Origin of the sequence: Bacillus sp. FSL K6-0138 (assembly GCF_037982765.1) — a bacterium.
GTDB classification, from domain to species: Bacteria; Bacillota; Bacilli; order Bacillales; family Bacillaceae; genus Bacillus; species Bacillus glycinifermentans.
This window is the reverse complement of the sequence record NZ_CP150286.1, coordinates 4161088-4391773: the sequence shown is the minus strand read 5'-3', so window position 1 is coordinate 4391773 and position 230686 is coordinate 4161088. Positions and strand designations below refer to the sequence as shown.

Genomic DNA, 230686 nt, shown 5'->3' with positions numbered 1-230686 from the left:
ATAAGGATCGCCATGCTCCAGAATCTTTTCAGGCAAACTGTGGGCAGAACAAATCACAATCGTTTTTTGTAAATCGTCTTTCGGCATTTGCTTTAAAATCGCGCCGATTTCTTCTGACCAGTAGCTGATAAAGCCTTCCTCCTGGTACCATTCATGAATGGAAGTAATCCGGGGGCCGCCGATCGCCTGTGCGGCTTTTTCGGCGCGTCGGTTGTAGACTTCTGTGCTAAAGGTAGAGTAGTGGGGGGCTAAGACGATGGAAACGGCTTCTTCGATCTGATCCTGTTTCATTTGTTCTACCGCATCTTCGATAAATGGAGAGATGTGTTTTAAGCCGAGATACATGATGAATTCAACATCATCCTGACGGGCATTTAAAGCCTCTTCGAGTTTTTTCGCCTGAACCGATGTGATCTCCGCAAGCGGGGAGATTCCGCCGATATGCTGATAGCGTTTTTTTAAGTCGTCAATCATGTCTTCGCTCGGTCTGTTTCCATGCCTGATATGCGTATAATACGGAATGATGTCTTCTTCCTTGTATGGTGTGCCGTAACTTTCCATGTTTTTCACCTCTGCTGCTGATCTTGACATGTTGTACAAATTCCGTAAATCCCTAAATGGTGTCTGTTAATTTTATAATTCGTTAATTGTGCAGCTGCGTGTTCCACCTCTTTAAGCGGGGGATATTCAAGATCAACGATTTTTCCGCACGAATGACAGATGACATGATAATGGTGCGGTTTAAAAAGTTCATACTTGCTTTTTCCGTCTCCATACGGAAGTTCCTTTACAATTCCGATCCTTACGAACAGTTTCAGATTGCCGTAAATCGTCGGCAGGTTCATGAATGGCAGCTCCCGGTGAATATCCTCCGCTGAAGGGTGGTCATTTATCGAAATCATCGTTTTTAAAATCAACACTCTTTGAGCTGTCACGCGCAAGCCGTGCTTTTTTAACAGTGCGATCACTTTTTCCTCTTCCACATCTACATCCCCTGCCTTTCCGGATTAAGTACAGGCATCCGCGTGAAACGAATGCCTGTACTTGAGAAAATGAGAATAAAGTTGAGAATGAGCGTTTCTTTACACTTCTTGCGGAACAGGCAAGCCTAGTCCTTTTGCGACCCGTGTGCCATACTCCGGATCGGCTTTATAAAAATGCTGAATTTGCCGCAGCTTGATTTCATCTTTTGTCACTTGTTCCATAGAGCCGACGATGTTGCTGATCAGGCGTGAGCGCTCGTCTTCGCTTAAAAGGCGGTACAGATCGCCTGCTTGCGTATAGTGATCATTGTGGTCATAGGCAACGCTGTCCGCTGACCCTGATACAGGATATGCCGTTGTTTTGTTTTCCGGTGTTTCCGCCGGTCCTCCGAAGCTGTTTGGCTCATAGTAGACGGAGCCGCCGCCGTTATTGTCAAAGCGCATTTGTCCGTCGCGCTGATAGTTGCGCACCTCGTTTTTCGGACGGTTGATCGGCAGGCTGTTATGGTTTGCCCCGACACGGTAGCGATGGGCATCGGCATATGCGAACAGGCGTCCCTGAAGCATTTTGTCAGGCGATGGTTCGATGCCTGGCACGAGCGTTCCCGGTGAGAATGTCGCCTGTTCGACTTCAGCGAAATAGTTTTCCGGATTCCGGTTTAATACCATTCGGCCCACTTCAATCAAAGGATAATCTTTTTGAGACCATACTTTTGTGACGTCAAACGGGTCGAAACGGTACGTATCGGCATCCTCCAGAGGCATGATTTGTACGTATAGCTTCCATGCCGGGAAATCGCCTTTTTCGATCGCTTCATATAGATCTTGAGTGTGATAATCCGGATTCTCGCCTGCAATCTTGGCGGCCACTTCTTCCGTCAGGTTTTTAATGCCCTGCTCTGTTTTAAAGTGGTATTTAATCCATACGCCCTCACCTTCGGCATTCACCCATTTGAATGTGTGGCTTCCGAAACCGTGCATGTGGCGGTATGTCGCCGGAATTCCGCGGTCAGACATGAGGATCGTCACCTGATGCAAAGATTCAGGGGATAAAGACCAGAAATCCCACACGGCGTCGGGGTTTTTCAAGTGTGTAACAGGATGGCGCTTTTGCGTATGAATGAAATCAGGGAATTTAATCGCATCGCGAATGAAGAATACCGGCGTGTTGTTTCCGACTAGATCGTAGTTACCGTCCTCGGTGTAAAATTTGACGGCAAATCCGCGCGGATCACGCACGGAGTCCGCTGAGCCGCTTTCACCCGCAACGGTGGAAAAACGAATGAATAGAGGTGTGCGTTTTCCTACTTCCGATAAAAATTTTGCTTTTGTATATTTCGAAACATCGTTCGTTACTTCAAAATAACCGTGCGCACCGGCGCCTTTTGCGTGTACAACCCGCTCAGGGACGCGCTCTCTGTTGAAATGGGCGAGCTTTTCAAGAAGGTGGACGTCTTGAATGAGCGTCGGTCCCCGGGAACCCGCCGTCATTGAGTTTTGATTGTCGCCAACCGGAGCTCCCCAGCTGGTTGTCAGGCTGTTTTTGTTTGTCGTCATAAAAGGATCACCTCGCGTAAAATTTGTTTACAAAAATAATGATAACATTTCTCAAGAAAAAAACAATATTTATTTATAATTATTATAAACAAAAAATTAGACTATTTTTCAAAATGTTATGGTCTTGCCTTTAGGAAGTATACTTCTTTTTGTTTGGGACAAATTAAATATTATTTCCAAATAAAGGAGTGTAGGTATGGATCAACCATCACATCAGCAAAAGTCGGATATGGAAGCGGAAGATACGTTAACCAATCGGCAAGGGCATCCGATAACAAACAACCAGAATATCAGAACGGTAGGCAACAGAGGCCCTTCAACATTGGAAAACTACGATTTTTTAGAAAAGATCAGCCATTTTGACAGGGAAAGGATTCCTGAAAGGGTCGTTCATGCCAGGGGAGCGGGCGCCCATGGATATTTTGAAGCGTACGGCACGGCCGGCAACGAGCCGGTTTCAAAATATACGAGGGCAAAGCTCTATCAGGAAAAAGGGAAGAAAACACCCGTATTTGTCCGTTTTTCAACGGTCACGCACGGCATCTCCTCACCGGAAACGCTTCGCGATCCGCGCGGCTTTGCCGTTAAATTTTATACGGAAGACGGAAACTGGGATCTCGTGGGAAACAATCTGAAGATCTTCTTTATCCGCGATGCCGTGAAATTTCCCGATTTAATCCATGCATTCAAGCCTGATCCCGTTACAAATGTTCAGGACGGGGAAAGGATCTTTGATTTTATCTCCAATACGTCTGAAGCCATGCATATGATCACCTTTCTGTTTTCGCCTTGGGGCATTCCGGCAAACTACAGGCAAATGCAGGGGTCAGGCGTTAATACTTACAAGTGGGTCAATAAAGACGGTGAAGCGGTTCTTGTGAAATATCACTAGGAGCCGAAGCAAGGCATTAAAAATTTGACCCAAAAAGAAGCGGGAGAGATTCAGGCGAAAAACTTCAATCACGCGACACAGGATTTGTATGAAGCGATTGAGCGGGGGGACTATCCGGAGTGGGAGCTGTTCGTCCAGATCATGAGTGATGATGAACACCCGGAGCTCGACTTTGACTCGCTTGATGATACAAAGCTGTGGCCCGAGGATCAATTTCCGTGGCTTCCTGTCGGCAAAATGGTGCTGAATAAAAATCCGGAAGACTATTTTACAGAAGTCGAACAGGCCGCATTTGGAACAGGGGTGCTTGTGGACGGGCTCGATTTTTCGGATGACAAAATGCTCCAAGGAAGAACGTTTTCCTATTCGGATACGCAGCGCTACAGAGTCGGGGCCAATTATCTGCAGCTGCCGATCAATGCTCCGAAAAAAAGGGTTGCCACCAATCAGAGGGGAGGACAGATGCAATACAAAGTCGACTTGGGGGAAAAACAAAGCCCGCATATCAACTATGAGCCTTCCACGATCAACGGGTTAAAAGAAGCAAAGCAAGACGGCAAGGAATATACGCCGCATGTAGAAGGGAAGCTTGTCCGCGAAAGCATTGACAGGCAAAACAATTTCAAGCAGGCGGGGGAGACTTACAGGAAGTTCGATGATTGGGAAAAAGACGAGCTCATTATGAACCTGGTCAATACTCTTCTTCCATGCGACCAAAGAATCCAGACGAAAATGATCGAGATGCTGAAGCAATGCGACGAGGAATATGGAAGAAGAGTTGAGGAGGGGCTAAAGAACGCCACAAGCCAAAATACATCCAGCAGGGAGCCGATAGGAGCCGAAGGCGCTGAAGACGCGCCGAAACAAGCGGAAGAAAAAGGACATTCCCAGGACCCTTATTAGAGCGGGCAAAGCGAAGATCAACGCCGCAGGATCATCGCTTTTTAAAATTCAAAAAAATTACAAATGTTAACAAAGAATTATATGGTAATATTACACATTAAATGGAAAATAAATTGACAGGGAGGAGTAATGATGTTCAAAAAATTAGCGGTTGGGATTTTAATGGCCGGAATGCTGCTTTCCGGCGCAGTCGGAGCATCAGCAGCGGAACACGGAAAAACAGCTTCCCATGGTATGATTCATCCCTTGAGCACGGCATATACAGATGTAAAGGTTACAGGCAAAACAGTCTACTTTTATATTAAAGGTTTGGAAAATCCATTTAATCTGACATATTATGATAGAGTCGCATGGACAAGCACTAATGAAGAACCCGATACAGTGACGGACAACATTTTGTCTGTGAAAATCCCGTTGAAAACAGGAAGCAGGTATGAGGCGAAATCAAATGAACGGCTTGAGCTGATCAGGGATAAAATCGAGTCGGGCGGCACCGTTTACGGATGGGCAAAAGCGCAGGACGGCTATTGGTATCCTGCCGGCTCCGCGAAAATTTCCTATTGAGCATAGCAAAAAGCAGGCTTCATCCCCGCCTGCTTTTTGTCTTGCCGAATGGTCTTGAAACAACCGCCACTACAGCCGCTGCAAATGACAAAACCCCCGCAAACCAAAACACCTCGCCAAGTCCCAATTGTTCCGCCACTTTCCCTGCAGCGATCGGACCGAGAAAAAAGCCGATCGCATAAAAAGACTGGTAAAAGCCCATGACTGACATTTTCAGCTTCTGCGAACCGATTTGGACAATGCTTGAGAGCAGGAGAGGAAAGATAAGTCCCAATGTCAGCCCGATGACAGCGTGAATCAGGCAGACGGATAAGAGCGTTTTCGCAAACGGCAGTACACAAAGGAAAAGTCCGGTAATCACATAACAAATCAAGATGACGGAGCTGACTGATTTGATGCTGTAAAATATGCACCATACAGAAGCGGCAGCTTGGGGAATGAAAAAGGCGCACATCACCCACAGCAGCTGTTTCTCATCAATGCCGATCGTCTCCGTGTAGATCGGCGTAAATCCGAAAACGGTCATAAATAAGACGGCATGGGCCAAAAATGACAGCAGTGTAATCGTTTTGAGCCGCGGGAGACGCCACGTTTGTTTCACATAATCGGAAACGGGCATCCTTCCGACAGGTTCGCGCGTTCCGTTGTCTTTAATATAAAATGACAGCACAAGCCCGATCAATGAGAAGACGGCGCCGATCCAAAACGGAAACATCCAGCCGAACAAATGAACGAGGTACCCGCTGACAGCCATGCTGACGAACTGCGGAAGCACCGTTAAAAACTGCAAAATGCCCATCGCTTTCGATGAGTGTTCCTTCGGAAAATACTGTGAGTATAAAACCGTAGCCATGACCCACATCGCGGCCGTAATCCCGGCAAGCAGCCGGGCGGTGATCACCATAACGAACGAATCGGACAACAGAAATATCAAACTGCTCAAAAGAGCAGCTGCAAAGCCGGTGACAAACAGATGTTTCCTCAGCGGAGAGAGCACATCAGACAAAATCCCGAATGGAAAACGCAGCAATATCTGCGTGATGCCGTAGCTTCCCAAAATGATCCCAATCGCCGAGTAGGAAAAACCGATGCTGTCAAGATACAGCCCGAAAACGGGGACGTAGATATATGTAGCAAACCAAAAACAAAAGACAGCGCCCCAAAACATCGCATGATCTTTTTTTGCGATTCGTTTTTCTTCAAAAATAAGCTTTTCTTGCAACTCCATCCCGCTTTCTCCCCCTTTAGCTTCAAGTACACCATAATTGGCGAACGGAAAACAAGGTCATTTTTTATTTTAGAATGGAATTGAACGGTTTGCCGACAGATGTCGTCTAATATATGGAGACAAAGGAAAGGGGGATTGTCATTTTAGTGGATCAGACAGATGAAAAAGAACTTGTCATGCAAGCAAAAAATGGAGAAGATGACGCCTTTTCAACACTATTTCGGCTGCATTACCCCTTTTTATATCAATATGTGCTCAAATCAACGCTCCATCCCGATCTGACAGAGGATTTGGTTCAAGAAACGATGCTCAAAGCATATATCAGCCTTCAGCAATTCCAGGGAAGCGCAAAATTTTCAACATGGCTGATTTCGATTGCTTCCCGTCTCATTATCGATCACCAGCGTCGGAAAAAACGGGAATACCGCAGGACGCAGGCAGCCAGGGAGGATGCCTTGCGGAAGATGAAATGGGAATCATCCCTCCGCGGACATGAGTGGAACGACTATTTGGAGATGTTTGCTGCGCTTGAGCCGGAATTCAGAATGCCGATCTTATTAAGGCATTATTACGGGTTCACATACCCCGAAGTGGCAAAGATGCTGAAAATAAAAGAGGGTACTGTCAAATCCCGCGTTCATCATGGCTTAAAGAAAATTCGAAAGGAGTGGGACCGGTGAATGAACGAGAGGAAAAAGAGACGATTTCACATTTGAAGCAGGAGCTGAAAAAAATCGATGCCGCCTTTGAACCTGCCCCTCTCCATCAATTTGAGCTGAACCGGCAGTTAGCCAGGTTTAAACAAGAGCGGAAACGGGCGATGCAGAAGGAATTGCTTTGCTTTATGGTTTCGGCATTTGTGATTTTGTCCTTATATATCACGATTTCGATTCAAGTGCCTGTCTTGTTTTTGACGGTGCAGGGAGCCGCGCTTATACTCCTTCCGGCCCTTGTCATGTTTGAAAAAAAGCGGCGCCGGACGGCGGACGGGGAGGTTGAAATAGATGAACCTTGATATGACTCAAGAAAAATTGACGATTTTGCTGTTGATTTCTCCGCTTTTATTAGTGCAAAGCATTCTCCTTTTTCTTGATGCAAAGAAAAAGGGAAGCAATGCGTGGTTTTGGGGGATTTGGGGGCTCATTCAAACTCCGATGCCTGTATTATTCTACTACTTATTTGTCGTCAGACCCTATCATAAAAAAAGGGGGATGTCGTAATGGCCGCATCTGAAATACCTTGGGCGCTGATTGCCCCGTTAATCGTGTTATATCTTATCCTTGTCATTTCCGCACTGGTGAACTGCTCCAAACAGGAGGAATTAAACGGTCCCAAGTGGCTATGGCTCTTGATTATTGCCGGCATCAGTTTTATTGGGCCAATTTCGTACTTTGTTATCGGTAAAAGGAGGCACATGTGATGCTGTCCGTGAAAGGATTAACAAAAGTTTATCAGCAGCATAAAGCTGTAGATCATCTAAGTTTTGATATTAGGCACCATCAATCTGTTGCACTTCTTGGACCTAACGGAGCCGGAAAAACAACAACGCTGCAAATGCTGTCAGGCCTTTTAACGCCGACTTCAGGGCAGATTCAATTTTTAGGCCGAAAAACCGTAACCCGGAGCCGCATTGGCTATCTTCCTCAGCACCCTGCATTTTTTTCATGGATGACGGCGGAAGAATATTTGCGGTTTGCCGGGAGGCTTTCCGATTTGAGTCGCCGCGATGTTCAAGAGAAAAGCAGGGAAGTATTGCGCTATGTCGGTTTGGAGAAGTGCGGCGACCGGAAAATCGCGGGATTTTCAGGAGGGATGAAACAAAGGCTCGGACTGGCACAGGCTCTGATCCATGAGCCGGAGCTGCTGATTCTGGATGAGCCCGTTTCCGCGTTGGACCCATCGGGAAGACGTGAAGTGCTCGATTTGATGAAGGATTTAAAAAAACGGATGACGATTTTATTTTCTACTCATGTCCTTCATGATGCGGAGCAGGTATGTGATGAGATTATCATGCTTAAAAATGGAACGGCAAGGTGGACAGGACCGCTTTCAGAGTTAAAGACGAAGCATCAAACGCCGTCTTTTATACTAAAAGCCGAGGAAAGCCTTGAAGGGTGGCTCGAAGAACTCCCTTATGTCACAGGGCTCACCCTTGATCAGCCGTCAAAAGCCGAATTTCATTTATCCGATCGGGCATACGTCCGCGAATTATTAGCGGAATGTCTGAGAAGAAACGTGTCGGTCCTCCATTTTGAACAAAAAACACAGTCTTTGGAAGAGATTTATATGAAGGTGATGGGGCTATGAATTCATTTTATATTTTATTTCAGAAAGAGTGGAAAGAGAGCTGGAAGGACGGAAAGTTATTGTGGCTGCCTGTCGTCCTCATATTGATCGGCCTTATGCAGCCGATCAGCCTGTATTATATGCCTGAAATCATTGATATGGCCGGAAACCTGCCGGAAGGGGCAGTCATCAACATTCCAAAGCCCAGCGGTGAAGAGGTTTTGGCCAGTACGCTATCCCAATTTGGGACGGTCGGCACTGCCATCTTCGTATTCAGTGTGATGGGAAGCATTGTGAATGAACGGAACCAGGGCTCGCTTTCACTGATTATGGCGAGGCCGGTGAGCCCGCTTCACTATGTAGGGAGCAAGTGGCTTGCCCACGTCATCCTCGCTTTGGTGTCTTTTGTCGCAAGCTATAGTCTCGTCTTCTACTATACAAATCTTTTATTTACCCCGGTTGCCTTTGCCAGGTTTTTGTTTAGCTTATTGGTTTACGGCATCTGGATTGTGTTTGTGATGACCATTACGCTGTTTTTCAGCGCTTTGTTTCGCCATATTGGAGGTATTGCCGGGGCAAGCATCGGTATGATTGCAGCTGTTTCATTTGCGGGGTCGCTGTTTCCGCGTTTTACCGAATGGACGCCTGATAAAGCGCAAAACCAGGCAGTCTATTTTATCAAGAACGGTTCATGGGACGATGCCTTCGGCTTGATGGTGTTTTCTTCAGCCGGATTTGTGATCCTTCTGTTCGCGTGCATCATATTTGTCTTTAAAAGATATGAATCTTACTGATCAACCGGGCGGGCCCGGTTTTTTCATTTGTCAGAAATGTAAAATTAGATATAATACGATGGAAGACTGGGACTTGCTGATCCGGCAGCAACATAAATGATTGAAAGGGTGATCCAATGAATATAGCAAACAACCAGGCCGGTGTTGCCGATCGGGCGAAAGCGCGGCCGAACCGCGTGTGGATTGCCGTGATATTGGGCATTTTATCCGGGATCGGTCCGATTGTGATCGATTTATATTTGCCGGGGCTGCAGATTTACATACGACTGCGTCCATCGTCCAGCTTAGCTTAACATCGTGCTTACTGGGACTGGCAGTCGGACAAATTGTTATCGGCCCTTTCAGTGATGTGCTCGGAAGGAGGCTGCCGCTGCTCGTATCATTGGCCGTTTTTGCCGCGGCATCTTTTTTGTGCGCGTTGAGCTCATCTGTCTGGGTATTGATCGCCATGCGGTTTATTCAAGGTGCGGCTGGAGCGGGCGGCATCGTGATATCCCGTGCGATTGCCCGTGATTTATATTCGGGTACTGAGTTAACGAAATTTTTCTCGCTGCTGATGCTCGTCAACGGGATAGCCCCGATCATCTCACCGGTGGCAGGCGGACAGCTTATGAAAGTGACTTCATGGAGCGGCGTCTTTTTCATTATCGGCGCTTTTGGCATCATCATCATTCTGGCCGTCATCATTGGAATTAAAGAGTCGCTTTCCCCGGAAAAGCGTACGGCAGGCGGTTTCAAAGAGACGTTCGTCTCTTTCGGAAAGCTTTTCGGCCAGCGGGCCTTTATGGGATATGCATTGGCTCAAGGGTTGATCGTAGCCGGGATGTTCGGCTACATATCTGCCTCTCCGTTCGTTTTGCAAAATATTTACGGGCTATCGGCCCAAGCTTTCAGCTTTTGTTTTGCAGTAAACGGCCTTGGCATTATCATCGCTGCCCAGATTACGGGGAGGCTGGCCGGCCGGTTCGGTGAAGCAGCCCTATTGAGATGCGGGCTGTTGATATCATTGACAGCCAGCCTGATCCTGTTCTTGTCCATCGCCTTTCATGCCCCGCTCATGTTTGTTTTGATCCCGCTCTTTATCGTCGTTTCCTGCATTGGAGTCGTGACGACGTCTGGCGGTTCTCTGGCCATGCAAAGCCAAGGGAAGTCAGCCGGGAGCGCATCGGCGCTTTTGGGGCTGCTGCCGTTTATTTTAGGCGCGGCTGCGGCGCCGCTCGTTGGCATCGCCGGAAGCCATACGGCGATGCCGATGGCTGTCGTCATTGTGTGCTGCAATATCAGTGCCGTGATCTGTTTTAAATCGCTGGCCGGACGCGCGGCGCAGGCGTAAAAAACTCCGGAGCGTGAACCTCCGGAGTTTTTTAACATTTTAGCGCGGAGCGATTTCCACCGTCGTTTCCGCATGGCCGTAGTTTCTTCCCCATTTTTGCAATTCCGCGGTGATTCTATGTGTGCCGGCATTCGGAAGCGTTTTTCGGACCATCACCAGCTTAAACTGGGAGGAGCTGAATGCATACACGGGAACTCTGACGGTTTGTCCGTCATTCAGAATCTGGGTATAGTTTAATGTTCTGCCGTTTAGCGAATCCCTTGTGTTCGCATGGAAGCGGTACGGGAAGTTAAATTCGACGTAGCTCGCGCCGACGAACATATTCGGTTTGTAGGTGACTTCAATGTCGGAAGTCGTCCATTCTTTATTACTTTGGGTGGTTTCGACATGAAGGGCCGGTTCGCTCCTGTAAAAAGCGGCATTTGCTTCCTGGGACGGAAGAATAAAAGAAAACAATGCTGCAGATGCTAGCAGGCCAACACGCATTTTTCCAATAAACTTACGTTTAAGCATCGATTAGTCCCTCCTAAACGGCAATTTGGCTTCTTTTCCTGCTCACTTAATCTATCATTATTTACCATACGGGTAAATATTTTTTGAAAAAAGTTCTAAAAACGTTTACATCTATTATTATGTATCAGAAGCAGTATGATCAGGAAGCCGGCTCCCAATGTGAGCCGGCCGGTATACATTTAACGAGGAACGATCTCCAGCGTAGCTTCCGCATGATTGATGTTCTTTCCGTTCTGCTGCAGTTCGGCTGTAATTCTGTGCGTGCCTGCGTTTGGAAGCGTTTTCCGAACCATCACCAGTTTGAATTCAGACGAACTCAATGCATAGACGGGTACTCTGACTGTCTGTCCGTCATTTAAAATTTGCGTGTAGTCAAGGGTTTTACCATTTAGCGTATCTCTTGTGCTTGCATGAAAACGGTACGGGAAGTTGAATTCAACATAGCTTGTACCGACGAATGTATTCGGTTTGTAAGTAATTTCGATATCAGAGGTTGTCCATTCTTTATTGCTGTTAACGGCTTTGACCTCAAGCACCGGTTTCTGAGTCGGGTTATCCGGCAGCGGATTATCAGGTTTCGGATATTGAGGCGGCTGCGGCTTAGGCTTAAATGGAGGCGGACAAAAAATCGGACCTCTGAAATGACTTGTGCTCACTTCCTGTGCATTTGCTTCATTGGTAGGAAGGATAAATGAAAACAGTGCTGCAGAAGTTAATAGACCAATACTGATTTTACTGATGATTTTTCGTTTAAGCATCAACATGTTCCTCCTAAATGGCAATGTGGTTAGAGGACGTCCGGAAAGCAGCAAGAAAAGGCGGCTATACGATCGCGATCAACTAAATTCCTTTTCTTGTTTAATTAATCTATCACCATTTACCAAACAAGTAAATATTTTTACGTAAATTTCTTGAAAAAATTTAAAATATTTAATGATTGTTGCTAGTTTTCTGCATTTTACACATATAAAAGAGTCGTATAACGAACAAAGTGGATAAATATGGATTGGTTATTGTTATTTTTCGATTTTCAGATTAATCTATTAAAAAACTTCCTGAGGGGGATTGAGGATGGAAAACATTCAATTGTTTCTGGCCGGTGATTCAACGGTGTCGTATTATGATGCTTCGGCTGCGCCGAGAGCAGGATGGGGACAGAGAATAGGGGCGTTTTTAAACCAGGGCGTCCTTGTGCACAATGAAGCGGCGTCAGGGAGAAGCTCAAAGAGCTTTATCGAGGAAGGAAGACTCGAACGGATCATGGAGCATATGCGAAACGGCGACTATTTGTTCGTACAGTTCGGCCATAACGATCAAAAGCCTGATGAGCGCCATACTGAGCCGTATGGTTCCTACCAGGCTTATTTGCGCAAATACGTTGAATGCGCCAGGATGAAACGGGCCAATCCGGTGCTGATTACGCCCGTTCAGCGACGATCGTTCGATTCGGAAGGAAGGCTCCGCGACACTCACGGCGATTATCCGGATGCCATGAGACAGCTTGCTGCAGAACTTCGTGTTCCGCTCATCGACCTCACATCAAAAAGCGGCCGCCTGCTTCAGACTTTGGGACCCGAATCGTCAAAAAAGCTGTTTTTATGGCTGAAGCCCGGGGAACATCCAAACTACCCGGACGGAGCGGAAGACGATACCCATTTTTGCGAATACGGCGCAGGGGTAATCGCCGGGCTCGTGGCAGAGGGGGCGAAAGAAGCCGGGCTTGCGTTATGAGCTATTTGAGAATGTTATTCAATTATTTTTCGGAATTTTAGCACTTCATTATCTAATCTATGATACGATCTATTTCATAGAGATTTTTTAAAAGGAGTGCACTCTCTCATGATTCGCCGCTTTTTTTCATACTATAAACCTCATAAACGGCTGTTTATCATTGATTTTACAAGCGCGATCATCGTCGCCGCTTTAGAGCTCGCGTTTCCGCTCGTTGTTCAGTGGTTCATCGATACATTGATTCCAGGGGGCGACTGGGCCGAAATCGTCTGGGTCAGCATCGGACTATTATTCATCTATCTGATCAGCACCGGGCTTCAATATATCGTCAATTACCTCGGCCACAAACTCGGAATCAACATCGAGACCGACATGCGCCAGGAGCTGTTTCAGCATGTGCAGCGCCAATCGTTCAAGTATTTTGACAATACGAAGACGGGGCATATTATCAGCCGCATCACCAATGACCTTTTTGAGATCGGAGAGCTCGCGCACCACGGGCCGGAGGATCTGTTTATCGCGGTCATGACCTTTTTGGGCGCGTTCTGGATCATGCTGACGATCAATGTGAAGCTGGCGCTTGTCGCTATTTTGTTCGTGCCGCTCTTGATCGTCCTGATCACGTATTCGAATGTTAGAATGAACAAGGCCTGGCGTGAAATGTACGGGGAAATTGCCGATGTTAACGCAAGGGTTGAGGACAGCGTCTCAGGCGTGCGAGTCGTCCAATCATTCACAAATGAACGTTATGAAATTTCGCGTTTTTTGAAAAACAACCAAAAGTTCCGCAAGGCAAAACTGAAAGGCTATAAAACGATGGCCATGACGACCGCCGGGACATTTTTAATGACGCGTTTCATGATTCTTTCCGTCCTCGTGTTCGGGGCGTGGCTCAGTTTTTCAGGAGGCATGACGTACGGCGAATTTGTCGGCTTTGTTCTTTACGTGAATGTCCTGTTTAAGCCGATTGATAAAATCAGCGCGATTTTGGAGCTTTACCCAAAAGGAATGGCCGGTTTCAAACGGTTTACGGAGCTGATTGATACAAAGCCGCTGATTGTCGACCGGAAAGATTCGATTGAGGTTCCGGCTTTAGAAGGAAATATCGTCTTCCGAAACGTTACGTTTGGATATGAAGAGCATAAGCCTGTCTTAAACGGGATCGATTTAACGATAAACGCGGGTGAGACGGTAGCGTTTGTGGGGCCGTCGGGCGCGGGAAAAACGACGATCAGCTCGCTGATTCCGCGTTTTTACGACGTTGACGGCGGTTCGATTACGATTGACGGCATTGACATTCGAAAGATGACGAAGCGGTCCCTGCGTTCACAAATCGGGATCGTTCAGCAGGACGTCTTCCTGTTTACGGGGACGCTGCGCGAAAACATTGCATACGGGAAATTGGATGCAACTGATGAAGATATCAGGCGTGCGGCCAAAATGGCTCATTTGGAGGAGCTGATCGAGTCGCTTCCGGACGGTTACGAAACCGAGGTCGGCGAAAGGGGACTGAAGCTTTCAGGCGGCCAAAAGCAGCGGATCGCGATCGCGAGAATGTTTTTGAAAAACCCGCCTATCCTCATTTTAGATGAAGCGACATCCGCCCTTGACACGGAAACGGAACGAATCATTCAAAATGCGTTGACAGAGCTGTCCAAAGACAGGACAACGCTCATCATCGCCCACAGGCTCGCCACCATTAAGAATGCCGACCGGATTGTCGTGGTAACGGAAAACGGTATTGCAGAAGAAGGATCACACGATGAATTGGTTGAAAAGGGAGGAATATTCGCCAGTCTTCATCGCGTTCAGTATCAGTCGTGATATGAAAAGGGCAAGCCCGGATGCGGGCTTGCCTCTTTTGCATTGCTGCGGTTAGTTTAAACCGGGCCGGAATATCAGCGGTTTTCTTTACCGATCTCGGGCAGTACGGTTTTTGCGATCGTCTCGTCGAGCTTTTCGTAATCATAGTAATGAATGGCATCGTAAAGTTCTTCACGCGTCTGCAGATCGTTCAGCACGCCTTTTTGCGTGCCTTTTTCGTAAATTTCCGTAAATGTGCGTTCATACGCTTTTGCCGCGGCGCGCAGGGAAGTGACCGGATAGATCACCATGCTGAATCCGAAAGATTGAAATTCTTCGGCCGTAAAATAAGGCGTTTTTCCGAATTCGGTCATATTGGCGAGCAATGGGGCATTGACGGCAGACGCGATTTCTTTGAATTCGGCTTCGCTTGTCAGCGCCTCTGGAAAAATCGCGTCAGCCCCCGCTTCTTTGTATAGAATGGCCCGCCTGATAGCAGCTTCTGTCCCTTCCACCGCTTTTGCATCCGTACGAGCCACGACCACAAGGGAAGGAGCGGTTTCTTTGATTGTTTTAATTTTTGCGATCATGTCTTCTATCGGGATCAGCGTTTTTCCGTTTAAGTGCCCGCATTTTTTGGGAAGCTGCTGATCTTCGATTTGAACGGCCGCGACTCTGCTCTCAACCATTTCGGCCGCTGTACGCGCGGCGTTCAGCACCCCGCCGTAGCCTGTGTCTATGTCGACTAAGACGGGCAGGTTGGCGGCTCTGACAAGCTCGCGGGCTTTATCCGCCATTTCTTCCGAATGGATCATGCCGAGATCGGGCATGCCCCGGCTTGCCGTATAAGCGGCGCCTGACAGGTAGAGCGCTTTGAAGCCGACGTTTTTGGCGGTGATGGCTGCCATTCCGTCATGGACGCCGGGGATTTTAAGGATGTCCGGTAATTTGATAAGCCTTCTGAAAGCGTCGGCCAGCTCGGACTGGCTTGCTTGTTTCGTAACAATCCACATATGAATTCCCCCTAGATTACAAACAGTTCCATAAAGTCCGGGACGGTTGTGTTCTTTAATTGTTGCGGATCATGCAAGAGAGTATTGATATTCTCCGCCTGTCTTGCAGGAAAACGCGTTTTCAGATTGCTGACGAATTTTTCTTTTAGCAGAGGGATGCCTTCATTCCGCCTGCGGCGATGGCCGATCGGGTACTCGATGGCGATATTCTCCGAATGTGTGCCGTCTTTATAAAATACTTGAACAGCGTTTGCGATGCTTCGTTTTTCCGGATCGAGGTAATCGGCGGAATACTGTTTGTTTTCCACCGTTTTCATTTTCGCACGGAGGCGGTCGATCTCCGGATTACGTGCGATTTCGTCTTCATAATGTTCAGCGGTAATCTCCCCGTAAATCAGCCCGATTGCCGTAATATACTGCAAGCAGTGGTCGCGGTCTGCCGGGTTGTGCAGCTTTCCGGTTTTGTCGATGATTCTGATGGCGGATTCGTGGGTCGTGATCACGATACGGTCGATGTCATCAAATCTGTCCTTCACTTGGCCGTGAAGCTGAATCGCCGCTTCAGCCGCCGTTTGGGCGTGGAATTCGGCCGGATACGAAATTTTAAAGAGGACGTTTTCGATGACATAAGAATCGAGCGGCCTTGCAAGCGTCAATTCTTTTCCTCCAAACAGCACGTCCTGGAATCCCCACGTCGGCGCGGACAGAGCCGTTTGATAGCCCATTTCGCCTTTTAAGGTCATAAGGGCAAGCCGCACGCCCCTGCTTGTCGCATCGCCTGCAGCCCATGATTTCCGCGAGCCGGTGTTCGGCGCATGGCGGTATGTCCTAAGGCTCGAGTTGTCGACCCATGCCTGTGAAACGGCATTGATCACATCCTGCTTTGTTCCGCCCAATAAAGAGCATGCCACAGCCGCAGAAGCGACTTTGACGAATAAGACATGGTCAAGCCCGTTTCTGTTCAGGCTGTTGTTGAGTGCGAGGATTCCCTGGATTTCATGAGCTTTTACAATCGCCGTAAGCACATCGCTCATTGTGAGCGGTTCTTTTCCCGCGGCGAGCCGCTGTCTGCTCAAGAAGTCTGCGCATGCTAAAATCGCCCCAAGGTTGTCAGACGGATGGCCCCATTCAGCGGCAAGCCATGTGTCATTATAATCAAGCCAGCGAATCATGCAGCCGATGTTAAATGCGCCTTGGACCGGGTCCAGTTCAAATTGGGTGCCCGGTACGCGGACGCCGTTCGGGACAACCGTTCCGGGGACGATCGGCCCGAGGTGCTTTGTGCACTCGGGAAATTTGAGGGCCAAGATACCGCAGCCGAGCGTATCCATTAGAACGTAGCGGGCTGTCTCGATCGCCTCTTCACTCGTGATTGTCGCATGTACCGCGTAATCTGCAATGTCTTCAAGCAACCGGTCACACGATTGAGCCGTTGTACTTTGCATAACCATCTAAAGCATCCCTTCCTTCCGTATAAATGTTGTTTATGGCTGAAGACCGCGCGGCCCTGTGTAGCGAACCCGCGGACGAAACAGTCTGTTTTCGTCATGCTGCTCAATGACGTGCGCGCTTAAGCCGGCCGATCGCGCCGCGAAGAAAATCGGGGTGTACAGATCGATCGGAATGCCGAGCAGGTAATAGACCGGGGCGGCGTAATAATCTAGATTCGGATATAGCCCTTTTTCTTCGCGCATCAGCGTTTCACCGGCATCACACATATCGTATAAGTCCTGTCTCCCCGTTTTGTGAGAGAGTGAAAACAGGGCTTTTTTCAACAATGCGGCCCTCGGATCCATCTTTCTCATATAGACACGGTGGCCAAATCCCATAATCTTTTCTTTATTGGCTAATTTTTGCTGGATCAGTTTGATAAAGCCGGATTTTGTTTCACCTTCGAGAAGCATATGCATGACCGCTTCGTTGGCGCCGCCGTGCAGGTTTCCTTTTAAAGACGCGGCTGCTCCTGTAAAGGCGCCGTATATATCCGAATTGGTCGACGCGATGACCCTGGCGGCAAACGTGGAATTCGGCATTTCGTGCTCGCTGTAAAGCACAAGCGTCTGATCAAAGACGTCCGTTTCCTGTTCGCTCGGCTCTTTACCCGTGAGCATGTATAAAAAGTTCTGGCTGTATGACATCTGTTTATTCGGCATAATCGTCTTCTGCTGATGTAGTATGCGGTAGCTGTTTGCGGCAATGTTCGGCACCTGTGCGATCAAGCGAAGCGCTTTTGCCGCATTGGCCGCTTTCGACCGGTCATTCAGTTCAGGGTCATACCCCGACAAAGCCGAAATCCCGGTTCTGAGCGCATCCATTGGGTGGGTATCTTGAGGAAGTGTTGACAGAATGGTGTAAATCCCGTTGGGAAGATCATAAGCGTTCTTTAAAGCGCTTTCAATTCCTTTTAGCTCCATCGCATCCGGAAGCTTGTTTTGGATGAGGAGATACAGGATATCCAGATACGTTTTTTGTTCGGCAAGCCTGATTAAATCATAGCCTCTGATGACGATTTCTTCAGCCGCGGTATCCAGGTAGGAAATTCCCGTTTCACCGGCGACAACACCCTCTAATCCCGGTTTAAAAACATCGTGTTTGCCCATTTTTCCACCTCATTTTCGTTTTTTTAAAAACGAGGCATCGGCTGTTCAGCGGTTGAGTGTATAGCTTTGGAGCGTTTCTTCAATGGAATGTAGGCTTCGTCTGATATGGGAGCGCATGGCTGCTTCTGCCTGACGTTCGTTTCTTTCCTTGACGGCATGATAGATTGCCAAATGTTCATTGAAGGATACCGATGGTTTGTAATGAGGATTTTTGTATCCGCTGATTCTCCGGTACCGTTCGATCCTGCTTTCCAATTGTTCGAGAAATCGCTTCGCTGTTAGATTAAAACTGATGGATTGCAAGATAGAATGAAATTCAGATCCGTATTTGACCGTATCCGTATGGCGGTCTTTGGCGGCAGCCATCTTCATTAATTCGAGCCGGTCTTCAAGCTGGTGAAGCTGCTCCGTCGTGGCAAGCCGTGCGGCCTCGGCGGTCAGCAGTCCTTCCAGCGCTTCACGGACCTTAAAAACCTCTTTCGCCTCTTCCGGTGAAATCGGACAGACGCGGAGCCGGCCGTTTGGCTGTTTATTGACCAATCCTTCAAGCTCCAGCCTGTAAAGAGCCTGGCGCAGCGGAGTTCGGCTGATTTCCAAGTCCTTTGCAAGATTGTCTTCTACGAGCTGTTCAGAAGGCGAATATTCGAGTTCGATGATTTTTTTTCTGATTTCATTGTAGACGTAATCACTTGCAGACTGTCTTTTGACTGGATTTGAAGAGCTCATGAAAAAATGTCACCCCTCCTTTTTCTGAATATAAATATAATTGTATACAATTATCCCGATGTGTCAATGCATCGTTTTCCATAAAAAAACAAACACCATCCCTCTTTTCTTAAAGGGGCGGGTGTTTGCTTTTTTTTACGCATATTGATATAGGTGGGGCCGGTCGTCGATCCATCGTTTTAATTCTTCAAGCATTTGCTCATAGCTGACAGGCCGATACGGCACATCCTCCCTCGTCATGACGAGGCTTTTATCAGAGCGCACGTCATCATCGGGGATGATCGACACACCTCTCTCAAACGTCTGATTGATGGAGAGGAGCAATTCATATTTTGAGATGAAGCGGTTTCCGGTCAGATGAATGAGACCGGTTAACCGATGCTCAAGCAGCTCCTCTATCGCCTTTGCAAGTTCAAGCGTCGTCAATCCGTTCCAGAAAACGTTTCTAAACCCTGTGATCGTTTCCTTTTGATTCATGAACCAATGAAACAAACCGATGCCGTCTTTCAGTTCAGGTCCGATAATGGACGTTCTGATCGTGAGGTTTCTGTCATCTATGACTTCACCAAGGCTTTTCGTTTGCGCATAGACTGAACCTCCATCTTTTGCATCTGTTTCGGTATATTTTCCTTTCGAGCCTGAAAAAACGCAATCGGTGCTGATGTGAATCAGGTAATAATGATAGTTGCCGCTCATGTCGGATAACAGGTGAGGCAGAATGCTGTTGACATGGATTGCATCGAGCAGATGCTGGCGCGCGGCGTCATTTAATATCCCGGTCGCATTGATGACGACGTCGGGGTTCACTTTTTCCAGCAGCTTTTTTAATTCATCTGTGTTCGTGACGTCCAAAAAAAAGCAGTGCGGATCATCTGGCAAGGAATGGCGCTGTGTCCAGAATACGTCGTATTGCGTTTTGGACGCAAAAAATTCCTTCAAGACGTGGCCGGCCATGCCGTTCCCGCCCAAAATCAACAGTTTCACTTAATGAATCCCCCTTCCCTTAGCAGTTCTGCAATCTCGGGTTTCGTCATTAAAAGGTCGTTGGATTGGTACTTCTCAAAAGTCGCTTTTGGATATGTCCGGTAGTGACGGGCCAGCTTTTCTGAAGGATGGGAAGGCAGAATGACATAGTGTTCGGAATCGAAAAGGTAAGTATACGGAACCTCATGATCGGAAACGAGCACTTCGTGGAGCTTTTCTCCAGGCCTGATTCCGATTTCTTTAATTCCGACAGAACTTCCCATCTCTTCGATCAGGACTTCTGCAAGATCCAATATATTGCAGGCCTTCATTTTCATTACGAAAATTTCTCCGCCCAGCGCTTCCTCTGAAGCCTTGAGCAGCAAGTCAATCGCTTCGCCGACTGTAAGAAAGAATCTTGTCATCTCTTTTGACGTCAGCGTGAGATCCTCTCCCTTCTCTATAAAGCGCTTAAAGAGCGGCACGACGCTTCCGTTTGTCCCCAGCACGTTTCCGCCTCTGATGCAGACGAAATCGGTGCGGCCGCTGTAATCGTTGGCACGGATCATCAGCCTTTCGCCCAGCGCCTTGGTCATTCCGTAGAAGTTGACCGGATCGGCCGCCTTATCGGTTGACACGTCAATCACTTTCTTGACCCGCTGGACGAGCGCTGCGCGTATGACGTTCTGCGTTCCGACGACGTTTGTCTTTAACGCTTCGTCAGGCTGTCCCTCGCATATCGGGACATGCTTCAATGCTGCCAGATGAAAGATATAATCGATATCCTGGCAGGCAGACTCCAAAGAAAGATAGTCCCTTACATCACCGATGATGAACGTTAAGGAAGGATGGTGATTGAATTCTCGCTGCATGCCGATTTGTGTAAATTCGTTCCTCGAAAAAATCCTGATCTCCTTTGGTTTATATAATAATAGTTTTTTGGTAAGTTCCGTTCCCCAGGAACCGGTACCTCCTGTAAGCAGTATTCGGGCGTTTTTAAACATACTACTCCTCCTAAAAACAGATCGTTTGATAGACTGTCAAAACTAGCATATAAATGTATATGTTTTGCAGGAAATTTTGTGTGATAGAACCGCCTGATGCGAGAAAAAATAAGCCATATTAAGAGGTTATCGATTGATGGCACACCATTTTTTTCGAAATGAATATATATATATAGATTTTTTCAGCGCTAGATTGATCAATCATAAAAAGTGTTCAACAGCCAAAAAGGAGCAAGATGATGAAAATCATGACGATTCTCGGGACCAGGCCGGAGATCATCCGCTTAAGCCTGATCATCGGCAAGCTTGATCAATTTGCCGGTAAGCACATATTGGTCCACACTGGTCAAAACTATGACGCGAGCTTGAGTGAAATTTTTTTTGATCAATTAAAGGTGAGGCTGCCGGATTATCATATTAAACCGTCTCGGCATTCAACAGGCGCGCAAATCGGCGAAATCTTCACCGAGGTCGAAAAGCTGATATTGAAGCTTGAGCCCGATAAACTGCTCGTGCTCGGTGATACAAACAGCGCGCTTTGCGCTTTTCTGGGCGAAAGGTACGGCATTCCGGTCTATCATATGGAGGCCGGCAACCGCTGCTTCGACAACTCGGTTCCAGAAGAAATCAACCGCAGGGTGATCGATTCGATCGCATCTTTCAACCTCCCCTATACAAGAGTTGCCAAAGAAAATCTGGAAAGGGAAGGCATGCATCCGCAAAGGATATGGGTATCGGGAAATCCGATTTATGAAGTGATGAACCATTACCGGGATGACATTTCAAAACGAAAGCCGCTTGATGCCTTGAATGTACAGAGCAAATCTTTCATATTGGTAACGGCGCACCGGGCGGAAAATGTAGATCATAAAAAGCGGCTGCAAAATATTGTTGATGCGCTGGCATCGCTCGCCGGGACACACAAAATACCGGTTATTTGCAGCGTTCATCCAAGAACAAGAGACCGTTTGCAAAAATTCGGCATTCAAAACGATGAAGGCTTGCTGAAATTTTGCGAACCGTTTGGATTTTTTGATTTCGTTAACCTTCAGCAGCATGCAAAATGCGTCATCACGGACAGCGGAACGGTTCAGGAAGAAAGCTGCATACTCAAAGTGCCTTCGGTTACGATCAGGAACAGCACCGAACGGCCCGAAACGGTCATGTGCGGAAGCAATGTAGTGTCAGGGCTTGAAACGGAGCGGATCGTCGATGCGGCGGAGCTGATGATGCAGGCCAAAACGGATTGGGAGCTGCCGGAAGGTTATGATGATCCGCTAGTATCAGACAAAATCGTCCATTTTATCTTAGGCGGCCTGAGACATGTTTGACTGACATCTTGAAGCCTTCTATTTCTGGCAAACGTCTGTTGAAAAATGTTAAAATTTATCACAATCAATAGATGCTGCAAAGGAGGCTTCTTGACATGAACCAAGCTTACGAGCTCCTTCCGCCGGAATTCTACCGCATGCCGACGCTTGAGCTGGCGCGGTCGCTTTTAGGGTGTCTGCTGGTCAAAGAAACGGAGGAAGGGCTCGCGTCAGGATATATTGTAGAAACCGAGGCTTATAAAGGGCCGGGGGACAGGGCGGCCCACAGCTATGGAAACCGCCGGACAAAACGGACGGAAGTGATGTATCGGGAAGCGGGCCGGGCCTACACGTATACGATGCATACCCATACGCTGTTCAATGTGGTCAGCGCGGGTATCGACGAGCCCGAAGCCGTCCTCGTCAGGGCGGTTGAACCGCATGAAGGCGTGCTGCTGATGGAGAAAAGGAGAAGCGGAAAAAAGCCCCGCGATTGGACGAACGGACCGGGAAAATTGACGAAGGCGCTCTCCATCACAATGGATGATTACGGGAGATTGCTGACGGAGCCCCCTCTTTATATCGCCAAAGGATATATCCCGGACGATATTTCCTGCGGGCCGAGGATCGGCATTGAGAATTCGGGGGAAGCGCGGGAATACCCTTGGCGGTTCTGGGTGAAGGGAAACCGGTACGTCTCAAGATAAAAAACGGCAGGTTTGGCTCAACATTTAACCGGGTAATCATCCATAAAAACGGGAAGGGAGTCATGCCTGCCATGAAAAAACTGTTGAAACGCGCGGTAAAATGGACACCTGTCATTTATCCGATCGCACGGAAAATCATAAAAGACCGAAAAGCCAAAAAAACGTGACAGCCGGCCGCTCCGGCTGTTTTTTCGTTGTTACCTCCTATTGCCCAAATTGACTTGAAAACGACATTATAATAGAGTTTACTTAAATATGAGAGAAATTTCACAAAAAGAATGAATATAGTGTAAACAGCAGGAAAAGGAATCTGCCTGTTTGTTCTAAGGTTTAAGCGATACATATGTGAGGGAGGGCTTTTCTATGCTCAATGCTCGGCTCAGCAATATTCTCAGCGAATTGATGACAGCGGACTCACCCTTGACCAGCGCATATTTGGCAAACGGATTGAATGTTACCTCCAGAACGATCAGATCAGATATAAAAGAACTAGACCATCTTCTCTCTAAAAACGGGGCTTCCATCACATCCATCAGAGGCGCCGGTTACCGGCTGTCCATCCAAAATGACCACCTCTTTCGGCAATTATTGCAAAATACGTTCCAAGAAGAATTTTCGCATCCCGTTTTTCCGAATGAACGCATTCTCTATCTATTAAAAAGACTGCTGCTGACAGATGAGTATCTCAAGCTTGAAGATTTGGCCGACGAAATGTTCATCAGCAAATCGACGGTTCAAAACGATATGAGAGACGTTCGAAAAAGGCTGAAATCGTACGATATAGAATTGGAGATCAAACCGAATTACGGATTCAGGCTAAAAGGGGATGAAATAAAGCTGCGCTATTGCATGGCTGAACATATTTTTCCGAAAAGGGAAACGGAAATTGACATCCTGAACACCCGGATTTCCATTCTGCCGAAAAAAGAGCTGGAGATGATCCGCCAGACGATTTTGGAAAGGATCAACGAAGGCCAGATTTCCCTGTCCGATATCGGACTGAACAACTTATTGATTCACATTGCCATCGCCTGCAAACGAATCCGCAGCGGAAAACGCGTCTCGCTTTTTTCGCAGGACGTCAAGGAAATTATGAATCATAAAGAATATGGCGTCTCCCGGAAGATTGTCCGGGCGCTGGAAGAAAAGCTGAAGGTGACGTTCCCGGAAGAAGAAACGGCCTATATTGCCATTCATCTGATGGGAGCAAAAAGAACGGCGATGGCGAAGCTCAGCAAGGATAAAATGGAAGGCTTTATCGATGCGGAAACCGACAGGCTTACGGAATTGATGCTGGAGGAGATCGAGCAAAAATTCAAGCTCGGCATTAAAAACGACAAAGAATTGAAAATCGGCCTCAGTCTTCACTTAAAGCCGGCTTTAAATCGCTGCCGCTACGGAATGAACATCAGAAATCCGATGCTCGACGCCATTAAAGCCAACTATCCGCTTGCTTTTGAAGCAGGAATCCAAGCCGGCGAAGCGATCAAAAAGGAAACGGGGTTCGACATTCAGGAAAGCGAAGTCGGCTATCTCGCTTTGCATATCGGCGCTGCTATGGAAAGAAGGAAAATGAATACCCCGTCAAAGCGCTGTATGATCGTCTGCGCCTCAGGAGCAGGAAGCGCCATGCTTCTTCAGGACAGACTGCGTTCGAAATTCGGCTCAAAGCTTGAGATTATTGGAACAGTCGACTATTATAAGCTGAATCAACTCCCGCTTCATGCCCTCGATTTTGTGATCAGCACCATTCCGCTTCCAAAAGAGCTCCCGATACCCGTCGTGAAAGTAAATGCGATTCTCGGCGGGGAGGATCTGGCAAGAATCGAGCATATTCTCGCCCCGGATACAGAGCTGGCCGCGAAGTATACACGTAAGGAGCTTGTCTTCCTGCAGGAAGATTTTCAATCAAAAGAGGACGTCTTGCGCTTTCTTTGCGATCAGGTAACAGCGCTCGGCCTTGCTGAAGAAGGGCTTGAAGCGTCGGTTTTCGAAAGGGAGTCTGTTGCGCCGACATGCTTTGGGAATCTTGTCGCTATTCCCCATCCGATGACCCCGCAAACGGATGCTACGTTCTGGGCGGTATGCACGCTGCAAAAGCCGATAGAATGGCAGGATAAAAGAGTTCAATTCATCTGTCTTCTTTGCGTTGAAAAAGGCAATACATCCAATCTCCAGAGCATGTACAAGTTATTGGGCAACGTTTTAGACGATCGGTCAATCGTTAGGGAGCTGCTGAAATGCAAGACGTATGAGGCGTTTATGTCCGTTTTCAGAAAGAACAGCCGGATCCAGCCCTTTTCCGAATAATACTTGTCCCCCTGTCTTTTTTCCGGAGGGCTGAGGAAAATCATTGAGTTAATATGAAAGCGGTTTCATAATATGATAAAACCGTAAAACATATAAGAACTAAACCGGAAAAGGGGGACATCTAAACATGAACATCTTATTGGCCTGTGCAGCAGGCATGTCAACTAGTCTGCTCGTTACGAAAATGGAAAAGAGCGCAGAGGAACAAGGGAAAAACTATAACATTTGGGCCGTCTCCGGGGGAGAAGTCCAGAATCATATCGATAAAGCCGATGTATTGCTTCTCGGTCCGCAAGTCCGCTATATGCTTCCCCAATTAAAAAAGCTGGGAGAGTCAAAAGGCGTACCCGTCGACGTCATCAATACGGTCCATTACGGAACCTGCAATGGAGCAGAAGTGCTGAAATCCGCTGAACGGCTTGCCGGGGCTTAGAAGGAGGACGGGGGATGTGAATAAATTCAACCTGTTCTTAGAAGAGAAGGTCATGCCGATCGCCGGCCGGATAGCGGCACAGCGCCATTTGCAGGCACTGAGGGACGGCATCATTCTGACCATGCCGCTGATTATTATCGGTTCGCTGTTTCTCATTTTGGCGAATTTGCCGATTCCCGGCTATGCCGATTTCATGGCGGGCATTTTCGGCGACAAGTGGGCCGAGAAGCTAAGCTACCCGGTAGGTGTCAGTTTTGATATTATGGCGCTTATCGCAACCTTTGGAATCGCTTACCGCCTTGCCGAAAAATACGGCATCGATGCGCTGTCATCAGGAGCAATCGCGGTAGCGGCTTTCCTTCTGGCAACGCCTTATCAGTTTCCGTTTACACCGGAAGGCTCCACTCAGGAAATTCTCGTATCAGGCGGAATTCCGATTTCCTTAATGGGAAGCAAAGGCCTGTTTGTCGGCATGCTGATCGCGATGTTTTCCACTGAAATATACCGCTGGGTCGTTCAGAAAGACATCGTCGTCAAGATGCCTGACGGCGTTCCGCCGGCCGTAAGCAAGTCATTTATCGCCCTGATTCCTGGATTTGCCGTCATCGGTCTGATCTGGCTTGCCCGACTTTTGATCGAAATCACGCCTTTTGAAAGCCTGCACAATGTCATCAATGTAGTGTTGGGTACGCCGCTCTCCATACTCGGAGGCAGCCTCGGCGGAAGCCTTGTTGCCGAAACCGTCCAACAGCTGCTGTGGTCCTGCGGTTTGCACGGGGCGAATATTGTAGGCGGGGTCATGTCGCCGATCTGGTATGGCGCAATGGATGAAAACCGTCTTGCTTTTCAAGCAGGCGAAGTTCTGCCGAACATTTTTACTACCCAGTTTTTCGAAATCTGGATTAATATCGGCGGAAGCGGAGCGACCTTGGCGCTCGTCGTCACGATGGTTCTCAGGGCGCGAAGCAAGCAGATGAAGCAGCTCGGTAAACTTGCAATCGGGCCGGCTATTTTTAATATCAATGAACCGATTATTTTCGGAATGCCGATCGTCATGAACCCGATGCTTTTGCTTCCGTTTATCGTCTCACCGCTCTTGATGATGGTCGCAACCTACATCGGAATGAGCACGGGGCTCGTCGCAAAACCGGCTGGAATCGCAGTCCCTTGGACGATGCCGCCGCTCTTCTCGGGCTATTTGGCAACCGGAGGGAAAATTTCGGGAGCGGTCATGCAGTTCATCAATCTGTTTATTTCGTTTGCCGTGTACTACCCGTTCTTTAGGATGTGGGATAAGCAAAAGCTGAAAGAAGAAAACGAACTCGAAACTGTGCCGCCTGCAAATGAAAATCAGCAGATCGGCGTATAAAAAGGGGGTGCAGTCATGACCGAGGAGTTGGAGCAGACGATTTTTCAAATCATTCTGCACGGGGGAAACGGCAGGAGCTTTTGCATGGAGGCGATTGCTGCTGCCAAGAAAGGCGATTTTGCCGAAGCGAAAAAAAAGATCCGGGCAGCCGATGAGGAATTGATCAAGGCTCATCACTTTCAAACGGCCCTTATCCAAAACGAAGCCAAAGGGGCAAAAACAGAGCCCACGCTGTTGATGATTCATGCGCAAGACCACTTAATGAACGCGATGACAATGAAAGATTTGGCGTCGGAAATTGTTGATTTATACGAAAACATGAATATCCGCGGAGGTGTCAATTAATGAAAAAAGGCTTGAAAATCGTAACGATTGGCGGAGGATCAAGCTATACGCCCGAGTTGGTTGAAGGATTGATCAAAAGATATGATGAGCTGCCGGTAAGCGAACTGTGGCTTGTCGATATTCCGGAAGGGGAAGAAAAACTCAACATCGTCGGCACGCTGGCAAAGCGAATGGTTGAAAAGGCGGGTGTCCCGATCGATGTCCATCTGACGCTTGACCGCAGAGAGGCCTTGAAAGACGCAGATTTCGTCACCACCCAATTTCGCGTCGGTCAGCTTGAGGCAAGGGCAAAGGATGAAAGGATTTCGTTAAAATACGGTGTTATCGGCCAGGAAACAAACGGTCCCGGCGGCTTGTTTAAAGGACTCCGCACCATTCCGGTCATTCTCGGTATCGCAAAGGACATCGAAGAGCTTTGTCCTGACGCGTGGCTTGTCAACTTTACAAATCCGGCAGGCATGGTGACGGAAGCGCTGCTTCGCTACTCAAATCTGACGAAACTCGTCGGTCTGTGCAATGTGCCGATCGGCATGAAAATGGGAGTGGCAAAAGCGCTTGATGTTGATGAAAGCCGCGTGGAAATCCAATTTGCCGGTTTGAATCATATGGTGTATGGACTCGATGTCTTCCTCGACGGCGTCAGCGTCAAAGACAAAGTGATCGAGGCAATGGCGGATCCGGCAAATGCGATGACGATGAAAAACATTTCCGGCGAATCGTGGGAGCCTGACTTCATCCGCGGCCTTGACCTGATTCCGTGCGGCTACCACCGCTACTATTATAAAACGAAGGAAATGCTTGAGCATGAAATAGAGGCTTCAAAAACGGAGGGAACCCGCGCCGAAGTCGTTCAGAAAGTGGAAAAAGAACTGTTCGAATTATATAAAGACCCAAATTTGGCGATAAAGCCGCCGCAGCTTGAAAAGCGGGGAGGGGCATATTACAGCGATGCGGCCTGCAACCTGATCAGCTCAATTTATAATGACAAGCACGACATTCAGCCTGTCAATACGATGAACAATGGTGCGATCGCAAGCATTCCTGACGATTCTGCGGTAGAAGTGAACTGCGTCATAACGAAAAACGGTCCAAAACCGATCGCGGTCGGAGATTTGCCGGTCAAAGTCAGGGGCCTTGTCCAACAGATCAAATCGTTTGAACGCGTCGCGGCTGAAGCCGCCGTGACCGGAGACTACAACACGGCTCTTGTCGCCATGACGATCAACCCGCTCGTTCCGTCTGATAAGATCGCCAAGCAAATACTGGACGAAATGCTTGAAGCACACAAAGAGCACCTTCCGCAGTTTTTTAAATCAGTCGAAGCATAGATGGATTGCCAAGGTTCCGGCAGCTCACCGGAACCTTTGTTTTTACATATTGGCGCTTGCTTCTTTTTCTTTTTGAAGATCTGCACGGCTCGCTTTGGCAAGCTGTGTAAACAGCAATATTCCAATGCCGGAAAGGATTTCGATGAAACCGCCGATTGCGATCACCTTGCCCGCGCTGAGAACTTGTGCAGCATATCCGCAGGCGATCGCACCGAGAGGAAGCGATAGGTTTGTGATCGTATGAATAATTGCGTACACCTGAGGCTGATCATCGCCTTCCACAGACGTTTGAATGATCGTAAACTCCGGAACATTGATCGAGCTGATTGCGGCTCCAAAGGCAAAGGCGGCGAGAAAGACGAGCGGCAAAAACGTATTCAGCCCCGTAATGAAATAGGCCGTTCCTTCCAATATCCCGGCTGTAATAAAGAGCAGCCCGTACCTGTTGATTTTTACTTTGGCAAGGATGAATCCCAATAAAAACGCTCCTCCGGCTGTCGTAGCCTTCAACAGCGAATGGATGAACGGCGTGCCGTTTAAATCTTCCGCTACATAAACCGCTGAAAGCGCCTCCCATGGCGATGCCGCGAGATTCATGAATATGCAATAAATCGCAAGCGGGAATAACACCTTATGATGCCGCACAAGAGTAAATCCCCTTTTCAGCCTTGCAAAATATGTGCCTCTTGGTTTGGAAGCGTCTGATTCAGCATGCTTCTGAGCCATCTGCTGCTTAATGCAGAGGACAAAAAAACCTGAAATGATATAGAGTGTGAACGATGTGATCAGGGTCGGCGCAGGACCGATAAACGTAAGAAGCACCCCGCATAATGTAACAGCACCAAGCCTCACAATTTCCGAGGAAGACTGGAGAATTGCGTTAGCTTTTTGAATCAGCTGTTCATTCACGATCTGGGGAATCAATGTAATGGACGCCGGGTTGTATGTCGCGCCGGTCGCCGAATGGATAATCATCAGCCCGAGGACAAACCACATCGGCGAAAAGCCGTTATAGTAGCATAACGGAATAGCAAGTACGATGACTGCTCTCGTCAAGTCAGAAAAATACATCCAGAATTTCAGCGCGCTTCTTTTCACCAATGGACCTGCCAGCGGCGCCAGAAAGGCCTCAGGCAAAAAGGTGACGGCGAGCAGAAGGGAGGTGCCGATTGCGCCTTTCCCGTCAAAGATCAAAAACCATAAAATAGAGTTGAAGGCGAAGCAGTCGGCTGAAATCTTAATGATTCTGGAAAAAAAGAGAAACGCGAAGTTTTTTTTCCAGACGCTTATTTCTCCATTTTTTTTCTCCATCTTCAAAGTCCTTTCTTCATTGCTGCCTGAACGGTTTTAATGTCTCCTTTCAAGTAAGAGTAGAGTTTCATATGTATGTAGATGATTTTAACATATTTTATATAAAATGGAATGGAGTTTTAGCGGGGAATTTTTCAGAGGGGCTTGGGACGTACCGTATATGAGGAAAAAATGATGAAATGAAAAGGCTGCCGGCCCCCTGTTGCATGAGGGCCGGACAGCTTAGCACGGTTGGCTGACCGAATCGACTTCAACCGTCCAGCCGAATGGATCGGGCAAAGCGCCTCTTTGAATCCCTGTTATCGTATCGTACAGTTTTTTGGCGATTTCACCGGTTTCACCGCCGTTAATGACGAGGCTTTCACTTTTCCAAATCAGCTCGCCGACAGGGGAGATGACAGCTGCCGTTCCGGTGCCGAACGCTTCTTCAAGCAAACCGTCCCGGTGGGCTTGAATCAGTTCATCTACGGATATTTTCTTCTCGGCTACAGTGAGGCCCCATTGTTTTAACAGATGGATGACGGAATTTCTCGTAATGCCTTCCAGGATGCTGCCGTTTAAAGCAGGCGTGACAATTTCACCGTTGATTTTAAAGAAGATGTTCATGCTGCCCACTTCTTCAATGTATTTTTTCTCGATTCCGTCCAGCCATAAAACTTGTGAAAAACCTTTGCTTTCAGCCACTTCCTGCGCTTTCAGGCTGGCGGCGTAATTTCCCGCCGTTTTCGCGTTGCCTGTGCCGCCTTTAACGGCGCGGACAAATTCGCTTTCAACGGCGATTTTCACGGGGCGGATGCCTTCCTTGTAATAGGAGCCGACCGGCGACAGGATGATCAGCAGCTTGTACATCTTGGACGGGGCGACGCCGAGGTAAGGCTCTGTCGAAATAATGAAAGGACGGATGTAAAGGGACGTTCCCTCTGCTGACGGAATCCACTCTTTGTCGATCTGAATGAGCTGTTTCAGGCCTTCCAGCACCGTATCGGGATCCACTTGCGGAATGCAGAGGCGGTCGTTTGATTTGTTCAGCCGTTCAACGTTTTTCTCCGGCCTGAACAAAAGAACCTTTCCTTCGTTTGATACATAAGCTTTCAACCCTTCAAAAACGGACTGGCCGTAGTGATATACCATTGCAGCCGGATCCATTTCGATCGGCTGGTAAGGGACGATTCGCGGATCGTGCCAGCCGTTTTCAACCGAATAATCCATGATGAACATGTGATCGGTGAATACGCGGCCGAATTCAAGATTGTCCGCTTCGGGCTTTTGCTTTTTCGTCTGACTGAGCTGTACGCTGATGGTTTGTTTTGTCATATTCATTCTCCCTGCCGTTCATAATCTTTTTCCAAAAAATATTTATATTCTATTTTAAACCTTATATTTATAATCGCAATAGATTTCAGAGAAATTTGTAAAATAGAATTGTTGGAAATATTAAAAAATATTTTTCGCGAAATAAAAAGGATCCCCTAAGAGCGGGAATCCTTTTTATAGAAGTCTTCGATTGCTTTGTCTACATAGACCCAGCCTTTCCAGCCGAGATGGATCGTATCCTTCAGGAAATAAGGATCATATTCATGGCCGGACAAATCGGCCACCTGAAAGCCTTCTGCTTCGATCTGTTTTTTGATCTTTGCATAGTAACCGGTCCGTCCTTTTTTAGGTACGCCGGTGTAGTCATACCATTTGCCGTGCACCGGAACCGATATAAACAGAGGATCGGCGCCCGATTCCTTCAGGACATCCATCATCATTTGAAAATCGCCGTATTCGACCGACTGTACATAAGACAAATGTTTTTTTCTGTTTTTTAGCTTCGCCATTTTCGGCTTTATTTTTCTGAATGCCTCATCTATTAATTTAAACTTGTTTGACCGGGATTCCTTTTCGCCAAGCTTTGCAGCCATCTGCTTCAGCTCGCTCCACGATTTGCCCTTGACGCTTTGTGAAATCGTGCGCTCAGGGCCGGGACTGTCAACCATTGAATAGTAAAGGTCCTTTTTTTCCAGCACGCTTCGATAAGCTTTGGCAGCCGGCGAAAGAAGGGACAGTGTCGTATGATCCTGCTTTAGCTCCGCCTTATAAAGGGCTGCGAGCAGAGCATCATTTTTGACGGCATGGTATTTCAGCATGCGCTTGATCATTTTTTTCTTTACATTTTGGTCGATTTTTTGGTTGAACAGTAGATCGTATGCTTGTAAAGCTGAGAAATTCGGCGCGAAATGGGATTCATCAGATCCTTTTTTCTGGAACCATTGCGGAGATATGATAAACACCAGTTTCTTCCCCTTTAGTTGATCCATATGAGCCGCGAAATTGATTGCATGGATCAGGGATTGCGAACCGCCCTTTCCGACCAGGTAAGGAGTAAATCCTTTATTATTTACTTCAAAATAATTGGACGGATGATAAGGGTCTAACCGGGACAGTTCGGATGATCCGTAGATCGGGAGGTACTTGGAATCTTCAAGCATCTTGCTTTGAAGGTACGTTCCCTGGAACATCATCGGATTCAGCTCCGTAGCCGATTTTTCGACCCGATCTTTAGGAACAAATGCCTCAAGCCATGAATTCGGGATTGAGATCGTGGTGAAAAAAAGTAAAAATGCCAAAATGATTGGCCCGAATAAAAAACGCTTTTTCATTATCTCAACTCATTCAGCTGCTTTATGATTTGATTTGGCGTGTTCCATGCATCCCGGTCAAATTCTGTAATCGGTACGGTGATGTTAAAGCGGCTTTCAAACGCGAGCAGCAGTTCTACGGTTCCGAATGAATCCAGTATTCCTTCTTCAAAAATATCGATATCCGGGTTCTCCTTGACGATATCGTCCTGACAAACCTCTGCTATAACTGAAAGCACTTCTTGATTAAAGTCCATTATTGAAATCTCCTTTTAATGAATTAGTTTTCCTGAGAAAATAAAAAATCCAAAGCATACAAAATGGAAGGTCACCACAATTGAGACTGCTGTCGTCAGCTTGTTGTTCGGCCACCATTTATACTTCTTATTCCATTTTTCAAAGAAGTTGAAGCCTACCATGAGCAGTGCGTGATAAAGCCCGTAAACGATGTACTGCAGGGCAAGGCCGTGCCATACGCCCATCAGCAGAAACAGCAGCACATATCCGATATTAGACACCGCCATGCGGTTTTTGATCCATTTTTTCTTTGTCATCCAGAAGACAAAGCGCATAAATACGTAGTCTCTGAACCAGAATGAAAGGGACATGTGCCAGCGGTTCCAGAAATCTTTAATATTGCGGCTGATAAACGGCATATTAAAGTTTTCCGGCGACTTGATCCCCATGATATAGCTGATGCCGACCGCAAAAGCGGTATAGCCGGCAAAATCGAAGAACAAGTAAAGGCTATAAGCGTACATGTATCCGAGTCCATGTGCAATCTTGCCTGACGTGAGATGCGACAAATTCAAAATAATGTACGTATTAATGCAATAGCCGATAATGAATTTGTATAAAAAGCCGAGAAAAATTTTGTTGATTCCTTTGTAAAGCAGCTCTTCATATTGCTCTTTCGTCCAGACCGTCTGCTCGTCTTTTTCAAAACGGCGGTACCTGTCGATCGGCCCTGATGAGATGGTCGGGAAAAAGAGAATAAAATAAAGCAGTCTGCTGACGGGAAGCTGTTGTTTGATCAGCCCGTCGCGGGTTTCAATAATAAGCTGAACCCCTTTAAAGGTTAAGTACGAGATTCCGAGAAAGCTTGCCCAGTTGTTCAGGCCAAGGAACGGCAGCAGCTTGGAAATTGCCAGGGGCAGAATCGAAGCTGCTGCGGCCAAACAAAACACAAAGCCGCTGTTCGCTTTTGAACGGTAGGCAATATAGCCTTTGATCAGCACCGTTTGCCAAAGCGTAAACAGGCAAAGAGCGATGAGCCCGTGCAGGCTGTTTGAAAAAATGAGAGCCAGCACGACAACGGAGACCGCCATATTGTAAAAGCGGAAGCTTTTTCCGTTGAGACCGAGAATGATGGTCGGCGCGAGCAAAACTGCTAAAATGATGAAGAAGAGAAATGAACCGTACGGTGTCATATGGTTACCTCTTCTTTAAGCCGTTTCCGGTCAATTTTGCCGTTCGCAGTCATCGGAATCTCTTTTTGATACACGAATTTTCTCGGGATCATATAAGCCGGCAGCGTACTGCCAAGGTCTTTCTTAATGGCGCTCGTCAGCTGGTATTCCTTTTCGAAATCGTGTTCGGCAGGCACGATCATCGCGATCAGATACTCGATTTTCTCCTCGCGGTAGAATGGAATCACCACGGCAGACTGGACGTATTTCGAACGATTGATTTGATATTCGATCTCTTCCAGCTCGATGCGGTAGCCGTGCAGCTTAATTTGGAAATCGAGCCTTCCCTGGAAGAACAGCAGGCCGTTTTCTTTGTAGCCGGCGTCTCCCGTGCGGTAAGCCGCTTCACCGTTATATGAGAAAAACACTTTTTCCGTCAGCTCTTTTTCGCCTAAATAGCCTTTGCTGACGCTTTTTCCGGTGATGATAATCTCGCCTTTTTCACCGTCCTGAACAGGTTCACCGTCTTCATTGACGATGACAATATCAGTATCGGGCTTCGCCGAACCGACAGGAAGGGAAGAGTACCGCTCCAAAATGTCGTCTGTCACTTCAATGGAGGTGACGGCGACCGTTGCCTCCGTCGGGCCGTATGTATTGAAGACCCGGGCTTTCGGAAATCTTTCTTTCAGCTGTCTGGCGACTGATGCAGGGAGCGTTTCTCCGCAAAACATAAATACGCGGAGGCCCGGCAGCAGTTCCTCTGAAAAGGACGGATCCATCAGGCACATTTGTGCAAAGGAAGGAGTCGATGTCCAGACATTGACGTTTGATTGTTTCAGCGCTTCAAACAGAATCTTCGGCCTGTTGATCATATCTTTCGTAACGGTCCACAGAGTACCTCCCGCCTGCAGGCAAGGATATAGGTCCATTACCGATAAGTCAAAGGAAAACGGCGCCTGGTTTAAAAACACGTGACCGTTCTCAACCGGAAAATCTTCTGTCACCCAGTTTGCAAAGCTTTGAAGATTATCGGCTGAAATTTGCACACCTTTTGGATTTCCGGTGCTTCCGGACGTATAGATGATGTAAAACGTCTCTCCGTCCTTCACCCAGTTATCCGGATTTGTCTCGAGCTGTTCACCTGTGTCAAGGTGCTCGGGTGTGACCACGGATATGAGGGCATCACCCGTATCGAGATCGGTTCCGGAGTTGTTGAGCAGCAGCCCGGCTTTTGAGCTTTTGATGATCTTCATCACCCGGTCCGCCGGGATCGAAACATCCACCGGTACATATGGGTGGCCGGCTTTTACGCAGGCGAGGAAAGAAACTGCCATTTCCGGCTGCATATGACCGTAGACGATGATGGGTGAACGATCGCCGATCGTTTCTTTTTGAAGCCGGCAAGCGAGGCGCTCCGACTGTGACCACAATTCGCTGTATGAAAGCGTCTTGTCATCATTCACAAATGCAAGTGCATCGGGTTGTGTTTGTGCATAATGTTTAATCGTTTCTATCAGTTTCATTTTTGATTCTCCATTAAAAGTCGTTATAAATATATGAACCTGTATTTGCTGTATGGAATCCGTAAATCAAAAACAACAGCAGCAAAATAAGAAAGTAATAGGAAGTGTTTAGGAGCCACTTCATTGTTGTTTTTTCATACAACATCTTCAGCTTTGTTAACATTGATCTGTTCCTTTCCCTTATGAAATAGCCGTCACAACAGTATAAGACGAATTTAATTTATAAAAGTTTCATTTCTTCAAAAAAAGTGGAAAAAAATTTGTGGCGTTTTGTTCAAAAAACCTTAAGTCCCAACAGCCTATTATAAACATATTGTGCTGAAGATCAATCCATCCTTCTCTTTTCCTTTTGGAAAACGAATCCAACTTTTGAAACATAAAAAAGGATCATAAGAAACAGCGCTTATGATCCTTCTGATAAAATTAAAAAAAGGGATGCCGGAGATTAATAAACAAATGCTGTCCCGACGATGATGAGCAGGATAAATAACACGACGATCAGAGCAAAGTTGTTAAAGTAACCACCCATTGTGCTTCACCCCCTTGTTTTAATATAAAATATGAAACATATGATGCTTTCGAAAGGGATATCAATGTAGAAATACAGAAAATAATAAAGAAAACTATTTTTTATAGCAAAAAACAAGTTCTTTATGTTCGAAACCTTAACGGAAATGGAACCGTCTACTGTTTTGAAAAGAAATCAATTTGATATAAGGAGACCAATTATGGAAACTTCAATAGATCAAATAGCAGGATTGCCGCAGCATCAAATAGAAGATTTTCGAAAGCTGATGGAAGACTGGAAAAATGAACTTTTAGTTTATAAATTCGCTTTAGACCAAATGGATACGAAATTTTCGATTATCAGCCAGGAATACAACTTAATTCACGGCCATAATCCGATCGAACACACGAAATCACGCGTGAAAAACTTTGAAAGCCTGATCAACAAGCTTGTAAGAAAAGGCTGCGATATTACAACGAGCGCTGCCAAAGAGCATATAAACGATATCGCCGGACTGAGAATCGTTTGTTCATTTTTATCGGATATCTACAATATGGTCGAAGTGCTGAAAGAACACGAAGATATTAAAATTTTAAAAGTGAAGGACTACATCAAAAATCCGAAGCCAAACGGCTACAGGAGCCTTCATTTGATTGTAGAAGTGCCCGTTTATTTGACAAACCGGGTGGAGCATGCCAAGGTGGAAATCCAGATCAGAACGATCGCCATGGATTTTTGGGCAAGCCTTGAGCATAAAATTTACTATAAATTAAATAATGAAGTGCCTGATCGGCTGACAGACGAGCTGAAAGAAGCCGCCGATATCGCCAATTATCTGGACGAAAAGATGCTTCATATCAGAAGAAAAGCAGATCAATAAAGAAAGCCGGGACGAGAGATGATCTGCACCCTGTCAAGTAGACAGTGGAAATAACTAAAACACACTAGACGGCTTTAGCCCTGTATTCCACTGGGCTGAGGCCGTTTAGTTTTTCTTGTAGACGATCGTGGTTGTAAAAGTGGATATATTCATCAATTGCGCTTTGAAGTGCCTCAAATGTCTCGTACGAATTCCGTCTGTATTTCTCGCATTTTAATTTCCCCCAAAACGACTCAATGGGGCCGTTATCAATACAGCGGCCGACGCGGGACATACTCTGTGTCATATTTGCGTTTTCAATCATCCTTCTAAACTGGTGGGACGTGTATTGAAAACCTCTGTCGCTGTGAAGGAGAGGACGTGCGTTTGGGGCTGCCTCAAGCGCTTGGTTCAAGGTTTTAAACACAAGGGCGTTATTATTGGATTTCCCCAGCACATAAGACACGACCATTCCCTCATGAAGATCTAAAATGGCACTGAGGTACGCTTTCCGATGGCCGTATTTTAGCTCTGTCACATCAGTCACCCATTTTTGATTTGGTTTGTCCGCTTTAAACTCTCGATTCAGGATATTTTCGGACACATGTTGAGGCGTCGCTTTGCCGTAACGTTTTTTCTTCCGCCGAATGACACACTCCAGCTTGGCGATTTTCATCAGCCGATAGATGCGCTTATGATTGAGGCGCTCTTTAAAGCGGCGCTTCATGTTTAAGGTCATTCTGCGGTATCCGTAGATACCGCCAATTTGTTCATGAAGAAGCGTCATCTCGGCGATAATCTTTTCATTCTGTTTTTCTCTCGCTGAAGGTACTCGGCTCCTCCATTTGTAATACCCCTGGCGCGAAACTTCGGCAATCTCACATAACATTTGGACAGAAAAGCCTTCTTTTCGATTCAGCTCTAAAATGGCGAGATATCGATCTTCGTACCGAACCTGACTTAGAACCGCCTCCTTTTGATCTCTTCCAACTTTTTTAAGAACGCATTCTCTGCGCGCAAACGCTCATTTTCCTGTTCCAGCCGTTTGTTTTCCCGTTGAATTTTTTCTTCAGGTGTCAATTCTTCTTCGGTTTTGCGTTTCCCTCGGTTGTCTTTTAAGGCCTCTTCTCCGCCTTCTTGATACTTTTTCACCCATTGATACACCTGTTGGTAGGAGACTTGATGAATCTCCATTGATCTGGCGTAGTCCTTTCCATGAGCTAGACAATCCTTCGCAATCTCAATCCGTTCTTCCAATGAAACGTTCTTCCGTTTGGTCATCAAACGATTCCTTCCTCTCCCGCTGTCTTTTAACGTTTTATGACCATTATAAAGCTCAACCCACTTCATGAGTACGGATTTACTGGAAATCTTATATTTTCTCGAGATTTCTCTTTGAGAGTAGCGTCCGGATAAGAAGTCTTTCACGGCATTGTATTTTAATTCTGCGGGATAGAACTTATGGCGCTTTGAACGTTCCAAACTCTCCACACCCGCCATATCATGCGATGTTCTCCATTCACGAATCGTTTCGGCATGAATGCCATATTTTTCTGCGATCTCCTTCACCGAATTATTGCCCTGATCACATTCTGATAGAATATTCAATTTTTCTTCTTTTGAAAACCATTTTCCAGCCATGAAAAAACTCCCCCAAGGCAAACAGATTTTTTTATTTCATCTGTCTACCTTTAGGGGAGCAGATCAAGACGTTCGCCCGGCTTTTTTTCGTCTGCCTGTCAGAGCCGTTCCCTCCCGGGTGCACTGTGCGGCTTTCTTGACAATGCAATTGTCCGGGCGCATTCTTGATGTGGCGTCTCAGATGATCCGATTAAACAGATCCTGCCAATTACATATCGTTTTCAAGATTTATTTTGAAAACAAAAGTGAATCGAAAAAGTGAATCGAGAAAAAGATAATAAATATGAGGAGGTCTTGATATGAGCGGACTGCAAATGGATTTCAACAAAACTGCACTTGTACTCATCGACTTGCAAAAAGGAATCGTCAATATTCCCGGAGGAGATGCCGTCGTGAAAAAGGCAACCAAATTAATTGACGTGTTCCGCCAAAAACAAGGTTTTATCTGCTTTGTGAATGTCGCGTTTCACGATGGGAAAGATGCGTTAAAGCCGGTAACAGATCAGACTGGGCAGGTTCCGGGGGAGCGCCCGTCCGATTGGGCCGAATTCGTACCTGAACTGGGGATCACAGAAGGCGACTATACGGTCACAAAGCGTCAATGGGGCGCTTTTTTCGGAACGGATTTGGATCTCCAGCTTCGGCGCCGCGGAATCGATACGATTGTGCTGTGCGGAATCGCCACCAATATAGGGGTGGAAAGCACGGCCCGCGAGGCGTTCCAGCTAGGCTATCAACAGATCTTTATTACGGACGCGATGACGACATTCAGCGAGGAAGAGCACGAAGCCTCAATCCGTTTTATTTTTCCTAGAATCGGCAGGCTTCGGACAACGGAAGAGTTTCTGGAAGAGCTGTGATGAAAATATCCAAGAAAAGCAGGGCGTTGTTTTTGACGACCGTCGCATCTGGAACCATGCTGAATCCGCTGAACTCTTCCATGATTTCATTGGCTCTTCACAGCATTCAAAAAGAATTTCAATTGTCATTTACGACCGTATCGTGGTTAATTTCATCCTTTTATTTAGCCAGTGCGGTCGCCCAGCCCGTAACAGGCAAACTGGGAGATTTAATCGGCAGGAAAAAGATGTTTTTGTCCGGGCTGATTCTCGTTGCCATTTCCGCAATCGGGGCCCCGCTGGCTCCCGCTTTTATGGTGTTATTGGTGATGCGGCTGTTTCAATCTATAGGGAGCAGCGCGATATACCCGTCAGGAGTCGGGCTGATCAGGAGCCATATCCGCGATCGCCAGGCGTCGGCTCTAGCCGTTCTCTCGATCTTCGCTTCCGCGATGACGGCATTGGGGCCGACGGTGGGAGGCTTTTTAATCGTCTGGGGCGGATGGCCGGCCATTTTTACGGTTAACTTTCCGTTTATCATCTTCAGCTTTGTATTTGGGCTGCTTATGTTTCCGAAAGATGAAAAAAAAGCCGGCTTGAATGTCAAATCTGTTTTGAAGCAGCTTGATTTGCCGGGCATCGTCTTATTTGCCTGCGGCATCGTTCTTTTGTTGTCTTTTTTGCTTTCTTTAAGCACCGTTCCCCGTTATGCGGAAGGGGTCTCCGGACTCATTCTGCTGATCGTGTTTATCATGTGGGAACACCGGACGGAAAAGCCGTTTATCGATATGCGCCTGTTTATTTCGCATCGGGCTCTGTCATCGGTATATATTCAATTTATTATTTTGAACATTTTTAATTACTGCCTGTTCTTCGGGCTTCCGAGTTATTTTCAGGATGAGATGCACCTTTCCGTTCAAACGAGCGGGCTGTTGATGCTGTTTATGTCAGGAATGAGCATCATCGTGTCGCCGCTTACGGGCAGATGGATAGACCGCTCAGGCGAAGCGCAGCCTGTATTGATCGGGGCTTGTCTGATGATCGCCGGCGCGGCTCTGATGACGCTTTTTTTCGTGGAGGCGCCGATGATATGGAAAGGCCTGATCCTTTCCTTGCTCGGCATCAGCTACGGTCTCGGCAACGTTGCCCTGCAGGCTGCGATGCTGACGGCAAGCCCGAAGGACATCGTCGGCACGTCTTCTGGACTCTTCCAAACGTGCCGCTACTTGGGCTCGATCTTTTCCTCAGTCATTCTCGGCATGTTGTTCGGAAAAGAAATCACGGCCCATCATTTTCAGGAATTGGGAATCATCATGATTGTCGTCGCCATCGGAAGCCTGATCTTTAGTTTCCGGTTTGTCAAATTGGCGAAGGACCTGGATTGATTAAAATAGAGCTGCAGGGTGCGGCTCTATTTTTAGTTGGCCGATTCCGTCAGAACCGAACAAAAAATGAGTATTGGACTTATTTGGAGAACGGGAAAACGAGGGTCATTGAACAACAGTTTGTCCAAACTTTGCTAAGGATAAAGTGGGAAGAATGAAGAAAAAAACAAAAAAACTGATATTAAATACTTATGTAAAAATAGTAATAAAGTTACAAAATTGTAACAAAAAAAATAAAATACCATAAAATTGGTTGAAAAAAACTATGAGAAATGAAACAATATTATGGAAATAATTAATAGAGAGGTGCTTTATTTTATGTTAAGAAAGTTGTCTATCATAATTTTGGTGGGAATTTTTATGGTTGGATTTATGGTTCCTAAAACTAGTTTTGCTCAAGAATCTTCGAAAGAGGTTAATGTAAAAGATAATGATCAGGCAGTACTAAATGCTGAACAAGAAAAATTAATTAATACTGTTAAACCTTATGTACATGTAGATGCTGATGGAAAGTTATTTTTGAAAAATGTTCCTGAACATTTATACAAGGAATACAACCTTAGTGCCTTAGAGGAACATTTTGAGTACATAAATAAAGCGTAGAAAATAATCAATTGGTTATAGATAATCAACTCAATATAAAACCAACAGGGTTTCAAATCATGGCTACTTATGGTAAGTGGACTTACCATTGGTGGGGGTATGACAGAAAATTCACTCATAAACAAGCAAACAGTTATATAAGTGAATTAAATGCTGCAGCTGGAGGTGCCGGAATTGCGACAGGTATATTCGCTGAATTGCCGCCAATAGCGGGAGTAGCCGGGATGGCAACAGGATATTGGACGCTATTAGCTTCACGTGTGGATGCGCATAACGGGAAAAAAGGTGTTCTTGTGTCAATTACTTGGGCACTTGTTTTCAGTGTTGAATCTCTATAAAACTTTCAAAAAACGTATGGTTGATTAACCATACGTTTTTTGAAAATCAATGTTTACGCTTTTTGGTCACAACTGTAATCATCATCATGGCAATAAAGATAACGAATAATTGTATAAGATAGGGAAACAAAGTACACATCTCCTAATAAACTTTTGAGAAGATAATAAATAAAATGTTGACTGTTGCAATAATAAGAGCACCAAGGATTACAATAACTGTCTGCGCACTCAAGTTTATAATATTATTTGCTAAGATAAAAAAAATAAAGAGATATCCCATTGAAATAAAATAATTATAAAACATGGCTTTTTGTTGTATTAATTTATACCGCTCATCATTTTTCTTAAATTGAGGATATAAATAACCTAGTCTGAAAAACATGATAAATAAAGAAAAAGGCAGAAAAGTCATTTCAAATTCAGACTTTCCATTAACCCATAGGCTAAAAAAAATATATAGACTTAAAATCAACATCAAAAAACTGATTGTGAAATTACCTAAGCGTGAATCCATGATTTACCTCCTTAAACATCTTCGCTGTCCAGAATAAATAATTCTTCTACTGAAGTTTCAAAAAGCTTAGCCATCAACATTGCCAACCGAAGAGAAGGGTTGTATTTTCCCTTTTCAATTGAAATAATGGTTTGTCTTGACACATTAAGTTTCACCGCTAAAGTCTCTTGCGAATAATTGTATTTTTTTCTAAATTCAACAAGTCGATTTTCCATAAAACCCCCCCGTGTAATTCTACCATAACGTAAAATTAACTTTACGTCAAGGATGCTTTACAAAATGAGTCCAAGAGTCCCGTGTATCAGCAGAACATACGAAAAAATACTTAAATAATAAGTCGACGAAAGACTCTACCTCCTTCTTGTCTAAATAGAGATCTTAATCAACCACATGTCGTTCGGTCTGCTGAGTGCTTTTTTGTTTTGACGGAGTTCTCGGTTCTTGCCCGCCTTATGAGGTATACTGAAAGAGAAAGGGGGCGTACTGTGAAAAAGAGCTGTGTTTTTATCGATTGCGCTCTGAGAGACATTTCGGAAAAGATTGTAAAAGGATGATGAACATGAACCAGAAGCTGATTCAAATCAGTCAAAACGTACTGTCGGCCTGTCTCGGGCTGAAAAAAGGGGAGTCTTTTCTGATTGTCTGCGACGACAATAAAAAAGGTCTGGCAGAATCTTTGTATCTGGCGGGACAAGCGCTTGGGGCGGAAACGATGCTTGCGGTCATGAAGACAAGGGGAAAACCGGGCGAAGAGCCGCCGCCGTCAATTGCTTCGGCAATGAAGCATGCAGATGCCGCCGTTTGCATTACCGAGCATTCTTTGACCCATACAAACGCCCGGAAAGAAGCTGCGAAAGCGGGAACGAGGATTGCGACGATGCCGGGGATTACGGAAGACATGTTTTTGAACGGCGCGATTTCCGCCGATTATGAAAAAGTAAAGGAAAGAACGGAAAACGTTTGTGAGGTCCTTTCAAACGGACGGTCTGTCCGTATAGATAAGGCGGGCTATATTCTTACGTTTTCAATCGACGGAAGGAAAGGGATTCCGAGCACCGGCATGTATTTGAATCCCGGGGAATCCGGCAACCTGCCTTCGGGTGAAGCGTATATCGCGCCGCTTGAAGGTACGGCAAACGGCCAAATCGAAATAGACGGGTCGCTGGCCGGCATCGGAACATTAAGCTCACCGCTCGTGTTAACGATTGAAGACGGACGGATCACGGATGCTGAGGGCGATGCCGCCGAACAGCTGCTGGACATTCTTGGGAGCGGCGACGGCCGGTGCCTCGGCGAGTTCGGCATCGGGACAAATGACCGCGCCAGAATAACCGGTGTCGTTCTCGAAGACGAAAAAGTTCTCGGCACCATACACACCGCATTCGGAAGCAACAACACGTTCGGCGGCACGATTGCAGCGGGTGTACATATTGACGGGGTGGTAACAAAGCCGACGGTTTATATTGATGATGAGCTGTTCATGGAAAATGGGACATTAAAAAAACAGAGCTGACGAGGCTCTGTTTTTTTAAAAACGCGAATTATTGCGCCCGGCGTTCTTCCTTTTCGACTAAATCGTATACCGCTGTCCCGGCGATTTGTCCGGCTGTTTTCAGCCGGTCTTTGCTGATATGCTCAATCGTGTCGTAAGGGGTATGATACCATGGCTCCAAGGATTCGGTCCCCGGCTCCATCCAAATAAAATTGGCTGAATCGATTCCCGCGTCATGGAAAGGAACGTGATCTGATGAACCGCCCTTTCTCAAGGCTAGAACATCCTTTCCGATGTTCGCTGCGGCATTTTTGCTTAATTCCCAGACGAGATTTGCGGAACCGTCAGGTGTATTGATATAAAGCTGTGAAGCATTTTCCCAGCTTGTAGCGACCATGTCTAAGTTGAAGTTTGCTTTGCTTCTTTTTAATTCCTCCCCGGACAGCTTGCTGACATAATATCTCGAGCCGACAAGCCCGATTTCTTCAGCACCGAACGTAATAAAGCGGATTTCTTTATCGGTCGGGATGTTTTTCATAATCCGCGCCAGCTCAAGGACGGTGGAAGTTCCCGATGCATTGTCATTGGCTCCGGGCGCTTCGGGGACGCTGTCATAATGCGATGTGACATACACGATATCCGGATTTTTGATTCCTTTCGGTTTACGGACGCCGATGACGTTTTGAGAGGTTTGATTCGGGAAGGACTTGAGCTTTAGCGTTGCTTCCCGTTCTGTGAGCAGTTTTTCGCCGTCTTCCTTTTTGACGCCGACGACCGGAATGCCGGTTTTATTCCCGCTGAGGTTTGGCGTAAGCGGAACGAGGCTGTCTGCGTTGTTATAGATGATAACCCCGGCAGCGCCCGCATCTTCCGCATTTTTCACCTTTTCATAAAACGTCAGCTCCCCTCTTAAAATAACGGCGATTTTCCCTTTCGCTTCTTCTGTGAAATCGCCGGCAAGACCGAGTCCGGCGTCATAGAGCGGAGCGGTCAGACCTTTGCCTGAGGTAGGAGCCGAACCTGCCGCAGGCCGGGACGATATTTCACTGCCACGGACGGTGAGCGTTCCTTCTAATCTGTCGGGGATGCTGAACGTCTGTGTACTTACTTTCAAATTCGATTTTTTCATTTGAGACGCGATAAATGCCGCGCTCTTTTTTTCTGCTTTCGTGCCTGTTACACGCGGTCCGATCGTCTCACTTAAGTGGTAAATCGTTTGGTAAGCGCGGTTCTCATTGAATTTCTTGGCGATTTTCCCTTCCTGTTTTGATTGAATTGCTTGCGCTGCATGTACCGCGGACGTGCCCTCAGCTGCCGGCAGGAAAACGCCCCCCATAAGAACGGCTGCAGACATACTAATGGCCATCATTTTCTTCTTCATTTCAAACCCTCCCTGATCGATCTTTAGTACAGAAAGATTCGCATTGCGAAAGAAAAATCCTGCCCCGGAAAAATAAATGAGGCGTAAGACTCGTTCAGCGCTGTTTATAAGGGAAGCGAGATCCATAAAAAAGAATCTGTTTGATATAAAAAAAGCAGTTGACGGGCGGGGTCCTTTCTGATTAAAATACGTCGAATAATCAGAATTCTGATTTTGAATCACATATGTGAATGGTGGAGGGTGTTATGTCTGTAAAATCCGCAGTACGCGTCATGCGTATATTTGAACTGCTTACAATCCATCCGGATGGGTTAACAATAAAGGAGATCGCAAGAGAATTAGCGCTTCCGCAGAGCAGCACATTCCACTTGGTAGTAACGCTTTTTGAAGAAGGCTATCTTCAGCAGGATGCGGGTAAGCGCTACAGGCTTGGAGCAAAGCTGATTCAAATTGGAACCGCTGCCATGGAATCGGTTGATATATCAGCCCAGGGCGTTCCTTATTTAAAACGGCTGATGGACGGCGTGCAGGAAACGGTGTTCATGGCCGTCCTGTCCGACGATCAGCTTGTCTATATTGCAAAGATCGACAACAACAGGTCGATCAGAACGACCGCACAGCCGGGCTCGCGAAAGCCGCTATATTGCACCGGGCTCGGCAAAGCCTTTTTAGCCTTCATGCCGGAGGACGAAAGAAGGAAGCTTTTCGACCGCATCGAATTCGTCCGGTTTACAAAGAACACGATGACAAGCAGGGAACAACTGGAGGAACAGCTGAAACAGTTTACAGAATTGGGATATGCAATTGATGACGCAGAAAATGAAGAAGGCTTGTTTTGTTTGGCAGCTCCGGTATACGGATCAGACGGCGTCATCAAGGCGGCCATCAGCACGGCGGGACCCAAGGACCGCATGTTGAAAAGGAAGGATGTCATTGCCGAACAGCTTCTTGAAACAGCGGGAAAAATAACGGAAGCAATCGGCGGCTATGTTCAGCCGCCCCGCATGAAGGGGGGATTTTGATGGATGTCATAAGCATAGGAGAAGCGATGGCACTGTTTACTCCGAATGAAGACGGTCCCCTCAGATACGCGCGAAACTATTCTGCGAGAATTGCGGGAGCCGAAACAAACACATTGATCGGCCTTGCTAAGCTCGGGAAAAAAACGGGCTGGATCAGCAGGCTGGGAAAGGATGAGTTCGGGGCCATGATTCTTTCTTCCGTAAGAGGGGAAGGGGTCGACGTCAGCCGGGTCAAGATCGATGCGGACGCACCGACAGGCTTGTTTTTTAAAGAAAGGGCAAACGAGGCGCAAGTAAATGTCTTCTACTACAGGAACGGCTCTGCCGCAAGCTTTCTCGAAAAGGGCGATATCGATGAGGATTATATCAAAAACGCCGGTTTTCTGTACATTACCGGGATCACGCCGGCTTTGAGCGAGAGCGCTTCAGAAGCGGTGTTTTATGCGGTGAAGCTTGCCAGAAAGTATCATAAACCAGTCGTATTTGATCCGAATGTGAGAAAAAAGCTCTGGGAACCGGAACGGGCGAGACAGACGATATTGGAACTTGTCAAACAGTCTGATGTCGTTTTGCCGGGACTAGGCGAAGGCCGGTTTTTATTCGGGACAGATGATGAGAAAGACATCGCAGAGGCTGTTCACCAGCTCGGTTCTGATATTGCCGTCGTCAAGCTGGGGGCAAAAGGGGCCTACTACTCTTCCAAAAATGAGAGCGGTTACGAAAGAGGCTACGAGATTCAGAGAGTAAGAGATCCCGTGGGAGCCGGAGACGGCTTTGCCGCCGGCATTCTGTCGGGCTTGATTGAAGGCATTCCGCTCCCGGAGGCTGTTAAAAGAGGCTGCGCGGTCGGCGCTATGGTGACATTGGTGAACGGCGATATTGAAGGGCTGCCGGACCGCGATCGATTGTTTGCGTTTATGGAGCAATCCGAAGAGGACGATGTCAGCCGATAGACTTCAAATGAAAGGGTGAGAGAGATGGAGGCTTTATCACAAATTGAAAAACATAAAGTCATTGCGATCGTCCGCGGCTATCATGCGGATGATGCAATCAAAATCGCGGAAGCGTTAAAAGAGGGCGGCATCAGGCTGGTAGAGATGACGCTTAACTCGCCTCAGGCGCTGAAAGCGATAGAGGCCGTTTCAGAACGATATGGAGATGACATGCTTGTCGGAGCGGGCACGGTGCTCGACGCCGAATCGGCGAGAGCGGCTTTGTCGGCCGGTGCCCGGTTTATCCTGTCCCCGACCGTCAATGAAGAAACGATTAAGCTGACAAAACGGTATGGGGCGGTGAGCATTCCGGGAGCTTTTACCCCGACTGAGATTTTGACGGCTTACGAAAGCGGCGGGGATATCATCAAGGTGTTTCCGGGAACGATGGGACCAGGCTATATCAAGGATATTCACGGGCCGCTCCCGCAGATTCCCCTGCTTCCGACGGGAGGCGTCGGATTGGACAATATCCGCGAGTATTTGGATGCCGGAGCCGTCGGAGCGGGAATAGGAGGCGCCCTTGTCAAAACGAATGAAGAGGTCACAGGTCCGTATTTAGAAAACCTGAAAGAAAAAGCAAAGCAATTTGTCGAAGCAATCAAAAGGGGATGAGTGATATGAAGATTACAGGCTTTGAATGTTTTCAAGTGCCGCCGCGCTGGCTGTTCTTAAAAATCGAAACGGATGAAGGCATCACCGGATGGGGTGAACCGGTGATCGAGGGAAAGGCCGCAACCGTTAAAACGGCGGTCGGCGAATTAATGGAATACTTGATCGGCAAAGACCCGATGGATATTGAAGATCACTGGAACGTAATGTACAGAGGCGGGTTTTACAGGGGCGGCCCGATTCTGATGAGCGCGATAGCGGGAATCGATCAGGCGCTTTGGGACATTAAAGGAAAATTTTATAATGCACCCGTCCATCAGCTTCTCGGCGGGAAGTGCAGAGACTCCATTAAAGTCTATTCATGGATTGGAGGAGACCGGCCTCAAGACGTCGGTCTGGCCGCAAAGCAGGTGGTCGAAAAGGGTTTTACAGCCGTCAAAATGAACGGTACGGAAGAGCTCCAATATATTGACTCGCACGAAAAAATCGATCAGGTGATCGAGAGAATCGCGGCCGTCAGGGAAGCGGTCGGCCCCTACGTTGGCATCGGCATCGATTTTCACGGCAGGGTGCACAAGCCGATGGCAAAAATATTGGCGAAGGAGCTTGAGGCTTTTCGTCCGATGTTCATTGAAGAGCCTGTGTTGCCGGAGAACAATGAGGCGCTCAGGGATATCGCAAACCTTGTCTCGATACCGATTGCCACAGGTGAGCGGATGTTCTCAAAATGGCAGTTTAAACAACTGTTGACAGATGGCTATGTCGATATCATCCAGCCCGATTTATCACATGCTGGAGGCATTACTGAATGCAAAAAGATCCTCTCGATGGCGGAAGCGTTTGATGTCGCGGCGGCCCCTCACTGTCCGCTCGGCCCAATCGCACTGGCGGCCTGCCTGCAGGTTGATGCGACTTGCCACAACGCCTTCATTCAGGAGCAGAGCTTGGGGATCCATTACAATAAAGGCACGGATCTGCTCGATTATATGCTGGATCAAGATGTCTTTTTCTACGAAGACGGCTATGTCCGCATTCCAAACGGGCCCGGCCTCGGCATCGATATCAACGAAGATCATGTCAGAAAAATGGCCGAAATCGGACATAACTGGCGAAACCCGGTATGGCGGCACAGCGACGGCAGTGTGGCAGAATGGTAAAAAATGATGGCGTTTTCATTCTAAAAAAGGTGTGAGGAAGGGAGAGGCGTAATGAAAGCAGCAAATGCAAAAGGGAAACCGACGAAGGTTCGGGTGCGCGTATTGTTGTTTATCTTTGTATGTGTCGTGATTAATTATATGGACCGCAGCAATATTTCGGTGGCCGCCTCACGGTTGGGGGACGACCTGAACTTATCAGCCGTTCAATTAGGCTTGATTTTTTCGGCCTTTGGCTGGGCATATTGTGCGCTGCAAATCCCGGGAGGCGGTCTTGTCGATCGGTTTGGCCCGAGGCTTGTCTACGGCTTTACGCTGATTACCTGGTCGCTTGCAACATTGCTGCAGGGGTTTGCCCGCGGCTTTGGCTCGCTTTTCGGTCTGCGGCTGGCGACAGGTGCCTTTGAGGCGCCGGCCTTTCCGGCGAACAACCGGGTGGTGACGTCATGGTTTCCTGAGCAGGAAAGGGCATCAGCCATCGCCTTTTATACATCCGGGCAGTTTGCGGGCCTCGCGTTTTTGACGCCGGCGCTTACTGCCATCCAGCATATCGTCGGCTGGCGCGGCCTGTTTATCGTCACAGGTGTGATCGGAATCATCTGGGGTATCGTCTGGTATGCGTTTTACCGTGATCCGGACCGTCATCCGAAAGTTAACAAAGCCGAGCTCGAACACATAGAAAAAGGCGGGGGAATCGTCCGCCGGCGTCAGGAGACAAAAGAGGAAAAAAACGCATTCAATTGGACGCATTTCAAACAGGTGACTGCTCACCGGAAGCTGTGGGGCATATATATCGGCCAATTTGCCGTCAATTCAACACTATGGTTTTTTCTCACATGGTTTCCGACATACCTTGTGAAATATAGGGGGCTTGATTTTCTGGAGTCCGGTTTTCTTGCTTCGCTTCCTTTTCTTGCGGCCTTTATCGGTGTGCTGTTGTCTGGATTTCTGTCCGACTTTCTCGTGAAAAGGGGCGTATCCGCAGGGGTGGCCCGCAAGACCCCGATCATTACCGGACTATTCCTGTCGATTTCGATTATCGGGGCCAATTATGTTAATCAAACATCGTTGATTATACTGTTTATGACCCTTGCTTTTTTTGGGAACGGCCTTGCCTCCATCACATGGGTGCTCGTGTCTTCTCTTGCACCGAAGCACCTGATCGGGCTTACGGGAGGTGTCTTTAATTTCGTCGGAAGTCTCGCTTCAGTCATCGTTCCGATTGTCATCGGCTTTCTGGCTGACGGCGGAAGCTTTGCTCCCGCACTCGTCTTTATCGGGGTTCTTGCCTTAACTGGCGCCCTTTCCTATATCTTTCTCGTAGGAAAAGTCGAACGGATTCAACTGCAAGACGAGTCAAATGAAAACCGAAATATCTCGATATAAAGATTCTCGACCGCCGAATGATCGGCGGTTTTTTGGCTTTTTAGGAATAATTTCCGGGATTCGCCGCAAAATAACGGAAAACTATTCGATCAGGTGCTTCCAATGAATACATATTTTCGAAAAGATTATCATCTCGGTTCTTTTCATTTTTTTTCAACACCGCATATCGTGACATTGCTCGTGATTGCAGCACTCGGCGTTTGTCTGTTCGTCTTTCGGCGGACCCTCCAAGAGCCTAAATGGAACCGGGTGATTCGTTATGCTTTTGTTACGATTCTGATCATTTCAGAGATCAGTTATCATTCGTGGTTCATTTATGTCCGCTCATGGACGCCGCGCTATTGTCTGCCCCTTCATCTGAGCGATCTTTCCGTTTATCTCGTCATCATTTTGCTGCTCACAAAAAATCTGAACTTGTTTAAATTCCTATACTTTGCCGGATTGGGAAGCGCGCTTCAGGCCATGCTGACACCGGATTTGGGAAGATACGGTTTTCCGCACTTCAGGTTTTTCGAATTTTTCATTTCCCACGGGCTCGTCGTGCTGGCCTGCCTGTTCATGGTTGCCGCCGAGAAGTATAAACCGACGGTTCGCTCTCTTTGGATCACCTTTCTCATCATCAATGTATACACGGGTATCATATTCGTGATCAACCGCATGCTGGAATCAAACTATATGTACATGATGAGAAAGCCGGGAGGCGGCGCATCGCTTCTCGATGTTCTCGGACCGTGGCCGTGGTATATCCTGTCGTCAGAAGCTGTGACTATCGTTTTCTTCTATCTCCTGTATGCTCCGTTTTGGATGAAAAAGAAAATGGAACGGTGACGTGTTTATTTTTCGAAAAAGGGGAATAGAACAAAAAAAGAGAAGGAGATGGAAACGATATGAAAAGCGACAGTACCATGCACATTATTTCTTGTACAGACAATAACTATGCACAGCATTTGAGCGTCATGTTCACCTCGCTGCTAATGAACATGGACAAAAATCGCGATGTCAAGCTGTACGTGATTGACGGCGGTATTGAAGAGGAGAATAAAGAACGGCTGAAAAAAACGGTCCATCGTTTCGGAGTTCCCGTCACATTTCTCGATGTAGAAAAAAGCAGGTACGACCGCGCCGTCGAGAGCAGCCATATTACAAAAGCGGCATACTACAGAATTTCGATTCCTGATTTGATCAGGGACGAAACCGTGAAGAGAATGATATATGTTGATTGTGACGCACTGGTGTTAGAGGATATAGCAAAGCTGTGGGATATGGACATTTCCCCTTATTTTGTAGCGGCAGTCGAAGACGCCGGCCAGCACGAACGCCTGAAAAAAATGAAAATCAGCGAAACTGCGAAATACTTCAACTCCGGCCTCATGATTATAGATATGGACAAATGGAGAAAACACAGCATTTCGGAAAAAGTGATCAACTTTATTAACAGCAACAGCGAAGACATGTTTGTATTCCATGACCAGGATGCGCTCAACGCGATTCTTTATGACCAGTGGCATGACCTTCATCCAAGATGGAACGCCCAGACCCATATCATGCTGAAGGAAAAAACGCCGGCGACTCTTTTGGACAAGAAGCGGTATATGGAAACAAGGGCAAATCCTGCAATCGTCCATTTCTGCGGAGGGAACAAGCCTTGGAATTCGCAAACCGCACACCCGTATGCACGACATTATTTTGAGTATTTGAAGCGCACAGCATTCCATCAGCCTGCCGACCTTTCTAAAAACCATGTCAGTTAACATGCCAGCCTTCTTTTTTTAGCTTAGATTCCTATATATAATCACGATAACCCTAACGTATCCCCATATCCGCTTGTTTCCTCATGATGGAAACAAGCATTTTTCTGGTCGCGAAATGAACAAAGAATGGAGGAAAAGCATGGCTAAAGTGCTGGTGACGCTAAGCGAACTTTTTTACCGCGCCGCTCCGCGCTTGAAAGAAAAGATTGAGGAGCTTGGGGCGGAATGCCTTTTTTTAGATTCGGAGAATGTAAGAAGAGAGGCTTTAATCACCCATGTCAAGGATGTCGATATTTACGTTCTCGGTGTTGAAAAAGCGGACCGCGAGCTGATCGATGCTGCCGGGAAGCTGCGCTATATCATCAAATTCGGCGCCGGAGTCGACAATATTGATGTGGCATATGCAAGACAGAAGGGGATTTCCGTCACGAATGCCCCGGGACAAAACGCGTCATCAGTCGCTGACCTGGCATTCGGCCTCCTCTTGGCAGGCGCAAGGTCGATTCCCCGGACAAATGACGACGTCAAAAACGGGATTTGGAAGATTTCCATGGGATATGAGCTTGATGGAAAAACGCTCGGGCTCATCGGTTTCGGGGAAATCGGCAAAAAAATCGCCAGACGTGCATCGGGATTTAATATGAATATTATGGCATACGGCACATACAAAGATTACAAATCGGCAAAGCAATTGAATGTGCGCTTTGCTGAACTCGATGACCTGCTGGCGAAATCTGATTTCGTCTGCATCAGCACATCATTGAGGCCGGAAACGTTTCATCTGGTGAACGAAGAACGCCTGGCGAAAATGAAAAATACGGCTTTTCTGATCAATATTGCCCGCGGAGAAGTCATCGATGAGAATGCGCTTATACAAGCGCTTGAACAGAAAAAGATCCGGGGTGCAGCGTTGGATGTTTTTGAGACAGAACCTCCATCTGCCCGGGTTACAAGCCTCCCCAATGTGATCTGCACCTCTCATATCGGCGGTGCAACTTTTGAAAGCATCAGGCGCATTGAAAAGATTACATCGGAAAACATCGAAAGGTTTCTAGGCAACGAGCCTTTAACATTCACCGTAGAATCGGGCAAAGCACGGACATAAAGAAAGAGGCGGTACAAAGGAAACCGTCTCTTTTTTCTTTAGGATCTTTGGAAAAACTCCACCAATTCTCCATCAGGACCGAAAATAAAGAAATAGCGTAGCCGTTCGGCAGTTCGGTGATTTCGTCTTCAAAAAGCTGAATGTCCTTTTCTTTTACACGGGCGAAGTCCTCATCAATATGATCGGTAGAAACCGCAAAGTGATGAACCTTTCCTTCCTGCGGAAGCTTGTCATTGTATCCCTCGATAAGCTCGAGTTCCGTTTCGTTCCGGTTTTCAAATCCGAGAAATGCAAGCTTCATGATGCCGTTCGTGTGTGTGAGCCTGTCTTTCAGCTTCATGCCGACAACGTCCTGATAAAATGCAATCGAAGCCTCAATATCCTTCACCATTAGACCTACATGGTCGATTTGTGCCATATCGTCATTTCTCCTCCTTTTTCTACACCATCTTAAAAAAATCGGAATCATCTGTCAATTCAATGATCTTCCTTTGCATAAAAACAGGGACGGAGCGTTATGGTAGGATAGAGAAATACTAAACATAAGGACTGAACAGAATGAAGACGCTAAAGATCAAGCAAGCCTATGCAGCAAAGATTAAAAAAGGCTATCCCCTCATTTTAAAGGAAGCCGTTTTATCCAAAGGCGACGATATCGCTGAAGGATCGCTCATCGGCCTCACCGATGAAACGGGCGGTTTTTTGGGGAAAGGCTATTACGGAGTGCAGAATAAAGGAATCGGCTGGGTGCTCACGCAAAACAGGGATGAGCCCATTGACCAGCAGTTTTTTCTCAGCCGTTTGGCAAAAGCTTTTCAAGAGCGGGACGAGCGTTTCTGCGATTCCGATACGACGGCATTCCGCGTATTTAACGGAGAGGGCGACGGAATCGGCGGATTGACGATCGATTATTATGACGGATATTTTTTGATCCAGTGGTACAGCAAAGGCATTTATGCCTATAAGGAATCGGTTGTGGCAGCGCTCGATGAACTCTCGGACTACAAAGCCATTTACGAGAAAAAACGGTTCAGTTCGGCCGGGCAGTATGTCGAAGACGATGATTTTGTAAAAGGAGCGAGAGGAGAATTTCCGATCATCGTAAAAGAAAACGGGATTCATTTTGCTGTCTATCTCAATGACGGCGCCATGACCGGCGTTTTTCTCGATCAGCGCAACGTCCGGAAGGCGATTAGAGACCGCTATGCAGAAGGAAAAACAGTATTGAACACTTTCTCATATACCGGCGCGTTTTCCGTCGCTGCTGCGTTAGGCGGCGCGGCGAAAACGACAAGCGTCGATGTCGCAAACCGCAGCTTGAACAGGACAATCGAACAGTTCAGCGTGAACGGCCTTGATCATGAAGCGCACGATATTAAAGTAATGGATGTGTTCAACTACTTTTCGTATGCTGTCAAAAAGCAGCTCTCTTATGATCTGGTCATTCTCGATCCGCCCTCTTTTGCAAGAACGAAAAAACGTACGTTCAGCGCTGCAAAGGATTACAAAAATCTGCTGAAAGAAACGATTGCGATCACCAAAAACGAAGGCGTTATCGTCGCTTCGACAAACAGCAGCGCCTTCGGAATGAAAAAGTTTAAAGGGTTTATCGATGCGGCATGCAAAGAAACGGGGACAAGCTGCACCGTCCTTGAAGAATATTCGCTCCCCGAAGATTTTAAAACGGTGAAAAGCTATCCGGAAGGCAATTATTTAAAAGTCGTGTTTTTGCGGATTCATCACCGATAAAGACCGGTTTCTTTCAATAAAAAATCTGAAAACGATACCTCTTGAGAGATTATTCATGTATATTGATATTACGTGAAAAATTGAACAGGGGGACGTTATGGATTACGGAGTCATGTTATCAATTGGAATTTATATGGCTGGAATGCTTTTGATTGGATATTTCGCCTACAGGCGGACATCCAATTTAACCGATTATATGCTTGGCGGAAGAAACCTTGGACCGGCTGTCACCGCTTTGAGCGCGGGCGCTTCAGATATGAGCGGCTGGCTTTTGATGGGCCTTCCGGGTGCGATGTACGTAAACGGGCTGAGCAGCGGCTGGATTGTCGTGGGACTGACGGCCGGAGCTTATTTAAACTGGCTGTATGTCGCACCGAGGCTTAGAACGTATACGGAAACGGCCGGCAACAGCATCACGATTCCCGATTATTTTGAAAACCGTTTTAAGGACGGTTCGAGAATTTTAAGGATTACATCAGCCTTTGTCATTTTGATCTTTTTTACCTTTTATACGTCATCCGGAATGGTCGCTGGAGGAGAGCTCTTCAAAACCGCCTTTCATCTCGATTACCGGATCGGCATCTGGCTGACGGCCGGTGTCGTCGTTTTGTACACGCTGTTCGGCGGCTTTTTGGCGGTAAGCTGGACCGACTTTGTACAGGGAACGATCATGTTTATTGCGCTGATCCTGGTGCCCCTCGTTGTTTTTATCCATTTAGGGGGAATTGCGCCTGCTTTTTCTGATATCAGCGCCGTCGATCCGCACCTTCTGCAGCCGTTTAAAGGAACGACTGCGATTGGCGTACTGTCGCTCCTTGCATGGGGGCTCGGCTATTTTGGACAGCCTCATATTATCGTCAGGTTTATGGCGATTTCCAATGTGAAAGAAATGAAGAGCGCCCGCAGGATCGGCATGAGCTGGATGATATTCTCAATCTGCGGCGCGATGCTGACAGGTCTTATCGGCATCGCCTATTTCAGCGTAAACCACCTGCCTTTAAAAAATCCGGAAACGGTATTTATCGTTCTTTCTGATCTGCTGTTCCCTTCCGTAATCACAGGGTTTTTGCTGGCGGCCATTTTGGCGGCTGTGATGAGTACGATTTCCTCGCAGCTGCTCGTCACGTCAAGCGCGCTTACGGAAGATTTTTATAAAGCGTTTATTCGGAAGAACGCATCTGACAAAGAGCTTGTTCTTGTCGGAAGGCTTGCTGTTCTTGTCATTTCGCTGATCGCGCTGATCATGGCGCTCCATCCGAACGAAACGATTTTGAACCTTGTCGGCTATGCGTGGGCCGGTTTTGGAGCAGCCTTTGGGCCGGTTGTCCTGCTGAGCCTGTATTGGAAGCGGATGACGAAGTGGGGAGCGCTTTCGGGAATGCTCTCGGGCGCGCTTACGGTTATCGCCTGGGAACAGGTAAAAGCCTTTGCTGCGGTCTATGAACTGATTCCCGGTTTTATTGTGAGTACGGCTGTCATCGTGATCGTGAGCCTGCTGACGAAAAAGCCTTCGGCTGAGATTGAAAGCGAGTTTGATACGGCTGTAGAAAATCTGAAAAAGTAAAGGAACATGGAAAAAGGGCCCCCGAAGTTTGATTCGGAGGCCCTTTTTTGGCTACACGGCAATAAGCGAAATAAGAAATGGCGCGGCGCAAAGCGTAATGATCGCTGCCAAAATCATCGATACGCTTGAGATCGTTCCGGATACGGAGCTGAGCTCAAACGCTTTTGACGTACCGGCGCCGTGTGCGCTTGTTCCAAGCAGCACGCCTCTGGCGATTTCATTATCGATTCTGAAATAACGGATGACCATCGGGCCGATCACTGTGCCGAACAAAGCGGTCAAAATGACAAACACGGCGGTAACCGCAGGCACTCCGCCGATCATTTCAGAGACGCTCATTGCGATTGGCGTTGTCACTGATCTTGGAACGAGGCTCTCAATAAGATCCGCGTTCAGCTTGAACAGCTTTGCGATAAACGCTGTTGACAAAATGGCGATGCAGCTTCCTACCGCCACGTTAATGATAATTTCAGCGGCATACTTTTTTAAAATAGGAAAGTATTTATACAGCGGAATCGCAAAAGCTACAGTAGCCGGCTGAAGCATATCGGTTAAAAGGCGCCCTCCGGCATTGTAGGCGTCAAAAGGCACGTTGATCAAAAGCAGCAGGCCGACCAATATGAGCGGCGTGATCAGTAAAGGCGAAGCATACACCTTCGGATGGCGTTTGTACACCGCCTTGGCTCCCATATAGATCAAGACTGTTGCGATCAGACTTAAGCATCCGATGAACATGTTTTTTTCCTTTCCTTTCTTTTAGCAATGATTTGCGTCAGCATCCCTGTCGATACCATAACGACAAACGTGCTGATCAGAACGACGAGTATAATGCTTGTTCCGAAGTGTTTGAGAATATCCCCATAGTTCATAATCCCGACTGCAGAAGGGATAAAGAACAATAGAAGTTCCGCGAGAAGCCACAATGCCCCGATTTCAACCCATTCAAGCTTAATGACCTTGAAATGGAGGAGCGCAAAAACGACGATAATCCCGAGGATGCTTCCGGGAATATTTATATGAAGAACGTCTACAATCAGATTCATCAAACGCGCAATGAAAAATAAAAGAGCGACCTGACTTATTCCTTTAATGAATGTTTTCATGTCATTATCCCCCTTTCTAGACAAAAGTGTACATGAGATTAAAGTATAGGTAAAATACATATACAGAATAATGATTATTCATTTTATCTATATGGGAATACGAGAAATCAGGGCGAAAGAAACAGTTAATTGACTAAAACTGTAAAACGGCTGACGGAATAGACTTCCTGTTTTCTGTGACCATTACACCTTCCTGCTCCCGTGTCTTTGGTCTTTCCACGATGAGAAGAGGGATTGGATTCGTGCAAAAAGACTGGTCTGATATTCTTAAAAAACGGCTTGTTTCAGATTGTTCACCATGTACAAATCCCTAAAAACAGTATTTAAAGCCTATTCAACATCCGTGCTTTTCGACTTAAACTATAAATATTGGAAATGTGCGCAAGTCTAGTAAAAGATGTGAATCTATGCTTGATCGGATCAAGAAAAAGTCATTCCACATCATCATGCAATTTCAGAGGTGACAAAAATGGACTACTCAGGCACGCTGGAGAAGATACACGGGGTTCTCTCCCACAAGGCCCAAGAGCTCGAAGAACAAATTTCAAGACTGGAACGGGCAAAGCGCGATGTTGAAAGAGAACAAGGCTTAGGCATCGAAGAAATCAGACAGATTTTGCGTCCGTGTCTTGGAGAAGCATGGACCGGAAGCCGGGCAGCCGACTTTGATGAAGCACGTGATGAAGCGCACACCGCCATGTACAGGATATTTAACGATGATTATGAGAGGTATATCCATAAAATCGATTTGAAAATATTTGCATTAGACGCTGAAAAAGGGGCGGTCGAGGCTGCGAGCTGGTCTGCTGACCGGGCGGACTATCTGCTGGAAAAAGGGGATGAAGCGCTCGATGCCCTGCATAGTACAATCAACGGTCTAAAAGGGTGGTTGAAATGAGCAAAACGATCAAACTGAACCATGGCGCGGTCATGAAACAGCTGGATCAAGTGAAAAGCGCGCTTGACTCGCTCTCTCTGCAAGGGCCGTCTGCCGGATCGCTTGGGCAAAATAAGCTTGATTTTACAGCAAAGTGGCTTGAACGGGAGGAAACCATCCGCGATATGGTGAACCAGTACAAAGAAGCTGTTCAAAAAAATATCGAAGACACTCGTTCAAACGTGGATAGCCTGAAGGAGCAGGATGAGGCTATCGCCAGAAAATAAGCGCCGCCGGCAGCAAGCCGGCAGCGCTTTTTTATATTGGGCGGGGTGCAGAAAATGTTGAATTTGGTTTAAAATATGGTGTGAAGCGAAAATCGTGCACGAAGCTCTGAAAGGATGTCAACCAAATGGACATACGTCATTTAACTTATTTTTTAGAAGTGGCCCGCCTGAAAAGCTTTACGAAGGCTGCCCAGTCGCTATACATCTCACAGCCGACGATTTCCAAAATGATCAAGAATCTTGAAGAGGAGCTGGGAATCGAGCTGTTTTACCGGCGCGGAAGGCAGATTGAACTGACTGACGCCGGCCAAAGCATGTACGTGCAGGCGCAGGAAATCACGAAATCGTTTCAAAATTTAACTTCAGAGCTGAACGATTTGATGGACGTAAAAAAAGGGCATGTCAGGATCGGACTGCCGCCGATGATCGGTTCAGGCTTTTTTCCGAAGGTCATCGGTGAATTTAGGGACAAATATCCGAATGTCACGTTTCAGCTTGTTGAACACGGGTCTGTGAAAGTGCAGGAGGGCGTAGAGGACGGATCGCTCGATATCGGGGTCGTCGTCCTGCCGGCGAAAGAAGAGGTCTTTCACTCGTTTACGATCGTAAAAGAAGATTTAATGCTGCTCGTTCATCCGTCACACCGTTTTGCCGGCGAAAAGGAGATCGAGCTTCGCCAATTGAGTGAGGAACCGTTTATTTTCTTTCGCGAAGACTTCGTCCTTCATGAACGGATCATTACAGCATGTTTGAAGGCCGGATTTCGGCCGAACGTAATTTATGAAACATCCCAATGGGATTTTATCAGTGAAATGGTGTCGGCCAATCTCGGAATCGGCCTGCTCCCTGAAAGAATCTGCCGGGATCTTGACCCCGAGCGGGTGAAGGTCATTCCTGTTGTCAGACCGTCCATACCCTGGCATGTCGCCGTCATATGGAGAAAGGACCGCTATCTTTCATTTGCAGCCAGAGCCTGGATCGACCACACCAAATCGTATATATGGAGCCCGAACGAAAGAATAGGAAGGAATGAAGCATGATGAACCGACAAGATGCCGCCCAAGCAATAGAGAAAGTCAGAAAAGAAAACCCGCTCGTGCATAATATGACGAACAACGTCGTGACGAACTTCACCGCAAACGGCTTATTGGCCCTCGGCGCTTCCCCTGTTATGGCCTATGCAAGGGAAGAGGCGGCCGACATGGCGAAAATTGCCGGCGCTCTCGTATTGAACATCGGCACGCTGAGCCTTGAGGCCGTTGAGTCGATGATCATCGCCGGAAAATCGGCGAATGAACACGGCGTTCCCGTTATCCTTGACCCCGTCGGCGCCGGCGCGACGCCGTTTCGAACGGCATCCGCCCAGCGCATCATGCGAAAAGTCAAGATCTCTGCCGTCAGGGGCAATGCCGCCGAAATCGCCAACACGCTCGGTGAAGAAAGCTGGGTGATAAAGGGAGTTGACGCCGGAGAAGAAAAAGGCGACCGGATCGCTCTGGCCAAAAAAGCGGCCAGCGTCTGGAATACAACTGTTATCATCACCGGTGCCGAAGACGTCATCACCGACGGGACAAAGCTGTATACCGCCGGAAACGGGCATGAGCTGCTGACGAAGGTGACGGGTACGGGCTGTCTCTTGACGTCTGTCATCGGCGCGTTTTGCGCCGTTGAAAAAGAAGCCTGCAAAGCCGCTGTATCAGCCGCGGTTTTTTATGGCTGTGCGGCGGAAATAGCCGCCGAAAAAACGGCGCATCAAGGGCCCGGAAGCTTTCAGATTGAATTTTTGAATCAGCTTGCCGCCGTCAATTCAGGGGATATAGAAGAGCGCGGCTTGATCATGGAGGTGGAGTAGGATGGCGCGTATTGTGCGGAAAAACATGAAAGACATGCTGTCCGTATACTTTATTATGGGCTCAAATAATACGGACGGCGACCCTTTGGCCGTGATTGAAGCTGCCTTAGAGGGCGGCGCGACTCTTTTTCAATTCCGCGAAAAAGGAGACGGGGCGCTGAAAGCGGACGAAAAAAGAGCTTTTGCGAAAAAAGTGCAGGCTCTGTGCCGCGAAGCTGGAGTCCCTTTCATCGTCAATGACGACGTTGAGCTTGCCCTTGAACTTGACGCCGACGGCGTTCACATCGGCCAGGATGACGAAAAGGCCGGGGACGTCCGGGCCAGAATCGGGGACAGGATTCTCGGCGTGTCAACGCATACGCTTGAAGAAGTGCTGCAGGCGGAAAAGGACGGGGCCGATTATATCGGAGCAGGGCCGATTTATCCGACGGAAACGAAGCGGGATGCGAAAGCCGTCCAAGGCGTCGCCCTGTTGAAAGAAATGCGGAAGCGGGGCATCGGCATTCCTGCGGTCGGAATCGGCGGGATCACGCTTGAAAACTGCGCGCCTGTCGTGGAAGCAGGAGCGGACGGCATCAGCATCATCAGCGCCATCAGCAAGTCCTCTGATCCGAAACAGGCCGCTGCTCGGTTTCGCACGAAGGTTGAAGCCGTTAAAAGCGCAAATTCCTAAAACGGGGTTTGCGCTTTTAAAATTGTTCATCTATAAACCGCTCCAAGAACCGCTCTATGACAATATAGGAAACACCGAGCGATGAGGCGGTGCGGCCGAGGGAGGAAATGTTCAGACGGTAATCGGTCAGCGCTTCTTTTTTACTTCTTGACGAAATCGTCTTCTTAATCGAATCGACGATCGCCGGATAAGATTCGACAATCGTATTTCGCAAAATAATCGTCTCCGGATTCAACGTTTTGATGATGTTGACGAGTCCCACTCCTATGTAAAAGCCGAATGTCTCGAACGTTTCCAGCATCTTTTGATCGCCACGGTCGGCCAGCTCCTTGACCGTTTGATACAAAGGGGCCTTGGTATGCGAAAGATACGGAGAAAAAACGGCTCTTTCCGACGCATACAGCTCCCAGCAGCCTTTATTTCCGCATCTGCATAGAGGGCCGTTAATGTCGATCGACATGTGCCCCGCTTCTCCCGAAAACCCTTGCACGCCCCTGAACAGTTTGCCGTTCATCAAAATTCCTAAGCCGATGCCGGCATTGATGCTTACGAAAATGGCGTGTTCCAAATGTCCGGAATCGCCGTATTCCCTTTCGCCGATGGCTCCGGCATTCGCTTCATTTTCAACGAAAACCGGTACATTGTACGCTTTCTCAAGAAGGCTTTTTACTTGGAGAAGGTGAATCGGTTTATTCGGGGTGAAAACGACGTTCTGGTCATTGTCGACCAGGCCCGGCACACACACTCCGATCCCTGTCAAACCGTAATGGGAATCAGGCATCTTTGCGATGGCAAGTTCGATCAGTTCAATGAGGGCCTGCTCTGTCGCCGGAATGTCCGTCTCATCAAGTTCACGCTCGTATTGCTCAATAATCTCGCCTTCCAGGTCGGTTAAAACGACGATGATGTAATTCGTTCCGATATCAGCCCCGATCGCATAGCCGGCTTTCCGGTTAAATTTCAGCATAACGGGCCGTCTGCCCCCGCTCGATTGACCGCGGCCCGTTTCAAAAATAATGTCCTTTTGCAGCAGGGAAGACACTTGGGAAGAGACCGTTGACTTATTAAGCCCGGTTATTTCTGAAAGCTTTGCCCTTGAGACGGGGGCATTGGCTATGATTTGCTCAAGGATGAGGGCTTTATTCATTTTTTTGACAAGTGCTTGGTCTGCTGTATTCAATCCGATCACTCGCTTTTGATGTAGTGCTTTCATTATAGTACAGCGAATTTAAAAAACTCAAATTTTTCTAATATTGTAATTGAAAGCGCTTCGATCATCTTGTAAAATAAATGGAAAGAAGTTAGTTTAATGGTTAAACAAACTTATTTTAGGGGGACTGTGAATGTTTTTTAAAGAAGTAGAAACGGTCAAGTATGAAGGGGCAGACTCGGATCATCCATACGCTTTTAAATATTACAACCCTGATGAACGGATCGGCGGCAAAACGATGAAGGAGCATCTCCGTTTTGCTGTTTCTTATTGGCATACGTTTGATGCGGACGGAAGCGATCCGTTCGGAGACGGGACGATCAGTCGCTCATGGAACAGGATGACGCATCCGCTGGATAAGGCGAAAACGCGCGCTGAAGCGGCATTCGAATTTTTTGAGAAGCTCGGCGTGCCATACTTCTGCTTTCATGACGTTGACGTCGTTCAGGAAGGCGATACATTGCGGGAAACGTTTCTTTATTTGGATAAAATGGTGTCATTTCTTAAGGAGATGATGGAGACAATCGGGGTGAAGCTATTATGGAACACAGCAAATATGTTTACGCATCCGCGATTTGTGCACGGCGCCGCCACATCCTGCAATGCGGACGTATATGCGATTGCAGCGGCAAAAGTGAAAAAGGGGCTGGAAATCGCCAAGGAGCTCGGCGCTGAAAACTATGTGTTTTGGGGCGGCCGGGAAGGCTATGACACGCTGCTGAATACAAACATGAAGCTTGAGCTCGACAATTTGGCAGCATTTTATCGAATGGCAGTCGATTATGCACAAGAGATCGGCTTTGACGGGCAATTTCTGATTGAACCGAAGCCGAAAGAGCCGACAAAGCACCAATACGATTTTGATGCAGCGACATCGATCGCATTTTTGGAAACGTACGGTTTAAAAGAGCATTTTAAATTGAATCTTGAAGCAAATCATGCCACTCTTGCCGGACATACGTTTGAGCATGAGCTGAGGGTGGCTGCGCTCCACGATATGCTCGGCTCGATCGATGCGAATCAGGGAGATTTGCTGTTGGGATGGGATACGGACGAATTCCCGACAGATCTGTACGGCGCAGTCCTCTCGATGTACGAGATTTTAAAAGCGGGCGGCTTTAAAACGGGAGGCATCAATTTTGATGCGAAAGTAAGGCGCGCCTCGTTTACGGATGAGGATTTGTTTCACGGGCACATCGCGGGAATGGACACGTATGCGCTCGGCTTCAAAGTCGCCTATCAGCTTTTGGAGAACCGGGCGATCGAAAGCGTCATAGAAGAACGTTATGAAAGCTATTCGAAAGGAATCGGCCTCGACATTACCGAAGGAAAAACGGATTTGAAAAAACTGGCCGCCTATGCACTCGAAAACGACCGCATCGAAAATAAGTCAGGCCGGCAGGAAATGCTTAAAGCAATGGTGAACCGCTATTTATTGAATGCTTTACGGTCAGAGCCGGCAAGAAAGGAGAAACATTAGTGGAATATTGTATCGGGGTTGACCTTGGCACAAGCGCCGTCAAAGCGATCCTCGTCAACCGGCACGGCGGCATATGCGGGGAAGCCTCAAAGCCGTTTTCAATCATCGAGCCTCATGCCGGTTATTCCGAACAGGATCCGCACGAATGGGCGGAGAAAACGAAGGAGGCCATAAAAGAACTTGTCGGAGGGCACCGGGGAGGGGCCGATGAGATCAAAGGCATCAGCTTCTCCGGGCAAATGCACGGATTGGTGCTTTTGGAGGGCAAAGGAGAAGTGCTGCGGAATGCGATATTGTGGAATGACACCCGTACGACCGAACAATGCCGTCTGATTATCGAAGTCATCGGTAAGACACGCCTTCTTGAGCTCGTTAAAAACCCCGCGCTCGAGGGATTTACGCTTCCGAAGCTTTTGTGGATCAAGGAACATGAACAAGAGCTTTTTCAAAAAGCGGCCGTATTTTTGCTGCCAAAGGATTATGTCAGGTATACCATGACAGGGCGCATTCACAGCGAGTATTCAGATGCGGCGGGCACGCTGCTGCTTGACGTGAAGCATAAAACATGGAGCGGCGAAATGTGCCGGCGGCTTGAGATTCCTGAAGCGATATGCCCAGAATTGGTCGAACCCGGAAGCTTTGTCGGCTGTCTCACTTCCAAATTTGCCGAAGAAACAGGCCTCACGCCTGAAGTAAAGGTTTTTGCCGGAGGGGCTGACAATGCATGCGGAGCGGTCGGCGCCGGCATATTACACGAAGGCACCGCTTTGTGCAGCATCGGCACGTCAGGTGTTGTACTCTCGTATGAAAAAGATCCAGATCAACAATTCCGGGGCAATATTCACTTGTTCAACCATGCGGCGCCTGGTGCCTATTATTCAATGGGTGTGACGCTTTCCGCGGGCCGCAGTTTCAGCTGGTTTAAGGATGTATTCGCCAAGGATGAAGCATTTGATTCGTTGATCGGTGAAGTGGAAGAATCCCGGCCCGGTTCAAGAGGTCTGCTGTTTACGCCTTATCTTTCCGGGGAAAGGACCCCCCATGCTGACGCGGAGATTCGCGCCAGCTTCATCGGAATGGACAGCGGGCACAGGAGGGCTGATGTTGTCAGAGCTGTTATTGAAGGCATCACATTTTCCCTTCATGAGAGCATCGAACAATTTCGCGCCGGAGGGAAAAACATCAGCCGCGTCATTTCGATCGGCGGAGGGGCAAAAAGCGAAGAATGGCTTCAAATCCAGGCCGATATTTTTAACGCCGAGATCATCAGGCTGAAAAGCGAGCAGGGTCCGGCCTTCGGAGCTGCGATGATCGCGGCGGTCGGCTGCGGCTGGTTTCCGACGCTGGAAGCTTGCGCTGAACGCTTCGTTCGCATAAAAGAGACGTTTCAGCCCCGCCCTGAATACAGCAGGCAATATCAACATATTTTTCCGGTTTACCGGGATGTTTATCGCTATACGAAGCCATTGAACGAGCGGCTGGCATTTTTGCGCGAATAGCCCGATGCTTTTCTTTTGAGCGTCGGGCTTTTGACGCGGGCTATGACTGGTCCATATGGACGCCCGTATGCGCCTTTACTTGAATTTCCGCAAATGCTTCATCGCCATTGGTTTTTGGCGATAAGACCGTCCCGAGATAAGCTCCTAAAAATCCGAGCGGAATAGAAATGATCCCCGGGTTTGAAATCGGAATCAGCGGGTCTCCAATAAAGATCGCGTTCCCGGCGGGATCCCAAACGCTCGGGCTCATCGACACGAGAATGAGGGCGCTCAGGAGCCCGGTCAAGCTGCCGGCCAGCGCTCCGGCGGCGTTAAACCGCTTCCAAAAAACAGTGAAAATAATAAGCGGCAGATTGGCGCTTGCCGCAACGGCAAAGGCCAGCGACACAAGGAATGCGACATTCAGCGATTGAGCGAAGACGGCGAGCAGGATCGAAAGAACGGAAACACCGATGGAAGCCCATCTTGCCGCGAGCATTTGCTCTTTCTCCGTTGCGCTTCCCTTTCTAATGATTTGACTGTAAATATCGTGTGCAAAAGCGGAAGCTGCTGAAAGGACAAGCCCTGTCACAACCGCTAAAATCGTAGCAAAAGCGATGGCCGAAATAAACGCGAACAAGAAATCACCGCCGAGCGCCTGGGCCAGGAGCGGCGCAGCCATATTCCCCGCCTTATCCGCGGCCAGAATGTCTTCAAAGCCGACAAATGCGGCGGCGCCGAAACCGAGAAAGACAGTCATAATATAAAAAACACCGATAATCCATGTAGCAGATACGACCGACTTTCTGGCAGTCTTGGCATCCTTCACCGTATAAAACCTGATGAGAATATGGGGAAGTCCGGCCGTTCCGAGGACGAGCGCCAGATTCAGCGACAGCGTTTCAAGAGGAACTTTGTATTTATTGCCGGGATTCAAAAAATCCGCACCAAGTGGAGTAACGGTTTTCATTTGATCGAACATATTCGTAAGGCTGAATCCGAATTTTGAAAACACCATGATGGAAATAACAAGCGTCCCCGCCATTAAAAGAACAGCTTTAATGATCTGCACCCAGCTCGTTGCGATCATTCCTCCGAACACGACGTAGATCGTCATCAAAACGCCGACGATGCAAACAGCCAGCGTGTAGTCAATGCCGAGCAGAAGCTTGATCAGCGCCCCGGCGCCGACGAGCTGTGCGATCATATAAAATGTCGATATGGCAATCGTGTTTAATGCAGCGACTCCGCGAACCTTCTTTTGCCGAAAACGGGAAGCGATCATATCCGCCATCGTAAACTTTCCAAGATTTCTGAGCGGCTCGGCCACGATATAAAGAACCACTAAATAAGCGACTAGAAAACCGATGCTGTAAAAAAAGCCGTCAAAGCCGTTTAGAGCGATCATGCCCGCAATGCCGAGAAAAGAAGCGGCCGACATGTAGTCCCCGGCGATGGCCAGTCCGTTTTGAATACCGGTAAGCCCCCCTCCGGCCGTGTAAAATTCACTCGCCGTTTTTGTCTGTCTTGCCGCAAAATACGTGATGACAAGCGTAAGGGCTACGATGATGAGAAACAGAATAAAGGCTGTCGCACTCATGATTCAGCGCCTCCAAATTCCCGCTTGCATTCATCCGCCATTCTGTCAAACTGATCGGCTTTTCTCGTGTAAAGAATGCACAGCGTCCATGTCATTGCGAATTGTGCAATCGCGAAGATCCACGCCCATGTAATCGAACCGGCGGCGGATTCGTTTAAAAACGTAAAATAAGACGTTAAAATCGGCAAAAGGAAATAAAAGATCAGAAAGAAAACCGTCATCGGTAGGATAAAGGCACGCTTTTTCTTTAGAAGCTCTTGAAACGCCGGAGATGCAGCAGCCTTGCTGTAATCTATTGTATCTTCTTTCATTCGGTTCATCCCTCCTGTATTTGTCTTAAAAGATACAACAAGGTATGTCACAGACTCCGGTTTTATTCTTCAAATTTCATACGCAACCTTATTTATATAAGATGAAAGCCCTGACGATCTCTAAAAAATACTGTTTCCATTGCGAGGATTGATCGTTCGCTTTTTCCTTTGTCATGCTTTCCACCTCTTATTTGCCGCCAGTTGTTGTTTTAGTTCGTTTACAGAAACAAGCGCTGCACGATCGTTTAAAATGCTGCCGGGCTGATTTGCTTTTCCGATAAGATAACCGCCGAATGTCATGCCCATGAAGTCAAAAATATATTGAAACTGCTGAATGAGGGGCAGGCCTTTGATATGGGGCTCGTCATCACCGACAGCGATGACGTATGCCGTTTTTCCGGACATCTGCCGTTTAAAATCATCTCTTCCTATTTCAACAAGCGATTGGGACCAGCGGTCAACAAAATGTTTCATCAGTCCCGACATGCCGTACCAATAGATTGGAGTGGCGAAAATGATGTCGTCTTTATCCAGGATTCGGCTTAACAGGTCTCTGTAATCATCGTCGGGGTAAACCGGAGAGCCTTCACTGTGCCGATAATCCACCACAGCTTTGACATGATAGTCGGACAAACTGATCTTGTCTGCATCAAGTCCATCTATTAACCGGTTCACAAGTGTTTCTGTATTGCCGTTTTTGCGGGAACTCCCGCAGATTACTGCAATCCCCATAATAAATCTGCCTCCTTTTGTTTCAGTTTATAATGAAAAATAAAGATCAGTAAAATTGATATTTTAGATTTTTTTCATCGAAAAAACCGATTTTAGAAGCGTATCATATCCGGTAAAAAAGCAGGCAGCCGGTGACATACCGGTTTAAGGGAAGGCTCTGTATCACGTCAGAAATGATGATCTATGGAGGGGGTTGCTGGATTGTGCATATTCGCGGATAAAGCGGAAAAGGAGGATTTGAATATCATATAAAAGAAAGTCAGCATCGGCCTGCCTCTGCCGGAACAAACAAGAGTGGCAGTATTCTCATCTGAACCTGCAGAAAGCCGTCTGAAAGGGCTGGGCAAACGAGGGCCTAGAGCTGAATTACGTCATTATCAATGTTAAATACTCTTTAAAACAGCCGGTTGGATCATCTTGAAAAATCAAGATTCAACAGAACCGCCTGTTTTATTAAATAATTGTCGGGCTAAATATCTACTGCTTCAGCTGTTTGCCGGCATCTTTCTGCTTGGATTGGGAGGAAAGAAATTTTTTGACATCCTCAATATCCAGGCCCAGATTTTTCGCCTCCTTCATTAAAATCACCCAATCTTTGTCCAGTTTGTGTTTCGTTTGAGTATTCATAGACTCCTCCAATATGATAAGACGTTTTACATCCCAAGAAAAAACCCGGATTTTTCCTTGAGATGTACTAAAGTTATAAAACAACACCTTTATGAAAACAATGACAAATTTCATAAAAAATTCACAAATCCAAAAAAATAAACATACATATTCCCTAAATAAATGACTAAAAAACCCAAAAAATCTTAGATTCTTACTTATTATAATAAACAAACAATTACTGACTGGATAGTATTCAAATAAAAATGATTAATTCTCCCTATTAAAATGTTCTCAAAAGAAGCCGATTATGCTTTGAATATTCAAAAAATAGAGGGGGTGATAAGGGGCGGAAACATCGAAAGAAGGGCCTATGAACCCAGGTGCAGCATGGCATTCAGAAGACTAAGCCTGCCGGGAGGCATAAAGGGCTTTTTGCTTATCGCAAGGAGCGGCTGAAAGGCGGATAATCCAAAAATACTACCAATTCCCTTGTCAAAGTGGAAAAAAAGAACATTGTTTTCAAATGCAGATAAAAAAGTATAGCTTTTAGACGAAAACGACATTTTTTCTTCATGAAAATCTGCTTTAAAGAATAAAAAACCGAACCTTTGGGAATGAGGAGAGGACTTTCTCTTTCATGAAAATATTTTGACAATGCAGGCTGAAAAAGCTGGAAAATGGTAAAATGAAATGGCTTGATTCACTTGGAATGCCGCAGGCTGACCCGCGGCATCGTGAACTTCGGGTCAATCGAGAGCATATCGCAATGTAATCATTTTGATGCCTGTTTGGCGTCTGTGAAAGGGGAAGAAATGGATTGGCAGTTTTAGTATGCGGAGGAGCAGGCTACATCGGCAGCCACGCGGTGGCGGAGCTGTTAAGCCGGGGTGAAGAAGTCGTCATTATTGATAATCTGCAGACGGGGCATGAGGAAGCTGCTCTCCCGGGAGCGTCTTTTTATAAAGGAGATTTGCGGGATGAAACATTTCTGAAGAATGTATTTCAGGAACATCCAATTGAAGCTGTGATGCATTTCGCCGCGGATTCTCTGGTGGGGGAAAGTGTAAGCGAACCTTTAAAATATTACGATAACAATGTGTATGGAGCAGTTTGCTTATTGAAGGTAATGAAGGAGTTTGGCGTTCAACAGATCGTGTTTTCGTCAACAGCCGCGGTATACGGGGAGCCTGACCGGGTTCCGATCGTAGAAACAGATCCGGCAAATCCGACAAACCCGTACGGAGAGACAAAGCTTGCGATTGAAAAAATGCTGAAGTGGGCAGAAAAAGCACATGGGATCCGCCATGTTGTCCTGCGGTATTTCAATGTTGCCGGGGCTCATGTAAAAGGCCTGATCGGTGAAGACCATCAGCCTGAAACGCATCTGATTCCGATCATTCTCCAAGTTGCGCTCGGAAAACGGGACAAGATCATGATATTCGGCGACGACTATCCGACCCCTGACGGTACATGCATCAGAGACTACATCCATGTCATGGATTTGGTTGATGCGCATATTCTTGCCGTAGAAAGGCTCCGGAACGGGGGAGAAAGCGCCGTTTATAATCTTGGAAACGGGACAGGCTTTTCCGTTAAGGAAGTCGTTGAAACCGCCCGCCAAGTGACAGGGCATGAGATTCCGGCAGAGATCGCGGAACGGCGTGCCGGAGATCCGGCCCAACTCATCGCCTCCTCTGAAAAAGCCGTGAAGGAGCTGGGCTGGCAGCCGCAGTACGCCGACCTGGAAACCATCATTGAAAGCGCATGGAACTGGTTTAAAGCCCATCCATCAGGCTACAAAAAGCAATAAGAAGGAAAAAAGAGCTTTTCTTTAATTGAGGAAAAGCTCTTTTTTTGTGGACGTTCTATTAGCTGCCAGAAGTTTAAACCCACCTAAAATGGGGAAATATAAAAAGCAGTTGAAAAGTAAGTTAACCAAGAAAAAAATTAACAATGTTAAATTAATTATTGACCAAACTTTTTTATTGTGGTAAACCTAAATTTAACAGATTTTTTGTCCCGAAATGTCTGTTTCACTCTGCTTGCTAATTGTGTAAAAAGAACTAACATATTCCCAATTTCATCCTCCGATCATCATAATAATACAACGTAAATTTGACGATTTTGTGACATTTGGGTGAAAAAAAGGTGAACTTTCTAAAAAAATAAGGCTAATTGGTGAAGATTTTGTTAGCATAGCAAGGTAGAAGAAAAGTTTTTCAGAATCGCTGTATTCGATATTCTGACCAAATTTTATACATCATTAGGAAGGATGGTGATCCTCTTGTTCAGAGCACTCAAGCCGCTCTTGATGGTTGGGCTGCTTTCTGCTGTCTTTTTAATGGGCGGCTGCAGTCAAATCGCGGTGTTAGATCCTAAAGGACCTGTTGCTTCACAGCAAAGAGATCTTATTCTATTATCTATTGGATTCATGCTGTTTATCGTTGCGGTTGTATTTGTCCTGTTTACAGTCATGATCGTAAAGTACCGTGAACGAAAAGACAGAAAGTCTCCGTATAGTCCTGAAATGGAAGGGAATACGTTTTTAGAAGTTGTCTGGACAGTGGTTCCGATTTTAATTGTTATTGCGCTGTCTGTACCGACGGTTCGAACGATTTACTCTCTGGAAGAGGCCCCTAAAGCGTCAAAGGATAAAGAACCTTTGGTTGTTTACGCGACTTCTGTCGATTGGAAATGGGTATTCAGCTATCCGGACCAAAATATCGAAACTGTCAACTACTTAAACATTCCGACGGACAGGCCGATTAAGTTCAAAATCACTTCTGCCGATTCAATGGCATCGCTGTGGATTCCGCAGCTGGGCGGACAGAAGTATGCGATGGCCGGAATGGATATGGAACAATATCTCCAGGCGGATAAAGTAGGAACATATCAAGGACGCAATGCAAACTTCACCGGAGAAGGCTTTGCAGAACAAACATTCAACGTCAAGGCCATGAAGCAGAGCGACTTTAATAAATGGGTGTCAAAAACTCAAAAAACTGCGCCGAAGCTGACGAAGAGCAAGTACGACGAACTGATGCTTCCAAGGCACGCAGACAAACTGACGTTTTCTTCGACACACCTTAAATACGTAAATCACGGAAACGATGCAGAATATGCTATTAAAGCGCGTGAAAGATTAGGCTGGGAGCCGAAATCTCCGCACTCCAAATCAGACCCGTTTGCAAATGTGAAAACGGAAAACAACGAAAAACAAACTGACGAATCTAAAGACCAGGATTCTCAATAAGAAAGGAGGAAGCTTTCATGCATTTGAAATGGGACGAATTCATAATCACAGGTGATCCACTAATCCTTGGAGCACAGATTTCCATTTTGCTTACGACGATTGCAATCGTCTTCGTTTTAACATATTTCAAGAAATGGAAATGGCTATGGAAAGAGTGGATTACCACTGTCGACCATAAACGCTTGGGGATTATGTATATCATCGCTGCAGTCATTATGTTTTTCCGCGGCGGTGTCGATGGATTAATGATGCGTGCCCAGCTCGCGCTTCCTGACAACCATTTTTTAGACTCAAACCACTATAACGAGGTATTTACAACTCACGGTACGATCATGATCATCTTCATGGCGATGCCGTTTTTAATCGGATTAATCAACGTTGTTGTACCGCTCCAAATCGGTGCGCGCGATGTTGCTTTTCCATACTTAAACAACTTGAGCTTCTGGACTTTTATGGTCGGAGCGATGCTGTTCAATATTTCCTTCGTTATCGGAGGATCTCCAAATGCGGGATGGACCGCTTATATGCCGCTTGCCGGCAATGAAATGAGCCCGGGACCGGGGCAGAACTATTATCTGCTCGGATTGCAGATCGCCGGGATCGGTACGCTGTTGACCGGGATTAACTTCATGGTCACGATTTTAAAAATGCGTACAAAAGGCATGACGATTTGGCGTATGCCGATGTTTACATGGACGACGCTGATTACTTCTGTCATCATCATTTTCGCTTTCCCTGTACTGACGGTGGCGTTGGCGCTGATGTCGTTTGACCGTTTATTCGGAACGGCGTTTTTCACCTTGCAGAACGGGGGGATGCCGATGCTTTGGGCGAACCTGTTCTGGATTTGGGGGCATCCTGAAGTATACATCGTTATCTTGCCTGCTTTCGGTATTTTTTCAGAAATCATTGCGACATTTGCGAGAAAGCAGCTGTTCGGTTATAAAGCGATGATATATTCTATCATTGCGATTTCCGTGCTCAGCTTCGTCGTATGGCTGCACCACTTCTTCACAATGGGGAACAGCGCGTCAGTCAACTCGTTCTTCTCGATTTCGACGATGGCCATTTCCGTGCCGACAGGGGTTAAAATATTTAACTGGCTGCTGACGCTGCACCGGGGCAAAATCAAAATTACAACGCCTATGCTGTGGTCGCTTGCATTTATTCCCAACTTTGTTATCGGCGGGGTTACAGGCGTTATGCTGGCAATGGCTGCAGCGGACTACCAGTATCACAACACGTACTTCCTTGTATCGCACTTCCACTATGTGTTGATTGCGGGTACTGTGTTTGCATGTTTTGCCGGATTTATCTTCTGGTATCCGAAAATGTTCGGCCACAAGCTGAATGAACGAATCGGAAAATGGTTTTTCTGGCTGTTTATGACCGGATTCAACATCTGCTTCTTCCCGATGTATTTCCTAGGATTGCAGGGAATGCCTCGACGTATTTACACATATGGAGCAAATGACGGCTGGACGGCATTGAACATGATCGCTACATTTGGCGCATTGCTGATGGCTGCCGGATTCATCGTTCTTTGCTACAACATTTTCTACAGCTTCCGCCATTCAAAACGGGAGGAAAGCGGAGATGCTTGGGGACAAGGTCGTACGCTTGAATGGGCTACGTCTTCTGCGATTCCGCCGCACTACAACTTTGCGGTGCTTCCAGAGGTCACTTCGCTTGACGCTTTCTGGAAAATGAAAGAGGACAAAGTCGATATTCACCCTGAAAGCAAATTTAAGAAGATTCATATGCCGAACAACTCTGGGCGTCCGTTTATTATGTCCCTATTCTTCGGATTTGCGGGCTTCGGACTCGTCTTTGAATGGTATTGGATGGGAGTCGTCGGCCTTATCGGCGTATTCCTCTGTATGATTCTTCGTTCATTTGAATATGATGACGGCTATTACGTAAGCGTTGAGGAAATAAAAGAGACTGAACGAAAGAATGCCAAGTAAAGGAGGCGTGAATGATGGGACATGCAGAACAAGGCAATTCTAACGCTCCTATGGAATACCGGTCTGAAACAGGAAGGCTGAACATCCTCGGCTTTTGGATCTTTTTAGGGGCGGAGATTGCGTTATTCTCTACGCTGTTTTCGACCTACGCTGTTCTTCATAACAGAACAGCCGGAGGTGTATTGCCGGCAGAGCTGTTTGACGCCAAGCTCGTTTTAATCATGACGTTCCTGCTGTTAACGAGCAGTTTCACGTGCGGTATCGCCGTGCATGAAATGCGTCGCGGAAGCTTAAAAGGTGTGATGATCTGGATGATCATTACACTCCTGCTTGGCGCAGGCTTTGTATTCTACGAGATTACGGAGTTCACACATTATGTACATGAAGGTGCCACTTTATCAACAAGTGCTTTCTGGTCGGCGTTCTTCGTCCTGCTGGGAACGCACGGAACACACGTGTCGATCGGTATCTTCTGGATTATCGGTATTTTAATCCAAACGAAAAAGCGCGGACTGACTCCGCAAACTTCTACAAAACTGTTTATTTCTAGCTTATATTGGCACTTTTTAGACGTGGTATGGATCTTCATCTTTACCGGAGTCTATTTGATAGGGTTGGTGAATGTATAATGGCGGCAAAACAATCGGCTGAACACAGCCACTTTCCTTGGAAGCATATTGTCGGGTTCGTGTTGTCCATTGTGCTGACCTTATTGGCCCTATGGGTGATCTATACCGATTTAAGCATGGCTGCCAAGCTGTGGATTATTTTCGGGTTTGCCATCATCCAGGCTGGACTGCAGCTCTTGATGTTCATGCATATGACTGAAAGTGACAGCGGAAAAATTCAAGTCGGGAACACGCTATTTGCAGCTTTTATAGCAGTTGCCATTGTCGTTGGTTCTATTTGGATTTTCGCTGCTCACAGCTATCATGGAGACAACCCTGAAGGCGGATCTCCGGGTGCGAAACATTCTGAGCATAGCGGACACGAATAAACAAGAAAGTTCAACTGATTAAAAAAGAGGCCGGGTTTACCCGGCCTTTTTTATTTTATCGGCTGTAAAGCCGGAGGTATAAGGAAGATTCCGAATTGCCGGCTTTGTCATTTTTCCGTGCATAATTGCAGCCGGTTTGCTGTATGTTTTTCACCCGCGAACCCAGGCGGATACAAAGAAAAGAGGGCCTAAAAAAGGCCCTCTCTCCGCATGTGTCGGTCATTATCCTTATTTCCCCCGGCCAAATTTGCCATCTCCCGGTTTGCTCTTTTTAGAGAGAGTAACTGTTAGGAAAGCACCATAGCTTTTCACTTGAGCAGCTTCCAATTTGCGCATATTTCGCTCAAACGCGACAGCCGTTTTTCAGGATTTTTTGCGGTATGAGATGAGCCTTAAATTAAATATCGGCCTCGGGGAGGTCTCCTCCCGCAACGACTTGGCCAAAATAGAAAAAGCCGCTTTGTTCGGGGGTGTCAATCTGTTTTTGAATAAGCTTGAAAACGGTTATGATACAGAGCTCGGCAGACTTTTCGGCGGGAGAAATTTATCGGGAGGAGAATGGCAGCGTGTCGCCATATCGCGCGCTTTTATGCGCGATGAATCGGCGGACCTGTTTATATTTGACGAGCCATCGTCTGCATTGGATGTATTCATTGAAGAAGAAATATTCGATAAACTGAGCAGAATGACGGAAGGAAAAACCGTCATTATTGTCTCGCACAGGTTGAGCACGGCCCGTTTTGCCGACCATATCATCTTTTTAGAAAATGGAAGAGTCATAGAGACCGGGACGCACGATGAATTAATGGCCAATCAGGGCAAGTATGCCGAATTGTATCATTTGCAAGCCGAAAAATATGTCTAGAAGGAGAATGCCCGAAAAGGCCGGTCCAAAGACCGGCCTTTTTCATGGTGTGAGCGCTTTTTTAGCGGTTCATCCTTTTTCTGATCAATGGAAGTCCATAAATTAAAAAGGCGGCGATATGAGCGATGATGACGTTGATGATAAAGAGTGCGATCATGAGAGAGTGTCCTGCAGGAGAAAGACTGCTTGTCATGTAGAAAAAGAAGAATACCCACATTAAAATAATAGGCGGGATCGATGAAAGTGCGATCTTCTTGTTGTCCAGCCATAAAAATAACGGAGTGGCGCTTGCAATCAGCAAGTAAGCGAAAAACATATCCATGCGTTTTCAGCCCCTTTCAAAAATGATAGCGCTGTCATTAATGGCGGGTTGGATATTTAAGATGTGTCTAATTAGAGGATATTTTGTGAACATTCTGTTACAATCATTATACCACGTTATGAAAAAAATGATACATACTGGAAAACATTTTCCGCTCCAACTATTGAACCAATTTTCTCTGGGCGCAATGGGGTAAAAAAGCCCTTGGCGCGGAAGCCAAGGGCTTATATCGCTTTAAAAAATAAAGTGTGCGCAAATGACGATGACGGGCAGCGTAATCAATGTCCGAACGATAAAGATCAAGATTAAGTCGAAGAACGTCACCGGAATCTTGGAGCCCAGCAAGAGGCCGCCGACTTCAGACATATAGATCAATTGGGTGACAGATAGACAGGCGATAATAAACCGCGTCATCTCGCTTTCGATTCCGCTTCCCAGTACGGACGGAAGAAACATGTCGGCAAAACCGACGACGAGCGTCTGTGAGGCCGCAGCCGCCTCCGGAACCTGCAGCAGTTCAAGCAGCGGGATGAACGGGACGCCGAGCCATTTGAAGATCGGCGTGTACTGGGCCACGATGAGCGCCGCTGTTCCGAGCGCCATCACGACGGGGGCAACGCCCATCCACATGTCAAGAACGTTCTTGGAGCCCTCTTTGAGAAAGTCTTTCACATTCGTATTCTGCCTGGCTTTTTCAACAGCCTGGCTCATTCCCCATGAAAACGGAGTATAGCCTTCCGGAATCGTCTCCTGATCTGTATCGGCTGTGTCCGTAATGTAGGTATCGGCCTTCCTTGATAAAGGAGGAATCCGCGGGCTGACGACTGCCGCGACGACCCCGGCCAGCAAAATAGTCAGGTAAAACGGAACGAAGAGATGGCTAAGGCCTACTTGCGAAATAATCACGAGGCAAAACGTAATCGAAACGACAGAGAAAGTCGTACCGATGATCGCGGCCTCGCGCTTTGTATAAAAGCCTTCTTCATACTGTTTGCTCGTCAGGAGAACGCCGATCGTTCCGTCTCCAAGCCATGAAGCCATGCAGTCGATCGAAGACCGCCCGGGGAGCTTAAAAACCGGTCTCATAAACTTTTTCGTCAATGATCCGCATAATTCCAGCAGCCCGAAATTCAGCAGAAAAGGCAGGAAAAGTCCGGCAAACAAAAAAACGGAAAACAGAACCGGCAGAAGATCGAACAATAAAGTGCCGCCCGTGCTGTCCGCATATACGGCCTCAGGTCCGATCTTGAAATACGTCAAGATCGCAAAAACCATTCCGCAAAAACGGACGATATACCAGAATGCCGACACATTCAGCAGGTTATAGAAAAAATCGCTTTTTTTTATGAATGCCGGTTGAAACGTTTTGGCGATAAACGTCATGATGAATGTCACGGTAACGATCACCATCATGATCAGCGGGAGCTGCTGTTGTAGCAATCCCTGCAATCCCTTGGAAAAGACTGCAATCGGTATCGTCAGCTCTCCCCCGATTTTCATCGGAATCATAAACAGGATGATTCCGATCAGTGAAGGAACCAAAAATTTGATCAAATCTGCTTTTTGATGCTTTTGAATCGCTTTATCCAAAAAGAAAAACTCCTTATGCTCTATGATTCTCCAAATCTGATAAAAGTTAAATTTTATGCAACATTACACATTTTAATACAATCAGCACAGAAATCAATAACTTCCCTGAAATTCGACAATAGGAAGAAACATCCTTTAAAATAAAAAATGAATGATTTTGTGTGAGATTAATCCGAAACATTTTGTGCGTTTGTACGTCATATCATTTGTGAGGAAGTCAGTTTAAGCCTTTCCTATACAATTTCATCGTGTCAGAAATAAGGGCGGGATTTCGAATGAATCAGAAAAAAAACATTACAAATCCCTTTTACCAGGGGGATTTGATTTTTGCTTTCATTGCTTTTTTTATCACGAGCATTGTGGCGGTTTACGCCGCTCAGCAGTTTAACCAATATAATGAACCTTTTGCGATGAAACAGTCCCTTTATTATTTGCTTGGGGCGCTTATCATCATTGTATTTCTCTACTTTGACCTTGAACAGCTTCAAAAGCTCAGCTTTTATTTTTATCTGTTCGGCATCTTCATGCTGATCGTATTAAAATTCAGTCCTGCATACATCGGGGGCTACCGGTTTGCTCCGGTCATCAACGGAGCTAAAAGCTGGTTCATGCTCCCGGGATTTACTTTGCAGCCGTCCGAATTTATGAAAATCGGCCTGATCATGTATCTGGCATCGTTTATGTCAAAACACGGACCGAACGGCAAGCGGACGATAAAAGAGGATGCCATCTTCCTGTTAAAGATCTTCGGAATTGCCATCGTTCCCTTCGGCTTGATTTTGGAGCAGGATACGGGAACAGCGGGGATCGTCATGTTTGTCATCCTCGTGATGGTGTTCCTGTCAGGGGTGAACTGGAAATTAATTACGATCATTTTTTGCTCGGGCGCCGCTTTGGTCACGATGATCCTGTATGTGATCATTCAATTTCCAAACGTCGCAGAGTCCTTCGGGGTTGAGAAATATCAAATCAACCGCGTGATGACCTGGGTCAACCCGAGCCAACAGAGCGCCGATAATAAATTGCAGGTCGATAAAGCGCAAATGGCGATCGGCTCCGGAAAAGTGTTTGGAAACGGTGTAAGCAACCTTCGCGTCTACGTCCCTGAAGCGCAGACAGACTTCATTTTCGCAGTGATCGGGGAAAGCTTCGGGTTTGTCGGCTGCACGTTTGTCGTCATCATGTTTTTCTTCCTGATTTACCGGCTTGTCGTACTGATCGACCGAATACACCCGTTCAGCAAGTTTGCGTCATTTTTCTGCGCAGGCTACACGGCTTTGATCGTTATCCATACGTTTCAAAACATCGGAATGAACATCGGCATTATGCCTGTGACGGGTGTTCCGCTGCTTTTGGTCAGCTACGGAGGAAGTTCGGTCCTTGCCACTTTAATCGGTTTTGCAATCGTCTATAACGCAAGCTGCCAGTTAACGAAATACCAAAGATATATGTTTAAATAACGGCCTGTTTTCAGGCTGTTATTTTATTGAAGCAGAGCGATTGTCAGGAAACGCCCCCTTTCCGTATATTCTTCGGCATGATTCATGTATAATGAGGGATGGCTGTTTTTGAAAAGAAGTAAGGCGGGGTATTATGAGTCAGAGAAAAAATCATACAAGTCCCTATTACCAGGGTGATTTAATTTTTATATTAAGCGTGTTTTTAATTATCAGCGTTGTCGCTGTTTATGCTGCGCAGCCGTCGTTTTCTTTATTGGGATATCCCGGGAAACAATTGATTTTCTATATTCTCGGTATTTTCATTATCGCCGGCTTTCTTTATTTTGATTTAGAGCAGATTGAAAAGCTCAGCATATACGTCTTTATAATGGGAATCGTGCTGCTGATCGTATTAAAATTCAGCCCGGAATCGATTGCACCTGTGAAGAACGGGGCGAAGAGCTGGTTTCAATTGGGCCCAGTGACCTTGCAGCCTTCAGAGTTCATGAAAATCGGTTTGATCATGATGCTGGCTTCGGTCATTTCAAAAGCGAGTCCAAAAGGTTCCCGCTCCATGCGCGAGGATGTTCACCTTTTGCTGAAGATCGCCGGGTACTCCGCGGTGCCGGTTGGATTAATTTTGATGCAGGATGCGGGTACAGCGGGCATCTGTATGTTTTTTGTCGCCGTGATGGTGTTTTTGTCAGGGGTGAACTGGAAGCTGATCGGCATTATTGCAGGTTCGGGCATAACGCTCGTTTTGCTTGTGTTGTTTTTGGTCATTAATTTCCCTGATTTTTCCAAAGAAGTTCTCCACATTAAGCCGTACCAGATCAACCGCGTCATGACATGGGTCGATTCGGGCCAGCAGTCTGCGAATGATAAGTATCAGACAGAACAGGCCGTGACGGCGATCGGATCAGGAGAAATTTCCGGTACCGGCATTAATCATTTGAAAGTGTATGTTCCTGAAGGCGAGACCGATTTTATCTTCGCCGTTATCGGAGAGAGTTTTGGCTTTATCGGGTGCACGTTTATCGTCATTATGTTCTTCCTCTTAATCTACCGGCTTGTCGTGCTAATCGACAGAATTCATCCGTACAGCAGGTTTGCGTCGTATTTCTGTGTGGGCTATACGGCTTTGATCGTCATTCATGCGTTCCAGAACATCGGCATGAACATCGGCCTGATGCCGGTTACAGGCGTTCCTTTGCTGTTTGTCAGCTACGGGGGAAGCTCGGTTTTGTCCGCGCTCATCGGCTATGCGATCGTATACAATGCGAGCTGCCAGCTGACAAAATATCAAGGCTACATGTTTAAATAAGCGGAAAAAAAGACAGCCTCCACGGGCTGTCTTTTAATGTTGTTCCAAAAACTCCAGAGCCGACGACACGAGGATCTTCGCGGCATTCAGCATTCCTTCCTCATCGATGTCAAATTTGGGATGATGGTGCGGATAGACGGCTCCCGTACGTTCATTTCCCGCTCCGGTAAAAAAGAACGATCCCGGGACGCGCTCAAGATAATAGGAAAAATCTTCGCCGATCATATTGGGCGCAAGCTCGATGACGGCTTCTTCGCCAACGATCTGATTTGCGCATTTCCGAACGATAGCGGTTTCCTTCTCATGGTTGATGACGGGCGGGTAGCCCTTTTCATAGTCGAGCTTGAAAGACGCTCCATTGGCGCAGCAAACGCCTTTGATGACGCGCTCCATCTCGGTGATGATCGTCTCCTGAACCTGTTTCGAAAAGGTGCGGACTGTTCCTTCGATAACCGCTTCTTCGGCGATGACGTTGAAAGCCTGGCCGGAATGGAACGTCCCGATTGAAATGACGGACGCCTCCGTCGGATCGACTCTGCGGCTTACGATCTGCTGAAGGTGGCTGACGACGGAAGCTCCTGCCAGCAAGGCGTCTGTCGTCAGGTGAGGCGCGCCTCCGTGACCGCCGCGCCCCGTAATCGTAATTTTAAATTTGTCTGCCGCAGCCATCATGGCGCCGGCCTTTACTCCGACTTGCCCGACCGGCATAGGCGCCCAAATGTGGGTGCCGAAGATGGCATCCACTCCGTCAAGGCAGCCGTCCTCGATCATCGGCTTTGCCCCGCCCGGTGTAACCTCTTCTCCAAACTGGTGAATGAGGACGATGTTTCCTTTCAAATCTTTTTGATGCCTCATCAGCACTTTTGCGGCGATCAGAAGGGCCGAGGTATGCGCGTCATGGCCGCAGGCATGCATGACGCCGGGGACGGTTGACCGGTATGGCACATCTTTTTGATCCTGTAAAGGAAGCGCGTCAAAATCGGCTCTAAGGGCAACCGTTTTCCCCTGACGGCCCCCTTTGATCATGCCTACGACGCCTTGCCCGCCGACATTTGTCCTGACTTCAACGCCAAGGCTCTCCAAATATTTCGCAATGGTCAGCGGTGTGTTGACCTCTTGATGGGACAGCTCTGGATATTGGTGAAAATGCCTCCTGAGCTCGACCATTTCCGGATATAAATCTTCTAATTCTTTCATTAAGGACTCCACCGTCATCTTCCTTTCCCGATCAAAATATTAAAATGATTCTATCATTTTAACATACGGAATTGAACACTTTTTCAAGACGTTTTGCTTTAGAGATGTGCAGATGTTGGATATGATAAAGACAAAGAGGAGGTCTAAAGATGAATAAAACGATTGAAACGATATTACATCACCGTTCGATCAGGTCTTTCACAGATGAGCGCCTGACGGAAGAAGAGATCCGCGTTCTAGTGGAAAGCGCCCAGAGCGCATCGACTTCAAGCTATATTCAGGCGTACTCGATCATCGGCGTAACCGATCAAAGCAAAAAACGGGAACTCGCCGCTTTGGCCGGTAATCAGCCGTATGTCGAGAAAAACGGCCATCTGTTTGTTTTTTGCGCGGACCTTTACCGGCATGACAAAATCGCCAGGAATAAAGGAGAGGACATCAAGGAATCTCTGGAAGGAACGGAGACATTTATGGTCAGCGTCATTGACGCGGCCCTTGCCGCCCAGAACATGGCGATTGCGGCGGAATCGATGGGGCTTGGCATCTGCTATATCGGCGGGATTCGAAACGATTTGGAGAAAGTCGCGGAGATACTGAAAACGCCTGAATACGTACTTCCGCTGTTCGGCTTTGTCGTCGGCCATCCGGCCAATCCGTCTTCGAAAAAGCCGAGGCTGCCGCTTGAACATATCTATCATGAAAATACCTACAATGTGGATGAAGGCGATTTTCAAAAGCATCTGACTGCATATGATGAAACCATTTCAAGCTATTATGAAAACAGGACGAACGGCAAGCGGACCGACAAGTGGACAGAGCAAATCACCCAAAATCTCAAAGAGCCGAAACGAACGTACATGAATCGGTTTGTGAAAGAGAAAGGGTTTAATAAAAGATAAAGGGAAGCGGCAGCAAAAATCTCCGCTTCCAAAGCAAAAGGCTGCCGATCGCATCGGCGGCCTTAACATGCGCTTTGTCTCTACTTGATGATGAAATGCTTGATCAGAAGATAAACAATGAGCCAAATCGGAAGACTGAAAAGGATTCCGAATAAACAGCCTTTTGCAAAGTTTTCTTCTTCATGTGGCGCGTCCGGTTTTTGTAGTGGCTCTTTCTCATTCATCAATCCTTATGCTCCTTTGATGTTCGCTTAGATACTATTATTTCTTTTTACGCCAAAAAAGTAAACCGGGGTGAAACAACATGATATCGCTAAGCATATTGGATCAGTCGCCCGTTTCCGAAGGAAGCACCCCTGAAGCGGCTTTGCGACAGACAGTCGAGCTTGCGCAAATGGCTGAAAAGCTCGGATACAGAAGGTTTTGGGTATCAGAGCACCATTTTTCAAGAAACCTTGCAGGCTCAAGCCCTGAAGTCTTAATGGGGTATATCGCGGCCAAGACGGCAAACATTCGCGTAGGATCTGGAGGCGTCATGCTGCCTCATTACAGCGCATATAAAGTTGCTGAGAACTTTCGGGTATTGGAAGGTCTTGCACCGGGCAGGATCGACGCCGGGCTTGGGCGGGCGCCTGGGGGGATGCCGATCGCTTCGATGGCTTTGCAGGACGGCGGCAGGCGCAAGACTGACAAGTATCCGGAGCAGATTCAGGACCTCATCACATATCTGCATGATCAAGCTGATGAACACCACCGCTTTCCAAATTTAACCGCATCTCCGAATGTCGGGTCGGCTCCTGAGGTATGGATGCTTGGGTCGTCAGGAGAAAGCGCGAGGCTAGCCGCGCAAGTCGGCGCTTCTTATACCTTTGCCCTTTTTATTAACGGCGAAGGCGGTGAAGACGCTGTCAGGCTTTATAAAGAAAGGTTCAAGCCTTCAGTATTGGGAGAACGGCCGAAGGTGACCGTCGCCGTGTTCGTCATTTGTGCGGAGACGGAAGACGCGGCGGAACGCCTTGCCAAAAGCCTTGATTTTTCATTATTGGCGAATGAACAGGGTATGGTGACAGACGGTTTTCCGTCCTTGGAAACGGCTTTATCGTATCAATATTCGCCTTATGAGAAGAAGAGAGTCGAGGAAAACCGCAAGCGTATGGTAATCGGCACAAAAGAGCGGGTGAAACAACAGCTGCTTGCCCTGGCCGGCGCATACGGAGCCGATGAAATCATGGCGGTGACGATCACGCACGATTTCCGGGATAAACTGAATTCATACCGCCTTTTGGCTGAAGCGTTTCAAAACTGAATTTACCGTTTTCTCTGGAAGATCGTTAACATAAAGCGGACGGGGATCAGGAAGAAGAGGCCGGTGGTATAAGCGGCTGTAAACAGCCAGCTGAGCGGCAAAAGGAGGACGGTGTCAACCGTTTGCTCCGCCGCTTTCTGAAACGGATTCGCTTGCTTTTGCTGCAGATTGACTGCGGCATACAAAACCGTGAAAAAGATAAAGCAGACAGCCATGAAGGATAAGCTGAACAATACGAGAAATGAAATCATGTATACGCAGTCCTCCGGTCGCTTTTTTCACGTTTTTGAAGAGAAGAAGTTCTCCCGTGAACGCGAGGAAATTTTTGTTATCCGTATTTTAACATAAAAAAGCCTTGTTGAGTGATTCTCAACAAGGCTTGTCATTATTCGACGATAAACGGTTCCTCCGTCAGGACGTAGCTCGATTTCCCCTTTGAAACGGCATAAGCGAGCATGTAGTACTCACCAGGTTCAAGTGAGGCTGAATTGTTGATTTTGCCGTTCCACCCGTAGGACTGATAGCCTTTCCCCTGATTTTTATAGACGCCGGCCTGACCGATAAACTCAAGGTTCTTGTCATAAACGAGAAATGCAAGCTCTTCCGCTCCGCCCGGCAAATAGGCTTCAACCGTATATGTTCCCTGCTTTGCGCCCGTTTCAACGGTTACCGATGTCACGCGCGGGTAGTCGGGCTCTTTCACGATTAACAAGGTTGGGATTTCGGCAACTTTCTGGCCTCCCTCGCGGACGGTGACGGTGCCTTCATAAGTCCCCGCTTTTGTTTTGGCCGAGTTGACGGTTACTTTTGCAACGGCTTTTCCTGTTTTGTGTGCTGGGATTGTGACCTGCTTCGTGCCTTTGACGGAAATGCCCTGCCCTTTAAAAGAATAGTCAAGCTGGTAGGACTTTCTGTATGATGAAAGGTTTTCGATCGTAATCGTCTGTTTTTTTGTTTGCTTTCCTTTGTCCTTCATGAATGTTCCATAGGAATGGCTGCCCGGCGCCACGATTGAAGAAGCCTTGAGGGCGTCCATGATCCGGATGCTGCCCGCCCCTTGAGTGTTGTGAGGATAGAGCTTTCCGTTTTCATCCGTTAATTTTGCCGCCGTATTCATGAGAACGGCTTTGATTTGCTCAGGCGTCCAGTCCGGCTTGGCCTGCTTTAGAATCGCAGCCGTTCCGGCCACATGAGGCGAAGCCATGCTTGTTCCCTGCATGGACGCGTAGCCGTGCGGATGCTGCGGATCGTGCGTAGGAACCGTGCTGACGATATTGACGCCAGGCGCCGCGACATCCGGCTTGATCATCCAAGTATCCATGACAGGTCCTCTGGATGAGAAGGATGCAATCGTTTCACCAAGCTCTTTTGCCAATGTAAACGAGAAGGCCGCCGAGTGCTTACCGGCCTTTATCTGCTGAACGAGGCTTTCCCCTTCTTCCTTCGACAGCTTGATCGTCGGAACGGCCATGCCGATTACATTGGCTTCGATTTCGCCGGCCGCATTATTGTAGACAACGGCTCCGATCGCTCCGGCTTTTTTCGCATTTTCCGCTTTATCCACAAACGGAATAGCCCCTCTTTGGATTACCGCAACCTTGCCTTTCAGATCCTTCCCTGAAAAATCGTCAGCTTGTCCAAGTCCTGCATCAACAAGCTCAACCTCTTTGTTGTTCAGCGCCTGTACGTCTTTTTCTTCATCGTATCCCATCAGCTTAGCCGTGGAATACGAAGAAAATTTCACAGCATATTCGTTGTAAGGAAGCTGGGAGGCGCCTACGGAAATCGCTTCCCGCGAGGTTCCAGGCGATCCGACGGTCCAGTTGTCCGGTCCGCTGTTGCCGTTTGATGTAACGGCGGTTACGCCTTCGGACATCGCCCAGTCAAGCGCAATGCTCGTTGCATAATCGGGGCTGTTCAGCGAATTCCCCAAGGAAAGGTTCATAACTTTCGCTCCGTCGGCGACGGCTTTTTCGATTCCTGCAATCACGTTTTCGGTCGTTCCGGAACCGCCGGGGCCGAGCACGCGATAAGCAAGGAGGGTAGCTTCAGGCGCCACACCCTTGATTTGTCCGTTGGCGGCGATTGTACCGGCAACGTGAGTACCATGGTCAGTTGCTTCTCCGCGGGGATCCCCTGCCGGCGTTTCCTGCGGATCGTAATCATTATCCACAAAGTCATAGCCTTTGTAAGGACCGAAATTTTTCTTCAGGTCAGGATGTGTATAATCAACGCCGGTGTCGATGACGGCAACTTTAATGCCTTTCCCGGTGTATCCCGATTTCCATGCTTGATCCGCGCCGATGAACGGCGCGCTTTTATCCATCTGTGGATAAATCTCGTCAGCGGCCAGCGTTACATTTTTGCTCTTGATATTGTCCGGTTTATAGGTCACGTTAGGATAAACGGCTTTCACCTCTTTGACGGACAGAAGCTTTGGAATCTCACTGGCGGGCAGCTTCATAGAAAACCCGGAAAAAACCCTGTCATATTCGCGTTTGATCTTTGCTTTTTTGATCGTTTTAAAAGCTTTGTCTTTCGCTTTGCTGCGCGCCGTTTTTAAGGAGGCCCTTGTTTGTTTTTCCCCTTCGGCCTTTGCTTCAGCCAGCGATTTTTCTTTCAATTCAACGATGACGGTTGTCTGTTTGTCAGATGTCACGTCAATATCTCCGAAAATCTCGGCTTTCTCCAGTTCAGGAGATGCTTTCACAGATGCCGTTTTTGCCTGAACTCCGGTGAGGAAAGCAGATAGAGTGAAAAATAGAATGAAAGCAAAAATGGAATAGCGGATAACCCTTTTTTTCAACACGTTTTCCCCCTTTGTTTACGATGTTTAGAGTTTCGAACTTTTTAAATATTCTCTCATTTTTACCGAAATCCTTCTCTATATAGAAATGATTTTCAGAGATTCAATGAATTGGTGAATGGCTATTCGTGTTTATTCACATTTTATTGTGTATATGTTAATAAACTTGTGTATAGATATAGTGGGGAATATTTGTTCTTGTACTAAATGTTGAATAATCATGTGGATATGTGGATATGTATTGTGGGTAATCTGTGTTTATCCTTAGGATAACGTGTGAATAAGTTTAAAACGGCTGTGTGCGATCTTTTCAAGCCGATTCCTTCAGTTTTCAACAAAACTTCTAAAAACTAGTATCTTTTTTCACTCACATTGTGACAAACATTTTCATTTTGGCGGGATAAGATAGTGTCAGGAGTTTTCATAGAGTTGCTAGTTTTAAAAAATTGGAGGGATTGGTGTGAAGGGTATGATTTCTTTTTTAAAAATGTGGATTACCGTACTTCTGGGCTGGGTGATGCCCGTACGCGGGAGTCTGGAGAAGATGCTCAAGGAAGCCGGGCGTACATATGAGCAAAGAGCGGTGTATTCCGGAGGGGTTGCCAAGCAACCGGAAAGGAATGGGGAGCTCATGCTGGAATACAGGCGGGTATTGCCGGCAGATGCCATGAAAGAAAGGGGCCCTGATGTGTGCAAAAAAACGTCAAGACGGGTGAGAGCAGGACCTGAACTTTACATGATCACATAAACAAGGTAAAATCCCACTCATAACGGGAAGTGGGTGACAGCCTTGAAAATCTATAAAGTGTTGAACAACAATGCAGCAATAATAAAGGAGGATGGTCAGGAAAAGATTGTCATGGGCCCGGGAATCGCTTTTCAAAAAGGTAAAAATGACACCATTTCAGCACAAAAGGTGGAGAAAATTTTTACCATTCATGAAGAAAACGAGAAATTCAAACAAATCCTCGAAACGCTTCCGGAAGAACATATTGAAGCTGCCGAAGAGATTATCAGCTATGCGGAAGGGCAGCTGTCCGCACCGCTGAGCGATCATGTCCACATCTCCCTTGTGGATCATTTATCATTTGCCATTGAACGAATCCGCAAAGGATTCGTAATTCAAAATAAATTATTAAATGAAATCAAAGCGCTTTATAAAAAAGAATATGAGATCGGACTCTGGGCGATCGGCTTCGTAAAAGAGAGGCTCGGTGTCGATTTGCCTGATGATGAAGCGGGTTATATCGCGCTGCATATTCATACCGCAAAAATGGATGCGGAAAACATGCAGAAGACGATTAAATACACGACGATCATCAAAGAAATGATTGAAAAAATCGAATGCTGCTTCAATCGGACGATTGATGAAGACAGCATTTCCTATCAGCGTCTTGTCACGCATTTAAGGTATGCGGTCAATCGGCTGGAATCAAATGAGGCATTTCACGTGATGGACGATGACATGCTTTATTTCATCCGGAAGAAGTATCCTGAAAGCTACCGGTGTGCGGCAGGGCTGGCGGATTACGTAAAAACCGAATATGATCTTGATCTCCCGGAATCGGAGGTCGGCTACATTACGCTGCATGTCCAGCGTTTACAAGATTCCCGTATGTGATACCGCCTGATGTTCGTGCAATCAGGCTTTTTTTCGTTCAATTTTCCTATATTTTTTAAAAAACAATTGACGAAAGCGCTGTCACATAATAAAATGAAAGCGTATCAAAAATAAATACCGGGGATTGTGACTGGTAAAGCAGGCAAGACCTAAAATTTGCTTACATGAGTGGGGAAGAATATGTCCTCTATTCGTTGGCGAATTTTAGGTCTTTTCTGCTTTTTTTAAAACAAAAAGGAGGAGTCATCATGAATCACAAAGAAATTGCCGAACGCCTCATCGAGCTGCTCGGCGGGGAAGACAATATCATCAGCGCGGCTCATTGTGCGACAAGACTGCGCTTGGTCATGAAAGACCAGGAAAAAATCGATCAGGAAAAGATAGAAGAGCTTGACGGCGTAAAGGGAGCCTTTTCCAGTTCAGGTCAATACCAGATTATTTTTGGAACGGGGCTTGTCAATAAAGTCTACGAGCAATTTGCAAAAGCGCTTCAGCTTGATCAAAAAGAGACGGTTCAGCATAATGAAGCTGCAAAGCAAAACATGAACCCTGTAGCCCGATTCGCGAAAACGCTGTCAAATATTTTTGTGCCGATCATTCCGGCCATTGTTGCAAGCGGTTTATTGATGGGTCTTTTGGGAATGATGAAAGCGTTTCAATGGGTCAGCCCGGATTCGGCGCTTTTTAAGCTGCTTGACATGTTTTCAAGTGCTGCATTTATCATTCTGCCGATTTTGATCGGTGTCAGCGCGGCGAAGGAATTTGGCGGAAATCCGTATTTGGGGGCTGTCATCGGGGGGATTTTGATTCATCCAAGCCTCCTCAATCCATGGGGACTTGCTGAAGCAAAGCCGGAAGTATTGCACTTTTTCGGTATACCAATTGAGATGCTGGGCTACCAGGGAACAGTGATTCCGATTCTCTTGGCAGTTTATCTCATGAGTAAAATTGAGAAGTGGACAAGAAAGCTTGTCCCTAATGCGATTGACCTTTTGGTAACACCGTTTTTGACGATCATTTTAACTGGATTTATCGCTTTTATTGCGATCGGGCCGCTGGGAAGAGGACTCGGTTCGGGAATTACGAATGTTTTGACCTTCGTGTACGATCATGCTGGACCTGTTGCGGGATTGATTTTCGGCGGGACATATTCCCTTATCGTTCTTACCGGCGTTCATCACAGCTTTCATGCGATTGAGGCCGGCCTCATCGCCGATATCGGCCGAAACTACCTGCTGCCGATCTGGTCGATGGCGAATGTCGCCCAAGGCGGTGCAGGGCTTGCCGTCTTCTTCCTGGCAAAACGGGCGAAGACAAGAGAAATTGCGTTGCCGGCTGCTTTCTCAGCATTCCTTGGCATTACCGAACCGGTCATTTTCGGAGTCAACCTTCGCTACCGCAAGCCGTTCATCGGCGCGATGGCGGGCGGGGCGCTCGGCGGAGCATATGTCGTCTTCACAAACGTTGCGGCAAACGCCTACGGCTTGACGGGAATCCCGATGATCGCGATCGCCGCACCGTTTGGAACGGCGAATATTGTCAACTATTTAATCGGAATGGGCATTGCTGTCGTCACTGCATTTATCACAGCTTATTTCTTAGGGATCAATGAAGATGAAAAAAAGAACTGATGGAGGATCGGCAAATATGAACCTTCGTGACCAGGAACTTCGCGAACAAGCCATGAAACGGGTTGCAAAGTATGAAGATATTGTCAATCAAGATCCATACCGCCTGCATTATCACATCATGCCGCCTGTCGGACTGCTGAATGACCCAAACGGTTTCATTCAATGGAAAGGCACATACCACCTTTTTTATCAGTGGATGCCTTTTAAGACGGGACATGGCGCCAAATGCTGGGGACATTATTCTTCCAGGGACCTTGTCCGCTGGCGACACGAAGAGATCGCCCTTACGCCAAGCGATTGGTATGACCGAAACGGATGCTATTCAGGCAGCGCGATCGCTGAGAAGGACATGCTGCACGTCTTCTATACAGGGAATGTCCGGGATGAGGAAGGAAACCGTGAGACCTATCAATGTCTTGCTGTCTCAAAAGACGGCATTTCATTTGAAAAACGGGGAGTCGTCGCAAGACTTCCCGAAGGATATACGGCACATTTCCGCGATCCGAAAGTGTGGAAAAAAGACGGGCGCTGGTACATGGTGCTCGGCGCACAGACAGAGCGGCTTGAAGGAAGGGCGGTGCTGTTTACTTCCCAAAACTTGACGGAATGGTCGTTTCTCGGCGACTTGACCGGCTCTAATACAGATCAGCTCGGCGAGTTCGGGTATATGTGGGAATGCCCGGATATGATCACACTCGATGGAAAGGATATACTGATCGTCTGCCCGCAAGGATTAAAAGCGGAAGGCTTCCGCTGTCAAAATGTATATCAGTCGGGATATTTCGTCGGGGAAATAGATGAGCGGAAACCGGCGTTTAGGCACGGCGATTTTGAAGAGCTTGACCGCGGCTTTGATTTTTATGCGCCGCAGACGACACAGGATGAATCAGGCAGGCGGATTTTAATAGGCTGGATGGGGGTTCCCGATCAGGACGAACAAAGCCAGCCGACGATTCCGAATGAATGGGTGCATTGTATGACATTGCCGAGGGAATTATCGCTGAAAAACAACCGGCTGGTTCAAAAGCCGGTTCAGGAGCTGCGAACCCTGCGTCAAAACGAAAAAAACGCTCACATTTCTCTCAAGCAGGATACTGAAATGCTCGATGTAAACCAACCTGAAAAAGCGGAGATTTTGCTGATTCCGCAGCATGTAGAAGAAGGGTTTGAGATATCCTTCAGAGGAGCGGCCCGCCTGATTTACAGCAAAACGGACGGTCTCTTGACTTTAGAAAGGAACAGCTATGTTGATGAAAGAACGGAAGCAAGACACTGCCGGGTTGAGAGGCTTAAAGATGTAAACATCTTTTTGGACTCGTCTTCTATAGAAATTTTCGTCAACGGCGGAGAGGAAGTGTTTACAGCGCGATATTTTCCTTACCCGGGAAATAATCGTGTGTCGATCTCCGCCAGAAAAGAGATCAATGCGGATGTGACATCTTGGACATTGGCTTGAAAATCCCTTTATGATATGCTTTTTTTAGATATTGTGCAGTGCAAAGGGGTTGTTTCTTTGGAAAAACGATTGACAGCATCGCATTTGAAAGAAATAGCAGAGCATATTGAGGATACGAGGGAAGAATACAACGAATTGCTCCTGCAAGTAAGGAAGCTGATCCGTGATATTGACGAACAAACCATTCCAATGGAAAAGATAAAAGAGAGCCTTTCAGGCACGTACGAACAAATGAAAGAATATGCCCTTTTTGTAGAATCGATCGAAGCTTTTTTAAAATCATCGGCAAGAAATATAAGCGCGAATCAGGACGGGTAATCCTTCCGTCAAGAATGAAAGAACCCCTTTAAAAGGGGTTCTCTTATTTTCCGCTGAGCCGGTGAGCAGAGTGTTTTGTCGGCCCGATGTATTCATTTAAGCGGAATGATTCGCGAATGGCTTCCGTAATGAATTCTTTGGCTGCATAAATGGCTTCTTTTACGCTTGAACCTTTAGCAAGTTCGGCCGTTATCGCCGCCGAGTAGGTGCAGCCTGCGCCATGTGTGTATGGGGTGTCGATCCGCTCCCCTTCGATCACTTCAGCTTCCCGTCCGTCGAATAGCACGTCAACCGCTTTTTCGTGATTCAGCTTGCCTCCTCCGGTGATGAGGACGTGCTTGGCACCAAGGTCATGAATCGCTTTTGCCGCTTCCTTCATCTGTTCAACGGTCGTGATTTCGCCAAGACCGCTGAGCTGTCCGGCTTCAAACAGATTCGGCGTTATAACCGTCGCAAGGGGCGCCAGAAGCTCCCGCAAAGCTTTGGCATGCTCGGGATACAATACTTCGTTTGCTCCTTTGCATACCATGACCGGATCAATAACGACATTTTTCATATTGTGTTCTTTGATCGTTTTTGCCGCAATCTCGATAATTTCAACGGTAGGCAGCATTCCCGTCTTCATCGCATCGACGCCGATGCCATCGACGATCGTAGCGAGCTGTGCCTTAATAGTATTCGTATCGACCGGGAACACCTGGTGGTTCCAACTGTTTTCCGGATCCATGGCGACGATCACCGTTAAGGCCGTCATCCCGTATACGTTCTTTTCCTGGAATGTTTTTAAATCCGCTTGTATTCCGGCGCCTCCGCTTGAATCGGAGCCGGCGATTGTCAGCGCTTTGTGCATTGTCATGATTGTCAAGCCTCCATAAAAGAGATTCCATCTTCAGATTGATATAGTTTTTATTATAGACAGCTTTTTATAAGAGTACAATGAATTGACTGAAATGTTATAGGCAAGCGGTCCTTCAGCCATTTATCATATGAAAAAGCCAGGGCGCCTTTTGATGCATGTGAAATCGTTCTTTTTATGATTTAATAAGGAAATAAACTGAAAGATGAAGGAGCGCTAATAAACCTGTTATGAATATATCGGTCGTAATCGTAACGCACAATCGGATTCACGCTTTGTGCGAATTGCTTGAATCCATTGCCAAACAATCTGTTAAGCCGTTTGAAGTGATCATCGTAAATGACGCAGGCGAAAAAGTTGACGTTGTGCAGTATCTTTATTCAGAACTTCCGATCAAGGTGATCGATCTGAAAGAAAATGTAAAACATGTAAAAGCGAGAAATATAGGGGTGAAAGAAGCGGCCGGAGATGTTATTATGCTTTGTGATGACGATGACTTTTTCACTCCGTGCCATATGGAAAGAATGGCAAAAGCTCTTGAAACGGCGGATTTTGTTTATTCAGATGCCGAAATCGTATCGTTTGAAACCAAAGGCGATGCGCGAATCCCGACAAGCCGTCAGCTTTTCGCTTATTCGTTTGATGTGGAGGAAATGAGGAAGTTTTCTACATATGTCCCTTCAGGAAGCATGTATAAACGATCTCTCCACGATGAAATCGGATATTTTGACCCGGATGTCCACAATTATTGGGACTGGGACTTTTTCCTGCGTGCAGCAGAGAAGTTTCATATCAAAAGGGTGCCTGCCGCGAGCGTCATTTATGCTTTTTCAGAGCAGGGAGACAATCAATCCGGAAATCTGGGCGGAATGAGGCAGTATTATTTGGACGTATTGTGTGAAAAACATCAACTCGGCAAGCTGCCGACAAAAAACTTTTTCGTGCTTCTTAAAGAGCCGGCCATGAGAAAGAGAGAGGCCGAAAGTGAAATCGTATGGGACGGAGAGCCTGTCATTTCGAGACTCGTCAGCGTAAGTTCAGTATAACGTTAGGGAGGTTGAACCGTTGAAGCAGATTTTGAATGACAGCTGGTGGGAACAGCTGCATCAAGAATTTGAAAAGCCATATTATCAAGAGCTCAGGGAAATGCTGAAAAGAGAATATTCGGAGCACACGGTCTACCCTGAACCGCACGACATTTATAATGCTTTGCATTACACATCCTATGAAAAGGTCAAGGTCGTGATACTCGGCCAGGACCCGTACCATGGACCGGGACAGGCGCACGGCCTGAGCTTTTCCGTTAAGCCGGGAGTGAATCCGCCGCCTTCGCTGAAAAATATATTCATAGAATTGCAAAACGACGTCGGCACCGACATCCCGAACCACGGCTCGCTCGTGAGCTGGGCCAAACAGGGCGTCCTGCTGTTAAACACGGTGTTGACCGTAAGGCGGGGGCAGGCGAATTCCCATAAAGGAAAAGGATGGGAGAGGCTGACTGACAGCGTGATCGACGCTTTGAATAAAAGAGAAAAACCGGTCGTCTTTATTCTTTGGGGCCGGCACGCTCAAGCGAAAAAGGAGAGAATCGACACCACGAAACACTTTATCATCGAGTCGCCGCACCCAAGCCCGTTCTCGGCAAGATACGGCTTTTTCGGAAGCCGGCCGTTCTCAAGGGCCAATGAATTCTTGAAAAAAATCAATGAAGAGCCGATCGACTGGGCCATTCCGAGCCTGGAAAAACTGGAGAACCGCTGAATGCAGGCGGTTCTTTCCTTCTTTATATGAAGTTGTCTGCTTGTTTGAAAACGTTTCCGCCGGGTTTCCTTCATTATGTGTGAACGGCATTTTAACTGTCAACTTCTGATTCCGCGGTGAAAACCGGCTTTGCAGATGTTTAGAAGATGATGAAAGACCGCAAAAAATGAAGAGCCGCGGGTGGAAAACGGATTTTTATTGTTGCAAAATAGAAAAGTGCGTTCTGCATATGCGAAGGTAATTTGTTAAAATGAAGTGGACATTGAATACGGTTTGGAGGACAAATTTTATGAACATACATATATCAAGTCTGCTTCAAAAGATGGAGGAAGAATTGAAAAAGGCAAAAAATTGCCATCGGGAGAATGAGCTGAAAATGCACGTAGCCGTTATCCGTTCCCTCTGCGATGTTATCGTCGAGCAAGAGCGGCCGGCCGCTCAGCCTTCACCTTACATTCAGCCGGCGAAATCTGCGAGCGACCAGCTGATGCTGGAAAAAATGATGGGAAGCGCCGGTGCCGAACAATATCAAAAACAGGAGAAACAAAATAAGGAGGAAGACGGCAACGGGGATTCAATTTTTGATTTCTAGGCCGTTCTGTTTTTAAAAAGAGAGGTTGATAAAATGAAACTGCTTTTTGGGGCTTTGCAATGGACGGCGTTCATGATCGCCTCATCCATCGTTGTGCCTATAGCGATCGGGCAGTCGTTTGAGCTGAATCAGGCGGAGACAGCAGAATTGATTCAAAGCACGTTTTTCGTGTTGGGAACGACGGCCTTTATCCAATGCTTAACGGGGCACCGTTTACCGATTAATGAGAGTCCGGCCGGCCTTTGGTGGGGGGTCTACACGATCTATGCGGGCCTTACGGGGACCGTGTTTGCCGCATATGCCGAGACGCTTCAAGCGCTTCAGGGCGCAATGCTTCTTAGTGCGGTGTTCTTTTTCATATTCAGCTTGTTTAAGATTATAGAAAAGCTGGCTGTACTGTTTACTCCCGTCGTGACCGGAATCTATTTGCTGTTATTGGTCATGCAGCTGAGCGACCCGATTGTGAAAGGAATCATGGGGATCGGCTACCGCAAAAACGAATTTGACGGTCCAGTCTTTTTGATTGCCGTCGTCATCATGCTGGCGACGTTTCTCATGAGCAGGTCGAATGTGGCCTTTCTCAAACAGTATTCGATTTTAATTGCGCTTTTCGGCGGCTGGGTGTTATTTGCCGTTGTCGGCGTCGCAAAGCCTGTGCAGCACGCGAAAGAGCTCTTTCATTGGCCTGAAATCTTTCCGTTCGGAATGCCGGTGTTTGACAGCGGTTTGGTCGTAACGTCTTTATTTATCACCGTGCTTTTGATCGTCAATATGCTGGCGAGCATCCGTGTGGTGGAAGGGGCGGTCAGGCAGTTTGAAAAACTTGAAGAAAAAAAGCGCGCCCGTCCAGCTGGTTTCATCGCAGCTTTCGGCCATGGTCTGAGCGGCCTGCTCGGCGCAGTCGGAACAGTGCCGATTTCCGGAGCGGCAGGCTTTATTCAAACGACGAGAATCTCCTCGAAAAAGCCGTTTTTGCTGGGGAGTATGATCGTGGCTTGCATCAGCTTTTTTCCGTTTATCATGAATGTATTTGCAAGCCTTCCGTCTCCGGTCGGCTTTGCGGTTAACTTCGTCGTGTTTTCGACCATGGTCGGATTGGCATTTGCCGAATTTGATTCGTATGGAAAAGGCGAACTCGGCCGCGTCCGCTTTGTCGCCGGAGTTGCGCTTTTAGCCGGCGTCGGCGTCATGTTTGTTCCCGAGAGCGCGCTCGAAGGGATGCATCCTGTGCTTGTCTCTATTTTAAGCAACGGACTTGTCCTCGGGACGGTTGTGGCAATCGCGGCAGAGCAGATGCAGTTGAGAAAAAAGAAATTTGACAAAATCGTGTCATAGCGTTTTGAAAGTTGAAATCTTATGCCTGTACGCTATGATGAGTAGAGAAAGGCGGTCGATTGACAATGAAATTATTCTTGATTCTAGGTTCGATAAATGCAATGCTTGCGGTTGCCCTTGGGGCCTTTGGAGCTCACGGGCTTGAAGGGAAAATTTCTGAGAAATATCTGCAAATCTGGCAGACGGGCGTACAATATCATATGTACCACGCACTCGGATTGCTGGCCATCGCGCTCATCGCCGGGAAGCTTTCGGGCGCAGGAAGCATTACTGCGGCAGGCTGGCTGATGTTTGCGGGAATTGTCTTATTTTCAGGAAGCTTATACATCCTCAGCCTGACGCAAATCAGCGTCCTCGGCGCCATTACTCCGCTTGGAGGCGTGGCATTCATCGCGGCATGGATCATGGTCGCCGTGTCGGCGGTCAAATACTTATAGTTTCTATAAAAGCCAATCTTTTTAAGAGATTGGCTTTTATTATTTTAACGCAAACTGATTCATGATAAATTTAATGTTATCCAACAGATGCGGAGGCCCTGCTGAAGCATGTTGTATAGAAGGGGTGTGCACGCTGCGGGGTCTTAGGTCTCACGCGCGAAAAACGATGAAAATTAAAGTGATGATTGCGGATGATAATTCATTTATCAGAGAAGGCATGAAGATTATCCTGAGTACATACGATGAAATAGACGTGCTGGACACGGTGGAGGATGGTCGGCAGGCAGTAGAATATTGCAGGAAACATGATGTGGATATTGCACTCCTGGATGTCCGCATGCCAAATATGAATGGGGTCGAAGCGGCGGAGTTCATTTCGAGACAAACGGAGACAAAGCCGCTGATTTTAACAACGTTTGATGATGATGAATATATTGTGGCAGCCATCCAAAACGGTGCAAAAGGATATTTGCTGAAAAACACCGAGCCGGAACGGATCAGGGATGCGATCAAAAGCGTGTATCACGGAAGTATCGTGATGCAGGACGTTGTCCTCGATAAAATCAAGTCGAATTTAACCGAACGTAAAGAGCCGGAACAAAAAATTGACAAAAGCCTGTTCACTGAAAGAGAGCTTGGCATTATGGCTTTAATCGCCAGAGGGCTTTCCAATAAAGCGATTGCGAAAGAGCTTTTTATCTCGGAAGGGACGATAGCGAATTATATTTCTTCGATATTGGGGAAGACGGGGCTCGAACACCGCACACAGATTGCGATCTATTATTTAACCGGAAAATCGAATCTGGACTGAGGAACCGAAATGGAATTTTGGATGATCATTGTCAAGCTTCTTATGCTTGGATATATCGTATTAAGCTGCATACAATCGCCTGTCGGGAATCTCCCATGGATCGTTTTTTGTTTAATTCTTTACTTTTGTGTCAATATCATAATCGGCATTTTAAAAAGGAGTGCGCTCAAAAAGGGGATCGCCGTCTTATCAATTATTATTTCGGTTGTTTCCTATCAGCATGTCCATCCTCTATTCATTTTGCTGATGCCGCTTAGCGTATATGAATTGCTGTTTGGCGTGCAGCCTAAGTGGATGATATTGACGTTATCTCTTATACCCGCCGCTTTTATCGGCGAATCGCTGCTGGCGATTTACGGACTGACGGCTTTGCTTCAATTTCTTATATTCACTATATTAAAACAAGATTCGGCCCGGATTCGGATGCTTGAAGATCATATTGATCAGACGAGGAAGGATATGCAGACCTTAACAAAGGCTTTGCATGACAATAAAGAGTTTCTCAGACAGTCTGAATATACGTTTAAATTAGAGGAACGAAACCGCCTGTCACAGGAAATTCACGATAAAATCGGCCATTCGATGACAGGGGCGCTCATTCAGCTTGAAGCGGCCAAGCGCCTGTTTGATACAGACAAACAGAAAGCGTCTGAGCTGCTGCAAAACGCGATTAATATTTCGAAAGACGGAATCGAAAAAATCAGGCTGACATTAAAGAACATCAAGCCGCCTCCTGAACAGATGGGCATCCATAAGCTGAAATTGTTCATTGATGAATGCTCGGCGCGGCATCATATCGATATTTCTTTTCTGCATAAAGGCGATTTGGACGTCATTACTCATATTCAATGGAAAATCATATTTGAAAATATTACGGAAGCGCTGACCAACACGATGAAATATGCGGATGCAACCCGGGTATCGATCGAAATCCATGTGCTGAATACGCTTATCAAAACCGAAGTAAAAGACAACGGAAAGGGACAAGAGAAGGTTAAAAAAGGCATGGGAATCATCGGGATGGAGGAGCGGGCCGCGTCTGTCAACGGAAAGGTAATCGTCGACGGATCAAACGGTTTTTCTGTGACGACGCTGTTGCCGAAGCATGAATGATTTCATGAAAAGAATATGAAATTTCTCATGTGAAAAAGATGAATTGCTGCACTGCCGCGGATTCATCTTTTTTTTTATAATCATTTTCGTAAAGTAAAAATGAGGTGAAAAGATGAATGTATTAGAAATCAATAACCTTACGAAAAAATTCGGGGATTTTGTCGCTGTTGATAATATGTCGCTATCCATAGAAGAGGGGGAAATATTCGGTTTGCTCGGCGCAAACGGCGCGGGGAAAAGCACGACGATCAATATGATCTCAGGCCTTTTCCGAAGCAATGAGGGAGAGGTCCTCATTCTCGGCAAAAACATCGCTGCATTCAGGAAGCACGCCAAAATGAATATTGGCATCGTTCCCCAGGATTTGGCGATTTACGAAGATTTGACGGCCTATGAAAATGTGAAATTTTTTGCCGGGCTCTACGGGCTGAGGGGATCCCTGTTACAAGAACGCGTTGAGGAGGCATTGCAATTTGTCGGGCTTGGCGATAAACACAAAAGCTTCCCGAAAAACTTTTCGGGCGGGATGAAAAGACGGCTGAATATCGCATGCGCCATCGCCCACAGGCCAAAGCTGATCATCATGGATGAGCCGACAGTCGGCATCGATCCGCATTCGCGAAATTACATTCTGCAATCTGTGAAAAAGCTGAATGACATGGGATCGACCATTATTTACACAAGCCATTATATGGAAGAGGTCGAGGAGATTTGTACGCGGATAGCCATCGTTGACCATGGAAAGATTATCGCGGAAGGCACGAAAGAGCAGCTGAAGGCGATCATTACCGACACGAAAGATATTTGGATTACCGTTAAATCAGCCGAGAATGTTGACCTCGGCAAACTAAAAGAGATCAGGGGAGTCGAGACGGTTTCTCTTGAGGAAAATACGATGAAAATCAACTCTGATACAGGTGTCAGCAATTTAAACCAAATCATTGAATATCTGTTGGCAAACGGTGTCGAGATTCGTTCATTGGAAGAAAAAGCGCCAAACTTGGAAACCGTGTTTCTGACGCTGACAGGAAGAAATTTACGCGACTAGAAAGGGGGTCAGAGGCTTGAATATCGTAAACATCGCAAGAAAAGAAATTCTGTCGTCTTTTCGGGATAAAAAAACACTGATATTTATGCTGGCGTTTCCGATCGTGCTGATTGTGATTTTGGGAACCGCGCTGTCAAACGAATTCAATCATCAAGTATCGATTGAAGATATTCACGTTTTGTATAAAGACCAATCAGACGGGGAATTGTCCCAAGGCTTTAAAGTTTTTGCAAAGGAAGCAAAAAAATCGGGTGTACATTTTAAAAAAGCGCTAAGCGATATGGATGGACGGAAAGAAGTCAAAAAAGGACGCTACGATGGATACATCGAAATCGAGGGCAGCGGAATCAAGCTGTATAAAAGCGACCAAAACAGTATTAAAGGAAGCATTATTCAAGGCATGCTGTCCGCGTTTACGGATAGGTACAAAGCCGTAGCAGAGATTTACAAGGTCAACCCGAATCAGGCTGGCTCAGTGCTCGCAAAAGGCATTCATGATGATTATATTAAAGACACGTCGCTAGATTCCGCAAAACGGCCCAGTGCTATCGATTATTACGCTGTTACGATGACAACGCTGATCGCTCTTTACGGGGCTTTAAGCGCCAGCTACTTAATTCGCGGGGAAAGGCTCCGCAACACAGCCGACAGGCTGGTGGCCGCTCCCGTTCAAAACTGGGAGATTTTCGCCGGAAAGCTGATTGGCGGGATTGTGACAAATGCGCTCTGTATTTTTCTCGTTGTCGCTGTCAGCAAATTTTTGTTTAAAGCCAATTGGGGAGAGCATATCGGCCTTGTCCTGCTTGTGCTGTTCACCGTCGTGCTGTTTGCGGTGAGCCTTGGGGTCGGCGTCAGCTATTTGACGAAAACGGGAGAAGCGGCAAAGACGATGATCAATGTGCTGATTCCGCTGGTTGCTTTTTTTGGCGGCGCTTATTTCCCGATAGGCGATACAGAAGGTATTTTACGCATGATCACGAATCTTTCCCCGATCAAATGGTCGAGTGAGGCCATGATGAAAATCATTTATGCAAACGATTTGGCTGCAGCGGTTCCGGCGGCCGCTCTGAATATCGGTTTATCCGTGTTCATGCTTCTGATCGCCGTTGCCGGACTGCGCAGAAGGGAGGGGCTGTAAGATGAAAGAAATGCTTTGGCTCGTGAAAAATACGCTGAACGTGACATTTAAAAACAAGAAAAATATCTTCCTGTTTCTGTGTCTTCCGCTGCTGGGAATCTTCGTTGCCCTTATGACGCAGGGAAGCACAGACAAAACCGATCTGAACGTCGGGATTGTCGATCATGAAAAAAGTCAGATTACCGCTGACACGGCGGCTTTTTTAAAGGGGCTTGACAATGTAAAGGTAAGCGCGGTGAGCAGGTCGGAAGCAGCAGAGAAAATCGCCTCTGGAACGCTTGATTGTGCGATTACTTTTGATAAAGGGTTTACCGACAGCGTGCTTGACGGAAAGCCGGGACATGTCGGGATTTCATCTGTTAAAGGCGCTGAAGTGACGGGGTTTGTGAAATCGTATTTGTATCATTACATTGACAATATCGCAGCGATGGGCAAATCGGCGCAAGGAGATTCGCAAACCTTTGAGAAAATCTACAAAAACTATCAGAGCTCAGGCGTGACGCTAAAAACGCAAACGCTCGATGATACATCGAAAAATAACAAAATGACGTATCAAACGGTTGGATTTCTCCTGATGGCAATGCTCTTTTCAGCAGGGAATTTGTCTGAAATTCTTGTGAAAGAAAAGGAAAACAGGACTTATTTCAGGCTGTTGACTACGCCGATTACGGCAAGGCAGTACGTATTCTCAAATATAACCGTAAGCTTGTTTGTCATGATATTTCAAACTCTTTTTACATTGTTCATGATGAAAAACGTTTTTCATATCGATCCCGGCATTTCGTTCTGGCAGATGGCGGTTGTGCTCTCGATATTTGCGCTGAGCGCCATCGGTCTTGCATTGATCACGGTCGTTTTCTCAAACAGCTCCAAGGGTGCTGGCGCCTTGCAGAATCTCATTTTCATGCCGACGATCATGCTTTCCGGATGTTTCTGGCCTGTTGAGATCATGCCGCTTTTCGCTCAAAGAATCGCGGAGTTCCTTCCGCAGCGGTGGGTGCTGGACACATTGACAAAGCTGCAGGATGGACAGCAATTTCAGAGCTTATATTTGAATATCCTGATATTGTTCGGCTTTGCGGCTGCATTTTTCTTACTCGTCATTTATAAGTTCAGCCGTAATAATGATGCGCGTAATTTCGTCTGATGATAAAAAAAGGGTTCGGGTTCAAAGAGAACCGAACCTTTTATCTAGGCGTGTATGAAGCCATTGAGTACGGATAGTCGTAAACGATCGGTTCATCGAACGTAATGTAATCAAGGTAAACCATCAGAAGCAAGTAGCGGGTGCCCGTTTTTCTGTCGCTTAAAATGATATGATCGCGCCCGGCTGCTTCAATTTCTCCGCGGAACACTTTTGCATTCCATTGCGGATTGTTTTCAAACGTCATGTATACGGTCGCGATTTTCCCCCGGTTGAGCCGCAGAATATTTTCGACATACGACTGCTCTAATGGCAGCATGCCAGGAATGCTCGGACCGGTTTGCTGCGCCGAAGGCATGGTTGGGACCTGAACGCCCGCCGGCTGCGGCTGGGTCAATTGGACGGGCTGCTGAAAGGTTTGCTGGCCGCCCATTTGCGGGAATTGCGGCTGCCCCTGCTGCTGATACATTTGGCCCATCTGTCCCATTTGCCCCAATTGCGGATAAGGGTTGGCACCCATTTGCCGAAAGTCCGGCATTTCAATCTCTTGGAGCGGCTGAAATAGATTTTTCTTAGGTTTCATGTTGTTCCTCCTTATGATGTCATTGAATCAAAATCAGACCTTTACCCGGCTTACATGTTTGGCACTGATCGGGATCGGCGTCAAGAAAGTCCGCTTTAGCACGGTTGGGGTTGATGTCAGGTGAAAGTTCAATGTTTCTCATCCCTTTAACAGTATGAGGAAGAAGTCTGGAATATGACCAACAAAAACGGCTTGCCGGTTCTTGCGAAAGAAAACGAAAAGACCGCTCTGATATTGATCTGCACCCTGTCAAGTAGACAGTGGAAATAACTAAAACACACTAGACGGCTTTAGCCCTGTATTCCACTGGGCTGAGGCCGTTTAGTTTTTCTTGTAGACGATCGTGGTTGTAAAAGTGGATATATTCATCAATTGCGCTTTGAAGTGCCTCAAATGTCTCGTACGAATTCCGTCTGTATTTCTCGCATTTTAATTTCCCCCAAAACGACTCAATGGGGCCGTTATCAATACAGCGGCCGACGCGGGACATACTCTGTGTCATATTTGCGTTTTCAATCATCCTTCTAAACTGGTGGGACGTGTATTGAAAACCTCTGTCGCTGTGAAGGAGAGGACGTGCGTTTGGGGCTGCCTCAAGCGCTTGGTTCAAGGTTTTAAACACAAGGGCGTTATTATTGGATTTCCCCAGCACATAAGACACGACCATTCCCTCATGAAGATCTAAAATGGCACTGAGGTACGCTTTCCGATGGCCGTATTTTAGCTCTGTCACATCAGTCACCCATTTTTGATTTGGTTTGTCCGCTTTAAACTCTCGATTCAGGATATTTTCGGACACATGTTGAGGCGTCGCTTTGCCGTAACGTTTTTTCTTCCGCCGAATGACACACTCCAGCTTGGCAATTTTCATCAGCCGATAGATGCGCTTATGATTGAGGCGCTCTTTAAAGCGGCGGTTCATGTTTAAGGTCATTCTGCGGTATCCGTAGATACCGCCAATTTGTTCGTGAAGTAGCGCCATTTTGGCGATAATCTTTTCATTCTGTTTTTCTCTCGCTGAAGGTACTCGGCTCCTCCATTTGTAATACCCCTGGCGCGAAACTTCGGCAATCTCACATAACATTTGGACAGAAAAGCCTTCTTTTCGATTCAGCTCTAAAATGGCGAGATATCGATCTTCGTACCGAACCTGACTTAGAACCGCCTCCTTTTGATCTCTTCCAACTTTTTTAAGAACGCATTCTCTGCGCGCAAACGCTCATTTTCCTGTTCCAGCCGTTTGTTTTCCCGTTGAATTTTTTCTTCAGGTGTCAGTTCTTCTTCGGTTTTGCGTTTCCCTCGGTTGTCTTTTAAGGCCTCTTCTCCGCCTTCTTGATACTTTTTCACCCATTGATACACCTGTTGGTAGGAGACTTGATGAATCTCCATTGATCTGGCGTAGTCCTTTCCATGAGCTAGACAATCCTTCGCAATCTCAATCCGTTCTTCCAATGAAACGTTCTTCCGTTTGGTCATCAAACGATTCCTTCCTCTCCCGCTGTCTTTTAACGTTTTATGACCATTATAAAGCTCAACCCACTTCATGAGTACGGATTTACTGGAAATCTTATATTTTCTCGAGATTTCTCTTTGAGAGTAGCGTCCGGATAAGAAGTCTTTCACGGCATTGTATTTTAATTCTGCGGGATAGAACTTATGGCGCTTTGAACGTTCCAAACTCTCCACACCCGCCATATCATGCGATGTTCTCCATTCACGAATCGTTTCGGCATGAATGCCATATTTTTCTGCGATCTCCTTCACCGAATTATTGCCCTGATCACATTCTGATAGAATATTCAATTTTTCTTCTTTTGAAAACCATTTTCCAGCCATGAAAAAACTCCCCCAAGGCAAACAGATTTTTTTATTTCATCTGTCTACCTTTAGGGGAGCATATCATATCGAGCGGCCTTTCCCGTCATTTATCCTGTAATAACTTCTTCTTCAGGATGACGAATCGGCGTTTTCTTCGGTTTTGCCAATGTAAATGCAATGGTTAGCGGTCCGACGCGGCCGATGAACATCATCATCATAATGACCGCTTTTCCGGGGAGTGTTAATTCAGGTGTCAGTCCCATTGATAAGCCGACCGTTCCAAAAGCGGAGACCACTTCAAAGACGATATCCAAAAACGGGGCGTGTTCTGTTATGGTCAATAGAAACATCGCCATCAGCACAAATAGAAAACTGATGACGATGATCGCCAATGCTCTTAAAATCGTTTTCATTTTGATCGCCCTGTTAAAAACGACCGTTTCGCTTTTTCCCCTTAAAAAAGTGAGCGTCGCCAATATCGTGATGATAAAGGTTGTCAGCTTAATTCCGCTTCCTGTTGATCCGCTTCCCGCCCCGATGAACATCAGAATGGTGATAAGGAGGAGGGAAGGAGGTGTCATTTGAGCGATGTCTACCGTATTAAATCCGGCTGTTCTCGGGGTAACGCCTTGAAAGTAAGCGCCCCATAATTTTTCCGTCAATGGGAGTTTCCCCAAGGTTCCTGGATTTGAATACTCAAGCAAAAAAATCGCCAGTGCGGCGGCCGCGTTAATGATCAATGTTCCGACGATCATTAATTTTGAATGAAGCGACAATTTTCGGAAATTCCGCTTTGTCCATAAGTCCAAAAGAACGGTAAAGCCAATGCCTCCGGTGATGAAAAGTCCGGTGATGACAAGGTTGACGACCGGATCCCCGACATACTTCATCAAGTTATCCGGCCACAAGGAAAACCCCGCGTTATTAAAAGCCGAAACCGTGTTGAACAAACTGTGGAACAGGCCTTTTTGAAAGCCGTACTCAGGAACCCATCTGATCGAAAGAATGAGAAATGCGACACATTCAAAAACAATGGTGAAAATAAACAAATGTTTAACAAGCCGGACGAGTCCGCCCAAAGACGTCTGGTTAAATGCCTCCTGAACGAGAATCCGCTGCTGCAGGCCGATTTTTTTGCCGATCATCATGACGACGAGAACGGCAAAGGTCATTAATCCCAAGCCCCCGACTTGGATCAGCAGCATAATCACGGTTTGTCCGAAAACCGTATATTCTGTACCGATGTTTACGACGGACAGGCCGGTTACAGTCGTTGCCGATGTCGCCGTAAATAAAGCATCAGCCCAGGAAATGTAAGCTGTCGATGCAATCGGAAGCTTGAGCAGGCAAGCGCCGATTGCAATGATGATGATGAAGCTGAGCGCCAGCGTTTGCGGCGGGCTGATATTGATGATCTTTCCTTTTACGAGATTTGAAGACATCATCTTAGGCATTTTGTTTTGATCCTTTCTCTGAATAATGTCAATAATGTACTTCCCAATATCAGGTTTGTCAACATAAAAACGGCTCCCTCAAATGGTTCGTTAGGCCTCTTTTAATGAATGGATCAAAAAAATCAAGAGAAGCATCGCCTGGTCACATTCTATTATTTTTAAAATATTCCACATAATACATTTACTGGGTTGCAAGAAAATGATAGCTTTTAATAGAAAAGGATAAACTTGGAGGTGGGACTCGCGTTTCGTTAGGATGTAGTCTTGTACTTTTTGGGCCATGTGTAAAATTGAAATGATAACAGGGGGATTTTGCAATGTTAAAAAGAGTGTTTCGTTCTAAATTGTCGATGTTGATGGCCGGCCTTGTCATCATGGCTTCGGTTTTTCTGCCTTCTTTTCATGCCGATGCAAAGGCTTTAAAAACGGAATCAATAAACCGTCCGGCTGCAAAGGCTTCGCTATTTGCGGAGATATCGGGGAACAGCAAGCAGGAATGGTCTTTCTCCGATATTGAGCTGACATACAGGCCGAACTCGATTTTGGCGCTGGGGACGGTTGAATTTACGTTGCCTTCGGGGTTTGCAGCGACAACGAAAGATACGGTAAATGGAAGGGCGCTTACGACCGGACAGATTTTGAACAACGGAAAAACGGTGAGACTCCCGCTGACGATTGATTTATTGGGCATCGCCGAGTTCAGGCTCGTTTTGGCGAATAAAACGCTTCCTGCGGCCGGAACGTATACGTTCAGAGCGGAGAACAGGGTGTTGGGCCTCGGCTCGACTTTCTATGCCGAAGACTCAATCGAAGTGCAAAAAAGAGCGACTCCGCCGACACAGCCGTGCAATTGCAAGTAAAAATCAAGCTCCAAAGACGATTGTCTTTGGAGCTTTCCTCATTAAACATGCAAAAATGCAGGCAGCTGTTCATTTGACAGGCGGTTGCCGACGAAGAATGAACCGAATTCCCCGTAACGCGCGCTCACTTCGTCAAAGCGCATTTCATAGACGAGCTTTTTAAACTGCAGCACATCATCCGAAAAGAGCGTTACACCCCATTCATAATCGTCAAATCCGACTGAACCCGTAATAATCTGTTTGACTTTGCCGGCGTATCCCCGTCCGATCATGCCGTGGCTGCGCATCAGATTTCTCCGCTCTTCCATTGAAAGCATGTACCAGTTGTCATCACCTGATCTTCTTTTATCCATCGGATAGAAGCAGACATATTTGGCTTTAGGGAGCTCTGGGTACAGGCGCGCACGAATTTGCGGATTTTCGTAAGGGTCTCCGTCTCCGCTTCCCATATAGTTGCTAAGCTCGACGACGGATACATAGGAATAGGCGGGAATCGTGTACTCCGCAAGCTTCGACTTATTGAATTCCAGTTCGATTTGATTCAGTTCCTCCATCGTCGGACGCAAAATCATCAGCATGAAATCGGCTTTCTGGCCGACGATGCTGTACAATGTATGGCTTCCGTTTCCTGCTTTTTCGACAGCGCCCCATTTTTCAAGGAGTCCGGTAAATTCGCTGATGATGATCTGGCGTTCGTCGCTTGAGAGCGTCTTCCAGGCGGCCCAGTCCATCGTCCGGAAATCATGAAGGGCATACCAGCCGTCAAGCGTTTGTGCGGCTTCATTTGTTTTCTGCTGTTCGCTCATATTTTCACTCCTCATTCGTATGTAATTGTCTTCATCATACCATAGTTTCCGTTTCTTCATCTTCTTAGAAGTCTTGGCCGGAAAATGAAGTCCGCTGCATAAGCGGGGCAGACCGTTGTATAATAAATATAATTGCCGATTAATTTAATTAAAAAAAAGAGTTTTTTAAATGAAAGCGTTATAATTAAGGCTGAATGATTGAATTTATACTGCAAAAGAGTATCCTAAATAGAGGAGTTTTTTGTATTTATTCAAGGAGGGTATACAGTGGCAGATTTATTTTCAACAGTACAAGAAAAAGTAGCAGGAAAAGGAGTTAAAATCGTATTTCCGGAAGGTATGGACGAGCGTATTTTGACGGCGGTCGCAAGCCTTGCCGAAAAAAACGTGCTAAAGCCGATTCTCGTAGGAAACGAACAGGAAATTGCTGCAAAAGCAAAGGGATTGAATGTGACGCTTGACGGAGTTGACATATATGATCCTCATACATACGAAGGAATGGAAGACCTTGTACAAGCTTTCGTAGAGCGCCGCAAAGGAAAAGCGACGGAAGAACAGGCCCGCCAAATCCTTTTGGACGAAAACTATTTCGGCACGATGCTTGTATACAAAGGGCTGGCAGACGGTCTTGTCAGCGGTGCGGCCCATTCGACTGCCGATACGGTGCGTCCTGCCCTGCAAATCATTAAGACAAAAGAAGGCGTGAAGAAAACATCCGGCGTCTTCATTATGGCCCGCGGCGATGAACAGTATGTGTTTGCAGACTGCGCGATCAACATTGCGCCTGACAGCGAAGATCTAGCCGAAATTGCCATCGAAAGCGCCAACACGGCTAAAATGTTCGACATCGAGCCGCGGGTAGCGATGCTCAGCTTCTCAACAAAAGGATCTGCAAAATCGGATGAAACCGAAAAAGTGGCAAATGCGGTGGCGATTGCCAAAGAAAAAGCGCCTGAGCTTACGCTTGACGGCGAGTTCCAATTCGATACTGCATTTGTTCCGTCTGTCGCGGAGAAAAAAGCGCCGGGCTCCGTTATTAAAGGCGATGCAAACGTATTTGTATTCCCAAGCCTTGAAGCGGGGAACATCGGCTATAAAATCGCTCAGCGCCTCGGCAATTTTGAAGCGGTCGGACCGATTCTGCAAGGCCTGAACATGCCTGTAAACGATCTGTCCAGAGGCTGTAATGCAGAGGATGTTTACAATCTGGCGCTGATTACGGCTGCTCAAGCGCTGTAATGTAATGTGCTTCAAAACGGTGAACGATGTGCGTTCACCGTTTTTTTATTGCGTTTTGATTTTCAACATGAGCAGAGCTTCGGCCCCCTTGCCGCTTATGTCAGGCGGCGGCCATTCGCAAAGATCGAAAGGATAATCTGAGCCTTGCACCAGCCTCTCATCCCCAACAAGCTCTTCCAGAAAATGTATGCCCTTTTCGTTCCATAACACGGTATCAAACCAAAACCTTCGCAAGTATTCGACGGGCGGGGCCGTAAGCGATGCCGCCGCTTGCGGCCACATATCGCAGCCTTTCTTCAGTCTGCCGATTTGATAAGGGAGAAATCCGCCCCCGTGGGCCAGCACAATTTTGACATCCGGAAAGCGGTCGGTAATGCCGCTCAATAATAAGTCTGCCGCACAGACGGTCGTTTCCCACGGTACGCCGATCAAATTGGGCAGCATTTTGCGGCGGAGCCGCGGATCTTCGGAAAGGAGCGGATGGATGAAAATGATCGCTCTCAGCCTGTCGGCTTCTTCCCAAAAAGGTATAAATGCGTCATCGGAGAGCAGCTTTTCCGATGCGCCCGGTCCGATGATTGCCCCTTTAAGGCCGAGACTCACTGCTTCATTCAACCTGACGCACGCTTTTTCGGGACTGTTGAGCGGGATTGTGCCGAGCCCTGAGAGCCTTTGGCTGTGCGTTTTTGTCCATTTGGCCAGGGCCGTGTTGTAAACCGCTGAAATGTCGTCTGTAATCTCATCTCTGAGATCGTAAAGAAAAAGCTGGGGAACCGGTGAGACCAATGAATGCAAAATGCCCGCTTTTTCCTGCTCTTCTAAGTATAAGTCCTCCTCATAAAACTGTTTCTTTAATTCAAAGCCCCACTTGTGATTGACGGTCAGAAATTCCGCTTTATCCGGCGACTTTTTTTCCCATGCCGCCTGAACGGTCCTTTTATTGTCTCTCAGCCAAAGCAGGACATCCTCCGGAATAAAATGCGTATGGACATCAAACAAAGCTAAACCCCTCCCGTTTACGGCCGTCTCCAGTACCCAAGCTTCTCAGAGATGCCGCGGGCGGCCTGTTTTACTTTAAAAATGATTTTTTCCTGCGAGGCTTTCATTCGTTTTGTGGGGCCGACGACGCTGACAGCGTATTTGACATCTCCGAGATAGTTTCTGATGGGTGCGGAGACGGAAGTGATTCCTTCGATAAATTCACCGTGACTGACGTCAAATCCGTTTTCTCTGATTGTTTTTAGCACGTTTCTAAGTTTGTTCTCATCTGTCACCGTTTTCTGCGTATAGCGTGTCAGGCCGCTTCTCACATATCGTTCCAATAATCCGTCGCCGCCGTATGCAAGAAGCACTTTGCCTGAGCTTGTACAATGCATCGGATTTTGCCGGCCGATATGTGATAGAAGCTCAACCGGACGGGGACATTCCGTGCGATTGATATATACTACGTTGAAATCGCCGCATACCGCGATGTGAGACGTCTCGCCCGTTTCTTCTGTCAGCTTTTCGAGAACAGGCTCGGATTCCCGGTTAATTTCAAGAGTCGAGGTGACAATTGTATTCAACTGCAAGACAGATAACCCCAACTTGTATCTTTTGGATTCCGGATCCTTCATGACAAACCCTTCGCTTTCAAGCGTACTCAACAGCCGGGAGACCGTGCTTTTCCCCAGGCCGAGAGATGCGGCGAGCTCGGTGACTTTTTTTTCAGGCGTATCCAGTGTAAACGATTGAAGCAGCCGAAGAGCATTCTTTACAGACCCAAGCGTGTAGTTCGGTTTTGCCTCTGCGGACATTGATTTCCTCAACTCTTTCATTGTTTTTGTTGCCTTTTGTTCCATAATATAACATAAAGTGAGGATAAAAAACGAAAAATATCAAATTTTCGGAAAAAATAACAGCATTGTTCCACATAGAGGAACAACGCTGTTTTCTTCACAAATAAAATCATTTAATTTAAGTGGAAAAGGAGGATTGATTTTCCATGAATGTGCAGACGGCAACATTGGTAAACCGCGTACAACCATTTGACTGCAGGCATTTTATAAACGGGAGATACTTTTCGTCAGAAAGCGGCAAAACGTTCGACAATATGAATCCGGCCACACAGGAAGTCATCGGCAAGGTTTCCGAGGGCGGAAAAAAGGAGATCGATCTGGCCGTCGCCGCGGCAAGGCGCGCATTGAACGGGCGCTGGAAAAACATGACCGGCGAGGAAAGGATTCGAATCATCAGAAAGATCGGCGACATCATTCTTGAACGGAAAGATGAACTGGCAAAGCTTGAGACGCTTGATACGGGAAAACCCCTCTCATTATCCAGCACGATGGATATTCCCCGCGCCGCCTTTAACTTTCATTTTTTCGCAGACTTTATGAGAGGAGTCGGAACAGAGGCCTATCAAACCGATGACATCGCGATCAATTATGCGGTCCGCCGTCCGGTTGGCGTTGTCGGATTAATCAACCCATGGAACCTGCCGCTTCTCTTATTGACCTGGAAGCTGGCTCCATGCTTGGCGGCAGGAAATACCGCCGTCATCAAGCCGGCCGAGCTGACGCCGCTGACAGCCACGCTTTTGGGGGAAATCTGTCAGGAAGCGGGCCTGCCTGACGGAGTGGTCAATATCGTCCACGGATTCGGCCCGGAATCAGCCGGCTCCGCGCTTTCCGAGCATCCTGACGTCGATGCGATTTCCTTTACCGGGGAAACGACGACCGGAAAAATCATTATGGAAGCCGCCTCAAAAACGTTAAAAAAACTCTCGTTTGAACTTGGCGGAAAAAACCCGAACATCATTTTCGCTGACGCCGATATCGATGAAGCGGTTGAAACGACATTGAAATCGAGTTTCGTCAATCAGGGGGAAGTCTGCATGTGCGGTTCCCGCATTTATGTCGAACGGGAAGCGTATGACGAATTTCTCGACGCCTTCATTTCAAAGACAAAGGAACTTCGTGTGGGCGATCCGTTTGACCCGGAAACAAATATCGGGGCTTTGATTTCGGCTGAACATACCGAACGGGTGATGAATTACATAACGCTGGCGAAAAAAGAAGGCGGTGACATTGTAACCGGGGGAGGGCGCCCGGAAGGCCTGGAATCAGGCTGCTATCTCGAACCGACGATCATTACTGGAATTTCCAGGAGCTCCAGGGTTGTCAAAGAAGAAATTTTCGGCCCGGTCGTGACGGTGATTCCATTTGACGATGAAGACGAAGTTATCGCTCAGGCGAATGACACCCACTATGGGCTCAGTGCAACCGTTTGGACGAACGATCTCCGCCGCGCGCACCGCGTCGCCGGACAGATCGAAGCCGGGATGGTCTGGGTCAACACCTGGTTTCTCAGGGATTTGCGGACGCCGTTTGGAGGAATGAAGCAAAGCGGACTCGGTCGCGAAGGCGGAATTCACAGCTTCGAATTTTTCAGCGAATTGTCAAACATTTGCATCAAGCTGTAAAGGAGGAGAGCGGAATGAATGCACAGGCATTAAAAGAAACGGCGCGGACGCTGTACACGGCGGAAGCGGAAAAACGGGAAATCGTCAGAATCACAAGGGACTATCCAGAGCTGACGGTTGAAGACGCCTATCATATTCAAGAAGAGCTCGTTGAGCTGAAATTAAAGCGGGGGAACGGGATCATCGGCCCGAAAATGGGGCTGACGAGCCGGGCGAAAATGCAGCAAATGAACGTTGAAGAACCGATTTACGGGTATATCTTTGACGATATGGTCGTGCCGAACGGCGGTACACTCGAGTTTGATGAGCTGATCCACCCGAAGGTTGAAGCGGAGATTGCCTTTGTACTCGGCGAGGATATCGAAGGGCCGGGGATTGCCGGAGAGCAGATTCTGGCGGTGACCGAATATTTCATCCCCGTGCTTGAAGTGATCGACAGCCGCTATGAGAATTTTTCTTTTACGCTGCCTGACGTTATTGCCGATAATGCGTCATCGTCAAGGGTCGTGTTCGGTGAAAAGGTTAAAAAGCCGGATCGTCTCAAACTCGATAAAGCCTCGGTTTCTTTAGTGATTAATGGCGAAGTGAAAGAGCGGGGGACGGGTGATGCGGTTCTGGGGCATCCCGCCAATTCGGCAGCAATGCTTGCCAATATGCTTGCCTGGAAGCAGCAAAAGCTTAAAGCAGGCAGCGTCATTTTGACCGGCGGGGTAACGGGGGCTGTCATGCTGAAGCGCGGGGACAGCGTCTCGGCGCATGTAGAAGGGCTTGGAGACGTTTCTTTTACAGTCAGTTCATAATGGGGGAGATATTTTTGCCGATCGTTCACATTCAGCTGTTAGAAGGCCGGCCTGCGGAAAAGGTGGAGGAAGTCATTCAAAATGTAACAGATACAATCAGCGCCACCCTGGGTGCCCCAAAGGAAAACGTTCGCGTACTCGTGACGGAAATTCCGAAGAGCCACTGGGGAATAGGCGGAACGCCGGCGTCAAAAGCAAAACCGTAAAACTGGTTATGGGAGGAATCGACATGCCGATCGAACTCGCGGCACTTGTTCCGCATACACCGCGAATGTGTTTTGAAGAAAAAACGCCTGATTTTCAAAAAGAGCTTGTCAAAGGAATGAAACAGCTTTCCGCAATCATTGAAAACATACAGCCGGATGCCGTTGTCATCATTTCGTGCCACTGGACGTCGAGCTTTGACCACCTCGTCGATGCGGCGCCTGAACATCAAGGGATTTTGACTGCGCTCGAATGTCCGAATTTAATTTCCGATGTGCCTTACGATTATCCGAGAGATCCCGGGCTTGCGGGAGAACTTGCAGAAGCCGGCGTCAAAGGCGGGCTTCCCGTCATTCCCGTCAATGATCCCGCCTATTGCTGGGATTACGGAACGGTCGTCCCCCTCCGCTATCTCATTCCGAAAGGGGATATTCCGGTCATTGATTTATCGGTAACGCTTGCAGCAAACCTTGATGAAACGTATCGTTGGGGGCAGCTTGCCGGCAAAGTGTTGAAGGAAAGCGGGAAAAAAACCGTCTTCATCAGCAGCGGCGCGCTCAGCCATCATTTGGTAAGGGGGCCGGAATGCATGCCGACGTTAGCGGAACAGGCCCTTGACTCGCAATTTCTAGCTTATTTAACGGACAATGATCTGCAATCCGCAAGGTCAATGCTGCCCCAGTACGCCAAAAACGCCGGGCTCGAAGCGGGAGGACGCCATATTGCCATGCTGCTGGGCGTGCTTGAGGATGGCTGCAGGAGCGCATTTTACGGGTATGGCCAATCGTCAGGGAGCTCCAACGTCGTCATGACGTTTGAACCGGCAAATAAAGCGGCGCGCTCCGGGAGGATCGTGAAACAAGGCGCCGTACGCTAAACATTTTGTGACCATGAGGTGGAGGGAAAATGAGAAAACGTTTTGTTCATCCCGCAGAAGTGATGGCCGCCGGCAAATTTAGCAAAATCCATCTGACCGTTTTTCTCTGGTGTTTTTTTGCGATCGCCTTTGACGGATATGACATTGCGATGTACGGCGTCAGCCTGCCGTGGCTGATGGAGGAATGGGGCCTTACGCCCGTTCAGGCCGGGGCGGTCGGGAGCTACACATTAGTCGGGATGATGCTGGGCGCGCTCCTTTTTTCACCGATCGCCGATAAATTCGGCCGGAAAATGGTACTCGGCCTCTGCATGTTTTTGTTCAGTCTGTTTACTGCGGCGGCCGGACTGATCGATTCTCCGGCGCTGTTTACGATCATGCGCTTTATCGCGGCTCTCGGAATGGGCGGCCTGATGCCGAACGCCATTTCCCTTATGACCGAGTATTCGCCGAAAAAGCACAGGGCTGTCATCGTCGCTGCGATGTACTGCGGCTATTCTGCGGGCGGGGTATTTGCGTCCCTGGTCGGCATGTTTGCCGTACCGGCTGCCGGCTGGAGGGTTCTGTATCTGATCGGCGTCATTCCGCTGTTTGTGCTGCCTTTCTTTTTCAAACGGTTTCCCGAATCCCTGTCATTTTATATTTTGAAAAAACAAACGCCAAAAATAGCGGAGATTCTCAACAAAGTCGATCCTTGCGGACAATACAGCGCAAACGATGATTACCAATTTTCCAGCATCGCGGAAAAAACAAAAGGCTTTCCGGTCAAAAAACTGTTCGAACAAAAGCGGGCATCGAGCACATTCGCCTTTTGGCTTTCCGTTTTCTGCTGCCTGCTCATGGTCTACGGACTGAATACATGGCTTCCGAAAATGATGCAGGAGTCAGGCTACGGCCTTTCGTCAAGCCTGTCTTTCAATCTTGTCCTCTGCGTTGGACAGGCAGCAGGCGCCCTCATCGGCGGCTATTTGGCCGACAAGGCCGGTCATAAAAAAGTGCTTGCCGCTATGTACGTGCTTGGAGCCTTCTGTTTTGCGGCTTTCGGGTTAACGGTCAACCCCGTGCTTTTGTATGTGCTGATCGGTTTAGGCGGAGCATGTACGGTAGGGACGCAGAACATTGCGAACCCTTATATTTCCGAATATTATCCGAAGGAAATCAGAGCCACCGGGATCGGCTGGGCCTTAGGAATCGGCAGAATCGGCGCGATCATTGCGCCCTCCCTGGTTGCGCTCATCCTTTCGGCAGGCATTGATCCGAAGCAGGCGTTTATGATGTTTGCCATCCCGAGCCTCGTCGGGGCGATCGGCATCATGCTGATTCAGGAGAATCACGCAAACTTTGATGTTGCGGCTAAGCCGGGGGGCGGCGTCAAATTGGAAGCGAAGTGAAAATTTAAAAAACGGGAGGAAAACACGTTGCGGACACAAATAGGAATTATCGGAGCTGGACCGGCGGGATTGATGCTGGCTCATCTGCTCCAGCGCAAAGGGATTGAATCAGTGATCATCGAATCCCGTTCCCGCATGGAGATTGAGCGGACGATCAGGGCCGGTGTTCTCGAACAGATGACAGTCGATCTGCTCAATGAAACAGGCGTCGGGGAGCGGATGATGAAAAAGGGGATATTCCATGAAGGAATCGAAATTCGCTACAACGGCAAACGCCGCAGGATTGACATGCACCATCTGACGGGTGGAAAGTACGTGACGATCTATCCGCAGCATGAAGTGATCAAGGATTTGATCGCCGCGCGCATAAACGCCGGCGGGAAAATGTTTTTCAGCGTTACTGACGTATGCCTGTCCGGTCTTGATACGACAAAGCCCAACATCTCCTATTTGAATGAATCGGGAGAAAGGGAAGAAATCACCTGCGACTACATTGCAGGATGTGACGGCTTTCACGGCCCGAGCAGGCAGTCTATTCCCGCGGAGATCCGCAAAGAATACCAAAAAATTTATCCATACAGCTGGCTCGGCATTTTGGCAGAGGCGCCGCCGTCAGCTCCTGAGCTTGTCTATGCACATCATGAAGACGGATTTGCCCTGCACAGCACAAGGACGCCGGAGATCCAGCGCCTCTATCTTCAAGTAAACCCGGAGGATTCAATTGACGACTGGCCGGATGAGCGGATATGGGAGAAGCTTCGGCTACGGCTCTCGACCGATGATGAATGGACGCTGATCGAAGGGCCGGTCATCCAAAAAAACATCGTGCCGATGAGAAGCTTTATTTGCGATCCGATGCAATACGGCCGGCTGTTTTTGGCCGGAGATTCAGCGCACATTGTCCCGCCGACAGGAGCGAAAGGGCTGAATTTGGCTATGGCAGACGTTCAGGTTCTTGCAGGGGCGCTTTTTGACTATTATGCTTCAGGCGACACCGGCCGGCTTGAGCGGTACTCCGAGGTATGCCTCCGCCGCGTCTGGAAAGCCGAGCGGTTCTCATGGTATATGACATCGCTTCTTCACCGGCACCGCGATAACACGCCGTTTGATTACCAAATCCAACTGGCCGAACTCGATCATGTCACGACGTCAAAAGCGGCCGCGCAAAGCTTGTCGGAAAACTATGTCGGGCTGCCGCTGGAGTTTGAGGAACAGCCGTTAAGCGTCATATAATCTAAGAATCAATAAAATCAGGTTGAATCTGCACATTGCCGTTCGGCAAATGGTATAATGGATTTTAGCTAAAAATGCATAACGGAAGGGTTTACATGATAAATGGCAAAGCAGATTGACTTACTGATCCAGCCGAAATGGAGAATTATCGATCAATCCAGTCTCGGCCCGTATTTTGACGCAAAACAATCGTTCGCGATCGACGACACGCTGTGCGCTGCAGTCGGAAAAGGCCTGTCCCCGGCGACAGCGCGCTCCTGGGTGCATCATGACACGATCGTCCTCGGCATTCAGGATACGAGGCTCCCTTATTTAAAAGAGGGCATCGCTTTTCTTGAGGATGCGGGCTACAAGGCCATCGTCCGCAATTCCGGCGGACTTGCAGTCGTGTTGGACAGCGGGGTTTTGAACGTATCGCTCATTTTTCAGGACAAGAAAAACGGCATCGATATTGACCGCGGCTATGAGGCGATGTATGAGCTTATCAAAAGAGTGCTGTCGCCCTACAATGCCAAGGTGGAAGCATACGAAATCGCCGGATCGTACTGCCCTGGGAGCTATGATTTAAGCATCGGCGGAAAAAAATTCGCCGGAATTTCGCAAAGGCGCTTAAGGGGCGGAGTGGCCGTGCAGATTTACTTGTGCGCCGACTGGAGCGGAAGCGAGCGCGCGGAAGTCATCAGACGCTTTTACGACATCGCTTTACAAGACGAGCGGGGCAAAACGAAAGCCGTTTACCCTGATATCCGACCGGAGACGATGGCTTCGCTCTCTGAGCTGCTCAAGAGGGACATTTCTGTTCAGGACTTGATGCTTGCTCTTTTGACGCAGCTGAAGGAGCTCAGCGGGGACATCTTCCAGGCGCAGCTTTCAGGAGAAGAAGAAAGCGAGTATGAAAAAAATCTGTTGCGCATGATCGAGCGGAATAAAAAGGTATTTGGCTAGAAAAAACGCCCCTGAGATGAAGTGACCCCCAAAAGTTAGACAGCTTATTTTCTCAAGTAACATGACTGGCATGAATCCGGTATTGTACTGGGCTCATGCCTTTTAATTTTGCCTTGATCCGTTTGTGATTATAGTAATCGATATATGTTACGAGCTCTTGTTTAAAATGCTCGATGCTTTGAAATTCGTTGAAATGGATAAACTCTGATTTTAAAATACCAAAGAAACTTTCAATGACCGCGTTATCGTAACAGTTTCCCTTACGAGACATACTTTGAATAATATTTCGTTCCTTTAGGGCGTGGCGATACTGTTTCATTTGATAGTGCCAGCCCTGATCGGAGTGAATCAACAGATTTTCTTTATCTGTCAGCTGTTCAAATGATTTTTCCAACATCTCGGATACCAATGAATACGTTGGCCTGGATCCAATTGTATAAGCAATGATTTCGCCATTAAATAAATCAAGCATTGGCGATAAATAGAGCTTCTCCCCAAATAATTTAAATTCCGTGATATCTGTTACCCATTTCATCTTCGGCTTTTCCGCCTTGAAATTCCGCTCTAGCCTGTTTGGTGCCACCGTGCCGGTTTCTCCTTTATACGAACGGTATTTTTTCATCCGTACGAGACATTTCAACCCCAGTTCCTTCATGAGGCGATATATTTTTTTATGATTCATTTGATATCCCCGGTTTTTAAGCTCGTCGCGTATCCGGCGGTACCCGTAACGGCCTTTATGTTCATGATAAATCGATTGAATCAGTGTTTTTAATTTGGCATCTTTGTCTGGAAGACCGAAGGTTTTGACCCAGTAATAATACGTACTGCGCGGAATTCCAGCCAGTTTAAGCAGGGCTTTTACCGGAAATTCAGTCCTTAGTTCAAATACTACTTGGGCCTTTTCTTGTTTTGTAATTTTTCCTTGTTTTGAACTAAGGTATTCAACTTTTTTAAGTAGGCATTCTCCATTCGCAGACGTTCAATTTCAGCCTGCATGGCTTCCACTGATCCTTCTTGCGGTGTTTGTTTCTTCGTTCTTTTTTGATTTTTCTTTGTCATTGACGGCCGCCCCTTTTTCATCGGTTTTAGGGCATCGATTCCTCCGGTTTCGAACAGTTTCTGCCATTGAGCCACCGTAGAAGGTGCTTGAATATTGAAGATGGCGGCTGTTTCACGGATCGACGTCCCATTTTCGATCATATAGTGAAGTACCTTCAGTTTATCTTCTACAGAATAGGTTGTATAGAGTTTTTGAAACGCACTTTCTCCATGGTAATGGTATTTGCGAATCCATACCTGAAACACACCTGACGAAACACCGATCTCTCTGGCGATTGTTTTATGCCCTTCCCTACCCGCAAGATACCTTTTGACCGCTTGTATTTTTTCCTCAGCTGTAAATTTAGCCATAAAAAACTGCACCTCCGATTGTTAGATGGTGTCTAACAATTGGGGTGCAGTTCAAGACAGGGGCGTTTTTTAGGCAGCGTGCGCACGATGGTTTCGGCGTTTGATGAACAGCCATGAGGAGAGGGCCGCAATATAAATGAAGCTGACTGCCATTAATACGACTGTTGCGGGCGTGTGTTTTGCCGCGTAAACGAAAAAATCAAGCTGCGAGATATCGCCGGCATCCTTGATCGAATCGGCTCCATAGAACAGCTTTGTAAATTTGGCTGAATACTTCCATTCCCAAGGATCGGAGAGCAGCGCGCTGCCCTGATACCAGCTTGCTATGCCGGAAAATAAAAACAGCATGAAAGCCGTGCCGAACTGGACAAAATATAAAACAAATCTCATTGGAAAAACCCGCCTTATCGATTGCTACCACCATTATGAAATTTATGTCATGCAAAATCAAGAAAAAATGCCCCCTTTCGGTTGAAAAGGGGGGGGAGCGGTTATTCCGCCATCTTCTCTAAATTTCCGTTTCGGTCCATTTTAAAGGCGGGTGCAGCATGCTCGTCATCTTCAAATAAAACTAGCTTTCTTGCACGATTCATGATTTTCACGAGCGTTTCGTAGTCTTCCTGGATGGTCGTCTGGTCTTTCTCGAGCTTTTTGACTTCTGCTTCAAGCTTTTCGACTTTTTTTGCGAGCTCCTCGTTTTCGCGTTTTAAGCGGTCGTTCTCCATTTTTAACGCGTCTGTCTGCTCCTGACTGCCAGTATACGATTGCAAAAAGCGGATGACATCATCCATCGTCAGATTTGAAGGAGCTGCCTGTCCGGTATTCGGCTGATTTGGCGATAGAAGATGCGATAGACTAGCTAACTCTTCTTTAAAGCTTTCATCAACGTAAGGCAGGTTTTCGCTTGAGATCGGAGCCTTCTCCTGGCTTGTTCCCGTCTCCCCGGCATTCGGCTGAACCGCCGCTTCGGCGGAGTCTATTGCGTCTGTTTCGACAGGCGGTTTGTATAGGAGCCGCTTCTTCGCAGGCTGGCCGTTTCCAAGGGCGCGCATCCTCTGCTTGCGCTGCTTTTTCGCCAGCTGCAGGGCTTTTTCATATTGATGACGGACGACGGCGTTCCATCTGAAGCCGCAGGCGGCAGATGTCCGGTTCAGTCTGTCTCCGACTTCTTCGAATGCGTTCAGTTGTGTGCTGCCTTCCCTTACATGCCGTAAAACGGTTTCGGCAAGCAATAAATCGTTTTCCTCAGACCATGCGTCTTGTCTTTGTTTCATCACTTCTCAACTCCCATGTCAGTATTGGTATTAGATTGTCCAATTTGGAAAATATTTATACAAGTTTGCTAAAAGAATAGGAAGTGATTTTTTAGCGGCCGCTCCTTGCAGGAATGGGAGAATCCTTGTACAATGGAGGATGGTGTCATTTTTATTACAGCTCGGCAAAAATCGAATGCCTTCCATAAAGACAGATGAACTTTAACGAAAGGAAGCGTATGAAATGGCGAATGAATTTCGAGTGTGTGACGATTGCCAGGCCACGAATTTAAAGACGCTTTTGCCCCGGCTGAAGGAAATCGATCCGGATGCGAAAGTGGAGATCGGCTGTCAGTCTTATTGCGGGCCGGGACGGAAAAAATCGTTTGCATTTGTCAACAATCGACCGCTTTCAGCTCCTACTGAAGACGAGCTGATCGAAAAAGTGAAAAAGAAAGTCAAAAAATAATCGCCTCCCCGACGGGTTAGGCGTTTTTGCTTGTTTACCGGCTTTTCCTGCATACTGGAACAAGTTTTTGGGCAAATTCAAGGATGTTTTCAAAAAACAGACCCGATATAATAGAAATAGATATAAAAAACGAAGTTCCGAAAGATTGAATAAGAACGGTTTTGGCAGTTTGCCTCACGTTTAAAAAAAGAGGGACAGAAATGGCGTATCCATACGGAAAATTATCTGAAGAAAAGGTGTTTAAAGATCCTGTACACCGTTATGTCCACGTACGGGACAAGCTTATCTGGGATTTGATCGGAACACGCGAGTTCCAAAGGCTGCGCAGAATCAAGCAGCTTGGGACGACCTATTTGACGTTTCACGGCGCTGAACACAGCCGCTTTAACCACTCCCTCGGCGTATACGAAATCGTCAGAAGAATGGTTGATGACGTGTTTAAAGGCAGGGACGAATGGGATGACAGCGAACGCGACCTGTGCCTGTGCGCAGCGCTTTTGCACGACTTGGGGCACGGCCCGTTTTCCCATTCATTTGAAAAAGTATTCCGCCTCGATCACGAAGATTTTACGAGAGCGATCATATTAGGCGATACAGAGGTTAACAAAGTGCTTGGGAAGGTGAGCCCGACATTTGCAAAGGACGTCGCCGAAGTCATTGCGAAAACCTACAAAAACAAACAGGTGGTCAGCCTGATCTCAAGCCAGATTGACGCTGACCGCATGGACTATCTGCAGCGCGACGCATACTACACCGGCGTCAGCTACGGGCACTTTGACATGGAGCGGATTCTTCGCGTCATGCGGCCGCGCGAAGACCAGATTGTCATTAAACAGACCGGAATGCATGCTGTCGAAGATTACATCATGAGCCGCTATCAGATGTATTGGCAAGTCTATTTCCATCCGGTGACAAGAAGCGCTGAGGTTATTTTGACGAAAATCCTTCACAGGGCAAAGCAGCTTCATCAGGAAGGCTACATATTTACGCATGCACCTGTCCATTTTTACTCCATTTTCGAAGGAAACGTCACATTGGATGATTATTTGAGCCTTGATGAGGCGATTATTCTTTATTACTTTCAGGCGTGGGAAAAAGAAGAGGATGAGATCCTGTCTGATTTATGCCGCCGTTTCATCAACCGCAGGCTGTTCCAGTACGCCGAATTCAATCCGAATGAAGAAATGGCGACTTATTTTGAGCTGACTTCGCTGTTTAAAGAATCAGGTATCGATCCCGAATATTATCTTGTGGTGGATTCCTCATCAGACCTTCCTTACGATTTCTACAGGCCGGGAGAGGAAGAAGAGCGCCTGCCGATCCAATTGCTGACAAATAGCGGTCAGATTAAGGAACTGTCGCGCCAGTCTGACATTGTCGATGCGATTTCCGGCAAACGGAGGACGGATCATAAGCTTTATTTTCCGCTGGATCTCATCGAAGGACTGGGAGCCGGCCCGCGCGAGGATCGAATCAAAGAGTTGCTTGGACTGACATAGAAAGAAAAGGATGAAGGAGATGTCGGGGATTTGTTAAAAGAACATGCAAAGCTGATGAAGGTGTTCTCGGATTCAGGGGAGATCATCGGGAGAAAAAAGCTGCAAAAGATCATTTATATTGCAAAGAAGCTGGAGCTTCCCTTTTATGAAAAGTACGATTTCCACTTTTACGGCCCGTACTCGGAGGAGCTGACGCTTCAGGTTGAAGAGCTGTGCAATCTCGGATTTCTCCATGAAGTCAAAGAGAAAAAAGGCGGGTATTATCAATACCGGTATTCTCCCACTGAAGCGGGAAGGCAATTTTTAAGCCAGTGCGAGCTGGAAATGAAGGATATCAAGCCGTATATTGACGATGTGAACTGCCAGTCTTCGCGATTTTTGGAGCTGGTCGCCACGATCCTTTACTTTGAGGACCTTGATCAGGATGAGATCAGAGAAAAAGTGTTTACGATTAAGAGCAAACAGCGGTATACGGACGAAGAATTCGATGAAGCCGTCGCTTACATAGAAAAGCTAAAGGATCTGTGTTAAAAGACCTGTCGGACGACAGGTTTTTTTGTTATATGTTTTTGTCGAATGATGGGGGTTTATAGGAATTTAGAAAGAAAGCAGCAAAAAGAACGTATGCTATATGTCCTCTCTTTTATCTGAATTAAAGGAATTTTCAGATAAGTGGAAGAATTTTTAATTTGTTCAAAAATAAGGAGGGGTTGAAAGTGAAAAAGCGTTCTGTATTCTTTTCTTTGCTGCTGTCTGCCGGTTTGATTCCAGGACTGACGGCGGGGGTAGCCAAAACGGACGGCCACGATCATGAGCACGCCCGCGGGGCAAAAGGAACCTATGTCGAGTCATTGCCGAAAGCTGAGAGTTTTAAAGATTTTAACGGAAAAGTTCAAATTGAAAGAACGACAGTTACAAAAATTCTTGACGAAAAAGGAAATGTCACTGGAACGAAAACGTTCAAAAAGAATACAAGCAATGGGGAATTTTCGACACAGGCATCAACAGGCGCTCAGAAGGTAAGCGTTCTGGCTGTGGCGGATGCCCAGTATCGTGCGAAATACAGCGACTGGCAGACGAGAATCGTTCAAATTGTCGAGCAGGCTGATGTAATGTTCAACCGCGATCACAGCATTGATTTTGTCGTGGAGGCAGTGGCGCCTTGGACGTCTTCAGGCAGCAACAGCTCTCAAATTCTCTCAAACCTTCAAAGGAGCTTCAGCGGAAGAAATTATAAATTCGTCGTCGGATTTACCGCCAACAGCAACTTTGACGCGGGCGGCATCGCGTATGTATACAGCAGCAAGCCGAGCGGCAGCGCCTTCAGCGTCAACCTTGACCAGGGAACGGCCAATACGGCAAAAGCGGCCACACACGAATTTTCACATAACTTCGGATTAAATCATGATGCGCAAGGAAGCGGGATTCGCTGCATTATGAACTACGATTACGCGTACACGGTCGATGTCTGGGATTCGGCTCATAACAGCCAGATCTCAAGAAATAAAGCCTGGTATCAATAATCAAAAAGGGCGTCCTGCAATAAGCGGCAGGCGCCCTTTTTGATTATTGATCGCTCATCCGTTTCCCGGCGACTCCGTAATTTTCTTTTTTCAGCTCTTCAATGATGACAGCGACCCTTTCTTTAGGCGCCCCCGTTGTTTCAGAGACGGCTTCTGTCACTTTTTCGACAAGATTTCTTTTTTGCTCGTCAGTGCGGCCTTCGAGCATTTGAACGGTTACGTACGGCATGTTTTGTCCTCCCCCTAAAAAAATTCGCTCACTTTAGCATAAGATGCTCTTATAGTATACTGAAGATAGTAAATCTTTGTATACGAGAAAGAGGGAAAAACTATTTTAGACCGTTTTTTGATGTATCCGTTTGAAATGATTCCGTACGTCGTATTGACGCTTGCCGCCGCATTTACCGTGCATGAAGTCGCCCATGCATACGTGGCATACAAATTTGGCGACGAAACGGCCAAGCGGCAGGGAAGGCTGACGCTCAACCCTCTCAAACACCTTGATCCGTTTGGGACGATTTTGATATTTTTGATGGGGTTTGGCTGGGCGAAGCCCGTACCCGTCAACCGTTTTTATTTTAAAAAGCCGAGGCTTGCCGGTTTTCTCGTTTCGATTGCCGGGCCGGTCAGCAACCTGGTCCTTGCTTTGCTCGGATTTCTTTTGGCACTGTTATCTGCAAAGCTGACTTCTGTGCTGCCTTCCGCTTTTTATTCCGGATTGCTTCAGTTTCTGACGATTTGGGTCAATTTAAACTTGCTTTTATTTCTTTTTAATTTAATGCCGTTTCCGCCGCTTGACGGCTTCCGGGTCATACAGGACGTCGTCGCGCCTGATGTGCGGGCGAAGCTGACGAAATACGAAGCTTACGGATCGATCGTTTTTCTGATCATCGTCATTACGCCGCTTGGGCAATATGTATTCTGGCCATTTCTCAACGATGGCCGGGAATTGATCATCTCGATTTTTAACAGCGTTTTCCGGCCGCTGATGTAGGAGGTATTATTGATGGAACAAGGAAAAAAGAAAAAAACTATCGGCTTCAATATCATTAAAAGCGATCCGACGGACGGACACGGTGGGTTCGGCGCAGGTTCATTGAGCCTTGATAACGTATCCCCCGTGATCGTCGATGTGACGGAAAAGGAAGCGTTCATTGATATCGGCGCCATGCATGCGAGAAGCGCCGTCGAAAAGGGGATTAAATTTCTTCCGAATAAAGAGGAAGTGCCGAACGGGAAGCCTTATTGGCTTGTCTGGGTGACCATCGACCGGAAGGAGGAAGGCCCTTATTACGCAGGTGTGACGGCTTGTGAAATGACGGTGGACAGAAGCATTCGCCGCGGCTACAAAAAGCTTCCGGAGCATGTCAATTTAATGGATAAATCGATGAAGCGGAAGATTATCGTCGACCATATGGATGAGGATTCAAAGCATGTGCTTGGCGAGTTTTTAAAAAATCACGATCAGGGGCTTTGGGATCGTTCGTCAGATGAGCTGAAAAAAGGACTGCTTCAGGAATAGCAAAACCCCGGGCTTTAGAAGGCCCGGGGTTTTATTCATTTCTCCTGAACCACCATTCCCACCATTTTTTTCGTTTGTGCGGTTTTGCGGGATTCTCCGGTTCGGCTTTTTTGTCCTGATACGTTTCTTTTCCGAAGCACACCTGGTCAGGCTCGGTTCCTTCGATAAAGTAGGCGAGATGCTTGGCCGGACAGCCCGGGGCTGCGGCATATCCAGTGGATGGATCGATATACACGCTTTTTACGCCATCAGGCGGTTTTAATGCAGCCTCAGGTTCGCCTGCAAGCGCTCGTTCCATGAACTCGGCCCAAATTTGTTTGGCGTAATTTTTTTCCTTGACGATATCGATCGTCCGTCCCTTGTCATAGCCGGTCCATACGCCTGAGGCGAGGCCGGGATAAAAACCGATCATCCAGCTGTCCGTGCCCGTCGTTCCCGATTTTCCGGCATATGTCCGCGTTAATTTACCGGCGATCGTCCGGCCGGTCACCGATGTGTAGCCGTCCAGCGATGTGTCAAACATGCCGGTCATCATGTTTGCCGTAATAAAAGCCGCTTTTGGATCAAGTAGCTGCTTATGGCGGTTCGGTTTTTCATAAAGCACCGTCCCGTTCGAATCGGTGATTTTCGTAATAAATGACGGCTCGATTTGCTTTCCGCCGTTTGCCAGCATGGCGTACGCATTCACCATTTCGATCGGCTTTACGGGCGACGTGCCGAGCGCCAGTGAGGGCACTTTCTGGAGCGGGCTTGTAATTCCGAACTGTTTGGCAGCATCGATCAGTTTGTCCATTCCGAGGAAAAGGTGCGTTTTTACCGCGTAAATATTATCCGACAAGGCGAGCGCCTGAAGCAGGGTGATCGGACCGTCCGCGTAATAGCCATGGTAATTGCTCGGGGAATACATGGCTCCATTTCCGAGCTCAAACGCCGTTTCTGCGCTTCTCATCCTCGTTGCCGGCGTGAAGCCGTTTTGAATCGCTGAATAATAAAGCAAAGGCTTCATCGTTGACCCGGGCTGCCGCCTCGCCTGCGTCACGCGGTTGAACGGGCTTTTTTCGTAGTCCCGTCCCCCGACGAGGGCGAGGACGCTGCCGTCATACGGGTCGACTGCGGCAAATCCGGCTTGAATGCCGCTTTTCGGGTTGATCGTCTGTTTGACCGCTTTTTCGGCGATTTTCTGCAGGCGGGAATCAAGGGTCGTATACACGCTGTAACCGCCTGTTTCCGCTTGTTCCGGCGTCAGTTTTAGGAGGCGGGCGATTTCTTTGACAGCCTCGTCATAAAAGTACGGAGCCGCCTTTGCTTCGGTTTGTTTCTCCCGTTTTTTGTATGTGAGCGGCATTTCCTTCAGTTTTGCCGCCTGTTTTTTTGTCAGCTTGTTTTCCTTTTCCATCATTGTCAAAATCATTTCCTGCCGCTCTTTCGCTTTTGTTTCGTTAACGAACGGCGAATACACCGACGGTCCTTTCGGAATGCCGGCCAGCATGGCAGCTTCGGCCGCGTTGATGTTTTTGGCGCTCTTGCCGAAGTACATCCGTGAAGCTGCTTCGATTCCGTATGCACCGTGTCCGTAGTAAATCGTATTTAAATAGCCTTCTAAAATGTCTTTCTTTGAATAATTTTGCTCAAGGCGTATCGTATAAAAGGCTTCATTCCACTTTCTTTTCCACGTTTTATCATGGCCGAGGTAGAGGTTTCTCGCATATTGCTGGGTGATGGTGCTTGCGCCCTGAACCTTGGACATCGCTTTTAGATCGGCGATGACGGCTCCGGCCATCCGCACATAATCAAAACCGTGGTGCCGGAAAAAATTCCGGTCTTCAACGGCAAGCGTGGCATCGATGACGGCGGGATTGATGTTGTCAAGCGACACCCAGTACCGTTTCTGCCCATAATGGGTTTCGCCCATCTGTTTTCCGTTTCCGTCATAAAGCACGGTCGATCTCGGCACCTGAACGGAGGGAGCGCCCTGCCACTTAGCGGTCAGAACAACCGTCATGATGAGGATGGACAATAAAAGCAGCAGTAATATTCCCATGAACAAAAAAGCCCGTATCGTTTTGATGGTCAAACGGACCCGCTTGTTCGTCATCATGTCCATGCTGAAAATCCCCTCTCAGATTAATAAAATGTTCTTATCATTATGAGAAAAAAGAGGAGGATTTAAACAATAGAAACGAAAAAACCGGATGGCGCGCACGGAAAGCTGGAATCTAATGGGTAAGGCTTTTTGATGCCTGAGCCGTCTTTACAATTCCCTTCAATTCCTCTATACTTTTTCTTTAGGCAAAAGCCGATGCCGACAGCAGAATAATCGTCTATTGAGATGAGAAAAATAGATAGAAATACAGCTTATAATGAAAGGAAGATGACGCTTTGAGCGGACTTTGGTATACAGAAAAGCAAACGAAGAATTTTGGCATTACGATGAAAATCAACAAGACTTTACATACAGAGCAGACAGAATTCCAAAATCTCGAAATGGTGGAAACGGAAGAATTCGGAAACATGCTGTTTTTGGACGGCATGGTCATGACATCTGAAAAAGATGAGTTCGTCTATCATGAAATGGTGGCCCATGTTCCGTTGTTTACGCACCCGAATCCGGAGCAGGTGCTTGTCGTCGGCGGCGGGGACGGCGGCGTCATCCGCGAAATTTTGAAGCATCCGGGCGTCAAAAAGGCAACGCTCGTCGATATCGACGGGAAAGTCATCGAGTACTCAAAGAAATTCCTTCCGACGATTGCGGGCAAGCTCGATGATCCGCGTGTCGAAGTGAAAGTCGGCGACGGCTTCATGCACATCGCAGAATCCGAAAACGAGTACGATGTCATCATGGTTGATTCCACAGAGCCTGTAGGACCTGCTGTCAACCTGTTTACGAAAGGCTTTTACGCGGGAATTGCAAAAGCGCTGAAAGAGGACGGCATCTTCGTCGCTCAGACGGACAACCCTTGGTTTACGCCTGAGCTGATCACGAACGTTCAGCGCGACGTAAAAGAGATCTTCCCGATTACAAGGCTGTATTTGGCAAATATCCCGACATACCCAAGCGGACTGTGGACGTTTACGATCGGTTCGAAAAAATACGATCCGCTTGAAGTAGAAGAGAGCCGCTTCTTTGACATCGATACGAAATACTACACAAAAGAGATCCATAAAGCGGCATTCGTGCTTCCGAAATTCGTCAGCGATTTAATCAAATAAAAACGACTTGCGCAGGAACCAGATTCTGCGCTTTTTTTCAGGAGGTTGAAAACAACATGAGATTTGATGAAGCATATTCGGGAAAGGTATTTATCGCAAGCCGTCCGGATTGGGAAGATGCGGAGGCGATTCTTTACGGCATGCCGATGGACTGGACGGTCAGCTACCGCCCGGGCTCACGCTTCGGCCCGGCCCGAATCCGCGAGGTATCCATCGGGCTTGAGGAATACAGCCCTTATTTGGACAGAGAGCTTACCGACATTCGCTTTTTTGACGCCGGCGACATTCCGTTGCCTTTCGGGAACCCGCAGCGCAGCCTTGATATGATTGAAGAATTTGTCGACAGCATTTTGGATAAAGGAAAATTCCCGCTCGGCATGGGCGGGGAACATCTTGTCTCATGGCCTGTCATTAAAGCGATGTATAAAAAATATCCCGATCTGGCCATCATTCATATGGATGCACATACAGATCTCCGCGTCGAATATGAAGGAGAGCCGCTGTCGCATTCAACGCCGATTCGCAAAGCGGCGGAGCTGATCGGCCCGGAAAACGTCTTTTCATTCGGAATTCGTTCAGGCATGAAAGAAGAGTTTGAGTGGGCAAAAGAAAACGGCATGCACATTTCCAAGTTTGAAGTGCTTGAGCCGCTCAAACAAATCCTTCCGAAGCTCGCCGGCCGCCCGGTCTACGTGACGATCGATATCGACGTCCTCGACCCTGCGCATGCGCCTGGGACGGGTACGGTCGACGCCGGGGGCATCACGTCAAAAGAGCTGCTCGCGTCAATTCATGAAATTGCCCGTTCCGATGTGAAAGTCGCCGGGGCCGATCTTGTAGAAGTAGCACCGGTCTACGACCATTCGGAGCAGACGGCGAATACGGCAAGCAAGCTGATTCGCGAAATGCTGCTCGGCTGGGTAAAATAAGTCAAGCTGTCCCCTTTCAGGACAGCTTTTTACTTTTTTGTGATTTCTGATAAAAAGTGTTTAACTTGCGGGCTGTTCTGTTAAGATGTATATAAGGGTGAAGCGGTTGAACTTTTGTTCTTGAATGATTATACTAGTCAAGTCAAATCCGAATGAAAAAAGGATGTGTCGGAATGGATCGGGAGACACCCGTTAAGATTCACGTGAAATCCGTTATCCAGGAAGGATCAGACTTGGAAACGATTGAATTCCGGACAACCGGATTTTATTATATGAAAAAAGATAAATTATACCTTACCTATCATGAAGAGCATGAGGCGGGAAAGGTCAAAACGATCGTCAAGGCGAGCGAAAATGAAGTGTTGGTGATGCGGTCGGGCGCGATCGAAATGAAGCAGCGGTTTATAAAGGGCAGCCGAACCGTCACACATTATAAAATGCCGTTCGGACAGCTTGAGCTTGGGGTGGACACAAAGGATATATCGGTTCAACCTCAAAAGGAGAACGGAGATATCAATATTGTTTACGATATGCTTGTAAGCGGTGATCAAAAGCACTTACATAAAATGTCGATTTCGTACAGAGGAGGACATGATTCATGAACATAGTCGAACAGATGAAGGATGCGCTGAAACAGGAAATTAAAGAAGCCGTCATAAAAGCGGGGCTGGCGGATGAGGCGGATATTCCGGAAGTCGTTTTGGAAGTGCCGAAAGATAAAGCACACGGCGACTACTCGACAAATATGGCAATGCAGCTGGCTAGAATCGCGAAAAAGGCGCCGCGCAGCATTGCGGAGGACATCGTCGCAAGCTTCGATAAAGGAAAAGCGTCGATTGATAAGCTTGATATCGCAGGACCGGGATTTATCAATTTTTATATGGACAATCAATATTTGACAAAGCTGATTCCTGCCGTTCTTGAAGCAGGAGAAGCGTACGGCGAATCAAATGTCGGAGCGGGAGAGCGCGTTCAGGTGGAATTCGTTTCGGCCAACCCGACGGGCAACCTTCATCTGGGACATGCCCGGGGCGCCGCTGTCGGCGATTCCCTGTGCAACGTTCTCGAAAAAGCGGGTTATGAGGTAAGCCGCGAATATTACATTAATGATGCCGGCAACCAAATCAACAATCTGGCTCTGTCTGTCGAGGCCCGCTATTTTGAGGCGCTCGGCCAGGATAAGCCGATGCCTGAAGACGGATACCACGGCGAGGATATTAAAGAAGTCGGACGCAAGCTTGCCGAAGAGTTCGGCGACCGTTTTATCCATGAGGAAGAAAGCGAACGCCTCGCCTTTTTCCGCGAATACGGGCTGAAATACGAATTGGGCAAACTTCGCGAAGATCTCGAGAATTTCCGCGTGCCGTTTGACGTGTGGTATTCAGAGACATCGCTTTACGAAAACGGCAAAATCGATCAGGCGCTTGAAACGCTCCGCGACAAAGGGCATATCTATGAAGAAGACGGGGCGACATGGTTCAGATCAACGACGTTCGGCGATGACAAAGACCGTGTGCTGATCAAAAAAGACGGATCTTACACGTATCTTCTGCCTGACATCGCTTATCACAAGGACAAGCTTGACCGCGGTTTTCAAAAGCTGATCAACGTGTGGGGCGCAGATCATCACGGCTATATTCCGCGCATGAAGGCGGCCATCGAAGCGCTCGGCTATGATAAAGAAACGCTTGAGGTCGAGATCATCCAGCTTGTACACCTATACAAAAACGGCGAAAAAATGAAAATGAGCAAAAGAACGGGTAAAGCCGTAACAATGCGCGACTTGATCGATGAGGTCGGCCTTGACGCCGTGCGCTATTTCTTCGCGATGCGCAGCGCTGACACCCATATGGACTTCGACCTTGACCTTGCCGTCTCCACGTCGAACGAAAATCCGGTGTATTACGCGCAATACGCACATGCGAGAATTTGCAGCATGCTCCGCCAGGGCGAAGAAAAAGGAATTCTTCCTGAAGGAAATCTTGATTTCTCAAAGATCGCTTCTGAAAAAGAATACGATTTGTTAAAAGTGATCGGCTCTTTCCCCGAAGCGGTCGCCGACGCGGCTCAAAAACGGATTCCTCACCGCATCACAAACTATATTTTTGAACTGGCTTCCGCTCTGCACAGTTTTTACAATGCCGAGAAGGTTCTTGATGCAGCTGATGAAGGAAAAAGCCGTGCGCGCCTATCGCTGATGAAAGCGACACAGATCACCCTGAACAACGCGCTGAAACTGATCGGCGTTTCCGCGCCTGAAAAAATGTAATATTCATCCCTTATCCTTTTGGATGAGGGATTTTTTTGTTATCGAAATATAAGGCGGAGATGATGGAGACAGATCGCATCGATGTAGAAAACGGGTTTATCATTTCCGCAACAAAAGACAATCCTGATATGGACTGAATCTGCCGTTTTTTGAGCGAATAATCAACCGGGAAAAAGGGATCAAACAAGAGCTGGTCACGGAAATGATCCTGAACACGCAGCTTTGCTGCGGGCTGTATGAAAACGGCGGAAAGCAGGCCGGATTCGCCAGGGTGATCTTCGGACTTTGTCAGGTTCGGCTGGGTTTGCAACGTCTTTATTTGGCCGTTCACCGGGGAAGCTTTGGCTGAAGCCTTGTCAGCCAAAGCCTGGGGGTGTCTGTTTGATGATGGCGGCTGATGATGAGCCCGGATATGAAAACGGTCGAAAACAGATACGAAAAAGGAAGGGTGTTCGCCCTTCCTTATGAAACGTTCGTCTGGTAAACGATTGATTTCGCTTTTTGTATCAAGGTTTCCGCTTCTTTTCCTTCAATCACGATAAGGCACTCCTTCTCCCGATTGGACATTCTGAACATCTCCAATTCGAGCAGGTCTTTAATTTTGCACATCGTTTTTTTCGTGCAGATATATAGCTGATGTTGTGCTGAGCGGCAAAGCCGGTACAGCTCGATCAAATTTTTTAGCGTCATCGATTTTTCGCCGATTTTAATGGATTCTGCTCGATTCATCTTGCATCCCCTCCGTATGTAAATATTCTCTCTAATGAAAGTGTTACCCGCAGAGCTGACACGTTAAACACGAATGACATCCTGTGGGCAAACGGCATCTCCGATTTTCCAGCGATTATGAAAAAATATTGACTGAACACTCATTCATTATTTAAGATAAAGATAGACAGAAGGGGTTTTCATTCAGGGGAACTGAAAGGGGGAGCTGGTGTTGAGTACGTTGCTGTGGTTGAATGTCATCGCATTTCTCGGTGTAACCGCTTACGCTGTTTATCTGTTCGTCTATCTGATCAGAACGAGAATCAGCTATATCAAGCTCGGGCAAAAAGAGGTTTTTGATAAGCGGATCAAAGAGAGGCTTCAAAGGATATGGGAGAATGTGTTCGGGCAGAAAAAACTGCTCAAAGATAAGAAGAGCGGAATCATCCATGTGGTATTTTTTTACGGTTTTATTCTCGTACAGTTTGGTGCGATCGATTTTATTATAAAAGGGCTTATGCCTGACAGGGGGCTGCCTCTCGGTAAAGCTTACCCGGTGTTTACGTTCTTCCAGGAAATCGTCACACTGATGATTCTGATTGCGGTGGGCTGGGCTTTTTACAGACGTTATATCGAAAAGCTCGTCAGGCTGAAACGCAACTTTAAGTCGGGAATCGTCCTGCTGTTGATCGGCGGATTGATGTTTACCGTACTGCTCGGGAACGGGATGAATATGGTCTGGCACGGGCATTCGCTGTCATGGTACGAGCCGATGGCCTCTCTCGTCGCTTTCGTTTTCGGATTTATAGGCGAAACCGCATCAGGGGCCGTTTTCTATGCAGCATGGTGGGCGCACCTTTTGATCTTGCTGACGTTTTTGGTCTATGTTCCGCAGTCCAAGCACGCCCACCTCATTGCAGGACCTGCAAACGTCTTTTTCAGCAGGCTGACGAATCCGGGGAAGCTTGAAAAGATCGATTTTGAAGACGAATCAAAAGAGACATTCGGCGTCGGCCGCATTGAAGAGTTCAGGCAATCGCAGCTCATCGACCTTTATGCATGTGTGGAATGCGGCCGCTGCACAAATATGTGTCCGGCAACAGGCACGGGAAAAATGCTTTCTCCGATGGATCTGATTTTGCGGCTCAGAGACCACTTGACGGAAAAAGGGGCGGCCGTCACGTCAAAAACGCCTTGGGTTCCTGCACCGCTGTTCCGCCATACAAAGGGAAATCAGCTTGCACTGGCAGCAGGCGGAGAAGGATCAAGAGAAGCCGCCGCCTCGGAAATTTACAATCCAAGCTTAATCGGGGACATCATTACCGAAGAGGAAATCTGGGCCTGCACGACTTGCCGGAATTGCGAAGATCAATGTCCGGTGATGAATGAACACGTCGATAAGATCATCGATCTCCGCCGGTATCTCGTTTTGACCGAAGGGAAAATGGACGCCGATGCTCAACGCGCCATGACGAGCATCGAAAGACAGGGCAACCCTTGGGGACTAAACAGGAAAGAACGGGAGAACTGGCGCGACGTGAGAGAAGACGTCGAAGTGCCGACCGTAAAGGAAATGAAGAAAAAAGGCGCTTCATTTGAATATTTGTTTTGGGTCGGTTCGATGGGCTCGTATGACAGAAGAAGCCAAAAAATCGCGGTCGCTTTTGCGCGCCTCCTCAATGAAGCAGGCGTCACATTTGCGATTTTAGGCAATAAAGAAAAAAACTCCGGCGACACGCCGAGACGTCTCGGCAATGAATTTCTGTTTCAGGAGCTTGCTGCTAAAAATATCGAAGAATTTGAGAAAAATGGCATCCGAAAAATTGTAACGATTGATCCTCATGCATACAATGTGTTTAAAAACGAATATCCTGATTTTGGCCTTGAAGCAGACGTTTATCATCATACGGAAATTCTCTCCGCCCTCATCAAGGACGGAAAGCTTAAACCTGAGTTTCCGGTTAACGAAACTGTCACGTTCCATGATTCATGCTATTTGGGCCGCTACAACGGAGTTTACGATCCTCCGCGCGAGATTCTCCGCTCCATACCGGGCATCCGCTTAGTCGAAATGGAACGGAGCCGGGAAAACGGAATGTGCTGCGGAGCCGGAGGCGGCCTCATGTGGATGGAGGAAGAGACGGGAACAAGGATCAATGTTGCCAGAACTGAACAGGCGCTCCTTGCCGCACCTTCGGTCATCAGTTCTGGATGTCCGTATTGCCTTACGATGCTCGGAGATGGAACGAAGGCGAAGGAGCTCGACGATCAAGTCGGCACATACGATGTGGCCGAACTGCTTGAACGCGCCGTCTTTGGTGCGGAAGAGAAAGAGCATGCTTCCTAAGCGGGTGAAAATGACAGATGCAGGGGAGAGGAAATGATGGTCAGAACGGTTATTATCGATGGAGCGCGCACGCCTTTCGGAAAACTGGGCGGATCACTTCAGCCAAAAACGGCGTCAGAACTCGGAGGCATTGCCATCAGAGAAGCGCTGAAACGGTCAGGTGTCAGGCCTGAGGATGTAGATGAAGTTATTATGGGGACCGTTCTGCAAGGGGGCCAGGGACAGCTGCCGTCAAGGCAGGCGGCAAGGCATGCCGGTCTTCCGTGGGACGTTAAAACGGAAACGGTCAATAAAGTATGCGCATCAGGCTTAAGAAGCGTGACAATGGCGGATCAGATCATCCGCGCCGGCGATGCCGACGTCATTGTCGCAGGCGGGATGGAGTCGATGTCAAATGCGCCTTATGCGCTGACAAAAGCGAGATGGGGCCTGAGGATGGGAGACGGGTCTGTTAAGGACTTGATGATCCTTGACGGATTGACCTGCTCATTTACGGGGGTGCATATGGGCTCATATGGAAATTCTGCGGCAAGAGAATTAGAGATTACGAGAGAGGAGCAGGACCGCTGGGCGCTGCGGAGCCATATGCGGGCGGTTCGGGCCGCCGCCTCAGGCGCCCTCGGAGAAGAGATCGTTCCCGTCAACATTCGCGAAAAGCGGGGCGGAGAGCTGACGGTGAAACATGATGAATCCCCGCGCAGCGACACATCGATCGAACGGCTGGCCGCGCTGGCGCCCGTCTTTGACCGCGACGGCACGATTACGGCGGGCAATGCCCCGGGCGTAAATGACGGGGCGTGTGCATTCACCGTCATGAGCGATGAAAAGGCAAAGTCTTTGAATCTGAAGCCTTATGCCGTCATGACGGCGCATGCTTCCATCGCAGTTGAAGCAAAAGACTTTCCGAAAACACCCGGGCTTGTCATCAATGAGCTGCTGAAAAAAACGGGGGCGGAGCTTTCGGATATCAGCCTGTTTGAAATCAATGAGGCTTTTGCGGCGGTCGCTCTGGCAAGCGGACAAATCGCAGGGCTCGATATGGAAAAGGTTAATGTCAACGGCGGCGCGATTGCGCTTGGCCATCCGATCGGCGCCAGCGGGGCAAGGATCCTTTTGACGCTTATGTACGAATTAAAACGGCGCGGCGGCGGTACGGGAATTGCCGCGATTTGCAGCGGCGGCGGACAGGGAGATGCCGTCATGATCCAAGTTTAAAAGGGGGATTTTTCATGAGGGATGATACGATTATGGTCATCGGCGCGGGCCAAATGGGGTCAGGAATCGCGCAGGTGTGCGCCCAAGCCGGCTACAGCGTTTATATGTACGATGTATCAGAAGACCAGATTCAAAAAGGAATGAAACGCATTTCCGACCGGCTCGTCAAGCAGGCGGAAAAGGGAAAGATGCCTCACCATGACGTGAAAGATATATACCTGCGCCTCTCTCCGTCAGACTCGCTTAATGATGCGGGAGAAGCTTTTCTCATCATTGAAGCTGCCGTCGAACGTATGGATGTTAAAAAGGACATTTTCAAACGTTTGGATGAAAAGACGAAAGATACGGCAGTATTGGCATCCAATACATCTTCCTTACCGATTACAGAGCTTGCCTCTGCCACGAAAAAGCCGCAAAACGTGATTGGCATGCATTTTATGAACCCGGTGCCTGTCATGCAGCTCGTCGAGGTTATCAGGGGGCTTGAAACGAGCGATCAAACCTTTGATACCGTCGTTTCTACAGCAGAAAAGCTCAATAAAGTCCCCGTTGAAGTGCACGATTTTCCCGGGTTTATCTCCAACCGCATTTTAATGCCGATGATTAATGAAGCGGTTTTTGCGCTTTATGAAGGGGTTGCCGAAAAGGAGAGCATCGACAGAATCATGAAGCTCGGAATGAACCATCCGATGGGGCCGCTCGCTCTTGCAGACCTGATCGGACTTGATACATGCCTGTATATTATGGAAACGCTGCACAAAGGATTCGGCGATGACAAATACAGACCGTGCCCGCTTCTGAGACAGTATGTCAGCGCAGGGCGGCTCGGAAAGAAAACGGGCAAAGGGTTTTATACGTACGACTCCAAATAAACAGGAGGGGACACCATTGAACCTTCATTTGACAGCTGAACAGCTCGTTATGCAAAAGCAGGTCAGGGAGTTTGCAGTACGGGAGGTAGCTCCCTTTGTCCCGGAGATGGAAAAAGGGGAATTTCCAACCGGCATCATAAAGAAAATGGCGGGTCTCGGCTGGATGGGGCTGCCGATTCCGGCGAGGTACGGCGGGGCCGAAAAGGATTTCCTTTCGTACATTATGTTGATTCACGAGCTGTCAAAGACGAGTGCGGTGTTGGGCGCGATTTTATCTGTTCACACATCGATCGTGACGATTCCCGTTCTGTTGTACGGAAATGAACGGCAAAAAGAGCGCTACGTCAAAAAGCTGGCGTCAGGACGGTACTTGGGCGCCTTTTGTTTAACCGAACCGAACGCCGGCTCTGATGCGGGAAGCCTCAAAACAAAAGCGGAAAAACGAAAGGATCGCTACGTGTTGAACGGAACGAAGGTCTTTATCACAAATGGAGGGGAAGCGGACGTCTATCTCGTGTTTGCCTCAACAAACCCTGAAGCCGGAACGAAAGGCATATCGGCTTTCATCGTTGAAAAAGGAACGCCGGGCTTCCATATCGGAAAAAATGAGGAAAAAATGGGTCTGCACGGATCGCAAACGGTGACCCTGAATTTTGAAAACGCCGTTATTCCATCCGAGCAGCTTCTCGGAGAGGAAGGCCAGGGCTTTAAAATGGCTTTGTCAAACCTTGATGGGGGCAGGATCGGGATTGCCGCCCAGGCTTTAGGAATTGCCGAAGGCGCGCTTTCCGAGGCTTCCGCATTTTTAAAAGCGCACTACCCGGACGGAGAGCTTCACAGCTTCCGGCAGGGGCTCGCCTTCAAGCTGGCAGACATGGCGACAAGGACAGAGGCGGCCAAACTGCTCGTCTACAAGGCTGCTTCATTGAAGGAACAGGGCATGGAAACGAGAAAAGCGGCATCAATGGCCAAGCTGTTTGCTTCTGAAACGGCAATGTTTGTGACGACCGAGGCGGTTCAGCTGCTCGGGGACTTCGGTTATACGAAAGGCTTCAATGCTGAGCGGTATTTCAGGGATGCGAAAGTGTGCCAAATCTATGAGGGAACGAGCGAAATACAGAGAATTGTCATCAGCAAGCAATTATGAGGTGTCAGAGGGGGAGCAAAAGATGAACTTTCAGCTGTCTGAAGAGCATCAAATGATTCGGAAAATGGTCCGCGATTTTGCAAAGCATGAGGTCGAGCCGACAGCAAAGGAGCGTGACGAAGAAGAACGTTTTGATAAAGAGCTGTTCATAAAGATGGCGGATCTGGGATTGACAGGCATTCCTTGGCCTGAAGAATACGGAGGGATCGGCAGCGATTATTTGGCGTACGTGATTGCAGTCGAGGAGCTGTCAAAGGTATGCGCCTCAACCGGCGTCACCCTGTCAGCTCATACGTCGCTTTCGTGCTGGCCCATTTATGCCTTCGGAACCGAGCAGCAAAAACAGGAATATTTAAAACCGATGGCACGGGGGGAAAAACTCGGGGCTTACGGATTGACGGAGCCTGGATCAGGGTCTGATGCGGGCGGAATGAAAACGACCGCCGTGAAAAGCGGTGATGAATACATTTTAAACGGAACGAAGGTCTTTATTACAAACGGTGGTGCAGCAGATGTATACATTTTGTTCGCAGCTCTTGATCCCGAAAAAAGGCAGAAAGGAACAACCGCCTTTATCGTTGAGAAGGAGTTTCCGGGCTTTTCCGTCGGGAAGAAAGAAAAAAAGCTCGGCATCCGTTCGTCTCCAACGACTGAAATCATCCTCGAGGATTGCCGTGTCCCTTTGAAAAACAGGCTCGGCGAAGAGGGGGAAGGCTTTAAAATCGCGATGATGACGCTTGACGGCGGCAGAAACGGGATCGCGGCCCAGGCCGTCGGCATTGCGCAAGGAGCGTTTGAGGCTGCAAAGGCATACGCAAAAGAAAGAAAGCAATTCGGCAAACCGATTGCCGAACACCAGGGCGTGAGCTTCAAACTGGCGGATATGGCGACCGAAATTGAAGCTGCGAGGCTCTTGACATACCAGGCGGCATGGCTCGAATCAGAAGGCCTGCCTTACGGAAAAGCGTCTGCCATGTCAAAGCTTTACGCAGGCGATGCGGCTATGAAGGTGACGACAGAGGCCGTCCAGATCTTCGGCGGATACGGCTATACGAAGGAATACCCTGTTGAGCGTTATATGCGCGATGCAAAAATCACGCAGATTTATGAAGGAACACAAGAGATTCAGCGGGTCGTTATCTCGAAAATGCTGATGAAATGAAGAAAATGCCGCCTTAGCGCCTGGCGGCAGGAAAGCGCCGGCGGACAGGCTTCAACCCTACCGCCGGCTTCTTTGGCATTACCGCCTAAAACAGCCTTCTTTTCATGCGCTTCCCCAGCCTCACGCCTCCTTTCTGTCTTTTGCCTGTGCCTTGTGGTAAAAATTATTGAATTAACGGGAATAAAGGTAGCATAAAGTGTTTTCTTTTGTTTATAATGAGAGGTATGGTTTGTCGTAAAGACATGAATCACATGCTTATTTTCTATGACAAAGATAGTAGATACATACATGAAGATAGAAAGGGAGTGTCTGGTGATGAGTTTGAAACAGTACTCAGAGGAACAGCTAAAGGAAATGTCTTTAGTTGAAATCGCATACGAAATTTTCTCAGACCAAAAAAAACCGATTACATTCCAGGAACTTACAGATAAAGTTTCTTCTTTGCTTGGAGTGGGAAAAGAAGAATTGGAAGACCGCATTGCCCAGTTTTACACGGATTTAAATATCGACGGCCGCTTTTTGGCGCTGTCTGACCAAACGTGGGGCCTGCGCAGCTGGTACCCGTACGATCAGCTTGATGAAGAAACACAGCCGACCGTAAAAGCCAAAAAGAAAAAAGCGAAAAAAGCCGTCGAAGAGGACCTTGATCTCGATGAATTCGAAGAGGTTGATGAGGACGATATCCTTCTTGACGATGCAGAAGCCGACCTCGATCTTGCCGACGATGAATTCGATCTCGATGAAGCCGACGATGATGAGCTGGATGACCTTGAAGATGAGATCCTCGATGATGAAGACGAGGACTTCCTGGACGAAGAAGAAGAAGATTAATATTTGTCCGTACGGAATTCATTTTGAAATCAATCTTGACTTTCCGAGACGAACTATGTAGTATGTATTTTGGGCTCTTCAAAAAGAAGAGATTCGAGTGATACGGACTATCAGCTCCCTTTCAAGAAATTGAAAGGGAGCTTTCTTGTTTTTCCGCCTCCTAATCATTTGAATCATTTAGAAAAGATCTAAATGATTTTTCATAAACGGAGCATTTTAATGAATAAGTGTTAGATTGAAGAGAGGGGTACAGATATGACAAAATACATTTTCGTAACTGGAGGAGTCGTTTCTTCGCTTGGAAAAGGAATCACGGCATCTTCACTGGGCCGCCTGCTGAAAAACAGAGGCCTGAATGTAACGATCCAAAAGTTTGATCCGTATATCAACGTAGATCCGGGAACGATGAGTCCGTATCAGCACGGGGAAGTATTCGTGACCGACGACGGTGCGGAAACCGATTTGGACCTGGGCCACTATGAACGCTTCATCGACATTAACTTGAATAAATACAGCAACGTTACAACCGGAAAAATTTATTCGACGGTGCTGAAAAAAGAGCGAAGAGGCGATTATTTGGGAGGCACCGTACAGGTCATCCCGCATATCACGAACGAAATTAAAGACCGCGTGTTCCGCGCCGGAAAAGAATCAAACGCCGATGTTGTCATCACGGAAATCGGAGGAACCGTCGGGGATATCGAATCATTGCCGTTCCTTGAAGCGATCAGGCAGATCAAGAGCGACATCGGACGCGACAACGTGATGTACATCCATTGTACGCTTGTGCCTTACCTGAAAGCAGCCGGAGAAATGAAAACAAAACCGACGCAGCACAGCGTAAAAGAACTGCGCAGCCTCGGCATTCAGCCAAACGTGATCGTTGTCAGAACGGAAATGCCGATTTCCCAGGACATGAAAGACAAAATCGCGCTGTTCTGCGACATCGATCCGAAAGCCGTGATTGAAGCGGGGGATGCGGAAACGCTCTATTCCATTCCGCTCGACCTTCAGAAGCAAGGGCTTGACGATCTTGTCTGCACCCACTTGAAGCTGGAATGCAAGGAAGCAGACATGGAAGAATGGAAAATGCTTGTCAATAAAGTGAAGAATCTTTCCAAAACAGCGACGATCGGTTTGGTCGGTAAATACGTCGAGCTTCCGGATGCCTACATCTCTGTGGTCGAATCTCTCCGCCATGCGGGATATGCGTTTGATGCCGACATTAAGGTCAAATGGATCAACGCTGAAGAGGTCACTGATGAAAACATCGCCGATTTGGTGAACGATGTAGACGGCATTCTCGTTCCGGGCGGATTCGGGGACCGCGGAGTTGAAGGGAAAATCGCCGCCGTCAAATATGCCCGCGAGCAAAAGATCCCGTTCCTGGGCATTTGCCTCGGCATGCAGGTGGCGTCAATCGAGTATGCGAGAAACGTTCTCGGTCTCGAAGGCGCGCATTCGGCTGAAATCGATCCTTCAACACCGTATCCGATCATTGACCTTCTTCCAGAGCAAAAGGATATTGAAGATCTCGGCGGAACGCTTCGCCTCGGATTGTATCCGTGCAAGCTTCAAGAAGGCTCTAAAGCGTATGAAGCCTATCAGAATGAAGTCGTTTACGAGCGCCATCGCCACCGCTACGAATTCAACAATGAGTTCAGACAGCAGATGGAAGAAGCAGGATTTGTCTTCTCAGGGACAAGCCCTGACGGCCGCCTCGTCGAAATCATTGAGCTGAAAGACCACCCGTGGTTTGTCGCGTCACAGTTCCATCCTGAGTTCACTTCAAGACCGACAAGACCTCAAGCATTGTTCAGAGACTTTGTGCACGCTTCATTAAAAGCTTCAGAGAAGCTGTAAAACCATAAAAAAAGCCTGTCAGCTCGTTTGCTGACAGGCTTTTTTCAGCTTTTGCCGCATATGTAAGGCCGGCCTCATCCATGATTAGTTTCCTATAGGCAGCTATTTTTATTGGTATTCCTGCAAAATTTCCTTTAATGTAAAGGACAGGGCATGATATACGTAAAGGCAGACCATCAGGGACGGAAATCCGAACCTTGTTCCGTCTTCATCCGGAAGAAGCGGCATTTTCAGCTTAGAATCGATATGGACGTCGGCGAATGCAGCGATCGGCGCGCCGTCTTTTCCCGAAGGGGATACGGCCACGAGCCCGACCCCTTTTTCATTCAGCTTTTCCGCCATGTTCAGCTCGTTTTCATCCGCTGAAGCCGCACAGAACATCAGCACTTTGTCCGCCGTTTGAAAAGCCGGCCAGTTTTCTTCATCCTGCGGAAGCGGTTTGACGGAAGGAAACGGTTCAGAACTGTAAAGCGCTTCTTTTAAAATGCCCTCCAATTCATTTTTTCCATATACATAAACCGAGTGGTCGCTGATGACCGCCTGAGCCAACAGCCGGGCTCCGTCTTCGATCGATTGGGCTTCCCCCTCTTGAATCCGATTGAAGATTCCCGACAATTGAGTGGTGAAAATTTTAAGCAAGCTGACTCCTCCTTTTTTACTGTCTGTTCATTATATAACAAAAGAGAATCATGGGAAAAATCCTCTAAATATGTCGCAAACTTAAATTTTTTAATTAAAGGAAAAGGGAAAAACAAAACAGAATAGATAAACTACTGCTTAATTTTGGCGAAAATTATAATTATAGAGGTGTAGAAAAATGAATGAAAAGATTTTAATTGTCGATGACCAGTACGGGATTCGGGTTTTGCTTAATGAGGTTTTCAATAAAGAAGGGTACAAAACCTTCCAGGCCGCAAACGGAATCCAGGCTCTCGATATTGTCAAAAAAGAACGGCCCGACCTGGTTTTGCTTGATATGAAAATACCGGGAATGGATGGAATCGAAATTTTAAAAAGAATGAAAGTCATAGATGAAGGCATCCGCGTCATTATTATGACGGCGTACGGAGAGCTCGACATGATTCAGGAATCAAAGGAGCTGGGCGCCCTGACCCACTTTGCAAAGCCTTTTGACATCGATGAAATCCGCGATGCGGTCAAAACGTATCTTCCCATTAAATCCAACGGCTGACAGAACGAAAAGTTTTTGATCTTGTCACAAGCGATGATGTTGCCGATTTGTCGATAAATTGTTATTCTATATAAGTAGAGAAAAGCTATCTAACGTTTAATGAACAAAACATTTTACATATGGCAGGTTTTTCTGGTCATGCTAGATAGGTGAGGAAGCTTTTTTCGAAAAAAGCAAATCAGGCTACATAAGGAGGACTTTCGACATGCCTTTAGTATCTATGACGGAAATGTTGAACAAAGCAAAAGAGAACGGATATGCTGTCGGACAATTTAATCTAAATAACCTTGAGTTTACACAAGCGATTTTACAGGCTGCTGAAGAAGAAAAATCCCCTGTTATCCTTGGCGTATCTGAAGGTGCCGGACGCTACATGGGCGGATTCAAAACCGTCGTTGCGATGGTAAAAGCGCTGATGGAGGAATACAAAGTGACCGTTCCGGTTGCGATCCATTTAGACCACGGTTCAAGCTTCGAATCTTGCGCCAAAGCGATCCATGCGGGATTCACTTCAGTTATGATCGACGCTTCCCACCATCCTTTTGAAGAGAACGTTGCAACAACTGCAAAAGTGGTTGAGCTTGCTCATTTCCACGGTGTCTCAGTTGAAGCTGAGCTTGGAACTGTAGGCGGACAGGAAGACGATGTCGTTGCTGACGGCGTCATCTACGCAGATCCAAATGAATGTAAGGAGCTTGTTAAGCGCACAGGCATCGACTGCCTTGCACCTGCATTAGGTTCGGTTCACGGCCCTTACAAAGGCGAGCCAAACCTTGGCTTCAAAGAAATGGAAGAAATCGGAAAAACAACTGGTCTTCCGCTCGTTCTTCACGGCGGCACAGGCATTCCGACTGCCGACATTAAGAAAGCAATTTCTTTGGGTACGGCAAAAATCAACGTGAACACTGAAAACCAAATCGCTTCCGCGAAAGCTGTTCGCGAAACGCTGGCTGCAAAACCGGAAGAGTACGATCCGCGCAAATACCTCGGACCTGCTCGCGATGCGATCAAAGAAACGGTTATCGGCAAAATGCGCGAATTTGGTTCTTCAAACAAAGCATAATGACATTTTGAAAAACGTCCGCTTCTCCGTGGAGCAGGGCGTTTTCGGGGAGACACAAGTTTCCCGCCCGGTTAAAAGCCGCCTGGTAGCGACAGGCGGTTTTATCCATATCATCCGGAAAGCGCAAACATGTTCCACAGTTCAGACATTTTCATGACAGGAGGTTTTATCAATATGCTGTTTTTTATTGATACCGCAAATATTAACGAAATCAAAGAGGCTCATTCTCTCGGCGTGCTTGCAGGGGTTACGACAAACCCCAGCTTAGTGGCAAAAGAAAACGTTTCGTTCCATGATCGCCTGCGTGAAATTACCGAGGTGGTTTCAGGTTCCGTCAGCGCTGAGGTTATTTCCCTGAAAGCGGAAGAGATGATTGAAGAAGGAAAAGAACTTGCGAAAATAGCGCCGAACATTACGGTGAAAATTCCGATGACGCCGGACGGTCTGAAAGCCGTTAAAGCGTTGACAGATCTCGGCATCAAAACAAATGTAACGCTGATCTTCAGCGCAAACCAGGCGCTTTTGGCAGCAAGGGCGGGCGCTACTTATGTTTCCCCGTTCCTCGGGCGGCTGGATGACATCGGTCATAACGGCCTTGATCTCATCAGCGAAGTCAAACAGATTTTTGATGTGCACGGTTTGGATACGCAAATCATCGCCGCATCAATCCGCCATCCGCAGCACGTGACAGAAGCTGCATTAAGAGGGGCGCACATCGGCACGATGCCGCTGAAAGTCATTTACCAGCTGGCGAAGCACCCGCTGACTGATAAAGGAATCGAGCAGTTTTTAGCTGACTGGAATAAATAAAGCAAAGAGGCTGAATGTGAGTGGCAAGTGGAGGCGATCCCTCCGTTTGTCACCATTTTGTCTTGCAAAGAGAATTGACGGTTTTAACGCAGAGAACCTTGCCGCGCGAGAGCCCCGCAATATCTTCCTGATAAATTTTGAAATGTGTTGTATTCTTTCTCTTTTAATTGGATAGATTTTGAAAAGAACCATCTATTTTTAGTTAAATCATTGTACGCTCCATTAGCTATCTTCTTTAAGGAAGGAGACGATCATGGAAAAGTTAAATATAGCTGGTGGCGATCCTTTAAATGGAACAGTGCATATAAGCGGAGCCAAAAACAGCGCTGTCGCACTCATCCCCGCGACAATTTTGGCTGATTCGACAGTTACCCTTGAAGGCCTTCCCCACATATCTGACATTCTCACGCTTCGCGATCTGCTGAGGGAGATCGGCGGGAATGTTCATTTCGAAAAGGGAGAAATGGTCGTTGATCCTGCACCGATGATCAGCATGCCCTTGCCGAACGGGAAAGTCAAACAGCTTCGGGCTTCTTACTACTTGATGGGAGCGATGCTCGGCCGCTTTAAAAAGGCGGTTATCGGCCTTCCTGGAGGCTGCCATCTCGGTCCGAGGCCGATTGATCAGCATATCAAAGGTTTTGAGGCGCTCGGAGCAGAAGTGACGAATGAACAAGGTGCGATTTATTTGCGTGCAGAGGAATTAAAGGGCGCGAGAATTTATCTTGATGTCGTCAGTGTTGGAGCAACGATCAACATTATGCTGGCTGCAGTACTCGCCAAAGGCAGAACCGTGATTGAAAATGCTGCGAAGGAACCGGAAATCATCGATGTCGCCACCCTGTTAACGAGCATGGGGGCAAAAATCAAAGGAGCCGGAACGGATGTGATTCGCATCGAAGGCGTCGAATCTCTTCACGGCTGCCGCCACTCGATTATTCCGGACCGGATTGAAGCCGGGACCTTCATGATTGCAGCTGCTTCCATGGGGCAGGAAGTGCTGATTGATAATGTGATACCCACGCATTTGGAATCACTGATCGCCAAGCTTCGCGAGATGGGCGTTCGAATCGAGGAGAGCAGCGAGCAGATTCTGATGATCGGCGGACAGAAGGAGCTGAAGCCGGTCGACCTTAAAACGCTCGTGTATCCGGGATTCCCGACGGATTTGCAGCAGCCGATGACTTCGCTTTTAACGAAGGCAAACGGGACAAGCGTTGTCACCGACACCATTTATTCCGCGCGCTTTAAGCATATTGACGAGCTGCGGCGGATGGGTGCATCGATGAAGGTTGAGGGAAGATCGGCGATCATTACGGGGCCAGTTCCCCTTCAAGGCGCAAAAGTAAAAGCGAGCGATCTCAGAGCCGGAGCCTGTCTCGTCGTGGCCGGACTGATGGCGGAAGGAATCACCGAAATTACTGGTCTTGAACACCTTGACAGAGGATACAGCATGCTCGAGGAAAAGCTGACAAACCTCGGTGCGACGGTCTGGCGCGAGAAGCTGACAGATCAGGAAATTGAGCAGCTCCAGAATTCCTAGCGGATGAAAACAACGAATGATCATACACAAACCGATTTTAGGGTGAGAGGAGATTAGATAGGAATGGAAAGAAGCTTATCAATGGAACTTGTACGTGTAACGGAGGCGGCGGCGCTGAAGTCGGCCCGTTGGATGGGAAGGGGTAAAAAAGACGAAGCGGATGACGCGGCCACAAGTGCCATGAGGGATGTATTTGACACCATTCCGATGAAGGGGACGGTCGTCATCGGGGAAGGCGAAATGGATGAAGCTCCTATGCTTTATATCGGAGAAAAGCTTGGGAACGGCTATGGCCCCCGTGTGGACGTAGCGGTTGACCCCCTTGAAGGGACAAATATCGTGGCGAGCGGCGGCTGGAATGCTCTCGCCGTTATCGCTGTAGCAGATCACGGGAATTTGCTCAATGCGCCTGACATGTATATGGATAAAATCGCCGTGGGCCCCGAAGCGGTCGGCTGCATCGATATTGAGGCGCCTGTGATTGATAATTTGAAGGCCGTGGCGAAAGCGAAAAACAAAGATATCGAAGATGTCGTAGCGACCATTTTGAACCGTCCGCGCCATGAGAAGATCATTCACGAACTCCGGGAAGCCGGCGCAAGGATCAAGCTGATCAATGACGGCGATGTAGCCGCAGCGATCAACACTGCTTTTGACCATACGGGCGTTGATATTTTATTCGGATCAGGAGGCGCGCCGGAAGGGGTTTTATCCGCAGTTGCCCTGAAAGCCCTCGGAGGAGAAATCCACGGGAAGCTGCTTCCGCAAAATGAAGAAGAGCTTAAACGATGCGAGAAAATGGGTCTTGATACGTCAAAAGTGCTTCGGATGGAGGACCTCGTCAAAGGCGATGATGCGATTTTTGCCGCGACGGGCGTGACGGACGGAGAGCTGCTGCGCGGCGTCCAATTTAAAGGATCTGTCGGAACCACGCACAGCGTCGTCATGAGGGCAAAATCAGGAACCGTCCGATTTGTAGACGGAAGACACAGTCTCAAGAAAAAACCGAACTTGGTCATCCGGCCTTAAAGGGAAAGAAAAAGCGGGGAATATTAACCCGCTTTTCCCCTGTATATAGCCATATGAATTGAACGAATATCGATCCTCTGATACAATTCAGGCAGCCTTCGTTTTCAAAACAGGGTCATCTCTATCAATTTTATGTCAAAACACAAATCAAGTTGAATATGATCGTCAAATAAGGTAAAAATAAAGAGTGCTGCGAAATTTGTTCCGGGCACCCCGAAGAGGGAGCCAAAATTCCTGCCGCATCAACACGATATGCGATAAAATCTTCTCTTGTTTCAGTCCTCGCTTCTTTCTCGACCATACTTATAATCCTTTTCAATTCGACGATATATATGGGTGGAAGCGTTGCCGATAGAAGCTGAATCGGCTGTATCAATAAAATCGTCTCTTTTAGTATGCTAATGGGACGAAAGCAAATATTTATGAAGCGTGGTGTTCTTAGTGAAAGATGTATCCATTTCATCTTTGGAAAATATGAAATTAAAAGAGCTGTATGAGCTGGCAAGGCACTATAAAATCTCGTATTACAGCAAACTGACAAAAAAAGAGCTGATTTTTGCCATTCTGAAGGCCAATGCCGAACAGGAAGATCTTCTGTTTATGGAAGGCGTCTTGGAAATCATCCAGTCGGAAGGCTTTGGATTCTTGAGGCCGATTAATTATTCCCCGAGCTCAGAGGATATCTACATTTCCGCATCCCAAATCCGCCGTTTCGATTTGAGAAACGGTGATAAAGTATCCGGGAAGGTCCGACCTCCAAAAGAAAATGAACGGTACTACGGTCTGCTCCACGTTGAAGCCGTCAACGGAGATGACCCCGAATCAGCCAAAGAACGCGTGCATTTTCCGGCCTTAACGCCTCTGTACCCGGATCGCCAAATGGTGCTGGAAACGAAGCCTAATCATCTGTCAACACGCATCATGGACATGATGGCGCCTGTCGGCTTTGGCCAGCGCGGTTTAATTGTCGCTCCGCCTAAAGCGGGTAAAACGATCCTGTTAAAAGAAATCGCTAACAGCATCACGACCAATCATCCGGAAGCAGAGCTGATCGTGCTTCTGATTGATGAAAGACCTGAAGAAGTCACCGATATTGAACGCTCTGTGGCCGGTGACGTTGTCAGCTCGACGTTTGACGAAGTGCCGGAAAACCATATTAAAGTGGCCGAACTCGTATTGGAACGTGCCATGAGGCTCGTCGAGCATAAAAAAGACGTCGTCATTTTAATGGACAGCATTACAAGACTGGCCCGCGCGTACAATTTAGTCATTCCGCCAAGCGGCAGAACCTTGTCAGGGGGAATTGACCCAGGGGCATTCCACCGTCCGAAACGCTTCTTTGGGGCAGCCCGGAACATTGAAGAGGGCGGAAGCTTAACGATATTGGCAACAGCTCTCGTCGACACGGGTTCACGCATGGATGACGTCATTTATGAAGAGTTTAAAGGAACAGGCAACATGGAGCTTCACCTTGACCGTTCTCTTGCAGAAAGAAGAATTTTTCCTGCCATTGATATCCGCCGTTCGGGTACGCGCAAAGAAGAGCTTCTCGTTCCGAAAGAACATCTTGACCGCCTGTGGTCCATTCGCAAAACGATGTCAGACACGCCGGACTTTGTCGAGAAATTCATGAGAAAAATGAAAAAAACCAAATCAAATCAGGAATTCTTCGATATGCTGATCCAGGAATGGAAACAGTCCAACATGTCAGCTGCAAGACGCTAAACTTTCGTTTGCAAAACATCCGGAACGCTGTTATAATTCTATCATGTGCGTTCCGGAGATTTTGTCCGGAATAATAACTCTGTTTCCGAATTGGATTCAGGGCGGAAGGAGATGACAGACATGAAAGCAGGAATTCATCCTAATTTCAAAAGAGCAACAGTGAAATGCGCTTGTGGAAACGAATTTGAAACAGGTTCAGTAAAAGAAGAGGTACGCGTTGAGATTTGTTCTGAATGCCATCCGTTCTACACTGGCCGCCAAAAATTCGCTTCTGCTGATGGTCGTGTTGATCGCTTTAATAAAAAATACGGTCTTAAGTAATAATAGATACTACCAACAGGCAGGAATTGTTTCTTGCCTGTTTTTTACGTGCCGAAAATCGCTGGAGAGGGGTTATAGTTGAATGTACGTCATGAAGCAAAGCGGCTGGCTCGAACTCATCTGCGGAAGCATGTTCTCGGGCAAATCGGAAGAGCTGATCCGCCGGGTCAAAAGGGCGACCTTTGCAAAGCAGGAAGTGAAAGTGTTCAAGCCTGCGATCGATAATCGCTACAGCCGCGATTCCATCGTGTCTCATAATGGGACAGCCATTGTGTGCCACTCAATCACGTCTCCAAAAGAAATATTCGAACACATTAGCGAAAAAACGGATGTGATCGGCGTTGATGAAGTGCAGTTTTTTGATGAAACGATTGTCACAGCTTTAAACACCCTTGCCGATCAAGGTTACCGCGTCATTGCCGCCGGACTTGATCAAGATTTTCGCGGAGAGCCGTTCAGCGTTGTACCGGATCTCATGGCTTTGGCGGAAACGGTGACAAAGTTGCAAGCAGTATGTTCTGTATGCGGCTCACCTGCAAGCAGGACACAAAGGCTGATCAATGGAAAACCGGCCTCATATCACGATCCGATTATTCTGGTGGGCGCATCTGAAGCGTATGAAGCGCGCTGCCGTCATCACCATGAAGTTCCGGGTAAACCTGAATAGATTTTTTCAGGGAAACATCAAATACGTTTTGCAGAAAAAAATGGGGGAAAACACTTGGTAATAACAAGTGTTTTTTTTATTGAGTCCATATTATGGGATTAAGTGTAATTAAAAAACTTATTTAAGAATACGAAAAAATTATCTAATTTTCATCGCTTGAATTATGACAAAAGCAGGCATAAAATGACTTACTGTAGTAACAAAAATGTAAATAGATTTTAGGTATTGTTCAGATTATTGTCAAAAACGCGCGTACACATTTGACAAATCCAAGTGGAGAAGACAAATGCCTCTATCAGTCAGAGTAATTATTTCACCTTATTAACATTTTGAGAAAGAAGGTAATTAGCGTGAATAACATGAAAAGAACGAAGGAAGGATACTTAGAAACTTCTTTAAGAGGAAAAGACGTACTATCGATTCCTGCGTTAAATAAAGGGGTTGCATTTTCACCTGAAGAGAGAAAGGATCTCGGCCTTGAAGGTTTGCTGCCTCCAACAGTACTTAGTCTTGACCAGCAGGCGGAACGTGCTTATGAACAATTTTCGAAACAGCCTGACCGTCTTCGCCAAAACGTATACTTAAACGACCTTCAAAACCGAAACGAAGTTCTATTTTATAAATTATTGCAAAATCACCTGCGCGAAATGCTTCCGGTTGTTTATACACCGACTGTCGGGGAGGCGATTCAAGAATACAGCCATGAATATCGCAGACCGCACGGTGTCTATTTATCTATCGATGATATTGACGGCATTGAAACAGCGTTTAAAAACCTTCAAGCTTCAGCCGATGATATCGATTTGATCGTTGCAACAGACTCTGAAAGCATTCTCGGCATCGGCGACTGGGGTGTCGGAGGCATCAATATTGCGATCGGTAAGCTTGCCGTTTACACAGCAGCAGCTGGAATCGATCCAAATCGCGTAATTCCGGTTGTGCTTGATGTCGGAACGAACAACGAAAAGCTTCTGAACGATCCGTTATACATCGGAAACCGCCATCCTCGCGTAGAGGGCGAGCGCTATGACGAATTCATAGATGCTTATGTCAACACAGCATTAAAATTATTCCCTAATGCGCTTCTGCACTGGGAAGATTTTGGGAATAAAAACGCCCGCAAAATTATGGGTAAATATACTGATAAGATTTCAACGTTTAATGATGATATCCAAGGAACAGGTGCGGTTACGCTGGCGGCTGTTTTAGCGGCTGTTAAGAGAACCGGCACATCATTAAAAGATCATCGCGTCGTCATCTTCGGACCGGGTTCAGCCGGAATCGGAATTGCAGATCAGATCCGCGACACAATGGTTCTTGAAGGGCTGTCTGTTGAGGAAGCAAATCGGGCGTTCTGGACAGTCGATTACAGAGGATTGTTAGTCGAAGGCATGGACGATATCCGCGACTTCCAAGAACCATATTTGCGCAAAACGGACGAAGTGGCTGACTGGAAACGCAACGAAAAAGGCGAGATTTCTTTCGAAGAAGTCGTTCGCCAAGTGAAGCCGACGATCTTAATCGGAACATCCGGTGTGGCGGGAGCCTTCACTGAAGAAATCGTCAAAGAAATGGCGGCTCATACTGAACGTCCGGTTATTATGCCGATGTCCAACCCGACACCGCTTGCTGAAGCTGTTCCTGAAGACCTGTTCAAATGGACTGACGGAAAAGCGCTGGTCGCAACGGGAAGCCCGTTCGAGCCTGTCAATTACAACGGTGTAGCGCACGAAATCGGACAATCCAACAACGCTTTTGTATTCCCTGGACTGGGACTTGGAACGATCGTCGCAAAAGCGAAATTGATTACCAACGGAATGTTTGCAGCATCCGCAAATGCAGTTGCAAAAATGGTTGATAATGAGAAGCCTGGCGCAGGGCTTCTTCCAAAAATTGACGATCTCCAAGCCGTGTCCATTCAAGTGGCAATAGATGTTGTCAAAGCAGCTATTGAAGACGGAGTGGCACAAGTTCAGCCGGAAGATGTCGAAAAAGCAGTGCGCGATGCAATGTGGCGCCCGGAATACAAAACAATTGTTGCAAAACGCGACTAATATTTTTGATAGAGGAAATGATAAATGTAAATTCGGCGGCTGCGGCAGATATCCTGTTCGAACGCCGCCGTTACAAAACGGCTGAGGTCTTTGGACATTGCGTCCATGGCCTAAAGCCATTAAAGAGGGATCGGCAGCTTTGGACTCGCCTCCAAAGACCGCCGTTATTAAGTCCTTAAATAGGACAACATAGAGGAGGAAACAGCTGTGAGCTTTTTAAATATTTTAATCCTCCTTGCGCCAATATTTTTTGTTATTGCGCTGGGATGGTTTGCGGGTCATTTTGGAAGTTATGATGCTAAATCAGCAAAAGGGGTAAGTACGCTCGTTACGAAATATGCGCTTCCTGCTCACTTTGTGTCAAGCATCTTATCTACGCCGAAAGATAAATTTTATAGTCAAATTCCGTTGATGATTTCATTGATTGTCGGTATCGTCGGTTTTTACGTCATTATTTTACTTATTTTAAGATTTTTGTTTAAATACGATTTAACGGGTGCTTCAATGTTTTCATTAAACTCTGCCCAGCCGACATTCGCTTTTATGGGAATTCCTGTTTTGGGAAGCTTGTTCGGAATGCAGGAAGTTGCGATTCCGATCGCGATTACAGGAATCGTCGTCAATGCAATGCTCGATCCTTTGGCAATTATCGTAGGTACTGTAGGGCGTTCGTCTAAAAAACAAGACGAAAACAGCAACGAGAGCATTTGGAAAGTGACAGGAAAATCCATTTTGCACGGTTTGTCTGAGCCGCTTGCTTTTGCGCCGCTCGCAAGTATCATTCTTGTACTATTAGGTCTGCAAATTCCTGAATTGCCGCAGAAAATGCTTGATATGCTCGGAGACACAACGTCTGGTATCGCTCTGTTCGCAGTCGGTGTAACAGTCGGTATCCGCAATATCAAATTCAGCGTGCCTGCATTGAGCATCGCCTTGTTAAAGGTCGCTGCCCAGCCTGCCTTAATGTTTGTGATCGCCATGATTTTCGGTTTGTCTTCTGCCGACCTGACAAAAGCAGTGCTTCTTGTCGCATTCCCTGGTTCTGCAGTGGCTGCGATGATCGCTACAAACTTTGAAAGCCAGGAAGCGGAAACGGCATCTGCATTTGTGATCAGTGCGGTGCTGTCGATTATTTCACTGCCGATTTTAATCGCAATTACCGCTTAAAATAAAAAGCTTGCGAGCCGGTTACCGGCCTTGCAAGCTTTTTTTTCATTAAAAAGAGAAGATCGACTTAAACCTGCTTTTCGTTTTTTCTTCCCGTCTCGGGGGCGTGTCTTTTTCGATTTTACTGTTTTCCAATTCGCGTATTTTGAGTTCGAGTGCTTTGATGTGCTCCCGTTCTTCTTCGAGTTCGCGCCTTTGTTGAAGAAGCTGATAACTGACGACATCATCCGCTTTCTGCTCCAGCTTTCTTTCGAGTTCTGCGATTTTTTTCTGGAGCAGTTCCCGTTCAAGCTGTTCATGCCGCAAAAAGCGCTGCACCGTTTCTTCGATGGCTTGGCTGACGTGTTCCGGGGCGTTCGGCTGATCGGCATCATGCCTTTTGACCAGGAACCTTTTTTTAGGCCGATTCACCGTGACATCCTGCATAGGGGTTCCGTTTTTGAGCTGCTCTTTTACATCTTCCAAAACCGCGATGTCGTCATCAGTAAAGAAATAGTGGCCGAGCTCGTTTCGGGAAGCGGGCAATTGCAGATGTTTGACCCAGCGCTGCACCGTTTTTGTTGAGACGCCGAGTTTCTTTGCCGCATCGGACGTATTCATGGTCATTCCTCCTTTTGAATCTGTAGCTTTAATCTAACAGGGGTATTCGACCCGAATGGGAAGCTTCCTTCCCGTTAGACAAAAGAAGAAGGGATTCGGCAAAGAAATCGGTTTTTCTCCAGACTGTCCAAGCCTTATGCTTCATACAGCTCGAGAGGCAGGCCGTCGGGATCGGAGAAAAACGTAAACCGTTTGCCGGTTTCGGGGTCGGTGCGGACTGCTTCTGCCGTTATGCCTTTTTCCAGCAGTTTTGAGACGGCATGGTCGAGGTCGTCTGCCGCAAAAGCCAAATGGCGGAGGCCGGCCGCTTCAGGACGTGTCACGCGTTCAGGCGGATTCGGAAACGAAAACAGTTCAATGACGTACCGGCCGTTTAATGCGAGATCGAGCTTATGCGAATCTCTGTCTTTTCGATAAGTTTCGGCGATGATCTCAAGGCCGAGCTTGTCGACATAAAATGCTTTTGAGGCTTCATAATCTGAGCAGATAATGGCGATGTGATGGATCGATTTCAGCATGGGAAAAGCTCCTTTTTTCTTAACAGTATAACAAATCCTATGATTTGCCATGTGGTTTTGACGGGGAAGCCCCCCTATACTATAATTAGAATGTTACGCACAGCAAACAGAGGTGAAGAGCGTGTTAGACCGTTTAAAATCAATAGAAGACCGTTACGAAAAATTAAATGAACTGTTAAGCGATCCGGAGGTCGTAAACGATCCGAAGAAGCTTAGAGAATATTCAAAAGAACAATCTGATCTGCAGGAAACAGTTGAGGTATATAGACGTTATCGAAACGCATCCGAGCAGCTGGATGATGCGAAGGTGATGCTTGAAGAAAAGCTTGATCAAGAGATGCGCGAGATGGTAAAAGAAGAGATTTCAGAGCTGCAGGAAGAAATCGAAACGCTGACAGACAAGCTGAAGGTCCTGCTTATTCCGAAAGATCCGAACGATGACAAAAACGTCATTATGGAAATCCGCGGCGCGGCTGGCGGTGAGGAAGCGGCTTTATTTGCCGGAAACCTGTACCGGATGTACACCCGCTATGCCGAGCTGCAAGGCTGGAAAACAGAAGTGATGGAGGCCAATGTGACCGGCACGGGCGGCTATAAAGAGATTATTTTTATGATCAATGGAAACGGCGCGTACTCAAGGCTTAAGTATGAGAACGGTGCACACCGCGTACAGCGTGTTCCTGAAACCGAATCCGGAGGGCGGATCCATACGTCGACGGCAACCGTTGCCTGTCTCCCGGAAGCGGAGGAAGTCGAAGTCGAAATCCATGAGAAAGATATTCGCGTCGATACTTTCGCCTCAAGCGGACCGGGGGGACAAAGCGTAAACACGACGATGTCCGCCGTCCGCCTGACGCACATTCCGACGGGGGTTGTCGTCTCATGCCAAGATGAGAAATCACAAATTAAAAACAAGGAAAAAGCGATGAAGGTATTGCGCGCGCGGATTTATGACAAATTCCAGCAAGAGGCGCAGGCTGAATATGATCAAAACCGTAAATCGGCGGTCGGTACGGGAGACCGTTCCGAGCGTATCCGCACGTACAATTTTCCGCAAAACCGCGTGACGGATCACCGCATCGGCCTTACGATTCAGAAGCTCGACCAAATACTCGAAGGCAAGCTTGATGAAGTGATTGACGCCCTGATTGTTGAGGATCAGGCAAGCAAGCTTCAACAGTCGGAGAGCTAAGATGAAAACGGTTTTCGAAGCCCTCAAGTGGGCTTCTTCTTATTTAATTGAAGCGGGCAGAGATCAAAACGCCGCGGAAATTTTGCTGACAGATCAGCTGAACATCGACCGCAGCAAACTGCTGGCAAGCTTCCATGATGTCATATCAGAATCTGATTTTTTGAAGTTTAAAAAGTCTGTCGAGCTTCATCGTCAAGGAGTGCCTGTTCAATATATCACCGGAAAAGAGTCCTTTTACGGACGGGAATTTTCGGTAAATGAACACGTTCTGATTCCGCGTCCTGAAACAGAGGAGGTCGTTGAAGCGGTTCTTTCCGAAGCGGAAAGAGTTTTTCCCGGAACGGAGCGCCTTAAAGCCGTCGACGTCGGTACTGGGAGCGGGGCGATTGCGGTGACCCTTGCGCTTGAGAGCCCGCGTTTTTCCGTTACGGCGACGGATATTTCGGAACAGGCTTTAAGTACGGCAAGACACAACGCTTGCCGGCTTGGAGCGAAAGTGGATTTCATCGGCGGCGATTTACTTGAGCCGCTTATCAAGCAAAACAAAAAAGCGGATGTCATTGTGTCGAATCCTCCTTATATATCTGAGGAAGACATGAGGACGCTGTCCGATGTCGTCCGTCTTCATGAACCTGCGGGAGCCTTGACGGACGGTGCTGACGGATTGCAGTTTTATAAGCGTTTCATGAAAGAAATTCCTTTTGTCATTGGAGATAAAGCGCTGGTTGTTTTTGAAATCGGCTGGACGCAGGGGAGCGCCGTCAGGGACATGTTTCACCGTTTCTTTCCTGATGCGGACGTCCAGGTGAAAAAGGACCTGAATGGAAAAGACCGAATCGTCTGCGCTGCAATCGAAAAAGGCCGGATGTCTCCGGCGCAATAAGAAGCAGATCGTCTGTTCAGGCGGTCTGCTTTTCTGTTTTCAAGAGGTGATTTTATCGGAATAAAATAAAAAATAGTTCAAGATTAATATATACCCTAAACAGATTGTCTTATTTTTAATGTAGGGGACAGTGTCACGACATTCCTCTGTAAGCTGCTTTCCCCACTCAGAAGGTTTACCATTGCACATACTGCTCTTTGAGCCAGCTCTTCAACAGGTATATCGATTGTCGTGATTTCCGGATCGGTCACCTCACAGATCGATTGATTGTCATATCCAAGCACTGCAAGCTGCTTTGGCACTTCATATTGATAATACAGGGCCCTTTTAATAATTCCTGCGGCCACTTGGTCGTTTCCCGTAAAAATGGCGGTCGGCTTTTCGGACATGTGGTGGATCTGGTCCATAATGCGGAAGCCGTCATGAATGGTAAATGCGTGGCTGAACATCCACTTCTCCTGGAAACGTAAACCTGCATCAGACAATGCTTTCATAAACCCTTCTTTTCTCATAATCTGGGCCTTGCTGTGTATCGTGTCACAGCAAAAGGCCATTAAATGATGCCCCTTTTGAATAAAAAGCTCCGTTCCTTTATATCCGGCTTCGAATTCGTCATAGCAGATCACCGGCACGTCCGCTTCGGCGTGGAATTCATTTGCCAAGACTGCGGGACCGTATTTGAGGTATTTTTTGATGACATCCCATTCATTTTCAAGGCTGCATAACATGACGCCGTCGACTTCTTTCCTCTTGAGCAGCTCCAGTACTTTCAGTTCATTCTGCTTTTGATAAAACGTCTGAAACACAATGACTTTGTATTGGTATTTCAGCGCCTCAGCGGACATATGCTTCATGAGCTGCGCGAAGAATGGGTGGTCCGCGTGAGGGACGGACACTGCGAGAAACATCGTTTTGTTGGATCTAAGCTTTCGTGCAGACATGTTCGGGATGTAGTCCAATTTTTCGATGACTTCCAAAACCCGCTTCCTTTTTTCTTCAGATACATAGGGATGATCGTTCAGTACCCTTGAAACAGTTGTTTTTGACACATTGCTTAATTTTGCAATTTCATCAATCGTAGGCATAAAATCACTTCCTGAAAAAAAGAGTTGTTATGGTATCGATTCCATCATTTAAGATATGTCATGAAATAGACAATTTCCTATGGGGTGAAATTGATGAAAACCGCAAGCGAAAACATGACTTGCACAAGCAAACAGCTATTTGTGCTTCTGAATGAATGATTTGAAGGAAGGGAAGCTCGCTTGTGAATGCCGTATAGACGACACACTGGCCAATCAAAAATGAAAAGAGACATGCTGCAGGACCAATTCGACATGACCGTCAATTTGCTGAACAGAATGGATTTCCCGCCCTCCAGAGTTGATTTTATGCCGCTTCATCAAATAATCTTAAAAGCTTATATTTAGCAGATCGTTATATTGTGCATTTGCAGCAGTATGAAGACAGAGGTCTGATCAAACTGCTGCAAATGACCGATGATCACGCATGGCATTTGTTTGCAATAAAAATAATAAACGGAAATCGAGACCGAGTCAAAGATATGATGCTTAAATTTCACAATGTCAAAACAGATATATACTACTCGATTTTATCCCATCATCAGCACAAATCGCTTCCGGTCACTGAATCAGTGCGTAAACAAATGCTTCAGCGTCCTCTCTATTCTGGACTTTACCGCAGAAGAACAAAAAAAGTAATGGAGGCTTTAATTGATGTCGTATCATGAAACACTTTCTTTTCACACCTTGCAGCAAGTAAACAAACCGAAGTACGCCGTATTTTGCGATTTTGATGAGACATATTTCGCCCACAGCATCACCGATGAATCGAGAAAAGCGCTTATGGACCTTGAAACATTTATTCATTCGCACCATCTTGATCACAAGATTTTGCTCGGCTGGGTGACCGGGAGCAGCCTATCATCCGTTCTTGCAAAAATGAAGCGGGGAGGCTTTCGTTATCTTCCGCATTTTATAGCCAGTGATCTTGGCACTGACATCACCTATTTCTCTGAAGAAGGTCAAGACTCTGATGAAGATTGGGAAGCCCGATTGCAAGAATCAAATTTCTCCCATGAGCTTGTCGAAGAAATCATGCGGACTCTCTCTAAAAAATATGAGATTGCGCTTGTGCCTCAGACTCAGCATGGTTTTTCCCGCTATAAAATCAACTATTACTATACATCGTCGGATGAGAGCACAGATAAGAGAGCGCTTGAAGCCGTCAGGCGGCTTGCAAGAGAGCATGGAATAGGAGTGAATATCAACCGCTGCAACCCTTTGGCAGGCGATCCGGAAAACAGCTATGATGTGGACTTTATCCCCTTACGGACGGGCAAACCGTACATTGTGGATTTTATATTGGATAAATTCGAGATAGAGAGGAAGAATTCATTTGCTTTCGGCGACAGCGGAAACGATGTGGATATGCTTAAAAAAACCGGACATGGTTATCTGGTGGGGAATGCGACAGCGGAAGCCAAGTCGCTCCATTCCCGTATTACAGAAGGTAGCTATACGGCTGGAATTTTAGAAGTGCTAAAAGCCAATATCAAACGATAAGAAGTGTCCTTAAATGCACAAAAACCGATGAGTGCGGCTTTAGCATAGAGGTCAACTGCCAAAACGGCGTATTTTACTATCATTCGCGACAGAAAAATGAGTTTTCTGCTTAAGACTGGGCTAACCGAGCGGATGATAGCGATGCCGGACACGTGGCTGACAGACACTGAAAATGAATTTTACGGATGGGCCGATTCCTTCAGAGTTCAGCTGATCCAATGGATGAAGCAATTTCAACTCTCTTGCCACTTTTGAAGATGGATACAAAACGGGAGTTCTATTTAAATGAATTTTTCAATAAAGGTCAGCAGTTGTCCCTTTCAAAACAAGCAAACTAAGCATTTATGAAAAACCCTTGCCGGCCGTACCAATGGCCGCAAGGGTTTTATGTCTGCAACGAAGGAGTGAATCAAATGAAAAAAATATTTCTATTCGGCTGTTCGTTTTATTTTCTTGTAGGGATTATCCATATCCTGCTGGGGAGCCTGTCGCCGTATATCATTCAAGAATATCAACGGGGTCTTCACGATCTATCCTTCCTGATCTTTTTTCAATTCACCGGTTTTTTAAACGGCGTTCTGCTTGCGCCGATATTTGTCAGACGCACCTCTCATGCTGTTGTATTGACGTTTGGTCTTCTTCTCATTCTCATTACGCTTTTAGGCGTCTTCCTTTTTGATATGTTCATCTTTTTCATCATCATGGGGTTTTTGCTGGGCTTTGGCGCGGGCACTTTAGAAACAACGGTGGGAGCATATGTAATTACGCAGTATAAAAATGCGAAAGGGATGAATATTTTGGAGGTTTTTTTCGGATTAGGCGCTTTGCTTTTTCCATTTCTAATTTATATCCTTACGGAACGATATACTTGGCATTTCCCCTTGTACGCTCTATTTATCTTCGTTTTTGCGCTTACGTGCATGTGGGCGGTTTATTTGCGCAAAAAAACCCCCGACACTACATCCGGTCAAACGGCTGATCAAGTAGAACCGACTGCCTCAGCCATATTTGAAATCGGAAGAAAGGAAAAAAACATTCTCCTCTTTCTCATTTTCGCTTTTGTTTATGCGGGTATTGAGACCAATTTCGCAAACTTTCTGCCGGCGCTGATGCTTGAAAAAGGAGCCGGGGACATCAGCGTGATCAGCGTTTCGCTTTTTTGGACCGGAATAGTGTGCGGACGTTTGCTAACAAGTATTTTGGGCGGTCGCTTAACATCTGTTTCCTTTCTGATCTTCAGCGCCGCAGCTTTGACCGCTTTGCTTTTGATCTTGGCGTACTTTCCGGTTCACAAAACACAGCTGCTCCTTGTATTTTTCATCGGGCTGTCAGCAGCCGGTATTTTTCCGTGCGCTGTCACTCTGGCCTCGTTGGCTGGAAGGCCTTTTACAGAAGAAATAACCAGTTTCTTCATTTCATCCGCAAGCTTAGGCGGAGCACTTCTTTCTTTCTTGATCGGGTGGGCGCTTGATGTCAGCGCAGCCGCTGTCTTTCCGTTTCTATTGTTCGTCGGATTGGGGGGCTTGCTGCTGGTGATCAGCGCGGTGATTTTTTTATCAGGTCTGCAAAAAAACAAGCAGAGCCATTTGGATATGTAGACCTTTTAGGGAGAGATTGCAAGCTTAGTAGGATTTTTTTCAGCATCCGTTTAAAACGTTCCATCTTTGACCATAATGTTGCTAGAAAAGGTTGAAGAACGGAGAGGAACGGTGGGGAAAATGAAGAAATCAAACATTGCCTGTATGTATATTTTTCTATTATTAATAGGAGCGCTTGCAAATCTGACGGCGGAAGAGACGGCCCAATCATCAGGCGGAAAGCCTGCCGTGATTCCTGATGAAGCGATTAGGCTTCGGATTTTGGCAAACAGCGACAGCGGCAGCGACCAAAGCATCAAACGCAAAATCAGGGATGAGGTCAATAAACAAATTACGAAATGGGTGGAAAACCTGACCTCGGTTGAGGAAGCGAGAAAACTTATCAGGTCAAAGCTGCCCGAAATCAAAGAGGTTGCCAAGAACATCATGAAACGCGAAAATGTCCGGCAATCCGTGTCTGTCCGTTTTGATCGAGTTTCATTTCCGACAAAGCTTTACGGCAATATGGTGTATCCGGCCGGAGAATATGAAGCGGTTTTAATCACGCTCGGAAAAGGAGAGGGAGCAAACTGGTGGTGCGTCCTGTTTCCGCCGCTGTGCTTTCTTGACTTTTCGAATGGGGAAGCCGTGAAGTCGCCTGAAGACGAACAAACCGCTGCCGGGGAACGGCATGAAGAGAAAGAAGCCGCAGCGGATACAATGGCGTTAGGCAAAGAAAAAGAAGACGACAAAGAAGTTAAATTCTTTCTTGTCGAGTGGATTACCGGGCTGTTCTCTTGAAGAGACCGCCCTGCTTTCGAGCAGGGCGGTTTTTTTACTGTTTGAATTCTATTATTTTTGTTGCTGGTTATTCGAGCTCTTACGATATGATATAATTTTCCAAAACGGTGCGGGGAGGAAATGTGTCTATTGCTCCTTTCGGATGCGCCTTTATTGCGCGGCAGAAGAGAAAATGTCTTATCAATAGTGCAAATGTTTAGATTGTATACTTATTAAAGCGCGAGTTCCTGCTAATCAAGATTGAAAAATGAATAGTCGGTTTTCTTCCAAATCAAAAGGTATATTTTACTGTCGCCCTCATAGATTGAATAGAGAAGCTAAAAAACGGGGTGAAAAGATGTTCTACCAATTGAGGTTAGCGGATGCAAAAGACATGGATGCGATTGAATCCTTCTTAAAAGAGGCGGGGACAAGCCATAAAGGAATTGAAGCAAATCATGGCCAGTTCATCATGATGGAAGATCCCCAGAAGAAAATCGTCGCCTGCCTCGGGATGGAAGAATTTCAAAAGAAAAAAGGGCTTTTGCGCTCGCTTGTCGTTTCTGATCAGATCAGTCAGGCCCATATCGTCTCTCTGTTTCAAAGCATGCAGGCACTGTGTGACAAGAGGGAGATTCATACATTGTATTTAATCGCAAACAAGCGGACGTCCATGGATTTCTTAGAGGTGCTGGGCTTTAAACAAGCGGAAAACGTGCCGAATGAACTATATCATTCCGAACATGTCTCAGAATCTCTGAAGGTAAACGGAGCTGTTTTAATGGTAAAAACGTCAGCATAACAGCTGATTTATACACAGAGATATCCACGGTTTCAATAGCGTTATCCACAATTTGTGGACAACGCTTGTTTTCTTTGCGTGCATCTTTTATACTTTTCAACATGATTTATATGACTAATTAAGGTTTTTTAGTGTTTGTTAAGGGAGATCTGATATGAATGAATACAAAAGTATGGACTGTGGATGCAAAAGGTGATTTGTCCACAAACTATCCACAAATTACACAAGCGGCAATGCTGCTTCGCGATAATGAAACGGTTGCCTTTCCGACGGAAACGGTTTACGGCCTTGGTGCAAACGCAAAGAATACAGACGCCGTTGCCAAAATATACGAAGCAAAAGGACGGCCGAGCGACAATCCCCTCATTGTCCACATCGCCGATATCAGCCAGTTGAACGAATTTGCCGAGGTTGATTCAGAGAAGGCCAAAACGCTTATGGAACTGTTTTGGCCGGGGCCGCTGACGATCGTTCTGCCGTGCAGGGAAGGAGCGTTATCCACAAGGGTGACGGCCGGGCTTGCTACGGTGGCCGTCAGAATGCCCGATCATCCGGTTGCGCTCGAACTGATAAAGAGAGCAGGCGTTCCTGTCGCGGCTCCGAGCGCAAATGTATCCGGCAAACCGAGTCCGACGAAAGCAGAGCATGTCGTTCACGACTTGAACGGCCGGATCGCCGGGATCGTCGACGGCGGGCCTACCGGGGTGGGCGTGGAGTCAACGGTTGTTTCCTTCACCCGGGGCATGCCGGTTATTTTAAGGCCCGGCGGCGTCACAAAAGAGCAGCTCGAAACAGCAGTCGGTCCCGTCTTGATCGATCAGGGAATCACGGATGAAAAGAAAGCGCCGCTGGCGCCCGGAATGAAATACACCCATTACGCGCCGGAAGCGCCGCTTGCGATCGTAAAGGGAAGCCCTGAAGACATACAGAGGCTGATTGAGCAATACCGAAAAGACGGAATGAAAGTCGGCGTTCTCACCACAGAAGAGCGGGCAAGCGCATATCAGGCGGATGCCGTCCGCGTCTGCGGAAGGAGAGACCGCCTTGAAACGGTTGCTTCCGGGTTGTATGACGCTCTTCGCAGCTTTGACGAATGCGGGCTCGACTTTATTTTTGCCGAGTCTTTCCCTGAGGAAGGCGTGGGCCGTGCGGTAATGAACAGGCTGATGAAAGCGGCCGGACACCGTGTGATCGAAGCGTAGCTCGGGATTGTTCTATCCCTTATTGGACGTGCATAAGCTAGAAGAGCTGGCGTGTCCAAGGGGGAATCTCATGAATGTTGACGTGTTGATAGGTGAAATTTTGACGCTGAGTATCATGGCCTTTGCACTCGGCATGGATGCTTTTTCGGTGGGACTTGGAATGGGAATGGCCAGGCTGAGAAGAAGCCAAATCTTTCACATCGGCGTTATTATCGGATTGTTCCATCTGATCATGCCGCTTGGCGGAATGCTGGCAGGGCAGTTCCTGTCAGGCGCGCTCGGTGCGCTCGCAGGGTATATCGGCGGGGCTCTCCTTTTGGTGCTCGGCATTCAAATGATTGCCGCGTCTTTCAGTAACAAAGAGGAGCGGATCGTTTCTCCTTCCGGCTTCGGCCTCTTTATTTTTGCCGTCGGCGTCAGCCTTGACAGCTTTTCAGTCGGCCTCAGTCTGGGCCTTTACGGAACAAGGCCGATTTTAACGATCTGTTTATTCGGTTTGTTCAGCATGGTGTTAACATGGGCGGGGCTTTTGCTCGGAAAGCAAGTTCAAGCGTGGCTTGGCTCGTACAGCGAAGCGCTCGGCGGTGCCATTTTGCTCAGTTTTGGATTAAAGCTTTTGCTGCCCATTTAAAAAATAGGCGAAAGAATGCATTCGCTTTTCCATAACATAATAAAGTCGGCAAAGAGGGGGAAACCCCTCTTTTTGATTTCTGAAGCGGAATTTATTATTTTTCGGTTAAATCCATTATAATAAGGGAAAGGAGTGAACGAAATTGAACATACTATTTGTCTGTACTGGAAACACGTGCCGAAGCCCGATGGCTGAAGCGCTTTTTAAATCTGCGGCTTCCCGGAAAAAGCTGGACGTCTCCGTCAAATCGGCCGGATTGTTTGCTCCTGAAAACGGCAAGGCTTCATTGTACGCGGTCGAAGCTCTGTTTGAAAAAAATATCGCGCTCAATCATTCGTCAGCTCCGCTTTCCAAAGAAAAGGTCGAATGGGCCGATCTCGTTCTGACGATGACAGAGCAGCATAAGCATTTAGCGGAGCAGGAATATCCGAACCATCAAGGCAAAATCTTTACATTAAAAGAGTATGTCAAAGGGAAAACCGGAGACATCACCGATCCGTTCGGCGGATCCCTCAGCGATTATCAAAAAACAAGGGATGAGCTTGAGCATTTGCTGCATCAGCTTGCTGATAAGCTTTCCGGACACGCAAGGTGAAAGAAGCGGAGCCGGGCCCGGTTGCAAAACGGACCGCAGAGAGTAAAATAAGACATAATCAAACATCGCATATTAAAGACGTGTCAAACATTCAGCGCCCGGCGGCCGCCTTGTTTAACGGTCTTTCGCATCCTTTGCGACACATAAAATGAGGAGGAATCATCCCATGAAAGTAATCATTGCATCAGATCACGGCGGGATCAATATTAGAAAAGAAATCGTATCATTGATGGAAGAGCTGAACATCGAATATGAAGATTTGGGCTGTGAATGCGGTTCAGGATCTGTGGATTACCCGGATTATGCGTTTCCGGTCGCCCAAAAAGTGGCGAACGGAGAAGCGGACAGGGGGATTTTGATTTGCGGCACGGGCATCGGGATGAGCATTTCGGCCAATAAAGTCAAAGGCATCCGCTGCGCGCTTGTTCATGACGTATTCAGCGCCAAAATGACAAGAGAGCATAATGACACAAATGTTCTGGCAATGGGTGAAAGGGTGATCGGCCCGGGATTGGCGAGGGAAATCGCAAAAGTCTGGCTGACGACTGAATTTACGGCGGGTCGTCATGCGGTCCGCATCGGAAAAATCGCCGAATATGAAGACAAGCATATATAAAGGGTGTCATCGTTTATGAAAAATTTCGAACAGACGTGGACTTCTATTCTGGAAGAATTTCATAAAGAAGCGGTCTTGCGAGCCGGCCAGGTCGTTGTGATAGGATGCAGCACAAGCGAGGTGGCCGGCAAGCACATCGGAACGTCAGGAAGCGAAGAGATAGCTGCTGCGATCTACAGCGGTCTTGAGGCGCTTCGGCAAAAAACGGGCGCCGTTCTTGCATTCCAATGCTGCGAACATTTAAACAGAGCGCTGGTCGTTGAAGAAGAAACAGCCCGAGCCCTCCGCCTGCCGACCGTTTTTGCCGTTCCTGTTCCCAAGGCCGGGGGATCGATGGCCGCGTACGCGTTCAGAAAAATGAAAGCGCCGGTGCTTGTTGAAGAGATAAAAGCCGACGCGGGAATCGATATAGGCGACACGTTCATCGGAATGCATTTAAAACCTGTCGCAGTTCCCGTCCGCGTCTCCGAAAAGACGCTCGGCGAGGCGCATGTGACGCTTGCGCGGACAAGGCCCAAGCTGATTGGCGGAGCCCGGGCCGTTTATGAAACCGAATGACGCAAGCTGCCGGGTACCGATCATCCGGCTTTTTTCTTTTTTGAAATAATGTTTTTGCAAGCGATATGTCGAACTATACTATTCTTGTGATCTTTAAATATTCGGTTTTCGGAACAATAAAAAACGAATTTTAAAAATAATCTCTTACATTTGCATGAAAAACCGTGTACAATGAGATGGTATAATTAACGAAATGGAAACAGATAGGAGAGGATCTCGCTGATGAAACATTTAGCTGCGCAAGATGAACAAGTATTTCGCGCCATCCAGGATGAGCGGAAACGTCAACAGTCGAAGATTGAGCTGATTGCTTCAGAAAACTTCGTAAGCGAAGCGGTCATGGAAGCGCAAGGCTCCGTCTTAACAAATAAATATGCAGAAGGGTATCCCGGAAAGCGTTACTACGGCGGCTGCGAACATGTAGACGTTGCGGAAGACATCGCCCGCGACCGCGCGAAGCAAATTTTCGGTGCCGAGCATGTCAACGTTCAGCCTCATTCAGGAGCACAAGCAAACATGGCCGTATATTTCACCATTTTGGAGCACGGCGATACGGTGCTCGGAATGAATCTTGCCCACGGCGGACATTTGACGCACGGAAGCCCCGTTAACTTCAGCGGTGTTCAATACAACTTTGTAGAGTATGGCGTTGATAAAGAAACCCAATACATTGATTACGAAGATGTCCGTGAAAAAGCGCTCAAACATAAGCCTAAGCTGATCGTGGCCGGAGCGAGTGCATATCCGCGCACAATCGACTTCAAAAAGTTCCGCGAAATCGCCGATGAAATCGGAGCGTACGTGATGGTTGACATGGCGCATATCGCTGGGCTCGTTGCTGCGGGTCTTCACCCGAATCCTGTTCCTTATGCCGATTTTGTGACGACGACGACTCATAAAACACTGCGCGGCCCGCGCGGAGGTATGATCTTATGCCGCGAAGAGTTTGCAAAGCAGATTGATAAAGCGATCTTCCCTGGAATTCAAGGCGGACCGTTAATGCACGTGATCGCCGCGAAAGCTGTTTCCTTTGGCGAAGCCTTGAAAGACGAGTTCAAAACGTATGCGCAAAACGTCATCAACAACGCCAAGCGCTTGGCGGAGACATTGACGAAAGAGGGCATTCAGCTTGTTTCAGGCGGAACCGACAACCACCTTGTGCTTGTTGACCTTCGTTCTCTCGGCATTACGGGCAAAATCGCCGAAAATGTACTTGATGAAGTCGGAATAACAGTGAACAAAAACGCGATTCCGTATGATCCGGAAAAGCCTTTTGTCACAAGCGGAATTCGCGTCGGTACAGCAGCGGTTACAAGCCGCGGCTTTGACCTTGAAGCGATCGAAGAAGTGGGAGCGATTATCGCGCTCGCGCTGAAAAACCATGATGACAAGGCGAAGCTTGAAGAAGCGGAAAACCGCGTAAAAGCCCTGACAGACAAATTTCCTTTATATACAGGATTGGACTACTAAGATGAATCCCGCCGCCCCTTAAATGGGCGGCTTTTTGCCGTGTTTGCGCCGATTTTAGTTGAAACCTGCTGTTTTTTTTTGTAGAATCAATAGAAGTGTGAAAAAATGACCGTTTTTTCGGAAACAACAAAAAGGAGCTGAAAACGGAAATGGGAAAGGTATACGTATTTGACCACCCGCTTATACAGCATAAGCTTACATACATCCGCGATGTAAAGACCGGAACGAAAGAGTTCAGGGAGCTTGTGGACGAGGTTGCAACGCTGATGGCGTTTGAAATAACGCGCGATCTTCCTCTTCAAGAAGTCGATGTTGAAACACCTGTTCAAAAAGCTAAATCAAACGTGATCGCCGGTAAAAAACTCGGCGTTGTTCCGATTCTCAGAGCAGGGCTTGGAATGGTGGACGGCATTTTGAAGCTGATCCCGGCGGCAAAGGTCGGTCATGTGGGGCTTTACCGAGATCCAGAAACGCTAAAGCCTGTTGAATACTATGTCAAGCTTCCGTCTGATGTCGAAGAACGCGAATTCATCGTTGTTGATCCGATGCTTGCAACCGGTGGCTCGGCCGTCGAAGCGCTGAACAGCCTGAAGAAACGCGGTGCGAAAAACATCCGTTTTATGTGCCTGATCGCAGCACCGGAAGGCGTTGATGAAGTTCAGAAGCACCATCCGGACGTCGATATTTACATCGCTGCACTCGATGAAAAATTAAATGAAAAAGGATATATCGTTCCCGGCTTGGGCGATGCCGGAGACCGGATGTTCGGAACGAAATAAAGACAAGAAAATCCTGAAAAAGGGTTTTCTTTTTTTGTGTTTTATTCCATAATTAAACATGTATGCGGTAAATAAGGCGGAATTGTGAACATTTTGTGAGAAGCTTCCTGATTATGAAAAGTTTTTTAACTTTAAACAGATTGACACCTTAGGGGGGCTATTGTATGCTAAAATAGGCTATTATGATAAGGTTTTCATAGCGGTTATCATAATGACCAGTCCTCTGTTAAAATCCTTTGAAAACCCCATATTGGCAGGCGACAGACTGAATTTCACCCGACCAATTTCAGGGTGTGTGAAGTCTTGAACAGAACGCTTTGTTCTGTCGAATGGTCAACCGCCTAGTTTACCGTAATCATAGATAGATATATTAAAATTTTTCATCAGGAGCGTATTTAATGACCGATGCAAGTCTTTCATTCCGTAGGCAACAGAAATATATGTTATATATTTTAGCAGTCTGCGTGTTAGGCTATGGATTTTTGCCATATCAGGCGGTTTTTTTAGGCCTGATTACCGGCGCTGTTTTCGGCAATTTCAATCTCTGGCTGCTGACCAAGAGGATGCAGGCCTTTGACAAAGCAGTGGCGAAGGGCAAAATGATCCGCTCTCTCGGGACCGCCTCCAGACTGTGCAATGCCATCATAGCGGCGGCCATTGCTTTCAAATTTCCTGAGTATATTCATTTGGCAGGCGTCATTGTGGGGTTGATGACAATTTACCCTGTCATTATGATAGATTCCTTTATCCAGCTAAAACGTTCATCAATGGAAGAGAGGTGAAAACCCTTTGAATCACGAATCCAGAACAGTTGAGTTTCTAGGCCTTACCTTTGATTTAACAAGCGTTCTCATGATCACCGTAACAAGCATCATCGTCTTTCTGATAGCGGTGCTGACCACAAGAACACTTGCGATCCGCCCCGGGAAAGCACAGAACTTCATGGAGTGGATTGTCGATTTTGTGCGCAATATTATCGGCAGTACAATGGATCTTAAAATCGGCAGAGACTTTCTCGCCCTCGGCGTGACGCTTTTAATGTACATATTTGTTGCAAATATGCTCGGCCTGCCGTTTTCCATTACAGTCGGCCATGAATTATGGTGGAAATCGCCGACAGCAGATCCTGCGGTTACATTAACTCTTGCCGTAATGGTTGTGTCGCTGACCCATTATTACGGGGTGAAGAGAAAAGGGTTGAAGGAATACGCTTTGGATTTCGTCAGACCGATTCCGTACTTGGTTCCGCTGAAAATCATAGAAGAATTCGCGAACACATTAACATTGGGATTGCGTCTTTACGGTAACATTTTTGCCGGCGAAATTTTGCTCGGCCTATTGGCGGGACTGGCGACTAACTTCTATTCCCAAAACATTTTCCTGGGACTGGTCGGAACGGTTGGCGCGGTTGTGCCGATGATCGTTTGGCAGGCGTTCAGCTTGTTCGTAGGTACAATCCAGGCATTCATTTTCACGATGCTGACAATGGTTTACATGTCTCACAAAGTTAGTCATGAACATTAAAAATAAGACATATCCGATAAGGATAACAATTAAAGGAGGAACTTTTTCATGAATTTAATAGCAGCTGCAATCGCAATTGGATTAGGTGCACTTGGTGCAGGTATTGGTAACGGTTTGATCGTATCACGTACGGTAGAAGGCATCGCTCGCCAGCCTGAAGCTGGTAAAGAGTTAAGAACGCTTATGTTCATCGGGGTTGCATTGGTTGAGGCCCTTCCGATTATCGCCGTTGTAATTGCCTTCCTAGCATTCTTCGGCTAAAAGCCTAGATATCTTTAGTAAATGGCGAAGATCACTTATGGCCTTCGCCATTGCTTTATGGTTGCTTGAACTGTCCGGCCCGCAGGAAGCCCTCTTTTGATAGAGGGGGGTTTTTCAAACGGTCTTGAGAGATAATCTGCAAGAAGGGAGTTGCCGTATTCGATGTCTTTTATACCACAGGTTATGGGAGCAGGAGTTGGGTTTAACGCCGGAACGATGCTGTTCCAGCTTGTTGCCATGTTGATTTTATTAGCGCTCTTGAAGAAATACGCTTTAGGACCGCTGTTAAATATAATGAAAGAACGCGAAGACTACATCACAGGCGAAATTACGTCTGCCGAGAAAAAGCATGAAGAAGCGAAAAAACTCATTGAAGAGCAGCAGGCGCTTTTGAAGGAAGCACGCGAAGAATCCCATTCGCTCATTGAAAATGCGAAAAAACTGGGAGAGCAGCAAAAAGAAGAAATCATTAAGGCTGCGCGCCAGGAAGCGGAGCGCATGAAAGAATCCGCAAGAAGCGAGATCGTCAAGGAAAGAGATCAGGCTGTCAGCGCACTGCGCGAACAAGTGGCTTCACTTTCCGTCATGATCGCTTCGAAAGTAATCGAAAAAGAGCTGGACGAACAAGCTCAGGAAAAATTAATCCAGGATTATCTTAAAGAAGTAGGAGAAAGCCGATGAGCCAATCAGCTGTCTCAAAACGCTATGCAGCCGCTCTTTTTGATATCGCGCTTGAGTCCAAGCTTGTGAACGAAATAGAAGAAGAGCTGACCGTTGTTAAACAACTGTTTTCAGAGCATAAAAAACTGATCGCCGTGCTGAGCCATCCAAAAGTGCCGTCAGAAAAGAAAAAGCAAATCTTAAAAGATTCGTTCGGGTCTGCCTCGACTGCAGTCTTGAACACGCTGTACCTTTTGATTGACAGAAGCCGCATTTCGATCGTGCCGGATCTTGCCGACGAATATGTCAAAATGGCCAACAGGCATCGCCAGACAGAAGACGCGGTCGTGTATTCTGTCAAACCGCTCAGCGAAGAAGAAATTTTTTCTTTTTCCCAAGTGTTTGCAAAAAAAGCCGGAGCCGCTTCATTACGCGTGAAAAACGAAGTGGACCCGGATCTGATAGGCGGAGTGAAAATCCGCATTGGAAACCGCATCTATGACGGCAGCGTAAGCGGAAAGCTTGCCCGCATAGAGCGCCAATTAGCAGGTGAAAATCGAAAGAAGGGGTGAAACCTAAGTGAGCATCAAAGCTGAAGAAATTAGCACTCTCATAAAACAGCAAATTGAAAACTATCAGTCTGAAATAGAAGTTCACGACGTAGGTACGGTTATTCAGGTTGGTGACGGTATCGCACGCGTACACGGCCTTGACAACTGTATGTCAGGTGAGCTTGTTGAATTTTCAAACGGAGTTTTAGGCCTTGCCCAAAACCTTGAAGAATCCAACGTAGGTATCGTTATTTTAGGACCTTTCAAAGACATCCGCGAAGGCGATGAAGTGAAAAGAACGGGCCGGATTATGGAAGTCCCTGTCGGCGAAGAGCTGCTTGGACGCGTCGTCAATCCTCTAGGCCAGCCTGTCGACGGACTCGGTCCGGTGTTAACGAGCAAAACCCGTCCGATTGAAAGTCCGGCTCCGGGGGTTATGGATCGTAAATCCGTACACGAGCCGCTTCAAACGGGAATCAAATCAATCGATGCTTTAATTCCGATCGGCCGCGGCCAGCGTGAGCTGATTATCGGTGACCGTCAAACGGGTAAAACGTCGATTGCGATCGACACAATTCTGAATCAGAAAGACCAGGATATGATTTGTATCTATGTCGCGATCGGTCAGAAAGAATCAACAGTCCGCGGCGTTGTCGAAACGCTTCGCAAACACGGCGCCCTTGACTATACGATCGTTGTGACGGCTTCCGCTTCACAGCCTGCTCCTTTACTGTACCTTGCGCCGTACGCAGGGGTTGCGATGGGAGAGGAATTCATGTACAACGGCAAGCACGTGCTGGTTGTATATGACGACCTTTCAAAACAGGCTACCGCATATCGTGAACTGTCCTTGCTTCTTCGCCGTCCTCCTGGCCGTGAAGCATTCCCTGGAGATGTATTCTATCTTCACTCCCGTTTGCTTGAGCGCGCTGCAAAACTGAGCGACGCCAAAGGCGGAGGATCTTTGACGGCACTTCCGTTCGTTGAAACGCAAGCAGGCGACATTTCGGCGTACATTCCGACAAACGTCATTTCAATCACTGACGGACAAATCTTCCTGCAGTCTGATTTGTTCTTCTCTGGCGTGCGTCCTGCGGTCAACCCGGGATTGTCTGTATCCCGTGTCGGCGGATCCGCGCAAATCAAAGCGATGAAGAAAGTTGCCGGTACGCTGCGTCTTGATTTGGCATCATACCGTGAGCTTGAAGCATTCGCACAATTCGGCTCAGATTTGGATAAAGCGACACAGGCGAAGCTGAATCGCGGAGCCCGTACGGTTGAAGTCCTTAAACAGGATCTGCACAAACCGCTTCGCGTTGAAAAGCAGGTTGCGATTCTTTATGCTCTGACAAGAGGCTTCCTTGACGATGTGCCTGTTGAGGATATCAGACGCTTTGAAGAAGAGCTCTTTATGTATCTTGACCAAAATCATAAAGATCTGCTCGATTCAATCGCGCAGACAGGAAACCTTCCTGCCGATGAGGACATGAAGGGTGCAATCGAAGGCTTTAAACGCACGTTCGCGCCAAGCAACTAAACAAAAAAGAGTGAGAAAAAGGCTATCTTTTTCTCTCTTTTTCACGTCAATGCGAAGGAATTTGAAAACAAAAAGGTGGTGAAACCTTTTGGCCTCATTACGGGATATTAAATCCAGGATTGCTTCAAATAAAAAAATGAGTCAAATTACGAAAGCCCAGGAAATGGTTTCTGCTTCAAAGCTGAACAGGGCTGAAAACAAAGCGAAATCGTTTGTTCCTTATATGGAAAAAATGCAGGAAGTCGTTGCCGATATAGCGATCGGATACACAGGCAGGCACCCGATGATGTCAAGCCGCCCGGTGAAGCGGACCGGATACCTTGTCATCACAGCTGACCGCGGCTTGGCGGGGGCGTTTAACGCAAACGTGCTCCGCAAGGCGTATCAAAGGATTCAGGAACGCCATCAATCCAAAGATGAGTATGCGGTCATCGCTGTCGGAAGAATGGGCCGTGATTTCTTTAAAAAGCGCGGAATTCCTGTCATTTCTGAAATGACAGGGATCAGGGACGAAGTGACGTTTTCAGAAATCAAAGATTTGGCGAACAGCACGGTGCAAATGTTTATTGACGAAACCTTTGATGAACTGTATTTGTTCTACAACCATTTTGTCAGCGCGATTTCCCAGGAGGTAACGGAGAAAAAGCTGCTGCCTTTGACAGATATTGCGCCTAACAAGAAAAAGACGTCATTTGAGTTTGAACCGGATGAAGAAGAGATTCTGGAAGTGCTCCTTCCCCAGTATGCGGAAAGCTTGATTTTTGGCGCGCTTCTTGACAGCAAAGCGAGCGAACATGCTGCGAGAATGACGGCGATGAGAAATGCGACAGACAATGCAAAAGAGATTATCGCCGACCTTGAACTGTCATACAACCGTGCCCGTCAGGCATCGATTACGCAGGAAATTACGGAAATTGTCGGCGGTGCAGCTGCCTTAGAATAGAAAAAGTTTGTCAGGAGGGATAGAGATGAAAAAAGGACGCGTTAGCCAGGTATTGGGACCGGTCGTTGACGTTCGTTTTGAAGACGGTCACTTACCTGAAATATATAATGCGATTAAAATTTCACACAAAGCGCAAAACGAAAACGAAGTAGACGTTGAACTGACGCTTGAAGTAGCGCTGCATCTGGGCGATGATACAGTTCGTACGATTGCGATGGCATCTACGGACGGCGTAACGCGCGGAATGGAAGCCGTCGATCTTGGAGAGCCGATCTCCGTTCCTGTAGGAAGCGCGACGCTTGGACGCGTATTCAACGTGCTTGGAGAGAAAATCGATCTGGATGAGCCGCTCGCGGCTGATACTCCGAAAGATCCGATCCACAGAAAAGCGCCTGAATTTGATCAGCTGTCAACAGAGGTTGAAATTTTAGAGACGGGAATCAAAGTTGTCGACTTGCTTGCTCCGTACATTAAAGGCGGAAAGATCGGCCTGTTCGGCGGTGCGGGTGTTGGTAAAACGGTATTGATTCAGGAGCTTATCAACAACATCGCTCAAGAGCACGGCGGTATCTCAGTGTTTGCAGGCGTTGGAGAGCGTACACGTGAAGGTAATGACCTTTACTATGAAATGAAAGATTCCGGTGTTATCAATAAAACGGCAATGGTTTTCGGCCAGATGAACGAGCCGCCTGGCGCACGGATGCGCGTTGCGCTTACTGGACTCACTATGGCTGAGCATTTCCGTGATAAAGAAGGCCAGGACGTATTGTTCTTTATCGATAATATCTTCCGGTTCACACAAGCAGGATCTGAAGTATCCGCCTTGCTTGGCCGCATGCCTTCAGCAGTTGGTTATCAGCCGACGCTTGCGACCGAAATGGGTCAGCTTCAGGAACGGATCACATCAACTAATGTCGGATCTGTTACGTCGATTCAGGCGATTTACGTCCCTGCGGATGACTACACTGACCCGGCGCCGGCTACGACGTTCGCTCACTTGGATGCGACGACGAACCTTGAGCGTAAGCTGTCGGAAATGGGGATTTATCCTGCGGTTGACCCGCTTGCATCCACTTCCCGTGCGCTTTCGCCTGAAATCGTCGGTGAAGAGCACTATCAAGTGGCGCGCAGCGTTCAGCAAATCCTGCAGCGCTACAAAGAGCTTCAGGATATCATCGCGATGCTCGGAATGGATGAGTTGTCTGATGAAGATAAGCTGGTCGTAAGCCGTGCTCGCCGCGTACAATTCTTCCTGTCGCAAAACTTCCACGTAGCTGAACAGTTCACTGGACAAAAAGGTTCTTACGTACCTGTCAAAGAAACTGTAAAAGGCTTCAAAGAAATCCTTGAAGGCAAGTATGACCACCTTCCTGAGGATGCGTTCCGCCTTGTCGGCCGGATCGAAGAAGTTGTCGAAAAAGCGAAGGAAATGGGTGTAGAAGTCTAAACGGGTCCTAGGAGGGTAAAAGCATGAAGACCTTAAAAGTCAATATCGTTACTCCCGACGGCCCAGTATACGATGCGGACATAGAAATGGTAAGCGTTCGGGCAGAGAGCGGTGAGCTGGGCATTTTGCCCGGCCATATTCCGACGGTTGCTCCGCTAAAAATTGCTGCAGTCCGTCTGAAAAAAGACGGTCAAACTGAGCTGGTTGCCGTCAGCGGGGGAATAGTGGAAGTACGCCCTGATCATGTCACCATTCTGGCACAGACGGCTGAAACATCTGAAGAAATCGACAAAGAACGCGCCTTGGCCGCAAAACGGCGTGCAGAGGAACGTCTGCAAAAACATTCTCCAGATATTGACATCGTTCGGGCTGAGCTTGCTTTAAAACGAGCGATTAATCGACTTGAAGTTGCAAAATAAAGATTTTGATCCTTCCCATTTGCATGGGAAGGATCTTTTATATGTGAAATGTTGAAAAAAGTTCACAAATTGTTCAACTTTTTGATTTGAATCTCTCTATAATCAAAATAGTAAGCTATTTTCTCTTCCTTTTTGGAGAGGGATTATCTTTTCACCTAATCTACTTTCCGCAGTCATTCTTCAAACAGGGGACCTCCCGGATATGGAAAGAAGTTCTATGCACATTAGTATTAACACCAAACATTAAAACTGATAAAATAATTTGCAATGATCAGCGTTTATCCTTATTCCGCATCAGAAGAGAAAACGTAAGGAGGCGTCATCAGTAATGGAAGAGATCGGACAACAGGCTGCTGTCAGTATTTTCGTTCATCTTTTTTTTATTGCATTGACCTGGTGGGCTCTTCTGGCGGTCAACATCGATCCGCTTATCAGGAAGGGAAAAATCCTGCAGGCGAGGCTCTTGATGATTTTGCTCACGATAGCGATCGGCTCAACGGTCAGCAACTTTTTCTTGGATTATCTTTATTATTCCAAACAGCTGCAAAATTTATTTTTATAATTCGCCAATCGGTATTTGAGTATGGACAAATGTGGGATAAAACCGCGGTCAGTCCATCGGCAAATTTGCGGGACTGACCTTGTTTTTCCACGTATGCTTTTCCTTCGATCCGTCAAAAATGGAGAGTAGGAGAGGATGGTGCGTGATGAAAAATAAACAAACGGTTAACGCCCTCATTTTTATTGTGATTTTATTTCTGGCCGTTCACGTATTTAGAACGCTTGATGCCGCGGGGAATACACCGCTTGAGCAGCTTGCCGAAGGGTTGGTCCGCCACGATATTATTCTTGAAGAATGGACGCTGCATACAAAAAAACAGTTTTCGCTTAATGAAAAAGAATTTTTTGAAAAAGTGCAACATTTAAAGAAGCAATATCGACAGTATGAATGGACTTTTACAAGGGAAGACGGCACAGTAAAAGCGACTGGAATGTATGCTGACCCAAAAAATCGCGTCCGCTCAAAAATACATGTGGTCTCTACCCTCAAAAACGAGGAACCTGTTTCGTATATATTATATGAGCAAAAAGGCGCGGGCCTACGGGAAAACTGGAACGATACATATGAGCAGTTTGAACGGGATGCATTCGATATAATGCGAGAAAAGACCGCAGTTTTTACTTGTCTAAAGGGCCATCTAAATGGTATGATGGATGTTGTTTTGCAAAAAAAAGCAAACGAGCTATTGAAAGAATTTAACGCAACGTCAGTTGAGGATTTAATCGAACCAAATTTCGTATCTGTTTCTGCCTTTACTAACGAGTGGAAGGAATCCATCAAAACAAAAAAACATCAAATGAATTTGCAAGTCTCGCTTAGAAACGCGGGAATGGGCGAAAAACTTACCGTCACGGTTGGAACACCAATCGTCACGACTGAATATTAATATAGAGAAATTGGGACGCGGAGGGGAATACCTTGGAAAAAATCATCGTCCGCGGCGGTCGAAAGTTAAACGGCACAGTCAAAGTTGAAGGAGCAAAAAATGCCGTTTTACCAGTAATCGCTGCATCTTTATTAGCCAGTGAAGAAAAAAGCGTAATATGTGATGTGCCTACGCTCTCCGATGTATATACGATTAACGAAGTGTTACGTCATTTAGGCGCAAATGTTCATTTTGAAAATAATACAGTTACAGTTGATGCATCTCGTGCTTTATCAACTGAGGCTCCGTTTGAATATGTTCGGAAAATGCGTGCATCTGTATTGGTAATGGGTCCGCTTCTTGCTCGCACAGGCCATTCTAGAGTGGCACTCCCTGGAGGATGTGCGATCGGATCAAGACCGATTGACCAGCATCTGAAAGGTTTTGAAGCAATGGGGGCTAAGATTAAGGTCGGAAACGGCTTTATTGAAGCAACTGTTGAAGGCCGCCTTCAGGGCGCTAAGATTTACCTTGATTTCCCTAGTGTCGGAGCGACCGAAAACCTGATTATGGCTGCCTCTTTGGCTGAGGGCACGACGACTCTTGAAAACGTTGCGAAAGAGCCTGAAATCGTCGACTTGGCCAATTACATTAATGCAATGGGTGGAAAAATCCGAGGTGCCGGTACGGGCACCATTAAAATTGAAGGTGTTAAAACGCTCCACGGCGCCAAGCACACCATTATCCCTGACCGGATTGAAGCGGGAACTTTCATGGTAGCCGCTGCGATCACGCAAGGGAATGTTCTCGTGCAGGGAGCTGTTCCTGAGCATTTGACATCTTTAATTGCGAAAATGGAAGAAATGGGCGTTCAAATTATCGAAGAAGCAGACGGTCTTCGGATTATCGGTCCGGCAGAATTAAAGCCGATCGATTTAAAGACAATGCCGCATCCGGGCTTCCCGACTGATATGCAGTCGCAGATGATGGCCCTTTTAATGCGTGCAAACGGAACGAGCATGATTACGGAAACCGTATTCGAAAACCGCTTCATGCATGCCGAAGAATTCCGCCGAATGAACGGAGATATTAAAATTGAAGGGCGTTCTGTCATCATTAACGGTCCTGTCCAGCTTCAAGGCGCAGAGGTGGCCGCAACAGACTTGCGTGCAGGTGCGGCTCTGGTTCTTGCCGGTCTTGTTGCTGACGGACATACACGCGTTACAGAGTTAAAGCATTTGGATCGGGGATATGTCAACTTCCATCAAAAACTCGCGAACCTTGGTGCTGATATTGAACGCGTTAATGATGAAGAAGTTCATCTTGAAAATAAAGAAGTTGTATCAGATGTTAATGCATAATATTTTATGAATCAGTATGTCGAGCAGACATACTGATTTTTGTTTTATTGTTCAATCATTCTATATCAATATGTCTCCCATATCTATCATTATGTACCGAAAGCGCGGTTTACATACATATAGAGAGCCAAAAAGTACTGTCATATTAGCTTGTCCCCGCCCATAAAATGAAAGAGACAAAACAGAAATGGGGGCAGCTAATTTGAAACAGCTATTTATTGTACTAGCAGGGATTTGCATGCTGATTTTACTCGTACCAACGCTGCTTGTTCTTCCTTTTCACGGGGAAGCCGGGACGCCAAAGACCGCCAAACACACCGGGATAAAGGAGGAAAAAGAGCCGGCGGCATTAAAAAAGTCTCCCGTTTCGATTCCGGTCTACAGAACGGCTGACCGCCAAGTAGAAGATATCCCGCTTGAAGAGTATGTCATCGGGGTCGTCGCCTCTGAAATGCCGGCTGATTTTGAAATCGAAGCTTTGAAAGCACAAGCGCTTGCAGCACGCACGTACATCGTGAGGCAAATGGTATCAGATCAAGCCGTCCAATCTCCGAAAGGTTCGCTTGTCGATGATACGCAAATGTTTCAGGTGTATAAAAGCAAATCAGAGCTTCGCCGGATTTGGAAGGATGATTATGACTGGAAAATCAAGAAAGTGACACAAGCTGTTGCCAGTACACAAGGAAAAATTTTAACCTATGACCATAAACCGATTGATGCTTCATTCTTTTCGACGAGCAACGGCTACACGGAAAATGCAGGAGCCTATTGGACAAGTGATATCCCTTATCTGAAAAGCGTAAAAAGCGCCTGGGATAAACAATCGCCCAAATTTTTAAATCACAAAACCTTTACGGTCGCTGAATTCGAGACAAAGCTCGGCGTTACGCTCGATGGTTCGGCAAACGTCGGAAATATAACGAAGCGGACTCCGGGAAAGCGCGTGGCAACGGCCGTGATCAACGGAAAGAAGCTGGATGGAAGGGATATTCGCGAAAAGCTTGACCTGAAATCGGCCGATTTTGATTGGAAAAGGAAAGGAAACCAAATCATCATCACGACGAGGGGATTCGGCCACGGCGTCGGAATGAGCCAATATGGGGCTCATTATATGGCGAAGGACGGAAAAAAAGCAGAGGACATCGTCAAATATTATTACAAAGGAACAGCAGTATCCAACGCAGGTGAGTTTTTAAACAAATATACGGCAAAAAAATAGGTTACCAAATGTGTCAACGCAATGACGCTCATCCGCCCGAAATCAGGATACAAATATTTCAAGATTAATGTGCCAGAGGGCTTGCCGAACAGCGTCCAAAGACCGTTAATTCGATGCAGACGAGCGGCGGGCCGGGTGTTAATGACCAATTGAAGCGCTTCATATATGCAAAAGTAAATAACGGTGAAGAGGAGGCATGCCCTATTTATTTCTCCCTGGTGTTCTTCTACGATAATAAGTGTTTAACGACTTAAAAATGAAAGGAGACAGGGGAGAATGAAGAAAAAACTCACAGTAGGTATTCTGACAGCCTTGGTTTTAAGCTTGGGATCGCCTGCTTTTGCGGCGGAAAAGAAGCAGGAGGCAGCTGTTGCAGAAGATGCGCCTAACGTTGCGATCATGCTTGATGCAAGCGGAAGCATGGCGAAAAAAATCGATGGAGTAACGAAGTACGAGCTTGCCAAACAAGAAGCCTTCAACTTCAGCTCCAAGCTTCAGAATACAAATGTACTTATGCGGGTTTTCGGTTCAGAGGGAAACAATAAAAATTCAGGAAAGATCCAATCTTGTAATGCAATCAGAGGTGTATACGGTTTCCAGCCATTTGAGGAACAAAGCTTCCGCAACTCATTGAACGGCATCAAGCCGACAGGCTGGACGCCGATTGCAAACGCGCTGCAGGACGCCAAAAATGCATTTGACCAGCTTGACAATAGCGGGAAAAACGTTGTTTATCTGCTGACAGACGGTGAAGAAACGTGCGGAGGAAATCCTGTCAAAGTAGCGACAGAATTGCGCAAATCAGACCGCGACACGGTTGTCAATGTCATCGGTTTTGACTACGGCAGAGGATATCACGGCCAGCTGACGAGCATTGCAAAAGCTGGAGGCGGCGAATATTTCGAGGCTAAAACGAAAAACGACATTAAAAAAATCTTTACTCAGGAAGCCGTCAAGCTTTCAAAATAATGATTGAAGGCCCGCGGAGATAGCCGCGGGCTTTTTTTGTGCGTATGACATTACAAATGTTAAGTTCCTGTGTCAGAACCTTGAACACCTCTCCATCCTTAGGCGGTGTTATCGGCTGTCTCTGCACTTTTTTGGGAGGATCATGGCTTTTTTAGCAGACTTTATTGGTAGGACTTAAGTGAAATTGTCGTTCGAAACGAGTAAGAATTTTGAAAATCAAGCGATTTCAAAAAGGATTTACGGCCTATTTATTTCTGTCAGACCTTCTTTTACGATGTTTGTGAACTTGTTCCCGGGGGGACAAGCTCTTGAAAACCAATTGAAGAGAGGAATGTGAAAGGATGAAAAAAGGACTCGCTTTATTGTCCACGTTCGCGATTGCTTTGTCTTTGGCACCGTCGGCTTTTGCGGCTGAAGGCGGAAATGCTGCGGACAGCAGCAAAAAAGACGTACAAAACGTCGCGATTGTACTCGATGCAAGCGGAAGCATGGCAAGAAAAATCGATGGGGAAAAGAAATTCGACATCGCCAAAGATTCTGTCAACGATTTCGCTGATTTGCTTTCAGACGATGCGAATGTCATGCTGAATGTGTTCGGACATAAAGGTAACAACAAATTATCAGGAAAAGCAGAATCATGCGGAACGACAGAAACGCTTTTTGATTTGCAGCCGTTTTCGACAGACGGATTCCAAACGGCATTAAGCGGAATCAAGCCTACAGGCTGGTCTCCGATTGCAAAATCTCTTTATGATGTAAAAGATCAACTGTCTGATAAAGACGGGAAAAATTACGTCTACATCGTGACAGACGGTGAGGAAACGTGCGGAGGAGACCCTGTTCAAGCAGCAAAAGACCTGCGCAAATCCAATATCAAAACGATCGTCAATATCGTTGGTTTTGATGTGCAAACGGCAAATGAAAAAACGAAGCTGCAAAATGTAGCAGAAGCAGGCGGAGGCAAATTGATTGAAGCCGATTCAGCGGCAGAATTTAAACAAGTATGGAAAGAAGAAGGCGAAAAACTGTCTGACTAATCCATATGGGAAAGGGGCGGCATCCGGAGGCCGCCTCTTTTGATATGATCCTAATATTATTCTATCGTCATCTCAAGTTCTTCAATGCGTTTTTCAACGTAGCGCTGATCTTTTCTTGAATGAAAGGTTTCCGCTTTTTCAATAATGACCTCTGTGTTGTACTCGGGAATTTTGGCATGGCTTTCATACATGCCTTTAGGAATCAGCACATTACCCTCAGGCCAGTAGACGGCGGCGTTTCCCTGCTTCACATCCGCAAATTTGGCACGTCCCTGAAAGGTTCCGAAACGGTTGAACAGGACGATCGCTTCGCCGTTTTTTATATCAAGCGCTTCAGCGTCTTTCGGGTTAATTATGACGTCATAGCGGTCCGCATCATTAAACGGATCTTTTTTGCTGTAAATCATGGAGTTAAACTGTTTTCCGCGCCTTGTTGTTACATAGAAGCGTCCTTCCGTCTGCCTGTTTTCAGGAAGGTCAACAGGGATCAGATTTCCCTTTCCGTCGGCTGTCGGACATATGCCGCCCTCGCAAAGCCAGGCGCCTCCCCATTGAAAGACGTCCCCGCGCTTTTTCAAATGCTGAATCCCGTCATAGTTCCGGTTGGCAACGGCAATTTCCCGGCGGATTTCCGCAGCGTTTTTGAAATCGACCAGCTCTTTGTCTTCCGGCCGGACGCGTTTGGCGAGATCGATATAGATGTCCCATTCTGAACGGGATTCACCGATTCGCGGCCCTTTAATTTCCGGGCTGAAGTAGACCATCCGCTCTGTGCTCGTCGAAGTCCCGCCGCCGGGCTGTTCATATCTCGTCATCGCCGGCAGCACGATGACTTCTTCTTTTGCATCAAGAAGCGTCGATGTGTTCAATATAATATCCTGATGAACCCTGAGTTCGGCCTCCTGAAGGGCTTTTTCGATAAAAGCGGGATCAGGCATCGTTTCCAGAAAGTTGCCGCCGCTCGTGTAAAACACTTTTGCTTTTTTCGGATGATCGTCGGGAAGAAGCATATTTTCGATTGTCTGACCGATTGTGTCTCCCTGCCACCCCGGAATCCGAAAGCCCCAAATCTTCTCAATCCGCGCCCTATGTTCTTCATCGAAATCACCGCCGGGCAATGCGAACGGGTCTGCTCCCATTTCGCCTGAACCCTGAACGCCGCTGTGACCCCTGATCGGCATGACGCCGCAATGTTGTCTCCCGATAAAGCCTTGCAGGAGGGCGAGGTTTGCCACCTGTGAGATGTTGTCGGTCGCAAACCGGTGCTGGGTGAGCCCCATGCTCCAGACGAAAACGCCTGTATTCGCACGGGCGAGCAATAGGGCAAATTCTTTCATTCTCTCCTTTGACAAACCGGATGACGCTTCAAGCGCATTCCATGTCAGCTTTGATATATGCCGTTTTAGCTCTGTAAAGCCGTTTGTGTGCGTTTTGACAAAGGTCCGGTCGATCGCTGAACCAGGTGCATGCTCCTCCATGTCAAACCAGTGCTTCATCACGCCGTTTATGAAGGCGATGTCCCCGCCGATATTGACTTGATACACATCATCGACGATCTTCGTTCCGAAAAGAGCGCTTTCAGGTATTGACGGAATCCAGTAGTTTTCCATGGCGGGTTCTCTGTATGGATTGATCATGATGATTTTTGTCCCCGCTTTTTTGGCGGCGTACATATATTTGGTGGAAACGGGCTGATTGTTGGCGGCGACAGACCCCCAGAAGACGAGGACGTCCGTGCCGATCCAGTCCCGGTAGCTGCAGCTGGAAGCGCCGATTCCGAGCGAGCGTTTTAAAGCCGTTTTGCTCGGCGAATGGCAGATCCTTGATGCATTGTCAATGTTGTTTGTGCCGAGAAAGCGGGCCGCCTTTGCCGCCGTGTAATAGACTTCATTGGTAATGCCGCGGGCGGTCAGATAAAATGCTAGCTGTCTGCCGTCAATCGATCTGATCTTGCCGGCGATCCGGCCGAGCGCCTCGTCCCACGATATTCTCGAGAAAGTTCTTTCGCCTTTTTTTCTGGACAACGGATAGGGGATGCGGCCCAATTTTCTAAGACATGAGCTGTCCAGCTCCCTCAGCTTCCCGATGTCGGCAAACAGCCATTTATCTTCTATCGCAGGCATTGTGTTTAAGCGGAGGACGTTCAGTCTTGTCGTGCATAAATGAGGGCCTGTAAGCGTCTGATCGCGCAGACCGGATACCCCGAGCGCACATCCGTCGCATACGCCTTGCGTCAAAATTCTGTAGGCGTACGGGAGGCTGTCTTTATTATCCCAGGCGGCTTTCATCGTATCTCTGATATGTTTTGGCTTTACCTTTCCAAGCCCCATCGGTGCTAGAGAGGCCCACAGTTTAGGCGCCGGCCGTTTGTCTAATTTCATCGGTCCTTCATGCTTTGTTTCTCCCATTTTCCCACTCCTTTCATCCCTTAACCGAATCGGAAAAACGAATGTCCGCTTTGTTTCTCAATTGTTTCATGTCGACCCTGATGAAAATCGATAGGCACAGTCCGATTCCGAAAAGCACGGTAAAAACCGCCAAGCTCTGTGAGTAACTTCCAGTCACATCGCGGATCCATGAGGAAAACATCGGTCCGGCGAGGCCGGCTGCAGCCCAAGCGGTCAGTATGTAACCGTGAATCGCACCGAGCTGCTTTGTCCCGAACAAATCGCCGATGTAGGCCGGAATCGCGGCAAATCCCCCTCCATAACATGTATAGATCAGCGCCATGAAAATAGAAAACATGATGTGTTCTGTCATAAACGGCAGCAGCGGAAAAGCTATGAGCTGGGCGGCAAAAAAGGCGGTATACGTATTCGGACGTCCGATATAGTCCGATATGGAGGCCCAGCCGATGCGTCCCAAACCGTTGAACGCCCCTAAAATTCCGACAAGCGCAGCTGCTCCGGCGGCCGACATTCCCGCGCTTTCCTGGGCCAGCGGGGAAGCGATTGAGATGATGGCAATTCCGCATGTGACATTAATAAAGAGCATCATCCATAAATAATAGAACCGTCTTGTTTTCACCGCCTCATTTGCGGTAAGCTGTGATAAATCCGTACTGCGGGGTCTTTTGCTTTTTTTAGAAGAAAGTCCTTTCGGCTGCCAGTCTGTTTCAGGCGGGGACAAATAAAGAGAAGAACACAGCATGATCAAAAAATAGCAGATGCCGAGGATAAAGAAGGTATTCGCAATGCCGGCAGTAACGATCAGAGCCTGCATCACCGGACCGCTGATCAAGGCTGCAAAACCGAATCCCATAATTGCAAGCCCTGTAGCGAGGCCGCGGCGGTCGGGAAACCATTTGACAAGCGAGGATACAGGCGTGATATAGCCGACGCCGAGCCCGATGCCGCCGAAGACGCCGTAAAACAAATAAAACATCGGCAGGGATCCGAGCTGGACGGCAACCCCTGAGAACGCCACACCGGCTCCGAAGAAAAAGGCGGCAAGCATTCCGGCTTTTCTCGGGCCGTGTTTTTCGACGAAGTGTCCTAAAAAAGCGGCCGACAAACCGAGAAACAAAATCGCGATGCTGAACGTCAGGCTGATCTGGCTCAGGCTCCAGCCGAACCGTTCTGCAAGCGGATTCGTAAAAACGCTCCATGCGTATACCGACCCGATTGACAAGTGAATGCCGACTGCGCATAAAGCAATGATCCATCTGTTTTTCACTTTTTTCATTTCGATTCCTCCTAAAGGGGAAATGAAAACCGCTATATAGAGGCAGGTGCAGGTCATTAATGATAGCGCTTTCAAAAGATAGTATCATATTTTCAAGCTATCAACAAGATGAAACTCCCAAATTTAGTCTTTGAAGGTTGTGAAACATGACGATATGCGAGTATAGTAATAGGAGAAAGGGGAGGGATTTACCAATGGGAAAAAACATCACAGCAATCCGCAGTATTTTCCGTTATGATAATGGAGAACTGACAAAAGAAGAGGATCAAATGGCGACAGAATATCCCCTGACTGTGATGGTCAACGGCGAAGAATTCGTCACGCTTGTATGCTCGCCGGACCACCTGGAAGAACTTGTGATCGGATTTCTCGCCTCTGAAGGGGTCATCCGATTTAAAAAAGAGATTAAAAGGTTTACAATAGATGAAAGTCTTGGTTTCGCATATGTTGATCTTGTCAGTTCACAAAAGCTCCGGCTTCAGGATTACACAAAACGCGTCATCGGTTCCTGCTGCGGCAAAGGCCGGCATTTTTATTTTCAGCAGGATGTCAAAACGGCTAAAACGGCTCTTCAAGTCGTGAAGATCAAGCCTGAGAACTGTTTGGCCCTTATGCGGGAAATGCAGGAAAACAGCAGGCTTTTTCAGCATACGGGAGGCGTCCACAATGCCGCTTTGTGCAGCGACGACAAGGTGATGGTGACGCGGTCTGACATCGGAAGGCACAATGCGCTGGATAAATTGTACGGATACTGTTTGCTTCATCAAATTCCGGTGCATGACAAACTGATCGTATTCAGTGGCAGAATTTCCTCTGAAGTGCTGCTGAAGGCCGCGAAAATCGGCGTCTCCGCGGTGATTTCCAAATCGGCTCCGACAGAACTTGCGATCCAGATGGCGGAGGACTTGAATATTATGACGATTGGATTTGCGAGAAACCGGTCGTTTAACGTATACACCCATCACGAACGATTACAGCTATCATAAAGGAGGCAACGCGCATGACCGCACACACAGAACAAGTATTGGATCAAAAAGGCCGGCCGCTTCGGGATTTGCGAATCTCCGTTACCGACCGCTGCAATTTACGGTGCACATATTGCATGCCTGCCGAGATTTTTGGACCGGATTATCCGTTTTTGCCGAAGGGAGAGCTGCTTTCATTTGAGGAGCTTGAACGTTTGGCGAGTCTTTTCGTCAAGGCATTCGGGGTTGAAAAAATCCGCCTCACGGGCGGAGAGCCGCTGATGAGAAAGGATATGCCCGATTTGGTCGAAAAACTGGCACGGATTCCGGGGCTGCGCGACATTGCGATGACGACGAACGGCGTGCTGCTCCCGGTTTACGCGGAAAAGCTCAAAAAAGCCGGATTAAAGCGGGTGACGATCAGCCTCGATTCTCTTGAAGATGCCCGTTTTAAGGCGATCAACGGAAGAGGCATCCCGGTCAGCAAGGTGCTTGATGGTATCGAAGCGGCGAAGCAGGCCGGACTCGGCATTAAAATCAACATGGTCGTCCAGAAAGGGGTCAATGAAAAAGACATTTTGCCAATGGCCCGTTATTTTAAAGAAAAAGGCCATATTTTGCGGTTTATCGAGTTTATGGATGTCGGCAATTCAAACGAATGGAAGCTGAACGCCGTTGTCACGAAAGCCGATATCATCAGTCTTCTCAATGAGGAAATGCCGATTGAACCGGTCGATCCCAACTATAAAGGGGAAGTGGCAGAGAGGTACCGCTACCTTGATGGTTCGGGGGAGGTCGGCTTTATTTCTTCCGTATCAGACGCTTTTTGCAGCACCTGCAACAGAGCGAGGCTATCGGCAAAAGGAGAGCTTTTTACATGCCTTTTTGCTTCAAGCGGCTTCGATCTCAGATCGCTTGTCAGAAGCGGCCGGTCCGACCAAGAACTCGCGGGCGCGATCAGCTCAGTCTGGAGAAACCGGACCGACCAGTATTCGCTTGACAGGGCGCTATCAAAGGCCGCACCGAGGAAAAAAGTTGAAATGTCTTATATCGGCGGGTAGACAACCTGCATCTGAAATCGGGGCGGCACATTGCAGGCGCCGGATCGGAAAAAATAAGCGCAAGACGATTCCAGGAAGCAAACAAACCGTTTGCTTCCTTTTTGTTTTTTCTGACATATCATCAGGTTTGGCAGGGGGAGAATGCGGTAATTTAAAAAAGCAATGGTTGAGACAGAAAGGGTGATTTGATGTTCGGATTCGACGATATCGCAAAATTTTTCTGGTCGTTTTTGCTCGTCTTTCCCGCAGTATCGATTCTTCATGTCTTGGGCCACGGCCTGATGGCGTTGCTTTTCGGAGGCAAGGCGTCCCTTGAGATCGGCATGGGCAAAAAACTGCTGAAAATCGGCCCAGTTCAGATCAGAAGCATTTACTTTATGGACTCGTTTTGTAATTACGGGGAATTAAAATACGACAACCGGATAACAAATGCGCTCATTTATGCGGGGGGATCGATATCTAATCTGGCGTCTATTTTTCTCGTGAACACGCTGATTGCAAAAGATGTGTTGGCTGAAAATATCTTTTTATACCAGTTTGTTTATTTTTCGACCTATTATGTGTTTTTTGCGCTTATTCCGGTGCGGTATTCCGAGAATCACCTTTCTGACGGAATGGCGATTTATAAAGTGCTGAGATACGGGGAAAAGTATGAGATCAATAATTAATCAATAGAAAATCCGGAGCTCCTCACCCCGGATAACAGGTTACCCTTTGACGCCGTCTGCGGACGGCTGTTTATATTGCCGTACGGCTTCGATGAATGTGTCCAAAGCATCACACCCCGCATCATACCGAAAATCTTCCTGTTCCCCGTTATTCATCACAACGATATGCTCGCCGCCTAACAATCTCCCTTTCATACGGCGAAACGATGAAATGGTGCGGTAAGGCATATCGAGATAGAACGGGGCTCCGAAAAGAGAAGAATAAAACAGCAGCCGTTTTCCGGTGGCGGCAAGAAGGCCGCGGTAGGGTGTATAGCGGGCGGCCATTTTTGCATTATAGGCGCAAAGAATGACTGATTTCACTTCTTCGTCCGGTTCGAGCCGGCTTTGAATGGCCGCTTTTCCTTCAGCGATCTCCTTCATCAAAAACACTCCCTTCAAGATGTGTTACGATCTTCCTGAATAAAAGTTTCGCCGCTTCACTAAAATAAAGCTCCCGGTTTAGTCAAAAATAAAGTATATTAAAGGAGTTGACAAAAAGACGTCCTGTAACTAAAATAATTACAACGGTGGTGAAAACATATGGTAAACAGCCGTCTTGCTGTTGCAATTCATATTCTTTCTTTAATCGCGTCAAATCCGCGCGAGCAGGTTTCTTCAGAAATCATTGCCGGGAGCGTCAATACGAATCCGGTTGTCATCAGGCGCATGATCAGCCTCTTGAAAAAAGCGGACATCCTGACGTCGCGGCCCGGTGTTGCTGGCGCCAGCCTGAAAAGGGCTCCCGTGGACATTTCCCTGCTTGATATTTACCGCGCAGTCCAAAGTCAGGAAGAACTGTTTGCAATCCACGAAAAACCAAATCCGGACTGTCCGGTCGGGAAACGAATTCAATCAACGCTCGATGAAACCTTTTACAGCGTTCAGCGGGCAATGGAAAACGAATTGGCCAGCAAATCGCTTAAAGACATATTATTTCATCTCTTGTAAACGAGAGATGATTTTTCATCGCCTGGATGTAACTGAATTTGTTACAAAAATGAAAATGGAGGTTGTAACAATGAAAATCGGCATTATCGGGGCCAGCGGAAAAGCGGGCAAATTGATTTTAAAAGAAGCGGCAGGAAGGGGACACGACGTGACGGCGATTGTCAGAGACGCATCAAAAGCCGAAGGCAGCGGTGCGGCCGTCATTGAAAAAGACGTTTTTGATCTGAAGCCGGAAGATGTGAAAGGTCTTGATGTCGTGGTTAATGCGTTTGGCGCTGCGCCGGGGCAGGAGCACCTTCACGTTGAAGCGGGAAGAAAACTGATCGATTTGTTCAAGCAGGTTCCTGAAACAAGATTGATTGTTGTCGGAGGGGCGGGCAGCCTTTACGTTGATGAAGAAAAAACAACCCAGCTGTACAACACGCCTGAATTCCCGAAAGAATATCTGCCGACAGCAAAAAATCAAGGGCAGAATTTAGAGGATTTAAAACAATCAAGCGGTTTGAAATGGACTTTTATCAGCCCTGCGGCCTTTTTCAATCCTGAAGGAAAACGCACGGGCTCCTATCAAAAAGGACAGGAAAACCTCATCGTCAATTCCGCTGGAGAGAGCTATATCAGCTATGCGGACTACGCCATTGCGGTTGTAGACGAAGCCGAAAACGGCGAGCATATCAATGAACGGTTTACGGTTGTAGGTGAAGCGGAATAAACGTTAAGAGGGCCTTTCGGGAAAAAGGCCCTTTTTCATGCTATTCGAAGTTATACTGGATTTCATTGTATCCGGCAACGGCTCCGATGCAAAACAAAATAATAAAGAATATGATAAATAATAAAACAAGGACAACATTCGCCCCCAGATAAAACACTTGCCATTTTATAAAGGTAGCGTAGTTTTCCAGCATGGATTCGTGCGGTTCTTCAGATACTTCTTTGCTCATCAGCGATGCGGAGCTTGCCGATTTCAGCAAATATACGCCTGAAACGATCATTAATACGCCGGGTGCTGCTCCTATCACAAACAGCGGGAGGCCGAAGAGCGCTGTAAAGGCGCCTGTAATAATAATCAAAATTCCCGCGGCTTTTCCCCATTTTGAAATGATGTTAAGAGAATTTCTTAAACTTTCAGTCATCATAAACATCCTTCCGCCTTCCAAGATATATAATAAATTCTATTTATTTATACAATAAAAAAGAGTATTTTTGAATGATGAATTTTAAGAGATGGAAACGTTTTTAAATGATTTCCCGGAGGAAGCGGGTTTTCGGTATGGTATAGTATGTTCTAAACACCCCGCTTTACCGGTAGTTTTGATTCCGGTAACCGGCCGATTTTACCATAGGTCCTGAAAGGGTGTGTTTTTGCATTGATCTACCTTTTTTAGAAAGGCGGTTTTACTGTGAAATCCCCTTATCTTTATCGTCTCCTGCAAATCGATCATATAAAAAAAACCGGCGATCTTCCAAATGAACAGCAGCTTGCCGATTCGTTCGTCTTTGTTTTTCATTTGAAGGGCAAAGGAAGAATTGAGATTAATGAAGCGGATGTTCCGCTGCAAAAAGAAACGCTCTATATCTGTCCTCCTTATGAAACGTTCGGCATTACGGCGTCCTCAGATGATGTCAGCGTATTTCTCATCAGGCTGCACGCGTATGCAAGCGCCAAGCGGCACCAAACGCTTGAGCCTGACACAGATCCAGACCTCTTTTCCGACATTCAGATGATGAATGTGCATTCGGTCGGAAATTTGTCCGCCCGTCTTCAGGAGCTTTTTTCATTATGGCCGCCTTCTTCTGCGCTCCAGGAGATGAAGTGCCAGCTGGAACTGCAGCACCTTCTTTACGACATCTGCTCGGCAAGGCTGTTTCACCCGGCTGATACCGCATCAGCCATCGCCGACACGAAAGCGTATATTGAAGAGCATGCCGATGCACACATCACGCTTGATCAGCTGGCACACATGGCCGGTATCAGTGCTAAGCATTACAGTGAAACGTTCAAAAAGCTGTACGGGCAAAGCGTGACAGAGTTCATAACGGAAACCAGGATGACAAAAGCGAAACAGATGATGGCCAGAGCCAGCTACAAGCTGAGGGAAATCGCCAGCCAGACGGGATACCAGGATGAATTTTATTTCAGCCGGACGTTTAAAAAGCATACCGGGCTTTCCCCGAGCGCCTACATGAAAAAAAGGCGCAGGAAGCTTGCTGCCTACGGCCAGAACACGATCGGACAGCTCACACCGCTTCACCTCATTCCTTATGCGGCTCCGCTTCATCCGAAATGGACGGCGTATTACTACAAGAATTTTGCGGCAGACATCCCGGTTCACCTTAGCGCTTACCGCTTTGATGAACCGCGTGAGGAAAATCTGCGAATCCTGGCCAAAGCTGATCCTGAGCTGATTATCAGCATGGATGACGTTTCAGAAGAAGAACGGGAGCGTCTGAACGGAATCGCCGATGTCGTCTATCTGCCGTCACAGGAAGATTGGAGAACGCAGTTCACCTTGGCCGCCGCTCATGTCGAAGAAGAAGCGGAAGCGCGCAAATGGCTGGCGTCCTATGAGAGGCAGGCCGAAGCTGCGAAAAAAGCGCTTCAGGCTGTCGGGCAGCAGCGCTTTATGTTTTTGCGCCTGCATAAACGCGAACTCTATCTCGCCCACAATCGCTCTGTCCGGGACGTTTTTTTCGGCGACTTAGGCCTTGAATCGGCTGCTTTTTTGGATGAACCGACGGATCAGGCGATTTCGTTGGAAACAATCAAGGCATATCACCCGGATTGCATCATGATCTTCATTTACAAAGAACCTGAAACGATCGCCTATTACCACGAGCTGCAGAAGACGGCTGCCTGGCAGGATCTAAAAGCTGTGCGCGAACAGCGTGTGTACCGCATTCAGTCAGATCCTTGGCGCGAATATTCGGCTTGCAGCCATGAACGGATCATTCGCCATGCCGTTCGGCTGCTGTCCGGAAAAAGTTCATTTTAATTGCCGGATATTGTCCATGGTGTTATCAAGAAGGCTTACCTATAATTTTAATTGATAATTATTATCAATTAAATCAGGGGGTCTTAGATAGATGAGAAAAATCTCTATATGTTTATGCATTTTGCTTCTCGCTTTGACTGCGGCAGCGTGCGGCAGCCAAAAAGAAGAGACTGGCGGCGCTGCAAAAAGCGCACAATCATCAGAGAAAAGCATTCAATATCTCGGTCATACATACAAGGTGAAGGTTCCGACTGACCGAATCGTGATTACGGGAAGCGTGGAATCGATGGAAGACGCGAAGCTTCTTGATGTTCACCCTGCAGGTGCGATTTCTTTTTCAGGAAAGTTCCCGGCCTTGTTTAAGAGCATTACCGATAAAGCTGTTGCCGTCGGCGAAAAAACGGAACCTAACCTGGAAAAAATCCTTGAGCTTAAGCCTGACGTCATTTTAGCCTCTACGAAGTTTCCCGAGAAGACGGTGAAAAAGCTCGATAACATCGCGACTGCGATTCCTGTTTCCCACGTTGCTTCCAATTGGAAAGACAACTTGAACCTTTTGGCTCAATTGACGGGAAAAGAGGATAAGGCAAAGAACATCATTTCGGACTATGAAAGCGATCTGAAAGACGCTAAAGCAAAATTGGAGAAAGCCGCAAAGGATACAAAAGCGCTCGTCATCAGAATCAGACAGGGAAATGTGTTTATCTATCCTGAAGAGGTATTCTTCAATTCAACGCTGTACGGCGAGCTTGGCTACACAGCGCCTGATGAAGTAAAGGCTGCCAAAACCCAGGAACTGATTTCGCTGGAAAAATTAAGCGAGATGAATCCGGACTACATGTTCGTTCAATTCTCTGACGACGAGAATGCCGACAATCCGAATGCGCTGAAAGATTTAGAGAAAAATCCGATTTGGAAAAGCATTTCAGCGGTGAAAAAGGGTCATGTATTCGTGAATGCTGTAGATCCGCTTGCACAAGGAGGAACAGCATGGAGCAAAGTTCAATTTTTGAAAGCGGCGGCGGAAAAATTAACGCAGGACTAAACGTGATATGCACGCAAAGCGAATAACACGAATCATCATCATCGCAGCTCCGTTTGCCGTGATCTTATCCATATTTCTCTCCGTGTGCTTCGGAGCAAAGCAGCTTCATTGGGAAACCGTGTATTCGGCGCTGTTTCATTTCGACCAAGGGAATACAGACCATCAAATTATCTGGCATTCCAGGCTTCCGCGCGCAGCAGGCGCCCTCTTGATCGGGGCGGCGCTGGCCGTGTCGGGGGCGCTGATGCAGGGAATCACCCGAAACTATTTAGCTTCGCCTTCGATTATGGGCGTTTCCGACGGCTCGGCATTTATCATCACGCTGCTGATGGTATTGATTCCGCAGTCGTCCGCTCTTGAGATGATGGGGTATTCGTTTATCGGCTCAGCCGTCGGCGCGGGTCTCGTTTTCGGACTGGCTGCCGTGATTCCCAACGGCTTTATGCCCGTTCAGCTGGCGATTATCGGCACGGTGACGAGCATGCTGCTCAGCAGCCTGTCTGCGGCGATGTCAATCTATTTTCAAATTTCGCAGGATCTCAGCTTTTGGTACAGCGCCAGGCTGCACCAGATGAATCCGGAACTTCTGACATACGCCGTACCTTTTTTTGCACTCGGCATCATCCTGGCTCTTTCTCTCAGCGGAAAAGTGACGGCTTTGTCGCTGGGGGAGGATATTTCTGAAAGCCTCGGGCAGAAAAAAAGAGCCGTCAAGCTGACAGCGATGGCAGCGGTCGTCTTGCTTACGGGAAGTTCTGTCGCCTTGGCGGGGAAAATCGCTTTCGTCGGCTTGATCGTTCCGCACATCACGCGTTTTCTCGTCGGTTCTGACTACAGCCGGCTGATTCCCTGTTCCTGCATCATCGGCAGCGTTTTTCTGATTTTGGCCGATCTTGCCAGCCGGCTGATCAATTATCCGTTTGAGACACCGATTGAAGTCGTGACTTCCATCATTGGCGTTCCTTTCTTCCTTTACTTGATTAAAAGAAAAGGAGGGGAACAGCGTGCCTAAAAAAATAGCAGTCATCTATGCCGTTTTGATCGTGCTGATTCTTGCAGTCTGTTATTTCAGCATCACGATGGGAGCGTTCTCCGTTCATCCGGCGGAGCTGCTTTCAGCGCTTTTTGGAATCAACCCGAACGAGCAGTACGCCATTCTGCTGTTTGATTTGCGGCTTCCCCGCATCGCAACGGCAGGTCTCGTCGGTCTCGGTCTCGGGATAGCCGGCGCCGTCATTCAGGCGGTGACAAGAAACGGATTGGCCGATCCCGGAATATTGGGAATTAATGCGGGAGCGGGAGCCGCCATCGTCGGCTATATGCTGATTTTTCAAGGGCAGACGGAAGCGACCAATCTCCTCTCCGCAATGGGGATGCCTTTCTTCGGGCTGCTCGGGGGCCTTTTGGCGGCCGTATTCATTTTTGTGTTTGCCTGGCACGGAGGAAACCTCGATTCCGCGAGGATCATTCTTGTCGGGATTGCTATTAACTCGGGTTTCAGCGCCATATCTTTGTACTTGTCATTGAAAATGAACCCGAATGATTATGAAATGGCGATGGTCTGGAGAAACGGAAGCATCGGTTCGGCCAACTGGACATACATTCAAGCCGCTCTGCCGTGGTTTTTGCTGTTAATTCCGTTTCTTCTCGCCAAATGCCGGCTTCTTGATACGATTCGGTTTCACGAAGATACGGTGAAGAGTCTCGGCGTTTCATCGAATGCGGAAAAAACGCTGCTGCTTATCGCCTGTGTCGGGATCATCAGCGCCTGTGTGTCGATCTCGGGAAGCATGGCATTTGTGGGCTTGATCGCGCCGCATATTGCACGAAGGCTTGCAGGCGTGCTGCACAGCTATTCGCTGCTCTTAAGCGGACTGATCGGCATGTTCCTCGTCCTGTGCGCCGATTTGGCCGGGAAATTGCTGTTTCAGCCGTCAGAGGTTCCCGCGGGGATTCTTCTTGCGATTTTCGGCGTTCCTTATTTCCTGTACTTGCTGTTCAGACAAAAAAAGGCGGCTTCATAGACCGTCTGTTTCAACTAACATAGAGGGGAGGGGGAAGGCAGATGGTTCATGAAAAACATGATGAGGCTGCCAAGGACGCTGAATGCCCGCCGGTAGCCATACCGGGGACGAAGCAGCGTCTCATGCGGTCGTCTTCAGGGGATCGCAATTACCGGGTTTTTATAAGCAGCCCAATTGAGGAGCCGCCTCCTTCAGGATATCCGGTGATTTATTTGCTGGACGCCAATTCGGTGTTCGGCACGATGGTTGAGGCCGTACGAATGCAGTCGCGCCGCCCTGAAAAGACCGGGGTGGTCCCTGCCGTTATCGTCGGTATCGGCTACGAGACGGATGCCCCGTTTGATCCGGCGCGGTATTATGATTTTACGCTGCCGGTGCGTCCGGAAAATCTGCCTGAACGGCCGGATGGAGCGGAGTGGCCTGAATCCGGCGGAGCGGAAGCTTTTCTGTCATTCATCGAAGAAAAGGTGAAGCCGGAAATCGAACGGGAATTTAAGATCGATATGAGCAGGCAGGCCATTTTCGGCCACTCTCTCGGCGGTCTTTTTGTCCTGCAGGTTCTGTTTACAAAGCCCGAATTATTCCAGACATACATCGCAGGCAGCCCGTCGATTCATTGGAATCAATCATTTTTTGAAAAAGAACGCGAATTTGTCTCCCGATTGCATGCGGCAGATGCAAAGGTCGATGTATTGCTTGGGGCCGGAGAGCTGGAGAGAAGCCATAAAAGCCGTATGAACGACCGTGCGGAAAAGCTGGCAGAGCGCTTATCGGCTCTTGAAGAATTCGGAGTGCGGGCGGAGTTTCATGAGTTTGAGGGAGAGGGCCATATATCGGTTTTGCCGGTTTTCATCAGCAGGGCTTTGCGGTTTGCGCTAAACCCTGACAGACAGGCCAGATAGGAAGCGGGGCGGGGACCGATCTGCCCCCTTCGCTAAATAATGAAAGTGATACAAATATACCAAAGCGCGGATCAATCAACCGGAAACTATTTGACCGTTAGCAGTAATTGGTATATTATATTTTTAAACGATAATGATTATCATTATCAATTAGTGTGTGATTCAAAGTCTTCAGGAAAGGAAATGACCACAAATGAAAGGCAAAGTTGCTTTAGTTACAGGAGCTGCCCAGGGAATCGGGGAAGCGGTGGCAAGGGCGCTTGCGGAAAGCGGCGTGTCGGTTGCTGCGGTGGATCAAAATGAACGAGGGCTTCGTTCCATTGTGACAGACTTGGAAAAGAAAGGCCTGCATGCCAAGGCATTTGCCGCAGATGTCGGAAACAGTGCAGCCGTTGAGGAGACCGTGGGCATGATCGAACGCGATATAGGTCCGATCGATTATTTGGTCAATGTCGCCGGCGTGCTTCGGACCGGGTTGATCACATCGCTCAGTGATGAAGATTGGGAGAAGACGTTCAGCGTCAACACAGCAGGGGTTTTTCACGTATCCCGCTCGGTTGCCGGCCGCATGATTACGAGGAGGAACGGCTCGATCGTTACCGTAGGCTCCAATGCCGCGTGTGTCCCGCGAATGCAAATGGCCGCTTATGCAGCTTCAAAGGCAGCGGCTTTGATGTTTACGAAATGTCTTGGCCTCGAGCTGGCCGAATACAATATTCGCTGCAACATCGTATCGCCGGGATCGACGGATACGCCGATGCAGCGGTCCATGTGGTCTGGCCGGGACGGGGCACAGGCAGTCATCGACGGATCGCCGGAAGCGTTCAAAACGGGAATTCCGCTTGGCCGTCTGGCTTTGCCGGCTGATATCGCAAATGCCGTTCTCTTTTTATTGTCCGAATCATCACGCCATATTACGATGCATGACTTGCGGGTTGATGGCGGGGCTACCTTGGGAGTTTGACCGAATTTAAAAGGAGGTTTTGGAAATGATTGATCACCGTATCGTACAAGAAACGCCGGCCGACCAGCTTTTACGCGAGTATCGGCCCGATGCTGCGTTTTTCTTTTCTTCTCCGGAGCGGACCATTCTGGCCAAAGGCGTTTTCGCCGAAGTCCCTGAAGAAGGGGGCCATAGGCTGGAACATCTGGCTCAGCAGGCTGCTTCCATCCTCAAAGATGCCAAGCAGTCCGGACGGCAGAACCCCATCATTGTCGGTGCTGTCCCCTTTGACGAAACAAAGCCCGCGCAGCTTACCGTGCCGAACGAGGTCTGGTGCGCCGGCCCGCTGACGCTTGAACAGGATGTACAAATACATCCGGGTCCGGGACCTGCTTATGACATTGAGCCGATTCCTCAGCCCGGGGAGTATATGCGGGGGGTCGAAAAAGGACTGGCCCGCATTGCTGAAGGGGATGTCAGCAAAATTGTGCTGTCCCGGTCGCTGCGCTTGACATCACCGGCCAGCATCGATATCTCCCATGTTCTTTGCAATCTTGCACAGCACAATCCGGGCGGATACACTTTTGCAGTGGATTTGTCCAAGCAGGCAGCGGCGTCCGCATCTGCCGGAAGGAAGCGCCGCAGGACATTGATCGGAGCCAGCCCCGAGCTGCTGGTTTCAAGAAAAGGACTGCACGTTTACGCAAATCCTCTGGCGGGTTCGAGGCCGCGGAGCGATGATCCTGTGGAAGACCGGCGCCGTGCAGACGAGTTGCTTTCTTCTTCAAAAGATCGCCATGAACACGCGGTCGTCACCGAAGCTGTAGCTTCAGGGCTCAAACCTTTCTGCAGGACATTAGACGTGCCGAGGGAGCCTTCGCTGATCAGCACGGAGACGATGTGGCACCTTTCCACAGAGATCAAGGGCGTGCTGACAGACGCGTCGATATCGTCATTAGAGCTTGCTGCGGCGCTGCAACCGACCCCTGCTGTCTGCGGCACGCCGACAGATGCCGCCAGGGCGGCTATTAAGGAAATTGAGCCGTTTGCCCGGGGCTTTTTCACCGGAATGGTAGGCTGGTGCGATGCCTCCGGAGATGGGGAGTGGGTCGTGACCATCCGCTGTGCCGAGGCGGAAGAACGCGCTCTCCAACTGTTCGCCGGAGCCGGCATCGTAGCCGGTTCAAGGCCTGAAGACGAGCTGGCAGAGACGTCAGCCAAGTTTCGGACGATGCTCCTTGCGATGGGGCTGAACAATGAATAGAAAAAATTGGGGGGGATGAATATGCTTGCAGGATGTCCGACATGGCCGGACGAATTTGCTGAAAAATATCGAAAGGAAGGGTGCTGGCGAGGCGAGACATTCGGAGGAATGCTGAGGGAACGGGCAGACAAGCACGGCAGCCGGATTGCGGTTACGCATGGAGATGCTCACATGAGCTACGGGGAATTGGATATGAGAGCCGACCGTCTGGCGGCGGGATTTTTGGAGCTGGGCATCAAAAAAGAAGACCGCGTCATCGTCCAATTGCCGAATACACCGGAGTTTTTTGAGGTTTGTTTTGCCCTGTTTCGGATCGGTGCGCTGCCTTTATTTGCGCTTCCTTCACATCGGCAAAGCGAGATCGCTTATTTTTGTGAATTTGCCGAAGCGGCTGCATACATCATTCCTGATACACACTCAGGATTTGACTACCGCGTGCTTGCGAGGCAAGTCCGCAGCAAGCTGCCGGAATTGCGCAATGTCATTGTCGCCGGCGATCCGGAAGAATTCCGGGGGCTCAGCGATCTGTATAGAGATGCAGATCCCGGCCGCCATCCGCATGTTAAGCCGGATGATGTCGCTTTTCTCCAATTATCCGGCGGAAGCACGGGGCTGTCCAAGCTGATACCGAGAACGCATGACGATTACATATACAGTTTGAGAATCAGCGCCGATATTTGCCGGCTAGATCAAAACAGCGTATATCTTGCTGCTTTGCCGATGGCCCACAATTATCCGCTCAGTTCGCCGGGCGTGCTCGGAGCGTTGTATGCGGGAGCCAGGGTCGTTCTTGCAGATGGGCCAAGTCCTGACGAAACCTTTCCTCTTATCGAAAAGGAGAGGGTTACCATCACGGGGGTCGTTCCGCCGATTGCTTTAATCTGGCTCGAAGCCGCATCATCGCGAGCAGAAGACCTTTCAAGCCTCGAAGTGTTCCAAGTCGGCGGCGCCAAATTCAGCGCTGAAGCCGCCCGCCGTGTAAAGAGCGTGCTCGGTTGTACATTGCAGCAGGTGTTCGGCATGGCGGAAGGTCTGGTCAACTATACAAGGCTTGATGATCCTGAGGACATTGTCGTCAATACTCAAGGCAGGCCGATGTCGCCGTTAGATGAAATTAAGGTCGTCGATGAAAACGGCCGCGACGTTGAACCGGGGCAGACGGGTGAGCTGCTGACCCGCGGGCCGTACACGATCCGCGGCTATTACAAAGCTGAAGAGCATAATGCGAAAGCATTCACGCCGGATGGCTTTTACCGCACTGGAGATCTGGTCAAAGTCAACTCATCAGGTTATCTGATCGTTGAAGGCCGTGCAAAGGATCAGATCAACAGGGGCGGAGAGAAAGTCGCTGCAGAGGAAGTGGAGAACCACCTTCTTGCCCATCCCGGCGTACATGATGCCGCTGTCGTTTCCATGCCGGATGACTTTCTCGGCGAAAGGTCATGCGCATACATTATTCCGCGCAACACCCCGCCTGCCGCCGCCGAACTGAAGCAGTTTTTAAGAGAGCGGGGGCTTGCGGCATATAAGATTCCCGACCGGGTGGAGTTTACCGATTCTTTTCCGCAGACAGGCGTTGGAAAAGTAAGCAAAAAAGCGCTGCGTCAAGCAATAGCCGAAAAAATGGCGCAGTTCGCCAAAGCGAAACAATAATCAATAGAATGAAAGGACGTGATGTTGATGGCCATTCCTGCCATCTCTCCATACAAGATGCCGAAAGCATCGGATCTGCCGAAGAACAAAGTGTCATGGACGCCGCACCCGAAACGTGCCGCGCTTCTCATTCACGACATGCAGCAATATTTTATTGACGCATATACCCGGGGAGAGTCTCCGATGACAGAGCTTTTGCCAAATATCAATATGCTCAAGGAGCGATGCAAAGAGCTTGGGATACCTGTCATCTACACGGCTCAGCCCGGCGGACAGACGCCTGAAGAGCGTGGGCTTCTCCAGGACTTTTGGGGGCCGGGAATCCCTCCGGGTCCGGATCAGCAGAAAATCGTGGAAGAACTGAAACCGGATGAAGGCGACACCGTTCTGACGAAGTGGAGATACAACGCCTTTCGAAAAACGGATCTTTTAAGACTGCTTCAGGAGCAGGGCCGCGATCAGCTCATCATCACCGGGGTCTATGCCCATATCGGCTGTCTCATGACGGCTTGTGATGCGTTTATGCAGGAGATTGAGACGTTTTTTGTAGCAGATGCGGTAGCGGATTTCTCCTTACAACATCACGAAATGGCCATCTCTTATGCAGCCGACCGCTGTGCTGTCACCGTCACAGCCGAGCATCTTCTGAACGAACTGAAAAACGGGCGAAATGACGATGGTGTGCAAGAAGGCCGCGAACTGCTGTCGAAACAGACGATTCGCGAACAAATTGCCGCGCTTCTCCTCGAATCGCCGGACGACATCACTGACGGTGAAAACTTGATTCATAGAGGTCTCGATTCAGTCAGAATGATGAGTCTTACCGAGCGCTGGCGACGTGCCGGGGCTGAGGTGACGTTTGTGGAGCTTGCAGAAGAACCGACGATCGAAAACTGGTGGAGACTGTTGTCTTCCCCTAAAGAGCCATCATTGCCAAATTCAGATTATCAATGAAGGAGGTTGCCGTAATGCCTGAATGTCAAGATAACCGCAGGCCATTAACCGGAGCGCAGGCCGGCATTTGGTACGCACAGCAGCTAGATCCGCAAAATCCGATTTATAATACCGCTGAATACGTAGAAATCAACGGTCCGATTGATCATGAACTTTTTGAACAGGCACTGCGGCGCGTCATTGAAGACGCTGATACATTGCATGCCCGATTCGGGGAAGATGATGACGGACCATGGCAGGTGATTGATCCGTCATCAGATTTTCCGCTTCATTTCGTTGATGTCAGTGCAAAGAATGAACCGAGGAAGGCGGCTGAGGCGTGGATGAAGGACGATCTGGCCCGGCCGATCGACTTAAGCAGCGGCCCGCTTTTTACAGAAGCGCTTTTTAAAGCGGCACCCGATCTTTTCTTCTGGTATCACCGGGCCCACCATATCGCAACTGACGGGTACAGCTTTATGCTTATTGCGGAGCGGCTTTCAAAACTGTATACCGCACTTGTGCAAGGGAAGGCGGTTGATGATGAAAGGTCTTTCGGGCCGCTTGCCGCAATTCTTAGGGAAGATTCGGTTTATCGTTCCTCAGACCAATATCAAAAAGACCGCCGGTTTTGGCTGGAGCGATTCAGCGACGAACCTGAGGTGGTCAGCCTTGCCGACAGGGCGCCAAGAACATCTGACCGTTTTCTCCGCCGTTCTGGACATCTTTCTGCCGAACATGCAGACCGCCTCTTGTCTGCGGCAGGCTTGATGGGAGCAAGCTGGCATGAAGCAGTCATCGCAGCAGCGGCCGTTTATGTTCATCGCCTAACAGGCGCACGGGATGTTGTTCTCGGATTGCCGATGATGTGCCGTTTAGAATCGGCTTCGTTGAATATTCCCGGCATGGTCATGAATCTCCTGCCGCTTCGCTTGTCGGTGCGGCCGGAGATGGGAGCTGCCAAGCTCATGAAGCAGGTATCAGAGGAAATCGTAAAAATCAGGCGCCACCAGCATTACCGTCATGAAGAGCTGCGGCGCGATCTGAAACTGCTCGGCGAAAACCAGCGGCTGTTCGGGCCGCAGATTAATCTGATGCCATTTGCCGGCAGCTTGAATTTCGCCGGTTATCAAGGCATTGTTCACAATATCACGACGGGGCCTGTAGACGACCTTTCGATCAACATTTACGGGAGACCCGGCGGAAGCGGCTTAAAGGTGAATATGGATGCAAATCCCGAGGTGTACACGGAAAGCGAACTTGAAAAACATCTGCACCGTTTTCTTATTATTCTGAAAAACATTTCCGGTTTCCAGCAAGATATGCCGATTGGAAAAATAGAGCTGCTGCTGCCTGAAGAACGCCATCAGGCGCTGATCAAGAGGAATGAAACCGGTCATCCCCTTCCGGAAGCCGATCTTCCTGAATTATTCGAGATGCAGGTGAAAGAAAATCCAAACTCGCCGGCAGTGGTGTTTAAAGACGGCGTTCTCAGCTATTCCGAATTGAATGAACGCGCGAATCGGCTGTCCCATCTGCTGATTGAAAGAGGGGCCGGACCCGAGCGGTTTGTCGCGTTGGCTCTGCCGCGGTCACAGGAAATGGTGATCTGCATGCTTGCCGTCCTCAAGGCGGGAGCGGCTTATTTGCCTATTGATCCCGAATATCCGGCAGACCGGATCGATTATATGCTCAGCGATGCACAGCCGATGCTTGTCATTACAACGAGGGAGGCTGCGGCAAACATTCAGGAAAATGGAGACGTACCAAGAATGGTCATTGACGAACAAGACGTCATTCATGACCTTTCCCGTTATGCTGCTGAAAATCCGGCTGCCAATAAAAAACGCTCGCTTCTTCACCCTGCGTATATGATTTATACGTCCGGTTCTACAGGAAGACCTAAGGGCGTCATTGTACAATCTGAAAGCTTATGCAATTTTCTTTTGTCCATGCAGGAGACGTTTTCTCTTCAGCAGCATGACCGGCTTTTGGCAGTTACTACGGTTGCTTTTGATATATCAGCGTTAGAGATTTACTTGCCGCTCATCAGCGGTGCCTCCTTTATCCTCGCTGAGAAGGAAACCGTTCAAGATCCGCATGTATTGGGGAACATGCTTGAAAAGCATGACATCACGATCATGCAGGCTACACCGACGCTGTGGCATGCATTGGCGGCAAGCGTTCCGGAAAAGCTCCGCGGACTCAGAGTGCTCGTCGGAGGCGAGGCGCTTCCAAACAGCCTTGCCCGGCGATTGCAAGAACTGGATTGCCGGATTACGAATCTTTATGGTCCGACTGAAACAACGATTTGGTCAACGTGTGCCGCCCTGGAAAACGGCCGGAAAGAAGCGCCTTCAATCGGCCGTCCGATTTGGAACACACAAGTATACGTGTTGGACGCAGGCTTACAGCCTGTTCCGCCCGGCGTGGCAGGCGAGCTTTATGTGGCCGGAACAGGGGTGGCGCGCGGTTATTTTGGCCGCCCGGATTTGACGGCCGAGCGTTTTATTGCGAATCCTTACGGGCAGCCGGGCTCCCGGATGTATCGGACAGGCGATCTCGTCCGGTGGCGTTCGGACGGCTCTCTTGATTATATCGGGCGGGCGGATCATCAAATTAAGATTCGCGGTTTTCGCATCGAAATCGGAGAAATCGATGCGGTGCTTTCCGGCCACCCCGATGTTCATCAATGCGCCGTTGTCGTTCGGGAAGACCGTCCGGGCGACCCCCGCCTGGCCGCATATGTCGTTCCGGTTGCTGAAGCGAGTCCTGATCCGGCTGAACTTCGCAGCCATCTCAGTGAAACACTGCCTGATTATATGGTACCATCCGCATTTGTCATGTTGGAGGCGCTCCCGCTTACTCCAAACGGAAAGCTTGATCGCAAAGCGCTGCCGGCTCCCGTGATGAGCGGGCAGGCAGCCGGACGTGAGCCGAGGACGCCACAGGAAGAAATTTTGTGCGATCTGTTTGCTGAGGTGCTGGGGATACCGCGGGTCAGCATTGATGACAGCTTTTTCGATCTCGGCGGCCATTCGCTGCTGGCCGGCCGGCTCGTCAGCCGTATTCGTGATGTGCTGGGAGCGGAGCTTGGAATCGCCCGTTTATTTGACGAACCGACACCCGCCGGGCTTGCCAAGCAGCTTGATCGGGCGGGCAGCGCCCGGCCGGCGCTCTGCAAGCTTGAAAGGAGGGAAGAGATTCCCCTTTCGTTTGCCCAGCGGCGTCTATGGTTTTTATACTGTCTGGAAGGGCCAAGTCCTACCTACAACATTCCGGTTGTTGTCAATTTGTCCGGCCGGCTGAATCGGGAAGCTCTTGAAGCGGCGCTTGGGGATGTTGCAGAACGGCATGAGCCGTTAAGAACGATTTTCCCTGAAAGGCGGGGAACAGCGTGCCAGCTTATACTTGATCCAGACAAGGCCCGGCCTGAACTGCTCGTTTCTCATGTCAGAGAACATGAGCTTGAGGGAGTCATGGTCGAAGCTGTAAAATACAGCTTTAAACTTGCGGAAGAACCGCCGTTTCGCGCTCAGCTTTTCGTGCTCGGGAAAGACAAATATGTTCTCCTGCTGCTTCTCCACCATATGATCGGTGACGGCTGGTCATTGACGCCCCTGACCCGCGATTTGGAAGCAGCGTACAGCGCCCGCTGCCAGGGTGCACGTCCTGAGTGGCAGCCGCTTCCCGTGCAGTATGCCGACTATGCCATCTGGCAGAAACGTCTGCTTGGCAGTGAGAACGATCCGGATAGCCTGATTGCAAGACAGCTGGACTATTGGACAAAGACGCTTGAACACCTGCCTGATCAGCTTGAGCTTCCGGCTGATTTTCCGCGGCCTGCCGAATCAAGCTATCAGGGCGGCACGATTCAGCTCGCCATTGACGAAAAGCTGCACGGCCGTCTGCTCGAATTGGCCCGGACAAGCGGAGTCAGTCTGTTCATGATTTTGCAATCAGGGCTTGCCGCATTGCTGACAAGAATGGGAGCCGGGAGCGATATTCCGGTCGGAAGCCCGATCGCGGGCAGAAGCGCCGATTCATTGAGCGGGCTTGTCGGGATGTTCATCAATACGCTTGTGCTCCGGACTGATACATCAGGTGATCCGAGCTTTCGAGAGCTTCTCGGCAGGGTCAGAAACGTGAATCTTCATGCTTACGAACATCAAGACCTTCCGTTTGAGCGTTTGGTTGAAGTTCTCAATCCTGCCCGTTCCCGCGCCAGACATCCGCTTTTTCAAATTATGCTGGCATTTCAAAACACGCCTGAACCGGCCATTGAACTTCCAGGACTCACATCAACCGTTGAGGTAAAAAGCGTCGGCGCCGCCAAGTTTGATTTGACGATTGAGCTGCGCGAACATCGGAATGCGGACGGGACACCTGCCGGCATTGCGGGCTTCCTCGAATACAGTACAGATCTATTTAGGCGCGCTACGGCTGAAGCGTTGGCGGCGCGGCTGGTGAGGCTGCTTTCATCCGCCGCAGCCGACCCTGATCAGCCGATTGGACGGCTCGACATCCTGCTGCCTAATGAACGCCAAATGCTGCTGGGAGAGTGGAACAAAGCTCCGCTCAACGTGCCGGAGGCAAGTTTGCCGGCATTGTTTGAGGAGCGAGCTGCAGAAAACCCTGAAGCGATTGCCGTCGTATTTGAGGATGCTGTTCTGACATACGGGGAACTCAACAAGCGGGCAAACCGGCTGGCGCGCCTGCTGATTGCCAAAGGGCTCGGCCCTGAGCAATTCGCGGCCTTGGCGCTGCCAAGATCATTGGATATGGTTGTCGGTCTATTGGCCGTACTGAAAGCGGGTGCGGCCTATGTTCCGCTTGATCCGGATTATCCGGCTGACAGAATCGCTTTTATGCTGGCTGATTCCCGGCCTGCGTGCATCATCACAAATACAGAGGTTGCCCAGCGCCTTTCTGCCGGTGATATACCGCTGATTACACTCGATGATTCGCATGTAAAAGAAGAACTCAAACATTATGCTGAAATGAATCCGGGTGATGAAGACCGGCTTGAGCCATTGTCACCGTTCCACCCTGCATATGTCATTTATACATCCGGCTCGACCGGTACGCCAAAAGGGGTGGTCATCCCGCATCAGAATGTAGTCCGCCTTTTTGGAATAACAGAACAATGGTTTCATTTTAATGAAGATGATGTGTGGACGATGTTCCATTCTTACGCCTTTGATTTTTCGGTATGGGAAATTTGGGGCCCGCTTTTGCACGGCGGCCGGCTTGTCGTTGTACCGCACGCTGTCAGCCGTACGCCCGGCGAATTTCTCCGTCTGCTCGTAAATGAAGGCGTGACTGTTCTGAACCAGACCCCGTCGGCATTTTATCAACTGATGCAGGCCGATCGCGACAATCCTGAGATTGGAAGGCTTCTTTCCTTGCGATTTGTCATTTTCGGCGGGGAGGCGCTTGAATTGAGCAGGCTGGAAGAATGGTATCAGCGGCATTCGGACAATTTTCCGAGATTGATCAATATGTACGGCATTACTGAGACGACTGTGCATGTCAGCTATATTCCCCTTAATCGGGAGATTGCGGCTCTGCAAGCCAACAGCCTGATCGGCTGCGGGATACCCGATCTTGGCGTCTATGTGCTTGATTCGTGCCTTGAACCCGTTCCGCCGGGAGTAGCCGGAGAGCTTTACGTATCCGGAAGCGGTCTTGCACGCGGTTATTTGGGAAGGCCGGATTTGACCGCTGAGCGATTTGTCGCTGATCCGTACGGACCTCCCGGAAGCAGGATGTACCGGACGGGCGATCTGGCCCGCTGGCGCCCTGATGGTTCTCTTGATTATATGGGACGGGCCGATCAGCAGATTAAAATCCGCGGCTTTCGAATCGAATTGGGCGAGATTGAAGCCGTGCTGGTTCAGCACGATGAAGTGGATCAGGCCGCTGTCGTTGTTCGGGAAGACCAGCCCGGGGATAAGCGCCTGATCGCCTATATTGTCCCCGCCTCAGAAGCAGAACCCGATCCGGCAGAGCTGCGCCGGTATGCCGCCGGGACGTTGCCTGATTACATGGTGCCTGCGGCATTTGTAAAAATTGATGTTTTGCCGTTGACGCCGAATGGCAAGCTCGACCGCAAAGCGCTTCCTGAGCCGGATTTTACGGCGGCTGTTAAGGGCAGAAGTCCGCGTACGCCTCAAGAAGAGATACTGTGCGATCTGTTCTCAGAAATTTTGAGCGTGCCCCGGATTGGAATTGATGACGGATTCTTCGAGCTTGGCGGGCATTCGCTGCTTGCTGTCCAGCTGATCAGCCGAATCCGCGAAGCGATCGGGGCGGAGCTCGGCATCGGTGATTTGCTGGAAGCACCGACCGTCAGCGGTCTTGCTGAACGCCTTGAGGTCGGCAGCAGCCAGAGTGCGCTGGATGTACTGCTTCCGCTGAGAGCTGGCGGGAGCGAGCTGCCTCTGTTCTGCGTACACCCGGCAGGAGGCTTGAGCTGGTGCTATGCCGGTTTGATGACGTCGCTCGGCAAGGAATATCCGATTTACGGACTGCAGGCGCGCGGCATCGCACAGCGGGAAGCGCTGCCGGCAACACTGGATGAAATGGCCGCCGATTATATCTCTCATATCAAACAGGTTCAGCCGGCCGGACCTTACCGCCTTCTCGGCTGGTCTCTCGGAGGAAATGTAGTTCATGCGATCGCAACCCAGCTTCAGGAACAGGGCGAAGAAGTTTCTCTTCTCGTCATGCTTGACGCTTACCCGAACCATTTCCTTCCGATTAAAGATGCTCCGGACGAGCAGGAAGCGCTTGTCGCCCTCCTGGCTTTAGGCGGATATGATCCTGACAGTCTTGGAGACGGGAAGCCGCTCGAACTGTCGAGTGCGATTGAACTTTTGCGGCGCGACGGCAGTGCACTGGCTAGTCTTGATGAAGCCGCAATATTGAACCTAAAGGAGACTTATGTGAATTCGGTTCGCATTTTAAGCGAATATAAACCGCATATCTATCACGGTGATCTTTTGTTCTTCAGATCAACCGTCATTCCGGAATGGTTTGATCCGATTGCGCCGGAATCATGGCTTCCTTATCTTCATGGACAGATTGAGCAGCACGATATTGACTGCCGCCATAAAGATTTATGCCAGCCGGGTCCGCTTGCCGAAATTGGACGCGTTCTTGCCGAAAAATTAGATGCCTTAGGGGGGAGAGACTGATGACAAATCCTTTTGAACGTGAAGACGGCACATATGTTGTCCTGATGAATAACGAAGGCCAGCATTCGCTCTGGCCGGCATTTCTTGACGTGCCGGCCGGCTGGGCCGTCGTTTTTGGGGAATCAAGCCGGAGCGATTGTGTTGAATATATCAGCTCGAATTGGAGCGATCTGCGGCCGAACAGCGTGAAGCCCGCTCTAGGGGTTCACGGCGGTGATGAGTAAATATGAGGCCGCTCAACCAGCGGACGGTTGTCAGCATCGTATATGTCACGGCGATGTTTATGGCCGCGATGGACGCGAGCGTCGTCAACTTGGCGCTGCCGGCCATCATGAAAGAATTTCAGGCGCCCCCGCCGGACGCCGGCATCGTCAATATCGGCTACCTGGTCAGCCTCGCCGTATGTCTTCCGATTGCCGGATGGCTTGGCGACCGTTGGGGTACCAAGCGGATCTTTTCGATAGCGCTTGGGATGTTCACTACGGCCTCTCTATTATGCGGGCTTGCTGAACATCTTGCGGCTTTAAATCTATTCCGCATCATCCAGGGAGCCGGCGGAGGACTGATCACTCCTGTAGGAATGGCGATTTTGTTCAGGACGTTCCCGCCGGAAGAACGGCCAAAGATTTCGCGTGTTCTCGTTCTTCCGGTTGCCGTGGCTCCCGCGCTCGGGCCGATCATCAGCGGGTTTTTTACGGATCAGCTGTCATGGCGCTGGATTTTCTTCATTAACGTTCCGATTGGATTGATCATTCTGCTGTTTGGTCTGTTATGTCTTGACGAGCATATGGAATCAGATGCCGGAACATTCGATCTGCCCGGCTTTCTCCTCTCAGCCCCGGGAATGGCGCTTGCGGTGTTTGCGCTCAGCCGGGGGCCGGCGGACGGATTCGGGTCGCCTGCTGTGCTTGCCGCCGGAATCGGGGGACTCGTTTTGCTGACGGCCCTTGTATTGGTCGAGCTTCGCGCTCGGCATCCGCTGCTCAATCTGCGTTTGCTGGCGGACCGGGTTTTTGGAATGATGAGTATTGTATCGCTGTTCTCGGCGGCCGGACTGCTTGGCATGCTTTACGTGTTTCCGCTGATGTATCAGGAGGTGCTGAATCACTCGGCGCTGGATACCGCCTTGATTACGTTTCCCGAAGCGCTGGGGCTGATGCTCGCTTCTCAGCTCATGCCCCGGTCGCTTTCAAAGCTTGGGCCGCGCCGGCTGATCTCTGCCGCATTGTTATGTGCGTCTGTGCTGTTTGGCCTCCTCAGTTTGACAGGGCCTGGAACAAACACGTGGTTTCTGAGAATGCTGCTGTTTTTGGCCGGCTTTTTCTTAGGCCATGCTGTCGGTGCTGTTCAGGTCACTTCTTTTGCCAACATCTCTTCAGCTTCAATGGGGCGGGCGACGACATTGTTCAATGTACAGAATCGGCTCGGCTCTGCTTTAGGCGTCGCGATCATGTCCTGCCTCCTTGCTGTCATGAGCCGGCATACGGAAGGGGAGCTGCCGGACCTTGCGGCATACAGGACGGCTTTGCTTGGTGCGTCAGCGCTCCTTATTGCTGCTTTTTGCTTCGCGCTTGGCATCCGTGACGCTGACGCCGCCCCCGGCATGGGTGCGCGCTCCTCATCAGCAGCCCGCGATGAACGGACGGCGGGAAACAGCAAATAGAAAAAATCCCCCTGGGAAATCCCGGGGGGATTCAATTTGTCCTGCTACAAAATCGGAGACAGGAGAATCGAAATCGCTTCCTTGAAGCGAATGCTTCTGCTCCGGTTTTGATAATCTTCATAGGTGAGCTCCTTCGATACTTGCAGATCATTTTCGAATGACAGCACAAGGTTTCTGGCAATTTCCTCGTCATATAAAAAGGCATTCACTTCAAAATTCAGCTTAAAGCTCCTCATGTCGATATTTGCCGTTCCGACTGAAGAAATTTCCTCATCGACAACGATCGTTTTTGCATGAATAAAGCCATTATCATAAATGAATACAGAGGCGCCCGCCTTGAGCAGCTCGCCGATATAAGAAAGAGTCGCCCAATAGACGAAAGGGTGGTCAGGCTTGTTCGGGATCATGATTCTGACGTCAACTCCTGACAGGCAGGCGATTCTGAGAGCGTCAAGAAGGCTTGCGTCAGGGATGAAATAAGGCGTTTGAATCAATATGGACCGCTTGGCGGTTGAAATCATTTTAATGTAGCCGTTTTTAATCTGCTCCCATTCCGAATCCGGGCCGCTTGTGACGATCTGCATGCCGATGTTTCCGTGAGAGCCGCACTCCGGGAAAAGATTCGGCTTGTATGTAATGTCATGGCGGTGGGAGGCCTGATTCCAGTCAAGGATAAAACGCGTTTGAATCGAATGGACGGCCGTTCCTTTGATTCGAAGGTGCGTATCCCGCCAATAGCCGAATGCGGGATTCAGGCCAAGGTACTCATCCCCGACATTAAATCCGCCGACATAGCCGATGAACCCGTCGATGATGACCAGCTTCCGGTGATTGCGGTAGTTCATGCGCAAATTGATAAATCGAAACCGCGAAGGAAAAAAGACTTCGACATAGCCTCCGGCCTTTTTCAGCTCTTTAAAAAAGCTTTTCCGCAGTCTTCTTGATCCCAATTCATCATAAAGAACGCGGACTTCGACGCCTTCCTTTGCTTTTTTGATCAGCGCGTCGCGCAGCTTCTTTCCGATTTGATCGCCTTTATAAATGTAGTATTGCAAATGAATGTGGTCTTTGGCATTTTCAATATCACGAAGAAGCCGATCGAACTTTTGGCGCCCGTCGGTTAAGAGCTCGACGGCATTATCTTCCGTAAACACGGCGTGATTATTAATGATGTGCATATAAATTAAATCTTTGCTGTCCGTAGTCGCCTTGTTCCGAAATTGGAATTCCCGATTTTTCAATTTGGCGAGCTGCTGATCCAATATTTTCTCAATCCCGATCTTTTTCTGGTCTTCCCAGTAAAAGAGGTGCTTGCGTTTTAAATTATGGCCGAACAATAAATAAAGGATGAAGCCGAGCACCGGGATAAAGAAGAGAACCAGAAGCCAGGCCCAAGAGGCGCTTGCATCGCGGCGCTCCCTGAAGATCACAACGATGGCCAGCAGCGTGTTTAAAACTAATACAAAACCGAGAAATATCGATGTGATGCTAATATTTTTAATAATATCCATGTTGAACCTCACAAAGACGGATTTGTTTTGATACATTCCATTTATATCAGTAACTTATCTTTCAGGCAACCATGTCATGTTATACGAGAAAAAAGCAGGAAGGTTTCTTTAAAAAGGGAGCTATAAGGCAAAAAACTGTAAAACATGTTAGAACTAAGTTACGATATAAATATAAAAAGCACGAATTTCTGTTGTAACATTCAAGCAGGAGGGATGTTTATGGATCTTGAAACATTTAATCAAATGCCCGCCTTTATGAGAAAAGAAATGGAAAACCTGAAACAGGTTGCTGCCCCGATATTAAAGAAACGGCTGATCTTTCTTTTTACAGCGGTTCCGCTGCTCGTTATCTCTCTCGTTTATCTGTCATCTTTCTGGGGAGAGACTCGTTTCGGTACGGAAACCTTCATCAAAATCGGTATCGCCGCATTAGGCGCAGCCTTTGGAATGGCCTTGATCAGAGAGTCGTCATATCAAAAAAGAAATGTCCAGCAAAAGGTGTTTCAGTATATTCTCGAACGGATGCAAAAAAGCGAAGTGCTTTCCGATGAGCGGAAAAACCGCTATGTCACGGCGGTAAAAGAGCAGCCGTTTACGGTGATGAGCAATTTCATGGAGTTTTTAAATGAAGAAGAAAGCAGAAGGCAGCGCCTTGCTGAATAGTAAAACGAAAAAGAGCTGACGGACAGCTCTTTTTTGCGTTGTAACGTCAAGATGCCCCGGCTTCATTCAATTCTTTCCCCAATATTTTTAAATCGTAGCGATTGCCGTCCATCTCGGCGATCCCCGGAAAATGCCCCCATTCGGAAAACCCGTGTTTTTGAAAAAGGTTGATGCTCGGTTCATTATGGGCGAATATAAACGCCATCAATGAACGGATTCCAAGCCTCGGCGCTTGATCAAGCGCTTTTTTTAAAACGGCCGATCCCATTCCTTTTCCGCGGTGCGCTTCGTGAAGGTAGATGCTGACCTCTGCGGTTTTCGCGTATGCGGGCCGGCCGTAAAACGATTCAAAGCTGATCCAGCCGATGCACTCCTGCGCGTCGTTTTCGACGATATACAGCGGCCTTGCTTCGGTATGGCCCAAAAACCAGCCGAGCTTATCTTCAGCTGTCACAGGTTCTGTATCGGCCGTAACCATCCGGGAAGCAATGGTGGAATTATAAATGTCTACGACTGTGTGAAGGTCTTCTTTTTTGGCGATGCGCAATTTCATGATCTTATTCTGTCCTTTCTTGTCCGTTTTTATCGTAAGCGTCCGGTCCGGCCGGCTGCTAAAAATCTATTCAATAAAAAAAGTTTTTTTAAAATGTATATATTTTCTGAAAAGTGTTCAGAATGTTGCTGAGGTGATGAAAGCATGAAAGAGGAAGAAAAGAATCGTACTTCCAAAATCACAAAGCTGCAAAGGTTTTTTCGCAGACGCTGGGTATTCCCGGCCATCTATCTGATCAGTGCCGTCGTTGTTTTAACAGCTGTTCTTTGGTATCAATCAGCATCCAATAACGATGTGAAAGATAAGCTGGCGGATGATGGAAAGTCAGCCTACGACAACCGTGATGACGCGGTAGAAGTAGGAAAACCGGTCGAAAATGTCGCAATGCCGGTCATTGATTCTGAGAATGTAACTGTCGTGAAAAAATTCTTTGAAACAAATGCATCTAAAGAAGAGAAAGAAGCAGCACTTGTAAACTATGATAACACGTATAGCATGAGCAAAGGTATCGACTTGGCGGAGAAAGACGGAAAAACGTTCGATGTTTCCGCATCTCTCAGCGGTACTGTCATCAAGGCTGCTAAAGACCCAGTGTTGGGCTATGTTGTTGAAATCGAGCATGAAGACGGGCTGTCAACCGTGTATCAATCCCTTTCTGAAGTAAGCGTCAAGCAGGGTGACAAAATCGAGCAAAATCAAGTCATCGGAAAAGCAGGCAAAAACTTATACAATGAAGAAGGCGGAAACCATGTGCATTTTGAAATCCGCAAAGACGGAGTCGCTTTAAATCCGCTGAACTTCATGGACAAGCCGGTGTCAAGCATTGAAAAGGCAATGGAAAAGCAAGCTTCTGAAGTGAAAGAACCTGCCCAGCCTTCCGTTGAGGAAAAAGCAAAAACGGAAGAAAAAGCGAAAGACGACACTGAAGGGAAAACCAAAAGGGAAGATTCAACTGACGATTCAGGCGCTCAGGACGAGGACCAGACAAAAGATTCAACACAGCCGTAACACAAACCGTTTACGCCTATCAAATCAGATAGGCGTTTTTTTGTTACAATGTTTTAAAAAACCCGTATCAAATCGAAAGGGCAATCCGTTTATTAAAGTAAGAGGCCTCTTTAAGGAGTGTGAATTCATTCATGAATGAATTAAAGCAGAAAGCGCTGATGAAATACTGCATGATGATCACCGGTGATAAATGGGATGCAGAGGACTTGGCTCAGGACACGATCCTGAAATTAATGGAAATCAATCAAGCAGACGCCTCGCCTGCTTATCAAAAAACGGTTGCAAAGCATAAATGGATTGACCTGCTTCGAAAAAGAAAGCGCGAATGCTTTCTTTCGGGTGCAGATCAGTCAGGAGAGCAGACGGAAGAAATAAGGGCTGCGGACGAATGCGAGCATCTGCTGAAACATCTCGCGGCCGAATTAACGCCGAAGCAATTAACGATCTTTTTGCTCAAAGACGTGTTTTCCTACCAGCTGCATGAAATCGCCGAAACGCTCGGCAAACCGGAATCATCCGTCAAATCGCTTTTATTCAGATCGCGCCAGCGTGTCAAAAGGCTTTCATCTGACGTTCTTCAGAGGGAGGCGATCAGGGAGAGCGGCTCAGAGCACGACAGGCTCTTGATCGACGCGATTGTGCGCCATGATCCGGACCGCCTGCTTGAATACGCGAAGCGGACCTGGCTTTCGAGCGCTTCGCAGCCGTCCTGCGTAAGCATGATGAGGTGTGCTGCCTAGGAGGCTGAAAGGCATGAACACCATTCCTTATGTTATTGAAAAAACAGCGGCAGGAGAAAGATCCTACGATATTTTTTCAAGGCTTTTGAAAGACCGCATCATTATGATCGGCTCTGAATTTACGGACGATCTCGCCAATCGCGTCACCGCCCAGCTGCTGTTTTTGTCGGCGGAGGACAATGAAAAGGACATTTCGGTCTATATCAACAGCCCCGGCGGATCAACCTCTGCCGGATATGCGATTTTAGATACGATGGAGTACGTGAAGCCGGATGTTCGCACGATCTGCGTCGGGATGGCGGCTTCGATGGGGGCGATCATCCTTGCGGGCGGAACGAAGGGAAAGAGGTTTGCCCTTAAAAACAGCGAAATCATGATCCACCAGCCGCTCGGCGGCGTCAAAGGACAGGCGACGGACATGGAGATTTCCGCGAGGCGGATCATCAAGCTGAAGGACAAAATCCAGCAGTTCTTCCATGAACGGACGGGTCAGCCGCTTGAAAAACTAAAAGAAGACATGGAACGCGACTATTTTATGGATGCCGAAGAAGCGAAGGCTTACGGTATTGTTGATGCAGTTTTGTAAACAGAACCAGTACTCAAAAACCTTATAGCCCATAATAAAGACAGGAACCGGGTGGGTTAATGTATTAACGTGTATCCATTTATGAATTTTCTACTGTGAACAATTTGGAAAAAAACCCAGTTTTTTAGAAAAGCTCCCGGCATGTCTCCGCCGGGAGCTTCTTGTCTATAAAGCGTCGGGCCCTTCTTCGCCCGTACGGATGTTGATCGTGTTTTGAATTTCGTAAATGAAGATTTTGCCGTCTCCGGGTTCACCGGTTTTGAGCACCTTTTGCGCCGTCTCGGCGACCTTTTCGACAGGCACCTTGCTGACGACGATTTCGACTTTTAAGCGTTCATATACATTGCTTTCCCGCTTGACGCCGCGATAAAGCTCCGTATGTCCTTTTTGCAGGCCGCATCCGTGGACATTATAAAATGTAATGGAAGTTACCCCGATTTTGGCCAGTTCGGTTTTCAGCTCTTCAAAGTTTGTAGGACGCGTTACGATTTCAACCTTATACATTTGACCGCTCATTCCATCACTCCCTGACAATTAATCTTGATACGCTTTTTCGCCGTGCATCGTAAGGTCGAGCCCGAGAGACTCTTCCTCTTCGGTTGCACGAAGCTTAAAGAAAATGCTGACTACTTTTATAATAACGTAAGTGACAATTGCAACAAACACATATGTTGAGAGAATCGCAATCAGCTGTTTCCAAAGCAGGCTGATGTCTCCGTAGAACAGGCCGTCAGCTCCGTTCGAATTAACCGATGTAGTGGCAAACAAGCCCGTTGCAATGCCTCCCCACGTTCCGCCGATTCCGTGAAGGCCGAATGCGTCAAGCGCATCGTCATAGCCGAATTTCTTCTTGAGAGAAAACACGCCCCAGAAACAGACGGCGCCGCCTACAAATCCGATAAAAACAGAAGCGAACGGAGTGACGAAACCGGCGGCCGGTGTAATTGCGACAAGTCCCGCAATGGCGCCGGAGACCGCTCCGAGCATTGTCGGTTTTTTATTGATCAGCCATTCGACCAGGACCCAGCCGATCACTCCGGCGGCCGCCGCCGTATTGGTGTTGATAAAAGCGGTCATCGCCACTTCATCAAGTGTCAGTGCGCTTCCGACGTTAAACCCGAACCACCCGAACCAGATCAGCGCCGCGCCCAGCAATGTTAAAAGCAAATTGTGGGGCGCCGTGTCGCTGATGTTTTTCCGCTTGCCGAGAACGATCGCAACGACAAGTCCGGCGACGCCTGATGAAATGTGGACGACGTTTCCGCCCGCGAAATCAAGGGCTCCCAGTTCTGCAAGCCAGCCTCCGCCCCATACCCAGTGGGCGACAGGAGAGTAGACAAGCACGACCCACAGCACAGAAAACAGAATAAAGGCCGGAAAACGCATCCGTTCAGCAAAGCTTCCGGAAATAATCGCTGTCGTGAGCACAGCGAACGTCAATTGGAACATCATATAGAGTGTATGCGGGATCGTCTCCGAATAATCGGAATTCGGGTCAAATCCGACTTCGTTCAGCCCGAGCCATTCAAAACCTCCGATCAGGGGATTCCCCGGTGCGAAAGCGAGAGAATATCCGAACAAAATCCATATGACCGATACGATGGCGATCGATGACAAACTATGCATCACCGTGCTCAGCACGTTTTTGCTTCTTACCAGTCCCCCGTAAAATAAAGCGATGCCCGGCGTCATCAGCCACACGAGCAGAGCGCAAAAGAACATGAATACTGTATCCCCCATTTGCATGTTACATTCCTCCGTCGTAAAAAGTGATGTTTTTTTCAATTATAGTGATAAAAGAACGATATCATGACGAACATGTAAGATTTCCTAACATGGTTTTTTGGGAGAAAAGCAGCAGGAGGGGAAACGGTTCGCCTGAGACAAGAGTCAGAAACCGCCTCAATCAGCCTTTGTCACTTCGATCCAGACGATCCGGTGGCCGTCCATTTCTTTCGCTTTAAAATTGTAGCCGTCGCATTGAATCTCGGTCCCGGGCCCGGTGTCGACGTTTTGTGTCAGAAACCAGCCGCCGATTGTATCGATTTCTTCATCTGACAAGTGGATCCCAAGCAGATCGTTTACATCGCTGACAAGCACTTTGGCGTTCAGGATGTAATGGTCTTCTTTGATTTTGCGAATGTCTGACACTTCCTCGGTATCAAACTCATCGCGTATGTCGCCGACGATTTCCTCGATGATGTCTTCAATCGTTACAAGACCGGACGTTCCTCCGTATTCATCGACGAGAATCGCCATATGTGTGCGCTCTTTCCTCATTTTGGCGAACAGCTGATAGACGGGAATCGTTTCGATCACGCGAATGACGGGATGGATAAACTTCTTAAGCTGGCCGGTTTCAAAGGAACCTTTGCCCGCAAGCTCAGCGAGCAGCCATTCTTTTATGTTGATCATCCCGATGATGTGGTCCTTGTCTTCCTGTACCACCGGAAACCGGGTATGCTTCGTTTTCTTGATCAGCCGTTTTGCCTTTTCCGTACCGTCTTCAAGAGACAAGACGGTCATTTCATTCCGGGGAACCATGATTTCTTTTGCCATCCGTTCGTCGAACTTGAAAATGTTGTTCACGTATTTTAATTCGTTTTGATTAATTTCTCCGCTTTGATAGCTTTCAGACAAAAGGGTTCTCAGCTCTTCCTCCGTATAGGCCAATTCTTGCCCTGCGGCCGGCTTTAACCCGAACATTCCGGTGATGACGCGGGCCGATTGATTGAGCAGCCAAATAAACGGAAACATTACCCTGTAAAACAAGATCATCGGCCTTGCAAACAGCAGCGTGATGTTCTCCGCTTTCTGGATGGCGAACGTTTTAGGCGCGAGTTCGCCGATGACCACGTTCAAATAGGTGACGATCAAAAAAGCGGCCAAAAACGTGAGCACGTGCGTGACAGACTCATGCAAGCCGAGTGCTGCAAAAACAGGATGCAGCAGGCTCTGCATCGTCGGTTCACCGAGCCATCCGAGGCCGAGCGACGTCACCGTTATCCCGAGCTGACAGGCCGATAAGTATTCATCAAGATGTGAGGTTACTTCTTTTGCGGCAAGCGCCCCCTTTCTTTTTTCCACGATCAATTGGTCGATCTTTGTCCTTCTTACTTTAACGATGGCGAATTCAACCGCTACGAAAAACCCCGTAAGCGCGATTAAAATCGCCACTGCCGCCAGTTTTATAAAATCCAATGCAAGGCCTTCCGAAACAGAAGGCGCACACCTCCTTTTTTCGAATCAATATCATACTGGCTTCATACCACATGCAGTTGCAGAGCAAACATCAGGTTTAGTTTCGGGGGCTGCGGGCAAAGAACAATAAGCGAAGGTGAACAGGAGGATATGAGATATGAAGATTGCTTATGGAGACGGATGGAATTGGTATCAGCTCGGCCCTCAGGAAAAAACAAAAGCGCTTGAGCTTATCCATTCCGAACATTGGCCGGAATGCCGGAAATGGTTTCAAGGCGTTCCTTCGGAAAACGTAAATTGTCTGGATATCGACGTTGTGTCCGCTGATCATGAGGCGCTGTACGGCTCCCTGATTTATCAGCAGGATGCGAAAGAAGAGCACGACCGTTCTGTTTTCCACTTTTACGTGACAATGGATTATTTTTTTACGATGAACTTCGATTTTTCTGTTTTTGAAGGCTTCAGCGATAAGCGGATGCGGCATCGGGTCAAACGGTGCAAGAATGCGCCTGAGGCGTTTTTGGCGCTCGCGGGGGAATTGGTGCACGCGTATTTCAAGGAGCTTGAGCAGTTTGAAAACAACCTTCGAACATTAAAATGGAAATTTCATCATGATAACAATAAAAGCATCATCGAGGCGATCCACAAGCTGCGCCATGAGCTATTGATCATGAAAAGCCTTGTGATGACGATGAAAAAAGTCGCGATGGCCATTCAGGAAACATTTGTATTCAAAAACTTTGACGAAGCCGAACAGCGCCGGACGTTTTGCGAGATTGACAGAGTGCTGATGCTGATCAAGGACTATGCAGGCGATATTAATTATCTGCTCCATTCCGAAGAAGTGGTGACATCCCACAGGGGAAATGAGATTTTTAAAGCTTTGACGATTTTCACGACGTTATTTACGCCTGTTACGGCTTTCGGCGCGCTGTGGGGAATGAATTTCAAACATATGCCCGAACTGTCTTTCAAGCACGGCTATTTGTATTCGCTGATTTTGATAGCGGCTTCAACCGTGCTGGTTTATCTGTATTTGAAAAAGAAAGGGTGGACCGGTGATTTGTTGAAGGATAAAAAGAAATATATCAAAAAGAAAGAGTACTTTTAAAGACGTTTAAGAGCCGCTTTTTTCGGAAAAGCACATACTAAGCCAATGATAAAGGAGGAATCCAAAGTGAAGCTGAAAGACTTGATGACACCGAATGCCGAGTGCTGCGAACCTTCCGCATCCGTTACAGAAATTGCAGGGAAAATGCGCGACCAAAATGTCGGCTCCATCCCGGTTTGCGAGAATGGCAAATTGGTAGGAATCGTGTCAGACCGCGATATCGTAATTAGATGCGTCGCTGAAAATGTCATTGAGGCACCTGCACGGGATATCATGAGCACAGAATTGGTGACGGGTGATCCAGAGATGACGGCGGAGGAAGCCGGCGATCTGATGGCTGAGCATCAAATTCGCAGGCTGCCGATCGTGGAAAATGAACGGCTGGTCGGAATCGTTGCGCTGGGGGACCTTTCGGTGACAAATGCTGCGGATCAGAAAGCGGGAGAAGCTTTAAGCGAAATATCAAAACCGGCTTAAACGTTGAGGAAGAGCGTATCTGCGCTCTTCCTTTTGTCATATTTTTAGCGCACCCGCCGAAGCGGCCAGCATACAACGTGCTGCCTTTTGGCGTAATGGAGGAGCGGAGCGGTATCCGGCAGAGTGAGACCGCTTGCCGAAGCTGCGCTATTTTGGGAAAAGACGGCTTCAGCCTGCTGGAGCCTCCATTGCGGGTGATGGATGTCTTCATAATAGATTCGGCTGCTATGTACGGTGTATAGCCGATACCTTTCAGTCAGCCAGTATTCGATTGTGCCTTTTCGGGAGGTGAAGGAGTCTGACAGCGGACCGTAACGGGCGTAAAAGGCCGCTTTTCCATCCGGCCTGCTGCTGGAAAACCGAACACGGCTTCCTTCATGAACAAAGCCCATGCCGGCATGGTAATACGGCAGGCGGAAAAATGTGCGCGCGCCTAAAACGGCGAAGCGGGAGGCAGCATCAAGGCTGAAGAAATAAACGCCCGGTATCCCTTGATAGGTGACGTACGTTCGGACATTCAGCTCAGGAAACCGGCTGAAAAAAGGGATGGGCGGCAAAAAGCGCGGCCGCAGATTCGTCAGCAGAAAAGGAAGAATCCCGATCCAGGCCTTTCCGTTGAACGTCTCCAGTTCTAAGGCGGCCGGTATTTTTTCGCGAATCGCCTCAGGCTCGGCAGGCCAATGGGCGAACAATACATCATTCCACGTCTGAGCCATCATCCAGGGTCCTTTTGGAAGCGGGAACGGCCTGTGCGATGTATCCGGCATCACAAGCGACACTCTCCTTTTTTGTTTATTATGTATAAAATGGTCTTTTTTAAACGATCAAACCGGCGCATTTTGCGGTTTTACCTCTCTCTTCGCGTGATATATCAAATACAGGTTCAAAAATAAGCGAAGGAGAGTGACTGAATTGTTCAAACATTCGAAGGTTCTTCAATATCCGGCAAAACCTGATAAGCCGGATCCCGTTTTTGCCAAGAAGATGCAGGAGATTCTCGGCGGGCAGTACGGTGAAATTTCGGTGGCGATGCAGTATCTGTTTCAGGGATGGAACACGAGAGGCAACGAAGCATACAAGGATTTGCTCATGGATACGGCAGCTGAAGAAATCGGTCACGTCGAAATGATTGCAACGATGATTGCGAGGTTGCTGGAAGACGCACCCGTCTACGAGCAGGAGAAAGCTGCGGAAGATCCGGTGATCGGTTCTGTCATGGGAGGGATGAACCCTCATCATGCCATCGTGTCAGGGCTCGGCGCTATGCCGGAAAGCAGCACAGGCGTCCCTTGGAATGCAGGTTATATCGTCGCCAGCGGAAATCTCCTTGCCGACATGCGCGCAAACGTCAATGCGGAATCACAGGGCAGGCTGCAGGTGGCCAGACTGTACGAAATGACCGATGACAAAGGTGTAAAGGATATGCTCGGCTTTCTGTTGGCGCGCGATACGATGCATCAGAACCAGTGGATTGCTGCAATCAGGGATTTAGAAGAGAAAGAAGGCGTTGTCGTGCCTGGCACGCTTCCGAAAGAATGTGAGAAAGAAAAATTTGCACATACGCTGTATAACTTTTCAGAAGGAGAAGAAAGCGCCGGGCTTGATTGGCTGAAGGGAGATGCGCCGGACGGAGCGCCGTTCGAATACGAGAACGGTCCTGTCGCCTACGGAGAAAAACCCGAGTTGAAGCCCGCTACAAAACAGAGCCACAACACGCCTCCCGCTGATGAACGATTTTAAGAGCCGAACGGCTCTTTTTCTTTTTAAAAAAATTCAAATTTCCGCTCAAATATTATAAAATAAGTGACAGGTTTGCAGATCTTTTCATTGTCAGGTAAGCTAACTATAAAAAAACAAGTAAGGAGTCATATCATGAGTAAAGTTCTTATTTTTGGGCACAAAAACCCGGACACGGATACGATTTGTTCAGCGATTGCATATGCCGAACTGAAAAAAAAGCTCGGCGTTGATGCAGAACCCGTCCGTTTAGGCGAAATCAACGGCGAAACCCAATATGCGCTCGATCAATTCAAAGCGGAAGTTCCGCGCCTTGTCGAGACCGTTGCCAACGAAACGGACAGCGTCATCCTTGTTGACCATAATGAGCGCCAGCAAAGCGTCAATGATCTGGATCAGGTGCGCGTGCTTGAAGTCATTGACCACCACCGGATCGCCAATTTTGAAACGAGTGATCCATTGTACTACCGCGCTGAGCCTGTAGGATGCACGGCAACGATTTTAAAAAAGCTTTATAAAGAAAACGGAGTCGATATTGAAAAAGGAACGGCCGGACTCATGCTGTCTGCGATCATCTCAGACTCGCTGTTATTTAAATCTCCGACTTGTACGGATGAAGACGTAAAAGCGGCGAAAGAATTGGCTGAAATTGCAGGAGTTGACGCTGGAAGCTACGGCCTGGACATGCTGAAAGCCGGTGCTGACCTGAGCGCAAAAACGATTCCGCAGCTTCTCTCGCTCGATGCCAAAGAATTTACGATGGGCAGCCATAAAGTAGAGATTGCCCAGGTGAATACGGTCGACACGAACGATGTCCTTTCCCGCAAAGAAGAGGTCGAAGCAGAGCTCGCAAAAGTGGTTGCTGAAAAAGGATTGGATTTATTCGTCTTTGTCGTAACGGACATTTTAACGAATGATTCGGTTGTCGTCGTTTCAGGACAAGCCGCACAGGCCGTTGAAAAAGCGTTCAACGTCACATTGGCGGATAATACAGCGACATTAAAAGGCGTCGTTTCCCGTAAAAAACAAATCGTTCCGCCGCTGACAGAAGCATTAAAAGGATAATAAAAATAAGCCCGGACATCGCTGATCTGCACCCTGTCAAGTAGACAGTGGAAATAACTCAAACACACTAGACGGCTTTAGCCCTGTATTCCACTGGGCTGAGGCCGTTTAGTTTTTCTTGTAGACGATCGTGGTTGTAAAAGTGGATATATTCATCAATTGCGCTTTGAAGTGCCTCAAATGTCTCGTACGAATTCCGTCTGTATTTCTCGCATTTTAATTTCCCCCAAAACGACTCAATGGGGCCGTTATCAATACAGCGGCCGACGCGGGACATACTCTGTGTCATATTTGCGTTTTCAATCATCCTTCTAAACTGGTGGGACGTGTATTGAAAACCTCTGTCGCTGTGAAGGAGAGGACGTGCGTTTGGGGCTGCCTCAAGCGCTTGGTTCAAGGTTTTAAACACAAGGGCGTTATTATTGGATTTCCCCAGCACATAAGACACGACCATTCCCTCATGAAGATCTAAAATGGCACTGAGGTACGCTTTCCGATGGCCGTATTTTAGCTCTGTCACATCAGTCACCCATTTTTGATTTGGTTTGTCCGCTTTAAACTCTCGATTCAGGATATTTTCGGACACATGTTGAGGCGTCGCTTTGCCGTAACGTTTTTTCTTCCGCCGAATGACACACTCCAGCTTGGCAATTTTCATCAGCCGATAGATGCGCTTATGATTGAGGCGCTCTTTAAAGCGGCGGTTCATGTTTAAGGTCATTCTGCGGTATCCGTAGATACCGCCAATTTGTTCGTGAAGTAGCGCCATTTTGGCGATAATCTTTTCATTCTGTTTTTCTCTCGCTGAAGGTACTCGGCTCCTCCATTTGTAATACCCCTGGCGCGAAACTTCGGCAATCTCACATAACATTTGGACAGAAAAGCCTTCTTTTCGATTCAGCTCTAAAATGGCGAGATATCGATCTTCGTACCGAACCTGACTTAGAACCGCCTCCTTTTGATCTCTTCCAACTTTTTTAAGAACGCATTCTCTGCGCGCAAACGCTCATTTTCCTGTTCCAGCCGTTTGTTTTCCCGTTGAATTTTTTCTTCAGGTGTCAGTTCTTCTTCGGTTTTGCGTTTCCCTCGGTTGTCTTTTAAGGCCTCTTCTCCGCCTTCTTGATACTTTTTCACCCATTGATACACCTGTTGGTAGGAGACTTGATGAATCTCCATTGATCTGGCGTAGTCCTTTCCATGAGCTAGACAATCCTTCGCAATCTCAATCCGTTCTTCCAATGAAACGTTCTTCCGTTTGGTCATCAAACGATTCCTTCCTCTCCCGCTGTCTTTTAACGTTTTATGACCATTATAAAGCTCAACCCACTTCATGAGTACGGATTTACTGGAAATCTTATATTTTCTCGAGATTTCTCTTTGAGAGTAGCGTCCGGATAAGAAGTCTTTCACGGCATTGTATTTTAATTCTGCGGGATAGAACTTATGGCGCTTTGAACGTTCCAAACTCTCCACACCCGCCATATCATGCGATGTTCTCCATTCACGAATCGTTTCGGCATGAATGCCATATTTTTCTGCGATCTCCTTCACCGAATTATTGCCCTGATCACATTCTGATAGAATATTCAATTTTTCTTCTTTTGAAAACCATTTTCCAGCCATGAAAAAACTCCCCCAAGGCAAACAGATTTTTTTATTTCATCTGTCTACCTTTAGGGGAGCATATCACGCCGTCCGGGCTTTTGCTTTTATCTGAAAATCAATTTTCTCACCCGGCGCACGATAGAATCGTAGAGCGAGATGATCCAATCGAAAATCGGGTGCAGGTATTTGGAAAATTTAAGCACAACAAGCGACACCAAAATCGCTACCAGGATGCTTCCTAAAACATCAACCGGATAGTGATGCCCGACCCAGATGCGGGAGAAGCCTGTCAGCAAACCGAAGGCGATCATAAAGGTTCCGATTTTGCGGTGGAAGAGCCAGAATGCGATAGAAATTGCCAGAGCACCAGTTGTATGATCGCTCGGGAACGACGCATCTGCGGCGTGATGAATCAGCACATCGACATGGTGGGCGACGAAAGGGCGCGGCTCCTGGTAAATCAATGTAATTAAATAGTTGAATACAAGGCCCAAAATCCCTGTAAATCCTGCCTGAAGAACGCTTTTTTTGTAGGAATGGCCTCCAAAGAGCCATATGGCCAGCAGCACAAGGGCATATAGATAAATCGCTTTTTCCGATATGAAAATCATCATGCCGTCAAGAATGGTGCTGTGATGTGATAGATTATGGATGGCTTTAAATAATTCGTAGTTCACAAAATCACCTTTCAGTATTTTTAATAGAATCCTATTTTTCCTGGACAGTTAGGGGACGAAACTGCATTCATAAAAGTTTCATGTTAAACGAAAAAGAGCCGGGCCAATGGCAAGCCCGGCAAGATGGTGTACCGATCAATCGGCTATCGATATATTTCTCTTCTCCTTCAGCAAGGCCGGTTTCCGGCTCCACGTATACAGCAACAGATTGACAAGAACGAAGACGCCTGTGAATAAATAGATATTGGAAAAACCGGTTTGTGCGACAATCAGGCCGAACACAAAGGACCCGACCGCTATTCCTGAATCGAATAAGGTGAAATAAGTGGCCGTTGCATAGCCGCTCCGGTGCTGCGGAGAAGCTTGGATCGCCAGCGTCTGCAGGCAAGGGGTAATCGAACCGTAGCCCATGCCGATGACAGCCCCTGAAAGCAAAAGCATCGCGCCGCTGTTCGTAAAAGCAAGCAGGCAAAGCCCGATGCTAAAAAGGATAATAGACGGATAAATGACGACGCCGGGACCGACTCTATCATATAATTTTCCGGTGAACGGCCGTGTTACCATCATCGCCACCGCGAAAACCATAAAGAAATAGCTGCTCGTTTGAATCATGCCGAGAGATTTTGCATAAACCGAAATGAACGAAATGACGCTCGAATAGCAAAAAGAAACAAACAAGCCGACGATGGCGATACGCATCGCCCCTTTTTCAAACATATTGGAAAACGACAATTTGAAGACAGCGGAAGTCGTGTCGTTTTCTTTAGGAATCCGCACCAAAGCCGTGCAAAGGATTCCGACGGCGACGATTCCGGAAAACAGCGCAAACAGCGCGGTAAAGCTGATTTTGTCAAGCAGGTTCAGGGCGATAAACGGCCCGATGACAACCGCCAGGTTCATGGACATGGCAAAGTAGCCGAGCCCTTCACCGCGGCGTGCGGGCGGAATCAAATCGGCTGCAATCGCACTGGTTACCGTGGTAATGATGCTGAACCAAATGCCTTGGAAAAAGCGGATTCCGAGCAATACGTAGATATTTTGAACGGATATGAAAAGGAGGGACGAAAGCGTAAAGAGAATGACGCTGACGAGCGCCATTCTTTTTTTTCCGAACCGCTCGATTATTGCGCCTGAAAACGGCCTTGCAAAAATCGCAGAAAGCAAAAATCCGCTGATCAAAAGACCTCCCTGTGACTCCGTGCCGCCGAGCTCCTGCATCGTGTAGACAGGCAAAATCGTTAACAAGGCATAAAAATATACAAAAATAAACAAATTCATCAGAACAACCATGATAAAATCTTTAGTCCAAATGGGTTCCGATTGTTTCATAGGCTACAGCTCCTTCTGTTGTATGTCAGCAGTTGATGCAATAAACGCTGGAACGTTTTTTTATCCTTGTCATCAAATCCCGAAAGCATTTCTTCTTCAAATTCTTTTATTTTCAACTGAATTTCGTCATATTTAACCGCGGCTTCGTCCGTCATTTTTACGACTTTTTCCCTTTTATCTTCGCCTTGCACCCTTTGCACCCAGCCGTTTTTTTCAAGGCGGCTGATCGTTCGCGTTACGGTCGGTGCTTCAACGTGCAAATACGACCAAATGTCTTTTTGAGTCATCGGACCGTACGTATGAAGGCAGTACAAGATTGACCATTGAGCGCCGAAAAGCCCGTAGGCCTCAAGCTGTTCATTCGTTTTTTTGGAAAGCATCCGCGCACTTTGATTGATTTGGTGAATGATCGTCCGGTTGATGTGTTCCATATAAACCCCTCTGAAAAATACTTACCTAGGTAAATAATAAACTTTATTCATTTTACTGGATGTCCTACAACCTGTAAAGCAAAAATTTTCGAAGCCGAAATAAAAATGTCTTGATAAACCCCTTGTCCTCCTTGAGTTTTTAGCATAATCCCATTTCAATGCTAATACACTGATACAAACCTAACAAAGAGAGTGTTTGAGGTGAGGGATCGTGGGAGTATTTCAAAATTCTACTTGGAATAGCTTAAAACGAAGCAGCTGTATAAATAGTATTTTCTTTCAGCATACGGATCTCATTTCACACTTCTCACATCCATTTTAGGGAGGTCGAGTGGTGTGCACGATTACATCAAAGAGCGAACAATCAAGATAGGGAAGTACATCGTGGAGACGAAAAAAACGGTTCGTGTGATCGCGAAGGAGTTTGGTGTTTCCAAAAGTACCGTACACAAGGATTTGACAGAAAGGCTGCCTGAAATTAATCCTGATTTAGCCAATGAAGTAAAAGAAATTCTTGATTATCATAAATCAATCAGACATTTGCGGGGCGGGGAAGCAACAAAACTGAAATACAAGAAAGAGGAAATCCTTGAAAGGGAACCCGTGCAATAGGGCATAATGGACCAGTAATAAAGGGCGTTTTTCATCATTTCCCGGTATCCTCCGTCTGTTTGTCGATAAAAAGCCACAAAAAATTGTGAAGAACTTTCACAAGGATGCTTTTTTTTCTAATTTTTATGATAAAATATATAATTAGGGCAGAATGTGGACATTGCTGTGAAACAGATTTCGAGGAGGATATAGATAGATGTTTGCAAGGGATATTGGTATTGACCTTGGTACAGCGAACGTGCTGATCCATGTAAAAGGAAAAGGGATTGTCTTAAATGAGCCTTCAGTTGTCGCTCTTGACAAAAACACCGGGAAAGTGCTTGCTGTCGGCGAAGAAGCAAGGAGAATGGTTGGACGTACACCTGGGAATATTGTTGCGATACGTCCATTGAAAGACGGCGTAATTGCAGACTTTGAAGTAACAGAAGCCATGCTGAAGCATTTCATCAACAAATTGAATGTGAAAGGCCTTTTCTCAAAGCCGCGCATGCTCATTTGCTGCCCTACAAATATTACATCCGTAGAGCAGAAAGCCATAAAGGAAGCTGCTGAAAAAAGCGGCGGAAAGCATGTGTATCTTGAGGAAGAGCCTAAGGTAGCCGCAATCGGCGCAGGTATGGACATTTTTCAGCCTAGCGGAAACATGGTAGTGGATATCGGCGGTGGAACGACAGATATCGCGGTCATCTCAATGGGCGATATTGTCACCGCCTCTTCTATTAAAATGGCTGGGGACAAGTTTGATCTTGAAATTTTAAATTACATTAAACGCGAATACAAGCTGTTAATCGGCGAACGGACAGCTGAAGACATTAAGATCAAAGTCGCAACTGTTTTCCCAGACGCACGTCATGAGGAAATCTCCATCCGCGGCCGTGACATGGTCACAGGGCTGCCTAGAACCATTACGGTAACGAGCAAAGAGGTGGAAGAAGCGCTTCGCGAATCGGTATCCGTTATCGTACAAGCTGCCAAACAGGTGCTTGAAAGAACGCCTCCTGAACTTTCGGCCGACATCATTGACCGAGGCGTTATCATCACCGGAGGCGGCGCATTGCTGAACGGCCTTGACCAGCTTCTTGCAGAAGAGCTGAAAGTGCCGGTGCTCGTTGCTGAAAATCCGATGGATTGCGTTGCTGTCGGAACAGGCGTCATGCTGGATAACATGGACAAGCTTCCGAAACGCAAATTAAGCTGAGCGTAGACCTCATTCTTTTTAAGAATGAGGTTTTTTTATGAAAAGCTTAAATATAAGCGTAATACGGACGATAAAAAGGATAGAATCTTTAATATTATTATAGAACAAATGTTCTCATTTTGTAAATGAAAATTTGTGGACGGCCGGGATGTCCGTCTAAAGAACAAATCCTGAGGTGAAATCATGTTAAAAGGACTTTACACCGCAGCGTCGGCGATGATTACCCAGCAGCGTCGCACGGAAATGCTGACGAATAATATTGCAAATGCAAATACACCGGGTTATAAGGAAGATCAAGGTTCCATTCGCGCGTTTCCGGAAATGCTTCTGAGCCGGATGGAGTCCGATTCCTTTCAGACGGACAGCGGATCCCACTCCTTTACAAAGCAGACGCCGATCGGTACTGTAAATACGGGAGTTTACATGCAGGAGCTCACACCGCTTTTTTCACAAGGCGATCTGCAAAGCACAAATGAGCCGACTAATATTGCGATCAGTGAAAAAGAGGTTCCCGTAAACCGGCAAACCAAGGATAAAGCGGCCCTTTTCTATGCTGTCAGACTGGGAAGCGGCGATATCCGCTATTCGAGAAGCAGCAATTTTTCGTTAAATGAAAACAACGAACTGACGATCAAAGGAAATGTCGTCCTTTCAACAGACGGCCGGCCGATTGCCGTGGATAGCGAGAATTTTAAAGTGGCAGAGGATGGAACCGTGTCCGAAAACGGGCGGAACCTCGGAACGATCGACGTCAGGATCTCGCTTGACACAAGAAATTTGGCCAAGGAAGGCAACGACTTGTACCGGACTGAAAACGGACAGGAGCTGCCAAGTGCAGCTGCAAACCCGGCCGTCAGCTATTCGATCAAGCAGGGGATGACAGAACGCTCAAATGTTGATGTGACAAGAGACTATACGGAAATGACCGCTGCCTACCGCTCGTTCGAAGCAAACCAAAAAGTTCTTCAGGCATATGATAAAAGCATGGACAGAGCGGCCAACGACATCGGCAAGATCGTATAACATACGCAAACGGAGGATGTTGGAATAAATGCTAAGATCGATGATAACAGCTTCAAACACAATGAATGAGCTGCAAAAACAGATGAATAATATCAGTCATAACCTTGCCAATCTGGATACGACGGGATACAAGGTGGTCAATACAAGCTTTTCAGAGCTTGTCAGACAACAGATTGAACAAGTAGACGAGAAGAACAATGAAGTGGCCCAAAGCAGGAAGACGCCGCCCGGACTCCGGCTCGGCGTCGGTGCGCTGGCGGTAGACAAGCTGACAAACAGCCAGGGAAGCCTGAAGGAGACGGGACGGAACCTGGATTTCGCCTTAACCTCCCCTTATCAATATTTCCAGGTGGATGTCGACGGCGAAGTTCAATATACGAGAGACGGGGCGTTTACCTTGAGCACTGTCTCCGGAAATCCCAATCAAGTGCAGCTTGTGACGGCAGACGGGCATTCCGTACTTGACGAGAACGGAAATGCCATCCGCTTTGACAGGCGCTATCAAAATGTTCAAGTCGATAAAAACGGAACGATGACCGTATCGTCTGGGAATGAAGGTGAAGCGCCTTTGCGGTTTAATTTGGGCATCGTCCGTGCGGTAAAGCCCCAAGCTCTGGCAGCGGAAGGCGGCAACCTTTTTTCTGTTGACGATAATTTAAGAGCAACGGCCCTCATCAATTTAACCGGAGCCGGACGGCAGGAAATATCCATAAAGCAGGGTTCCCTTGAAGCGTCGAACGTTGACGTGTCAAAGGAAATGACGGATCTTATCGCGTCCCAGCGGTCGTACGAGATGAATTCGCGCGCGGTTACAATGGGGGATCAAATGATGGGGCTGATCAATTCAGTACGCTGACACAATAAAAAAGGAGCCGGAAGAACCGGCTTCTTTTTTATTGTCTTTACAAGGGGGATTATAGCCTAAGTTGAAAAAGAAGCCGTTTCATAATATACTTCCAGATGTACAGAATGATCCCAGGGTTCGTCGTTCTATACATATTTTTCTAAAAAAGGAGATGTCAAGGCAATGCTTGATGCTCAGCAAATTAAGGACATTATTCCCCACCGCTACCCCTTTTTGCTTATCGACCGGGTGACAGAAGTAGAAGAAGGGAAGCGGGCTGCGGGTTATAAAAACGTCACAGCAAATGAAGAATTTTTCAACGGGCATTTTCCAAATTACCCAGTTATGCCGGGTGTTTTAATTGTAGAAGCGCTGGCGCAAATGGGGGCTGTTGCCCTTTTGATGAAGGAAGAGAACCGCGGAAGACTTGCGTTTTTCGCAGGAATTGACAGCTGCCGTTTCAAAAAACAAGTCAAACCGGGCGACCAGCTTCATCTGGAGCTTGAAGTCATCCGTTTCCGCGGCTCGATCGGCAAAGGAAAAGGAGTCGCAACAGTAGACGGGGAAATCGTTTGTGAAGCAGAGCTGATGTTTTCGCTCGGAGAAAAACAGGAATAATCCGAACAGATGGGTTTTTGGATGAACCCATTTGTTTTTTTATTATGAAGCAGAGAGGGTGATCCTTGTATGTGGAAAGATTTCAAAAGCTTTGCGATCCAGGGAAATGTGATCGATCTTGCCATCGGGGTGATTATCGGAGGCGCTTTTGGAAAAATCGTGACCTCTCTCGTCAATGACATTATATTGCCCC

Annotated in this window: 229 protein-coding genes and 3 pseudogenes (2 of these 232 running past the window's edge); 163 read left to right on the top strand and 69 right to left on the bottom strand. The window is 47.7% G+C overall.

Annotated features, from left to right (window positions below; genetic code table 11):
* The 3 genes from hemH to katA form a co-directional block, all read right to left on the bottom strand.
* Positions 1-561, bottom strand: the 5' portion of a protein-coding gene (hemH, locus tag MHB78_RS23030) for a ferrochelatase (RefSeq protein ID WP_099047081.1). 345 nt of this gene lie to the left of the window's left edge; only the first 561 of its 906 coding nucleotides appear in the window; the start codon lies at positions 559-561; the stop codon falls past the left edge of the window.
* Positions 562-566: 5 nt separating this feature from the next.
* Positions 567-983 carry a Fur family transcriptional regulator gene (locus MHB78_RS23025; protein WP_046129376.1) on the bottom strand — a complete coding sequence of 139 codons (417 nt, stop codon included), beginning with the start codon at positions 981-983 and terminating at the stop codon, positions 567-569.
* 99 nt (positions 984-1082) lie between these two features.
* Positions 1083-2540, bottom strand: coding sequence for a catalase KatA (katA, locus tag MHB78_RS23020; protein ID WP_046129377.1), 1458 nt, complete (start codon positions 2538-2540; stop codon positions 1083-1085).
* A gap of 196 nt (positions 2541-2736) precedes the next feature.
* Between katA and MHB78_RS23015 the strand changes: the two are divergent.
* Together MHB78_RS23015 and MHB78_RS23010 are read left to right on the top strand one after the other, a co-directional pair.
* Positions 2737-4335: pseudogene (locus MHB78_RS23015) on the top strand (catalase).
* Between the two features lie 132 nt (positions 4336-4467).
* On the top strand, positions 4468-4899 hold the full coding sequence (locus MHB78_RS23010) for a hypothetical protein (protein ID WP_046129378.1): 432 nt from the start codon (positions 4468-4470) through the stop codon (positions 4897-4899).
* 19 nt (positions 4900-4918) lie between these two features.
* Here MHB78_RS23010 and MHB78_RS23005 read toward each other — a convergent pair whose 3' ends face one another.
* A complete protein-coding gene (locus MHB78_RS23005; protein ID WP_046129379.1) occupies positions 4919-6127 on the bottom strand; it encodes an MFS transporter in 1209 nt (402 codons plus the stop codon).
* A 146-nt stretch (positions 6128-6273) separates the two neighbouring features.
* On the opposite strand from MHB78_RS23005, the gene sigY reads away from it, so the two are divergent.
* The 7 genes and pseudogenes from sigY (at position 6274) to MHB78_RS22970 (ending at position 10540) form a co-directional block, all read left to right on the top strand.
* Positions 6274-6807 carry an RNA polymerase sigma factor SigY gene (sigY, locus tag MHB78_RS23000; protein ID WP_046129380.1) on the top strand — a complete coding sequence of 178 codons (534 nt, stop codon included), beginning with the start codon at positions 6274-6276 and terminating at the stop codon, positions 6805-6807.
* Entirely contained in the window at positions 6804-7142 is a 339-nt protein-coding gene (locus tag MHB78_RS22995; RefSeq protein WP_046129381.1) for a YxlC family protein, read from the top strand. Before sigY ends, MHB78_RS22995 begins: the two co-directional genes overlap by 4 nt.
* Entirely contained in the window at positions 7132-7347 is a 216-nt protein-coding gene (locus tag MHB78_RS22990) for a hypothetical protein (protein WP_046129382.1), read from the top strand. The genes MHB78_RS22995 and MHB78_RS22990 overlap by 11 nt, the downstream gene beginning before the upstream one ends.
* Positions 7347-7547: a PLDc N-terminal domain-containing protein gene (locus tag MHB78_RS22985; protein WP_046129383.1), complete on the top strand. Its 201-nt coding sequence runs from the start codon at positions 7347-7349 to the stop codon at positions 7545-7547. The genes MHB78_RS22990 and MHB78_RS22985 overlap by 1 nt, the downstream gene beginning before the upstream one ends.
* Positions 7547-8434, top strand: a complete 888-nt coding sequence (locus MHB78_RS22980; RefSeq protein ID WP_046129384.1) for an ABC transporter ATP-binding protein — start codon at positions 7547-7549, stop codon at positions 8432-8434. The genes MHB78_RS22985 and MHB78_RS22980 overlap by 1 nt, the downstream gene beginning before the upstream one ends.
* Entirely contained in the window at positions 8431-9207 is a 777-nt protein-coding gene (locus MHB78_RS22975; RefSeq protein ID WP_046129385.1) for an ABC transporter permease subunit, read from the top strand. The genes MHB78_RS22980 and MHB78_RS22975 overlap by 4 nt, the downstream gene beginning before the upstream one ends.
* Positions 9208-9323: 116 nt before the next feature.
* Positions 9324-10540 (top strand): annotated as a pseudogene (locus tag MHB78_RS22970) (multidrug effflux MFS transporter).
* A 39-nt stretch (positions 10541-10579) separates the two neighbouring features.
* Here MHB78_RS22970 and bslB (MHB78_RS22965) read toward each other — a convergent pair.
* Positions 10580-11053 carry a biofilm surface layer hydrophobin BslB gene (bslB, locus tag MHB78_RS22965; RefSeq protein ID WP_046129386.1) on the bottom strand — a complete coding sequence of 158 codons (474 nt, stop codon included), beginning with the start codon at positions 11051-11053 and terminating at the stop codon, positions 10580-10582.
* Positions 11054-11232: 179 nt separating this feature from the next.
* Positions 11233-11811, bottom strand: coding sequence for a biofilm surface layer hydrophobin BslB (gene bslB, locus MHB78_RS22960; RefSeq protein WP_046129387.1), 579 nt, complete (start codon positions 11809-11811; stop codon positions 11233-11235).
* A gap of 313 nt (positions 11812-12124) precedes the next feature.
* On the opposite strand from bslB (MHB78_RS22960), the gene MHB78_RS22955 reads away from it, so the two are divergent.
* On the top strand, positions 12125-12784 hold the full coding sequence (locus tag MHB78_RS22955; RefSeq protein ID WP_046129388.1) for a rhamnogalacturonan acetylesterase: 660 nt from the start codon (positions 12125-12127) through the stop codon (positions 12782-12784).
* A 108-nt stretch (positions 12785-12892) separates the two neighbouring features.
* A complete protein-coding gene (locus MHB78_RS22950) occupies positions 12893-14608 on the top strand; it encodes an ABC transporter ATP-binding protein (protein WP_046129389.1) in 1716 nt (571 codons plus the stop codon).
* Between the two features lie 74 nt (positions 14609-14682).
* Here MHB78_RS22950 and prpB read toward each other — a convergent pair whose 3' ends face one another.
* The 6 genes from prpB to MHB78_RS22920 all read right to left on the bottom strand — a co-directional run bounded on the left by prpB (position 14683) and on the right by MHB78_RS22920 (position 20893).
* A complete protein-coding gene (prpB, locus tag MHB78_RS22945; protein WP_046129390.1) occupies positions 14683-15600 on the bottom strand; it encodes a methylisocitrate lyase in 918 nt (305 codons plus the stop codon).
* Positions 15601-15611: 11 nt separating this feature from the next.
* Positions 15612-17051 carry a bifunctional 2-methylcitrate dehydratase/aconitate hydratase gene (locus MHB78_RS22940; protein WP_046129391.1) on the bottom strand — a complete coding sequence of 480 codons (1440 nt, stop codon included), beginning with the start codon at positions 17049-17051 and terminating at the stop codon, positions 15612-15614.
* A 33-nt stretch (positions 17052-17084) separates the two neighbouring features.
* The gene (gene mmgD / locus MHB78_RS22935) at positions 17085-18200 is read right to left on the bottom strand and encodes a citrate synthase (RefSeq protein ID WP_046129392.1); all 1116 of its coding nucleotides are present in this window, start codon (positions 18198-18200) and stop codon (positions 17085-17087) included.
* A gap of 45 nt (positions 18201-18245) precedes the next feature.
* Entirely contained in the window at positions 18246-18926 is a 681-nt protein-coding gene (locus MHB78_RS22930; RefSeq protein ID WP_046129393.1) for a GntR family transcriptional regulator, read from the bottom strand.
* A gap of 135 nt (positions 18927-19061) precedes the next feature.
* On the bottom strand, positions 19062-19910 hold the full coding sequence (locus MHB78_RS22925; protein WP_046129394.1) for an SDR family oxidoreductase: 849 nt from the start codon (positions 19908-19910) through the stop codon (positions 19062-19064).
* Positions 19907-20893, bottom strand: a complete 987-nt coding sequence (locus MHB78_RS22920; protein WP_046129395.1) for a polysaccharide biosynthesis protein — start codon at positions 20891-20893, stop codon at positions 19907-19909. The genes MHB78_RS22925 and MHB78_RS22920 overlap by 4 nt, the downstream gene beginning before the upstream one ends.
* A 239-nt stretch (positions 20894-21132) precedes the next feature.
* On the opposite strand from MHB78_RS22920, the gene wecB reads away from it, so the two are divergent.
* From wecB to licH, 7 genes are all read left to right on the top strand, one after another.
* Positions 21133-22224 carry a UDP-N-acetylglucosamine 2-epimerase (non-hydrolyzing) gene (gene wecB / locus MHB78_RS22915; RefSeq protein WP_046129396.1) on the top strand — a complete coding sequence of 364 codons (1092 nt, stop codon included), beginning with the start codon at positions 21133-21135 and terminating at the stop codon, positions 22222-22224.
* Positions 22225-22319: 95 nt separating this feature from the next.
* Complete coding sequence (locus MHB78_RS22910) at positions 22320-22910, top strand: DNA-3-methyladenine glycosylase (RefSeq protein WP_046129397.1); 591 nt, start codon at positions 22320-22322, stop codon at positions 22908-22910.
* 363 nt (positions 22911-23273) lie between these two features.
* Positions 23274-25220 (top strand): BglG family transcription antiterminator, encoded by a 1947-nt coding sequence (locus tag MHB78_RS22905; protein ID WP_046129398.1) that lies wholly within the window; start codon positions 23274-23276, stop codon positions 25218-25220.
* Between the two features lie 127 nt (positions 25221-25347).
* Complete coding sequence (gene licB / locus MHB78_RS22900) at positions 25348-25653, top strand: PTS lichenan transporter subunit IIB (RefSeq protein ID WP_046129399.1); 306 nt, start codon at positions 25348-25350, stop codon at positions 25651-25653.
* A gap of 16 nt (positions 25654-25669) precedes the next feature.
* On the top strand, positions 25670-27022 hold the full coding sequence (gene celB, locus MHB78_RS22895; RefSeq protein WP_046129400.1) for a PTS cellobiose transporter subunit IIC: 1353 nt from the start codon (positions 25670-25672) through the stop codon (positions 27020-27022).
* A 15-nt stretch (positions 27023-27037) separates the two neighbouring features.
* Positions 27038-27367, top strand: coding sequence for a PTS lactose/cellobiose transporter subunit IIA (locus MHB78_RS22890; protein ID WP_046129401.1), 330 nt, complete (start codon positions 27038-27040; stop codon positions 27365-27367).
* A complete protein-coding gene (licH, locus tag MHB78_RS22885) occupies positions 27367-28695 on the top strand; it encodes a 6-phospho-beta-glucosidase LicH (RefSeq protein ID WP_046129402.1) in 1329 nt (442 codons plus the stop codon). The genes MHB78_RS22890 and licH overlap by 1 nt, the downstream gene beginning before the upstream one ends.
* A 42-nt stretch (positions 28696-28737) precedes the next feature.
* Here licH and MHB78_RS22880 read toward each other — a convergent pair whose 3' ends face one another.
* From MHB78_RS22880 to MHB78_RS22845, 8 genes are all read right to left on the bottom strand, one after another.
* A complete protein-coding gene (locus tag MHB78_RS22880) occupies positions 28738-30006 on the bottom strand; it encodes an MFS transporter (protein WP_046129403.1) in 1269 nt (422 codons plus the stop codon).
* Positions 30007-30228: 222 nt separating this feature from the next.
* Entirely contained in the window at positions 30229-31320 is a 1092-nt protein-coding gene (locus tag MHB78_RS22875; protein WP_046129404.1) for a branched-chain amino acid aminotransferase, read from the bottom strand.
* Between the two features lie 155 nt (positions 31321-31475).
* Positions 31476-32651 (bottom strand): D-alanyl-lipoteichoic acid biosynthesis protein DltD, encoded by a 1176-nt coding sequence (gene dltD, locus MHB78_RS22870; RefSeq protein WP_046129405.1) that lies wholly within the window; start codon positions 32649-32651, stop codon positions 31476-31478.
* Entirely contained in the window at positions 32651-32887 is a 237-nt protein-coding gene (gene dltC, locus MHB78_RS22865) for a D-alanine--poly(phosphoribitol) ligase subunit 2 (RefSeq protein WP_006639558.1), read from the bottom strand. Before dltC ends, dltD begins: the two co-directional genes overlap by 1 nt.
* Before the next feature lie 15 nt (positions 32888-32902).
* A complete protein-coding gene (gene dltB / locus MHB78_RS22860; RefSeq protein ID WP_046129406.1) occupies positions 32903-34060 on the bottom strand; it encodes a D-alanyl-lipoteichoic acid biosynthesis protein DltB in 1158 nt (385 codons plus the stop codon).
* Positions 34057-35565, bottom strand: a complete 1509-nt coding sequence (gene dltA, locus MHB78_RS22855) for a D-alanine--poly(phosphoribitol) ligase subunit DltA (protein ID WP_046129407.1) — start codon at positions 35563-35565, stop codon at positions 34057-34059. Before dltA ends, dltB begins: the two co-directional genes overlap by 4 nt.
* A gap of 13 nt (positions 35566-35578) precedes the next feature.
* The gene (locus tag MHB78_RS22850; protein WP_046129408.1) at positions 35579-35728 is read right to left on the bottom strand and encodes a teichoic acid D-Ala incorporation-associated protein DltX; all 150 of its coding nucleotides are present in this window, start codon (positions 35726-35728) and stop codon (positions 35579-35581) included.
* A 282-nt stretch (positions 35729-36010) separates the two neighbouring features.
* Positions 36011-36094 carry a YjcZ family sporulation protein gene (locus MHB78_RS22845; RefSeq protein ID WP_046129409.1) on the bottom strand — a complete coding sequence of 28 codons (84 nt, stop codon included), beginning with the start codon at positions 36092-36094 and terminating at the stop codon, positions 36011-36013.
* A 199-nt stretch (positions 36095-36293) separates the two neighbouring features.
* On the opposite strand from MHB78_RS22845, the gene MHB78_RS22840 reads away from it, so the two are divergent.
* Positions 36294-36953 (top strand): GTP pyrophosphokinase family protein, encoded by a 660-nt coding sequence (locus tag MHB78_RS22840; RefSeq protein WP_046129410.1) that lies wholly within the window; start codon positions 36294-36296, stop codon positions 36951-36953.
* A 64-nt stretch (positions 36954-37017) separates the two neighbouring features.
* Here MHB78_RS22840 and MHB78_RS22835 read toward each other — a convergent pair.
* Positions 37018-38573, bottom strand: a protein-coding gene (locus tag MHB78_RS22835) for an IS3 family transposase (protein WP_231947390.1) whose coding sequence is annotated in 2 segments (ribosomal slippage) — positions 37018-37916 and positions 37916-38573 — 1557 coding nt in all. Because the reading frame shifts where the segments join, the coding sequence is not laid out codon by codon here.
* Positions 38574-38872: 299 nt separating this feature from the next.
* Between MHB78_RS22835 and MHB78_RS22830 the strand changes: the two genes are divergently transcribed.
* The 4 genes from MHB78_RS22830 (at position 38873) to MHB78_RS22815 (ending at position 41738) form a co-directional block, all read left to right on the top strand.
* Positions 38873-39433 carry a hydrolase gene (locus MHB78_RS22830; RefSeq protein ID WP_046130672.1) on the top strand — a complete coding sequence of 187 codons (561 nt, stop codon included), beginning with the start codon at positions 38873-38875 and terminating at the stop codon, positions 39431-39433.
* Positions 39433-40797, top strand: a complete 1365-nt coding sequence (locus tag MHB78_RS22825) for an MFS transporter (protein WP_046130671.1) — start codon at positions 39433-39435, stop codon at positions 40795-40797. The genes MHB78_RS22830 and MHB78_RS22825 overlap by 1 nt, the downstream gene beginning before the upstream one ends.
* A gap of 318 nt (positions 40798-41115) precedes the next feature.
* Positions 41116-41400 (top strand): hypothetical protein, encoded by a 285-nt coding sequence (locus tag MHB78_RS22820; RefSeq protein ID WP_046130670.1) that lies wholly within the window; start codon positions 41116-41118, stop codon positions 41398-41400.
* Positions 41401-41459: 59 nt separating this feature from the next.
* Positions 41460-41738 carry a hypothetical protein gene (locus MHB78_RS22815; RefSeq protein WP_128748374.1) on the top strand — a complete coding sequence of 93 codons (279 nt, stop codon included), beginning with the start codon at positions 41460-41462 and terminating at the stop codon, positions 41736-41738.
* Between the two features lie 142 nt (positions 41739-41880).
* On the opposite strand, the gene MHB78_RS22810 is transcribed toward MHB78_RS22815, so the two are convergent.
* Both MHB78_RS22810 and MHB78_RS22805 read right to left on the bottom strand, forming a co-directional pair.
* A complete protein-coding gene (locus MHB78_RS22810; protein ID WP_046130668.1) occupies positions 41881-42252 on the bottom strand; it encodes a hypothetical protein in 372 nt (123 codons plus the stop codon).
* 11 nt (positions 42253-42263) lie between these two features.
* Positions 42264-42467, bottom strand: a complete 204-nt coding sequence (locus MHB78_RS22805; protein WP_046130667.1) for a helix-turn-helix transcriptional regulator — start codon at positions 42465-42467, stop codon at positions 42264-42266.
* A 344-nt stretch (positions 42468-42811) separates the two neighbouring features.
* On the opposite strand from MHB78_RS22805, the gene MHB78_RS22800 reads away from it, so the two are divergent.
* Complete coding sequence (locus MHB78_RS22800; RefSeq protein ID WP_046130666.1) at positions 42812-43765, top strand: aminopeptidase; 954 nt, start codon at positions 42812-42814, stop codon at positions 43763-43765.
* Positions 43766-43793: 28 nt separating this feature from the next.
* Here the strand turns inward: MHB78_RS22800 and MHB78_RS22795 are convergent, their stop codons facing one another.
* Complete coding sequence (locus MHB78_RS22795; RefSeq protein ID WP_046130665.1) at positions 43794-45125, bottom strand: M28 family peptidase; 1332 nt, start codon at positions 45123-45125, stop codon at positions 43794-43796.
* Positions 45126-45370: 245 nt separating this feature from the next.
* On the opposite strand from MHB78_RS22795, the gene MHB78_RS22790 reads away from it, so the two are divergent.
* The 8 genes from MHB78_RS22790 to MHB78_RS22755 all read left to right on the top strand — a co-directional run bounded on the left by MHB78_RS22790 (position 45371) and on the right by MHB78_RS22755 (position 53147).
* Positions 45371-46147 (top strand): IclR family transcriptional regulator, encoded by a 777-nt coding sequence (locus MHB78_RS22790; protein ID WP_046130664.1) that lies wholly within the window; start codon positions 45371-45373, stop codon positions 46145-46147.
* Complete coding sequence (locus tag MHB78_RS22785; protein WP_046130663.1) at positions 46147-47100, top strand: sugar kinase; 954 nt, start codon at positions 46147-46149, stop codon at positions 47098-47100. The genes MHB78_RS22790 and MHB78_RS22785 overlap by 1 nt, the downstream gene beginning before the upstream one ends.
* A 24-nt stretch (positions 47101-47124) precedes the next feature.
* A complete protein-coding gene (locus MHB78_RS22780; protein ID WP_046130662.1) occupies positions 47125-47754 on the top strand; it encodes a bifunctional 4-hydroxy-2-oxoglutarate aldolase/2-dehydro-3-deoxy-phosphogluconate aldolase in 630 nt (209 codons plus the stop codon).
* A 5-nt stretch (positions 47755-47759) separates the two neighbouring features.
* Positions 47760-48908, top strand: a complete 1149-nt coding sequence (gene dgoD / locus MHB78_RS22775) for a galactonate dehydratase (RefSeq protein ID WP_046130661.1) — start codon at positions 47760-47762, stop codon at positions 48906-48908.
* Positions 48909-48959: 51 nt separating this feature from the next.
* Positions 48960-50291 (top strand): MFS transporter, encoded by a 1332-nt coding sequence (locus tag MHB78_RS22770; RefSeq protein ID WP_046130660.1) that lies wholly within the window; start codon positions 48960-48962, stop codon positions 50289-50291.
* Positions 50292-50393: 102 nt separating this feature from the next.
* On the top strand, positions 50394-51119 hold the full coding sequence (locus tag MHB78_RS22765) for a TIGR02206 family membrane protein (protein WP_046130659.1): 726 nt from the start codon (positions 50394-50396) through the stop codon (positions 51117-51119).
* Positions 51120-51178: 59 nt separating this feature from the next.
* Complete coding sequence (locus MHB78_RS22760) at positions 51179-52042, top strand: glycosyltransferase family 8 protein (protein ID WP_046130658.1); 864 nt, start codon at positions 51179-51181, stop codon at positions 52040-52042.
* 139 nt (positions 52043-52181) lie between these two features.
* Positions 52182-53147: a phosphoglycerate dehydrogenase gene (locus tag MHB78_RS22755; protein ID WP_046130657.1), complete on the top strand. Its 966-nt coding sequence runs from the start codon at positions 52182-52184 to the stop codon at positions 53145-53147.
* Positions 53148-53185: 38 nt separating this feature from the next.
* On the opposite strand, the pseudogene MHB78_RS22750 reads toward MHB78_RS22755, so the two are convergent.
* A pseudogene (locus tag MHB78_RS22750) lies at positions 53186-53565 on the bottom strand (VOC family protein).
* Positions 53566-53705: 140 nt separating this feature from the next.
* Between MHB78_RS22750 and MHB78_RS22745 the strand changes: the two are divergent.
* Both MHB78_RS22745 and putP read left to right on the top strand, forming a co-directional pair.
* Entirely contained in the window at positions 53706-54896 is a 1191-nt protein-coding gene (locus MHB78_RS22745; protein WP_046130656.1) for a class I SAM-dependent rRNA methyltransferase, read from the top strand.
* 97 nt (positions 54897-54993) lie between these two features.
* A complete protein-coding gene (putP, locus tag MHB78_RS22740; RefSeq protein ID WP_046130655.1) occupies positions 54994-56460 on the top strand; it encodes a sodium/proline symporter PutP in 1467 nt (488 codons plus the stop codon).
* 51 nt (positions 56461-56511) lie between these two features.
* Here the strand turns inward: putP and MHB78_RS22735 are convergent, their stop codons facing one another.
* The gene (locus tag MHB78_RS22735; protein ID WP_046130654.1) at positions 56512-57195 is read right to left on the bottom strand and encodes a CidB/LrgB family autolysis modulator; all 684 of its coding nucleotides are present in this window, start codon (positions 57193-57195) and stop codon (positions 56512-56514) included.
* On the bottom strand, positions 57177-57563 hold the full coding sequence (locus tag MHB78_RS22730) for a CidA/LrgA family holin-like protein (RefSeq protein ID WP_046130653.1): 387 nt from the start codon (positions 57561-57563) through the stop codon (positions 57177-57179). Before MHB78_RS22730 ends, MHB78_RS22735 begins: the two co-directional genes overlap by 19 nt.
* Before the next feature lie 469 nt (positions 57564-58032).
* On the opposite strand from MHB78_RS22730, the gene MHB78_RS22725 reads away from it, so the two are divergent.
* The 5 genes from MHB78_RS22725 to thiE all read left to right on the top strand — a co-directional run bounded on the left by MHB78_RS22725 (position 58033) and on the right by thiE (position 61252).
* On the top strand, positions 58033-58461 hold the full coding sequence (locus MHB78_RS22725) for a DUF5082 family protein (RefSeq protein ID WP_046130652.1): 429 nt from the start codon (positions 58033-58035) through the stop codon (positions 58459-58461).
* Complete coding sequence (locus MHB78_RS22720; protein ID WP_046130651.1) at positions 58458-58727, top strand: YwqI/YxiC family protein; 270 nt, start codon at positions 58458-58460, stop codon at positions 58725-58727. Before MHB78_RS22725 ends, MHB78_RS22720 begins: the two co-directional genes overlap by 4 nt.
* A 125-nt stretch (positions 58728-58852) precedes the next feature.
* Positions 58853-59767, top strand: a complete 915-nt coding sequence (locus MHB78_RS22715; protein WP_046130650.1) for a LysR family transcriptional regulator — start codon at positions 58853-58855, stop codon at positions 59765-59767.
* Complete coding sequence (thiM, locus tag MHB78_RS22710) at positions 59767-60579, top strand: hydroxyethylthiazole kinase (protein WP_046130675.1); 813 nt, start codon at positions 59767-59769, stop codon at positions 60577-60579. Before MHB78_RS22715 ends, thiM begins: the two co-directional genes overlap by 1 nt.
* A 1-nt stretch (position 60580) precedes the next feature.
* Positions 60581-61252, top strand: a complete 672-nt coding sequence (gene thiE / locus MHB78_RS22705) for a thiamine phosphate synthase (RefSeq protein ID WP_046130649.1) — start codon at positions 60581-60583, stop codon at positions 61250-61252.
* 16 nt (positions 61253-61268) lie between these two features.
* Here thiE and MHB78_RS22700 read toward each other — a convergent pair whose 3' ends face one another.
* A complete protein-coding gene (locus MHB78_RS22700) occupies positions 61269-62432 on the bottom strand; it encodes an ROK family transcriptional regulator (protein ID WP_046130648.1) in 1164 nt (387 codons plus the stop codon).
* Between the two features lie 163 nt (positions 62433-62595).
* Here MHB78_RS22700 and xylA point away from each other — a divergent pair, with 163 nt between their 5' ends.
* Together xylA and xylB are read left to right on the top strand one after the other, a co-directional pair.
* On the top strand, positions 62596-63942 hold the full coding sequence (gene xylA, locus MHB78_RS22695; RefSeq protein ID WP_046130647.1) for a xylose isomerase: 1347 nt from the start codon (positions 62596-62598) through the stop codon (positions 63940-63942).
* Positions 63942-65441, top strand: coding sequence for a xylulokinase (xylB, locus tag MHB78_RS22690; protein ID WP_046130646.1), 1500 nt, complete (start codon positions 63942-63944; stop codon positions 65439-65441). Before xylA ends, xylB begins: the two co-directional genes overlap by 1 nt.
* 40 nt (positions 65442-65481) lie before the next feature.
* On the opposite strand, the gene MHB78_RS22685 is transcribed toward xylB, so the two are convergent.
* From MHB78_RS22685 to MHB78_RS22670, 4 genes are all read right to left on the bottom strand, one after another.
* Complete coding sequence (locus MHB78_RS22685; RefSeq protein WP_046130645.1) at positions 65482-67020, bottom strand: sodium/solute symporter; 1539 nt, start codon at positions 67018-67020, stop codon at positions 65482-65484.
* Entirely contained in the window at positions 67017-67331 is a 315-nt protein-coding gene (locus MHB78_RS22680; protein WP_046130644.1) for a DUF485 domain-containing protein, read from the bottom strand. The genes MHB78_RS22685 and MHB78_RS22680 overlap by 4 nt, the downstream gene beginning before the upstream one ends.
* 171 nt (positions 67332-67502) lie before the next feature.
* The gene (locus MHB78_RS22675; RefSeq protein ID WP_046130643.1) at positions 67503-68063 is read right to left on the bottom strand and encodes a flavodoxin family protein; all 561 of its coding nucleotides are present in this window, start codon (positions 68061-68063) and stop codon (positions 67503-67505) included.
* A gap of 477 nt (positions 68064-68540) precedes the next feature.
* Positions 68541-68690: an anti-repressor SinI family protein gene (locus MHB78_RS22670; protein WP_046130642.1), complete on the bottom strand. Its 150-nt coding sequence runs from the start codon at positions 68688-68690 to the stop codon at positions 68541-68543.
* A 799-nt stretch (positions 68691-69489) separates the two neighbouring features.
* Here MHB78_RS22670 and galE point away from each other — a divergent pair.
* The 6 genes from galE (at position 69490) to MHB78_RS22640 (ending at position 75754) form a co-directional block, all read left to right on the top strand.
* Entirely contained in the window at positions 69490-70482 is a 993-nt protein-coding gene (gene galE / locus MHB78_RS22665; RefSeq protein ID WP_046130641.1) for a UDP-glucose 4-epimerase GalE, read from the top strand.
* A 465-nt stretch (positions 70483-70947) separates the two neighbouring features.
* Entirely contained in the window at positions 70948-71925 is a 978-nt protein-coding gene (qoxA, locus tag MHB78_RS22660) for a cytochrome aa3 quinol oxidase subunit II (protein WP_099047130.1), read from the top strand.
* Positions 71926-71942: 17 nt separating this feature from the next.
* The gene (gene qoxB, locus MHB78_RS22655) at positions 71943-73892 is read left to right on the top strand and encodes a cytochrome aa3 quinol oxidase subunit I (protein ID WP_046130639.1); all 1950 of its coding nucleotides are present in this window, start codon (positions 71943-71945) and stop codon (positions 73890-73892) included.
* A 14-nt stretch (positions 73893-73906) separates the two neighbouring features.
* A complete protein-coding gene (gene qoxC / locus MHB78_RS22650) occupies positions 73907-74521 on the top strand; it encodes a cytochrome aa3 quinol oxidase subunit III (protein WP_046130638.1) in 615 nt (204 codons plus the stop codon).
* Positions 74521-74889 (top strand): cytochrome aa3 quinol oxidase subunit IV, encoded by a 369-nt coding sequence (gene qoxD / locus MHB78_RS22645; protein ID WP_046130637.1) that lies wholly within the window; start codon positions 74521-74523, stop codon positions 74887-74889. The genes qoxC and qoxD overlap by 1 nt, the downstream gene beginning before the upstream one ends.
* A gap of 328 nt (positions 74890-75217) precedes the next feature.
* Positions 75218-75754 (top strand): ATP-binding cassette domain-containing protein, encoded by a 537-nt coding sequence (locus tag MHB78_RS22640; RefSeq protein ID WP_046130636.1) that lies wholly within the window; start codon positions 75218-75220, stop codon positions 75752-75754.
* Between the two features lie 61 nt (positions 75755-75815).
* Here MHB78_RS22640 and MHB78_RS22635 read toward each other — a convergent pair whose 3' ends face one another.
* Together MHB78_RS22635 and MHB78_RS22630 are read right to left on the bottom strand one after the other, a co-directional pair.
* The gene (locus tag MHB78_RS22635) at positions 75816-76076 is read right to left on the bottom strand and encodes a spore morphogenesis/germination protein YwcE (protein WP_046130635.1); all 261 of its coding nucleotides are present in this window, start codon (positions 76074-76076) and stop codon (positions 75816-75818) included.
* A 234-nt stretch (positions 76077-76310) separates the two neighbouring features.
* Positions 76311-77666, bottom strand: coding sequence for a YjiH family protein (locus MHB78_RS22630; protein WP_046130634.1), 1356 nt, complete (start codon positions 77664-77666; stop codon positions 76311-76313).
* 275 nt (positions 77667-77941) lie between these two features.
* On the opposite strand from MHB78_RS22630, the gene MHB78_RS22625 reads away from it, so the two are divergent.
* Positions 77942-79126 carry an FtsW/RodA/SpoVE family cell cycle protein gene (locus MHB78_RS22625; protein ID WP_046130633.1) on the top strand — a complete coding sequence of 395 codons (1185 nt, stop codon included), beginning with the start codon at positions 77942-77944 and terminating at the stop codon, positions 79124-79126.
* Between the two features lie 133 nt (positions 79127-79259).
* The gene (locus MHB78_RS22620; RefSeq protein ID WP_046130632.1) at positions 79260-80429 is read left to right on the top strand and encodes an FtsW/RodA/SpoVE family cell cycle protein; all 1170 of its coding nucleotides are present in this window, start codon (positions 79260-79262) and stop codon (positions 80427-80429) included.
* 33 nt (positions 80430-80462) lie between these two features.
* On the opposite strand, the gene MHB78_RS22615 is transcribed toward MHB78_RS22620, so the two are convergent.
* The gene (locus MHB78_RS22615) at positions 80463-81626 is read right to left on the bottom strand and encodes a M20 family metallopeptidase (protein ID WP_269449655.1); all 1164 of its coding nucleotides are present in this window, start codon (positions 81624-81626) and stop codon (positions 80463-80465) included.
* A gap of 149 nt (positions 81627-81775) precedes the next feature.
* On the opposite strand from MHB78_RS22615, the gene nfsA reads away from it, so the two are divergent.
* Positions 81776-82525: an oxygen-insensitive NADPH nitroreductase gene (nfsA, locus tag MHB78_RS22610; protein ID WP_046130630.1), complete on the top strand. Its 750-nt coding sequence runs from the start codon at positions 81776-81778 to the stop codon at positions 82523-82525.
* An 80-nt stretch (positions 82526-82605) separates the two neighbouring features.
* Here nfsA and MHB78_RS22605 read toward each other — a convergent pair whose 3' ends face one another.
* A complete protein-coding gene (locus MHB78_RS22605) occupies positions 82606-82749 on the bottom strand; it encodes a hypothetical protein (protein ID WP_164918184.1) in 144 nt (47 codons plus the stop codon).
* Positions 82750-82829: 80 nt separating this feature from the next.
* Here MHB78_RS22605 and MHB78_RS22600 point away from each other — a divergent pair, with 80 nt between their 5' ends.
* Positions 82830-83831 carry an LLM class flavin-dependent oxidoreductase gene (locus MHB78_RS22600; protein ID WP_046130629.1) on the top strand — a complete coding sequence of 334 codons (1002 nt, stop codon included), beginning with the start codon at positions 82830-82832 and terminating at the stop codon, positions 83829-83831.
* Between the two features lie 2 nt (positions 83832-83833).
* Here MHB78_RS22600 and MHB78_RS22595 read toward each other — a convergent pair whose 3' ends face one another.
* Positions 83834-84082, bottom strand: coding sequence for a hypothetical protein (locus MHB78_RS22595; protein ID WP_046130628.1), 249 nt, complete (start codon positions 84080-84082; stop codon positions 83834-83836).
* A 134-nt stretch (positions 84083-84216) separates the two neighbouring features.
* Positions 84217-86637, bottom strand: a complete 2421-nt coding sequence (locus MHB78_RS22590) for a S8 family serine peptidase (protein ID WP_046130627.1) — start codon at positions 86635-86637, stop codon at positions 84217-84219.
* Between the two features lie 460 nt (positions 86638-87097).
* On the opposite strand from MHB78_RS22590, the gene MHB78_RS22585 reads away from it, so the two are divergent.
* The 5 genes from MHB78_RS22585 to MHB78_RS22565 all read left to right on the top strand — a co-directional run bounded on the left by MHB78_RS22585 (position 87098) and on the right by MHB78_RS22565 (position 91663).
* Complete coding sequence (locus MHB78_RS22585) at positions 87098-87385, top strand: hypothetical protein (RefSeq protein WP_046130626.1); 288 nt, start codon at positions 87098-87100, stop codon at positions 87383-87385.
* Positions 87386-87427: 42 nt separating this feature from the next.
* Positions 87428-88258: a PRD domain-containing protein gene (locus MHB78_RS22580; protein WP_046130625.1), complete on the top strand. Its 831-nt coding sequence runs from the start codon at positions 87428-87430 to the stop codon at positions 88256-88258.
* 248 nt (positions 88259-88506) lie between these two features.
* A complete protein-coding gene (locus MHB78_RS22575) occupies positions 88507-89889 on the top strand; it encodes a sucrose-specific PTS transporter subunit IIBC (protein ID WP_046130624.1) in 1383 nt (460 codons plus the stop codon).
* Positions 89890-89905: 16 nt separating this feature from the next.
* Positions 89906-91345 carry a sucrose-6-phosphate hydrolase gene (locus MHB78_RS22570; RefSeq protein WP_046130674.1) on the top strand — a complete coding sequence of 480 codons (1440 nt, stop codon included), beginning with the start codon at positions 89906-89908 and terminating at the stop codon, positions 91343-91345.
* A 57-nt stretch (positions 91346-91402) separates the two neighbouring features.
* Positions 91403-91663, top strand: a complete 261-nt coding sequence (locus tag MHB78_RS22565) for a hypothetical protein (protein WP_309245937.1) — start codon at positions 91403-91405, stop codon at positions 91661-91663.
* 43 nt (positions 91664-91706) lie between these two features.
* Here the strand turns inward: MHB78_RS22565 and MHB78_RS22560 are convergent, their stop codons facing one another.
* Positions 91707-92519 carry a bifunctional hydroxymethylpyrimidine kinase/phosphomethylpyrimidine kinase gene (locus MHB78_RS22560; RefSeq protein WP_046130622.1) on the bottom strand — a complete coding sequence of 271 codons (813 nt, stop codon included), beginning with the start codon at positions 92517-92519 and terminating at the stop codon, positions 91707-91709.
* A gap of 230 nt (positions 92520-92749) precedes the next feature.
* Between MHB78_RS22560 and MHB78_RS22555 the strand changes: the two genes are divergently transcribed.
* From MHB78_RS22555 to MHB78_RS22510, 10 genes are all read left to right on the top strand, one after another.
* Positions 92750-93565: a glycosyltransferase family 2 protein gene (locus MHB78_RS22555; protein ID WP_046130621.1), complete on the top strand. Its 816-nt coding sequence runs from the start codon at positions 92750-92752 to the stop codon at positions 93563-93565.
* Positions 93566-93584: 19 nt separating this feature from the next.
* Positions 93585-94280, top strand: coding sequence for a uracil-DNA glycosylase (locus tag MHB78_RS22550; protein ID WP_046130620.1), 696 nt, complete (start codon positions 93585-93587; stop codon positions 94278-94280).
* Positions 94281-94569: 289 nt separating this feature from the next.
* On the top strand, positions 94570-94872 hold the full coding sequence (locus MHB78_RS22545; RefSeq protein WP_046130619.1) for a YwdI family protein: 303 nt from the start codon (positions 94570-94572) through the stop codon (positions 94870-94872).
* A gap of 33 nt (positions 94873-94905) precedes the next feature.
* Positions 94906-96207, top strand: a complete 1302-nt coding sequence (locus tag MHB78_RS22540) for a purine/pyrimidine permease (protein ID WP_046130618.1) — start codon at positions 94906-94908, stop codon at positions 96205-96207.
* 65 nt (positions 96208-96272) lie between these two features.
* Positions 96273-96644, top strand: coding sequence for a DUF423 domain-containing protein (locus MHB78_RS22535; RefSeq protein ID WP_046130617.1), 372 nt, complete (start codon positions 96273-96275; stop codon positions 96642-96644).
* A gap of 166 nt (positions 96645-96810) precedes the next feature.
* A complete protein-coding gene (locus tag MHB78_RS22530) occupies positions 96811-97455 on the top strand; it encodes a response regulator transcription factor (RefSeq protein WP_046130616.1) in 645 nt (214 codons plus the stop codon).
* 9 nt (positions 97456-97464) lie between these two features.
* Positions 97465-98568, top strand: coding sequence for a sensor histidine kinase (locus MHB78_RS22525; protein WP_046130615.1), 1104 nt, complete (start codon positions 97465-97467; stop codon positions 98566-98568).
* Positions 98569-98680: 112 nt separating this feature from the next.
* Positions 98681-99616 (top strand): ABC transporter ATP-binding protein, encoded by a 936-nt coding sequence (locus MHB78_RS22520; RefSeq protein WP_046130614.1) that lies wholly within the window; start codon positions 98681-98683, stop codon positions 99614-99616.
* Between the two features lie 16 nt (positions 99617-99632).
* Entirely contained in the window at positions 99633-100754 is a 1122-nt protein-coding gene (locus tag MHB78_RS22515; protein ID WP_046130613.1) for an ABC transporter permease, read from the top strand.
* A gap of 1 nt (position 100755) precedes the next feature.
* Entirely contained in the window at positions 100756-101901 is a 1146-nt protein-coding gene (locus MHB78_RS22510; protein ID WP_046130612.1) for an ABC transporter permease, read from the top strand.
* Positions 101902-101941: 40 nt separating this feature from the next.
* Here the strand turns inward: MHB78_RS22510 and gerQ are convergent, their stop codons facing one another.
* The 3 genes from gerQ to MHB78_RS22495 all read right to left on the bottom strand — a co-directional run bounded on the left by gerQ (position 101942) and on the right by MHB78_RS22495 (position 105753).
* A complete protein-coding gene (gerQ, locus tag MHB78_RS22505) occupies positions 101942-102481 on the bottom strand; it encodes a spore coat protein GerQ (protein WP_046130611.1) in 540 nt (179 codons plus the stop codon).
* Between the two features lie 280 nt (positions 102482-102761).
* Positions 102762-104317, bottom strand: a protein-coding gene (locus MHB78_RS22500; RefSeq protein ID WP_231947364.1) for an IS3 family transposase whose coding sequence is annotated in 2 segments (ribosomal slippage) — positions 102762-103660 and positions 103660-104317 — 1557 coding nt in all. Because the reading frame shifts where the segments join, the coding sequence is not laid out codon by codon here.
* 89 nt (positions 104318-104406) lie between these two features.
* A complete protein-coding gene (locus MHB78_RS22495; protein WP_046132440.1) occupies positions 104407-105753 on the bottom strand; it encodes a TrkH family potassium uptake protein in 1347 nt (448 codons plus the stop codon).
* A 317-nt stretch (positions 105754-106070) separates the two neighbouring features.
* Between MHB78_RS22495 and bslA the strand changes: the two genes are divergently transcribed.
* Positions 106071-106613: a biofilm surface layer hydrophobin BslA gene (gene bslA / locus MHB78_RS22490; RefSeq protein ID WP_046132439.1), complete on the top strand. Its 543-nt coding sequence runs from the start codon at positions 106071-106073 to the stop codon at positions 106611-106613.
* A 41-nt stretch (positions 106614-106654) separates the two neighbouring features.
* Here bslA and hemQ read toward each other — a convergent pair whose 3' ends face one another.
* Positions 106655-107419, bottom strand: coding sequence for a hydrogen peroxide-dependent heme synthase (gene hemQ, locus MHB78_RS22485; RefSeq protein ID WP_046132438.1), 765 nt, complete (start codon positions 107417-107419; stop codon positions 106655-106657).
* 267 nt (positions 107420-107686) lie between these two features.
* Between hemQ and pta the strand changes: the two genes are divergently transcribed.
* Complete coding sequence (gene pta / locus MHB78_RS22480; protein WP_046132437.1) at positions 107687-108658, top strand: phosphate acetyltransferase; 972 nt, start codon at positions 107687-107689, stop codon at positions 108656-108658.
* Positions 108659-108703: 45 nt separating this feature from the next.
* Here pta and MHB78_RS22475 read toward each other — a convergent pair whose 3' ends face one another.
* Together MHB78_RS22475 and MHB78_RS22470 are read right to left on the bottom strand one after the other, a co-directional pair.
* Positions 108704-109657, bottom strand: a complete 954-nt coding sequence (locus MHB78_RS22475; RefSeq protein WP_046132436.1) for an amidohydrolase family protein — start codon at positions 109655-109657, stop codon at positions 108704-108706.
* A gap of 17 nt (positions 109658-109674) precedes the next feature.
* The gene (locus MHB78_RS22470; protein WP_046132435.1) at positions 109675-110454 is read right to left on the bottom strand and encodes an IclR family transcriptional regulator; all 780 of its coding nucleotides are present in this window, start codon (positions 110452-110454) and stop codon (positions 109675-109677) included.
* A 188-nt stretch (positions 110455-110642) separates the two neighbouring features.
* Between MHB78_RS22470 and MHB78_RS22465 the strand changes: the two genes are divergently transcribed.
* The 7 genes from MHB78_RS22465 to MHB78_RS22435 all read left to right on the top strand — a co-directional run bounded on the left by MHB78_RS22465 (position 110643) and on the right by MHB78_RS22435 (position 117571).
* Positions 110643-112121, top strand: coding sequence for an aldehyde dehydrogenase (locus MHB78_RS22465; protein WP_046132434.1), 1479 nt, complete (start codon positions 110643-110645; stop codon positions 112119-112121).
* Between the two features lie 14 nt (positions 112122-112135).
* Positions 112136-112921, top strand: coding sequence for a fumarylacetoacetate hydrolase family protein (locus MHB78_RS22460; protein ID WP_046132433.1), 786 nt, complete (start codon positions 112136-112138; stop codon positions 112919-112921).
* A 14-nt stretch (positions 112922-112935) separates the two neighbouring features.
* Positions 112936-113127 (top strand): 4-oxalocrotonate tautomerase, encoded by a 192-nt coding sequence (locus MHB78_RS22455; RefSeq protein WP_046132441.1) that lies wholly within the window; start codon positions 112936-112938, stop codon positions 113125-113127.
* A 23-nt stretch (positions 113128-113150) separates the two neighbouring features.
* Positions 113151-114002 (top strand): extradiol ring-cleavage dioxygenase, encoded by an 852-nt coding sequence (locus MHB78_RS22450; protein WP_046132432.1) that lies wholly within the window; start codon positions 113151-113153, stop codon positions 114000-114002.
* 29 nt (positions 114003-114031) lie between these two features.
* Positions 114032-115393: an MFS transporter gene (locus MHB78_RS22445; protein WP_046132431.1), complete on the top strand. Its 1362-nt coding sequence runs from the start codon at positions 114032-114034 to the stop codon at positions 115391-115393.
* A 27-nt stretch (positions 115394-115420) separates the two neighbouring features.
* Positions 115421-116626 (top strand): 4-hydroxybenzoate 3-monooxygenase, encoded by a 1206-nt coding sequence (pobA, locus tag MHB78_RS22440; protein WP_046132430.1) that lies wholly within the window; start codon positions 115421-115423, stop codon positions 116624-116626.
* 102 nt (positions 116627-116728) lie between these two features.
* Positions 116729-117571 carry a biotin/lipoate A/B protein ligase family protein gene (locus MHB78_RS22435; RefSeq protein WP_046132429.1) on the top strand — a complete coding sequence of 281 codons (843 nt, stop codon included), beginning with the start codon at positions 116729-116731 and terminating at the stop codon, positions 117569-117571.
* Between the two features lie 52 nt (positions 117572-117623).
* Here MHB78_RS22435 and MHB78_RS22430 read toward each other — a convergent pair.
* The 3 genes from MHB78_RS22430 to MHB78_RS22420 all read right to left on the bottom strand — a co-directional run bounded on the left by MHB78_RS22430 (position 117624) and on the right by MHB78_RS22420 (position 120261).
* Positions 117624-118984 (bottom strand): IS3 family transposase gene (locus tag MHB78_RS22430; protein ID WP_099047013.1). Its coding sequence is split into 2 segments (ribosomal slippage): positions 117624-118513 and positions 118513-118984, totalling 1362 coding nucleotides; the frame shifts between segments, so codons are not numbered across the junction.
* Positions 118985-119053: 69 nt separating this feature from the next.
* Complete coding sequence (locus MHB78_RS22425) at positions 119054-119374, bottom strand: YjdJ family protein (protein ID WP_046130260.1); 321 nt, start codon at positions 119372-119374, stop codon at positions 119054-119056.
* Between the two features lie 101 nt (positions 119375-119475).
* Positions 119476-120261, bottom strand: a complete 786-nt coding sequence (locus MHB78_RS22420) for an RsfA family transcriptional regulator (RefSeq protein WP_046130261.1) — start codon at positions 120259-120261, stop codon at positions 119476-119478.
* A gap of 220 nt (positions 120262-120481) precedes the next feature.
* Here MHB78_RS22420 and MHB78_RS22415 point away from each other — a divergent pair, with 220 nt between their 5' ends.
* The 4 genes from MHB78_RS22415 (at position 120482) to MHB78_RS22400 (ending at position 123728) form a co-directional block, all read left to right on the top strand.
* Positions 120482-120706 (top strand): DUF1450 domain-containing protein, encoded by a 225-nt coding sequence (locus MHB78_RS22415; RefSeq protein ID WP_026589133.1) that lies wholly within the window; start codon positions 120482-120484, stop codon positions 120704-120706.
* Positions 120707-120906: 200 nt separating this feature from the next.
* On the top strand, positions 120907-122205 hold the full coding sequence (locus MHB78_RS22410) for an HD domain-containing protein (RefSeq protein ID WP_046130262.1): 1299 nt from the start codon (positions 120907-120909) through the stop codon (positions 122203-122205).
* 30 nt (positions 122206-122235) lie between these two features.
* Positions 122236-122736: a YwgA family protein gene (locus MHB78_RS22405; RefSeq protein ID WP_046130263.1), complete on the top strand. Its 501-nt coding sequence runs from the start codon at positions 122236-122238 to the stop codon at positions 122734-122736.
* Positions 122737-122921: 185 nt separating this feature from the next.
* On the top strand, positions 122922-123728 hold the full coding sequence (locus MHB78_RS22400) for a zinc-dependent metalloprotease (protein WP_046130264.1): 807 nt from the start codon (positions 122922-122924) through the stop codon (positions 123726-123728).
* A 43-nt stretch (positions 123729-123771) separates the two neighbouring features.
* On the opposite strand, the gene MHB78_RS22395 is transcribed toward MHB78_RS22400, so the two are convergent.
* Entirely contained in the window at positions 123772-123957 is a 186-nt protein-coding gene (locus tag MHB78_RS22395) for a 2-hydroxymuconate tautomerase (RefSeq protein WP_046130265.1), read from the bottom strand.
* A gap of 120 nt (positions 123958-124077) precedes the next feature.
* Here MHB78_RS22395 and MHB78_RS22390 point away from each other — a divergent pair, with 120 nt between their 5' ends.
* Both MHB78_RS22390 and MHB78_RS22385 read left to right on the top strand, forming a co-directional pair.
* On the top strand, positions 124078-124722 hold the full coding sequence (locus tag MHB78_RS22390; protein WP_046130266.1) for a site-2 protease family protein: 645 nt from the start codon (positions 124078-124080) through the stop codon (positions 124720-124722).
* Positions 124723-124734: 12 nt separating this feature from the next.
* The gene (locus tag MHB78_RS22385) at positions 124735-125250 is read left to right on the top strand and encodes a YwhD family protein (protein WP_046130267.1); all 516 of its coding nucleotides are present in this window, start codon (positions 124735-124737) and stop codon (positions 125248-125250) included.
* A 31-nt stretch (positions 125251-125281) separates the two neighbouring features.
* Here MHB78_RS22385 and MHB78_RS22380 read toward each other — a convergent pair whose 3' ends face one another.
* Complete coding sequence (locus tag MHB78_RS22380; protein WP_046130268.1) at positions 125282-127354, bottom strand: PBP1A family penicillin-binding protein; 2073 nt, start codon at positions 127352-127354, stop codon at positions 125282-125284.
* Positions 127355-127629: 275 nt separating this feature from the next.
* On the opposite strand from MHB78_RS22380, the gene speE reads away from it, so the two are divergent.
* The 5 genes from speE to MHB78_RS22355 all read left to right on the top strand — a co-directional run bounded on the left by speE (position 127630) and on the right by MHB78_RS22355 (position 132007).
* Positions 127630-128460: a spermidine synthase gene (gene speE / locus MHB78_RS22375; RefSeq protein ID WP_082094075.1), complete on the top strand. Its 831-nt coding sequence runs from the start codon at positions 127630-127632 to the stop codon at positions 128458-128460.
* 56 nt (positions 128461-128516) lie between these two features.
* A complete protein-coding gene (gene speB, locus MHB78_RS22370; RefSeq protein ID WP_046130269.1) occupies positions 128517-129389 on the top strand; it encodes an agmatinase in 873 nt (290 codons plus the stop codon).
* A gap of 173 nt (positions 129390-129562) precedes the next feature.
* Positions 129563-129991, top strand: coding sequence for a DUF1934 family protein (locus MHB78_RS22365; protein WP_046130270.1), 429 nt, complete (start codon positions 129563-129565; stop codon positions 129989-129991).
* The gene (gene argS, locus MHB78_RS22360) at positions 129988-131658 is read left to right on the top strand and encodes an arginine--tRNA ligase (protein WP_046130271.1); all 1671 of its coding nucleotides are present in this window, start codon (positions 129988-129990) and stop codon (positions 131656-131658) included. The genes MHB78_RS22365 and argS overlap by 4 nt, the downstream gene beginning before the upstream one ends.
* A 202-nt stretch (positions 131659-131860) precedes the next feature.
* Positions 131861-132007 carry a hypothetical protein gene (locus MHB78_RS22355; RefSeq protein ID WP_157759348.1) on the top strand — a complete coding sequence of 49 codons (147 nt, stop codon included), beginning with the start codon at positions 131861-131863 and terminating at the stop codon, positions 132005-132007.
* A gap of 113 nt (positions 132008-132120) precedes the next feature.
* Here the strand turns inward: MHB78_RS22355 and MHB78_RS22350 are convergent, their stop codons facing one another.
* Positions 132121-132387 (bottom strand): hypothetical protein, encoded by a 267-nt coding sequence (locus tag MHB78_RS22350; protein WP_046130273.1) that lies wholly within the window; start codon positions 132385-132387, stop codon positions 132121-132123.
* 211 nt (positions 132388-132598) lie between these two features.
* Between MHB78_RS22350 and MHB78_RS22345 the strand changes: the two genes are divergently transcribed.
* The 7 genes from MHB78_RS22345 (at position 132599) to MHB78_RS22315 (ending at position 141803) form a co-directional block, all read left to right on the top strand.
* A complete protein-coding gene (locus MHB78_RS22345; RefSeq protein WP_046130274.1) occupies positions 132599-134713 on the top strand; it encodes a heterodisulfide reductase-related iron-sulfur binding cluster in 2115 nt (704 codons plus the stop codon).
* Positions 134714-134749: 36 nt separating this feature from the next.
* Positions 134750-135928 (top strand): acetyl-CoA C-acetyltransferase, encoded by a 1179-nt coding sequence (locus tag MHB78_RS22340; RefSeq protein WP_046130275.1) that lies wholly within the window; start codon positions 134750-134752, stop codon positions 135926-135928.
* Positions 135929-135942: 14 nt separating this feature from the next.
* Positions 135943-136800: a 3-hydroxybutyryl-CoA dehydrogenase gene (locus MHB78_RS22335; protein ID WP_046130276.1), complete on the top strand. Its 858-nt coding sequence runs from the start codon at positions 135943-135945 to the stop codon at positions 136798-136800.
* Positions 136801-136816: 16 nt separating this feature from the next.
* Positions 136817-137947 carry an acyl-CoA dehydrogenase family protein gene (locus MHB78_RS22330; protein ID WP_046130277.1) on the top strand — a complete coding sequence of 377 codons (1131 nt, stop codon included), beginning with the start codon at positions 136817-136819 and terminating at the stop codon, positions 137945-137947.
* Between the two features lie 22 nt (positions 137948-137969).
* Positions 137970-139109 carry an acyl-CoA dehydrogenase gene (locus MHB78_RS22325; protein ID WP_046130278.1) on the top strand — a complete coding sequence of 380 codons (1140 nt, stop codon included), beginning with the start codon at positions 137970-137972 and terminating at the stop codon, positions 139107-139109.
* Between the two features lie 315 nt (positions 139110-139424).
* A complete protein-coding gene (gene rpoE / locus MHB78_RS22320) occupies positions 139425-139940 on the top strand; it encodes a DNA-directed RNA polymerase subunit delta (protein ID WP_046130279.1) in 516 nt (171 codons plus the stop codon).
* 255 nt (positions 139941-140195) lie between these two features.
* Complete coding sequence (locus tag MHB78_RS22315) at positions 140196-141803, top strand: CTP synthase (protein ID WP_046130280.1); 1608 nt, start codon at positions 140196-140198, stop codon at positions 141801-141803.
* A gap of 108 nt (positions 141804-141911) precedes the next feature.
* Here the strand turns inward: MHB78_RS22315 and MHB78_RS22310 are convergent, their stop codons facing one another.
* A complete protein-coding gene (locus MHB78_RS22310) occupies positions 141912-142442 on the bottom strand; it encodes a DUF2529 domain-containing protein (RefSeq protein WP_046130281.1) in 531 nt (176 codons plus the stop codon).
* A gap of 178 nt (positions 142443-142620) precedes the next feature.
* Between MHB78_RS22310 and spo0F the strand changes: the two genes are divergently transcribed.
* From spo0F to MHB78_RS22260, 10 genes are all read left to right on the top strand, one after another.
* On the top strand, positions 142621-142995 hold the full coding sequence (gene spo0F / locus MHB78_RS22305; protein ID WP_046130282.1) for a sporulation initiation phosphotransferase Spo0F: 375 nt from the start codon (positions 142621-142623) through the stop codon (positions 142993-142995).
* Positions 142996-143200: 205 nt separating this feature from the next.
* Entirely contained in the window at positions 143201-144058 is an 858-nt protein-coding gene (locus tag MHB78_RS22300; RefSeq protein ID WP_046130283.1) for a class II fructose-bisphosphate aldolase, read from the top strand.
* A 174-nt stretch (positions 144059-144232) separates the two neighbouring features.
* Positions 144233-144868 carry a fructose-6-phosphate aldolase gene (gene fsa, locus MHB78_RS22295; protein ID WP_046130285.1) on the top strand — a complete coding sequence of 212 codons (636 nt, stop codon included), beginning with the start codon at positions 144233-144235 and terminating at the stop codon, positions 144866-144868.
* Between the two features lie 253 nt (positions 144869-145121).
* On the top strand, positions 145122-146411 hold the full coding sequence (locus tag MHB78_RS22290) for a UDP-N-acetylglucosamine 1-carboxyvinyltransferase (RefSeq protein WP_046130286.1): 1290 nt from the start codon (positions 145122-145124) through the stop codon (positions 146409-146411).
* Between the two features lie 63 nt (positions 146412-146474).
* Entirely contained in the window at positions 146475-147440 is a 966-nt protein-coding gene (gene glpX, locus MHB78_RS22285; protein ID WP_046130287.1) for a class II fructose-bisphosphatase, read from the top strand.
* 441 nt (positions 147441-147881) lie between these two features.
* On the top strand, positions 147882-149165 hold the full coding sequence (gene rho / locus MHB78_RS22280) for a transcription termination factor Rho (protein WP_046130289.1): 1284 nt from the start codon (positions 147882-147884) through the stop codon (positions 149163-149165).
* 120 nt (positions 149166-149285) lie between these two features.
* Positions 149286-149486, top strand: a complete 201-nt coding sequence (rpmE, locus tag MHB78_RS22275; protein WP_006639435.1) for a 50S ribosomal protein L31 — start codon at positions 149286-149288, stop codon at positions 149484-149486.
* 82 nt (positions 149487-149568) lie between these two features.
* Complete coding sequence (locus tag MHB78_RS22270) at positions 149569-150153, top strand: thymidine kinase (protein WP_046130290.1); 585 nt, start codon at positions 149569-149571, stop codon at positions 150151-150153.
* A 350-nt stretch (positions 150154-150503) separates the two neighbouring features.
* Positions 150504-152207, top strand: a complete 1704-nt coding sequence (malS, locus tag MHB78_RS22265; protein ID WP_046130291.1) for an oxaloacetate-decarboxylating malate dehydrogenase — start codon at positions 150504-150506, stop codon at positions 152205-152207.
* A 207-nt stretch (positions 152208-152414) separates the two neighbouring features.
* Complete coding sequence (locus MHB78_RS22260; protein ID WP_340033182.1) at positions 152415-153374, top strand: AEC family transporter; 960 nt, start codon at positions 152415-152417, stop codon at positions 153372-153374.
* 48 nt (positions 153375-153422) lie between these two features.
* Here the strand turns inward: MHB78_RS22260 and racA are convergent, their stop codons facing one another.
* On the bottom strand, positions 153423-153974 hold the full coding sequence (racA, locus tag MHB78_RS22255) for a chromosome-anchoring protein RacA (protein WP_046130293.1): 552 nt from the start codon (positions 153972-153974) through the stop codon (positions 153423-153425).
* A 134-nt stretch (positions 153975-154108) separates the two neighbouring features.
* Entirely contained in the window at positions 154109-154492 is a 384-nt protein-coding gene (locus MHB78_RS22250) for a VOC family protein (protein ID WP_046130294.1), read from the bottom strand.
* A gap of 121 nt (positions 154493-154613) precedes the next feature.
* Here MHB78_RS22250 and prfA point away from each other — a divergent pair, with 121 nt between their 5' ends.
* Positions 154614-155684: a peptide chain release factor 1 gene (gene prfA, locus MHB78_RS22245; protein ID WP_046130295.1), complete on the top strand. Its 1071-nt coding sequence runs from the start codon at positions 154614-154616 to the stop codon at positions 155682-155684.
* A 1-nt stretch (position 155685) separates the two neighbouring features.
* Entirely contained in the window at positions 155686-156567 is an 882-nt protein-coding gene (gene prmC / locus MHB78_RS22240) for a peptide chain release factor N(5)-glutamine methyltransferase (protein WP_046130296.1), read from the top strand.
* 95 nt (positions 156568-156662) lie between these two features.
* Here prmC and MHB78_RS22235 read toward each other — a convergent pair whose 3' ends face one another.
* Positions 156663-157652, bottom strand: coding sequence for a LacI family DNA-binding transcriptional regulator (locus MHB78_RS22235; RefSeq protein WP_046130297.1), 990 nt, complete (start codon positions 157650-157652; stop codon positions 156663-156665).
* 359 nt (positions 157653-158011) lie between these two features.
* Here MHB78_RS22235 and MHB78_RS22230 point away from each other — a divergent pair, with 359 nt between their 5' ends.
* The 27 genes from MHB78_RS22230 to MHB78_RS22100 all read left to right on the top strand — a co-directional run bounded on the left by MHB78_RS22230 (position 158012) and on the right by MHB78_RS22100 (position 181517).
* Entirely contained in the window at positions 158012-158317 is a 306-nt protein-coding gene (locus MHB78_RS22230) for a DegT/DnrJ/EryC1/StrS family aminotransferase (RefSeq protein ID WP_046130298.1), read from the top strand.
* Positions 158304-159152 carry an HAD-IIB family hydrolase gene (locus MHB78_RS22225; RefSeq protein WP_046130299.1) on the top strand — a complete coding sequence of 283 codons (849 nt, stop codon included), beginning with the start codon at positions 158304-158306 and terminating at the stop codon, positions 159150-159152. The genes MHB78_RS22230 and MHB78_RS22225 overlap by 14 nt, the downstream gene beginning before the upstream one ends.
* 413 nt (positions 159153-159565) lie before the next feature.
* Positions 159566-160750 carry an MFS transporter gene (locus MHB78_RS22220; RefSeq protein WP_046130300.1) on the top strand — a complete coding sequence of 395 codons (1185 nt, stop codon included), beginning with the start codon at positions 159566-159568 and terminating at the stop codon, positions 160748-160750.
* Positions 160751-160870: 120 nt separating this feature from the next.
* Positions 160871-161530: a stage II sporulation protein R gene (gene spoIIR, locus MHB78_RS22215; RefSeq protein ID WP_046130355.1), complete on the top strand. Its 660-nt coding sequence runs from the start codon at positions 160871-160873 to the stop codon at positions 161528-161530.
* A 337-nt stretch (positions 161531-161867) separates the two neighbouring features.
* On the top strand, positions 161868-162311 hold the full coding sequence (locus MHB78_RS22210) for a hypothetical protein (protein WP_046130301.1): 444 nt from the start codon (positions 161868-161870) through the stop codon (positions 162309-162311).
* Positions 162312-162469: 158 nt separating this feature from the next.
* Positions 162470-163513: an L-threonylcarbamoyladenylate synthase gene (locus MHB78_RS22205; RefSeq protein WP_046130302.1), complete on the top strand. Its 1044-nt coding sequence runs from the start codon at positions 162470-162472 to the stop codon at positions 163511-163513.
* Between the two features lie 70 nt (positions 163514-163583).
* Entirely contained in the window at positions 163584-164144 is a 561-nt protein-coding gene (locus MHB78_RS22200; protein WP_046130303.1) for a manganese efflux pump MntP family protein, read from the top strand.
* Between the two features lie 142 nt (positions 164145-164286).
* Positions 164287-164739, top strand: a complete 453-nt coding sequence (locus MHB78_RS22195; RefSeq protein WP_046130304.1) for a low molecular weight protein arginine phosphatase — start codon at positions 164287-164289, stop codon at positions 164737-164739.
* Positions 164740-164905: 166 nt separating this feature from the next.
* Positions 164906-165355: a ribose 5-phosphate isomerase B gene (rpiB, locus tag MHB78_RS22190; RefSeq protein WP_046130305.1), complete on the top strand. Its 450-nt coding sequence runs from the start codon at positions 164906-164908 to the stop codon at positions 165353-165355.
* A 15-nt stretch (positions 165356-165370) separates the two neighbouring features.
* Positions 165371-165913, top strand: coding sequence for a TIGR01440 family protein (locus MHB78_RS22185; RefSeq protein ID WP_046130306.1), 543 nt, complete (start codon positions 165371-165373; stop codon positions 165911-165913).
* 222 nt (positions 165914-166135) lie between these two features.
* The gene (gene glyA / locus MHB78_RS22180; protein WP_046130307.1) at positions 166136-167383 is read left to right on the top strand and encodes a serine hydroxymethyltransferase; all 1248 of its coding nucleotides are present in this window, start codon (positions 166136-166138) and stop codon (positions 167381-167383) included.
* A gap of 149 nt (positions 167384-167532) precedes the next feature.
* On the top strand, positions 167533-168162 hold the full coding sequence (gene upp / locus MHB78_RS22175; RefSeq protein ID WP_046130308.1) for a uracil phosphoribosyltransferase: 630 nt from the start codon (positions 167533-167535) through the stop codon (positions 168160-168162).
* A 398-nt stretch (positions 168163-168560) separates the two neighbouring features.
* The gene (locus MHB78_RS22170) at positions 168561-168944 is read left to right on the top strand and encodes an ATP synthase subunit I (RefSeq protein ID WP_046130309.1); all 384 of its coding nucleotides are present in this window, start codon (positions 168561-168563) and stop codon (positions 168942-168944) included.
* Positions 168945-168951: 7 nt separating this feature from the next.
* Positions 168952-169686, top strand: a complete 735-nt coding sequence (gene atpB / locus MHB78_RS22165; protein ID WP_046130310.1) for a F0F1 ATP synthase subunit A — start codon at positions 168952-168954, stop codon at positions 169684-169686.
* Positions 169687-169734: 48 nt separating this feature from the next.
* Positions 169735-169947, top strand: coding sequence for a F0F1 ATP synthase subunit C (gene atpE / locus MHB78_RS22160; protein WP_020453260.1), 213 nt, complete (start codon positions 169735-169737; stop codon positions 169945-169947).
* Positions 169948-170109: 162 nt separating this feature from the next.
* Positions 170110-170628 carry a F0F1 ATP synthase subunit B gene (atpF, locus tag MHB78_RS22155; protein WP_046130311.1) on the top strand — a complete coding sequence of 173 codons (519 nt, stop codon included), beginning with the start codon at positions 170110-170112 and terminating at the stop codon, positions 170626-170628.
* Positions 170625-171179 (top strand): F0F1 ATP synthase subunit delta, encoded by a 555-nt coding sequence (locus MHB78_RS22150; protein ID WP_046130312.1) that lies wholly within the window; start codon positions 170625-170627, stop codon positions 171177-171179. Before atpF ends, MHB78_RS22150 begins: the two co-directional genes overlap by 4 nt.
* A 7-nt stretch (positions 171180-171186) precedes the next feature.
* Positions 171187-172695 carry a F0F1 ATP synthase subunit alpha gene (atpA, locus tag MHB78_RS22145; RefSeq protein WP_046130313.1) on the top strand — a complete coding sequence of 503 codons (1509 nt, stop codon included), beginning with the start codon at positions 171187-171189 and terminating at the stop codon, positions 172693-172695.
* An 88-nt stretch (positions 172696-172783) separates the two neighbouring features.
* Positions 172784-173638, top strand: a complete 855-nt coding sequence (gene atpG, locus MHB78_RS22140) for an ATP synthase F1 subunit gamma (RefSeq protein ID WP_046130314.1) — start codon at positions 172784-172786, stop codon at positions 173636-173638.
* Positions 173639-173663: 25 nt separating this feature from the next.
* Positions 173664-175085: a F0F1 ATP synthase subunit beta gene (gene atpD, locus MHB78_RS22135; RefSeq protein ID WP_046130315.1), complete on the top strand. Its 1422-nt coding sequence runs from the start codon at positions 173664-173666 to the stop codon at positions 175083-175085.
* A 23-nt stretch (positions 175086-175108) separates the two neighbouring features.
* Positions 175109-175504, top strand: coding sequence for a F0F1 ATP synthase subunit epsilon (locus tag MHB78_RS22130; RefSeq protein WP_046130316.1), 396 nt, complete (start codon positions 175109-175111; stop codon positions 175502-175504).
* Positions 175505-175832: 328 nt separating this feature from the next.
* Positions 175833-176066: a DUF1146 family protein gene (locus MHB78_RS22125; RefSeq protein ID WP_046130317.1), complete on the top strand. Its 234-nt coding sequence runs from the start codon at positions 175833-175835 to the stop codon at positions 176064-176066.
* Positions 176067-176211: 145 nt separating this feature from the next.
* Positions 176212-176952, top strand: coding sequence for a YwmB family TATA-box binding protein (locus tag MHB78_RS22120; protein WP_046130356.1), 741 nt, complete (start codon positions 176212-176214; stop codon positions 176950-176952).
* A 32-nt stretch (positions 176953-176984) separates the two neighbouring features.
* The gene (gene murA, locus MHB78_RS22115) at positions 176985-178292 is read left to right on the top strand and encodes a UDP-N-acetylglucosamine 1-carboxyvinyltransferase (RefSeq protein WP_046130318.1); all 1308 of its coding nucleotides are present in this window, start codon (positions 176985-176987) and stop codon (positions 178290-178292) included.
* 202 nt (positions 178293-178494) lie between these two features.
* Complete coding sequence (gene spoIID, locus MHB78_RS22110) at positions 178495-179511, top strand: stage II sporulation protein D (RefSeq protein ID WP_046130319.1); 1017 nt, start codon at positions 178495-178497, stop codon at positions 179509-179511.
* Between the two features lie 276 nt (positions 179512-179787).
* The gene (locus MHB78_RS22105; RefSeq protein ID WP_046130320.1) at positions 179788-180480 is read left to right on the top strand and encodes a VWA domain-containing protein; all 693 of its coding nucleotides are present in this window, start codon (positions 179788-179790) and stop codon (positions 180478-180480) included.
* 341 nt (positions 180481-180821) lie between these two features.
* Positions 180822-181517, top strand: a complete 696-nt coding sequence (locus MHB78_RS22100) for a VWA domain-containing protein (RefSeq protein ID WP_046130321.1) — start codon at positions 180822-180824, stop codon at positions 181515-181517.
* A 56-nt stretch (positions 181518-181573) separates the two neighbouring features.
* Here MHB78_RS22100 and MHB78_RS22095 read toward each other — a convergent pair whose 3' ends face one another.
* Both MHB78_RS22095 and MHB78_RS22090 read right to left on the bottom strand, forming a co-directional pair.
* Entirely contained in the window at positions 181574-183925 is a 2352-nt protein-coding gene (locus MHB78_RS22095; RefSeq protein WP_046130322.1) for an FdhF/YdeP family oxidoreductase, read from the bottom strand.
* 13 nt (positions 183926-183938) lie between these two features.
* Positions 183939-185201: an OFA family MFS transporter gene (locus MHB78_RS22090; RefSeq protein WP_046130323.1), complete on the bottom strand. Its 1263-nt coding sequence runs from the start codon at positions 185199-185201 to the stop codon at positions 183939-183941.
* 194 nt (positions 185202-185395) lie between these two features.
* Between MHB78_RS22090 and fdhD the strand changes: the two genes are divergently transcribed.
* From fdhD to MHB78_RS22075, 3 genes are all read left to right on the top strand, one after another.
* The gene (gene fdhD / locus MHB78_RS22085) at positions 185396-186187 is read left to right on the top strand and encodes a formate dehydrogenase accessory sulfurtransferase FdhD (RefSeq protein WP_046130324.1); all 792 of its coding nucleotides are present in this window, start codon (positions 185396-185398) and stop codon (positions 186185-186187) included.
* 14 nt (positions 186188-186201) lie between these two features.
* Positions 186202-187227: a GTP 3',8-cyclase MoaA gene (gene moaA, locus MHB78_RS22080; protein WP_046130325.1), complete on the top strand. Its 1026-nt coding sequence runs from the start codon at positions 186202-186204 to the stop codon at positions 187225-187227.
* Between the two features lie 188 nt (positions 187228-187415).
* Complete coding sequence (locus tag MHB78_RS22075) at positions 187416-187895, top strand: hypothetical protein (RefSeq protein ID WP_046130326.1); 480 nt, start codon at positions 187416-187418, stop codon at positions 187893-187895.
* A 39-nt stretch (positions 187896-187934) separates the two neighbouring features.
* Here the strand turns inward: MHB78_RS22075 and MHB78_RS22070 are convergent, their stop codons facing one another.
* Positions 187935-188318, bottom strand: a complete 384-nt coding sequence (locus MHB78_RS22070) for a GRAM domain-containing protein (protein WP_046130327.1) — start codon at positions 188316-188318, stop codon at positions 187935-187937.
* Between the two features lie 159 nt (positions 188319-188477).
* On the opposite strand from MHB78_RS22070, the gene MHB78_RS22065 reads away from it, so the two are divergent.
* The gene (locus MHB78_RS22065; RefSeq protein ID WP_046130328.1) at positions 188478-188885 is read left to right on the top strand and encodes an Rrf2 family transcriptional regulator; all 408 of its coding nucleotides are present in this window, start codon (positions 188478-188480) and stop codon (positions 188883-188885) included.
* 70 nt (positions 188886-188955) lie between these two features.
* On the top strand, positions 188956-189597 hold the full coding sequence (locus tag MHB78_RS22060; protein WP_046130329.1) for an NAD(P)-dependent oxidoreductase: 642 nt from the start codon (positions 188956-188958) through the stop codon (positions 189595-189597).
* A gap of 40 nt (positions 189598-189637) precedes the next feature.
* On the opposite strand, the gene MHB78_RS22055 is transcribed toward MHB78_RS22060, so the two are convergent.
* Positions 189638-190021: a DUF5362 family protein gene (locus MHB78_RS22055; RefSeq protein WP_046130357.1), complete on the bottom strand. Its 384-nt coding sequence runs from the start codon at positions 190019-190021 to the stop codon at positions 189638-189640.
* A gap of 264 nt (positions 190022-190285) precedes the next feature.
* On the opposite strand from MHB78_RS22055, the gene MHB78_RS22050 reads away from it, so the two are divergent.
* From MHB78_RS22050 to MHB78_RS21995, 12 genes are all read left to right on the top strand, one after another.
* Positions 190286-191878 (top strand): AraC family transcriptional regulator, encoded by a 1593-nt coding sequence (locus tag MHB78_RS22050; protein ID WP_046130330.1) that lies wholly within the window; start codon positions 190286-190288, stop codon positions 191876-191878.
* A gap of 91 nt (positions 191879-191969) precedes the next feature.
* Positions 191970-192923, top strand: coding sequence for an ABC transporter substrate-binding protein (locus tag MHB78_RS22045; protein WP_046130331.1), 954 nt, complete (start codon positions 191970-191972; stop codon positions 192921-192923).
* Positions 192924-192930: 7 nt separating this feature from the next.
* Positions 192931-193935 (top strand): iron ABC transporter permease, encoded by a 1005-nt coding sequence (locus tag MHB78_RS22040; RefSeq protein ID WP_046130332.1) that lies wholly within the window; start codon positions 192931-192933, stop codon positions 193933-193935.
* A gap of 4 nt (positions 193936-193939) precedes the next feature.
* A complete protein-coding gene (locus MHB78_RS22035; RefSeq protein WP_099047128.1) occupies positions 193940-194947 on the top strand; it encodes an iron ABC transporter permease in 1008 nt (335 codons plus the stop codon).
* Positions 194948-194988: 41 nt separating this feature from the next.
* Positions 194989-195849 (top strand): alpha/beta hydrolase, encoded by an 861-nt coding sequence (locus MHB78_RS22030; protein WP_046130334.1) that lies wholly within the window; start codon positions 194989-194991, stop codon positions 195847-195849.
* Between the two features lie 193 nt (positions 195850-196042).
* The gene (locus tag MHB78_RS22025) at positions 196043-196813 is read left to right on the top strand and encodes a 2,3-dihydro-2,3-dihydroxybenzoate dehydrogenase (protein ID WP_046130335.1); all 771 of its coding nucleotides are present in this window, start codon (positions 196043-196045) and stop codon (positions 196811-196813) included.
* Between the two features lie 25 nt (positions 196814-196838).
* Positions 196839-198056, top strand: coding sequence for an isochorismate synthase DhbC (gene dhbC, locus MHB78_RS22020; RefSeq protein WP_046130336.1), 1218 nt, complete (start codon positions 196839-196841; stop codon positions 198054-198056).
* A 21-nt stretch (positions 198057-198077) separates the two neighbouring features.
* Complete coding sequence (locus tag MHB78_RS22015; protein WP_046130337.1) at positions 198078-199709, top strand: (2,3-dihydroxybenzoyl)adenylate synthase; 1632 nt, start codon at positions 198078-198080, stop codon at positions 199707-199709.
* 27 nt (positions 199710-199736) lie between these two features.
* Positions 199737-200663, top strand: a complete 927-nt coding sequence (locus tag MHB78_RS22010; protein ID WP_046130338.1) for an isochorismatase — start codon at positions 199737-199739, stop codon at positions 200661-200663.
* A gap of 14 nt (positions 200664-200677) precedes the next feature.
* Complete coding sequence (locus MHB78_RS22005) at positions 200678-207841, top strand: non-ribosomal peptide synthetase (RefSeq protein ID WP_046130339.1); 7164 nt, start codon at positions 200678-200680, stop codon at positions 207839-207841.
* Complete coding sequence (locus MHB78_RS22000) at positions 207841-208065, top strand: MbtH family protein (RefSeq protein WP_046130340.1); 225 nt, start codon at positions 207841-207843, stop codon at positions 208063-208065. Before MHB78_RS22005 ends, MHB78_RS22000 begins: the two co-directional genes overlap by 1 nt.
* A gap of 2 nt (positions 208066-208067) precedes the next feature.
* Positions 208068-209504 carry an MDR family MFS transporter gene (locus tag MHB78_RS21995; RefSeq protein ID WP_046130341.1) on the top strand — a complete coding sequence of 479 codons (1437 nt, stop codon included), beginning with the start codon at positions 208068-208070 and terminating at the stop codon, positions 209502-209504.
* Positions 209505-209548: 44 nt separating this feature from the next.
* Here MHB78_RS21995 and cls read toward each other — a convergent pair whose 3' ends face one another.
* On the bottom strand, positions 209549-210997 hold the full coding sequence (gene cls / locus MHB78_RS21990; RefSeq protein ID WP_046130358.1) for a cardiolipin synthase: 1449 nt from the start codon (positions 210995-210997) through the stop codon (positions 209549-209551).
* 237 nt (positions 210998-211234) lie between these two features.
* On the opposite strand from cls, the gene MHB78_RS21985 reads away from it, so the two are divergent.
* Complete coding sequence (locus tag MHB78_RS21985; protein ID WP_046130342.1) at positions 211235-211678, top strand: YwnF family protein; 444 nt, start codon at positions 211235-211237, stop codon at positions 211676-211678.
* Between the two features lie 46 nt (positions 211679-211724).
* Here the strand turns inward: MHB78_RS21985 and MHB78_RS21980 are convergent, their stop codons facing one another.
* Positions 211725-212231 carry a GNAT family N-acetyltransferase gene (locus MHB78_RS21980; protein ID WP_046130343.1) on the bottom strand — a complete coding sequence of 169 codons (507 nt, stop codon included), beginning with the start codon at positions 212229-212231 and terminating at the stop codon, positions 211725-211727.
* Between the two features lie 144 nt (positions 212232-212375).
* On the opposite strand from MHB78_RS21980, the gene MHB78_RS21975 reads away from it, so the two are divergent.
* From MHB78_RS21975 to MHB78_RS21965, 3 genes are all read left to right on the top strand, one after another.
* Positions 212376-213239 carry a M23 family metallopeptidase gene (locus MHB78_RS21975; protein ID WP_046130344.1) on the top strand — a complete coding sequence of 288 codons (864 nt, stop codon included), beginning with the start codon at positions 212376-212378 and terminating at the stop codon, positions 213237-213239.
* Positions 213240-213370: 131 nt separating this feature from the next.
* Positions 213371-213979, top strand: coding sequence for a sigma-70 family RNA polymerase sigma factor (locus MHB78_RS21970; protein WP_046130345.1), 609 nt, complete (start codon positions 213371-213373; stop codon positions 213977-213979).
* A 13-nt stretch (positions 213980-213992) separates the two neighbouring features.
* Positions 213993-214565 carry an ATP-dependent Clp protease proteolytic subunit gene (locus MHB78_RS21965; protein ID WP_046130346.1) on the top strand — a complete coding sequence of 191 codons (573 nt, stop codon included), beginning with the start codon at positions 213993-213995 and terminating at the stop codon, positions 214563-214565.
* Positions 214566-214730: 165 nt separating this feature from the next.
* On the opposite strand, the gene MHB78_RS21960 is transcribed toward MHB78_RS21965, so the two are convergent.
* The 3 genes from MHB78_RS21960 to MHB78_RS21950 form a co-directional block, all read right to left on the bottom strand.
* Positions 214731-215081 carry a P-II family nitrogen regulator gene (locus tag MHB78_RS21960; protein WP_046130347.1) on the bottom strand — a complete coding sequence of 117 codons (351 nt, stop codon included), beginning with the start codon at positions 215079-215081 and terminating at the stop codon, positions 214731-214733.
* A gap of 18 nt (positions 215082-215099) precedes the next feature.
* Complete coding sequence (locus tag MHB78_RS21955) at positions 215100-216311, bottom strand: ammonium transporter (RefSeq protein ID WP_046130348.1); 1212 nt, start codon at positions 216309-216311, stop codon at positions 215100-215102.
* A 156-nt stretch (positions 216312-216467) separates the two neighbouring features.
* Positions 216468-217766 (bottom strand): hemolysin family protein, encoded by a 1299-nt coding sequence (locus MHB78_RS21950; protein ID WP_046130349.1) that lies wholly within the window; start codon positions 217764-217766, stop codon positions 216468-216470.
* Positions 217767-217923: 157 nt separating this feature from the next.
* Between MHB78_RS21950 and MHB78_RS21945 the strand changes: the two genes are divergently transcribed.
* Together MHB78_RS21945 and MHB78_RS21940 are read left to right on the top strand one after the other, a co-directional pair.
* Positions 217924-218877: a magnesium transporter CorA family protein gene (locus tag MHB78_RS21945; RefSeq protein WP_046130350.1), complete on the top strand. Its 954-nt coding sequence runs from the start codon at positions 217924-217926 to the stop codon at positions 218875-218877.
* A 66-nt stretch (positions 218878-218943) separates the two neighbouring features.
* The gene (locus MHB78_RS21940) at positions 218944-219354 is read left to right on the top strand and encodes a CBS domain-containing protein (RefSeq protein ID WP_046130351.1); all 411 of its coding nucleotides are present in this window, start codon (positions 218944-218946) and stop codon (positions 219352-219354) included.
* Positions 219355-219398: 44 nt separating this feature from the next.
* Here the strand turns inward: MHB78_RS21940 and MHB78_RS21935 are convergent, their stop codons facing one another.
* Complete coding sequence (locus tag MHB78_RS21935; RefSeq protein WP_046130359.1) at positions 219399-220121, bottom strand: DUF2071 domain-containing protein; 723 nt, start codon at positions 220119-220121, stop codon at positions 219399-219401.
* A 145-nt stretch (positions 220122-220266) separates the two neighbouring features.
* On the opposite strand from MHB78_RS21935, the gene MHB78_RS21930 reads away from it, so the two are divergent.
* Together MHB78_RS21930 and MHB78_RS21925 are read left to right on the top strand one after the other, a co-directional pair.
* Positions 220267-221094 carry a manganese catalase family protein gene (locus tag MHB78_RS21930; protein ID WP_046130352.1) on the top strand — a complete coding sequence of 276 codons (828 nt, stop codon included), beginning with the start codon at positions 220267-220269 and terminating at the stop codon, positions 221092-221094.
* Between the two features lie 132 nt (positions 221095-221226).
* Complete coding sequence (locus MHB78_RS21925; RefSeq protein WP_046130353.1) at positions 221227-222156, top strand: manganese-dependent inorganic pyrophosphatase; 930 nt, start codon at positions 221227-221229, stop codon at positions 222154-222156.
* A gap of 67 nt (positions 222157-222223) precedes the next feature.
* Here MHB78_RS21925 and MHB78_RS21920 read toward each other — a convergent pair.
* The 4 genes from MHB78_RS21920 to MHB78_RS21905 form a co-directional block, all read right to left on the bottom strand.
* A protein-coding gene (locus MHB78_RS21920) for an IS3 family transposase (RefSeq protein WP_231947364.1) occupies positions 222224-223779 on the bottom strand; the annotation gives its coding sequence in 2 pieces (ribosomal slippage) (positions 222224-223122 and positions 223122-223779; 1557 coding nt in all).
* 86 nt (positions 223780-223865) lie between these two features.
* Positions 223866-224438 (bottom strand): undecaprenyl-diphosphatase, encoded by a 573-nt coding sequence (locus MHB78_RS21915; RefSeq protein WP_046130163.1) that lies wholly within the window; start codon positions 224436-224438, stop codon positions 223866-223868.
* Positions 224439-224573: 135 nt separating this feature from the next.
* Complete coding sequence (locus MHB78_RS21910) at positions 224574-225767, bottom strand: MFS transporter (protein ID WP_046130162.1); 1194 nt, start codon at positions 225765-225767, stop codon at positions 224574-224576.
* Complete coding sequence (locus tag MHB78_RS21905) at positions 225764-226198, bottom strand: MarR family transcriptional regulator (RefSeq protein WP_046130161.1); 435 nt, start codon at positions 226196-226198, stop codon at positions 225764-225766. Before MHB78_RS21905 ends, MHB78_RS21910 begins: the two co-directional genes overlap by 4 nt.
* A 336-nt stretch (positions 226199-226534) precedes the next feature.
* On the opposite strand from MHB78_RS21905, the gene spoIIID reads away from it, so the two are divergent.
* The 6 genes from spoIIID to mscL form a co-directional block, all read left to right on the top strand.
* Positions 226535-226810, top strand: a complete 276-nt coding sequence (gene spoIIID, locus MHB78_RS21900) for a sporulation transcriptional regulator SpoIIID (RefSeq protein ID WP_006639358.1) — start codon at positions 226535-226537, stop codon at positions 226808-226810.
* 196 nt (positions 226811-227006) lie between these two features.
* On the top strand, positions 227007-228008 hold the full coding sequence (gene mbl, locus MHB78_RS21895) for a cell shape-determining protein Mbl (protein WP_006639357.1): 1002 nt from the start codon (positions 227007-227009) through the stop codon (positions 228006-228008).
* 183 nt (positions 228009-228191) lie between these two features.
* On the top strand, positions 228192-229031 hold the full coding sequence (locus MHB78_RS21890; protein ID WP_340033151.1) for a flagellar hook-basal body protein: 840 nt from the start codon (positions 228192-228194) through the stop codon (positions 229029-229031).
* A 28-nt stretch (positions 229032-229059) separates the two neighbouring features.
* Entirely contained in the window at positions 229060-229887 is an 828-nt protein-coding gene (locus MHB78_RS21885) for a flagellar hook-basal body protein (RefSeq protein WP_046130159.1), read from the top strand.
* A 171-nt stretch (positions 229888-230058) separates the two neighbouring features.
* On the top strand, positions 230059-230493 hold the full coding sequence (gene fabZ, locus MHB78_RS21880) for a 3-hydroxyacyl-ACP dehydratase FabZ (protein WP_046130158.1): 435 nt from the start codon (positions 230059-230061) through the stop codon (positions 230491-230493).
* A gap of 69 nt (positions 230494-230562) precedes the next feature.
* Positions 230563-230686 carry the 5' end (the start) of a large conductance mechanosensitive channel protein MscL gene (mscL, locus tag MHB78_RS21875; protein ID WP_046130157.1) on the top strand. The gene runs 263 nt beyond the window's last position, so 124 of the gene's 387 nt are visible here — the first part of the coding sequence; its start codon is at positions 230563-230565; the stop codon falls past the right edge of the window.

Excerpts from the sequence above, each read along its gene's own strand:
- MHB78_RS22235 (WP_046130297.1), bottom strand. The coding sequence starts at position 157,652 with ATGCCTACGATTGATGAAATTGCAAAATTAAGCAATGTGTCAAAAACA.
- dltD (WP_046129405.1), bottom strand. The coding sequence starts at position 32,651 with ATGAAAAAGCGTTTTTTATTCGGGCCAATCATTTTGGCATTTTTACTT.
- MHB78_RS21960 (WP_046130347.1), bottom strand. The coding sequence starts at position 215,081 with ATGAGCGGTCAAATGTATAAGGTTGAAATCGTAACGCGTCCTACAAAC.
- MHB78_RS22470 (WP_046132435.1), bottom strand. The coding sequence starts at position 110,454 with ATGTCCGCAGAGGCAAAACCGAACTACACGCTTGGGTCTGTAAAGAAT.
- MHB78_RS22685 (WP_046130645.1), bottom strand. The coding sequence starts at position 67,020 with ATGAGTGCGACAGCCTTTATTCTGTTTCTCATCATCGTAGCCCTTACG.
- MHB78_RS22220 (WP_046130300.1), top strand. The coding sequence starts at position 159,566 with ATGAAAAAAATATTTCTATTCGGCTGTTCGTTTTATTTTCTTGTAGGG.
- MHB78_RS22425 (WP_046130260.1), bottom strand. The coding sequence starts at position 119,374 with ATGAGATTTGTTTTATATTTTGTCCAGTTCGGCACGGCTTTCATGCTG.
- MHB78_RS22210 (WP_046130301.1), top strand. The coding sequence starts at position 161,868 with ATGTTCTACCAATTGAGGTTAGCGGATGCAAAAGACATGGATGCGATT.
- MHB78_RS22975 (WP_046129385.1), top strand. The coding sequence starts at position 8,431 with ATGAATTCATTTTATATTTTATTTCAGAAAGAGTGGAAAGAGAGCTGG.
- MHB78_RS21925 (WP_046130353.1), top strand. The coding sequence starts at position 221,227 with ATGAGTAAAGTTCTTATTTTTGGGCACAAAAACCCGGACACGGATACG.
- MHB78_RS22810 (WP_046130668.1), bottom strand. The coding sequence starts at position 42,252 with ATGGATTCACGCTTAGGTAATTTCACAATCAGTTTTTTGATGTTGATT.
- MHB78_RS22755 (WP_046130657.1), top strand. The coding sequence starts at position 52,182 with ATGGCTAAAGTGCTGGTGACGCTAAGCGAACTTTTTTACCGCGCCGCT.
- prpB (WP_046129390.1), bottom strand. The coding sequence starts at position 15,600 with ATGTGGATTGTTACGAAACAAGCAAGCCAGTCCGAGCTGGCCGACGCT.
- MHB78_RS22355 (WP_157759348.1), top strand. The coding sequence starts at position 131,861 with ATGATCCTGAACACGCAGCTTTGCTGCGGGCTGTATGAAAACGGCGGA.
- glpX (WP_046130287.1), top strand. The coding sequence starts at position 146,475 with ATGGAAAGAAGCTTATCAATGGAACTTGTACGTGTAACGGAGGCGGCG.
- MHB78_RS22150 (WP_046130312.1), top strand. The coding sequence starts at position 170,625 with ATGAGCCAATCAGCTGTCTCAAAACGCTATGCAGCCGCTCTTTTTGAT.
- dgoD (WP_046130661.1), top strand. The coding sequence starts at position 47,760 with ATGAAGATTACAGGCTTTGAATGTTTTCAAGTGCCGCCGCGCTGGCTG.
- MHB78_RS22090 (WP_046130323.1), bottom strand. The coding sequence starts at position 185,201 with ATGAAAAAAGTGAAAAACAGATGGATCATTGCTTTATGCGCAGTCGGC.
- MHB78_RS22815 (WP_128748374.1), top strand. The coding sequence starts at position 41,460 with ATGGCTACTTATGGTAAGTGGACTTACCATTGGTGGGGGTATGACAGA.
- MHB78_RS22850 (WP_046129408.1), bottom strand. The coding sequence starts at position 35,728 with ATGTTAACAAAGCTGAAGATGTTGTATGAAAAAACAACAATGAAGTGG.
- MHB78_RS22520 (WP_046130614.1), top strand. The coding sequence starts at position 98,681 with ATGAATGTATTAGAAATCAATAACCTTACGAAAAAATTCGGGGATTTT.
- MHB78_RS22385 (WP_046130267.1), top strand. The coding sequence starts at position 124,735 with ATGGAACAAGGAAAAAAGAAAAAAACTATCGGCTTCAATATCATTAAA.
- MHB78_RS21980 (WP_046130343.1), bottom strand. The coding sequence starts at position 212,231 with ATGAAATTGCGCATCGCCAAAAAAGAAGACCTTCACACAGTCGTAGAC.
- MHB78_RS22570 (WP_046130674.1), top strand. The coding sequence starts at position 89,906 with ATGAACCTTCGTGACCAGGAACTTCGCGAACAAGCCATGAAACGGGTT.
- MHB78_RS22765 (WP_046130659.1), top strand. The coding sequence starts at position 50,394 with ATGAATACATATTTTCGAAAAGATTATCATCTCGGTTCTTTTCATTTT.
- thiE (WP_046130649.1), top strand. The coding sequence starts at position 60,581 with ATGGCGCGTATTGTGCGGAAAAACATGAAAGACATGCTGTCCGTATAC.
- MHB78_RS22225 (WP_046130299.1), top strand. The coding sequence starts at position 158,304 with ATGTCGTATCATGAAACACTTTCTTTTCACACCTTGCAGCAAGTAAAC.
- MHB78_RS22290 (WP_046130286.1), top strand. The coding sequence starts at position 145,122 with ATGGAAAAGTTAAATATAGCTGGTGGCGATCCTTTAAATGGAACAGTG.
- MHB78_RS22880 (WP_046129403.1), bottom strand. The coding sequence starts at position 30,006 with ATGGAGAAAAAAAATGGAGAAATAAGCGTCTGGAAAAAAAACTTCGCG.
- MHB78_RS22365 (WP_046130270.1), top strand. The coding sequence starts at position 129,563 with ATGGATCGGGAGACACCCGTTAAGATTCACGTGAAATCCGTTATCCAG.
- dltC (WP_006639558.1), bottom strand. The coding sequence starts at position 32,887 with ATGGACTTTAATCAAGAAGTGCTTTCAGTTATAGCAGAGGTTTGTCAG.
- MHB78_RS22325 (WP_046130278.1), top strand. The coding sequence starts at position 137,970 with ATGAACTTTCAGCTGTCTGAAGAGCATCAAATGATTCGGAAAATGGTC.
- fsa (WP_046130285.1), top strand. The coding sequence starts at position 144,233 with ATGCTGTTTTTTATTGATACCGCAAATATTAACGAAATCAAAGAGGCT.
- MHB78_RS21935 (WP_046130359.1), bottom strand. The coding sequence starts at position 220,121 with ATGCCGGATACATCGCACAGGCCGTTCCCGCTTCCAAAAGGACCCTGG.
- fdhD (WP_046130324.1), top strand. The coding sequence starts at position 185,396 with ATGGGAAAAAACATCACAGCAATCCGCAGTATTTTCCGTTATGATAAT.
- MHB78_RS22920 (WP_046129395.1), bottom strand. The coding sequence starts at position 20,893 with ATGTTTAAAAACGCCCGAATACTGCTTACAGGAGGTACCGGTTCCTGG.
- MHB78_RS22595 (WP_046130628.1), bottom strand. The coding sequence starts at position 84,082 with ATGATTTCATTTCTCGTATTGTTCAGCTTATCCTTCATGGCTGTCTGC.
- rpmE (WP_006639435.1), top strand. The coding sequence starts at position 149,286 with ATGAAAGCAGGAATTCATCCTAATTTCAAAAGAGCAACAGTGAAATGC.
- atpD (WP_046130315.1), top strand. The coding sequence starts at position 173,664 with ATGAAAAAAGGACGCGTTAGCCAGGTATTGGGACCGGTCGTTGACGTT.
- MHB78_RS22680 (WP_046130644.1), bottom strand. The coding sequence starts at position 67,331 with ATGAAAGAAGATACAATAGATTACAGCAAGGCTGCTGCATCTCCGGCG.
- MHB78_RS21985 (WP_046130342.1), top strand. The coding sequence starts at position 211,235 with ATGGATCTTGAAACATTTAATCAAATGCCCGCCTTTATGAGAAAAGAA.
- MHB78_RS22745 (WP_046130656.1), top strand. The coding sequence starts at position 53,706 with ATGAAGACGCTAAAGATCAAGCAAGCCTATGCAGCAAAGATTAAAAAA.
- rpoE (WP_046130279.1), top strand. The coding sequence starts at position 139,425 with ATGAGTTTGAAACAGTACTCAGAGGAACAGCTAAAGGAAATGTCTTTA.
- argS (WP_046130271.1), top strand. The coding sequence starts at position 129,988 with ATGAACATAGTCGAACAGATGAAGGATGCGCTGAAACAGGAAATTAAA.
- MHB78_RS22800 (WP_046130666.1), top strand. The coding sequence starts at position 42,812 with ATGAACCAGAAGCTGATTCAAATCAGTCAAAACGTACTGTCGGCCTGT.
- racA (WP_046130293.1), bottom strand. The coding sequence starts at position 153,974 with ATGAATACGTCCGATGCGGCAAAGAAACTCGGCGTCTCAACAAAAACG.
- MHB78_RS22790 (WP_046130664.1), top strand. The coding sequence starts at position 45,371 with ATGTCTGTAAAATCCGCAGTACGCGTCATGCGTATATTTGAACTGCTT.
- MHB78_RS22830 (WP_046130672.1), top strand. The coding sequence starts at position 38,873 with ATGAGCGGACTGCAAATGGATTTCAACAAAACTGCACTTGTACTCATC.
- upp (WP_046130308.1), top strand. The coding sequence starts at position 167,533 with ATGGGAAAGGTATACGTATTTGACCACCCGCTTATACAGCATAAGCTT.
- MHB78_RS22065 (WP_046130328.1), top strand. The coding sequence starts at position 188,478 with ATGGTAAACAGCCGTCTTGCTGTTGCAATTCATATTCTTTCTTTAATC.
- MHB78_RS22335 (WP_046130276.1), top strand. The coding sequence starts at position 135,943 with ATGAGGGATGATACGATTATGGTCATCGGCGCGGGCCAAATGGGGTCA.
- mbl (WP_006639357.1), top strand. The coding sequence starts at position 227,007 with ATGTTTGCAAGGGATATTGGTATTGACCTTGGTACAGCGAACGTGCTG.
- speB (WP_046130269.1), top strand. The coding sequence starts at position 128,517 with ATGAGATTTGATGAAGCATATTCGGGAAAGGTATTTATCGCAAGCCGT.
- MHB78_RS22715 (WP_046130650.1), top strand. The coding sequence starts at position 58,853 with ATGGACATACGTCATTTAACTTATTTTTTAGAAGTGGCCCGCCTGAAA.
- MHB78_RS22465 (WP_046132434.1), top strand. The coding sequence starts at position 110,643 with ATGAATGTGCAGACGGCAACATTGGTAAACCGCGTACAACCATTTGAC.
- MHB78_RS22910 (WP_046129397.1), top strand. The coding sequence starts at position 22,320 with ATGAACCAAGCTTACGAGCTCCTTCCGCCGGAATTCTACCGCATGCCG.
- nfsA (WP_046130630.1), top strand. The coding sequence starts at position 81,776 with ATGAATAAAACGATTGAAACGATATTACATCACCGTTCGATCAGGTCT.
- MHB78_RS22985 (WP_046129383.1), top strand. The coding sequence starts at position 7,347 with ATGGCCGCATCTGAAATACCTTGGGCGCTGATTGCCCCGTTAATCGTG.
- rpiB (WP_046130305.1), top strand. The coding sequence starts at position 164,906 with ATGAAAGTAATCATTGCATCAGATCACGGCGGGATCAATATTAGAAAA.
- MHB78_RS22545 (WP_046130619.1), top strand. The coding sequence starts at position 94,570 with ATGAACATACATATATCAAGTCTGCTTCAAAAGATGGAGGAAGAATTG.
- MHB78_RS22000 (WP_046130340.1), top strand. The coding sequence starts at position 207,841 with ATGACAAATCCTTTTGAACGTGAAGACGGCACATATGTTGTCCTGATG.
- MHB78_RS21975 (WP_046130344.1), top strand. The coding sequence starts at position 212,376 with ATGAAAGAGGAAGAAAAGAATCGTACTTCCAAAATCACAAAGCTGCAA.
- MHB78_RS22605 (WP_164918184.1), bottom strand. The coding sequence starts at position 82,749 with ATGAATGAGAAAGAGCCACTACAAAAACCGGACGCGCCACATGAAGAA.
- MHB78_RS22670 (WP_046130642.1), bottom strand. The coding sequence starts at position 68,690 with ATGAATACTCAAACGAAACACAAACTGGACAAAGATTGGGTGATTTTA.
- MHB78_RS22340 (WP_046130275.1), top strand. The coding sequence starts at position 134,750 with ATGGTCAGAACGGTTATTATCGATGGAGCGCGCACGCCTTTCGGAAAA.
- putP (WP_046130655.1), top strand. The coding sequence starts at position 54,994 with ATGGATTACGGAGTCATGTTATCAATTGGAATTTATATGGCTGGAATG.
- MHB78_RS21965 (WP_046130346.1), top strand. The coding sequence starts at position 213,993 with ATGAACACCATTCCTTATGTTATTGAAAAAACAGCGGCAGGAGAAAGA.
- gerQ (WP_046130611.1), bottom strand. The coding sequence starts at position 102,481 with ATGAAACCTAAGAAAAATCTATTTCAGCCGCTCCAAGAGATTGAAATG.
- MHB78_RS22720 (WP_046130651.1), top strand. The coding sequence starts at position 58,458 with ATGAGCAAAACGATCAAACTGAACCATGGCGCGGTCATGAAACAGCTG.
- dltB (WP_046129406.1), bottom strand. The coding sequence starts at position 34,060 with ATGACACCGTACGGTTCATTTCTCTTCTTCATCATTTTAGCAGTTTTG.
- MHB78_RS21905 (WP_046130161.1), bottom strand. The coding sequence starts at position 226,198 with ATGGAACACATCAACCGGACGATCATTCACCAAATCAATCAAAGTGCG.
- MHB78_RS22825 (WP_046130671.1), top strand. The coding sequence starts at position 39,433 with ATGAAAATATCCAAGAAAAGCAGGGCGTTGTTTTTGACGACCGTCGCA.
- MHB78_RS22030 (WP_046130334.1), top strand. The coding sequence starts at position 194,989 with ATGGTTCATGAAAAACATGATGAGGCTGCCAAGGACGCTGAATGCCCG.
- MHB78_RS22600 (WP_046130629.1), top strand. The coding sequence starts at position 82,830 with ATGATATCGCTAAGCATATTGGATCAGTCGCCCGTTTCCGAAGGAAGC.
- atpF (WP_046130311.1), top strand. The coding sequence starts at position 170,110 with ATGTCTTTTATACCACAGGTTATGGGAGCAGGAGTTGGGTTTAACGCC.
- MHB78_RS22930 (WP_046129393.1), bottom strand. The coding sequence starts at position 18,926 with ATGAGCTCTTCAAATCCAGTCAAAAGACAGTCTGCAAGTGATTACGTC.
- MHB78_RS22270 (WP_046130290.1), top strand. The coding sequence starts at position 149,569 with ATGTACGTCATGAAGCAAAGCGGCTGGCTCGAACTCATCTGCGGAAGC.
- MHB78_RS22250 (WP_046130294.1), bottom strand. The coding sequence starts at position 154,492 with ATGCTGAAATCGATCCATCACATCGCCATTATCTGCTCAGATTATGAA.
- wecB (WP_046129396.1), top strand. The coding sequence starts at position 21,133 with ATGAAAATCATGACGATTCTCGGGACCAGGCCGGAGATCATCCGCTTA.
- katA (WP_046129377.1), bottom strand. The coding sequence starts at position 2,540 with ATGACGACAAACAAAAACAGCCTGACAACCAGCTGGGGAGCTCCGGTT.
- MHB78_RS22535 (WP_046130617.1), top strand. The coding sequence starts at position 96,273 with ATGAAATTATTCTTGATTCTAGGTTCGATAAATGCAATGCTTGCGGTT.
- MHB78_RS22540 (WP_046130618.1), top strand. The coding sequence starts at position 94,906 with ATGAAACTGCTTTTTGGGGCTTTGCAATGGACGGCGTTCATGATCGCC.
- MHB78_RS22560 (WP_046130622.1), bottom strand. The coding sequence starts at position 92,519 with ATGACAATGCACAAAGCGCTGACAATCGCCGGCTCCGATTCAAGCGGA.
- MHB78_RS22785 (WP_046130663.1), top strand. The coding sequence starts at position 46,147 with ATGGATGTCATAAGCATAGGAGAAGCGATGGCACTGTTTACTCCGAAT.
- MHB78_RS22015 (WP_046130337.1), top strand. The coding sequence starts at position 198,078 with ATGCTTGCAGGATGTCCGACATGGCCGGACGAATTTGCTGAAAAATAT.
- MHB78_RS22010 (WP_046130338.1), top strand. The coding sequence starts at position 199,737 with ATGGCCATTCCTGCCATCTCTCCATACAAGATGCCGAAAGCATCGGAT.
- MHB78_RS22675 (WP_046130643.1), bottom strand. The coding sequence starts at position 68,063 with ATGGGGATTGCAGTAATCTGCGGGAGTTCCCGCAAAAACGGCAATACA.
- MHB78_RS22005 (WP_046130339.1), top strand. The coding sequence starts at position 200,678 with ATGCCTGAATGTCAAGATAACCGCAGGCCATTAACCGGAGCGCAGGCC.
- MHB78_RS22845 (WP_046129409.1), bottom strand. The coding sequence starts at position 36,094 with ATGGGTGGTTACTTTAACAACTTTGCTCTGATCGTCGTGTTATTTATC.
- MHB78_RS22495 (WP_046132440.1), bottom strand. The coding sequence starts at position 105,753 with ATGCCTAAGATGATGTCTTCAAATCTCGTAAAAGGAAAGATCATCAAT.
- MHB78_RS22760 (WP_046130658.1), top strand. The coding sequence starts at position 51,179 with ATGAAAAGCGACAGTACCATGCACATTATTTCTTGTACAGACAATAAC.
- MHB78_RS22120 (WP_046130356.1), top strand. The coding sequence starts at position 176,212 with ATGAAAAATAAACAAACGGTTAACGCCCTCATTTTTATTGTGATTTTA.
- MHB78_RS22530 (WP_046130616.1), top strand. The coding sequence starts at position 96,811 with ATGAAAATTAAAGTGATGATTGCGGATGATAATTCATTTATCAGAGAA.
- dltA (WP_046129407.1), bottom strand. The coding sequence starts at position 35,565 with ATGAAACTGATAGAAACGATTAAACATTATGCACAAACACAACCCGAT.
- spoIIR (WP_046130355.1), top strand. The coding sequence starts at position 160,871 with ATGAAGAAATCAAACATTGCCTGTATGTATATTTTTCTATTATTAATA.
- dhbC (WP_046130336.1), top strand. The coding sequence starts at position 196,839 with ATGATTGATCACCGTATCGTACAAGAAACGCCGGCCGACCAGCTTTTA.
- MHB78_RS22025 (WP_046130335.1), top strand. The coding sequence starts at position 196,043 with ATGAAAGGCAAAGTTGCTTTAGTTACAGGAGCTGCCCAGGGAATCGGG.
- MHB78_RS21995 (WP_046130341.1), top strand. The coding sequence starts at position 208,068 with ATGAGGCCGCTCAACCAGCGGACGGTTGTCAGCATCGTATATGTCACG.
- fabZ (WP_046130158.1), top strand. The coding sequence starts at position 230,059 with ATGCTTGATGCTCAGCAAATTAAGGACATTATTCCCCACCGCTACCCC.
- prmC (WP_046130296.1), top strand. The coding sequence starts at position 155,686 with ATGAAAACGGTTTTCGAAGCCCTCAAGTGGGCTTCTTCTTATTTAATT.
- MHB78_RS22390 (WP_046130266.1), top strand. The coding sequence starts at position 124,078 with ATGTATCCGTTTGAAATGATTCCGTACGTCGTATTGACGCTTGCCGCC.
- MHB78_RS22105 (WP_046130320.1), top strand. The coding sequence starts at position 179,788 with ATGAAGAAAAAACTCACAGTAGGTATTCTGACAGCCTTGGTTTTAAGC.
- MHB78_RS22315 (WP_046130280.1), top strand. The coding sequence starts at position 140,196 with ATGACAAAATACATTTTCGTAACTGGAGGAGTCGTTTCTTCGCTTGGA.
- qoxB (WP_046130639.1), top strand. The coding sequence starts at position 71,943 with ATGCATTTGAAATGGGACGAATTCATAATCACAGGTGATCCACTAATC.
- MHB78_RS22990 (WP_046129382.1), top strand. The coding sequence starts at position 7,132 with ATGAACCTTGATATGACTCAAGAAAAATTGACGATTTTGCTGTTGATT.
- xylA (WP_046130647.1), top strand. The coding sequence starts at position 62,596 with ATGTTTTTTAAAGAAGTAGAAACGGTCAAGTATGAAGGGGCAGACTCG.
- MHB78_RS22095 (WP_046130322.1), bottom strand. The coding sequence starts at position 183,925 with ATGGGAGAAACAAAGCATGAAGGACCGATGAAATTAGACAAACGGCCG.
- MHB78_RS21945 (WP_046130350.1), top strand. The coding sequence starts at position 217,924 with ATGAAGATTGCTTATGGAGACGGATGGAATTGGTATCAGCTCGGCCCT.
- MHB78_RS22980 (WP_046129384.1), top strand. The coding sequence starts at position 7,547 with ATGCTGTCCGTGAAAGGATTAACAAAAGTTTATCAGCAGCATAAAGCT.
- mmgD (WP_046129392.1), bottom strand. The coding sequence starts at position 18,200 with ATGGGCAAACACGATGTTTTTAAACCGGGATTAGAGGGTGTTGTCGCC.
- qoxC (WP_046130638.1), top strand. The coding sequence starts at position 73,907 with ATGGGACATGCAGAACAAGGCAATTCTAACGCTCCTATGGAATACCGG.
- MHB78_RS22460 (WP_046132433.1), top strand. The coding sequence starts at position 112,136 with ATGAATGCACAGGCATTAAAAGAAACGGCGCGGACGCTGTACACGGCG.
- MHB78_RS21910 (WP_046130162.1), bottom strand. The coding sequence starts at position 225,767 with ATGAAACAATCGGAACCCATTTGGACTAAAGATTTTATCATGGTTGTT.
- MHB78_RS21890 (WP_340033151.1), top strand. The coding sequence starts at position 228,192 with ATGTTAAAAGGACTTTACACCGCAGCGTCGGCGATGATTACCCAGCAG.
- MHB78_RS22780 (WP_046130662.1), top strand. The coding sequence starts at position 47,125 with ATGGAGGCTTTATCACAAATTGAAAAACATAAAGTCATTGCGATCGTC.
- MHB78_RS22575 (WP_046130624.1), top strand. The coding sequence starts at position 88,507 with ATGAATCACAAAGAAATTGCCGAACGCCTCATCGAGCTGCTCGGCGGG.
- MHB78_RS22075 (WP_046130326.1), top strand. The coding sequence starts at position 187,416 with ATGTTCGGATTCGACGATATCGCAAAATTTTTCTGGTCGTTTTTGCTC.
- MHB78_RS22615 (WP_269449655.1), bottom strand. The coding sequence starts at position 81,626 with ATGAAAGAATTAGAAGATTTATATCCGGAAATGGTCGAGCTCAGGAGG.
- MHB78_RS22060 (WP_046130329.1), top strand. The coding sequence starts at position 188,956 with ATGAAAATCGGCATTATCGGGGCCAGCGGAAAAGCGGGCAAATTGATT.
- MHB78_RS22300 (WP_046130283.1), top strand. The coding sequence starts at position 143,201 with ATGCCTTTAGTATCTATGACGGAAATGTTGAACAAAGCAAAAGAGAAC.
- MHB78_RS22410 (WP_046130262.1), top strand. The coding sequence starts at position 120,907 with ATGGCGTATCCATACGGAAAATTATCTGAAGAAAAGGTGTTTAAAGAT.
- licB (WP_046129399.1), top strand. The coding sequence starts at position 25,348 with ATGAACATCTTATTGGCCTGTGCAGCAGGCATGTCAACTAGTCTGCTC.
- MHB78_RS22415 (WP_026589133.1), top strand. The coding sequence starts at position 120,482 with ATGGCGAATGAATTTCGAGTGTGTGACGATTGCCAGGCCACGAATTTA.
- MHB78_RS22875 (WP_046129404.1), bottom strand. The coding sequence starts at position 31,320 with ATGACAAAACAAACCATCAGCGTACAGCTCAGTCAGACGAAAAAGCAA.
- MHB78_RS22725 (WP_046130652.1), top strand. The coding sequence starts at position 58,033 with ATGGACTACTCAGGCACGCTGGAGAAGATACACGGGGTTCTCTCCCAC.
- MHB78_RS21970 (WP_046130345.1), top strand. The coding sequence starts at position 213,371 with ATGAATGAATTAAAGCAGAAAGCGCTGATGAAATACTGCATGATGATC.
- MHB78_RS23010 (WP_046129378.1), top strand. The coding sequence starts at position 4,468 with ATGTTCAAAAAATTAGCGGTTGGGATTTTAATGGCCGGAATGCTGCTT.
- MHB78_RS21885 (WP_046130159.1), top strand. The coding sequence starts at position 229,060 with ATGCTAAGATCGATGATAACAGCTTCAAACACAATGAATGAGCTGCAA.
- spo0F (WP_046130282.1), top strand. The coding sequence starts at position 142,621 with ATGAATGAAAAGATTTTAATTGTCGATGACCAGTACGGGATTCGGGTT.
- MHB78_RS22100 (WP_046130321.1), top strand. The coding sequence starts at position 180,822 with ATGAAAAAAGGACTCGCTTTATTGTCCACGTTCGCGATTGCTTTGTCT.
- MHB78_RS22950 (WP_046129389.1), top strand. The coding sequence starts at position 12,893 with ATGATTCGCCGCTTTTTTTCATACTATAAACCTCATAAACGGCTGTTT.
- MHB78_RS22635 (WP_046130635.1), bottom strand. The coding sequence starts at position 76,076 with ATGGATATGTTTTTCGCTTACTTGCTGATTGCAAGCGCCACTCCGTTA.
- bslB (WP_046129386.1), bottom strand. The coding sequence starts at position 11,053 with ATGCTTAAACGTAAGTTTATTGGAAAAATGCGTGTTGGCCTGCTAGCA.
- MHB78_RS22820 (WP_046130670.1), top strand. The coding sequence starts at position 41,116 with ATGTTAAGAAAGTTGTCTATCATAATTTTGGTGGGAATTTTTATGGTT.
- MHB78_RS22045 (WP_046130331.1), top strand. The coding sequence starts at position 191,970 with ATGAGAAAAATCTCTATATGTTTATGCATTTTGCTTCTCGCTTTGACT.
- MHB78_RS22445 (WP_046132431.1), top strand. The coding sequence starts at position 114,032 with ATGAGAAAACGTTTTGTTCATCCCGCAGAAGTGATGGCCGCCGGCAAA.
- MHB78_RS22205 (WP_046130302.1), top strand. The coding sequence starts at position 162,470 with ATGAATACAAAAGTATGGACTGTGGATGCAAAAGGTGATTTGTCCACA.
- MHB78_RS22125 (WP_046130317.1), top strand. The coding sequence starts at position 175,833 with ATGGAAGAGATCGGACAACAGGCTGCTGTCAGTATTTTCGTTCATCTT.
- MHB78_RS22905 (WP_046129398.1), top strand. The coding sequence starts at position 23,274 with ATGCTCAATGCTCGGCTCAGCAATATTCTCAGCGAATTGATGACAGCG.
- moaA (WP_046130325.1), top strand. The coding sequence starts at position 186,202 with ATGACCGCACACACAGAACAAGTATTGGATCAAAAAGGCCGGCCGCTT.
- MHB78_RS22730 (WP_046130653.1), bottom strand. The coding sequence starts at position 57,563 with ATGAAAACATTCATTAAAGGAATAAGTCAGGTCGCTCTTTTATTTTTC.
- MHB78_RS22450 (WP_046132432.1), top strand. The coding sequence starts at position 113,151 with ATGCCGATCGAACTCGCGGCACTTGTTCCGCATACACCGCGAATGTGT.
- MHB78_RS22350 (WP_046130273.1), bottom strand. The coding sequence starts at position 132,387 with ATGAATCGAGCAGAATCCATTAAAATCGGCGAAAAATCGATGACGCTA.
- MHB78_RS22510 (WP_046130612.1), top strand. The coding sequence starts at position 100,756 with ATGAAAGAAATGCTTTGGCTCGTGAAAAATACGCTGAACGTGACATTT.
- MHB78_RS22395 (WP_046130265.1), bottom strand. The coding sequence starts at position 123,957 with ATGCCGTACGTAACCGTTCAAATGCTCGAAGGCCGCACTGACGAGCAA.
- MHB78_RS22435 (WP_046132429.1), top strand. The coding sequence starts at position 116,729 with ATGGCAAAGCAGATTGACTTACTGATCCAGCCGAAATGGAGAATTATC.
- atpE (WP_020453260.1), top strand. The coding sequence starts at position 169,735 with ATGAATTTAATAGCAGCTGCAATCGCAATTGGATTAGGTGCACTTGGT.
- MHB78_RS22040 (WP_046130332.1), top strand. The coding sequence starts at position 192,931 with ATGCACGCAAAGCGAATAACACGAATCATCATCATCGCAGCTCCGTTT.
- bslB (WP_046129387.1), bottom strand. The coding sequence starts at position 11,811 with ATGCTTAAACGAAAAATCATCAGTAAAATCAGTATTGGTCTATTAACT.
- MHB78_RS22890 (WP_046129401.1), top strand. The coding sequence starts at position 27,038 with ATGACCGAGGAGTTGGAGCAGACGATTTTTCAAATCATTCTGCACGGG.
- licH (WP_046129402.1), top strand. The coding sequence starts at position 27,367 with ATGAAAAAAGGCTTGAAAATCGTAACGATTGGCGGAGGATCAAGCTAT.
- MHB78_RS22070 (WP_046130327.1), bottom strand. The coding sequence starts at position 188,318 with ATGAAGGAGATCGCTGAAGGAAAAGCGGCCATTCAAAGCCGGCTCGAA.
- MHB78_RS22200 (WP_046130303.1), top strand. The coding sequence starts at position 163,584 with ATGAATGTTGACGTGTTGATAGGTGAAATTTTGACGCTGAGTATCATG.
- MHB78_RS22130 (WP_046130316.1), top strand. The coding sequence starts at position 175,109 with ATGAAGACCTTAAAAGTCAATATCGTTACTCCCGACGGCCCAGTATAC.
- MHB78_RS22735 (WP_046130654.1), bottom strand. The coding sequence starts at position 57,195 with ATGTTCATCGGATGCTTAAGTCTGATCGCAACAGTCTTGATCTATATG.
- MHB78_RS22185 (WP_046130306.1), top strand. The coding sequence starts at position 165,371 with ATGAAAAATTTCGAACAGACGTGGACTTCTATTCTGGAAGAATTTCAT.
- MHB78_RS22955 (WP_046129388.1), top strand. The coding sequence starts at position 12,125 with ATGGAAAACATTCAATTGTTTCTGGCCGGTGATTCAACGGTGTCGTAT.
- MHB78_RS21955 (WP_046130348.1), bottom strand. The coding sequence starts at position 216,311 with ATGCAAATGGGGGATACAGTATTCATGTTCTTTTGCGCTCTGCTCGTG.
- MHB78_RS22170 (WP_046130309.1), top strand. The coding sequence starts at position 168,561 with ATGACCGATGCAAGTCTTTCATTCCGTAGGCAACAGAAATATATGTTA.
- MHB78_RS22620 (WP_046130632.1), top strand. The coding sequence starts at position 79,260 with ATGAGTCAGAGAAAAAATCATACAAGTCCCTATTACCAGGGTGATTTA.
- MHB78_RS22525 (WP_046130615.1), top strand. The coding sequence starts at position 97,465 with ATGGAATTTTGGATGATCATTGTCAAGCTTCTTATGCTTGGATATATC.
- MHB78_RS22940 (WP_046129391.1), bottom strand. The coding sequence starts at position 17,051 with ATGGTTATGCAAAGTACAACGGCTCAATCGTGTGACCGGTTGCTTGAA.
- glyA (WP_046130307.1), top strand. The coding sequence starts at position 166,136 with ATGAAACATTTAGCTGCGCAAGATGAACAAGTATTTCGCGCCATCCAG.
- MHB78_RS22840 (WP_046129410.1), top strand. The coding sequence starts at position 36,294 with ATGGAAACTTCAATAGATCAAATAGCAGGATTGCCGCAGCATCAAATA.
- MHB78_RS22380 (WP_046130268.1), bottom strand. The coding sequence starts at position 127,354 with ATGGACATGATGACGAACAAGCGGGTCCGTTTGACCATCAAAACGATA.
- MHB78_RS22770 (WP_046130660.1), top strand. The coding sequence starts at position 48,960 with ATGAAAGCAGCAAATGCAAAAGGGAAACCGACGAAGGTTCGGGTGCGC.
- MHB78_RS22805 (WP_046130667.1), bottom strand. The coding sequence starts at position 42,467 with ATGGAAAATCGACTTGTTGAATTTAGAAAAAAATACAATTATTCGCAA.
- qoxD (WP_046130637.1), top strand. The coding sequence starts at position 74,521 with ATGGCGGCAAAACAATCGGCTGAACACAGCCACTTTCCTTGGAAGCAT.
- MHB78_RS22795 (WP_046130665.1), bottom strand. The coding sequence starts at position 45,125 with ATGAAGAAGAAAATGATGGCCATTAGTATGTCTGCAGCCGTTCTTATG.
- MHB78_RS22055 (WP_046130357.1), bottom strand. The coding sequence starts at position 190,021 with ATGATGACTGAAAGTTTAAGAAATTCTCTTAACATCATTTCAAAATGG.
- MHB78_RS23005 (WP_046129379.1), bottom strand. The coding sequence starts at position 6,127 with ATGGAGTTGCAAGAAAAGCTTATTTTTGAAGAAAAACGAATCGCAAAA.
- bslA (WP_046132439.1), top strand. The coding sequence starts at position 106,071 with ATGTTAAAAAGAGTGTTTCGTTCTAAATTGTCGATGTTGATGGCCGGC.
- MHB78_RS22555 (WP_046130621.1), top strand. The coding sequence starts at position 92,750 with ATGAATATATCGGTCGTAATCGTAACGCACAATCGGATTCACGCTTTG.
- thiM (WP_046130675.1), top strand. The coding sequence starts at position 59,767 with ATGAACCGACAAGATGCCGCCCAAGCAATAGAGAAAGTCAGAAAAGAA.
- hemQ (WP_046132438.1), bottom strand. The coding sequence starts at position 107,419 with ATGAGCGAACAGCAGAAAACAAATGAAGCCGCACAAACGCTTGACGGC.
- MHB78_RS22625 (WP_046130633.1), top strand. The coding sequence starts at position 77,942 with ATGAATCAGAAAAAAAACATTACAAATCCCTTTTACCAGGGGGATTTG.